Genomic DNA, 228,526 nt, shown 5'->3' with positions numbered 1-228,526 from the left:
CCGTAGCTCTCCACCACCGCCTCGACACGCACCCGCCGCCGCGCCTCCGCGAGGTCCCCGGCCAGCCCACCGAGCGGCTCCGCCCACGCGAGCGCCTGCAGCGCGGTCCGGGTGTCGACCGGCCGGTCCGGCGGCGGCGTCCCGGTCGCCGCGATCGCGGCCAGCAGCCGCGCGGCATCCAGCGCCGCCAGCCCTTCGCCGTCGGGCGCACCGGTCCGGGCGGCGGGCACGGCCGGCCCAGCGGCCCGCCCCGGCGGCACGGCGGCCCGACCGGGCCCGGCAGCACGATCACGGCCCCCGGCACCATCACGGCCCGCGGCACCATCACGGCCCGCGGCACCGTCACGGCCCGCGGCGCGAGCGCTTCCCGCAGGCCGATCGCGACCCGCGGCGCGATCGTGTCCGGCTGGACCGCCCGGTCCCGCGACGCGGTCAGACGCCGCGGCATCGGACGGGCGATCGGGCAACGCCGAGCCGGCCGAGCGACCAGGAAACGCGGAACCGGCCGAGCGATCGGGCAACACGGAATCGGCCGAGCGATCGGGCAACGCGGCGCCGGACGGGCGATCGGGCCGCGCCGGGCCGGACGGGCGGTCGGGCAGCGTGGTGGGGCGGGCCGTGGGGCCGTCCGCCGGGAGGTCGCCGAGGCCGGTGGATCTGGCCGCCAGCAGGCGCAGGTAGTAGCCGGCGTCGTCGGTGGGCACCCGCACCGCGTCCGTGATCGCCTCGGTCAGCGCGTGCGGCGAGTCGGCCAGCGCGTGCAGCGCGTCCCGGCGCGGGCCGCTGCGCATCGTCCAGCGCCACGCGTCGTCCACATGGGACCGGTCGAACTCCGGCACCAGCAGGTCGAGCACGCGCGCCGCGTCCGCCGGGTCGAGTCCGGTGACGAGCGCGGCCGGGTCGACACCGCCGGACAGCGCGCCCCGCCACCGTACCCTGGTGATCTGGTCTTGCAGGTCCTGGTCCGCCGCAGGCGGGCGGGGTTCGAGCGCCGCGGTGAACGCGGATCTCTCGGCCGCGGAGCGCCCCTCCCACATCTGCCGGATCGCGGCGAGCGCGGCGTCCTGCGGGGACGTCATGCCGCGATGCCCACGGACAGCATGCGCAGCACCGCGTGCGCGGCCGGATAGCCGGTCAGGCCCTGGGCCCGCTGGAGTGCCAGCAGCGACGGCACCGCCGTGACCAGCGCGTCCGCCGGGGCGGAACCGGCCGGGGTGAAGTGCGCCGCGATGTCGTACGCGGTCGGGAACGCCAGGTCCTCGATGGACGCCTCGAAGCCCTCCGGCGGCCGGTCGTCCCAGCCGACCAGCACGAGCCGCTGGGACGGGTGGTCGCGGAGCCCGCCCATCAGGTTCACCACCACGTCCTTCACGCCGGGCGGCACGTCCAGCGCCGCGCCGCCGAACCCCTCCAGCACCAGCCACACCGCGCGGTCACCGCCCACTTCGGACACCCGCTGGGACAGGCCGGGCAGCACGCCGTCGCGGATCTCCCGCGGCGCCGTGGTGAGCACGTCGCCGTGGGTGAGCGTGGGGTCGGGCGCGGAGAGCGCGCCGGTAATCCAGCGGGCGAAGCCGTCCGCGTCCTGGCCGAGCGCGTTCGCCAGGTCGAGCGTCACCACCACGCCGTCGCTGTGCCGCTCGACGAACTCGCGGACCAGGCGTTTCGTGAAGCGCTTGCCGGTGCCGGGCCCGCCCCGGACGACGAACAGCCGCTCGGCCGGCGCCGCGTCCGGGCGCAGCGCGCGCCACAGCCGTTGCTGGGTGACGCGGCGGCCGATCACCGGGTACGGAACCGGCCGCAGATCGGTGGAGCGTTCCAGGCCGCGCAGGTAGGGCACGCCGTCCGGGAGCGGCCGGTCCAGCATCGGCGACCAGTCGCGCACCGGCACGGCCCGGTTGCGGACGCCGGTGATGCCGCCCTGGTGGAGTGCCACGATCCGCCACCGCTGGTCGAAGACCGGCGCGCCGGACGAGCCGCCGAGCGTGTTCACGTCGTGCAGGTACCGCACCGGTGGCACGCCGAGCTGCTCGTCGAGGCGCCCGTCGGAGAGCAGCAGCGGCTCGCCGCGCTCGTTCGGCCCGTGCGGGTGGTGCAGCAGGCTGACCTCGAACGGCCCGGCCGGTGGGCTGCCCATCAGCTCGGCCTGGGCGGCACCCTTGGGCGGTGCGGCGAGCCGGATCAGCGCGAGGTCCCACGGCCCGGCCGGCGCGGCGATGCCGGCGATGTCGCGCACGTCCCCGGCCAGCCGTTCGCCCTCGGCCGGCGGGCTGCCGTAGAGCAGCCAGTCCGGGTGCAGCGGCGCGGTGTCGCCGGCGAGCCGGGTCGCGGCCCGGTCCACGTAGTCGCGGAACGTGACCACCAGGTCGCGCAGGCTGTCCGGTGCGGCCGCGAGCGTGCCGTCCGGTGCCTGGGTGAGCAGTGGCCAGACCACGTGCGCCATGGTCGCGACCACGGTCGGCCGGACCAGCACGCCGGTGCCGGCCTGGACGCCCCTGATGTCTATCCGGCAGACGTAGTCGCAGGCGCGCAGCAGACCTTCCGCGTACACCATCGGGTTGACCGCGTGCCGGACACCGTTCTGCAGCGCCTGGAGCTGGAAGCCGCCCGCGTTCTCGTCGATCGCGCGCAGCGCGGTGACCAGCGACGGCCCGGCCAGCCCCTCCTTGATCAGCTCGAACGCGAACACGTCGAGGAAGCCGTGCTCCTCGGCCGCCGCGAACGCACCGACCAGCAGGTCCCGCAGGTCGCGGCTGGTCTGCGGCGGCATGTGCACGCCCCGGGCGCGGCTGACCCGCTCCCAGACCCGCTCGACCACGATCCAGTCGACGGCGGGCGCGGTGACGGTGTCGGCGAGCGCCGAGAGACTGAGCGAGGTGGCCGCGGTCATCTGGCCGCGGCGGGCAGCACGGCGGACAGCTCACCGGTGATCCGCTCCAGCGCGTGCGCCCAGTTCTGCCGTTCCGGCTGGCCGGCGAAGTGCAGCCCGAGCACGGAGCGCCCGTCCGCGTCCAGGTCGACGACCGCGGAGCCGGAGTTGCCGCCCAGGGTGGACACGTCGTGGGTGAGCACCCAGCCGCGCGGATCGTCGGGCAGGTCGCCGGCGGCCGCGGTGATCCGGCCGGGTGCGAGCCGCTTGTAGCTCTTCACGCCCGCGAAGATCCGGGTGAACAGCTCGCGCGTGGTGGAGTGCTCGTTGCCGGGGTAGCCGACGACGTAGACACCGCGCCCGGCGCTGGCCAGCCCGCCGCGGGTGACCGGGTCGTCGCCGCGGGCCACCGGGACCGGGGCCGGGAACGCGCGGCCCGGCACCGGTTCCAGCTCCAGGATCGCGAGGTCCAGGCCGTCGAAGTTGAGCCCGCCGAGGACCTGGTGCACGTGCTCGGGCGCGCCCTCACGGCCGACCGCGACCACCCGCCGGATCGGGAACCGCCGGTCCGGCCAGGGCCGCCCGACCTCGTGCCCGAAGTGGACCGCCACGCCGGGGTTGAGCCGGCCGGTGAACTGCCCGTCCGCGCGGACGCCGCGCGGCGCGATCGCCTGCAGCACGTGGAAGTTCGTGGCGACCAGGCCCTCGGCCACCACCCAGGCGGTGCCCTGGTAGCCGAGCGGCGCCGCGGCCGGGTCGTCGACACGGCCGACGGACCGGCAGACCGCGCGCACCTCCTCGGCGAGCCGGGACAGCGGCGCCGCGTAGTCGCCGATGCTGGGTGCGAGCAGGTCGACGAAGTCGTCCTCGACGAACAGCACCGGGCGGGTGCCGTCGCTGACCACGACCGCCTCCAGGCCCGAGACGTCGGCCGCGGTGAGCGTGGCGGCCGCGCCGTCGCCGAGCAACTTGTCCAGCGCGGTGTCCGCCCGGGCGAGCAGTTCGGCGCGCAGCACCGGGTCGGGTGCCACGCCGGTCTTCGACTCGATGTAGGCGAGTTCGGCGTCGAGCCGCTCCACCAGCTCGGTGCGGGCCGCCGGTGCCGCGTTGCCGGCGCTCGACGCGGCCGACTCGGCCAGCGTGCGCTGCCCGCCGCCGGTGGAGATCAGGTCGAGGTAGCGGCCCGCGTCCCCGGTCATGCCGCCGCCTCCGCGTCGCCCGCCCGCCCGGCCGGCCCGGTGGCCCGGGTCGCTGACCCGCTCACGGCACGCGCCCCTCGACCAGCGCGTTCAGGATCTCCACGAGTCGCTGCCGGTACGGGCTGAAGACCGCACCCTCGACGCCGCCGCCCAGCGTGGACAGCGCGGTCGACGCCCGCTTGACCATGTCCGGGTCGGGCGTGCGCGGGTAGAGCAGCTGCAGCCCGCGGATGTCGCCGGCGGAGAGGTCGATGCCGTTGCCGGTCGGCGCGCACGGCGACGGCGCGCTCCGGTAGAAGAACGGCTCGAACTGGTAGAGCATCACCGACTCGGAGTCGAACGGCCCGGCGACCGTGTCGTCCGGCTCCGGTGCCCGCAGGTTGAAGTCGACCTTCGCGCGCGTCCACCGGTTCGGCGGCCCGGCGAGGTAGGTGTAGACGCCGGGCCGCCGTCCCGCCTCGTCCGCGACGAACACGCCGCGCGCGTCCCGGGTGGGCACGTAGCCCTCGTCGTCCTCCCACCGGAACTCGGCCGCGCACGGGCCGCGCAGGTTCTGGTGGCTGTGCTTGAACGCGAGCGCGTGCAGGAACTCGTGCCGCACGGTCCCGGCCCAGTCGTCCGGCAGGATGCCGTCGAAGCCGGACAGGTTGAGGCTGCGCTGGTGCGGCGCGCCGCCGATCGGTGAGCCGGCGTCCGCGAGCGTCGGGTCCGTGCTGTCCGTGCCGACCAGCGACCAGTAGCCGCCCTGGTCGAAGCTGACCCGGATCTCCGCCGCGTGCTCCGTGTCGTTCGTGGTCCACCGCCGGTAGGTCCCGGTCGCCGGGTCACGGCCGAAGTCGAGCGTGATGCCGCACGCGTCGGTGATCTGCCGGGTGGCCTCCTCGACCCGCGCGTGCGCCTCGGTGTCACCGTCCAGGAACGCGACCCGGAGCACCGCGCCGGGCGCCCACCGGGCCAGGTCCTGGACCAGGAACTCGAGACCGGCCGTCTCCGCCGCGGCCCGGCGGCGCCAGGCATCGCGCACTTCGACGGCCGCCTCGATGTGCTCCGGCAGCGACTCGAACAATCTCGCCATGATCACACCCCCCAACGTGGACGAATATGAGCTTTCGCGCACGTGGGGAGCCTGTCAACGACGGATGTCCGATAATCCCCCGGCCGTATAAGCGGTGATCTCGTCCGTCAGGGTGGCCTTGTCCCCCGCCGGCATGAACGAGTGCGTGACCGCGGCCTTGGCCAGCTCCGCCACGCCCGCCGCGTCCAGTCCGAGCAGTTCCGCGGCGACCCGGTACTCGTCGTTGAGCGTGGTGCCGAACATCGGCGGGTCGTCCGAGTTGATCGTCACCGGCACACCGGCGGCGACCAGCGCGGGCAGCGGGTGCTCGGCCAGCGACGGCACCGCGCGGGTCCGCACGTTCGACGTCGGGCACACCTCCAGCGCGATGTCGTGCTCGATCAGGTAGGCCATCAGTTCCGGGTCGCGCGCGGCCGCGATGCCGTGCCCGATCCGCTCCGCGCCCAGGTGCCGGATCGCGTCCCAGATCGTCTCCGGCCCGGTGGTCTCGCCGGCGTGCGGCACCGAGCGCAGGCCGGCCGCGCGCGCCGCGTCGAAGTACGGCTTCCACTGCGGCCGCGGCACCTCCGGACCGCCCAGCCCGAAGCTGATCAGCCCGTCCGGCCGCTGGTCCAGCGCGATCCGCAGGGTGTCCTCGCCCGCGTTCGGGCCGGCCTCGCCCGGGATGTCGAAGCACCAGCGGAGCACGATGTTCAGCTCCTTCTCCGCGCTCAGCCGGGCGTCCTCGATCGCCTCGCAGAACGCCTCGGCCGGCATGCCGCGGTTGACCGTGGAGAACGGCGTGATCGTCACCTCGGCGTACCGGACCTGCTGCCGGGCCAGCTCACGGGCGATCTCGTAGGTGAGGATGCGCACGTCCTCCGGGTCCCGGACCAGGTCGACGACGCTCAGATACACCTGGATGAAGTGCGCGAAGTCGCGGAACTCGAAGTACTTCGCGAGCGCCTCCGGGTCGGCCGGCACCGGCGTGCTGCCCGCGTGCCGGGCGGCCAGCTCGGCCACGATCCGCGGCGACGCCGAGCCGACGTGGTGCACGTGCAGTTCGGCCTTGGGCAGACCGGCGATGAAGTCGGTCAGATCGCTCACGCGTCCCCCTGTGGAGTACGAGCCACCACGAAATTGCGGTGGAAAGGGAAGAAAACAAGACCATTCTCCACGGGGTACGCGTCCGCGAGGCGCTCCCCCAGCGTTGCGCGGAACTCCGGATAGTCGGCGTCCGGCAGCGCCGCCTTGACCGGCCGCAGCGCGGTGCCGTCCATCCAGCGCAGCACGGGATGGTCGTCCCCGGGTGGCGCGGGAAGCAGGTGGAGGTAGGTGGTCGCCCAGGCGTCGACCGTGCACCCGGCGGGCCCGAGGATCCGGGCGTAGTCGACGGCACTCGGTACGCGCCGGATGAGGCCGGCCCCGGCCAGCGCGCCGCGCCACCGTGGCTCATCCGCCAGCGCCCGCAACGCCCGGTGCGACGGCGCGTCGACGTTGCCCGGGACCTGCAGCGCGATCACCGCGCCGGGCGCGACCCCGCGTGCCCAGCGCGGCAGCAGCTCCTCGTGGCCCGGCACCCACTGCAGCACCGCGTTGCTGATCAGCACGTCCACGTCCGGCGCCGGTTCCCAGGTGCGCACGTCCCCGACCGCGAAGTCCACCGGCGCGTTCGCCGCGGTCGCCCTGGCGATCATCTCGGGGGACGAGTCGATCCCCTCGACGCGCGCGGCCGGCCAGCGTCTCGCCAGCGCGGCGGTCAGGTCGCCCGGTCCGCAGCCGAGGTCCACCACCCGGCGCGGCGCCGCCGTGGGCACCCGGCCGAGCAGGTCGAAGAACGGCCGCGAGCGCTCGTCGCCGTACCGCTGGTACACGTCCGGATCCCACATGCGCGCCTCCACCAAACCGTACGTCCGTCTTGCAAGACTCTAAACGACATCGCCGGGTGCTGGGGATAGGCTCGGAGCGTGGAGAGAAGAAGCTTCCCCAAGCTCGGCGGCCGCTCCGTCGGCGTCATCGGCCTCGGCACCTGGCAGCTCGGCGCGGACTGGGGTGACGTCGACGAGGACGACGCGCTCGCCACCGTCGACGCGGCCGTGGCCTCGGGCGTCACGTTCCTGGACACCGCGGACGTCTACGGCGACGGGCGCAGCGAGCAGCTCATCGGCCGCTACCTGCGCGAACACCCCGGCCACGGGCTGACCGTCGCCACCAAGATGGGCCGCCGGGTCCCGCAGGAGCCGGGCAACTACACGCTGGACAACTTCCGCGCCTGGAACGACCGGTCCCGTGCCAACCTCGGTGTGGACACCATCGACCTGGTGCAGCTGCACTGCCCGCCGACGCCGGTCTTCTCGACCCAGGCGGTCTACGACGCACTCGACACGCTCGTCGAGGAGAAGCGCGTCGCGGCGTACGGCGTGAGCGTCGAGACGTGCGCCGAGGCGCTGGAGGCGATCGCCCGGCCCGGCACCGCCAGCGTGCAGATCATCCTCAACGCATTCCGGCTCAAGCCGCTGGAGGCCGTGCTCCCCGCCGCGGCCGAGGCGGGCGTCGGCATCATCGCGCGCGTGCCGCTCGCCAGCGGCCTGCTCTCCGGCCGCTACGACGCGAACACCACGTTCCCGGCGAACGACCACCGCACCTTCAACCGGCACGGCGAGTCGTTCGACGTCGGCGAGACGTTCTCCGGCGTCGACTTCGAGACCGGCCTCGAGGCGGTCCGCCGGCTCACGCCGCTGGTCCCGCCGGGTGCCACGCTCGCCCAGTTCGCGCTCCGCTGGATCCTCGACCACCCCGCCGTCACCGTGATCATCCCGGGCGCCCGCAACGCCGCCCAGGCCGAGGGAAACGCGGCCGCGGCCGCGCTGCCGTCGCTCTCCGCGGAGATCCACGCGGCCGTGACCGAGGTCTACGACGAGCTGATCCGCCCCCAGGTGCACGCGCGATGGTGACCAGGGTGTGGGGCACGCTGACGCTGGGCCTGCTCGGCTTCGTCCTCGGCGCCCTCTGGATCTTCGAGGGCCTGGAGATGATCCCCGGCAGCTCCGTAACCAAGGGCCCGGCCTGGTCGATCGCCGGCGCGATCCTGCTGGTCGGCGGCCTGATCGCGATGGTCGCCGGCGTCCGCCTCCGCTCCCGGCTGCGCCCGCCGACCCCGGCGCCGACCGCACCGGACCTCCTTCCGATCACCGAGCAGCCCACCGCGGTCGGCCTCCCGCCGATCCGCGAGGACGCCCCGCTGCCCACCTGGCGCTGAGCGGTCCGGGACGCTGCCCCGCGTTCGCGTGGGACACCGTCCCGGACCGGTCACCATGCCGGCGGCCGGCCGTCGCGCACCGGAAAGGCGGTCACGCCGGCTGACCTGCGCCGCGTGCGGCCACACCCGGACCTGGTCGCCACGCACCGGATCGTCCTGGTGGGGCGCCGCCGTCGACCCGTTCTTCCAGCGGCCGCTGTGGCTCACCGCACCGGTGCGCGGGCACCTGCTGTGGGCGTACAACCGGCACCATCTCACCCTGCCGGCCGAGTACGCCGCGGCCGGCCCGCGCAAGCGCGGCCCGTACGGTGGGTCCATGATCGAGACCTTGCCGGCGTGGCTGAAGTCGGCCGCCAACCGTGCCCACGTGCGGTCCGCGACGTCCCGGCTCATGGCGCGCCTCGCCGATCCCGGCCGCCCCACGACGCGCCCCCGGCGCCCGGAACGACCCGCCGGCCTCCGTCGCCTCGGCGCGTAGGAGCACCGCCACCACGTCGCGACGCGCTCGTCAGCCGGCCCCCGGGCGCAGCACCGGCCGGCCCCGCGCCTCGCGACTCACACCGGCCACCGCCGTCGGCGCTCGAACGACCCGGCCGCGCGGACGAGCCGGTAAATTCCTGTCCGGGCCGGTGCGGAAGCGACATCATAGGCTGCGTGTCCACGCCACTCAGCCTCTTCCTGACGGTCGGCCTGCCCGGCTCCGGGAAGACGACGCTCGCGCGGCGGCTCGCGGCTGACCGGCGCATCCTGCGGCTGACCCCCGACGACTGGATGGCACCCCTGTTCGGGGACGGGCAGGCGGACGGCCGGCGGGACATCCTGGAGGGCAGGATGATCTGGACCGCGCACGAGGTGCTCCGCAGCGGAGCCTCCGTCGTGCTCGACTTCGGATGCTGGTCGAGCGACGAGCGGTACGCGATCCGGTCGATCGCGGAGCTCGCCGGTGCGGCCTTCGTCCTGAGGTATGTCACCGTCGCGGAGCCGGAACGCCGGAGCCGGTCCGCCCGCCGGTGGCGGGAGAGCCCGGAAACGACGTTCCCGATGACGGACGCCGACCATGACCGGTTCCTCGCGCTGTTCCAGCCGCCGACCGCGCGGGAGCTCGCTCCCGAGCCGCCGCCACCAGCGCCGGCCGGGTTCGAGAGCTGGCCGCACTGGGCGAGCGACCGCTGGCCCACCCTGCCGCGCCTCGACCTGCGGCCGGCGGCCTCGTGATCAGCACGGTTGCGCGGGCGTGCCCGGAGAGGACACGGTGGCGGCGGGTGTGCCCGGAGGCGACACCCGCCGCGTGTGCGTGCGGGGAGCCGCGTGACGGCTCCCGGACGTACCGGTGGAGATGACGTACCGGTGGAGATGACGTACCGGTGGAGATGTCGTCAGTCGGGCCAGTGGCCCGTGACCCGGCGGACGCCGACGGCACCGCCCCGGTCGACCGCGGCCTTGACCACGGCGAAGATGGCGCCCTGCAGGGCGGCGGCGACGAGGATCTCGGTCCAGCCGCGGTCCTCGTCCGTCGCGTTCGGCGCGTCCTCGTCGTTGCCGACGAGGCGCCAGACCTCCTTGAACACCGCGCCCGCGACCGCGCCCGCGGCCACACCGGCGAGGATACCGACCGGCTTGTAGGCCAGTGCGTTGATCTTCTTTCCCACGGTTTCCTCCCCTTCTCTCAGCGTCGACGACGGATCAGCCAGAGCGCGAGCACGAGCGCCGCCGCGGTGGCGGCCGCGATCGCCGCGGCCGGCACCGGGTTGCGGCGCACGGTGTCGCCCGCGTCATGTGCACGAACCGACACGACGTCCTTCGCCTCGTGCGCGCGGTGCGTCACCAGGCCGGCGGCCTCCTGCGCGCGATGCGACACCATGTCGGCCGCCTCGTGCGCCTTGTGCGCCACCGTGTCCTTCGCGTCCTGCACGCGCGTCGCGAACGCGGCCTTGGCGTGCTCGACCTGCTCCTTGGCGCGCGCCTTCACGTCCGCCTTCGCGGCCAGCGCCTGCACCGTGTCGCCGAGTTCGGCCCGGGTGCGCTCTATCTCGGCGCGCAGCGCGTCGAGGTCCTGCGAGTTCCCGTCGTTCTTCCGGACGTCTTCCATCGTCATGCCCGGCCTCGCTTCACGGCTTCGGTCACGGCCTCGACGTCAGCCTTGACGCCGTCCGTGGCCGCCTGCGGCATCGGGGGAACGGCCTGCTTGACCTGCTTGCGGCCGAGCAGCGCCAGGATGCCCGCGCCGATGAGCAGGACCACCGTGACGATCAGCGAGGCCAGCCACGCGGGCATGACCAGCGCGAGCGCCAGGATGATGGTCGCGATGCCGGTGCCGAGCCCGTAGAGCGCGAGCGCGCCGCCACCACCGAAGAGCCCCACGCCGACACCGGCGTGCTTGCCCTTCTCCGTGAGTTCGGCCTTCGCCAGCGCGAACTCGTCCTTGATGAGTCGTGTGATCTGTTCGCTGGCCCGCTGCACCAGCTCGGACGTGGAGGGTTCACCGACCCGGGTCACCACCCGGCCGTTACCCGCCTGAGCGGAACTTCGGTTCAGGACATCCGCCATGCCTCATTACTTCCCCGCATGCCCCCGGTTTATGCAGGCCTAATGCGTGTGGACCGGCTCTTCCGGGCCGACGAACGCGTCGTTGCGCTCGTCGCCGTCCTCGCTGCCGCCGAAAAGGCGCGCGTCGTCGTGCGGTTCGGACGGCCGGCTCGCCGGGCGGCGCCTCTCGCCCCACTGCCAGCTCAGGTCGCCGCGGGAGTCGCCGATCTCGGCACGCCAGCGCGGCATCGTGGTCGGCTGACGGTCGCGCACCCAGGCGACCAGGTGCTCGCGGACCAGGCACCGCAGGTCCCAGAGCGTGCCCGCGTCCTGCGCGCTGACCAGCGCGCGGAGCCGGATCATGCCGCCGGTCGCGTCCGTCACCTGCAGCACGCAGACGCGGCCGTCCCACAGCTGGGTGCCCTCCAGCAGATTGCGCAGTTCGTCGCGCATGTCCTGCACCGGTACGGACCAGTCGACGTCGAACTCCGCGGTGCCGAGCACGGCGGACTGCGTACGCGTCCAGTTCTGGAACGGCTTGCTGGTGAAGTACGACGTGGGGAGGATCAGCCGGCGGTCGTCCCAGATCTGCACCACCACGTAGGAGAGCGTCAGCTCCTCGATCTTGCCCCACTCGCCCTCGATCACCACGACGTCGTCCAGCCGCACCGCGTCGCTGAACGCGAGCTGCAACCCGGCGAAGAAGTTGGAGAGCAGCGTCTGCGCGGCCAGCGCCGCGACCACGGAGAGCAGGCCGGCGGACGCGAGCAGGCCACCGCCGATCGCGCGCACGTCCGGGAACGTCATCAGCATCACGCCGACCGTGACCACCACGATCACCGCGATCGTCACCCGGCGCAGCATCACCACCTGGGTGTGCAGCTGGCGGGCGCGGCGGTTGTCCGGCACGTCGGTGCGCCAGCGGGACAGCGTGAGGTCCTCGAACGCGACCAGGAACGCGCCGATCAGCCACGCGGCCGCGGCCATCACGAACAGCACCAGGCCGTGCAGCAGGTGCCGGCGCCACTCCGCGCCGGCCGAGTCCACGGTGGTGAACCGCACCGCGAGCTGGACCGCCATCAGCGTGATCGCGAACTGCACCGGCCGGTGGGTGTGCTCGGCCAGCTCGGACGCGAGCTGCGAGTGAGCGGCCAGCTTCTTGATGATCACATGAGTGACCGCGACGAACAGCAGCGCCAGGGCCGCGGCCGCGATGGTCACGCCCACCGTGATCAGGATGTCCTCCACGGAAACGTGTCTCCCTCCGTGTCGGGGCTTCGTCGAACCGAGGCTTTTGCCCGTGTTGTTCCTGAGGAAACCTCGGACCCATGCTAGGCACATCACATGACGGAGCCGGGTCGCGCACGCGACCCGGCTCGAGGTTGACGCAACGGTGAGTCAGACCTTGCGGTAGCGGAACTGGACGAAGCAGTAGGCGCCGTACGCGGCGATCCCGAGCGCGACCAGCGTCAGCAGGATCGGGCCGTAGCTCTGCTCGACCAGCGTGCGCAGCGCGGCGTCCAGGCCGCGCGCCTTCTCCGAGTCGTACGTCACGGCCGCGGTGATCACCAGGAAACCGGCGATGCCGTACGCGATGCCCTTGGCGACGTAACCGGCCATGCCGAGCCGGCGGGCGGCCTTGCGGACCGTCGGGCTCATCTCGCCGGTCTTCAGGTGGTCCTCGAACTTCTTCTTCCACCCGTGGTGGATCATGCCGAGGCCGATGGCCAGCACCGCGAGCCCGGCCACGCCGACCAGCAGGCGGCCGCCGGTGGAGTCCATCAGCTTCTCGGTCAGCTGCTGCGAGCTGTCCGCGTTCGACGCGTTCGCACCGGAGACCACCTTGTACGCGGTGTACGCGAAGTACAGGTAGGTGAGCGCGCGGCCGACCGAGACGAGACGCTCGAACAGGCGCTCCTTGCCCTGCTCGGCCTGGTGACCGACCGCGGCCTCGAGCGCCTGCCAGATCGCCATGGCGACCAGGCCCACGCCGATCGCGCCGACCAGGAACGCGCCGAAGGACTGCGCCGCCAGCTCCTCCAGGGCGCCGGCCTGCGAGTTCTCCCCGCTTGAGTTGCCGAACGCGACCTGGAGGGCCAGCCACGCGAGCAGGAGATGCAGCACGCCGTACCCGATGAATCCGGCCCGGGCGAGCAGCTCCAGCGACTTGCTGTTGGCGGCACGGGACGCCGTGCCTCGAGCGTCATGGGTGAGCGACATGAACCGTCAATCACCGAATGGAGAGATTCGTAAACGTACTGCTCAGTTGACTGAGATCTGGATCGCTGCCTCGGTGTCGGTCAGCGACTCGAGCTGGACCAGGAAACCGCCGACCTCGGTGGCCGCCTGGCCGACCGTGAGCGCGACCTGCTCGCCGGCCACCTCGAACGTGGCGACCTGGTCCTGGACCCCCACCAGCTTCACCTCGATGCCGAGGATCTCGGCGCTGGCGGAGGCTCCACGGTCGAACGTCACGGTGCACTGGTCGAGGCCGCACTGGGTGCTGTAGCCCTCGCCGGAACACGCGGCGAGGGACAGCGCGAGAACGGCGCCGAGAAGGGCGGCGGGCACGGCGCGGATGATGCGTCGGTTCGTCGTCACCCCTCCAGGGTACGGGGCCGCCACCACCTGCATGATCATCGCCGGTTATCGTGCGCCGCATGCCGTTCGACGTCGACGCGATCCGTTCCCGCTACCCCGCCCTGGCCGAGGGTTACCTGCACTTCGACAACGCGGGCGGCAGCCAGGTCGCCGCGCCGGTCGCGGACGCGGTCGCGGCCACCATGCGCGCGGCCGTCTCCAACCGCAGCACCGCGTTCGAGCCCGGCCGCCGCTCCGGCGAGATCGTCGCGGCCGCCCGGCACGCGCTGGCCGACCTGCTCGGCGCCGCGCCGCACGGCGTCGTGCTCGGGCCGAGCGCCACCGCGCTGACCTACCGGGTGGCCCGCGCGCTCGCGGAAACCTGGCGGCCGGGCGACGAGGTGGTCGTCTCCCGCCTCGACCACGACGCGAACGTGCGCCCGTGGGTGCAGCTCGCGGCGCGGGCCGGCGCCGTCGTGCGCTGGGCCGAGTTCGACCGTGCCACCGGCGATCTCCCGGTCGGGCAGTTCGCGGAGCTGATCGGTGAGCGGACCCGGCTCGTGGCGCTGACCGCGGGCAGCAACGCGAACGGCGCGGCGCCGGACGTGGCGGCGATCACCGCGATCGCCCGCGCGGCCGGCGCGCTGACCTACGTGGACGGTGTGCACAGCACGCCGCACCAGCTGACGCGGCCGACCGCGGACTTCTACGTGACCAGCGCGTACAAGTGGTCCGGCCCGCACCTGGCGGCCGTCGCGGCCGACCCGGCGCTGTGGGAGCGACTGCGGCCGATGAAGCTGGTGCCGTCGTCCGAGGCGGTGCCGGACCGGTTCGAGCTGGGCACCCCGAGCTTCGCACAGCTGGCCGGCGTGACCGCGGCGGTGGAGCACCTGGCCGACCTCGCGTCGTCCGCCGGACCGGACCGCCGCAGCCGGCTCCGCGAGTCGTTCGCCGAGATCCAGCGGTACGAGACCGCGCTGCTCACCCGCTTGCTGGACGGGCTCGCCGGGTTGCCGGGCGTGACCGTGCTGCCGGCACCGGAGCGGCGCTGCCCGACCGTGTCGTTCCGGTTGGCCGACCAGCCGCCGGCCCGCACCGCGGCGCTGCTCGGCGAGCGGAACATCTGCGTCTCGGCCGGCGACTACTACGCCTACGAGTTCTTCGAGTCGCTCGGCCTGCGGGACAGCGGCGGCGCGGTCCGCGCGTCGATCTATCACTACAACACCGCGGACGAGATCGACACGCTGCTGAACGCGCTGTCGGATCTGCACGGCTAGCGCCGTGCCGGCCTGGCTAGGCTTGCGGAAGTCGATCGAGGGGAGTCAGCGATGAGCACCGAGGTGCGGGACAACGCGGCGGAGAGCCGGTTCGAGATCGTCGTCGACGGCACGGTCGCCGGGTTCGCGGCCTACCGGGTGCGCGACGACGCGCTGATCTTCACGCACACCGAGGTCGATCCCGGCCACGAGGGGCAGGGCCTCGGGTCGACGCTGGCGGCCGCCGCGCTCGACGCGGCCCGGGAGCGCGGCGCCACGGTGGTCCCGCGGTGCGCGTTCATCAAGTCCTACATCGAGCGTCACCCGGACTATCAGGACCTGGTCGCCGGGTAGGCGCCGGCATCCATGACCGAGGCGTCCCGCCGGCCGTGCGGAACGGCGGGCGGGACGCCTCGATCGTGCGGGCGGGAGCGGGTGACGTGCGTGCGTCAGCGCTTCAGCGCCGGGAACACCGACGACCGGTAGAGGTCGAAGAAGCCGGCCCAGTTCGGGCCGATGTTGGAGACGTAGACCTCGTCGAAGCCGGCCTTCGCGTACTGCGCGATCTGCTCCAGGTGCGCGTCCGGGTCGCTGCCGCAGACGTGTGCCTCGCGCATCTTCTCCTTCGGCACCAGCTGCGACGCCTGCTCGAAGTGCCTCGGGGACGGCAGCACCTGGGACAGCTCGCCCGGCACGCCCGCGTTCGGCCAGCGCCGGTAGGCGATCTCCACCGCCTCGTCCTCGGTCGGCGCGAAGCAGGCCTTGAAGCCGCCCTGCGCGGGCTTGTCGCCGCCGCCGTTCTCCCGGAAGCGGCGCACCAGGTCGCCGTCCGGCATCGTGCTGACGTAGCCGTCGCCGATCCGCGCGGCCAGGTCCACCGCCTTCGGCCCGAACCCGGACACGTAGACCGCCGGCGGCTTCTCCGGCATCGTGTAGATCCGCGCGTTCTCCACCCGGTAGTGCTTGCCCCGGTGGTCGACGAACGAGTCCGGGTTCGCCCACAGCGCGCGCATCACCTCCACGGCCTCCTCGAGCATCTCCAGCCGGGTGTCCGCGTTCGGCCACGCGTCGCCGAGGATGTGCTCGTTGAGCGCCTCGCCGGAGCCGACGCCGAGCACGAACCGCCCGTTGTGCAGCACCGCGGAGGTGGCCGCGGCCTGCGCCAGCACGGCCGGGTGGATGCGCACGGTCGGGCAGGTCACGGCCGTGGTGATCGGCAGCGTGGTGACCTGGCTGAGCGCGCCGATCATGGACCAGACGAACGGGCTCTGGCCCTGCGCGTCGACCCAGGGATGGTAGTGGTCGGAGATCCAGAGTGCCTCGAACCCGGCCTGCTCGGCGCCGCGCGCCTGCTCCAGCAGCTCGGCCGGCGTGAACTCCTCGCTGGACAGGAAGTAACCCACCTTCATACGGCCTGTCGTACCCGCGAAACGGCAGCTCAATCGTCGTCGCGCGGCGCGAGCATCACGTGCATGGCCTCGCCGGGTTTCGCCTCCGGGCAGCGCAGCCGCAGGTCCAGGTGGCCGAACGGACTGCCGACCAGCCAGCAGTGGTGCGGCTGACCACTGCCCGGGTACGCGTACGACTCGAAGAACCGGCAGGTCACGCACATCTTCGTGATCGGGATCTGGTCGGCCGCCTGCATCGACCGGATCGTCGTGGTGACCACGTCGAGCAGGTGCTGGCGGCGCAGCGCGTCCAGGTCGTGCAGGCCCTTGAGCAGGTCCGCGGCCCAGTTCATCGGCTCGACCGGCTCGGCGCGCCCGGCCTCGGTCAGCGACAGCCGCATCTCACCGGGCGAGAACGACGGCGCCGGCCCCATCGTGACCAGCCCCTCCGAGACCAGCGTCTCCACGGCCGCGAGCAGCGCCTTCGTGGTCATGCTCAGGTCCTTGGACAGCTCGCTCAGCGGGCAGCTCGTGTCCCGCCGCCGCAGCACGAGCAGCACCTGCTGCTGCGCGAGCGTGCGCTCGGCCGCCGACGGGTCGTCGCCGGCGGCCCGGACCGCGACCGCCACCCGGGCCAGCCCGGCGGCGAGATGGTGCTGCGACAGTTCGACATCCACAGTTCCGCCCCAGGTCGGTGACTCTCCGTCTCTGTGCAGGTCGCCACGGTACCCGGAGTGCAAATTGCAGGGCATGACGGCCGAACGGCTATCGCTTCCCGCCGCCGAACATCGCCCGGATGGCCAGGACCAGGAACAATATGCCCGCGACGAGGCCCAGAACCTGCACGACGCCGATGTCGGACCAGGCCCGTTCCTCGGCCGCGAGCACCGACATCACCCGGTCGGGTGTCACGAAGGAATCCACCCCAGAACCATAAAACCCATTCGAGGGTACGGCGAGAGGGGCGCGTCGGACCGGCGGTGCGCGTCCTCCATAGGGTGTCGGGGTGCCTCCGTCCCGCCGCCGCGCCGTCGTCTCCGCCGACCCGAAGCCACCGAAGCCGCCGTCCGGTGTGGAGATCGCCCCGGGCGACCCGGAACCGGAGGGCTCGTACGCGCGACTCGCCTACTACGACGTCGACCTGTCCGGGCGGGAGGCCGAGGCGCTGCGGTTCACCCAGTGCCGGTTCCGCGCGGCCGACCTCTCCGGCGCGCGCCTGGACCAGCTGGCGCTGACCGACTGCCTGGTGCAGAACTCGAACTGGGCGAACCTGACCAGCGACGGCGGCGCGCTCACCCGGGTCGAGCTGCGCGACTCCCGGATGACCGGGCTCACGATCACCGACGGGACGCTGCGCGACGTGCGCGCGGAGGAGTGCCGGCTGGATCTGTCCGGCTGGCGGTTCACCCGCTTCGAGGCGGTGCACTTCGTCGGCTGCAACCTGACCGGCGCCGACTTCACCGGCGCCGACCTGCGCGGCGCCCGCTTCACCCGCTGCGACCTGACCGGCGTCCAGCTCCACCAGGCCGACCTGGCCGGCACCCGGTTCCGCGGCTGCTCCCTGGCCGGCGTCGGGAGCCCCGCGCAGCTCCGCGGCGCCGTGGTGCACGAGAGCGACCTGCTCGCCCTCTCCTACGTCCTGGCCGCGGCCATGGGCATCACGGTCGACAGCGACTGACCCGCGGGTTCTCGTGGTGACCACGGCGCGACCGGCAGGGAGGAGCCCCGGCGACGACCGGTGCCCGCGGGAGCACGCCCGGCGCCACCACGCCGGAAGCGGGAAACAGGGTTTCCGGGTCTCGTCGATTATTTGCACACGCCGGGTATGGGCTTGCGCCTGTTAGGCTGTCGGCCATGGGAATCGCGGATGACGCGGTGCAGGTCCGGGCGCAGGGGTGGCGAACGCTCGCCGCGCTGCACGGGCTGATCGACGCGGCGCTGGAGCGTGCGCTGTCGTCCGGGCACGGCCTGTCCGTGGTCGAGTTCACGGTGCTGGAAGCGCTGTCCCGGCAGGACGGCTTCCACATGCGGATGTCGCAGCTGGCCCGGGCGGCCGCGCTGTCGTCGAGCGCGGCGACCCGGCTGGTCAACCGGCTGGAGGACCGCGGGCTGCTGGGGCGCTACCTCTGTCAGGACGACCGCCGCGGGATCTACTCGGAGCTGACGCTGGAGGGGCGCGAGCTGTTGGCGAAGGCGCGGCCCACGCACGACGAGGTGCTCGCGCAGGCGCTCGACGAGGCCGCCCGGATGCCCGAGCTGGCTCCCCTGGCGAAGGCGCTGCACCAGCTTTAACACGCATGTGACAGCGATACGTATTGATTCGATCTCTGTCCCCCGGCCAGGATCTTGAGCACATCCATCGTGGAGGTGCTTCGTGCGCTCACCAGGCAAGATCCTCACCGGGCTGCTGATCGCGGGTCTCGGTGTCACCGTGCTTCCATCGGCGGCGGTCGCCGCCCCGCCGGACCCGGTCACCCGCGACTTCGGCAACGGACCGGAGCGGAACGAGGTCGCGGCCACCGACTCGCCGGTCGCGGCCCTGACCGCCGCCGGCACCTGGTCCGCCGAGCGGCGCGACGGCGGCTACCCGCGGCAGACCCGGCTGCGCGTCCCCCCGGAGAACCCGGCGGACAAGTCGATCAAGCTGGGGCTGGTGCCGTACCACGGGATCGCGCCGCGGCTGAACGCGCTGCAGGCCGCGAGCGACCGCGTCTCCGTCGAGGTGATCGGGCAGTCCGTGCTCGGCCGCGATCTCTACCTGGTCACCGTGACCGCGCCGGAGAGCGCGGCCGAGACGCGCCGGCAGTCCGGGTGGCGGCGGCTGATCGAGGACGACCCGGTCCGGGCCGCACGCGACCGATCGCTGCGGCGCGACTACAAGGCCCCGATCTGGATCAACGCGAACATCCACGGCAACGAGTGGGAGGGTACGGACGGCTCGCTGCGCCTGATCGAGCAGCTCGCCACCGCGACCGACGCCGCCACCGCCGCGATGCTGCGCCGCACCCGGATCTACCTCACCGTCACCAACAACCCGGACGGCCGGGTCGCGGGGACCCGGGCGAACGGCGCCGGCTTCGACGTCAACCGGGACCACGTCACCTCGTCGCAGCCGGAGTCGCGGGCCGTGCGCTCGGTCGCGATCGACGCGCAGCCGCTGGTCATGCTGGACGAGCACGGCTACACCGGCACCACGCTGATCGAGCCGTGCACACCGCCGCACGGGCAGAACTACGAGTACGACCTCTACCTGCCGCACGCCTACAACAACGCGCTCGGCATGGAACGCCAGGTCAACGCGCTCGGTGAGGCGGTCGACATCCCGTTCCGCGACTTCGCGCCCGGCGACTGGGACGACTGGCCGCCGATCTTCACCCCGATGTACGCGATGTACCACGGCGCGATCGGGCACACCGTGGAGATCCCGCTGCGGGTCAACAACGCGGAGTACGACACGCTGCCGGTCGCGGAGCTGCAGCGCCGCGCGGCCCGCAACACCGCGGTGGTGGAGGCGACCATCCGGGGCGCGATCGCCTACACCGACGCGAACCGGGCGTCGTTGATCGCCGGCCAGATCGAGCAGTTCCGCCGCGGCTGGGCCGGCGAGCCGCTGCGTGACCTCCCGGACGGCGCCGTGCCCGGCTACGGCCCGGAGGACCGCTACAAGACGGAGTTCCCGCGCGCCTACGTGATCCCGGCCGGGTCCCCCGCCGCCGCCCGCCTGGTGGACCATCTGGTGGCGCACGACATCCGGGTCGGCCGGGCGTCCCGGGGCTTCACCCTGTCCGGGCGTTCCTACCCCGCGGGCACCTACGTCGTGGACATGCACCAGCCCAAGCGCGGCCTGGCGAACGCGATGCTGGAGGCCGGCCGGGACATCTCCGCGCTGGTACCGCAGATGTACGACATCTCCGGCTGGTCGCACCGGCTGCTCTGGGGAGCCCCGGTCTCGATCGTCCAGCGCGGCGCGCTCCCGGGCGGCCTGCGCCCGGTCACCGTCGCGGCCCCCACCGGTGCGGTGCCGCCCGGCCGCGGTGACGTGCTGCTCACGCTCGCGGACGCGGCCGACATCCGCGCGCTCAACGCGCTCCTGGACCGCGGGGTCCCGGTCCGCCGGCTGCCGGACGGCACCGTCGTGGTGCCCCGCCGGGAGGCCGCCGCGGTCGCCGGCACCTACGGGGTCCGGTTCACCGCCGCCCCGCGCGGCGCCGCCGGGGTGCCGCTCACCCGGCCGGTGATCGCGGCCGCCGCGGCCGCGGACGAACTGCTGGTGCTGCGGGACCTCGGCTTCGAGGTCCGGCCGGTCTCGACCTCGGCGCTGAACGCGGGCGCGTCGCTGGACGGCGTCTCCGTGCTGTACGTCTCGTCCGGCCTGTCCTGGTCGTCCCTCGGCGCCGCCGCCCGCACCGCGGTCTCCAAGGTCCGCGCCGTGATCACCCGCGGTCCCACCGGCGCCCGGTTCAACGCCGACGCCGGGCTGCTCCCGGTCACCGCGGTCATCGGCCGCGCGGACGCGAACGGCGTCGTGTCCGTGGTCAACGGCCCCGGCCCGATCGGTGCGACCGCGTTGCCGCACTCGTTCGTCTACTCGCCGCTGTGGTTCACCGGGCTCGGCGCGGGCGTGGTGGCGGAGCAGCGGTACGCGGCGACACCGCTGGTCGCCGGGCACTGGCGCGCCCACGACGACGGCACCGCCGGCCCCGCCGACGCGGCCGGCCAGGCCTCGATCGTCTCCGGCGTCTCGGCCTCCGGCACCGCCGCCGTCCTGTTCGGCACGGAACCGCTGTTCCGGGCCCACCCGAAGGGCCTGTACCCGCAGGTCGCCGGCGCGATCCTGTGGTCGGTGACGACGTCGGCCCCGGCCGCGACGCGCTGACGGCACCGGTCCGGCGGCGGGTCGCCCGCCGCCGGACCGGTGTCACTCGTCGTCCGGGCCGGTGCCGCTCGTGCGCCGTCAGACCGCCGGAGCCCGCGTGCGGGTGCCGGCGGTGGTGGGCGAGGACCGCCGGAGGTGGCGCGCGAGGGCGGGGATCAGCACGGCCGCCGGGATGAGATGCAGGACCACCAGGGCCGCGACGGTGGCGGGGGCCGCTCCGGTGAGCAACGGCGGCACCAGCGAGAGCGCGGTCAGCAGCGTCGTGGTGCGGACGAAGCGGTGGGCGGGGCGGTCGCTCCACCGCCGGAAGGCCGCGGCGACGGCGACGCCGACCAGCGAGAAGAAGCCGGTCACCACCGCGAAGCCGGACAGCGGGATCGTCTCCCCGGTGCCGGAGACCGCGAAGTCGACGCCGGCCGTCCGGGCCAGCGCGGCGGCGACCGTGGTGGCCGCGACCGCGGCGACCGTGGCCACGAGGCCGGTGACCGCGAGGCCGGGAGAGCGGCCGGCGCGGGTCCGGGTGTCGTCGGTACTGATCATGTCGTTCCTCCGGGAGCTGGGCCGGTGCGAGTGGATGCGCAGGTGGGCGGTGCGGCGGCCGGGGTTGTGCAGCGCGCGGACGCCGGTGCCGCGCAGCCAGAAGCCGGCGTCGCGGCCGAGGACCGGTCCGGGCGTGCCGTCGCGCAGCTCCAGCCGCACCCGGCCGCGGACGACGACGCCGAACGCGTCGGACCACTCCGCCGCGGTCACCGGGACCCGTGCGCCGCCGCGCAGCGTCAGGGTCCGCACCGGGACTACTCCGCCCCGTCCGCCGGAAGGCGCTCCGGCAGGCCGAGCCCCGCGAACCGGTCGGCGTGGAACGTGGTCAGTTCGGTGATCGCCCCGCCGGTGATCCGCAGGACGTCGAGCGTCAGCGGCAGGTACGCGCCACCCGGCTCGCGGCGGTGGTAGAACGCGACCGCGGGCTGGCGGTTCACGGCCGTGGGCAGACCGCGCAGGCCGGTCATCTCCGCGAAGCCGTCCCGGAGCCAGTCGGCCACCACCGCGTCCCGGCCGAGGTGCAGGCCCGGCGTGGGCGGCATGGCGAACCGGACGTCGGCGCGCAGCATCGCCGCGAGCGCCGGCACGTCCGTGGCCACGCTGGCGTCGGTGAAGCGGCGCACCAGGTCACGTGTGCCGGCGTCGCCGCTGCCGCCGGCCCAGTCCTGCCGCTCGGCCGGCAGGTGCTCCCGCATGCCGGCGCGGGCCCGCTGCAGCGCGCTGTTGACCGAGTTGACGGAGTCGCCGAGCAGCTCCGCGACGTCCTTCGCGGGCCAGCCGAGCACGTCCCGCAGGATCAGCACGGCCCGCGGGCGGGGCGCGAGGTGCTGGACCGCGACCAGGTACGCCAGCTCGATCGTCTCCCGCGCGACGGCCACCGTCTCCGGCTCGTCCGCGTCGTCGGCGGGCAGCTCGTCGAGCAGCCGGTCCGGGTACGGCTGCAGCCACGGCACCTCGCCGCCGGTGGCCGGCTCCGGCCGTACCTTCGCCAGCAGGTCCAGGCACGCGTTGGTGGCGATCCGGTACAGCCAGGCCCGGAACGTCGACCGTCCCTCGAACGTCTCCCGCCGCCGCCACGCCCGCAGGAACGTCTCCTGCACGGTGTCCTCCGCGTCCTCGAACGACCCGAGCATCCGGTAGCAGTGCACGTGCAGCTCCCGCCGGTGCCGTTCCGCCAGCCCGGAGAACGCCGGCTCGTCCACGTCGCGCCGCATGGTCTCACTCATCACGTCATCCTCACGCCTCGTCTTGTCCTGACGTAGGTATGACGGGCCCGGCCGCGACAACTCATCACCGGTCCAGCGGCACCTCGGTGATCCGGAAGCTGAGCCGGCCGCTGATCTCGCACATGCCGGCCGCCAGCGACCAGGACCGGCAGACCAGTTCGCCACCGCTCCGGGTCCAGTGGAACCCGTGCGAGTCCGTCACCTGGTCGCGGCCCGACCGGACGATGCGATGTAGTTCAGCGAGGTAATGCGCCGGATGCATGTCTCGTCCTCCGCCGACGATGCGATACGCCTACCCCTCCGATCCAACGGCCACCGTCGACCCCACCGCGTCCGCCGACGGGCCGCGATCCACCGTCGTTTTCCGTGGGATCCCCACCGATCGGCACTCCCGTTCCGGCCGCCACGAACGGCTCCGGGGCGGCCGGCGATATCGGGCGAGTGACCGGCCGGCCGCCCCGGAAGAGCGGGCGGATCAGGTGGGGAAGACGTCGGCGGCGGGGAGGACGACGCCGCAGTGGTCGGCGACGCGGGCCAGGGCGGCGTCGTGGTCGGCGCGGCTGAAGTCGGCGACCGCGTCGGAGACGACGAAGGCCTGGATGTCGCGCATGAACGCGTCCGTGGCCGTGGCCGCCACGCCGATGTGGGCGTAGACGCCGCAGATGATCAGCTGGTCGCGGGTGCCCATCAGGGTGTCCAGTGTGGTGCGGTGGAACGCGTTGTAGCGCCACTTCGGCATCAGCGTCTCGCCGTCGGCCAGCGGCACCGCGATCTCCGCCGGCGCGCCGGGTCCGACGCCGTCGCCCCACATCTGGAGTTGCAGTCCGCGCTGCGCGGGCGTCTGGCCGCCGGGCTGCGCCGAGAAGACCACCGGCACCCCGAGCGCGGCGGCCCGCGCGCGCAGCCCGGCGATCGCGTCCAGCATCGGGGCCAGCGGCGACGTGCCGGGCGTGTAGTAGCGCAGGAAGTGCCGCTGCAGGTCGTGCACCAGGAGCACCGCGCGCGCCGGCTCGACCTTCCACGACACCCGCCCGCGCGGCAGCTCCTCGACCTCGGGCAACGGGTACGGATCGACGACCGGAATGCTCACGAAAGCCCTTCCCTGTGACGGAGACGTGCCTTGCTGACCTTGCCGACCGCGGTCTGCGGGAACGAGTCCACGAACTCGACCCGGTCCGGGACCTTGTAGGCGGCCAGGCCACGGGACCGGACGAACGCGCGGACCTGCCCCGCGGTCAGCGCCGGCGCGCCGGACCGGAGGATCACGTAGGCGCAGCTCCGCTCGCCCAGCACCGGGTCCGGCACCGCGACGATCGAGGCGTCCAGCACGGCCGGGTGGGCCAGCAGGTGGTTCTCGACCTCCTCCGCCGCGATCTTCTCGCCGCCCCGGTTGATCTGGTCCTTGGCCCGGCCCTCGACCACCAGGTGCCCGCTCGGCAGCTGCCGCACCAGGTCGCCGGTCCGGTAGAAGCCGTCCGCCGTGAACGCGACCGCGTTGTGCTCCGCGGCCCGGTAGTAGCCGCGGATCGTGTAGGGGCCCCGCGTCAGCAGGTGCCCGACCGTACCGGCCGGCACCTCCACGTCGGCGGAGTCCACGATCCGGATCTCGTCGTCCGGCGAGATCGGCCGGCCCTGGGTGCCGACCACCAGCTCCGGCGGGTCGTCGTGCCGGGTGTAGTTGACCAGCCCTTCCGCCATGCCGAACACCTGCTGCAGCGCGCAGCCGAGCACCGGCCGCACCCGCGCGGCCGCCTCGTCGGCGAGCCGGGCGCCGCCGACCTGCAGCAGCTCCAGCGACGACAGATCGTCGGTGGCACCCGCGGCCGCGTCCAGCCAGACGAGCGCGAGCGGCGGCACCAGCGCGGTCATCGTCACCCGCTGCGCCGCGATCAGCGGGAACGCGACCGCCGGGCTCGGCGCCGGGCACATCACCACGCGGCCGCCGGCGTGCAGCACGCCGAGCACGCCGGGCGAGCTCATCGTGAAGTTGTGCGCGACCGGCAGCGCCACCAGGTAGACGGTGTCCGACGACAGCCGGCAGATCTCCGCGGACGCCCGCACGCTGTAGAGGTAGTCGTCGTGCGTGCGCGGGATCAGTTTGGGCAGCCCGGTGCTGCCGCCGGACAGCTGCAGGAACGCAACGTCGCCGGCGCTCACGTCCGTACCGTCGAACGGTTCTGATGGCTCCTGACCGAGGGCCGTGGCGTCGATGACGAGCCGCAGCGACGGCACCGCAGCGCGCACCTCGGCCGCGAGCGCGTGGTAGTCGAAGCGCTCCCAGACGCCCGGGATCACGTAGGCGACCGCGTCCGTGGCGGCCGCCAGGTGACCGATCTCGGCCCGGCGATGCGACGGCAGCGTGAAGACCGGTAGCGCACCGAGCCGGAAGAGCCCCAGCACGACCGGGAGGAACTCGCCGATGTTCGGCAGCTGCACCACCACCCGGTCGCCGCGGGACACGCCCAGACCCTCGAACGTCCCGGCGGTACGGGAGGCGGCCTCGTCCAGCTCCGCGTAGGTCCACCGCCGCTGCCCGTCCACCACGGCCACTCGGTCGCCGAAGCGGGCGGCGAGCCCGTGCAGCCACGCGGAGAACGTCTCGCCCTGCCAGTACCCGGCCGCCCGGTAACGGTCGGCGGTGGCGGCGGGCCACGGCGTGAAGTCGGTGGACGGCGGCGCGGCGGGTTCACTCATCGCCGAGCCCCATCGCGCGCAGCATGGTGCGGAACTTCGCGGTCGTCTCGGCCAGCTCGGCCTCCGGCGACGAGCCCGGCACGATGCCCGCGCCCGCGTAGAGCCGCAGCGACCGGTCGTCCACCTCGGCGCAGCGGATCGTCACCACCCACTCGCCGTCCCCGGCCGCGTCCGCCCAGCCGACCATGCCGGTGTAGAAGCCGCGGTCGAACGGCTCGATCTCGGCGATCGCGGCGCGGGCCGCGTCGACCGGCACGCCGCAGATCGCCGGCGTCGGGTGCAGCGCGTGCGCCAGCTCCAGCGACGAGATCGCGTCGTCCGCCACCTCGGCCGCGATCCGGCTGGCCAGGTGCCACATGGTCGCGGTCGGCACCACGGACGGCCGGGCCGGCACCTCGATCTCCTTGCAGTACGGGCGGAGCGCCTCCACCACGGACTCGACCACGACCGCGTGCTCGCGCAGGTCCTTCTCCGAGTCGCGCAGCGCGGCGGCGCGGCGCACGTCCTCGTACCGGTCGGTGCTGCGGGCCGCGGAGCCGGCCATCGGGTTGGCCAGCACGCGCGTGCCGAACCGGGAGACGAGCAGCTCCGGGCTGGCACCGACGAGCGTGCGGCCGTGCGGCAGGTCGACCGCGAACGTGTAGCCGCGCGGATCCCGGTGCGCCAGCCGGCGGACCAGGTCCCGCAGGTCGACCGGCGCGTCCGCGGTGACGTGCAGCGACCGGGCGAGCACGACCTTGGTGAGCGCGTCGCCGTCCATCATCTCCAGCGCCCGGCTGACGCCCTCGGTGTACCGCGCGGGCTCCGGGACCGGTCGCAGGTGGTAGCCGTTCTCCACCGGCGCCGCGAAGGTCCGGCCGTCCGGCGGCGCGGACCGGCGCACCGACATCGGCACGTGGAGCTGCGCGGCCGCGGTGCCGTCGAACGGGATCGCGCCGACCGCGATCGGTGCGTCGTCACCGGCCTCGCGCAGTGCGCCCAGCATGCCGGACACGTACGAGGGGAGGTCCGCGGCCCGGCCGGGCACGCCGACCGCCACCCCCTCGGCCAGCAGCGTGTGCCGGGGGGAGGCGAAGAAGAACGACGACCCCGGACGGTAGTCGTCGATCAGCTCCGTGGCCGCTTGTGTCCTCAGGTCGGTCATCGAGTGAACCTCCGCTCAGGCGCGCAGGGTGGCGCCGCCGTCGACGTACAGGTCGTGCATGGTGATGTGCCGCGCCGCCGGTGAGGCGAGGAACAGCACCGCGTCCGCGACGTCCTCGGGCTCGGCGATCCGGCCGAGCGGGATACCGACGCGGTACGACTCCGGGTCGCCGCGCAGCACCGCGGCCGGGCCGGTCCCGTCCCGCCACATCGCCCGCTGCATGGGCGTGTCGGTGGAGCCGGGACAGACCGTGTTGCACCGCACGCCGTGCCGCGCGACCTCCAGCCCGAGGCTCTTGGTGAACATCACCGCGGCGGCCTTGGACGCGGCGTAGGCGGCCATGCCGGCGCGCGGGACGCCCGCGGCGTTCGACGCGACCGTGATGATCACACCGTCCCGGCGGGCGATCATGCCGGGCACGACGGCGCGGCTGAGGTGGAAGACGCCGGTCGTGTTGACCGCGAACGTGTCGGCCCAGTCCTGGTCGCTGAGCGAGGCGACGGGGCCGAGACGGAGGATGCCGGCGACGTTGACGAGCAGCCCGATCGGCCCGGCCGCGCCGATGATCCGCTGTACCGCGCCGGCGTCGGTGACGTCCAGGCGTACCGGCTCGATGTTGGGGTGATCATGCCGTTGCTCGTTACGGTCCGTAGCGATCACTCGAGCGCCCGCCGCCGCGAGCTTGCCGGCGACCGCCGCACCGATGCCCTGTGCCGCGCCCGTGACCAGCGCAGTCGTACCGGCGAAGACGTGCTCCATGCCAGCTCCTCCCGGTTTTGGGCACAGCGGACCCGCAACACATAGAGCAATCTAAGATCGCCGCGTTAGGTTAGCCTAACCTGCCGAAGGCATCCATGGGAGTGGTGTTTGTCGCCTCGCACATGCGGGAAAATCACGTCGCACACGCCTTCGCCGCATCGACGCGGGCCAACCGAACGGGGACAATGACCGCGCCATGATCACACTTCCCCTGCTCTCCTCCCGCATCAAGCGCGCCGCGAAGAAGCACTTCGGCTGGCGGACGCTGCGGCCCGGCCAGCTCGCACCGATGAAGACCGTGATGAAGCGGCGCGACGCGCTGGTCGTGATGCCCACCGGCGGCGGCAAGTCCGCGCTCTACCAGGTCCCCGGCACGCTGCTGCCCGGCCCGACCGTGGTCATCTCGCCGCTGCTCGCGCTGCAGCAGGACCAGATCGCCGCGCTCAACGAGTACGGCACGCCGGCGCTGCGCGCGGTCCGGATCAGCTCCGCCGAGACGCCGAACCAGAAGGCGGAGGCGCTCGAGGCGATCCGCAACGGCGAGGCTCGGTTCCTGTTCACCACGCCGGAGCAGCTGGCCTCCGAGCCGATGCAGGTGGAGATCCGCGCGCTGCGCCCGGCGCTGGTCGCGGTGGACGAGGCGCACTGCATCTCCGCGTGGGGCCCGGACTTCCGCCCGGACTTCCTGGCGCTCGGCCACCTGATCCGCGCGATCGGCCGCCCGCCGGTGCTGGCACTGACCGCGACCGCGTCGCCGCCGGTGCGCGACGACATCATCAAGCGGCTGGGCCTGCGCGAGGTCAAGCCGATGATCTCCGGCCTGGACCGGTCCAACCTGTTCCTCGAGGTCGCCTACTGCCCGGACGAGAACTACCGCTGGCGGCGGCTGACCGCGCTGCTCGACGAGGACGAGGGCCTGGGCATCGTGTACGTGGCCACCCGCCGCGCCGCCGAGGAGCTCGCCGAGAAGCTCACCGACGCCGGGTACGAGGCCGCCTACTACCACGGCGGCATGTCCGGCGGGATGCGCGAGGAGCGGCACGAGGCGTTCCTCGCCGACAAGGTCCAGGTGATGGTCGCGACCAGCGCGTTCGGCATGGGCATCGACAAGCCGAACATCCGCTGGGTCGCGCACGTGGCGCTGCCCGACTCACCGGACAGCTACTTCCAGGAGATCGGCCGGGCCGGCCGGGACGGCGCACCGGCCCGCGCGCTGCTGCTGTGGCGCGCCGAGGACGAGAACATCCAGCGGTACTTCACCGGCGGCGCGGTCGACGAGAAGGAGGTGCGCGACCTCGCGGCCGTGCTGCGCACCGGCGCGCACACCAAGGCGGAGCTGCGCGAGAAGACCGGCCTCGGCACCCGCAAGCTCGGCCAGCTGCTCGCGCTGCTGGAACAGGTCGACTCGGTCGCCACCATCGGCACCACCAAGGTGCTCGCGCCGAACTACGCCCCGCCCGCCGCCGAGGCCGCCAAGCTCGCGGTCGCCGAGGCGGAACGCCAGCAGACGGTCCAGCGCTCGCGGATCGACATGATGCGCGCGTTCGCCCAGACCCGCTCCTGCCGCGGCCAGATCCTGCTCGCCTACTTCGGCGAGCACGCACCCGAGCCGTGCGGTCACTGCGACAACTGCCTCAACCCGCCCGCGGACGCCCCGGTCTCCCCCGCGCCGTCCGCCGCCGCGACCGCGGACGAGCCGGCCGCGGCCGAGCTGTTCCCGGTGCACAGCACGGTCCTGCACCAGGAGTGGGGCACCGGCATGGTCCTCGGCTACGAGGAGGACAAGATGACCGTCCTCTTCGACACGGTCGGCTACAAGACGCTGTCCGTCACCGTCGTCTCCAAGCGGTCGCTGCTCACGCCGGGTTAGCCGGCTCCTTCGCCGCCCTGGCAGAAGCGCTCGAACGGGATCCGGGCCCCGCGCACCGCGACCGGCGCGATCACGTCGAGCTGCTGCCAGCCGACGAGATCCGTGCCGGGGCCGAGCGTCCACGCGGTCTCGATCGTCATGCTGCCCTTCGGGCTGGCGTCGGCGGTCTGGACCGCGGACTCGGCGCCGTCCGAGCGCAGCCAGCGATAGGTCAGCCGGCCCGGCCCCGGCATGGACACCGTCTGCCGGAAGAACACCCGGTAGCCGGTGTCGCAGCCGTCCAGCGCGGGATCGAGCCCCGCCTCCACGGCGCCCAGCGACACGGTCGGCACCGGAACCGTGCCGGGTGTCCCGGTCGGCACCGGCGGCTCGGCCGTGCGGCCCGGGTTCGGCACGGCCGGTTTTTCCGGCGCGCCCCGGACTCCCGGCGGTCCGGGCGCTCCCGGCGGTCCGGGAACCACGACGATCGTGTCGTCCGGTGCCGCCGGCGGCACGCTGACCGGCACGCTGCTCGGCACGACCGCCGGCGGGACCACGACCACGCCGAACGGGCGGGCCAGCACCAGCGTCACGCCGGAGTCGTGCGCCGCCCTGGTGCCGATCCGCGGATCGGTCCGCAGCACGGTGCCGGGCGGCTCGTCCGACTCCTCGAACTCGATCCCGCCCACCGCGAGGTGCGCGGCTGCCAGCCGCCGTTCCGCCTCCTCCCGGCTCACGCCGACCAGCGCGGGCACCTTCGCGGTGGGCTCCCACCGGGTCACCAGCACGGTCCCGGCGACCGCCAGGAAGAGCAGCAGGAAGACCAGGCCGAGCTTGCCCACCCCGTTGAGCACCAGCCCGCCGGGCAGCTGGATCTGCCCCTCGAACCGGTTGACGATCCGGTCACGCAGCCGCACCCGCTGGGGCGGCCGCTCCTCGTCCTCCGGTGCGGGTCCCGCGGCCGCGGAACGGTCCGCGGCGGGGCGGCTCGCGGCGGGTCCGGGTTCGGGTTCGGTTCCCGGTCCGGCCGCGAGCGCGGCCGCCTCCGGTGCTCCGGCGTGCGCCGCGGTGTCGTCCGGTGTCGTCGGCTGTGTCACGGGTTCCTCCGCTCACTGCGGCCGCTGCATTGGTGCTTGCCGTCATCAACGCCGGCCGGGTGCCGGGGAAACGGCCGCCGGATCCGACAAATAGCCATATTCGAGCCGCCCTTTTCTCGTGCCGGCCCGGCCGGAGCGACCAAGGATTCCCCGTGCGGCGCGCCCGGCTGATGATCGTCTAACGTGTCCGCGTGGTTGCCGCGATCGAGCTCTACCTGGATGTGGACGCGACCCGGCGGATCAGGACGCTGTGGCGGTCACTCGAAGCCGAGGGCGTGCCGACGCTCGCCGGACTGCTCGGCAACCGGCACCGCCCGCACGTCTCGCTCGCCGCCGCGCACCGGCTGGACCCGCACGCGGTCGAGGCCGCGCTCACCGGCCTGGAGGCCGGCCCGGCACTACCGCTGAGCATGGACTTCGCCGGCCAGTTCGTCGGCCGGGTGCTCTGGCTGGGCGTCACGCCGACCGAGGAGTTGCTGGCCCACCACCGCGCGGTGCACGAACGGCTGGCCGCGGCCGGCATCGAGGTGTGGGAGCACTACCGGCCCGGCCGCTGGGTGCCGCACTGCACCGTCTCCATGCGCGTGCCGAACCCGCAGATGGCGCACGCGGTCCGCCGCTGCCTCGAGGTGCTGCCGCTCCGGGCCACGATCACCGGCGCCGCCGTCGCCGACCACGCCAACGACATCGACCACCGGCTCGACGGCCCGCGGCCGCGGGACCGCTGAGCGCGGGTCCCGGCCGCCGGCGCGGTGCGCGGGAGCGCACCACGCCGGTCGCCGGGGACAGCGGTCAGTCCGGCTGCTCCGGCAGGTCGCGGAGGCGTGGGATCGGCGAGAAGAGGACGAAGACGGTGCCGGTGACCGCGCCGACCGAGGCGATCCAGATCGTGGGGTGGACGCCGATCGTCTCGCCGAGGAAGCCGCCGAGCAGCGCGCCGAGCGGGCGCACGCCGTAGTTGACCGTCCGCTTGGCGCCGCTGACCAGGGAGAGCCGGGTCATCGGGGTGGCGGCGGTCTGCAGCGACCCGACCGCGATGTCCAGCATCATCAGGCCGATGCTGCTGAGGAACTCGGCCGCGAAGACCATCGCCATGATCGTGGGTTCGCCGCCGGCCGCGAGCGGGACCAGCACCAGGGGCAGCGGGAAGAACACGAATCCGGCGATCGCCACCGGGCCGACGCCGATTCGGCGGATGAGCGGGCCGGTGACCGTCGCGCCGAGGACGCCGCCGATCGAGGCGACGCCGATGAGCACGCCGAGCTGCCCCGCGGAGAGGCCGAGCGCGGTGGTCGCGTACAGGATGAACAGCGCGTGGTAGACGTAGTTGAACAGGTTCAGCACGGTCACGCCGAGCAGCAGTGAGCGCAGCACGGCGGACCGGGCGATGAATCGCAGCCCGCTCAGCACGCCGCTCTCCTCGGCCGTGGAGACGGCCGCGCTCTCGTCCGGGCGGATCCGGAGCAGCAGGAGCGCGGACCCGAGGTACGACACCGCGTCCGCGATCAGCGCGAACGGCGCGGTGATCGCCTGCACCAGCAGGCCGCCCGCGCTCGGTCCGGCCACGTAGGACATCGCGCGGGCGCCGTTGAGCAGCGAGTTGGCCCGGATGTAGTCGGAGCGCCGGACCACGGACGCGAACAGGCTGTTGTTCGCCACCTCGAAGAAGAGCGTGAGCGTGCCGGTCAGGAACGCGATCGCGTAGAGGTGCCACAGCTCGAGCAGCCCGGCGAAGGCGAGCACGGGTACGACCAGCAGCAGGCCGGCCCGGGCCAGATCCGCACCGATCATGATGTGCCGCTTGATCGGCCGCCGGTCCACCCAGGCGCCCGCGGCCAGCGAGAACAGCAGGTTCGGGATGAGCGCGGCCGCGGTCAGGTAACCCATCTCGGCCGGGCCGGCGCCGACCGTGAGCACGGCCAGCAACGGCAGCGCGATGTACGAGATCTGCTCCCCCACCAGCGACACCACGTGCGCGGACCAGTAGGTGCGGAACACCGGCTCGCGCAGCAGCCCCCCGCGGGACGCCAGCAGGGTCACGCCTCCTCCTCGGCCCTCGGGATGGTCAGCTGCACCACGCTGACCGGCCGGGAGCCCTCGCCGCGGCGATGCCGGTCGGAGTAGGGCTCGAGCAGCTCGTCGAACTGCTCGGACAGCGCGGTGAGCTCGTCCGCGGTCACGTAGATCATGTAGTCGCCGAAGCCGGCCGCCCGCCGCCACTCGGCCGTCTCGTCGGCCCGGACCGCGAGGTAGGCCTCGGCCAGCCGGGTGTACCGCGCCAGCATCACGGCGTTGAGCTGGTCGGCGGCGGCCCGCATCTCCGGGTCGTCGGAGTCGTCGGCCCAGGACGTGTCCATCGCGGTGGCGCGCCACGGCCGCTCCCGCGCGTTCGCGCCGGGCACCCGCTCGGCCAGCCCGTACTTCGCGAGCTGACGCAGGTGGAACGAGCAGTTGGGCACGTTCTCGTCGAGGGCGGCCGCGCACTGGGTCGCGGTCATCGGGCCGTTGCGCCGGAGCAGGCCGACGAGGCTGAGCCGCAGCGGATGCGCGTACGCCCGCAGCGCTCGGGGGTCGTCGAGCCGGATCGAATCTGCCATACCCTAGAGGATGCTTTAGAAAGCTAGCTTTAGCAACATGTCTTTAGGATCGAAAAATCGGTCGCTCGCCCGCCTCCCGGCCGTCACGCTGTGCGGATGGAGGTCCACGAGTACGCGAGCCACGACGCCACCGGCCTGCGCGAGCTGATCACGACCGGTCAGGTCACGCCGGCGGAGGTCGAGGACGCGGCGCGCCGCGCGCTGGCCGCCGCGCACGCCGACCTCAACGCGCTGACCGGCCCGCTCTACGAGCCCGCGCTCGCGCACGACCCGGACGGACCGTTCGGCGGCGTGCCCTTCCTGATCAAGGACAGCGGCCCGGTCGCCCGCGGCACCGCGTTCCGGCTGGGCAGCCGCGCGATCCGGGGCGTGGTCGCGAGCGCCGACACCGAGCTGATGGCCCGGTTCCGCGCGGCCGGCCTGGTCACGCTCGGCCAGACCACGGCGCCGGAGTTCGGCCTGAACTTCGCCACCGAGCCGGTGCTGCACGGCCCCACCCGCAACCCGTGGGCGCCGGACCGCGGCGTCGGCGGCTCCAGCGGTGGCGCGGCCGCGCTGGTCGCGGCCGGTGCGGTCCCGCTCGCGCACGCGAACGACGGCGCCGGCTCGATCCGGGTGCCGGCCGCGGCGTGCGGGCTGGTCGGCCTGAAACCGACCCGTGGACGGGTGCCGGTCGGCCCGGCCGTGGGCGAGCTCGGCCTCGGGCAGGTCCACGAGTTCGCGCTGACCCGCACGGTCCGCGACACCGCGCGCCTGCTGGACGCGGTCGGCGCGCCGCACCACGGCGAGAAGTACCAGACCCCGCCACCGGTACGCCCGTTCGGGCACGAGACCGGCCTGCGGCCCGACCGGCTGCGCGTCGCGATCTGCGTCGCGCCGTGGTCCGGCGCACCGGTGGACCCGGAGGTCGCGGACGCCGCCACCACGGCCGGTGAGCTGCTCGAATGGCTCGGCCACACGGTCGAACCGGCCCGGCCGGAGTTCGCCGCGGACGACGTCGTCGAGGCGCTGATGCTGGGGGTGGTCGCCGCCGGGCACGCGGTGCTGCGCGGCGGGCGCGGCCGCCGGCCGGACCCGTCGCTGCTGGAGGCGGTCTCCCGCGCGGTCCTCCGCGAGGCCGAGACCGCGACCGCGGCGGACATGCTGGCGTTCCTCGACGCGCAGCACCGGGTCACCCAGCCGATCGGCCGGTTCTTCAGCCGGTACGACGTGCTGGTCACGCCCACGCTCGGGCAGCTCCCCGCGCCGCACGGCACGCTGCGCTACGACGACCCGGGCCAGGACGCGCGCGGCTGGCTGCACCGGATCCTGGAGTACGGCCCGTTCACCGCGCCGTTCAACGTCTCCGGCACGCCCGCGATCAGCCTGCCGCTCGGCCAGAGCCGCACCGGCCTGCCGATCGGCGTCCAGCTCGCCGCCGGCCACGCCCGCGAGGACCTGCTGCTGCGCCTCGCCGCCCAGCTGGAGACTGCGGCACCCTGGCGGGACCGGTCACCTTCACTGTTCGTCGACTGACACACACCCGCGTGCGTGGCGTACCCGAGCCCGTGCCGGCCGGCTGATCATCGGATCGTCGGTCCGATCCGGCCACGTGATCAGGTAACGCATACTTCGAAGGGTGAAACGCCTTCTCTCCTTGGTGTCCTGGTTCACCTGGTGGCGCGTGGCGCTGATCGCCGTCGCCACGGGCATCACCGCCACCGTCACCGTGGTCGCCAGCGAGAACTGGATCCGCGGCCGGGCCGAGGGGCACGTGCACACGATCGCGTCGGTCCCGGCCGCGCCGGTCGCGCTGGTGCTCGGCACGCAGGTGCTGCGCACCGGTGAGCCCGGCGACTTCCTGGCCGCCCGGCTGGAGACCGCCCGGCAGCTCTACGTGACCGGCAAGGTGCAGGCCATCCTGGTCTCCGGGGACAACGGCCGCCGCGAGTACGACGAGCCCACCGCGATGTACGCCTGGCTGGTCCGCAACGGCGTCCCGCCCGAGCACGTGGTGCGCGACTACGCGGGCTTCGACACGTACGACTCGTGTTTCCGGGCCAAGGAGATCTTCGGTGTGGACCGCGCGATAGTGGTCACCCAGAGCTTCCACATCGCCCGCTCCGTCGCGCTCTGCCGCGAGCTCGGCATCGACACCTCCGGCGTCGGCGACGACACGGTCCGTGACATCTTCCCGGGGAACTGGCGGCAGGCCGCCACCCGCGAACACCTCGCTCACGTCAAGGCCGTCCTGGACCTCGTCACCGGCCGCGAACCCGTGCACCTCGGCCGCACCGAGACCGCCGTGACCGACGCGCTGTCCTGAACCCGGCGCACGCTGCGTGACGAGTGGACGGCGCGGTGACCGGGGTTCCCGCGCACGGCGGCCGGGTAAGACTGGCATGATCCTCCATGACTTTCCCCCACCATGAAAACCGAGAGGTGTCACAGTGACGGAGCAGCCGGTATTCAGCCAGCTCGGGTTCTCCGACCAGGAGTGGGGCCTGCTCGTGGGCCTTCCGCACGCGGTGCTGACGGCCGCGTCGGCCGCGGAGTCGGACGGTTCCAGGCGCACGCAGCAGGAGAACCAGGCCGGCCTGGAGGGCATCGCGGCCGGGCGCGAGTCCGGCAACTGGCTGGTCACCGAGATCGCCAACGAGCTGGTCACCCGCGTGGGTGACCCGGAGGCGGGCGAGGAACTGCCCACGCTGACGCCGAGCGACCCGGCGGTCTACATCGCGGACGTCCTGGACCGCGCGCGGCAGGCGAACACGCTGCTGCGGGAGAAGGTGGACGAGGGCCAGGCGGGGGCGTACACGCACTGGCTCGTCACGATCGCGGAGCAGGTGGTCACGGCCGCGCCGACCGGCGGCATCCTCGGCATCGGCGGCGACGTGGTCACCGAGGGTGAGCGGCGCTTCCGGGACGAACTGTCCGCGATCTTCAACGCCTGAGCCGTTAATCGATCGTGTTCCCGCGCCGGGCGGGCGACCATCGGACCGTGTCCGACACCGTCCCCGCCCGGCAGGTCCGCGCGGTCTTCACCGACCGAACCATCACGGTCTACCAGGCGTATTCCCCGGAGATCGCGCTGCCGGCCCTCGCGGCCGGCCATTTCGTGCCACCGTTCCGTCCCGGCCGGATGACCTGGATCAAGCCATCATTCCGCTGGATGATGGCTGTTGCCACCCGAGCGCCCCTACCCGCCGCCCGCCGACGTCGCGGCTGTTATCGACGCGACCGGTCCGGCAAATCCCTGAAATCGCCATGAATCGCCTCATACGATGAGGCGAGGTCGAGACGGAGGGGGCCAACCGTGAGCGGTGTCAAGGAGCTCGGCGCCTTCCGGCACGACGACGCCGGTGAGGTGGCGCGGCTGGTCGTCGCGTACGCCGCGGAATGCGGCGTGGAGGCGCGACTCGGCGCCGCGACCACCGGTGAGGTCGAGAACCAGGTGGACGTGTTCGAGCCGCTGGACGGCTGGACCGTGGTGATGTGGCCGAGCACCGGCGCGGAGGCCGCGGTCGAGATCGCCCGCGCGGTCAGCCTCCGGCTCGGCACCGTGGCCAGCTGCGTCTCCGCGTTCGAGGACGACTTCTGGAGCCATCTGGTCTTCGAGTCCGGCCAGGAGCGCGACCGGTTCACGTCCCGCCCGGACTACTTCGAGGAGGAGTCCGGCACCGAGCACCGCTGGAACTCCGACCCGGCGACCGTGGCCGGCGTCTTCGGCGTCGAGGCCGGTGAGATCACCGACTACCTGACGCCGGTCACCGAGGAGGATCTGGACGCCGACGACGAGCGGCGGGCCCACCCGGACGACGAGTACGCGCTCACCGACTCCTGGGTCTTCGTCGACTTCTGGCGCCACCTCGGCATCACCTATCCCGACGCGGACGTGCCGCCCCTGCAGTACGGCGTCACGCTGGCCCCCGGCTGGGAGAAGGCGATCGCCGCCCCCGCCTGAGCCGGCGCGATCGGGCACCAGCACGGCGCGTTCTGCCACTGTGCGCGGCTTCCGGGATCCATAGCGTCGTCCGGGACGGCGAACCACTCCCCCGGAGGTAGCGAACATGGCCTGGTCGACGGCGGACATCCCGGCTCAGGCCGGACGCGTGGCGGTCGTGACGGGCGGCAGCGGCGGGCTCGGCCTGGTGACCGCCACCGCGCTCGCGGCCCGCGGCGCTCACGTGATCATGGCGGCGCGCAGCCGGGCCCGGGCACTGCCGGCCCGCGACCGGATCCTGGCCGCCCACCCGGACGCCGTCGTCGACGTCGTGCCGCTCGACCTGGCCGAGCTGGCCTCCGTCGCGCGCGCGGCCGGCGAGATCCTGGCCGCGCACCGCACGATCGACCTGCTGATCAACAACGCGGGCGTGATGGCGGTGCCGCCGGCCACCACGGCGGACGGATTCGAGATCCACCTCGGCGTCAACCACCTCGGGCACTGGGCGCTCACCGCGCACCTGCTCCCGGCGATCGCCCGCACGCCCGGTGCGCGGGTGGTGACGCTGACCAGCGGCGCGCAGCACTTCGGGCGGCCGCTCGACCCCAAAACCACGAGCAGGCCGGGGTACGGGGGCTGGCGCGCCTACGACGACTCCAAGCTCGCCAACCGGCACTTCGCGCAGGGACTGGACCGCCAGTTCCGGGCCGCCGGCCGATCCGCCCGGGCGGTCACCGCGCACCCGGGCTTCGCGAACTCCGACCTGATGGACCGCGCCACCGGAGCCGGACCGCGCGGTGCCATCATGTTCCCGATGGCGCGCAGACTCGGCATGACCGTGGAGCGCGGCGCGCTGAGCCAGCTGCGTGCCGCGACCGATCCGCGCGTCGACGGCGGCACCATGGTCGGCCCGCGCCGGCAGATCTCCGGCCCGCCCGTCGCGCGCCGGCTGATCCGGCCGGGCGCCGGCCGCGCGATCCGCGCGCTGTGGGAGTTCTCCCGCGACGCGACCGGCCTCGACGTCGACGTGGCCCGCGCGCTGGACCGGCCGGCAGCGCACCCGTGAGCCCGGCCGGATACACGCTCAGCCCGGCGATCGCGGTGATGTTCGCGGATCTCGGCATACCGGCCGGCCCGGTGCTGCGGGCCGCCGGGTTGCCCGGCGACCTGTTCGTGCGCGGTCCGGTGACGGTCACGCCCGAGCAGTTCTTCCACTGCTGGACCGCGATGGCGGAGATCTCCGGCGATCCGGCGTTCCCGGTGCGGGCGGCCGAGCGGATGAGCACGGAGACGTTCCACCCGCCGATCTTCGCGGCGCTGTGCAGTCCGCACCTGCGCCGCGCGGCGGAGCGGATCGCGGCACACAAACGCCTGATCGGGCCGCAGCGGGTGCTCATCGCGCCCGGCGACGAGCTGCGGCTGACCATGCGGTGGCCGGCCGTGCCGGTGCCACCGCCCGGCCTCGTCGCGTACGAGCTGGCCGTCTGGGTGGCGCTGGCCCGGATCGCCACCCGCACCCGGGTCGTGCCGGCCCGGTTCACGACGCCGGATCCGCCGGCGGGCGCCGTCGCCGAGGCGTGGCGGGACTTCCTCGGCGTGCCGTTCCGACGCGGGACCGAGGCCGAGGTCGTCTTCGCCGCCCACGACGCGCGCCGCCCGTTCCTGACCGAGAACGCGGAGATGTGGCGGGTCTTCGCGCCGGACCTGCGCCGCCGCCTGGCCGACCTGGAGCGCGCCGAGTCGACCGCGGAGCGGGTGCGGGCCGTGCTGATCGAGCTGCTGCCGGCCGGCGAGGGCACCGCGACCGCGGTCGCCCGCCGGCTGGCGCTGAGCGGCCGCACGCTGCAACGCCGCCTGGCCGCGGAACACACCACGTTCCAGCGCGTGCTCGACGGTACGCGGCACGCGCTCGCCCGCGCCTACCTGGACCGCCCGGACGTCTCGGCCACCGAGATCGCGTTCCTCCTCGGCTACGACGACCCCGGTTCGTTCTACCGCGCCTTCCGCTCCTGGTCCGGCACCACTCCGCAGCGGGCCCGCCCGCGGCGCTGACCCCGCCCCTCCGGTTCCGGCCCGGCGTCTTGCCCCGGGCGTCCGGCCCCGAGTTCCGGTCCTGACGTCCGGGTCCGGGTCCCGGCCGGGGCGTCCGGCTTCCGGACGCGGCCTCCGGCACGCCGGCACCGGTGGGGAGGCCGCCGGGTGCCGGGTAGCGTCGCCGGTCCGGGCTCAGGACGGCACGGACAGCTCTTCCGCCACGACCGGCACCACCTGGCCACAGGCCTCGAGACACACCACGGCGGTACGGTCGGCGACGCGCTGCCACGGGTACACCTGGCGGGCGCGGTCCAGCGCGGCGGTGGCGGCGGTGAACCGGCGCACGTTGTCGGCGAGCAGCGCGCGGATCGCCATGCCGAGCGCGCGCGGGTCCCGCGGCGGCACCAGTTCGCCGGTCAGCCCGTCGATCACCGCGTCCCGGACCAGGCCGGTCGCGGTGCCGACCACGGGCACGCCGCACGCCATCGCCTCGATCGGCGCGCTACCGGACGGGTCGCGCCAGGGTGCGCAGACCGCCACGTCGGCGGAGCGGTACCACGCGGGGAGCTCGTCGTGCGGCACGGCGCGGTGCGGCACGACCCGGTCGGCGACACGGCAGCGCTCGGCCAGGTCGGTCAGGTCGGGCGGCCCGCCGAGGACGACCGCCTCCGCGTCCGGCACCATCCGCATCGCGCGGACCAGGTCACCGGCCCAGGCGGCGCCGTCCGCGACCGCGAGCACCCGCGGGCGTACCCGGGGCATCGGGTCGCCGACCGGCGTGAACAGGTCACAGTCGACGCCGGGCGGGACCAGCGTGATCCGGCCGCGCGGTACGCCGAGCCGCAGCAGGTCACCGGCCTCGTCGGTGGAGCCGGCGATGATCCGGTCGGCGACGCGGCAGAGCAGGCGCTCGTAGGTGCGGCGTTCGTCGGTGTCCGCGGTGACCGGTCCGGGCGTGCTGAGACCGTGGAAGGACTGGACCAGCGGGGCCGCGCCGGACGCGAGCGCGGCGACGCCGGCCGCCCACCCGTGCGCGTGGATCACCTCCGGCGCCCAGTCGGCACCGTCCGCCCAGGTCGCGCCGAGCCGCTCACCCGCGCGCTTGCCGGCGGCGTCGTACTCGCGCACGTCGTGCCCGAGGCGGCGGAGCGCGGCCGAGAGTGCACCGGCCCCCGTTCCGGCGGCCACCATCGCGATACGCATAAATACAATTATTCCCCTTTTAGGGGATATTTTGAGCAGGTTACCGGAACAACTGCGGTTAGTCGCGGCCCGGTACGGGGTATCCGCCCTGCATGGCGAAGGTCGAGCAGGTCATCCCCGCAACACCGAAGCAGGTGTGGGCGGCACTCGCGGACGGCTGGACGTACAGCGACTGGGTGGTCGGCACCGTGCACATCCGCGACGTCGACCAGAACTGGCCCGCGCCCGGCTCGCGCCTGTTCCACAAGGCCGGCCCGTGGCCGTTCTCGCTGCACGACGGCTCCCGGGTGCTCGAGTCGGAACCGGAGCGGCGGCTGGTGCTGCGCGTCGGTCTGTGGCCGGTCGGCGAGGCGGTCGTCAGCATGACGCTCGCACCGCACGGCACCGATGCAACGCACATCACGTTCGTCGAGGAACCGGTGGCCGGCCCGTTCAAATGGGCGCACACCAAGCTGAACGACCTGGTCCTGCACCAGCGCAACCGGGAGTCGCTGCGCCGGCTCTCCGACGTCGCGGCCCGGCAGAAGGCCGCGGCGGAGAAAACCCACTCATAACGGCGGAACCCGTACCCGGCTCCGCTCGTCATACAGGTCATGCCGACACTCACCCGTCCCGCGCGCGCCCTCCTCGGCGGCGCCGCGGCCGCCACCCTCCTGCTGACCGGCGCCTGCGCGAACTCGAACAGCGCCGCCCAGGGTGCCGCCGGCTCCGCGTCCGCCTCCTCGGGCGCCGCCGGACCGACCGGCGACATCCCGGAGATCACCGGCAGCACGCTCGTCCTGCGCGTCGACTACACCGGTGGCTACGTCACGCCGGCCATGCTCGCCACCCGGCTCCCGATGATCAGTGTGTACGCGGACGGCCGCGTGATCACCGAGGGGCCGACCACGCGGCAGTACCCGGGCCCCGCGCTGCCGAACCTGCAGGTGCAGTACGTCGAGGCCGCCGACGTCAACGTGCTCGTCGAGCGCGCCCGCTCCGCCGGCGTGCAGAACGGCGTCGACCTCGGCCGGCCCGGCGTCGCGGACGCGCAGACCACCCGCTTCACGCTGCTGACCGAGCAGGGCGTGCAGACCGTCGAGGCGTACGCGCTGGTCGAGGCCGCCGGCGCCGCGGACGGCCTCGCCGCCGACCAGGTCCGCGACCGCGAGCTGCTCAGCGGCCTCATCACCGCGCTGCAGGACCTGGAGACCACGCTCGGCCCGAGCCGGGTCAAGGAGCCGGTCGACTACCAGCCCGCCGAGATCGCCGGCATCGCCATGCCGTTCCAGCAGGCCGAGGGCGACCCCGTGCAGACCGAGAAGGCGTGGCCCGGCCCGGCACTGCCCGGCACGCCGCTCGGCGAGGGCCTCGACACCGGGTGCGTGAGCGCGGAGGCGCAGACCGCCAAGGACGTGCTCGCCGCCGCGGAGAGCGCCACCGCGATCACGCCGTGGACGTCGGCCGGCACGAAGTACACCGTCCAGCTCCGCCCGCTCCTGCCCGACGAGCACGGCTGCGCCGACCTGATGAAGAAGGCTTGACCTTCACCGTGGGGAAACCCGCATTCTCCTTCTCGTGCCGGCCCGGGACGGCCGGCACGAGGAGGAGGTGCACCCGCTCGTGTCCCTGCTGACCATCGGGGCGTTCGCCCGGCTGAGCCGGCTCTCGCCCAAGGCGCTGCGGCTCTACGACGACCTCGGCCTGCTGCCACCGGCCGTGGTGGATCCGTCGTCCGGCTACCGGCGCTACGCCCCCGAGCAGCTGGAACGCGCACGGCTGGTCGCCTGGCTACGCCGGCTCGGCATGCCGCTGGCCCGCATCCGCGAGGTCTGCGCACTGCCGCCGCCGGCCGCCGCCGAGGCGGTCGCCGCGTTCCGGGACCGGATCGCCCGGGAGGCCCAGGCCCGCGAGCAGCTCGCCACCTTCCTCGTCGACTACCTGTCGGGAAGGGGTTCCCCCATGTCAGACCGATCCACCGCCCTCGGCATCCGCTACGCCGCCCGCACCGACGCGGGCCGCGAGCGGGACACCAACGAGGACGCCGCGTACGCCGGCACCCGCCTGCTCGCGGTCGCGGACGGCATGCGCGGCCCGCTCGGCCGGCGCGCCAGCACCACCGCGATCGAGGCGCTGAAGCCGCTCGAATCCGCCGACCTGCCGGCCGGCACCCTGCTCAACGCGCTGTCCGAGGCGATCGGCTCCGCCGACGAGGCGATCCGGTCCGCGGACGGGCCGGACTCGATCACCACGCTCACCGCGCTGCTCTGGTCCGGTTCCGAACTGGCCCTGGTGCACGTCGGCGACTCCCGGGCCTACCTGCTCCGCGAGGGGACACTGTTCCGGATCACGGCGGACCATACGTACGTCCAGTCGCTGGTGTCCGAGGGCCGGCTCAGCGCCGAGGAGGCCCGCTCGCATCCGCAGCGCGCGCTGCTGGTCCGGGCGCTGGGGCACGACGCCACCCCCGACCTGTCGCTGCACACCGCACACCCGGGCGACCGCTACCTCCTGTGCTCCGACGGCCTCTCGGCGGTCGTCGAACCGGACGCGCTGGAGGCCACGCTCCGCGCTCCCGGCACTCCGGCGGAGACCGTCGACGCCCTGATCGCGCTGACCTACGACCGCGGTGCACCGGACAACATCGCGTGCGTGGTCGCGGACGTCGTCGCGGTCTGAGCCGGACGTCGTCACGGCACGGCCCGGGCCGGCGGGATCGGGTGCCCACCGCACCCGGTCTCCCCCGGCTCGTGCACCGTTCCGGGGTCTGCCGGGAGTGGCCACGGATCTGACAGGGAGGCCGGCCAACGGCCGAGCGGTGCCCGCGGGAGCATGCGGGACCCGGCCACGCCGGAAGCGGGTCGATCAATGAAAACGGCGGTGGTCCCGGGAAAGGGACCACCGCCGGTGATGCGGGGGGACGTCAGCGGGAGGCGCCCGCGCGGCGCTTGGCCCAGACGTCGAGCGCGACCGCGAGCAGCAGGACGCCGCCCTTGGCCAGCATGACCTCGGCCGGCTCGGAGCCGAGCAGGGACATGCCGTTGTTGATGACGGCCATGATCAGGCCGCCGGTGATGGCGCCGACGACCTTGCCGACGCCGCCCTGGACCGCCGCGCCACCGATGAACGCGGCGGCGATGGCGTCGAGCTCGAACGTGTTGCCGGCGCCGGGGAGCGCGACGTTCAGGCGGCCGGAGAGGATGATGCCGGCGACCGCGGCGAGCACGCCCATGTTGACGAACAGCCAGAACGTGACGCGCTTGACCTTGACGCCGGACAGCGACGCGGCCTGCAGGTTGCCGCCGATCGCGTAGACGTGCCGGCCGAAGACGGTCCGGTTCGCGATCAGCGTGTAGAGCAGCACCAGGCCGGCGAGCAGCACGAGCACCCAGGGCAGGTTCTTGAAGCGGGCCAGCTGCACCACGATCGTCATGATCACGGCGATGGCGATCACGTTGCGGGCCACCAGCACGGCCATCGGCTCGACCGACTGCTGGTAGCCGATCCGGGCACGGCGGGTGCGCAGCTGGGAGACGACCATGCCGGCGCAGACCAGGATGCCGACGAGCAGCGTGATGATGTCCGCGCCGCCGAGCGGGCCGAGCGCGACGTTGCCGAGCGTGCCGGGCGTGAAGCCGTTGGCGATCGTGCGGATCTCGTCCGGGAACGGGCCGATGCCCTGGTTGCCCAGGACCTGCATGGCGACCGCGCGGAACAGCAGCATGCCGGCCAGCGTGACGATGAACGCGGGAATGCCGAAGTAGGCGACCCAGTAGCCCTGCCAGGCGCCGATCAGGCCGCCGACGATGAGCGTCAGCACGATGGCCAGCGGCCACGGCACGTTCATGTTGACCATCAGTACGGCCGCTATCGCGCCGGTGGTCGCGACCACGGAACCGACCGAGAGGTCGATGTGGCCGGCGATGATGATCAGGATCATCCCGATCGCCAGGATCAGGATGTACGAGTGCTGGATGATGATGTTGCTGATGTTCTGGAAGCCCAGCAGCTGGCCGTCCGTGGCCACCGCGAAGCCCACGACGATCAGGGCGAACGCGATGTAGATGCCACTCTGACGCAGGTTGAACGAGAACCCGCCATTGGCGCCCTTCGGGCCGCCTCCACCGGGCACCTTGGCCGTGTTGGTGGTGATACCGCCGGTCGCCGGCGCGACGCTACTCATCGCGGCCTTACTCCTTAACCTTGGTCATGAACTGCATGAGTCGCTCCGGGGTCGCCTCCGCGCGGGGCACCTCGCCGGTGACCCGGCCGGCGGAGAGCGCGTAGATCCGGTCGCAGATGCCGAGCAGCTCGGGCAACTCGGAGGAGATCACGAGGATCGCCTTGCCCTGGTCCGCGAGGGCGTTGATGATGGTGTAGATCTCGTACTTGGCACCGACGTCGATGCCCCGGGTCGGCTCGTCGAGGATCAGCACGTCCGGGTCGGAGTAGATCCACTTGGCCAGCACGACCTTCTGCTGGTTGCCGCCGGAGAGCGTGCCGGTGACGGACGCGACGCTCGGCGCCTTCACGTTCAGGTCCCGGCGGTACTGTTCCGCGACCTTGAACTCCTCGTTCTCGTTGACCCAGCCGGCCTTGGTCAGCTTCTCCAGGCTCGCGCCGGAGACGTTGCGCTGGATGTCCTCGATCAGGTTGAGGCCGTAGCGCTTCCGGTCCTCGGTCGCGTACGCGAGACCGTGCTTGATCGCGTCGCCGACGTTCCGGAGCCGGATCTCCTTGCCGTTCTTGTAGATCCTGCCGGAGATGTCAACGCCGTACGCGCGGCCGAACACGCTCATGGCCAACTCGGTACGGCCGGCGCCCATCAGGCCCGCCAAGCCGACGATCTCGCCACGGCGCAGCGTCAGGTTCGCGTTGTCGATGATCTTGCGACCCTGCTGGGTGGGGCTGTGCACGGTCCAGTTCTCGATGCGCAGCACCTCCGGGCCCACCTTCGAGGTGTGCGGCGGGTACCGGTGCTCGAGGTCGCGGCCCACCATGCCGGAGATGATCCGGTCCTCGGTGACGTTGTCCGCCCGCATGTCCAGCGTCTCGATCGTGCGGCCGTCGCGAATGATGGTCAGCGAGTCGGCGATCGCTTTGATCTCGTTCAGCTTGTGCGAGATGATCACGCACGTGATGCCCTGCGCGCGCAGCTCGCGCAGCAGGTTCAGCAGGTGCGCGGAGTCCTCGTCGTTCAGCGCCGCGGTCGGCTCGTCCAGGATGAGCAGCCGGACCTCCTTGGAGAGCGCCTTGGCGATCTCCACGAGTTGCTGCTTGCCGACGCCGATGTCCATGGCCGGCGTGGTCGGGTTCTCCACCAGGCCGACGCGCCGCATCAGCTTGGCCGCGCGGTCGTTCGTCTCGTTCCAGTCGATCAGGCCGCGGCGCACCACCTCGTTGCCGAGGAAGATGTTCTCCGCGATCGACAGGTACGGGCTGAGCGCCAGCTCCTGGTGGATGATGACGATGCCGCGCTTCTCGCTGTCGCGGATGTCGGAGAAGTGGCACTCCTGCCCGTCGAACACGATCTCACCGGTGTACGTCCCGTGTGGGTAGACACCGGAGAGCACCTTCATCAGGGTCGACTTGCCGGCCCCGTTCTCCCCGCAGATGGCGTGGATCTCGCCGCGTTTGACGGTGAGGTTCACGTCGGAGAGCGCCTTGACGCCGGGGAATGTCTTGGTGATTCCCCGCATCTGCAGTAGCGCGTCGGCCACGGCGGTTGCTCCTCGTTGCTCTAAAGGTGACCGGCGGTGGGCCGAGGCCCACCGCCGGGATGAAACGGGGTCTTACTTGAGCTGGTCCTCGGTGTAGTAACCGGTGTCGACCAGCGTCGCCTTGTAGTTGTCCTTGTAGACGATCACCGGCTCCAGCAGGTACGACGGGACGACCTTGTTGCCGTTGTCGTAGTCCGTGGTGTTGTTGACCTCCGGCGTGCCGCCCTTGAGGACCGCGTCCGCCATCTTCACGGTCACGTCGGCGAGCTGCCGGGTGTCCTTGTAGATGGTGGCGTACTGCTCGTTGTTGATGATCGACTTGACCGACGCGACCTCGGCGTCCTGGCCGGTGACGATCGGCCACGGCTGCGCGGCGGTGCCGTAGCCGTTGCTCTTCAGCGCGGAGAGGATGCCGATCGAGATGCCGTCGTACGGCGAGAGCACACCGGCGACCTTGTTGTTGCCGGTGTACGTCGTGGTGATGATGTTCTCCATGCGCTGCTGGGCCGTGGCCGGGTCCCAGCGGAGCGTGGAGACGGTGTTGAAGTCCGTCTGACCGCTCTTGACGACCAGCGTGCCGTTGTCGATGTACGGCTTCAGCGTCTTCATCGCGCCGTTGAAGAAGAACGTCGCGTTGTTGTCGTCGGGCGAACCGGCGAAGAGCTCGATGTTGAACGGGCCCTTCTTGTCGCCGTCGGTGCCGTCCGCCTTCTTGATGCCCAGGCCGACCAGCAGCGAGGTGGCCTGCTGGACGCCGACCTTCTCGTTGTCGAACGTGGCGTAGTAGTCCACGTTCGGCGACTTGCGGATGAGCCGGTCGTAAGAGATCACCGGGATGTTGTTGGCCTTCGCGTTCTCCAGCTGACTGGTGAGCGCGGTGCCGTCGATCGACGCGATGATCAGGAGCTTCGCGCCCTGCGTGATCTGGTTGTCGATCTGGTTCGCCTGCGTCGGGATGTCGTTCTCCGCGTACTGCAGGTCGACCTTGTAGCCAAGCTTCTCCAGCGCGGCCTTGACGTTGTTGCCGTCGGCGACCCAGCGCTCCGAGACCTTGGTCGGCATGGTCACGCCGACCAGCGCGCCCTCGGCCGAACCGGTGTCGCCGCCGGACTCGCCGGCCTTCTCAGCCGAACCACAGGCGGTCACGGAAAGGGCGACGGTCAGGCCTATGGCCGCGGCAGCGAGCCTCGCGAGTTTCATGCTCTCTCCCTTGAGTTCTGGAAGCCCCACGGTGGTGCCCGCAGCTGGCCGCCGACGGTGCGAACGGTGCCCCGCATCGCCCCGCGGCCAGATGTCGTCGGAGTTACTCCGGTGTTTCGCCGTGGTGGTTGAGGTGAAGTGTTAGCGCTAACAACTGGCCAGTCAAGGCCTGTATCGAAATGAAATCTAATCGCCTCGGAGTGGTCCGCGCCACCCCACGAGACCGCTCCTCACGTCGCAATACACGCAGAAAATCCCATAAATCAGGCCTGGTCCGGGCAACCGTGTTGATGTTGTGACCTGCCGTGTGCGGTCCTGAGCTGCGAAGATCGAATCGGAGCCGATAGGTGGCGTTTCGATCACGATGCGTCTTGATCGCACATGACCGCGGGAGCCCGGCGGGGGCACCGAATCGGCCACGCGAGCAGCCTCCGGGCCTGTTCCGCACCCGGCGCGGCGGCGGGATCGGACGGTGGACCGGGCGGCGGTGGATCCGGTGGCGAATCCAGCGCGTCCGGCCGGCGCGGATCCGACAGGTGCGGCCGACGGATCCCGCGCGTCCCGCCCCACGGATCCGGCGGATCACGGTCGACGCAACCGGCGCGTCCCGGCCGACCGATCCCGCCGGTCCCGGCCGACGCATCCCGGCCGACGGATCCCGCGCGCCCGGTCCGCGGATCCGGCGCATCCCGACCGACGCAACCCGCGCATCCCGGCCCCCGGATCGGCACGTCCCGGCGGACCCAACCGGCGCGTCCCGGCCCATGGATCCCGCGGATCCCGGCCGACGCCACCGCGCATCCCGGCCCGCGGATCCGGCGGGTCCCGGCCGACCCAACCCCGCGCGTCCAAGCCTGCAGATCCGGCCATCCTCTGATCGGCCGCGAGGTCGGACCTCGCCCCAGCGGCGACGTAGCCCGATGTGCGACGCGGCCGGTTCTGGTCAGTGGCCGGAACCTGCAACGCGACCGCGCCGCGGGACTCGTTACTACTACCCGCGGCCGAAACTCGCCGCACCCACGGTCGGCATCCGCACACCGCCGGGAGCCGCAACCAGGGGCGAAAGCCGGTCATCACCGGTAGGCGGCCAAAACTGGTCGGGCATCACTCACCACCGGAACTCACCGCGCACGTCGCCACCAAACTCACCGCGCAGGCCGCCAAACCCTGCCGCCGCCGGTCGACATCCGAAACGGCCGGGCGTCACTGGCAGCCGGAACCCGTCGCACACGGACGGCGGCCACAACCAGCCGCGAGACCCAGCCGACGCCGGAACCCACCGCACACCGACGGCGGCCGCAACCGGCCGTGCACATCGGTGGCCGCGGCCCCGCCGCGCACCACCGACAGCCGGACCGGCGGGGAGTCAGCCGTGACCGATCGGCAGCCGAACCGGCCGGGCATCGCTGAACAACCGAGAACCACCGCACGACTCGGCGGCCGGACCGGCCGCGGACCGCCCCGCGGCGCAACCGCGGCGACCGGAACCGGCCGCGGGACCGGCCGTGACCGGTCGACAGCGAGAACACCGGCCGAGTGTCACTGACAGCCGGGACCCCAGGCCGGCCGGCATGAGCACGGCGGTGGACCCGGCGCACGCCACCGGCGGGCAGGACCGACCGCGCGACTCGGCCGTGGCCGGGCCGGCGGCCGGAACGGGCCGTGGTGTCAGCGGTCCGCGTAGACCGCGCGGTGTGCGGTGCGGATCGCCGACGCGTAGAGGTCGCCGGTGAGCGTGCGGTCCCGGGCGATCGCGGCGCGGGCCGCGTTCGCGCCCGGCGCGCCGTGCACGCCGCCGCCGGGGTGTGCGGACGAGCCGGCCAGGAACAGGCGGTCCACCGGCGTGTCGGCGCGGCCCAGGCCGGGGATCGGCCGGAAGAACAGTTGCTGGAACGCGGCCTGGGAGCCGCCGCCGACCGTGCCGCCGACCAGGCTGGGGTCCGCCCGCTCCAGGTCGCCGGGGCCGGCCACGTGCCGGGCCACCACCAGCTGGCGGAAGCCGGGCGCGGCCCGCTCCAGCACGTCCTCCATCCGCTCGGCCTGGCGGGCGACCGGCTCGCCGTCCCAGTCGGTGCGGAACGGCAGGTGCGAGTACGCCCAGAGGGACTCGGTGCCGGCCGGCGAGCGGGACGGGTCGGCCGTGGTCATCTGGCCGGCCAGCAGGAACGGCTCGGTGGGCAGTTCGCCGCAGGCCAGTTCCGCGGCGTACCGGGTGAGGCCGTTGAGGTCCGCGCCGAGGTGCACCGTGCCGGCCCGCCCGACGGCCGGGTTCTTCCACGGCACCGGGCCGGACAGCGCCCAGTCGATCTTGATGGTGGAGCCGTCCCAGCGGAAGTGCGCCAGGTCCTCGACCAGCCGGGGCGGGAGGTGCCGCGCGCCGACCAGGTCCAGGTAGAGCGAGGGCGCGGGCACGTCGGCGAGCACCGCGCGGCGGGCCCGCCAGTCGGTGCCGCCGGTGGAGCGCACGCCCATCGCCCGGCCGCGCGCGACCAGGATCCGTTCCGCGCGCACGCCGTAGACGATCCGGCCGCCGCGCGACACCAGGCGGGAGACCAGCGCGTCGGAGAGCCGCTGCGCGCCGCCGACCGGGACCGGCCAGCCGGCCTGCTGACCGAGCATGGCCAGCAGCCAGCCGTAGACCGCGCCGCCGGCCTCCTCCGGGGACAGGTCGGTGTGCAGCGCGTTGCCGGCCAGCAGCAGCTTCGCGCCTTCACCGCGGAACAGCTCGGAGCCCAGCTCGCGCGCGGACAGCAGCAGGCGGCGGGCCAGCCGCATGCCGCCGGAGACGCGCAGCTTCGCGGCGAGGCCCAGCCCGGCGCGGACCGGCGGGAACGGCGAGGTGATCACGTCCAGCATCGGGGTGGCGACGTCCTGCCAGTCCCGGTACGCGTTCTTCCACCGCTCGCCGTCGCCGGGCGCGAACTCCTCCACGGACGCGGCGGTGACCTCGATGTCCCGGTTCATCGTCACGGACCGGCCGTCCGGTAACAGGTGGCAGAGCACGTCCGGCGCGTGCCGCCAGGACAGGCCGTGCTCGCCGAGGCCGAGCCGGTTGATCACCGGGGACGCGTACCCGAGCGGATAGAACGCGCTGAACAGGTCGGAGAGGTATCCGGGCGCGGTGACGTGGCCGGACCGCACCGCACCGCCCGCGTGCGGCGTCGCCTCCAGCACCAGCACGTCCCAGCCGGCGTCGGCCAGCAGGTTCGCCGCGACCAGCCCGTTGTGGCCGGCTCCGACGATGATCGCGTCCGCGGTGTCCATGTTCGCCCCTATATCTCCGTGGCTGTTCTGTCAGTTTGACCCATGAGTACCCCGGGTATGGACCAGCCACCCTTTGACCAGCGGAGGCGCATCATGGCGTCGACCACCGAGCCCCTTCGCCTGCCCGACCGGTTACGGCAACTGCGCTGGCGCACCTGGCGCGGCATACTGTGGCGGGCCGTCAACGGCTTCATCAACCACAACTGCTCGGACTGGGCCGCGAGCCTGACCTATTACTCCGTGCTCTCGCTCTTCCCGTCCGCGATCGTGATCGTGGCGCTGGTCGGCCTGGTCTCCGAGGGACAGGCCGCGGTCGACACCATTCTCGACATTCTGTACGACCTGGGTGCACGGTCGCTACTGGACGACCCGTCGTTCGAGATGTTCATCCGGGACACCGTGCTGGGCCAGACGTCGGCCGGTGCGTTGCTGAGTTTCGGCGTGGTGGGCGCGCTGTGGTCCGCGTCCGGGTACGTCGGCGGCTTCACCCGCGCGTCGAACGCGATCTACGGCGTCGACGAGGGCCGACCGTGGTGGAAGCTGCGGCCGCTGCAGATCCTGCTGACCGCGGCCGCGCTGGTGCTGCTCTCGATCGGCGCGTTCGGGCTCGCGATCAGCGGACCGGTCGCGGACGCGGTCGGTGACGCGTTGCACCTCGGCGACACCCCGCTGCGGATCTGGGGCTTCGCCAGGTGGCCGGTGCTGGCGCTGGTCGGGATGCTGCTGCTGGCGCTGCTGTTCTGGATAGCGCCGAACGTGCGGCAGCCACGGTTCCGCTGGCTGACCGTGGGCGGGTTCGTCACGTTGCTGGCGGCCTCGCTGGTCAGCTTCGGGTTCGGGCTGTACGTGGCGAACTTCGGCTCGTACGACCGCACGTACGGCAGTCTCGGCGCGGTGATCGCGTTCCTGGTCTGGCTCTACCTGATCAACTCGGCCGTGATGCTCGGCGTGGAGATCAACGCTCAGGTGGCGCGTGGCCGGGCGCTGCAGGGCGGCGTCGAGGACCCGGACCCGCCGCTGCCGCCCAAGGACCCCGCGAGCTGATCGTGTTTGATCGCGATCTCACCGGGTAGCCAGAGGTCACCGAGCTTGTGAGAAGGAGGAATTTCAATGGGTACCGTGACCGAACACGTGGACGTGGCCGTGCCGATCCGCACCGCCTACAACCAGTGGACCCAGTTCGAGGAGTTCCCCCAGTTCATGGAGGGGGTCACCGAGATCCGGCAGATCTCCGACACCGACACCCACTGGAAGACCGAGATCGCCGGCGTCAAGCGCGAGTTCGACGCGAAGATCACCGAGCAGCTGCCGGACGAGCGCGTCGCGTGGACGTCCACCGGTGGCATCAAGCAGTCCGGCGTGATCACGTTCCACCGCCTGGACGAGACGCACACCCGGGTCACCGCGCAGATGGAGTTCGAGCCGGAGGGCATCGCCGAGCAGGCCGGCGACAAGCTCGGCATCGTCGACCGCCGGGTCAAGGGTGACATGAAGCGCTTCAAGGAGTTCATCGAGTCCGACCGGGCCGGCGTCGAGACCGGTGCGTGGCGTGGCGAGGTGGACCGTCCGCAGCCGTAACCTCCGACCGTCGAAACCGCCGAGCCCACCACCCCTGGGCCCGGCGGTTTTCGTTTGCGCAGGCCGGGGTATGGCTCGGTGAACCGGGCTTTCCCAGCGCGGTTCACCGAGCTTTACGAGGGAGGGACCGAATGGCGGACGCGATCACCGACATGTGGCGATCCGTGCTGCTCTTCGTACCGAAGGCCGTCGCGTTCATCGCGATCCTGGTCGTCGGATATTTCGTGGCGAAGGGCGTGCGCAAGGTCGTCGACAAGATCCTGGAACGGGTCGGCTTCGACCGGGCCGTCGAGCGCGGCGGCATCGGCCGCGCGCTGGAGCGCACCCGGTACGACGCGAGCGACATCCTCGCCAAGCTGGTCTACTACGCGGTGCTGCTGCTCACGTTGCAGCTCGCGTTCGGCGTCTGGGGTCCGAACCCGGTCAGTGACCTGATCTCCGGGGTGGTCGCCTGGCTGCCGCGCGCGTTCGTCGCGATCGTCATCGTGGTCGTTTCCGCCGCCATCGCCGGCGCGGTCCGCGACCTGATCCGGGCCGCGCTCGGCGGACTCACGTACGGCCGGTTCGTCGCGGGTTTCGCCTGGGCGTTCATCGTCGGGCTCGGCGTCATCGCCGCGCTCAACCAGGCCGGCATCGCCACCACCGTCACCACGCCGGTGCTGGTCGCGGTGCTCGCCACGAGCGCCGGGATCCTGATCGTCGGCGTCGGCGGCGGCCTGGTCCGCCCGATGCAGTCCCGCTGGGACACCTGGCTGACCCGCGCCGCGACCGAGACCGAGGTGATCCGCGAGCGGGCCCGCGAGTACGCGGCCGAGGTGCAGGCCCGGGACGAGGCCGAGCGGGCCGCGCGCGCCGAGGCCGAGCGCCTGGAGGCGGAGCGGAAGGCCCGCCTCGAGGCCGAGGAGAACGAGCGGATCGACGCGGAGCGCCGCGCGGAGGAGCGCCGCGAGAGCGAGCGGATCGCCGCCCAGCAGGCGGAGGCCGAGGAGCGCCTGGCCCGCGAGCGGGCGGAAGCGCTGGAGCGGGCCGAGGCCGAGGAGCGGGCGGCGCGCGAGCGGGCCGAGGCCGAGGCCGAGGAGCGCGCGGCCCGGGAGCGGGCCGCGGCCGAGGAGGCCGGGCGCGACGACGCGAACCGGCAGATGTCGGACAAGACCGCGGTCATTCCGCGCCAGGAGGACCCGGCGACGCCGGCCCCGGACGTGGACGCGACGCAGGCGATCAACACGGGTCGCGGGCTCTACCAGTCGGGCAGCGTGGCGCCGTCCGGCAAGCTGGCCCCGCTGGCGTCGGACGGTTCCGCCACCGGGCCGAGCTACCGGCCCGGCCGCGCGGGTGGCGAGCCCACCGGTGCGGACCCGACGCAGCCGGTGCCGCCGCCGGACGCGGTCCGGCGCGACAGGGACTGAACCCTCCCCCCGGAGAGCGGGGCGTGTCCCACCCGGGACGCGCCCCGCTTTCCGTGCGGGAACCACGTCGGGGTGTTCCCGGCGCCGTACCTCAGGCGCGGGCGGGCAGCGCCTGGGCGAGCGCGCAGACGGCGAGCATCCGGGTCAGCACCCAGTCGCCGGTGGCGAAGTCGATGTGGCCCTCCGGCATGCGCCAGCCGTGCTCGAGCGCCGCGTCGCGGATGCCCTCGACGTACCCGGCCAGCGCGATCGCGGACAGCGGGCGCAGGTCGGCCTCGAGGCTGTCGCGGATCGCGGCGGCGTGCTGGTCGATCGCGGCGAGCAGGGCCGGCGCGGAGGCGGCCGCGGCGAGGCCGAGCGCGCCGACCGAGGACATCAGGCCGGCGAGCGCGGATCGGGCCCGCTGGGTGGCGGTGTACTGATCGGCGGAGCCGGAAGACCCGAGAGTCATGTGGAGTGACGCTAGCCGCCCTCCCCCGCGGCCCGCCTCAGCCGGACGGCCGACATGAAGACCGATTCACCCATGATTGTCGCGCTCCACGGCGTACCCCGGACGGTTGTGGGTATTCACGGCGCCGTGGAGATCGACGACGTGACGGTCGAGGCACTGGGCCGGCTGACCGAGGCACTGGAGACGACCGAGCGGGCGCGCGGGCATCTGTACGCGATGCACCAGCTGACCGGCGAGGCGGACTTCAAACTGGACGGTGCGGTGGCGAAGCTGCGCGAGGCCGGCCATCACGAACTGGCCGACCGCGTGCAGACCGAGCTGATCGGCCGCAACGTGATCGCCGGACGATGGACGTTCCAGCTGGTGGAGGAGTACGAGGACGGGTACGTCTCGGTCTTCCGCGAACTGGAGCGGACCGCCCGGGACACGCTCGCGGGCGGGCGGCGGCACCTGTGGGAGGCGCGGCTCAAGGAGCGCCGGCGCACCCACGGCGAGCCCGGCCACGAGGCGGACCCCTCAGACGGCCACCCGCCGGCGTGACGCCAGCAGGTAGAGGATCACCAGCAGCACGGACAGGACCAGCAGCACCGGGCCGAGCCAGCCGAACCCGGCGCGGTTGAGCAGCACGCCGACCAGCGCCGGGACCAGCGCGGCACCCAGGCTGGACGAGCCGACCTGCAGGCCGATCGCCCGGTCCGCGTGCGCGGCGCCGACCCGGTCCGCGGTGGTGAGGATGAGCAGCGGGAAGACCGGCGCGGCGAAGAAGCCGACCACGACCAGGCCGGCGGCCGCGACCCAGGCCGGCGCGGGCAGCGAGATCAGCGCGGCGCCGACGGCGATCCCGGTCAGCGCGCCGACCAGGATCTGGTGGCTGCTGATCCGCTCGGACACCCAGCCGAAGATCACCCGGCCGGCGAAGAGCGCGCCCCAGTACCCGGAGACGATCAGGCCGGCCGCCCGCGGTGACACGTCCCGGCCCTGGGTGAGCACGGTGTACGCCCAGAGCCCGGCCACCGCCTCGATCGCGACGTAACAGATGAACGCGCCGATCCCGAGCCAGACCGCGGGGATGCGCAACGTGTGCGTGCGCACGGGCACGGTCGGTGCCGGCGCCTCCGCCGGGCCGGTGCGCGCCCACAGCCGTACGGTCAGCGCGAACGCGAGCGCGAGACCCGCCTGGAAGACCGCCACGATGCCGTAACCCCAGCGCCACGGGAGTCCCAGCGTGAGCACACCGGTCATGATCAGGGGGCCGATCGCGACGCCGAGCCCGAAGAACGCGTGCAGCCAGTTCATGTGCCGCGGCCCGAACGCGGTCGCCGCGTACGCGTTCAGCCCCGAGTCGATCGCGCCGGACCCGAGCGCGAGCACCAGCGCGCACACCACCGCGAGTCCCATGGTCGGCACGCTCAGGTAACCGGTCAGCGCCAGCGACGCCAGCCCCGTGCTGATCGCCAGCAGCCAGCCCACGCCGATCCGCCCGATCGCGAACCCGGCCGCGACGCTGGAGGTGAAGTAACCGACCATGCCGGCGATCGTCAGGAAACCGAGCGCGTCCAGCGGCACACGGTAGTCCGCGGCCATCGACGGCCAGGCCACGCCGAGCAGGCCGTCGGGCAGGCCGAGGCTGATGAATCCGAAGTAGGCGAGCGCGAGGAGGGGCACCCTGTGATCATGCCTGGCGGCGCACGACAACGCCCGCGATCGGCCGCCCGGCCAAGATCAACACATACCTATAAGGGTACGGACGGACGTATCGGTATCGGCCGAAAAGGTGAGTGTGACCCCGTGATCGCAAGGCAGACTTGCCCAAATGCAGCAGCGAGTCACCGGATTTCTGACACCGCGCCAGCGGCGCCTCGCCTGGCTGGGTTTCGTCCTGGCCGCGGTCCACGCTCCCGTCTCGGCGAGCCTCACGACCGACGCCTCCTGGCTCTTCGCCGTCGTCGTCGCCATGCTCGTCGCCACCGTCATCATCGCCGATGACACCGAGCGCCGCAGGCCACAGCCGGCCGCCGCCCGGGGCGACGACCTTCGCAACTGATCGGCACGCCGGGGCGGTCACCCGCCCCGGCGACTCTCAGCTCATCGCGATCGCATAGGCGACGCCCAGGATCGCCACCGCCGCCACGGCGACCAGCAGCACCGCGAGCCAGACGTCACCACGCCGGCGCGGCGCCTGATCCGCCGAGATCTCCGCCTGCGCCGACCCGACGAACCGCCGCGGTGGCCCGACCACCCGCGCGGCACCCACCGCACGCGCGTCGTCATCCGCGTCCGGCACCGTCGGACAGGCCCCGGAGGCCCGGTTCAACGCGGCGTACGCGGCCGCGTTGCCGTTCAGCGACAGGTAGGCACCGGACCCGCCGGCCCGACTGGAATTGATCACCGGGTACCCACCGGACACCTCGTTGACCAGCTCCGGCCGCACCAGCGGATACGCACCGGACGCCGTCGTCAGCACCGGATACGACCCGGTCACCCTGGTCACCGCGGCCCGCGGATCAATTGCCCGCGGATCTGCCGTCGCCCGCGGATCTGCCGTCGCCTGCGAATCTGCCGTCGCCTGCGAATCTGCCGTCGCCTGCGGATCTGCCGTCGCCTGCGGATCTGCCGCCGGGCGCGATCCGGGATGGTGGTCCTCCGGGTCCGCCGGTGGGCCGGCCTCCGGGGTCGTCGCGATCTCCGGGTGCGCCGGCGTGGCCGCCGCGGTCTCCGACGGCGATTCCGAGGTCACCGCGGCCTCGGCACACGAGTCCGAAGTCCCCGTGGCCTCCGAACGTGAGTCCGTCACCGCGGCCCCCGAACGTGAGTCCGGATTTTCCGCGGTCGCCGCGGTCGCCGAACGCGGACCTGCGAGCGCCGCAGCCGCCGAGCGCTGATCCGCGATCGCCGTGGCCTGGGGATGCGCGTCCGCGAAGGGCGCAGCCGCCGCGTGCGGATCGACGTCGGCCGCGTCCTGCGAGCCTGGATCAGTGACGGCCGCGGGCGCCGGACGCGGATCCACAGCGGCTGCGGCTTCCGGGCCCGAATCGATCGCCGCAGACCCCAGGACCGAATCGGTTGCCGCAGGCTCCGGGTGCGACTCCGCGATGACCGCGCCCTCCAGAGCCGAATCGCTCGCCGCATGTTCCGGCTGCGGCTCCACGATCACCGCAGTCTCCGGACGGGAATCGACCATCGCACGTTCCGGCTGCGGCTCCCCGATCGCCACATCCTCCGGACGAGAATCGACCACCGCGGGCTCCGGGATGACCGCAGGCTCCGGGTGCGGCTCCACGGCGAGGTGGAGAGTCACGTCCGCATCCGCGGTGCCGATCCACGGGTCCACCGCCGCCCGCAGCGCGAAAGTCTCCTCGCGCGGATCCGCCCGCAGGTCTGGATGTGCACCGTTGACCCCGGCCACCGCGCTTGCGACGGCAGCGTCATTCCCTCCCGCGGAGGGAGCCAGGAGCACGATCTCGCCGGTACGGTCGGACTCGTCCTCGCCGGCCGGCAGCAGCAGAATGATCTCGCCGGTCCGCTCCGACTCGTCCTCCCGCACCACGTCACCGCCACCGGCCACCGGCGCGGTGGCGACTCCGACGATCAGCGCGGTCTCGTCGTCACCGCCCGTCCCGACCGGCCCCGAACCACCTGCCGGCTCCCGCCCGTCCGCCGGTTCCGGCCCGCCAACGGGCACGGCGACGTCGCCCTGACCGGCCGGCTCACCGTCCGGCCTCGGCCCGATAGCGCTTCCCCGCTCAGCCGGTGCCCCGGCTTCCGTGACCGCGTCGGCTGCCGGCTCCGCTTCCGCTCCCCCGCCCGCGGCCACTGAACCCGCGGTCTCCACCGCGTCATGGCCATCGGCGCCGTCACCCCGTGCCACGTCAGCGTCGGTACCAGCGCTCGGCGCCACATCGCCGTCAGCTTCCGGCGCAGCGGCGGTCGGCGGTGCCGCGTCGATGTCGGCGTCGGTCTTCGGTGCCGCGTCAGCGTCAGTTTTTGGCGCCATGCCGGCGTCAGCCCTCGGTGCCGCATCGATGTCTACTTCTGGCGCGGCATCGCCTTCGACGCCCACCCTCAGTGCCGCGTCAACGTCAGCTTTCAACACAGCGTCAGCGTCCGCGCCAATCCTCAATGCCGCGTCAACGTCAACTTCCGACGCAGCGTCGACGTCGGTTTGCGGAGCACCGTCGGCTCCCAGTGCCGCGTCACCACCGGCTTCCAGTGCCGCGTCACCGCCGGCCTCCGGTGCGGCGTCAGCCTCGGACCCGGAGACGCCGAGCTCCGGTCCGGCGTCGGCCTCAGGCTGGGGTGTGTCGCCCGGCTGTTCGGTGGCGGATGTCGGCGAATCGCCGGTGGTTTCCCGTGCCTTGGCGGTATCCGGATCCGCCGGTTGCCCGGATCCGCCGGACGTGACGATGCCCGATTGCGTGGGCGTGGCGCCGTCCGGGTGGGCCGGGCGCCGCGGCGGGGTGCGGGTCCCGGCCGGTGACGCCGTCGCGTCCGGGCCGGGTTTCGGGTCGTTCTCACTGTTCGCAAGCACTGTTGCGCCCCCTTCGGCGAACGTCGCGTCCTGTCCGCCGCCGGTCCCCGGCGCCGTGCCTACGGCCGCGTCCGCGACCGGTTCTGCCGCGGCCGTCCCCGTGGCCGCTGTCTCGTCTCCATCCGCCGGCTCCGCCGACGGTCCGTCCACAGGCCCGTCGCGGGAATCCCCGTCGACGGAAAGCTTCTCCGGTGCGCCGGACACGTTGACCTCCGAGGCGCGCCCACCGCTATCAGAAGTCATGGGTACCGGCGCGGGTTCCCGCTGGTCACGGCCTTCCGCCGCCGGGGCCGCCGGCATGACCGCCGCCATCCGCGCCGACCGCGCCGCCCGGAATGCCGGAATGCGCGTCTCCGCTCGCGACGCTCCACCCGGCTCACCGCCTCGTTCCGACGCCGGAAGTGACGTGAGCGCGGCCACCGCCGCAACCGACTCACCGGCAGACGCGGCCTTCGGCTCACCGGCAGACACCGCCTTCGGCTCACCAGTCGACGCGACCGGCGGCACCACAGCCCACCCGGCCTCCCGCGACACCGCAGCCAACGCGACCTCCCGCGGCACCACAGCCAACGCCGCCTCCCGCGGCACCACAGCCAACGCCGCCTCCCGCGGCACCACAGCCAACGCCGCCTCCCGCGGCACCGCAACCAAGGCCGCCTCCAGCGGCACCGCAGCAGACGCGACCTCCCGCGACGCCGCCTCCCGCGGCACCGCAGCAGACTCACCACCACGCTCCGATGCCGGAAGTGGCGCCGGTACGAGCACGGCATCCACCGGCTCACCAGACGACGCCACCGACGGCGGCGCGATCGGCCCGCCGCCACGACCCGGCGCCGGAAGCGGCACCGACGACGGGGACGTGGCATCCACCGGATCGCCGGCGGGCGCCGCCGGAAACAGCGCGGTCGGAAGCAGCGCGGTCGGCGTGCCCCCGCGGTCCGGCGGCGCAGGCGAGGCGTGCCCCGCCGCGACCTCCGCCGGCTCGCCGGCGGCAGCGGACGACACGGCGGCCGGAACCGACGCGAACGGTTCCACACGCTGGGAACCCGCTGCCGCGACGTCAACTACCGACAGTAATGAATTAGCTGACATAAACCCGACATCCGGGGAACGCGATTCCGGCCGCGATTCGCCCATTGGAGCCGAATTCAGAATCGGTCCGCCGGACGACTCCGCGAACGGCAGCGGGGGCAATGTCGGATTGCGGCGGGAAATGTGGAAAACGGCATTCCCGACGATCGACTCGTCGAGTTGCTGGAGAGCGGCGACGAGATCGAGGACGCCAGCGGGCCTGCGGGGTTCTCGGATGTCGGAACTCGCCTCAGGCCCCATGTCGGTCACGCGCCGACTATAGGCACCGGATATGCCGTACCCACAAGGCTTAAGACGCTCCTAAGACAAAGAGACAGCAACCGCACAGCGAAATGCAAGGACTCTCATCTTTGAGAACCACGCGGCGTCACACATGATCACGTAGCGCTACCGCATCCCCCGGACGGACCGGGACCCGATCGCCCGATCGGATGACCCCGGATACGCTCATGGCATGGCACGCGCGGTCGTCCGGGCAGTCTCCGCCTCCCCAACGGCGCAAGCCGGGGGCCAGGTGGAGGACGATCCTGCCCTTCGGACGGCCACCGATCTGCTGGCGAGCCACCCGTGGCACACCACGCCGCTCGGTGCTCCCGGCACGTGGGACCCGGCGCTGCGCGCGGCGATCGACCTCATCATGGGCTCGCCGGTGGCGATGTCGCTGGCCTACGGCGACGCCTACACGCTGGTCTACAACGACGCGTTCGCGGCGATCCTCGGTCGCAAGCACCCGTCGTCGTTCGCCCGCCCGGCCGCGGAGGTCTTCCAGGAGGTCTGGGCCACGCCCGGCGTCGGTGACGTGATCGACCGCGTCTACCGCACCGGCGAGCCGTTCCGCGAGGCGGAGACCGCGGTCGCGCTGATCCGCACGCCGGCCGGCGAGCCGGAGCAGGCGGTGTTCACCCGCGGCTGTTCCGTGATCCGGGATTCGCAGGGCCGCACGCTCGGGGTGCTCACGGTCGCGACCGAGACCACGGAGGCGACCAGCCGGCTGCAGAGCCTGGGCGAGCTGACCGGCGCGCTGGCCGGCGCGGTCACGCTGGACGACGTGGCCCGGGTCGCGCTGCGGTACGGGTTGAGCGCGTTCGACGTCGACCACATGACGTTCGGCGTGGACGACGCGAGCGCCTGGCGGGTGGTCCGCCGGGTGCGCGGCGAGCTGCTGGACGAGGCGGACGAGCGGCTTCCCCCGCTGTGGCGCCGGCTGCCGCTGGACTCGCCGAGCCCGCTGGCGAAGGCGGCCGGGTCCGGCACGGCCGAGTTCACCGAGGACGGCGCGCCGCTGCGTGAGGTCGCGGCGGACCGGCACGACCAGCGGCAGCGCGCGATGGCCGCGATCCCGCTGAGCACGCACTCGCTGCGCGGCGCGCTGACGTTCGGCCGCCGGCACGCGCACCTGTGGCAGCCCGCGGAGCGCGCGCAGCTGACCGCGGCCGCGGACCTGATCGGCCAGGCCGCGGAGCGCGCCCGCCGGTTCGAGACGCAGCACGGCACCGCGCAGTTGCTGCAGCGCAGCATGCTGCCGGAGCACCTGCCGAACCTGGACCGGTTCCGGGTCGCGGCGCGGTACGACCCGGGCATCGACGGCAGCGCGGCCGGCGGTGACTTCTACGACGCGTTCGTGCTGCCGGGGGGCCGGCTGGCGATCGTGCTCGGCGACGTGGCCGGGCACGACATGCACGCGGCCGCGCTGATGGGCCAGGTCCGGGCCGCGCTCCGGGCGCTCGCGCTGGCCAACCCGGACCCGGTGGTGGTGCTCGACGGCCTGGACAAGCTGGTCGGCATGCTCGGCACCGGCACCCGCTCGCACGAGTTGTTCGTCACGGTCGCCTACGGCCTGCTCGACCAGCGGGACGGCGGGCTGACGATCGCGTCGGCCGGCCATCCGGCGCCGCTGATCCGGCACGCCAACGCGGAGGGCCAGCTCGCGACGGTCGGCTACCTCGACGTGCCCACCGGCACCCCGCTCGGCCTGGGTGGCGCGCATCGCGCGATGACGACGGCGCTCTCGCCCGGCGACACGATCCTGCTCTTCAGCGACGGCGTGATCGAGCGCCGCCGGCGGGAGCTGGACGACGGCCTGGCCGCGCTGGCGAAGTCGGTCGCCGAGGCGGTCAGCGGCGATCCGCGGAACCTGTGCGCGCTGGCCACGTCCGCGGTCGCCGGTGCCACCGAGGACGACGTGGCGGTGCTCGCGGTGGAGTACGCCAGCACGCCCAGCCGGTCCGCGACGATGAACGTGCCGCCCGAGCCGACCATGCCGGGCCGCGTCCGGCAGTGGATGAAGGTGCAGCTCTCCGCGTGGGACGTGCCGGAGGCGGTGATCGGCGCGGCCGTGCTCTGCACCAGCGAGCTGACCACGAACGCGCTGCTGCACGCCGGCACCGCGGCGCGCGTGCACATCGACCTCACGCCGGAGCGCCTGCTCGTCTCCGTCCAGGACAGCGGCACCCGCGGCACGGTCACCCGCGCCCACACCGACACGCTCAGCAGTCGCGGTCGCGGCCTCGGCCTGATCGAGGAGCTCAGCGACGCCTGGGGCACCGACCCGACGGTTCGCGGCTCCACGGTCTGGTTCGAGATCCTGCTCTCCGAGGACCGGGAGAACACCTGACGGACCGGGACTTTCCCGCTTCCGGCGGGGCCGGGACCCGCATGCTCCCGCGGGCACCGGTCGGCCGCGGGCGGCCTCCCTTCCGGTTCCGCGGTGGGCACCGGAGGACCCGGCGGACCGCTTCGGCCGGGTGACGATCGGGACAGCGTGCCGGGTCACGTGCTATTCGCCGGTAAAAGGGGTACTGGCGTGCGCATGGGTGAGCGACGCGGGGTTCTCTTCGACGTGGACGGGACGCTGGTGGATACCACGTACCTGCACGCGGTCTGCTGGTGGTCGGCGCTGCGTGAGTACGGGCACGACGTACCGATGGCGGTGATCCACCGTGCGGTGGGCATGGGTGGTGACCGGATCCCGGGGCACCTGCTCGGCGACGACCGCGATCCGGCGCAGGACGACGCGCTGCGCGCGGCGCACAAGACCTTCTACGGCCGGTACCGGGGTGATCTGCGGCCGCTGCCGGGCGCGCGCGAGCTGCTGTTCGCGTGCGCGGAGCGGGGCCTGACCGTGGTGCTGGCCTCGTCCGCGGACGCCGAGGAGCTGGACGCGCTGCGCAAGGCGCTGGACGCGGACGACGCGATCGCCGCGGCGACGTCGTCCGCGGACGCGCGGGAGGGCGGCAGCAAGCCGGCGCCGGACATCCTGGAGGCCGCGCTGGCACAGTCCGGTGTCGACCCGGCGCGCGCGGTGTTCGTCGGCGACTCGGTGTGGGACGTGGCGGCCGCGGGCCGGCTGAACCTGCCGTGCATCGGGCTGACCTGCGGTGGCACCTGCAAGAGCGAGCTGGCCGGGGCCGGCGCGGTGGCGGTCTACGACGATCCGGCCGCGCTGCTGGCGCTGCTCGAGGAGTCTCCGCTCGGGCTGCTCCGGTAGCCGCGGGGATGGACACCATAGATCTGGCGTTCGCGCTGTTCGGCGCCGGCGCGCTGCTGGCCGGCCTGCTTCCCCGCCTGGTGGAGGGCCGGCCGTTCTCGATGCCGATAGCGTTCCTCGGCCTCGGCATGCTGGTCTTCGCGATCCCGTCGCCGCTGCCGGACCTGGACCCGATGGCGCACCCGGAGCTGACCGAGCACCTGACCGAGCTGGGCGTGCTGGTCGCGCTGATGGGTGCCGGCCTGAAGATCGACCGGCCGATCGGGCTGCGGCGCTGGTCGGCGGTGTGGCGGCTGCTGGCGCTGGCGATGCCGTTGACGATCGCCGCGGTCGCGCTGCTCGGCTGGGCCTGGGCCGGCCTGGGCCCGGCGGCCGCGCTGCTGCTGGCCGCCTCGCTCGCGCCGACCGATCCGGTGCTGGCCGCGGAGGTGCAGGTCGGCGAGCCGACCGACGAGGAGGACTCGGAGGACGAGGTCCGGTTCTCGCTGACCGCGGAGGCGGGACTGAACGACGGGCTGGCATTCCCGTTCGTCGCGCTGGCGCTCGCCATGATCCCGGGCCTGACCTGGGGTTCTCTCGGCCACTGGGCGCTCGTCGACGTGGGCTGGAAGATCGCCGCCGGGGTGGCCGGCGGCACCGCGGTCGGATGGCTGCTGGGCTGGCTGTTCTTCCGGGCGCGCCCGGAGCGGCTGCGGCCGGCGCTGCACGCGGAGGGCCTGATGGCGCTGGCCGCGACGTTCCTGGCCTACGGCGCCACGGAAATGATCGGCGGGTACGGCTTCCTCGCGGTGTTCGTGGCCGCGCGCGCGATCCGGGGTGCCGAGCGGGGCCACGAGTACCACCAGGTGTTGCACGACTTCTCGGAGCAGATCGAGCGGCTGCTCACCGTGCTGCTCCTGCTGCTGCTCGGCGGTGCCGTGGTCGACGGGCTGCTGAAGCCGCTGACCTGGGGCGCGGCCGCGACCGGTCTGGCGCTGGTGTTCCTGATCCGCCCGCTGGCCGGACGCCTGTCGCTGATCGGGGCGCCGGGCCGGCGCGCGGAGCACTGGGTGGTGGGCATCTTCGGGATACGGGGTGTCGGCACGTTCTTCTACCTCGCCTACGCGCTCGGCCACGCGGAGATCCCGGACGCTCCGTTGCTCTGGGCAACCGCCGCCTTCGTCGTGATCATCTCGGTGGTGCTACACGGTGTAGCGGCCACGCCCGTGATGGCGAAGCTCGATCGAATGCACGAGCGCTCGCACGTGCAGCAGGAACGTGCAGGTGACGCGTGCGATCAAGAAGACACTCGATGCACCGTACAAGTAACGCCGAGTAAGCAATAACGAGCTTTCTCGTGTGAGCTGACCGATTTCGGACCCAACTTCTGTAGCTCTGCGTGAAGGTAACCCGTAAGGTGGACGTCAACCGGTGCCGTCGACACCCCGACGCGCCCTCTGTGTGGATCACCCAGTGTGGACGCCGAACACCCTTCGGCCCGGAAGCGACTCCACAAGGGTCGGTTACACACAGAGTGACGTAACGCCGGAATGATCACGGATCAAACCGCAGGCGACAAGGAGGTTGGCGGTGCGAGTCAGAGGCTACCCACAGGGCACCCCGTGCTGGGCTGAGCTCATCGGAGAGGAGTCCGCCGACGCTACAGCGTTCTACGGCGAGCTCTTCGGCTGGAAGACCGACGACCGGACCTTCCGGCTGCGTGACCTGGCGGCGGCCGGCCTGTCGCATCTGGACGACGCACCGGACCTGGGCGGCAGCGCCTGGGCGACCTATGTGGCGGTCGAGGACCTCGAGGCCGTGTCCGTGCTGGTGGCGGACGCGGGCGGCACCGTGCTGCGCGAGCCGCACGAGATGCCGAACGGCGGCCTGGCGGCGCTGTTCCGTGACCCGGACGGCGCGGTCTTCGGCGCGTTCGAGAAGAAGGGCGCGTTCGGCGGCGCCCAGATCAACGAGGAGCCCGGCGCGTCCTGCTGGTTCGAGCTGAGCACGCCGAACCCGGACACCGTCTCCTCGTTCTACGGCAAGATCTTCCAGTGGACCGAGCAGGACGCGGAGTACGCGCCCGGCGTGCGGTACTCGGAGTTCCTCACCAGCAGCGCGCGCGTGGTCGCGGGCATGCGGGTGACCGAGGGCGCGGCCCGCTGGCTCACCTGCTTCGAGGCCGAGGACGTGGCGACCACGGCCGGCCGGTGCGTGGCGCTCGGCGGTTCCGTCGTGGCCGGCATGCGCGCCGCCACCATGGGGTCCTACGCGATCCTCGCCGACCCGAGCGGCGCGGAGTTCGGCGTGATCAGCTTCCTGCCGGAGCTGCACGCATAACAGGCGTTACACGGTCCGCCGCCCCCGCGCTGCACCGCGGGGGCGGCGGACTTCTCTTTGCATAGACGGTGATTGATTAGTAGGGTCATGGGAGCGCTCCCGTCGACCTCCGATCCCACCGCCTGCGAGGAGCACCCATGCGCCCCAGATCCGTCCTGGCCGCCGTCGCGGTCGCCGCCGCCACGGCCGCCGGCGCCGGCCTGCTGTTGCCGTCCGCCGCGGCCGCGGCCGAATCGCCCTACTACGTCGACCCGGCCACGAACGCCGCGAAGTGGGTCGCCGCCAACCCGAACGACTCCCGCGCCGCCGTCATCCGCGACCGGATCGCGAGCGTGCCGCAGGGCCGCTGGTTCACCGCGAACAACCCGGGCACGGTCGCCGGCGAGGTCGACGCGTTCGTCGGCGCGGCCGCCGCGGCCGGGAAGATCCCGATCATGGTGGTCTACAACATCCCGAACCGCGACTGCAGCGGCGCCAGCTCCGGCGGGCTGCCGAACCACGCGGCCTACCGCGCGTGGGTCGACCAGGTGGCGGCCGGGCTGCGCGGCCGGCCGGCCGCGATCGTGCTGGAGCCGGACGTGCTCGCGCTGATGACCGACTGCATGTCGCAGTCGCAGCAGAACGAGGTGTACGCGTCGATGGCGTACGCGGGCAAGGCGTTCAAGGCCGCGTCCGCGCAGGCCAAGGTCTACTTCGACGCGGCGCACTCGGCGTGGCTGGCGCCCGCCGAGATGGCGGCCCGGCTGGTCCGCGCGGACGTGGCGAACAGCGCGGACGGGATCTCCGTCAACGTCTCGAACTACCGGACGAACGCGGAGTCCGTCCCGTACGTCAAGGCCGTGATCGCGGCGACCGGCGACTCCTCGCTCAAGGGCGTGATCGACACCAGCCGCAACGGCAACGGCCCGGCGGGCGGCGAGTGGTGCGACCCGGCCGGGCGGGCGATCGGCATCCCGTCCACGAACGCGGTCGACGACCCGGCCCTGGACGCGTACCTGTGGATCAAGCTGCCCGGCGAGGCGGACGGCTGCATCGCGGGCGCGGGCCAGTTCGTACCGCAGCGGGCTTACGACCTCGCGATCGCGGCCGGTCCGGTGGTGAACCCGACCACCACGCGCAGCGCGATCCCGACCGCGAGTCCCACCGGCGGCCCGGCGCCGGCCGGGTGCACGGTGCGGTACACGGTCAACCAGTGGTCGACCGGCCTCACCACCGAGCTGCGGGTCACGAACCACGGTGCCGCGGTCAGCTCGTGGCGGGTCGGGTTCACGGTCGGCGGCACGGTCACGCTGTCGAACGGCTGGAACGGCAGCTGGACGCAGTCCGGCACCACGCTCACCGCGGCGAACCTGGCCTGGAACGGGTCGGTCCCGGCCGGCGGCACGGTCAGCACCGGTTTCCAGGCGTCCTACACCGGCACGGCACCCGCGGCACCGTCCGCGTTCACGCTGAACGGCACGCCCTGCACGGCGTCCCCCGCGTAGTCCCGGTGTGGATTCCGGGCGCCGGCCCTCGCCAGGGCCGGCGCCCGACGACGTCGCGGCGTCCGCCTCAGCCGCCCACCTGACGTGCGGAAAGGGCCGACCGGCGCCCGCGAGCCCTCGGCACCCGGCCACGCCGGAATGTCTAGTCGCGCAGCGACGCGATCAGCTCGGGGGTCAGCTCCGACAGTGACGTCAGCAGGCTGTCCGCCAGCATCAGCGCGTCGCCGGCCGGCGGGTAGGCCGGCTGCGGGATCGCCACCACCGCGAGCCCGGCCGCGGACGCGGACCGCAGCCCGTTCGACGAGTCCTCCACGGCCGCGCACGCGGCCGGCGCCAGGCCGAGCCGGGACGCCGCGGTCAGGTACGCGTCCGGCGCCGGCTTGCCGCGCGGCACCTCCTCGGTCGACACCGTGGCCTCGAACAGGTCGGTGATCTCCGCCGCCGCCAGCACGTGGTCGATCAGCACGCGCGCGGACGAGCTGGCCACCGCGAGCCGGTACGCCGCGCCGATCCGGCGCACCGCCTCGACCGCGCCCGGGATCAGCGGCAGCGCGGTCTCGTACCGGGCCGCCATCCGCCGCAGCACCTCGGCCGCGACCTCCTCCGGGGTGCCGCCGACGCCCAGGTCCTCGGCCAGATAACGGGACCACTCACCGGTGCTCATGCCCATCAGCCGCGACTGCGCGTCCGGCAGCCAGGTGCCGCCGGACTCCGCGACCAGCCCGCGCCGCACCTCCTCCCACACCGGCTCGGTGTCGATCAGCACGCCGTCGAGGTCGAAAACCACCGCTTGGATCATCGATACAGACTGCCAGAGCGCGAAGCCGGAGAGGGCTTGGCACACTAGTCGGCGTGCATACGACCCTGGCGATCGACTGCGGCGGCGGTGGCATCAAGGCCTCCGTGCTGGACGAGTCCGGCACGATGCGGGCCCAGCCGCTGCGCGTCCCCACCCCGTACCCGCTGCATCCCGATCTTTTCGTGAAGACCCTGGTCGAGCTGTCGCACCAGCTTCCGCCCGCGGACCGGGTGACCGTGGGGATGCCGGGCATGATCCGGCACGGTGTGGTGGTCGCCACCCCGCACTACGTCACGAAGGCCGGGCCGCGCACGCGCATCGATCCCGAGCTGGCCAAGGCCTGGGCGAACTTCGACGCCCGGTCCGCGCTCGGCGCCGCGTTCGACCGGCCGACGCTGGTGCTCAACGACGCGGAGGTGCACGGCGCGGGCGTGGTCGCGGGCACCGGGCTGGAGCTGGTGATCACGCTGGGCACCGGGCTCGGCTGCGCGCTCTTCGACGGCGGCCGGCTCGCCCCGCACCTGGAGTTCTCGCAGGCGCCGGTGCGCTGGGGGATGTCCTACGACACGTACATCGGCGAGCACGAGCGGCGCCGGCTGGGCGACTCGTTCTGGTCGCGGCGGGTGGCCCGGGTGGTCGAGGGCCTGCGCCCGGTGTTCCTCTGGGACCGGCTCTACATCGGCGGCGGCAACTCCCGGCGGATCATCCCGGAGCAGCTGCTGCGGATGGGCGACGACGTGGTGATCGTGCCGAACACGGCCGGCATCGTCGGCGGCGTCCGTGCCTGGTCGCTCCGGGTCCACTGAAAACAAGATCATCCGAGGGTACGGAGAGCGTGTACTCTTCCCGCGTGGTTGCTCACGTGCTCTCCGTCAACCTGGCCGTTCCGCGGCGGGTGCCCGGCACGGTCCGCAAGACCGGCATCGACAAGCGCCCGGTGGACGGCCCGGTGCCGGTCCGCGCGCCCGGCGATCGCGCGACCGGCCTGGGCAGCGGCTTCCAGGGCGACGAGATCTTCGACAACCGGCACCACGGCGGCGACGACCAGGCCGTGTATGTCTACGCCCGGGAGGACCTGGACGCCTGGGCCGCCGAGCTGGGCCGTGAGCTGCCCGGCGGCGTCTTCGGCGAGAACCTCACCACGACCGGCCTGGACGTGACGGGCGCGCTGATCGGCGAGCGCTGGCGGGTCGGCGCCGACCTGGTGCTGGAGGTCTCGGTCCCGCGCGAGCCGTGCAACACGTTCGCCCGCTGGATGGACGTGCCCGGGTGGCTCAGGACGTTCACCAGGCGCGCGGTGCCCGGCACCTACCTGCGGGTGATCTCGCCGGGTGAGGTGCGGGCCGGCGACGAGATCGTGGTCGAGCACCGCCCGGAGCACGAGGTCACGGTCGGGCTCGCGTTCCGCGCGATGACGCTGGAGCGTGAGCTGCTGCCGCGGCTGCTGGACGCGCCGGCGCTGCCCGCGAAGATCCTCGCCAAGGCGCGGAAGTACGCGACCACCGCGCCCTGATCAGGCGAGGACGTTGATCGGCTCGACGACGCCGACGCCCTCGGCGAAGTGGCGGAGGCGGATCGCGTGCGACTCGGTCAGCACCTCACCGGCCCGGACCAGCGTCATCCCGGTCTTCGTGACCACGTCCTGGTTCATCAGCATGCCGACCACCAGCTCCCTGCCCTTGACCTGGCGGGGACGGCGGACGTCGTTCGACCGGTAGGCGCGGGCGGCCGCGTCCAGCACGGCGGCGGGATACCGCGGGTTCCGGGCCAGCTCGACCACCGCGGTACCGGGTGCGAGCCCGGACTCGACCGCGACCACGAACGCGGTGACCGTCTCGTAGATCTGCTGCGCGGCGCCGCCGGGCTCCTCGCTCGCGCGCGGCGTGGGCGCCTGCGCCTCAGCGAGCGTGACCGGCTGGGACGCCACCCAGTCGGCGACCCGCTCCAGCCGCGGGATCCGGCCGATCAGCTCGCGGGTCAGCCGCGGATGCCCGCGGTACATGGCCAGCGCCTCGGCGTCGGCGTCCGTGCTGTCGGTCGCCCTCGCGATCACCTCGGGCGGGACCGCCATCAGGCCGACCTGGCCGAGCATCGCGGCGAGCCGCAGCTCCCAGGTGTCCGCCGGCCGCAGCGCGGTCACGCACGCGTCGATCAGCGTGCGCACGGTCTCGGTGCGCGCGGCCGCGACCGGGTGCGCGGCCGCCATCAGCTCGGTCAGAACCGTGACCGCGCCGTCCAGCGTGCGTTCCAGCAGCTCACGCTCGCTCATCACGAGGCGGTGCTGGGCGAGCGCGGCGTCCAGCGCGCGGGCCAGGCCGGCCGGCTCGCACGGTTTGGTGAGGAAGCGGAACAGGTTGCCGTCGTTGACCGCGGCGATCGTGTCGGCCAGGTCGGCCTGGCCGCTGAGGACGATCTGCACGGTGTCCGGCGAGCGCTCGCGGACCTCGGCCAGGAATTCGGCGCCGTTCATGCCCGGCATGCGCATGTCCGAGACGACCACGGCGTACGGGTGGGCGGCGCCGCGCACCTTGTCCAGCCCGGCCGCACCGGAGTTGGCGGTGTCCAGCTCGTAGTGGCCGTGCAGACTGCGCCGGAACGCGTCCAGGATGCGCTGCTCGTCGTCGACCATGAGAATTCGCTGACTCAGCACACCCGTACCCCCTAAGCCGTTATTTGACTATAAATGGGGCTAAACATGGTGAGCGGGAAACCGCTCAGGTCGGGCCGGTGCGCGCCGATCGGACCGTCGGCCCCACCGCCGGCCCGGAGAAGGCACCATGTCCGACTCACCGCCTCCGTACGACGAGCTGCTGCGCACCGTCGACCAGCAGCGCGCCATGATCCGATCGCTCACCCGCGACATGCGTACCGCCAAGGATCTGGTCGCCCGGAACATGGACGACGCCGTCGTGATCACGGACGAGGCCGGCGTGATCGAGTGGGTCAACCCGGCGTTCTCCGCGATGACCGGCTGGTCCGAGGCGGAGGCGGTCGGCCGCACCCGGCAGAGCATGCTCGCCGGCGTCCAGCCGCTCGGTGACCTCGGCGACCATCTCAGCGACGACCACCAGGGCATGGTCCCGGACTTCCTGGCCACCACCAGGGACGGCCGCGAGTACTGGCTGAAGATCGAACTGCACCGCGTGCACGAGGACGACGGCCGGGTCCGGATCGTCTGCGTGGAGCACGACGTCACGTCCCGCCGCGAGGCCGACGAGACGCTGCTGACCGCGATCGAACGCTCCGAGGCCCTGGCCACGGAGCTGTCCACGGAGAAGGCGCTGCTGGACGGCGTGCTGTCGTCGATCCCGCAGCTGACCTACTGGAAGGACTTCGCCGGCTGCTACCGCGGGCACAACGCGGCGTTCCTGGCCATGCGCGGGCTCGACGCCGGCGCGGACGTGCTCGGCCGGACCGAGGCGGAGCTGCCGGTCACCGACGAGCTGTCCCGCGTGCTGCCGGAGGTCGAGGCGCAGGTGCTGGCGACCGGCCGGCCGGTGCTGGACCAGCGGGTGACGATGGGCCCGTCCCGGAGCCTGCTGCTCAGCGTGCTCCCCCGCCGGGGCACGGCCGGGGTGATCGAGGGTCTGATCGGCGTGGGCGCGGACGTCACCCGGGTCAGCGAGCTGGAACGGCAGCTCAACGCCGCGAACCGGCTGGAGGCGATCGGCCAGCTCGCGGCCGGCATCGCCCACGAGATCAACACCCCGATCCAGTTCGTCTCGGACAACACCCGGTTCGTGGCGGAGTCGTTCGACAGCCTTCTCCGGCTGGTCACGCTGGTCGGCGAGGCGTGCGCGGCGGACGGCCGGGACCCGGCGGAGGCGATGGCCGGGTTGCGCGCGGCGCTGGACACCATCGACCTGGACTTCCTGGTCGAGGAGATCCCGGGCGCGGTCACCGAGTCGCTGGAGGGGCTGGACCGGGTCGCGCAGATCGTCCGCGCCATGAAGGACTTCTCGCACCCGGGCCAGGGCCGGCGGGACACCGACATCAACCGGGCGGTGGAGAGCACCGCGCAGGTGGCCCGGAACGAGTGGAAGTACCAGGCGCAGCTGCACCTCGATCTCGGACCGGATGTGGGCCAGGTGCCGTGCTACGAGGGCGAGCTGAAACAGGTCGTGCTCAACCTGATCGTCAACGCGGCGCACGCGATCGAATCCCGGCGCCAGCCGGAGCCGGACGCGCCGCTCGGCACGATCACGATCACCACCAGGCGGTACGCGGACACCGTGGAGATCGTGGTGACCGACGACGGCAGCGGCATGACCGACGCGGTCCGGGAGCGCATCTTCGACCCGTTCTTCACCACGAAGGGCGTCGGCAAGGGCACCGGCCAGGGGTTGAGCATGGCGTACAGCAGCATCGTGCAGAAGCACGGCGGCGCGATCCGGGTCGAGTCCGCGCCGGGCGAGGGCGCCAGGTTCACGGTGTGCCTGCCGGTCAGCGTGGAGGTCCCGGCGTGAGGCCCCGCCTGCTGCTGGTGGACGACGACGCGCGGATCCTCTCCGGACTGCGCCGCCAGCTGCACAGCCGGTACGCGGTCACGGTCGCCGAGGGCGGCGCGGCCGGGCTGGCCGCGATCGCGGAGCAGGGCCCGTTCGCCGTGGTGGTCAGCGACATGCGCATGCCCGGCATGGACGGCGCCACGTTCCTGGCCCGGGTGCGGCTGGCCGCGCCGCTCACCACGCGCGTGCTGCTCACCGGCCAGACCGAGCCCGCGGCCGCGATCCGGGCGATCAACGACGGCCAGGTCTTCCGGTTCCTGAACAAGCCGTGCCCGCCGGAGACGCTGGACCGGTGTCTCCAGGAAGCGGTCGTCCGGTACGAGGCCGCGCGCGACGAGGAGTCCGCGCTCGCCGCCGTGCTGGCCGACCGGCGGGTGCTCGACCACGTGCTCGACCCCACGGTCCCGGCCGGCGACGCGCTCGCGGCCGAGCTGCTCGACGCGCTCCGCAACGGCGAGTTCCACCTGCGCTACCAGCCGATCGTCGACCTGGCCGACGAGCACACGGTCGGCGTGGAGGCGCTGATGCGCTGGACGCCCGCGCACGCCGGCCTGGTCACGGCCGCCCGGTTCATCCCGGCCGCGGAGGCCACCGGGCTGATCCGGCCGCTCGGCCGCTGGGTGATGTCCGCCGCCTGCCAGGAGGTCGCGTCCTGGCCCGCGATGTCCGCGACCGAGTCGCTGCGCGTGCACATCAATCTGTCCGAGGGACAGCTGCGCGACCCGCAACTCGCCGACGACCTGCAGCAGGCGCTGACGCTGAGCGGGTTCGACCCGCACCGGGTGACGCTGGAGATCGACCACGGTCCGGCGCTCTCCGAGCTGCAGCCGCTGGCCTCGCTGCGCACGCTCCGCGACCGCGGCATGGAACTGGCGCTGTGCGGCTTCACGGACGCGGCACTGCTGCGGGACACCGCGGAACGGCTGCCGCTCGCGGTCGCGAAGATCCGCCGGCACCTGACCGCGCTGCTGCCCACGGACGAGCGGCACAGCGGCGTGCTCTTCACCCAGATCGTGGCGACCGCACACGACCTCGGCATCCGCGCGGTCGCGGAGGGCATCGAGACCGACGCCCAGCGGGACGCCGCCCGGGAACGCGGCTGCGACCACGGCCAGGGCTACCGCTACGGCAGCCCGGCCGAGGCCGGCGACCTGCTGACCCTGCTGGTCGGCGCGTGAGACCGCACCGCGCGGGATCCGGCACCGGCGCGTGACCCGGCATCGGCCGGACGCGGTTCGCGGCCGGTGAGCGCGGCGGGTGCACAATGGCGGGTGCGCTCGGTCCGCTGTTTGGGGGTGGGCCGGGCGTCCACCGTCGACTCCCGCCGGCGCCGCACGACCGCGTCCGCGCGACCGGCCCGTCCCGCGGACGCGGGAACCCCGCGCGCACCTCCGGTGTGTCCGGAGGCGCGCCCGGGGTCCCCGGCGCCGGTCGGTTTCAGCCCGATGGTGCGGGCGGATCAGAGCGGCGGGTACGCGTTCGCCAGCAGCTCCTCGAACTGGGCCTGGAACCAGTGGCCGGAGAGCGGTGCGTCGGGCAGCGCGCCGGACATGTTGTTGTTGTTCCGCGGGTTGCCCGCGTAGGTCGGGTCGCACATCCGGTCGAAGCCCTTGCCCTCGTCGTTCGGGATCTCGCGGGACGCGCCGTCCGACTCACCCGGCGGCTTGATCCACGCGTAGGCGTCGATGCCGGACGCGGGCGACGCCTTCGGGCGCTCGCCGAGCCCGGCGCCGGCCTGGTTGCACCAGTTGCCGAGGTGGATGCGCCGGTCCAGGCGCGACTCGTTGACGAACGTGTTCGGGTCCGTCGACGTGCTCGCGCGGGTCGGCCGGTCCGGGCCGCCCCAGCCGTTGCGGGAGGTGTCGATGATCATGCCGAGCCCGGCGTCGAAGCCGATCCCGACCAGGTGCTGACGGTACGCCTGCGCGTACTCCACCTCGGCGACGTAGTTGTTCCAGTCGACCCAGGTGGTGCTCTCCCGCACCGGCTTGCCGCCGACCACGGTGGTCGCCTCGAAGAACGGCTCGTCCAGGATGCCGTAGTTCGCCACGTTCGCGGCGAAGCCGTGCACGTCCGACGGCTCCGCGCCGTTGGCCCGCGCGGCCTGCAGGAACACCTGACCGGACGCGGCGAAGTTGTCGGTCCAGCCGAGCCAGCCGTGGTGGCCGATGTCGATGTAGTTGTAGACGTTCGGCAGCGCGCCGAGCTGCGCCAGCGCGTACCCGACGCCCTGGACGTAGTTGCCGTTGGCCTTCATCACGTCGCACTCGGGCGTCGCGGTCGGCCGCGGGCTGACGTTCGTCACCAGGTTCGGCAGCGAGTCGATCTCGACGACCGTGACGATCCGCAGGTTCGCGTACGCCGGGTCGCCCATGATCTCGACGATCGGGTCGATGTAGTCGCTCTGGTAGGTCGCGATGTCGGTCGGGGCCAGCTCACCGTTGGAGGCGAGCGCGGCACAGTCCCGGCCGGGCAGGTTGTAGATGACCACCTGGATCAGGTTCGCGCCCTGGTCGACCGCGGCGTCGAGGTGATCGCGGAGGCCCATGGTGTTCGAGCCGGCCGAGCCGGACTCGATCGCGGCGATCCGGTCCAGCCAGATCGCGGTCGGCTGGTTCGCGATGGCCTGCCCGCCGCTCGACGCGGCCTTCGCGGACCAGTCCGGGTTGACGTACATCCGGGCACCCGCGTACGGGTTGTCCAGCTTGGCCGCCGCGTTCGCGGTGCTGGTGGCCACCACGACGAGGCTCGCGGCCAGCGTGGCGGTGGCCGCTACGGCCAGGGATCTCTTGCTCAATGACAAACGCATGCACGCACTCCTCGAAAGATTGACGCCAATCGAGCGTGGCGGTCCGCGACTCGCTGCGACGCCGTGCCGCAGACCGCCTGCCGGTCATCCCCGCAGCCCGGTCGGGGCGTTTCCTCCGGAGCAGGCCATTGCCCCACGGAGACCGCTAAAAGCGGATTTAGGACCGTGCGGCGGTGATCGCCCTGACGCGTCCTGGAAACAGGCTATTCACAGACTTCGATGATTTACAAGGGTGTTACGCCCGGGAAATCCGATTGGCGCGATGAAAATCGTTATGAGGGGGCCGGTCTGGATTGCGGCTTCAGCAGCGGGAACGCGTTCTCACCGCACGCCCGGTCGACTGCGGGGCCAGGCGCGCAAAAGCGCGTCCAGCGCGTCCAGCGAGCGCTCCCAGCTCTCCGCGGAGTCCGGCGTGCTGTGCGCGAACCCGCCGGCCGCCTCCAGCGTGACCCAGCCGTTGAACACGCTGCCGAGCAGCCGCACCGCGTGGGTCTGCTCCGGCTCCGGCAGGTCGTAGCCGCGCAGCAGCGCCCGCGTCATGGCGGCCAGCCGCACGCCCGCGCTGCCCGCCGCGTCCGCCGGGTCCAGTCGCGCCTGCGCCGCCGCCCACCGGCCCGGATGCGCCCGCGCGTAGTCCCGGTAGACGTTGGCCAGCGCGATCAGCGCGTCCCGACCGGCGCGTCCGGCCAGCGCGTCCGACGCGCGGCCGGCCAGCTCCTCCAGCGCCAGCAGCGTCACGCGGGCGCGCAGCTGCTGCCCGTTGGCCACGTGCGAGTAGAGGCTCGCGACCGCGACGCCGCACCGCCGGGCCAGCGCGGACGGCGTCACCGCGTCGAACCCCGACTCGTCGGCCAGCTCCGCGCCGGCCCGCGCCAGACGTTCCGTGGTCAATCCCGCACGCGCCATAGGCCATTATTGGTTTGCCTAAAGCTTTTAGGCAACTTAGCGTCGTTCGCATGAAGCCGCTGACCGACCGAGAGATCCGCGCCGCGTTCGTGAACTGTTCCAAGGGCGAGGCGACCCGCGCGTTCGTCCCGCGCGACCTGAGCACCCGCCCCTGGGACGACCTGGACTTCCTCGGCTGGCGCGACCCGAAGTCGCCGGAGCGCGCCTACCTGGCCGTGCCCGGGGACGGCGACACGCTGACCGCGGTCGTGCTCCGTCTCCCGACGCCGTCCACCGCACGCACCGCCCGCCACGGCATCTGCTCGCTGTGCCTGACCACGCACGACGGCGGCGTACCGCTGATGGTCGCGCCGAAGGCCGGCCGGGCGGGCCGCCAGGGCGACTCGGTCGGCACCTACATCTGCCCCGACCTGACCTGCTCGCTCCACGTGCGCGGCCGCCCCGGCGCCGGCCCCGGCACGCCACTGCGCGACTCGCTCAGCGAGGAGGAGAAGATCGCGCGCATGCTGTCGCACGTCGCCGGCTTCCTGGCAAAGGTCATGGAATAACCCATTTTCCCGCTTCCGGCGTGCCCACGTCCCTCGTGCTCCCGCGGGCACCGGTCGGCCGCGGGCGGCCTCCCTGCCGGTGCCGTCGCCGGTCACCACGACCACACCCGCCGCCACGAACGTGCCGCGCGAGCCGGACACCGCCGGGAAACCGCCGCACCGGGCCGGGAGACGGGTCCGCCGCCCGTGCGGCACGTGCGCCCCGGCCGGGGCACGCGTGCCGCACGGCGGTCAGTGGCGGTGGGCCTCCTCGTGGGCCGCGGTGATCCTCGCCCAGGACCGAGGCTCGGCCGGGACCGTACGCGCGGCGACCTCGAGCTCGGGGCGGCCCGGCGTGTAGAGCCAGGTGCGGAAGAGGTCGCCGAGGTCGTCGCCGGAGATCTCCTCGGCGAGCGCGACGAACTCGGCGGTGCTCGCGTCGCGGTAGCGGTGGGTCTGCGCCCAGGCGCGCAGCACGGCGAAGAAGTCCTCGTCGCCCACGGCCTCGCGGAGCGCGTGCAGGGTGAGCGCGCCACGGTCGTAGACCGCCGGGTGGAACAACCGGGCCGCACCGGGATCACCGGGCAGGACCTGCCAGAACGGGTCGTCGGCCGGCCAGGCCACGCCGTGCACGTAGTCGGCGATCTCCGCGGCGGTGCCCTCACCCTCCTTCTCGGACCAGAGCCACTCGGCGTAGGAGGCGAAGCCCTCGTTGAGCCAGATGTCCCGCCAGTCGCGGACCGAGACGCTGTCGCCGAACCACTGGTGGGCCAGTTCGTGCACGACCAGCGAGTTGTTCGACCCGCGGGCGAAGGCCACGCCGTCGTACACCGGGCGGGTCTGCGTCTCCAGCGCGAAGCCGAGCTCCCGCGGACCGGTCACCACGCCACCCCGGGCACCGAACGGGTACGGTCCGAACAGCCCGGCCTGCCAGTCGATGATCTCGCTGGTGCGCTCGATGCTGCCGCGCGCGGCCGCCGCGCTCACCGGGTCCAGGCGCGTGCTGTACGCCGTGATGATCGGCTCGCCGTCCGGCGTCTCGTCGCCGTACGTCTCGAAGTCGCCGATCGCCAGGAACGCCAGGTAGGTGGCCTGCGGCGCGGCGGACCGCCACGACCATCGGTCCCAGCCGCGCAGCTCCGGCTGCGCCCACCGGGTCGGCGAGCCGTTGGAGATCGCCTCCACCCCGGACGGCACCAGCACGGACACGTCGAACGTCGCCTTGTCCGTGGGGTGGTCGTTGCTCGGGTACCACCACCAGGCGATCTCCGGCTGGCCGACCGCGAGCGCGCCGTCCGGCGTGCGGTTCCACGCGGTGTAGCCGGCCGCGACGACCGACGACGGCACGTCGTCGTACGTCACCACGATCGTCGTGGGCCGGCCCGCCGTCAGCGGGCGGGCGGGCGTGACCACCAGTTCGTGGTCGCCCTCCCGGGCGAACGTGGCCGGCCGGTTGTCGACCCGCACCGACGTGGTGCGCAGCGCGAAGTCCAGGTTGAACGCGGACAGGTCCTGGGTGGCGGTGGCCAGGATCGTGGTGGTGCCGGTCAGCCGGTCGGTCTCCGGGTGGTAGCGCAGCCGGATGTCGTAGTGACCGACGTCGTAACCGCCGTTGCCGTAGTCGGGGTAGTAGCTGTCACCGACGCCGGGCGCGCCGGGCGCCGGAGCCGCCTGCGCGCCGCTCTGCACGCCGAGGACGACGGCGAGGACGGCCGCCGCCGTGAGCACGGTTCTGCGTAACACGGTCTCGTCCCTCCCGGGTCCCGCACCTCGGGTCCCCAGAGGGTCAACGTATCGACAAACTTATACGTGGCAATGACGGCGGGGAGTCAGGCTTCCGACGGCTCCGGATCCACGTCCGCGCGCAGCACCGCGACCGGGCAGTGCGCGTGGTGCAGCACGTACTGGCCGGTGGAGCCGAGCAGCAACCCGGCGAAGCCGCCGTGGCCGCGGGAGCCGACCACGACCAGCGCGGCGCTCGCCGCGACGTCCAGCAGGCCGGCGGACGCGCCGCGTTCCACGGACAGCTCGCGGACCGGAACGGACGGGTGCCGGGACCGGCCCTCGGTCAGCGCGTCGTGCAGCACCTGGCCGGCCGCGGTCACGTAGTCGTCGCGGTCCCGCTCGGTCGGGAACGCCATCAGCGCCGGGTCAACCGGCGCCGGCAGGCCCCACGCGTGCACCGCGTGCAGCTCGGCGCCGAGCCGTTCCGCCTCCGCGAACGCGAACAGCACGGCCGCGTGCGACGGCGCGGAACCGTCCACACCGACCACCACCGGGCCGCCGGGCGTGGCGGGCTCGCGGACCACCACGGCCGGGCACCTCGCGTGCGCGGAGACCTGCACGCCGACCGAGCCGAGCAGCAGGCCGGTGAACCCGCCGAGGCCGCGCGAGCCGACCACGACCAGGCCGGCGCCGTCGGATGCCGCGATCAGCACGCCGGACGCGCCGCCGGTCACCGCCTCCGTGGTCACCGAGGCGGCACCGGCCTCGGCCGCGATCCGGGCCGCGCCGGCCAGCACCGCCTCGGCGGCCTTCGCGTACGCGCCCGCGTCACCGGTGACGTCGCCGGCCGGGCCGAACGGCGACGCCGGGTACGGCACCGGCAGCGAGTAGGCGTGGACCAGCCGCAGCGGCGCGCCGTTGGCCCGGGACCGGGCGGCGGCCCAGCGCACGGCCGTCTCCGCCCCCGGTGATCCGTCGACTCCGACGACGATTCCGGACATGATCCGCCTCCTTCGGCCCCGGTCGGGACTCCCCTACCTGCTTGCTTTACACCCGCGGCGGCGGCCGAAACCGGGGAACGGGTTTTTTGCGAGCGGCGGTGAGCAAGGGGTGGTCTGGGCGGCGGCGGGCGGTCCGGGGCAGAATCACCGGTATGCCAACTCGTACCTCATCCGCTGTCTGGAACGGCGACCTCAAGGGCGGTGCCGGCACCGTCGCGCTCGGCTCCGGTGTCTTCGAGGGCCCGTACACGTTCGTCTCCCGCTTCGAGGACGGCACCGGGACCAACCCGGAGGAGCTGATCGCGGCCGCGCACGCCGGCTGCTTCTCCATGTTCCTGGCGAACGTGCTCGCCGGCGCCGGCTTCAAGGCCGACTCGGTGCGCACCTCCGCCGCCGTCACGCTCGGCGACGGCCCGAAGATCACCGGTATCGCGCTGACCGTGGAGGCGTCGGTGCCCGACATCGACGCGGACGCGTTCGCGGGTCACGTCGAGACCGCGAAGGCCGGCTGCCCGGTCTCCGCCGCGCTCGGCGCCGTGCCGCAGACGGTCGACGCCAAGCTCGTCTGAGTCACCCGTGGCTCGTCCGAGCCACCCGTGCGGCCGTCCCGGCGAGGGACGGCCGCGCCCGGCTCACGGCATCGCCACCAGGTCGTACCGCTCCTTCAGGAACGGCAGCAGTTTCTTCAGCGCCTTCAACGTCTCGCGCCGGTCGCCGCCGCCGTCGTGCAGCAGCACGACCGCGCCCGGGTGCGCGTTCTCCTCGACCAGGTCGTAGATCTTCTTGGCGTTCTTGCTCTCCCAGTCGCGCGAGTCGATGCTCCAGTGCAGCGGCACCATGCCGAGGTGCTGCGCGACCGAGACCGTACGGTGGTTGAAGTTCCCGCCCGGGTTACGGAAGTAGCGCACCTTCGCGTTCGGCACGACCGTGTGGATCGCGTCGTTCGTCCGCACCATGTCCTTGACGATCTGCTCCGGCGTGCGGTCGGCCAGCTGGAAGTCGTGGTCCCAGGTGTGGTTGCACAGCGTGTGTCCCTCCGCGACGATCCGGCGCATCTGGGCCGCGTGCGACCGCACCTGGCTGCCGATCACGCAGAACGTGGCCTTGATGCCGTGCTTGTCCAACTGGTCCAGCACCTCGTCGGTGAACTGCGACGGGCCGTCGTCGAACGTGAGGCTCATCGACGGCGTGCCGGTGACCCGCTGCGTGCCGTCCGGCCCGTCGTACGCGCGCTGCCGGGTCGGCGGTTCCGCCCGCATCGGCCCCCGGGGCGCGGACGCCGGTGGCCGGCCCTGCTCCGGCGCGCTCGCGGACCGGGGGTTCGGCCGGTACGGCGATGCTGACGCTCGGTAACTGTCGGACGTCAGTCCCGCCACCACGAGCATGCCGGCGATCAGCGCCGCGGCCAGGACCGTGGCGAGGACCGCGATGCGCCGCGGGTCGGTCGTCCACCTCGTCATCGCGCGCCGCAACCCTTCCCCCACCGGAAAAATCCGGATCCGCCCCGTTGTCGTGCCACCCCGGAAAACATGAAACGGTGGCCCGCACGGGATATCAACCAGACGAACGGCCACATTGCGGTCCGATCGACGACGCACACGCTGCGTAACGAAGTAGCCCCCACAGCCACTAGACGGCTTCGGCCGCGTCCGGGTTGCGCCCGGACGCGGCTATCCGAAAGCCGACAGCGCCCGCGGGGTTCGTCCGGGACCACGACGGATCAGGCAGGGAGGCCGCCCGCGGCCGACCGGTGCCCGCGGGAGCACCGCGAATCGTCCACGCCGGAAGCGGGTGTGTCGGTGTGTGTCGCGGTGATCAGGGGCAGGGCGGGAAGCCGGCGCGGGTCTGGGTGGTGAAGCGGCAGCCGAACTCCGGGGCCGCGACGGCGCGCGGGTTCAGGATGGCGTCGCCGGCGGCGCGGCGGCCGGTGGCGATCCAGCGGGTCAGGTCGTCGAAGCCGGCGCTCAGCTCGGCCTGGGTGAAGTCGCAGTGGCCCGGCGCCCGGATCGCGCGCGAGACGAACAGCGGCGAGTGCGCGCGGCGGGCGTAGATCTGCTCCATCGAGAACGGTACGAAGAGGTCGCCGGTGTTGTGCAGCGAGAGCACCGGGACGCGGGGGCGGCCGTCGACGCGCGGGATGCTGCCGAGCCCGGGATCCGGCGGCACGGTGGGCGAGACCCGAAGGACGTCCCGGTTGAGCCGCCACTCGGCCGGGGTGAGGCGCGGGCCGTCCGTGACCCGGTAGACGGTGTGGCGGTTGCCGGCCACGTTCTCCGCGCGGCCGGACAGTCCGGGGTAGAGCCCGAAGAGGAACGGCAGGTCGGCGAACGGTTCCAGGGACGGCACCGAGTTCCAGAACGCGAGCGACTCCGCGAAGCCGGGGCGGTCCCCGCCGGTGCGCCGCTCGACCACGTCCGACCAGGCGCGGCCGGCCGGGGTGAGCGGCGCCGGCACGCCGAGGTCCGCCGTGATCCGGGCGACCTGGGCACGCCACTCCCGGTCGTAGTCCTCACCCGGCGCGTCCGGGAAGCGGATCGGCACCCCGGCCAGCGCGGCCGCGGTGACGTTCACGTCGAGGAAGTAGTCGTAGAGCGCGGTGTCGCCGAGCACGCCGCAGACCGGCATCGCGCCGGCGAACGCGCGCGGGAACTCCTCGATCGCGACCGCGGTGACGTGGCCGCCCATCGACTCGCCGGTCATCAGCACGGACCGGGCGGGCGCGCCGGTGACCCGGCCGAAGAGCGCGATCAGCGCGTGCGAGTCGCGGACGCCCTGGCCGACCTCGTAGCCGTTGAGCTGATAGCTGGAGGCGGCCCACGCGTAGCCGCGGTCCAGGTAGTGCCGGCGCAGGCTCGGGCTGCTGACGAAGACGACCTGGCCGGTGCCGCGGTAGCCGTGCGCGAAGATCACCAGCCGGCCGTTCCAGCGGCGCGGGACCTCGATGCGGTACGCCGCGCCGTGCTCGATGCCGGTGTGCACGGCCGAGCCCGCGATCGGTGCGAACGGCGTGCCGTCCACGTCGCAGTCCGGGTCGGCGACCAGGTGACCGGGCTGGGTGGTGCTGGCGACGGGCGCGTCACAGACCGGCGACGACACCGGTCCGGACAGGAGCGAGGCGGTGAGCAGTGCGGCGAGGACGGCTGATCCGGCGGCCATGGCGTTACCTCCGGTCACCCATCCAACGGCCGGCATCGACGCCTGTCAAGACGGCCGAACGACCCCGGCGGTCCAGGGCTGAAGCCCCCTTGGGCCCTGGACCGCCGGGACGCTCAGCGGGCGTGCAGCAGTCCGGCCAGCTCACGGGTGACACGCAACGCCATCGCGCGTCCCCCGCCCAGCACCACCAGGTCCTCGACGGCGCAGGCCGGTGGCGCGTGGTCGAGTGCCGCGGCCAGCTCCGGGTGGTCGGCGGCCCACGCCAGCAGCGCCGCCCGCACCTCCCTGCCCGCCTCGTCCGGCCCGGGCGTCTCCGCCACGAGCCGGCGCACCAGCTCCTCCCGGTACTCCCAGAAGGACCACACCTTGGTCTCGTCGATCAACTGCGCGACCGCGTCCACCCGGCGGTACGCCAACGCCAGCTGCATCGAGTCGGCCGAGCCGTCCCGGGCCAGCTCGCGCATCATCGGGTGCCGCGCGTGCTCGCCGGCCACCTCGTAGAACGTGGTGCGGCTGCCCTGCGGCAGGACCGCGTCGACCACGTCCCGCCAGCCCGGCACGCGGCCGGCGCCGTCGGTGATCAGCGTGTCGGCCGCACGGTAGTAGGCGGTCTTGGTCCGCCAGTGGCTGCGCTCCCGGTTCCGGTCCCGGGCCAGGCGCCTGCGCCAGCCGGCGATGACGGTGCTGCTCAGCAGCGTCGGGCAGCTGTCGGTGAACGCGATCGCAGCCGTCACGGTCACTCCGTCCTCTCGGTCGTCAGCGGGGTCGACCGAGTCTCACCGGCGAACGGATCACGGGACATCACGTGTTCACGGGACATGTGACCGGTGACCGTGTCGAGCACGGCGGTCCAGTCCGCGGGCGGCGCGTCGCCGCGCCAGGCGACCAGGTGGTCCGGGCGGACCAGCACGAACCGCCGGTCCCAGGCGGCGCCGGTCGCGATCAGGTGCGTCATCGGCATGCCCCGGCGCCGGGCGCGCTCCGCCAGCGCGCGCCCGGCGCCCCCGGACCCCAGGTCGACCAGCGTCAACTCGGGTCCGAGCCGGTCGAACAGCGGCGCGCCGTCCGCGAGCGGTACGGCGGGTGCCCGGCTGCCCGGCCAGGTGGAGGGCGTGATCCGGTCCCACGGCAGGTCGCCGGGGCCGCCCGGCTCGTGACAGACGACCGGGGAACCGGCCAGCCGGCGGCCGAACACGATCCCGGCGTCGCCGACCTGGTGCGCCTCCTGCGCCACGAACCCGGCCAGCAGCTCGCGGGACGCGCCGGCGGCGGCCAGCCGGCCGAACCGCAGCCGGGTCTGCACGGCCAGGTCGTGCAGCTCCCGGTCGATCAGCGCGGCGTGCCGGCGCTCGGTCTCGTAGCTGGCCGCCAGCCGGGGACCGCCCCAGCCGCGCACGGTGGCGGCGAGCTTCCAGCCGAGGTCCACCGCGTCCGCGACGTCGGTGCCGGCCCGGCGGCCGACCGCGGTGCGCAGCCGGTGCGCGGCGGCACCGGCCAGGTAGGCGCGGCCCCGCACGTACCGGCTGGCCACCGCCGGGGACTCGTCCCACTCGGAGACCGCGAGCACGTCGTAGGTGCCGTCCAGGCCGAGCCGGTCGCGGAGCACCTCGGCCGGGTCGACCGCGGCGGGCGGGCCGTCGTCCAGCGGCACGGTGCCGACCCAGGCGTCACCGTCCCCCTGCCAGGTGAGCGTGGCGGCACCGGCGACGATCTCCGGCGCGGCCTCGGCGTGCGCCGCGAGCACCGCGTCCGAGCTGCGGAAGAGCACGGCGCAGCGGCGGGCGGGCGGGCCGACGGGGTCGAGCCCGATGCCGAGACAGCGGCGGACCGTGCTGCGCGCGCCGTCGCAGCCGGCCAGGTGCGCGGACTCGAGCGCGTGCCGCACGCCGGTGCGCTGCTCCAGCACGGTGGACAGCACCCGGTCGCCCTCGACCCGCAGGTCGGTGAAGGTCCAGGCCTCGCGCAGGTCGACCAGCGGGTTGCGGCGCAGCGTGGCGCGCAGGAACGCGGCCAGCGCGGCGCCGCGCACCCAGAGCCCGGTCTCCAGCGCGGCGGTGCCGTCCACCGCGTCGGCCGGTGGTTCCGGCGACGCGGGCCACATCCCGGCCGGCGGGTGGTCCAGCCCCCTCGTCCAGACCACGCCGCCGGCCGGGCCCTCGATCCGGCAGTCGGCACGGACCCGTGCCGCCAGCCCGAGCCGGCGCAGCAGCTCCATGCTCCGGCCGTCGAGAAAGGTGACGCCGGGGTGGCGGGGCGGTTCGGGTGACCGCTCCACCACCGTGCACGGAACGCTGTGATGCGCCAGCTCGAGCGCGAGAATCGCGCCGACCGGGCCCGCTCCGACGATGAGCACCGGAATCCTGCCTGCTTGCACGGTCACGCGCCCCGCCCCGTTCCCCCTCGTTCGGCGACCTCACCACCGCAGGTCATCCTTCGCCGGGCGGGGACGGGTTACATCACGCGTTCACGTGATGGAGTGCTGGTTCGTGTACCAGGTGGCCAGCGCGGACCGCTTGTTGATGTTCAGCTTCGCGTAGATGTGCCGCATGTGTGAGTCGACGGTGTGCGGGGACAGGAACATCTCGTCCGCGATCTCCCGGTTGCCGCGACCCTGTGCCACCTGCGCCGCGACCCGCAACTCGGTCTCGGTGAGCGTGCCGCCGCCCGCGCGCCGGCCGGCGCGCCGCGGCCGGGGCACCTTCGCCGCGCCGCACGCGGCCCGCAGCTCGGATGCCTCGGCCGCCGCGGTGCGGGCCGCCGCCGCTGCGCCCCGCTGCTTCTCCAGCGCGGCGAGATCATCGAGCGCGGCCGCCAGCGCCAGTCGCCGCGGCCCCTGCCGGAACCGCCGGACGGCCTCGCGCAGCAGGCTGACGTCGTCGCGCAGCAGCCCCTCGGCGTGCGCGGCCGCGCCGGCCAGCGAGTGCAGCCCGGGGTTGCCGGCCGCGAGCGCCCGGGCCGCGCCGACCACGGCCTCGGCCAGGTCGGTGCGGCCGGCGCCGGCGGCGATCCGGACCAGCGTGGCGGCCGCGCCCGGGTCCTGGCCGATCAGCACCGGGCGCTGCGCGATCGTCTCGTAGAGCGGCCGCAGGTGGGAGACGGCCGGTTCGGCGCCGTCCTCCGCGTACGCCAGCAGCGCCTCCGGCCAGAGCACGTCCTCCGGCGCCGCGGTGATGCCGGTGCGGGTGCGCTCGCGCATCTTCTCCGCGTGCGCCCGCGCCGCGCTCAGGTCGCCGCGCAGCAGGCTGAGCCGGATCAGCGTGCCGAGCAGCGGCACGGTCAGCTGCCAGACGGCCTGCTGCTCGGCCAGGTCCACGCCGGCCGCCGCGACGTCGGCCGCCTCCCGCAGGTCACCGCGCCCGGCCTGGAGCCCCGCCTCGTAGTAGTGCCAGAGCGGGCCGGACCAGGCGGTGCCGAGCTCGATCGACTCCTGGCGGCCGGCCCGCAGCACGCGGTGCGCCTCGTCCAGCCGGTCCACCATGGTCAGCGCGCTGCCCAGCCAGATCTGCGGGTGCCGGTGCACGGCCTCGCCGCCGGCGTCCTCGGCCAGCTCCGCCGCGGTGCGCGCGTGCTCCAGCGCGTCGGCGAACCGGCCCTGCGCGGCCGCGACCAGCGACCGGGCGGTCAGGCCGAACACGGCGGCGCCCGGGTCCGCGCCGATGGAGTGCGCCTCCGCGCCGGACAGGTCCGCGTCCGTCAGGTCGCCCGCGTAGAACTGGGCGTGCGCGCGCACCGCGCACAGCCTCGCGCGCACCTCCGCGGCGACGCCGCCGCGCCGCAGTCCCCGGCTGGTGTACTCCACCGACTCGCGGTTGCGGCCCGCGTGCTTGCAGGCCTCGGCCAGCCCGAGACAGAGCCGGGCCGCCGTGGTGGCGTCCAGCCCGGAGCGGAACGCGGCCTCGCCCTGCATGCGCGCCTCGTCGAGCCGGCCCGCGGAGGCGAGCAGCGGCACGGCCTCCGCGGTGAACGCGGCGCGGCGCGGGTCGTGCGCGCCGAACCCGGCGGCCGCGTGCAGGTACAGGTTCGCCGCCGCGCCCGGCGCCAGCGCGGCGATCCCGGCGGCCGCGGAGCGCAGCAGCTCGGACTGCTCCGCGGCCGCGGCCGGGCCGGCCTTCATCAGGTGCTCGGCGACCTCGGCGGGCGGCCCGCCGACCGCGCTGATCACGGCCGCGGCCTTGCGGTGCAGGCCGTCCCGCAGCGGGCCGGGGATGGTGTTGTAGACGACCTCGCGCAGCATGTCGTGCTCGAACGCGTAACCGTCGCCGCGCGGGACCAGCATGCCGTCCGTGACGTCCCGGTCCGCGTAGGCCCACAGCGACTCCTCCGGCTGGGCCAGCAGCGCGGCGGCCTCGCCGAGCCGGAACGGGCGGGCGAACACCGCGCCGGCCCGCAGCAGCAGCCGGGCCTCCGGTGGCATGCCGCCGAGCCGCTGCTCGGCCGCGCCGATGAAGCTGGTCGGCACGTCGCCGCCGACCAGCGTGGCCCGGCCACCGGCGATCGCCAGCTGGCCCTCCGCCCGCATGCCGGCCAGCAGCTGGGTGATCCACAGTGGGTTGCCACCGCATCGGTCGGCCTGCGCCAGCACGGTCGCGTCGACCGGGAAGCCGACCCGCTGCTCGCAGAGCAGCTCCACGTCCGCGTCCGGCAGCGGGCCGACCACGATCTCCGTGGCGCCCAGCATCACCAGGTCGTCCAGCGCGCTCCCGGCCGCGCCACCGGTGCCCGGCCGGCGCACGAAGAGCCACCGGACCGGGGAGAACGCCAACCGGGGTACGAGCGTGCGCACGGCCAGCACGGTGAACTCGTCCATCCAGTGCGCGTCGTCGACGATCACCAGCATCGGCCGGTCCGCGGCGAGCCGCTCGAGCACCCGGCCGAGCCGCTCCGGCGTCGACTGCGCCGGCGACTCCGTGCGCAGCCAGTCCAGCGCCGGCTCGCCGCTCTCCCGCAGCGTGGTCGCGAGCGTCATCAGCGGCGCGTTGCGGTCCACCTCCATCGCGGCCCGGTAGGCCACGGTCAGCCCGGCCTCGCGCGCGACCCGGACGGCGGCCCGTGCCAGGTGCGACTTGCCGATGCCGGGCGGGCCGGACAGCACCACGCAGCCGCCCGCGCCGTCGGCCGTGGCCGTGACCGCGCGGGCCAGTGCGGCCAGCTCCGGCCCGCGGCCGATCGAGTCATCAGTGGTCATCGTGCTCCGTCCCGGACCCCCGGCGCATTCCGGTGCCGATTGTGGGCGATCGCGCACGCGGCCGAGAACACCCTTTCGGGTGGCCCGGCCGAACGACTATCGGGCGATCTCCCGCCGTACGGAAGGGAATGCGCGGCAAACGGTTCCGCCACATTACACAATTGCCGGTGAAAAGCATGCGGTCACCAGCCGGCGCAGGATGGCCGGGCCGTTCTCGGTCAGCAGCGACTCCACATGGAACTGGACCGTGCGCAGCCCGGGTTTGGCCAGCCCGTGCACCACGCCGGTGGCCGGGTCGCGGAGCACGCCGACCCGGTCGCCGGTGAGCGGGCAGTCGAACGCGTCCACGCCGGACAGCGCCGCGAACGTGTTGTAGAAGCCGACCCGCTCCGGCCGGCCGGCGAGGCGTACGACGCGCTGCACGCCCTGCTCCGGCCGGGGCAGCGCGCGGATCGGCAGGCCGAGCGTGGCCGCGACCGCCTGGTGGCCGAGGCAGACCGCGAGCGTGGGCGCGCGCGACGCGACCAGTTCGCCGGCGAGCGCGCGGAGCCGGGCGATCCGCGGGTCGGCCAGGTCGCGCGGGTCGCCGGGCCCGGGGCCGAGCACCACCAGGTCCTCCGGGCCCGGCCGGTACGCGGTCAGCGGCGTCACCCGGACCGCGAGCCCGAGCGCCCGGGCCAGTTCGGCGAGCATCGCGGTGAAGCCGTCCTCGGCGTCGACGATCACGGCGCGCCGGCCGGACAGCTCGCTCGCGGGCGGCACCGGTGCGCCGCGCCAGAACCGTGACAGTCCCGCGTTCCGCCCGCTCAGCAGCCCGGCCGGGACCCGTGGGAGGGGCACCGGTCGCGGCGCGGCGCCGGCCGGGGCGAACGCGGCCAGCAGCGCGGACGCCTTCACCCGCGTCTCCGCCGCCTCCACCTCCGGGTCGCTGTGCCGGACCAGCGTGGCGCCCGCGGAGATCTCGACGCGGCCGCGCGCGTCCACGTCCGCGGTGCGGATCAGCAGCGCGGAGTCGAGCGTGCGGCGGCCGCCCGCGCGCCCGGCCAGCGCGATCGCGCCCGCGTAGTAGCCGCGCCCGTCCCGCTCGTGCGCCGCGATCACCCGGCACGCGCTCGGCACCGGGCTGCCGGTCACGGTCGGCGCGGGCAGCGTCTCGCGCAGCAGGTCCCGGGCGCCGAGCCGGGACGCGCCGGTCACCAGGTACTCGGTGTGCGCCAGACGGGACATAGCGCGCAGGTACGGTCCGGTCAGCCGCGGCCCGGCACAGGCCCGCGCCATGATCTTCAGCTCCTCGTCCGCCACCATCAGCAGCTCCTCCGACTCCTTGCGGTCGGCCAGGAACGCGCGCAGGCCCTCCTCGGTCGGCCCGCCGGGCGGGTAGCGGTAGGTGCCGCTGATCGGGTGCATGGTGGCGTGCCCGTCCGCCAGCCGCACGTGGCACTCCGGGGACGCGCCGATCAGCGTGCGCCCGCCGCCGTGGAACAGGAACGTCCAGTACGCGCCGGTCTCCGCGCGCAGCAGCCGGCCGAGGACGGCGAGCGCGGCGCGGGCCGACCAGTCCGGTGCGACGGCCCGGTAGCGGCGGCGCAGCACCACGTTGGACCCGGCGCCCCGGCCGATCGCGCCGGTCACCACGCGGCGGACCGCGTCGGCGTACGCCCGGTCGGAGACGTCGAACCCGCCGCCGGTCAGCGGCACCGGGTCGGCCGGCAGCGCGTCCAGCGCCTCCGCCGTGGTCAGCGTGCCGGCCGCGTGGACCGGCATCGCGAGCACCGGCGCGCCGTCGTCCACACAGGCCAGCCCGCGCTCGGTGATCTGCCGGTAGGGCAGCACGGCGACCAGGTCCGGTCCGGTGCCGGGCGCGTCCGGTGGCGGCAGCGGCAGGTCCGCGATCAGCACGTGCTCGTGCACGTCGCCGACCAGCACCTCCACCGGGCCGTCGCCGCGGCACAGCACCGCGAACGCGGGCGCGCCGGCGCGCAGCACGGCACGGGCCCGCGCGGCGGTGAGCCGCTCGGGGCCGGTACGCAGTGGTGCGGTCACGATCTCCCCCTCAATTTTGCAATCAAATCTGTCAATGGCTCCGCATTCCGGGGAAACCGTGACACCGCGCCATTCCCGCGGACAACTACCCGACCTGGCAACGGGCTGCTCGGAGAGGTAGTGGGACCGCGGCGCGCCGGCGCCTAGCGTCCTCGGCGAAAGGGCGGACCCGACGGTTTGGAGACGCAATGTGGATTTGCAATTCCCAGATCGGTGCACCATGCCGGTGAATGAGACGTTCGCCCGCCGGATGCGCCGGGAGCGGCTGCACCGGCACGGCGACCGGGGACTGCTGCTGGTGGCGCTGGACCACCCGATCGGCGCGGGCCCGATCGTCCCGGACGGCCGGCTGGACCCGCTGCTGCACGCGGCCGTGCACAACGGCGCGGACGCGGTGGTGCTGCACAAGGGCGCGCTGCGGCACATCCGTACCGGCTGGTTCCGGGGTCTGTCCCTGATCGTGCACCTGAGCGCCAGCACCGGCACCGCACCGGACCCGGACGCGAAGGTGCTGGTCACCGGCGTCGAGGAGGCGCTGCGCCTGGGCGCGGACGGCGTCAGCGTGCACGTCAACGCCGGATCGCTGACCGAGGCCCGGCAGCTCGCCGACCTGGCGTCGGTCGCGGACGCCTGCGACCGGTGGGGACTGCCGCTGGTGGCCATGATCTACCCGCGCGGGCCGGGCATCCGCGACGGGCGCGACCCGGAGCTGGTGGCGCACGCGGTCACGGTGGCGGCCGAGATCGGCGCGGACCTGGTCAAGACCGCACTGCCGGCCGACGCCGCGCAGATCGCCCGGATCACCGCGGCCTGCCCGATCCCGGTGCTGGCCGCGGGCGGCACGACCGACGGCGGCGCGTCCGCGGTCCTGGAGCACCTGGGCACCGCACTGCGGTCCGGTGCCGCGGGCGCCGCCGTCGGCCGGCTGATCTTCGAGGCGCCGGACCCGGGCGCGATGACCCGGTCCGTCGCCGACCTCGTCCACGGCCGGCGCGTCCCGGCGCTGGTCTGAACCCTGCTGAGGAGAGACATGATGACCCAGTGCTGGCTGGACGTCCGGGCGACCGGCGACCTGACCAAGGAGATCTGCGAGGAGGCGCTGCACCAGGGCCTGGACGCGATCGTCTCCGACGACCCGGACGTGCTGGCGACGCTGCCGCCGACCGTGCTGCGCGTGCTTCTCGACGCCGGCGACACCGGCGGGCACGACGCGGACGTGATCATCACGACCGGCGAACCACCGGGGACCGGGCCGACATGGGGACGGTACGTCGAGGTCACCGACCCGGAGAGCCTCGCGCTGGCGTGCGAGAGCGCGGCCCGCGACGCCTACACGCTGCTGCGCTTCGCCGACCCCACCTACATCCCGCTGGAGATCGTGCTGGCCTCCGCGGCCGGTGCCGCGGGCACGATCGTGACCGTCGCGGCCGACCCGCAGGACGCGACCGTGCAGGACGCGGTGCTGGAGCACGGCCCGCACGGCGTGCTGCTGGCCGCGACGCGGGTCGGCGACGCGACCCGGCTGCGCGCCGCGATCCGCACCCCCACGGCCGCGCTGTCCCTGGTGCCGCTGCGGGTCACCGCCGTCACCCACGTCGGGTCCGGCGAACGCGCCTGTGTGGACACCTGCAGCATGCTGCGGCCGGACGAGGGCATCCTGGTCGGGTCGCGGTCCCGCGGACTGGTGCTCTGCGCCGGCGAGACGCACCCGTTGCCGTACATGCCGACCCGGCCGTTCCGGGTGAACGCGGGCGCGATCATGTCGTACACGCTGGTCTCCGGCGAGCGGACCGCGTACCTGAGCGAGCTGCGGGCCGGTGGGCGGGTGCTGGCGGTGAGCGCGGACGGCCGGACCCGGCCGGTCACGGTGGGCCGCGTCAAGATCGAGACCCGGCCGCTGCTCTCCGTCGACGCGGTCGCGCCGGGCGGCGAGCCGGTCAACCTGATCGTGCAGGACGACTGGCACGTGCGGGTGCTCGGCCCCGGCGGCGCGGTGCTCAACTCGACCGCGTTGCGCCCCGGCGACGAGATCCTCGGCTGCCTGCCGGACGCGGACCGGCACGTCGGCTACCCGATCGACGAGACCTGCGTCGAACAATGATCATCGACTTCCACGCGCGCCTGACGCCCGGCCCCGGCGAGCCGGCCGCGCTGCTCGCGGCCATGGACCGGGCCGGCATCGGGACCGCCGCCGTGAGCGCCGGCGGCGTGGTCGGCATCGACCGGCTCGCCCGCCAGCTCAGCCAGGGCGGCCGCTCCGCGGCGAGACCCGACAACGAGGGGGTACGCCGCGCGGCCGCCGCGTCCGGTGGCCGGCTCGTCCCGTTCTACTTCGCGGACCCGCGCCGCGGCCCGGACGAGTACCGCCGCGCCGCCGCCGGCTTCCGCGGCCTGGAGATCTCCCCGGCCGTGCACGGCTTCACGCTCGGCGAGCCGGGCGTGGCCGCGCTGGCCCGGATCGCGGCCGACGTCGGCCACCCGGTCTACGTGGTCTGCCTCGGCCGGCCCGGCGCCCGCGCCGAGGACCTGGCCGCGCTGGCCGCCACCCGGCCGGCCACCACGTTCGTCTTCGGTCACTGCGGCGGCAACGGGCTGGACACGGACGGCCTGCACCGGCTCGCCGCGCTGCCGAACGTGCTGGCCGAGACGTCCGGCGCGTACACCGCGGTGGCCCGGCTCGCGGTCCGCCGGCTCGGCCCGTCCCGGGTGCTGTTCGGCACCGAATATCCGCTGCAGGACCCGCGGGTCGAGGTGACCAAGCTCGGCGCGCTCGGCCTGACCGCGGCGGACCGGCGCGCGGTCGCCGTGGACAACGCGACCCGCCTGCTCAAACTCCCGGAGCTGAGCCATGTCTGACCGCCCGGAGATCGGTGACTGGACGGGCCCGGACGGGCTGGCCGCGGTGCAGGACGCGCGGCTGCCCGAGACACTCGCCGCGGCGGCGCGGTCGCCGTTCTACCGCGCCCGGGGCGGCGTGCCCGCGGACCGGGCCGGGCTGGCCGCGCTGCCGTTCACCACCAAGGCGGACCTGCGCGACGCGTACCCGTTCGGGCTGCTCGCGGTGGACCGGCGGCGGCTGGCGACCTATCACGAGTCGAGCGGCACCACCGGCACGCCGACCTCGTCGTACTACACCGAGCAGGACTGGCAGGACCTGGCGGAACGGTACGCGCGCAAGTGGGTCGGCATCCGGGACACCGACACGTTCCTGGTCCGCACGCCGTACGCGCTGATGATCACGGGGCATCTGGCGCAGGCCGCGGCCCGCATGCGCGGCGCGACCGTGGTGCCGGCCGACAACCGGTCGACCGCGATGCCGTACGCACGGGTGGTCCGGGTGCTGCGCGACCTGCGCGTCACGCTCACCTGGTCGATGCCGACGGACACACTGTTCTGGGCCGCCGCCGCGCACGCGGCCGGGCTGGACCCGGCACGCGACTTCCCGGCGCTGCGCGCGCTGTTCGTCGGCGGCGAGCCGCTCGGCGCGGCCAAGCGGGCCCGGATCGCGCGGCTGTGGAACACCACGGTCGTCGAGGAGTACGGCGCGACCGAGTGCGGCAGCCTGGCCGGCGAGTGCCCGGCCGGCCGCCTGCACCTGTGGGCGGACCGGGCGATCTTCGAGGTCCGCGACCCCGGCACCGGGCGGACCGCCGCGACCGGGCGCGGGCATCTGGTGGTCACGCCGCTCTACCGCGAGGCGATGCCGCTGCTGCGCTACGACACCGAGGATCTGGTCGAGGTGTCCGCGGAGCCGTGCGCGTGCGGCTGGGCGCTGCCGGCCGTGCGCGTGCTGGGCCGCGGCGCGACCGGACACCGGGTCGCGGGCGTGACCGTCACCCCGGGCGACCTGGAGGAGCTGGTCCTCGCGCTGCCCGGCGTGCTCTTCTGGCGGGCCCGCGCGCTGCCCGGCCGGCTGGTCGTGGAACTGGAGGGCGACCGGGCGACCGCGGACGCGCTGACCGGCGCGATCTGGGACCGGTACGGCGTACCCGCGGACGTCACCGCGCTGCCGCCCGGCGGCCTGGTCCCGCCGCACGTGCTCACCGCCGCGCCGGACGTGGTCAAACCGCGCGCGCTCTTCGGCCCGGACGAGGACTGGGCGAAGGCCCTTACCTACTACTGACCACTGGGGGAACCATGCACCAGCCACGCATCGCCGTGGTCGGCGCCGGGATCGGTGGGCTGGCCGCGGCCGCCGCGCTGGCCCGCGCCGGGCTGCGCTGCGACGTCTTCGACCGCCGCGACCATCCCGGCCTGTCCGGGCTCGGCCTCGGCATCCAGATCTCACCGAACGGCGCCCGCGTGCTGCGCGAGATCGGCGCGGTGCCGCACCCGGACAGCACGGTCCGGCCGGACGCGGTCGAGCTGCGCCGCTGGCGGGACAGCACGCTGATCGGCCGCACGCCGCTGGACGACGCGGAGAACCGGTACGGCGCGCCCTACCTCGCGCTCACCCGGGCGGAGCTGTCCGGCGCGCTGCTGTCCGCGGTGGACGCCGGCGGCGGCGCCGGACTGTTCCTCGGCCGTCGCTGCGTCGGCGCGTCGATCGGGCGGGACGGCGTGCGGCTGCGCTTCGCGGACGGCGACGAGTACCTCGCCGACGTGGTCATCGGCGCGGACGGCGTGCACTCCGCGCTGCGCGGCGTGCTCGGCGGCGACGGCGGGCTCGGTCCGCGCTTCTCCGGGCACGTGGCGTACCGGGCCGTGGTCCCGGCCGACGACCTGCCCGCGCATCTGGTCCGGCCGCACCGGGTGCGGGTCTGGCTCGGGCCGGGCCGGCACTGCGTCGCCTACCCGGTGCGCGGCGGCCGCATGGTCAACGTCGTGGCCACGGCGCCGGCCCGCTCACCCTCGGTCCCACCGGAACGCCTGATCACCGGGTACGCGGAGTGGTGCGCCTCGGTCCGCACGCTGCTCTCCGCGGCCGCGGGCCGGGGCCGGGTGTGGCCGCTCTACGCGGGCGCGCCGGTGCCGCGCCGGCACCGGCGCGGGCTGGTGCTGCTCGGCGACGCCGCGCACCCGACGCTGCCGTGGCTGGCGCAGGGCGCGTCGCAGGCGCTGGAGGACGCGGTCACGCTGGCCGGCTGCCTGAGCGGGCGGGCACCGCTGGAACGGTACGACACGGTGCGCGGCGCGCGTGCCCACCGGATCGCCACGGCGATCCGCGCGGCCGACGCCGAGCACCACCTGCCGGACGGCCTGCGGCAACGCCGCCGCGACCGGCGGCTGGCCACTCCCCCGGACCGCGACTGGCTCTACGGCTACGACGCCGCCTCCGGGGTGGCACCGTGACCGGCCCGGATCGCCGTGCCGACGGCGCACCCACCGGGCCGGCGTCGGCCACCACAAGGGCGATGGCGACAGCGTCGGAACCGGCGAGCGGGTGGCCCGCCGGGACCGCCTCCGAGGGTGGTTCCGGGCCGCTGGACGGGCGGGTCGCGCTGGTGACCGGCGCGGCCGGCGGCATCGGGTCGGCCGTGGTGCGGGCGCTGACCGCGGACGGCGCCACGGTGGTCGGCGCGGACCTGCACGGCGCCGGCCGCCACCGCCCGCTCGACGTCCGCGACCCCGCGGCCGTGGAGCGCCTGGTCGCCGGCGTGGAGGCGACGGTCGGCCCGATCGGCATCCTGGTCAACGTGGCCGGCGTGCTGCGCGCCGGCCCGGTGCTGGAGACCAGCGACGCGGACTGGGCCGAGGTGTTCGCGGTCAACGCGACCGGGGTCTTCCACGTGAGCCGCGCGGTCGCGCGCCGGATGGCGGCCCGCCGCACCGGCGTGATCGTCACCGTGGGCTCGAACGCGGCCGGCGTACCCCGCATGCACCTGGCCGCCTATGCGGCCGCGAAGGCCGCGGCCGCGCACTTCACCCGCTGTCTCGGACTCGAGCTGGCCGGGAACGGGGTGCGGTGCAACGTGGTCGCGCCCGGATCCACCGACACGGACATGCTGCGCGCGCTCGGGTCCGCGCCGGCCGCCGCGGTCGCCGGGTCGGCCGGCGCGTTCCGGACCGGCATCCCGCTCGGCCGGGTCGCGTCGCCGTCGGACGTCGCGGACGCGGTCGCCTACCTCGTGTCCGACCGCGCCCGGCACGTGACCATGCACGACCTCTACGTGGACGGCGGCGCCACGCTGCGCGCCTGAAAGGGAGTCACCATGCCGATCCCGGCGATCACGCCGTACCCGATGCCCCAGGATCTCGATCTTCCGGCCGGTGGGCCGTCCTGGCGGCCCGACCCGCGCCGCGCGGCGCTGCTGATCCACGACATGCAGCGGTTCTTCACCCGGTCGCTGCCGGCCGGCGCCTCACCCACCACCGCGCTGCTGACCAACATCGCACGGGTCCGGGACGCGGCCGGCGCGCACGGCATGCCGGTCTTCTTCAGCGCGCAGCCCGGCGGCGCGACGCGCACGGAACGCGGTCTGCTGCACGACCTGTGGGGCCCCGGCATGCGGGCCGTTCCGGAGGACCGGGACATCGAGCCGTCGCTCGCGCCGCGCCCCGGCGACGTGGTGATCCACAAGACCCGGTGGAGCGCGTTCCACGGCACCGGCCTGGCCGCGGCGCTGGCCTCGGCCGGGCGGGACCAGCTGATCGTCTGCGGCGTCTTCGCGCACCTGGGCTGCCTGTTCACGGCCGCGGACGCGTTCACCCGGGACGTCGCGCCGTTTCTGGTCGCGGACGCGGTCGCGGATTTCACGCCGGCCGAGCACCGGGCCGCGCTCACCTTCGCCGCGCGTCGCTTCGCCGTGGTGCTGCACACCGCCACGCTGCTCTCGGCGCTGTCGCCGGCCGTGCCCACGCGGCCGGGCCGGCACGCGGACCCGGGTCCGGAGACATGAGCGCCGCGACCCGGGGGCGGGATCGCGGCGTTCCTCGTGGTCGGAAGACCCAGCGGATCAGCGTGGGCCGTCGTCGCCGGAGATCAGCGCGGCCAGCTCGGCGCGGGAGGCGATGCCGAGCTTCCGGAAGATCTGGCGCAGGTGGTAGTTGACGGTGTGCGGGGACAGTTCGATCTTCGAGGCGATCGCCGCGTTGGTCAGCCCGGTCGCGACCAGCAGCGCGATCTCACGCTCCCGATCGCTCAACCCGGACACGGCCGGGCCGGGCGGCGGCGCCGGCCGGAACCGGTCGGCGGCGATCCGCGGGCGCTGCACCGGCGGCCGGGCAGGACCGCACCGCGCGGTGTCCCGGTGCAGGTCCGTCAGCACGGTACGCGGGCCGCCGGCCACCGGCTGCCGGGTCCGGAACCCGCCGGGGGCGCCCCGGTCGAGGCACGCGGCGTCGTCGTGCAGCGCCGCCCGTACCGGCCGGGGGATCGTCCTCGTCACCTCCGCGCGGACCAGGTCGTGCGCGAACGACAGCCGCTCGCCCCGGTCGGCCAGCAGCCCCGCGGTCAGCGCCTCGTCGACGGCCGGCAGCAGCGCCGCCACCGGGCCGCCGAGCAGGCCGGCCACCTCGCGCAGGTGGAACTCGTCGTCCAGGGTGGTCGCGACCTGCACCAGATGCCGCGCCACCGGCGTGAGCAGGCCGACCCGGTGACCGATCCGGTCCCGGACCGCCGTGGGGAGCCGCCGGTCGCGCAGCGTCGCGCGCCCGTCCGCCACCACGGCCAGGTGCTCGTCCCGCAGGCCGCGGGCCAGCTCGATCAGCGGTCCGGGCAGACCGCCCGCCACGGCGGCCAGCCCGCGCAACGCCGCGTCCGGCTCGGCGCCGAACAACGCCGCCAGCGCCGCGGCGGTCGCGTCCGGGCCGAGCGGGCCCAGCGGTACCCGCAGCACCCGCGCCAGGTCGAGCGGGTCCAGGCCGGGCAGCCGGGTGCCGGCCCGGCGGGCCAGGATCGGCAGCACCCGCGCGGTGCGGTAGGCGCCCGCGAGCGCCACGGCCACCACCGGGTCGGTCCACCGCGGATCGTCGATCAGCAGCGGCGCCGGGCCGTCACCGGCGGGCCGGGCCGCCGCGGACGCGAGCTGCCGGTCCAGCTCGGCCGGGTCGACCGGGCCGGCCGGCAGTCGCAGGACCGTGCGGCCGGCCGCGCGCGCACCGGCCCCGATCTCCTCCAGGAGCCGCGTCCGGCCTCCGCCGGGCGGGCTTTCGATCACCACTGTCGCCGGACCCTCCCCGCCCCGGCGCAGCAGAGCCGAGATCACGCGATGTTCGCGTTCTCGGCCGAACATTCCCGTCATCGTTCTCTCCCCCTCGTAACGGTCACACGTGAGGTGCGTGTACCTCTGATCGTGCGGCCGGACGCCGGGAGCAACCATGTAGAAATAGGGGGTCCGGGAGAATTCAGACGTTCGTCATCGCGCGCAGGGCCGGAAGGTCGCAGACCACCAGCCGGCGGTACCCGGTCTCGATCAGCCCTTTTCCGCGCAGTTCCTGCATCGCCTTCTGCACCGTGGCCTGCGCGATGCCGATCATCGTGGCCAGTTCGGGCTGGCTGAGCGTCACGCCGATCTCGACGCTGCCGTCCGGCCGGGACCGCCCGCAGCCGTCCGCGATCTCGATCAGCACGCGGGCCAGCCGGATGTGCGCCGGGTAGGCCCCGAAGTCGGTCCGGCGCCGGTTCGCGAACTGCAACTGCCCCACGACGGACGCGGTGACCAGGCGCATCGCGTCCGGCCGGCGGCGCAGGAACCCCTCGAACGCCGGCCCGGACAGCACCACGGAGATCACCCGGCCGCACGTGGTCACGGTCGCGTTGCGTGGCGCGCCGGTCAGCACCGCGGTCTCGCCGAGCAGCTCGCCGGGCATGCGCACGGACAGCAGCGTGTCCGCGTCACCGGCCAGTGTGGTCACCTTGACGAAGCCGAGCAGCAGCAGCTCCACGTGGGTGCCGCGGTCGCCCTGCCGGATGAGCACGTGACCCGCCTCGAACCGGCGCCGCACGCCGAGCGCGAGCAGCTCCGTGACCAGCTCCGGGGCCAGCTGGGCGAGAAACGTGCCGGGACCCCACTCCGGGTACGGGTAGTCATGGTCCACGGATCCTCCGGCGGGCGCTCTCTAGAGGAGTGTCACGGCCGCGGCCCCGACGCTCATCGCGGAAACGGTCAGGCTGAGGGAGATCTGCAAGAGCCGGTGTTTGCGCCAGTTGATCCGGCTCAGTGTAACCAACTGCCGGGTGACCATGGCGATCTCGTCCTCCTTGCTCAGCCCCTCGATCCGCTCCGCCAGCGACGGCGGCGCCCACTCCCGCAGGTGACCGAAGTAGACGATGTCCCCGGTGGACACCGTCTGGTTCCTCGGTCGCAGCACCGGCACCACCACCGCGGCCGCCGTGCCCATCGCGGCCACCACGAGCGCCAGCGCCGGCCCGATGATCCAGCCGCCGTGGTCGGCCTGCAGCGCCGTGACGCCGAGGACGAACGCACCGCCCTGGTGCGCCAGCAGAATTCCGGCCTTCGCGTCCGCGCGGGCCGCCATCGACTCCAGCCCGGCGTGCAGCCGCCAGGTGAACGCCACCTCCGGTGGCTCCATCGTCCGTGTCATGCTTCCGATCCTGCGTCCGGGTCGCGTTCCGGACCTGCTAAAAATCCGTGTTCGGGTACGATCCGTAGCCCTTCGGTGACTCATCTCGCATGCGGCCGCTCCCGCTACCCGTTCGGGTAGGCCCTTCCGGCCGCGCCGCTGCCTAGAGTGGGTCCGTGACCTCACTGGTCCTGCATGCGTTCGCGCCGCTCGACGGCCCGGCCGCGCCGCACGCCCGGCACCAGATCCAGCTGCTCTGGGCCGCCTGCGGTGACGTGCTCGGCATGGACGCGCGGGTGCCCGGCTCCCGGCTGCGGATCATGCCGAGCGACTGGCGGGGCGGCCCACGCGTCGCCGCGATCGCCGCCCGGGAACGGCCCGGCGGCCCCCCACCCGGGCCGCCGGTGCCCGGTGACGACCCGCACTCGGCCGGGTGGGCGTCCGGCGGCGGATTCCGCGCGATCCTGCGCCGCGACCGGGACGTGCTGGTCCTCTCCGCGGTCCTGACCGGCGCCGGTGACACCGGCTGGGTGGAGCTGGACCGCTGGCTGGACGACGCCTCGGCCGGTGGCGTCGACGCGCTGATCGGCACCGCCCGCGTCTACCGGGCGTCCTCGGCGAACCCGGCCCGCCCGCCGGACCGGGCCGCGCTGCCCCAGTTCGCCACGCATGCCGGCTGGCAGGACGACCGCATCCGGTTCGGCGACCGGGCGTGCGGCTGGGAGCTGTCGCCCCGCCAGGACACCCGCCGCGAGCGCCGGCTGGTCGTCACCGGGCCGGAGCCGAGCCTGTCCGCGCTCACCTGGGGTTCCGGCGAGGACGAGCTGCCGCCGCTGGCCCGCTACCTGCGACATGCCGGCGTGCTGCGCTACCTCTACCGGATCTGGACCGGGGACCAGCGCCGGATCGGCGCGATGCGCGAGCCCGGCGTCGACCGGAGCCGGCTGGCGGTCGAGGCCGCGCGGCTGAGCGGGATGTTCGGCACCGCCACCGGCGCGCTGCGGGAGCTCTCCGCGGCCGCGGCGGCGGCCCGGTCGCGCGGCGACGGCGGGCTGGACCTGGTCACCGACGACCGCCGGTTCGGCCACTGGCTGACCCGGCAGCTGGACGACGCGTCGACCGCGCTGGAGAACCTGCGGCGCACACCCGCGGGTCCGACGTCGGCTTCGGCCGGCGCTCCCGGCGCCGGCCCGGTCCACCACCGGCCGCCGGCGTCCCGCGAGGCACCGCCGGCCGGCCACCGAGCGACCGCACCGGGCCCGGCGCCCGGCACCGCACCGCCGGCCGGCTCACCCACCGCACCCGGCACCACCTCGGCCGCCGGCCGGTCCGACCCGGCCACGACCGACCCGGCCTCGACCGACCCGGCCTCGACCACCGGCCGGTCCGGTACGGCCCCGGCGGGCCCGCCGCCCGGGGAGGCGCCGCCGGTCGGCTCGTCCGCCGGTCCCTGGACGGGCGTGCCGGACCCGGCGGCCGAGCCGCCGCACCCGTCCCGGCCGGGGTCGCCGCAGCACGCGCTGCGGATGCTGTTCACGGTCGACGCGGTCGGCTACAGCACGAACGACGCCGACGGGCGCGACCTCGTGCAGCGCCGCATCCTGCACGTGGTCACCGAGGCCCTGGCCGAGATGCATCTCGCGCTGACCGACACGGACCGCCAGGTCGCCGGCGACGGCCTCAGCGTGATCCTGCCCGCCAACATCGACCTGCCGCGCGCGCTGGCCCAGCTGCTGCACGGCACCGCCGTCGCGCTCCGGGCCGAACGCGGCCGGTACGCGGCACCGCTGCGGCTGCGGATGGGCGTCTCGATCGGCAAGGTGCGCCCGGCCGTGCTCGGCTACTCCGACTTCACCATCATCGAGACGAACCGGCTGGTCGACAGCGCCGCGCTGCGCACCGTGCTGGACGCGGACCCGGCCCTGCTGCTGGCCGCGTTGATCTCCGACCGGCTCTACCCGTTCACGGTGGCCGAGGGCCACGCGCGCCTGGCGCCGACCGACTTCGCCGAGACGCCCGTGATGATCAAGTCGTACAAGGCGCGCGCCTGGCTCTGGACGCCGAGGTAGCCGCTCGCTACGCCGCGGCCTCGGCCGGCAGCACCACGCGGCGGGGCGTCGGCGGCGGCGAGAGGTGGAGACCGGGCAGGTTGCGGCGCCGGATCATCAGTTCGGCCACGACGACGTTGGGCATCCAGCAGAGGAACGGGACCGCGGCGTACGCGATGCCGGTGATCTCGTCCACGCTGATCTCCGCGGCCCGGCCCATCAGCAGCTGCACGCCGATCAGCAGCCCGAACCACAGCCGGAGCGTGGGCGCGGCGAAGGTGAGCGCGAAGCTGCGGATCATCCACGCCTGGTGGCTGGCGACGTCCCGGGCCCGGATCGCGCGATATCCGCGCCACGTCGTCCATCCCCAGAGGACCGCGAGCGTGCCGAAGCCGAACAGCCCGACGAACGCGGCGGAGCTGTAGAACGCCATCACCAGCCCGGACGGCGCGGCGAACGCGATGGCCGCCACGTAGGTGCGGCCGGCCCACCGGTGCGCGACGGGAAGGCGCCGCCGGATCGCCCTGACGAACTGGAACGGCCCGACCGCCAGCGCCAGCCCGGCCGAGACGATGTGGACGTAGAACACGATCCGGACCCAGAACGGCTGCGGCGCGTAGGTCGTCGCGAGGCCGACCTCCTCGGCGGCGAGCTCGTCCAGCGTTCCGGTCATGTACTGACCGACGAAGTATCCGGTGACCGCGAGCGACGCCAGCGTCACGAGCGTCCAGCTGACACGCCCGCCGCGCCGTCGCCGGGGTGCGGGCGGCCGGGAGACAACCGATGGCGTCACGGGTGACCAACTTTCATTACCGTGGATCTGGACAGTGTGAGTATTGGGGTCGGCTCCCGCATGTGTCAAGATCTCTCAATGGCCGAGAAGCGGACCACCTATCACCACGGCGATCTCCGTGCGGCCCTGATCGCGGCCGGGATCGAGCTCGCCCGGCAGGGCGGCCCGCAGGCGGTGGTGCTGCGTGCGGTGGCCCGGATCGTCGGCGTGGCGCCGAACTCCGCGTACGGCCACTTCCCCACGCTGGCCGCGCTGAAGTCGGCGGTCGCGCAGCGCGCGCAGACCGAGATGGGCGCGGCGATGGCCGCCCACCTGGACGCGGTGGAGGACGCCGCACCGGCCGATCCGCGGCAGGCGGCGACGGCGTACCTGCGCGAGGTCGGCCGGTCCTATGTGCACTTCGCGATCGACGAGCCGGGCCTGTTCCGCACCGCGATGGGCGGCAGCCCGGCCGGTCTCCGGGTGCCCGGCGGCACGCCAGGTGCCGACGACGGTCCCGAGCCGGACACGCTGCTGCTGCGCGCGCTCACCCGGCTGACCGACGCGGGGTGCCTGCGCCCGGCGGACCGGAGCCGGGCGGTGACCGCCAGCTGGGCCACCGTGCACGGGCTGTCGACGCTCTTCCTGGACCTGCTCGCCCCGGTCCCGGCCGCGGAGCGGGAGGCCGCCATCGACGACGCGCTCGACGTCCTCGTCGCCGGCCTCACCGCGCGCGGCGCCGGCCCGGTCGGTTGACCGCGGCCGTACCCCGCCCGGCGGTCACCAGGTGTTCGCCCGGCGGGCCCGCAGCGGGCGGCCGTCCGGGTCGTAGACCAGGCGGTACGCCGGGAGCGCCCACGCCTTGGTGAGCGGTCCGAGCCGCTCCGGCGTGTGCGGGCGCAACCGGCCCGGCGGGCGCGGCCCGACCCGGCCGCCGGCGTGCCAGTCGTCGAGGCGCTGCGCCGCCTCGGTGATCACCTTGATCGCGGAGGCCGGGTCGATCAGGTCGGCGTCGTCACCGTCGGCCCGGTCGAGGTGCTCGCGCCACAGCGTGAGCCGCAGGTCACGGGCGAACGTGCCGCCGGGGTCGAGCACCGCGCAGGAGAGCTCACTGTCGTGGGTCCAGGAGCGGCGGTTGAAGTTGTCGCTGCCGATGCTGGCCCACGTGTCGTCGGTGACGCAGACCTTGGCGTGTACGTAGACCGGGTTGCCGGCGTGGTTCTCGACGTCGAACACGTGCACGCGGTCGCCGGCGGCCCGCTTGCAGACCGAGATCGCCTCGGCCCGGCCCACCAGGTTGGGCGGGAGCGCGAACGCGCCGTCCACGTCCGGGTGCCGCGGGACGACCGCGACCAGGTGCAGGTCGGGGTTGTCCCGGAGCGCGTCCGCGAAGAGCGTGGCGACCTCGGCCGACCAGAGGTACTGGTCCTCCAGGTAGATCAGGTGCCGGGCGCGGCGGATCGCCTTGGTGTAGCCGCGCGCGATCGTCCGCTCGCCGTCCGGCGCGAACGGGTAACCCCGGTCGAGCGACAGGTCGGGATAGGTGCGGAGCACCTGGACCGCGTGCGGGCCGCACTCCGGCGGGTCCGGCAGCGGGTCCGGCAGCGTGTCCGCGTGCAGGTCGGCGCCGGCGGTCAGGTCGCGCAGCCAGGCCAGCGGGCTGCGCGAGTCGAGCGGGTGCGGGTCGGTCCAGCGCTCGCGGAACGTCAGGTCGAGCGCGCCGACCACCGGCCCGCGCAGCATCACCTGCACGTCGTGCCAGGGCGGATGCTCGCCGTAGCGCGGCGACATCCGTACCGCCTGCGGGTCTCCGTCGTGCGCGGCCGTGTCCCGGCGGCTGTGGCAGAGGTCGATGCCGCCGGCGAACGCGACGTCCCGCTCCGGCGCGCCCGGATGGCGGATCACCACCAGCTTCTGGTGGTGCGAGCCGCCGCGCCGGACCCGCTGGTCCAGCAGCACCTCCCCGCCCGCGTCCGCGACCGACTCGCCGAGGTGCCGGTTCTCCTCCTCGGAGTACTGCAGCTTGTCCAGGTGGGAGCGCCACATCAGCCCCTTGACGATCACCCCGCGCCGGGCCGCGGCCGAGAACAGCTCCGCGACGGTCGGCCCGGCCGGCCGGAGACGCTCGTCCGGGTCGCCGCGCCAGTCCGTGAAGAAGAGGTGGTCGCCCGCTTCCAGCGCCTCCACCTCCGTTACGAGGTGATCGAAGTATGAATCTCCGTGAACAAGCGGTTCTGCGAGGTTGCCGGTGGTCCAGGTGGGTATAGCGCTGGACGGGTTGCCTCGTTCCCGTGCGGTGAGAAACCACTCCTCGACGTCCACGCGGCTACCTCCGAGATCGACGACGTCTCGGTAATCCCCCGCCACCCCCTGGCACGAAACCAGGATCACCGCCCACCGGCCGCGGCCTACCGTGAGGGACGCAGCCGGGTCCTGAAGGAGAGACCATGACCACCGAAGCCGCCACCACCGACACCACCACCCCCGAGGTCGACTCCGAGCGCCCGCTGCTCATCGCGATGGCACTCATGGTGTCGCTGGGCACCGCCGCGATGTACCTGATCGTCGGCTGACCGACTTGCGCACACCAGGCGAGAGCGCGCCGCACCCGGGCCGACCCGCTCGGCACCCCCGGTGCGGCGACCTCGTCTATCCCGCGTCCCGCAGCCTCGCCTGGAGCCGGGTGAAGACGCGGGCCAGCACCTCGGTCTCGGTCTCGTCGAGGTCGTCGACCAGGTAACGCCGCACCGCGGTCAGATGTCCGGCCGCCGCGGTCCGCAGCGCGGACAGCCCCTCCTCGGTGAGCACCGCCTCGCTCCCCCGGCGATCGTCCGGGCACGGCTGCCGCCGCACCAGCCCGCGCTTCTCCATCGCCGAGATCTGGTAGGTCAGCCGGCTCGGCGAGAAGACCAGCCGGCTGGCGATCTCCCCCATCCGCAGCCGCCGCTCCGGCGCCTCGCTGAGCAGCACCAGGACGTGATAGTCGGCCATGCTCAGCCCGGTGTCCGCCCGCAGCTCGTCGTCGAGCCGGGTCTGCAGGTGCCAGCTGCCGTCGATCACCGCACGCCAGGCGCGCAGCTCGACGGCGTTCAGCGGAAGCGTCTCGCTCACCCGGCCAGGGTAACTCTTTAAAATCTGAACAACCAATACCCCGATCCGGGGGTACGGTGGTGATCATGGACCTGCTGGACCTGGCCGACTGGCGAGAGCGCGTCGCCGCGATGCACCTCTCCGACCTCGACCTCGCCGGGTTCCGGGCCGCCCGCGACGACCTCTTCCGGACCCACCCGCAGTCACCGATCGCGGACCGGGCGTCGTTCACCGGCCTGCGGTACTTCCCGGCGGACCCGTCGTTCGTCGCCGACTGCCCGGTCCGGCCCGCCGCGTCCGGCGACCCCCTGGAGATCGACACCGGCGGCGCGGACGGGATCATCACGTACCGCCGGATCGGGATCGCCGCGACGCCGTGGGGCGACCTGACGCTGTTCTGGATCTCCGCGTACGGCGGTGGGATCTTCCTCCCGTTCCGGGACGCGACGGCGCCGGACGAGACCTACGGCGCCGGCCGGTACCTGACCGACACGGTGAAGGGCACCTTCGGCCGCGGCCTCACGCTGCTCGACGCCGCCACCGTTCGCCTGGACTTCAACTATGCGTACAACCCGTCGTGCGTTTACGACGACCGCTGGGCGTGCCCGCTGGCACCGCCGGAGAACCGGCTGACGGCCGCGATCCGGGCCGGCGAGCTCAACTACCACTGATCGCTCTCAGCCGGACGGGACCGACGTGGCCCGTGGGGACGACATGAGCCGGCCGGTGAAGTCGTCCGCCGTCAGCGGCGGCGCGAAGTGGTAGCCCTGCGCCGACAGGTATCCCATGTCGCGCAACGCCGCCGCCTGCGCGGCCGTCTCCACGCCCGCCGCCGACGCCGTCAACCGCAGCCCCGCCGCGATCCGCACCATCGCCGCCGAGATGACCACCTCCTGCGACGAGGCCCCGCCGTCGATGTTGCGGACGAACGCCTTGTCGATCTTCAACCCCTGCACCGGCGCCCGGCGCAGCAGATCCAGCGACGACGCCCCCGCCCCGAAGTCGTCCAGCGTCACCCGGATCCCGCACCGCCGCAGTTCCCCCACCATCGCGATGGCCGACCCACCGCCCAGCGCGGTCGCCTCGGTGATCTCCACCGACAGCGCGGCCGGGGGCAGCGCCGCCGCGTGCAGCAGCTCGGTCACCCGGGACGCGAAGCCGGTCTCCCGCAGCTGCCGGTCCGAGACGTTGATGCCGATCACCGGCGCGTCGTCGCCGCACAGCGCACGCCAGCGGACCGCCTGGGCGCAGGCCGCGCGCAGCACCCAGTCGCCGAGCGGCACGATCAGCCCGGTGCGTTCCGCGGTGGCCAGGAACTCCTCGGGGCTGATCAGGCCGCGAGCCGGGTGCCGCCAGCGGACCAGCGCCTCGGCACCGGTCCAGCGACCGTCCGCGAGCCGCACGATGGGCTGGTAGAGCAGGTCGAACTGGGCGGAGTCGATGGCCTGCTGCAGGTCGGCGGCGAGCCGCGCGTCCGCGGCCTGGTGCGCGTCCAGGTCGGGGCTGTAGTGCGCGTAGCGGCCCTTGCCGGCCGCCTTCGCCGCGTACATCGCCACGTCCGCGCGGCGCAGCAGCTCGTCGGGGGTGTCGCCGACGCCGGCCTGGGCCAGGCCCACGCTGGCGCGGACCAGCAGGTCGTGGCCGTGCGCGGAGATCGGCTCGCCGAGGACCTCGGCGACCCGGTTCATCACCGTGGTCGCGGTCCCCGGCGTGGCGTGTTCCAGGATCATCGCGAACTCGTCGCCGCCGAGCCGGGCGACCGTGTCACCGGACCGGACGCAGCGTTGCAGGCGTTCCGCGACCACGGCCAGCAGCGCGTCGCCGACCGCGTGCCCGAGGCGGTCGTTGACGCCCTTGAAGTCGTCCAGGTCGATCAGCGCGACGTGCAGCACCCGGTCGCCGGTCAGGTCGCCCATCGCCTCCCGGGAGCGGCGTTCGAACAGCGCGCGGTTCGCCAGGCCGGTGAGCACGTCGTGGGTGGCCTGGGTGGTCAGTTCGTCCTGCACCCGGCGCAGTTCCTGGAGGCTGGCGTCGACCCGGGCGAGCAGGCGGCCGTTCTCGGCCAGCGCGAGCAGCTGCCGGGCGATCACGATGCCGGTCAGCACCATGGCGACCACCGCGATCACGCCGGCGACCGGGTCACCCCAGCTGACCGCGACGAGCAGGACGCCGGTGGCGCCGACCGCAATGTACGGCACGGTGCTGAACGACTCGCGCCGGACCCGCTCCGGGCCGGGCAGGCCGGCGGCACGCCGCTGCCGGTCGGCCGCGAGGACCACCAGCAGGTACATGACCGGGAGCGCGAGCTGCACCGGGTTCAGGTCGGCGCGGCCGGCCAGCGCCGGGTGGAGCACGCCGGTCGCGAGCCCACCGACGAACGCGGCGCCGAGCAGGTGCATCGCGGTCCGGTCGACGCCGTCCACGCCGCCGACCGCGAGCTTGGCGAACGCGACCAGCGCGGTCACCCCGATCGCGCCGAGCACCAGCACGAACGTGAGCCCGGTGGCCGAGAGCGGGCCGTCGTCCGCGTGCCGCAGCACGCCGTACCAGAGGAAGAGACCGGTGGCCAGCAGCACGATCGACATGTCCATCGCGAAGCGCAGCCCGGCCCGGCGGGCGCGTTCGATCGGCAGGCCGAGCAGCGCCCACAGCGTGAGCATCCCGCCGACCAGGTGGAGCGAGACGGTGAGTGGGCCGATCGGCGGCGGGCGCTGCGGTGCGGTCAGCCAGTCCGAGGCGTGACTGGCCGCCGCGATGCCGCCCAGCACGGACGCCAGCCCGAACCGCTGCCAGAACCGCTGCGCCGTGGGGCCCTGTCCGTCCGCGCCGGCGGCCTGCCAGGCCGCGGCCGCGCCGAGCAGCGGCAGCACCGGCGTGGTCAGCCAGCCGACGAACTCGGGCGTGAACGGGTGCGCCAGCGTGACCGCGAACCAGGTGACGGACCAGAGCGCGATCAGCGTGGCCGCGACGAGCAGTGGAGACGGCCGCAGCCTCGGCACACCGGCCGCCCCGCCCCGGTCCATCGCGGCCTCCTCGAAAGTCCCTCGTCTCGCCATCGACCGGAGAACGGCCCGGATGAGCAATTCACGGCAGTACCGGCCAGGACGCTCCGGCCTCCGCGAGTGGGACGGGCGACCGCTAACCGCCCGCCGTGGCGAACGCGGCCGGCACCCAGACCGGGCGCGCCGGGTCACCGCCGGGCGCGAGGGTGACCCGCCACGCCGTCAGCGGCGGCGATCCGGCCGCGCGCCACTCCGCGACCAGCGCGGCGAGGTCGCCCGCCAGCCGTTCCCCGGCCGGGCCGTGCGGGCGGATCCGGCCGTCCGGCAGCATCGCGGCCAGCGACCCCGGCTCGCACAGCGCGAGGCCGCCCAGGTGGTCGGCGAGCAGCGCCGGCGCCGCGGTGACCCGCCGGTCCCGGGCCGCGGCGAAGAACCACAGATCGTGATAACCCTCAAGATCAAGATTCACCGGGGGTACGGTCGGGAGCTCCGCCGGCAGCGGCGGAAGCACCGGTGACGGGTGCGAGCCGGCGTGCCGGGCGGCGAGCGCGCCGGCCGCCACCATGAACCCGGCCGGGCACAGCACCCGCGCCTCGGGCCGGTCCGGCGTCCGGCGGACCACCAGCACCGGGTGCAGCCCGCCGTGCGCGATCGGCGCCACCACCACACCGTCCGGCGCCAGCTGCTCCCACCAGGCCGCGGAGAGGCCGGTGACGCCGACGGTGCCGATGATCCGGTCGAACGGCGCACGGCCGGGCGCGCCGTCCCAGCCGTCCGCCCGGCGGACCCGCGCTCCGGTGACCCCGGCCCGGGCCAGCGCCGCCTCGGCCGCGGCGGCCACGTCCTCCTGCACCTCGACGCTGGTCACGTCCGCGCCGAGCGCGGCCAGCAGCGCCGCGTTGTAGCCGGTGCCGGCGCCGATCTCCAGCACCCGGTGGCCGGGCGCGACGTCCAGCGCGGTGAGCATCTGCGCCATCAGCGACGGCTGACTGGACGAGCTGACCGGCACGCCGCCGTGCACCTTGGTCACCAGCGCGGCGTTGCGATAGACCGCGTCCAGGAAGCCGGGGTCGCCGGGCACGGTCCAGCCGCCGCCCGGGCCGCGGAAGCCCGCGGCCACGAAGATCTCCCGGGGCACGGCCCGGAACGCCCGGGCCAGCGCGGGGCCGGTCAGCACGCCGGCCGCGTCCAGCTCCGCCAGGTACCGATCGATCGCGGTCATTCACTCACAGTAGGGCACGCGCGGCGTCGAGCCAGAACGGTACGTCGGCCGCGTGGAACGGCGCCTCGGACGGCTCGATCCGGTCCAGGAAACCGGCGTAGACGGCCGCGTTGCGCAGTGCGGCGACCGGTGCCAGCAGCGCGACCGCGTGCTCGGGATCGCAGCCGGACACGTCCGCCCGCCAGCGCGCGGCCCACGACGCGATCAGCGCGGGCGCCTCCGGCACGCCCTCGGTCAGCCGCAGGATGTCGAACGCCGGGTGCCCGGCGAACGCGTCACCCCAGTCGATGATCACCCGGGCGTCGTGCGCGCCGATCGCGTTGCCGGGGTGCAGGTCGCCGTGGACCAGCGTGTCCGGCAGCGCGCACTCCGCCACCGCGGCGAGGCGCGCGTCCAAGCCGTCCGCGAGCGCGGTCAGCACCGGGTCGTCCGGCGCGTACGCGGCCAGCACCGCCCGGATCCGCGCGGCGAGCCGGGGCGCGCGCAGGTCCGGCAGGCCGTCCGCGAGCAGCCGGTCCAGGTCCGGAGCGGCCCGCACCTGGATCCGGTGCATGCGCGCGGCCAGCTCGTCCCGCTCGGCGGCGCCGGCCTCGTACAGCCCGGTGCCCGGCACGTGCGCGAGCAGCAGCCGGCCGGGCTCCGCCACGGCCAGCAACTCCGGGGCGGCGCCGGGCAGGGCGTGGCCGAGCCAGCGCAGCACCGCGGCCTCGTGCGCGAAGAACGACGGCACCTGCTTGATCCAGGCCGGGGCGCGCGCGATGTCGACCGGACCGGGCCCGCCGCCGTCCGCGGACACGGTCTCCACCCGCCAGATCGCGGACAGGTTCCAGGTGCGCTGCTGGACCGTGCGGACCACGAGCCGGCCGCGCGACGCGAGCCGGTCCGCGGCCCAGGCCGTGGTGGCGCCGGGCCCGCCGGTCCGCGCCCACGGCGCCCGCCGCGCGTGCGGGGCCAGCGCCGCGACGTCGGCCTCGTCCGCGTCCACCATGGACGGCGTGCCGGGACCGTGCAGCTCGGCCGCGTAGGTCACCTCGCCGCCGTGCGGGCGGTCGCGGGACGCGCGCAGCAGCCGCAGCACGGTGACGTCCACGCCGTAGTGCTGGCGGGCGCCGTCCACCACGTCGGCGACCTCCTGCCACCAGGGCATCGGCACCTCGTAGGGCGGGAGCGCCCCGAGCACGGCACCGGCGGGGTCGACGAGCACGAGCGTCACGACGCGGGACATGACCGAGGAACCTATCAACACCCGCACGAGTGATCAGCCGATCGGGGTTCCGGGACGGTGGAACCCACCCGGTTACGGCAGGATGACCGCACCACCTGGACGGCGCCGCCCCTCTGCTTCGGATGAGGGAGTGTCGTCATGCATCACTGGAAGAGGCCGGCCGCACCGCTGGGGGCGGTCCGGTGACCGACACCCCGAAGCCCCGGCTGCGGCCGGGCGACGAGCTCACGCTGAAGGAACAGGACTACAAGTTCGGCGTGGGCCAGCTGTCGATCGTCGTGGAGGAGCTCCTGGAACGGGTGACTCTCGACGGCGAGCCGTGGGTACGGGTGCGCGGGTTCTGCCGCCGCGCACCGACGGACGCGGGGGCGGTGCGCGAGATCTACCTGCGCGTGTCCGCACTGCCGCTACGGAGGTGAGGTGAGCCGTCTCCGCGCGGACTCGGACGCGGAGCGGCGTACCCCCGGGCGCCGGGTGTGAGCCGCGTCTCGGTGAGCGCGGCCGGCGGTGGAATAGTGCGGTGCCGGGCCTGGTTACTTGCCGACGTAATAGTTAAGATTTGAACGAATCAGCGGTACGACGGAGGCGGGACCATGCCAATGCAGTTCGGGATCTTCTCCGTGGGCGACGTGACCACCGACCCGACGAACGGGCGGACCCCCACGGAGAACGAGCGCATCAAGGCGATGATGCAGATCGCGCTGAAGGCGGAGGAGGTCGGGCTCGACGTCTTCGCGACCGGTGAGCACCACAACCATCCGTTCGTGCCCTCGTCACCGACCACCATGCTCGGCTGGATCGCGGCGCGGACGGAGCGGATCCTCCTCTCCACCGCGACCACGCTGATCACCACGAACGACCCGGTGAAGATCGCCGAGGACTACGCGATGCTGCAGCACCTGGCGGATGGCCGGGTGGACCTGCTGATGGGCCGCGGCAACACCGGCCCGGTCTACCCGTGGTTCGGGCAGGACATCCGCACCGGCATCCCGCTGGCGATCGAGAACTACGGGCTGCTGCGCCGGCTGTGGCGCGAGGACGTCGTCGACTGGGAGGGCAAGTTCCGCACGCCGCTGCAGGGCTTCACGTCCACGCCCCGGCCGCTGGACGGCGTGCCCCCGTTCGTCTGGCACGGCTCGATCCGCAGCCCCGAGATCGCCGAGCAGGCCGCGTACTACGGGGACGGCTTCCTGCACAACGGCATCTTCTGGCCGTTCGACCACTCCAAGCGCATGATCGAGTTCTACCGGAAGCGGTTCGCGCACTACGGCCACGGCGCGGAGGACCAGGCGATCGTCGGCGTCGGCGGCCAGATCTTCATGCGGAAGAACTCGCAGGACGCGATCGACGAGTTCCGGCCGTACTTCGACAACGCGCCGGTCTACGGCCACGGCCCGACGCTGGAGGACTTCAGCCGGGAGACGCCGCTGACCGTGGGCAGCCCGCAGCAGATCATCGAGCGCCTGCTCAGCTACCGCACGCACTTCGGCGACTTCCAGCGGATGATGCTGCTGATCGACCACGCCGGCCTGCCGCTGAAGACCGTCCTGGAGCAGCTCGACCTGCTCGGCGAGGAGGTGCTGCCGGTGCTGCGCAAGGAGTTCGCGATCGGCCGTCCGGCGCACATCCCGGACGCGCCCACGCACGCGTCGCTGGTCGCGGCCGCCGCTGCCGAGAAGAAGGACGTCCTCGAGGAGGTGCAGGCATGACCGCCCGGAAGCTGTTCGTGGTGAGCGCGGGCCTGAGCCAGCCGTCGTCGAGCCGGCTGCTCGCCGACCACCTCGCCACCGCGACCGCCCGTGAGCTGCGGACCCGCGGCGCGGAGGTGGAGGTGCGCACGATCGAGCTGCGGGACCACGCGCACGACGTCGTCAACAACACGCTGACCGGGTTCGCGCCGGGTGCGCTGCGCGAGGTGCTGGACGCGGTCGCGGCCGCGGACGGCCTGATCGCGGTCACGCCGACGTTCCGCGCGTCGTACAGCGGCCTGTTCAAGTCGTTCTTCGACGTGGTCGACGAGGAGGCGCTGGTGGACAAGCCGGTGCTGGTCGGCGCGACCGGCGGCACGCCGCGCCACTCGCTGGTGCTGGAGCACGCGGTCCGCCCGCTCTTCACCTACCTGCGGTCCGTCGTCGCCCCGACCGGCGTCTACGCGGCCGCGGAGGACTGGGGCACCGGCGGCGGCAAGGCACACCAGGGCCTGGCGAAGCGGATCGACCGCGCCGCCGGCGAGCTGGCCGCGCTGATCACGGCGCGCGAGCCGGTCACCGTGGTCGACCCGTTCGAGTCGGCGCCGTCGTTCGACCAGCTTCTGGGTTAACCCTGAGCCGGGACATCGGGGAACGGGTGGGGCCGTTCCCCGATGTCGGGTACGCGCCTTTCGAGGACTCTGGAGGCAGCAGGTCCGGAAGGCGGTGCTCTCCCCGCCATCGCCTCCGGGCCGCCCGGCTCCGGCCGGAACTCAGACGGAGGAGTGATCCGAAGATGGCTAGCGTGCACACCCACTTCCGCAGTCAGGGCCTGGTCCGGCCGCGTGAGGGCCGCCTGCTGGCCGGCGTCTGCGCCGGGCTCGGCCGGCGCTTCGGACTGGACGCCAACGTCGCGCGACTGCTGTTCGTGCTGGTCCTGCTGACGATCCCGGGCAGCCAGCTGCTGATCTACCCGGCCCTGTGGATCATGATGCCGAACGAGGCGGACGACCTCCGCCCGGCCACGCCCGGCGTCTGACCGGTCTCCGGTGCCGGCGGTGGCCCCGCCGGCACCGGGCGCCCGGCGCGTGCGGTCCGGTTCCGGGCGGCACGCTCCGGGCCCGGGCCGCCCGCCCACCCGCACCCCGCGCGCCGATCCTGACGGGTGCCGGGTGGCGGGCGGCCCCGCGCCGCGTTCGGTGCCGCCCTACAGCGTGGGTTTCGACATCAGGTCGTGCAGCACGGCGATCAGCGCGGGATCGCCCGTGGTGCGCAGACCGTCCGCGCCCCCGCGGCGCCACAGCCAGAGCAGCACGTCCACCGGATCACCGGACACCGTGGCATCGGCATCCGCCCCGCCGGCGTCCGTCGCGGTGATGCCCGCCCCGCCGGTCGCGGTGATGCCCGCCCCGCCGGCGCCCGTCGCGGTGATGTCCGCCGGGTCGGTGGCGACGGTCACGCCGTCGGGTGCGAGGTGGACCCGCCAGGAGCCGCCGGCGGTCGTGGCGACCCGGACCGTGCGGCCGTCGAGGCCCGCCAGCGCGTCGCCGAAGTCGTCCGGCCAGTGCCGCGAACCGTGCTCCAGGAAGCGCACCAGCACCTCGTCCACGCCGTCGACCGCGAGGTCCGCCGGGATCGGGGCGCGCGGCAGCCCGGCCGCCAGCTCGCCGTCCACCCGGTGGATCACGGTCTCGTGCGCCATCCGCCGCGCCCAGAAGCCGACGGTCTGATCCGGCGGGTACCAGGTCGGCACGGTCTCGTCGGCGTCGCGCGCGGTCAGCTCGGCCGCGAGCGCCGCGAACTCGGCGTCGAAGCGGTCCAGCACGCCGGCCCCCGGGGACCGCGACAGCTCGGCCGGGAACGCGCCGGTCCGGATCACCTCGGTCTTGTGCCGGTAGACCTGGGTCACATGGTCTGCCAGATCGGTCACGGTCCAGCCGGGACAGGTCGGCACCGGCGCGGTCGGCGCCGCGGTGATCGCCACACGCAGACGCGCCGCGTCCGCGCCCAGACACTCTCTGAATCGTTCGATTCGCATAGACGACGCACATTATCCGGCACGGCCGGAGCGCACCGCCTATTTCCCGGTCACGGTGCGTGGGCGTGCGCCCTGACCTAAGCATTCGTTCGGACGGTGACGTACCCTTCTTTGCCGTGACGCTCTCCGCGCGGGCCCGGCGACATCGAACCGCCGCGCCCCCGACTCCGTAACTCCAGGGAAAGGCGGATCTTCATCGCCGCCGACGAGAGCTTCCCAGCACGACGAGAGGAATCCGTTCTGATGACCCCACTCGGTCGTCGATGTGCCGCAGCGGTCGCCGCGGTCGCCACCGCGGTGGCGCTGCTGACCGCGCCGCTCTCCCCCGCCGGTGCGGCGCCGAACAACCCGGACGCCGGCGGAAACGCCACTCTGGGTGACGTTCTGGAGTCCACGGGTAAGCGGTACCTCGAGGCCAAGGCCGTGCTGGACGCGTCGAAGAAGAAGCAGGCCGAGATCACCAAGCAGCTCAACACGGCCCAGGCCAACGTGGACCTGCTCACCAAGCAGGTCGGCGAGATGGCCTCCCAGCAGTACCGGCAGGGCCGGCTCACCGGCCCGAGCCTGATGCTGGGCAGCGCGGACCCGACCGGCTTCATCAGCCGGATGACCTCGCTGAACGAGCTGGCCGCGCACAACGACGCGAAGCTGCACGAGTTCATCGAGGCCCGCAACTCGATCGACCGGGCCAAGGCCGAGCTGGACGCCGAGGTCGCGGAGGAGCAGAAGGCGCTCTCCGCCATCGACAAGCAGAAGAAGGAGGCGGAGAAGGCACTCACCCTGGTCGGCGGCAACGTCACCACGAAGGGCCTGGTCACCGCCACCTCGCCGGAGGCGGCCCCCGGCCCCGGCGCGAACAGTGGATGGCCGGCCGAGTCGTGCACCCAGGACGACCCGACCACCAGCGGCTGCCTGACGCCGCGCACGCTGCACGCGTACAACGAGGTGAAGAAGGCCGGCTTCAACCGGTTCGTCGGCTGTTTCCGCACCGGTGACATCTGGGAGCACCCGAAGGGGCGCGCCTGCGACTGGTCGCTGCAGAACAGCGGCTTCTCGGTCTGGGACACCGACGACGAGCTGAAGTACGGCAACGACCTGATGGCGTTCCTGGTCCGCAACGCCGACCGGCTCGGCATCCTCTACGTGATCTGGAACCGGATGGTCTGGTTCCCGGCCACCGGCTGGAGCGGTTACTCCGGCGACAGTACGCACGAGGACCACGTACACATGTCGATCGTCTAGATTTGCCCCCAGCGACGATCATGAGTGGGTGAACACGCTCGAGAACCGTCTCTGGGAGTCCTTCCCCACGGGTACGCCGGTCACGGCCGACCCGGACGGGGACCGTGAGGTCAGCGGCGAGGTCCTGACCCGGTTGCTGCTCGGCGCACAGGCGCCGGCGTCCGGGGCCAGGGCCTCGCTCCGTCTGTCCGGGGCGCGGATCACCGGCGAGTTCTCGCTGCGGTTCGCCCAGGTGGACGCCCCGATCATCCTGGAGGACTGCGAGTTCGCGCGCGCCCCCGTGCTCAACTGGGCGCGGCTCGGGTTCACCAGCTTCGCCCGGTCCACGCTGCCGGGCCTGCGCGCGTCGAACGTGGTGGTGGAGGGGCACCTCAAGCTGAACGGCGCGCGGGTCGACGGCGAGCTGCGCATGCCCGGCGCCCGGATCAGCGGCGGCCTGGTGCTGGACCGGGCCCGGGTGCGGTCCACGGGAATCGCGCTGCAGGCAGAGCGGATCATGATCGGCGGTGACCTGGCGGCCGGGCGCGCGGACCTCGAGGGACTCGTCGTCGTGTCGCAGGGACGGGTCTCCGGCGACGTCAACCTGGACCGGGCCCGGTGCACCGCGCCGTCCGCGCCCGAGACCGTCGACGAGCCGCACGCGCTGCTCGCGGCCGCCCGGGGCGTGATCGGCGCGGACAGCCTGGTGGTCGAGGGCGGCTTCTTCGCCCGCGGTGCCACGTTCGACGGCGAGCTGCGCATGTGGCACAACCGGATCACCGGCGCGGTCAGCCTCACCGACGCCACGCTCACCAACCCGGGCCGGGTCGCGCTCCGGCTCGACGCGGCCACGCTGGCGGGCGGACTCTTCCTCGGCGGCGCGTTCGCCGCGACCGGGGAGGTCCGGACCGCGCACGCGGAGATCAGCCGCACGTTCACGCTGCGCGGCGCGCGGCTGTCGAACCCGGGCGGTGCCGCGCTGCGCGCCGAGTGGATGACGCTGCACGGCACGCTCGACGCCCGCCGGATCCGGGCCGACGGCCGGGTCGGCCTGGACGACTCGGTGCTGAACGGGCCGGTGAGCTTCAACGGCGCCACGCTGGCCGACCCGGGAGGCGTCGCGCTCAGCCTCAACGGCGTCGTGGCCAGCAACACGGTCAACCTGTGCGACGGGCTCTCCGCCGTCGGTCAGGTGCAGGTCTCGGGCAGCCGGATCGGCAGCGTGCTCTGCCTCGACACGGCCACGCTGACCGCGTCGCCGGACCCGGCGGACACCCGGCCGAACGCGCCGTTCGCGCTGCGTCTGTGGCGGCTCCAGGTGCCCGAGCTGCGGCTGCGCACGACCGCGGTGACCGGCCCGGTCGACCTGCGCCACGCCCGCGTCGGCCTGCTCCGCGACGACCCGGCGAACTGGCCGGAGGCACTGCACCTGACCGGGCTCACCTACGAGACGCTGGAGCCGCCGGCCACCGACACCGACCGGCGGGCGTGGCTGGCCCGCGACCCGGCCGAGGCCCAGCAGCAGCCGTACGAACAGCTCGCGGCCGTGCTCCGGGCCCACGGCGACGACGACGCGGCACGCGCGGTGCTGCTCACCCGGCAGCGGGCCCGCACCCGGGCCGCGGGCTGGCCGGCGCGGGTCTGGGGCGTGCTGCAGGACGTCACGGTCGGCTACGGCTATCGCCCGCTGCTGGCCGCGCTCTGGCTGCTGGTGCTGCTCGGCGCAGGCACGGCCGCGTACTCGGCGCACCCGCCGCGCGCCGCGAAACCGGACGAGGCACCGGCGTTCCACGCGGTCGTCTACACGCTCGACCTGCTGCTCCCGCTCGTCGACTTCGGGCAGCAGACCGCGTTCCTGCCGGCCGGGGCGTACCAGTGGCTCTCCTACCTGCTGATCGCCGCCGGCTGGATCCTGGCCACCACGATCGCGGCCGCGCTCACCCGCTCCCTGCGCCGCACGTAGCCCGCGCAACCGGGCGGCTACCGAGGGCTTACGGGAGGGCACCCGGTCGATTCGTCAGTCGTGTGCCGGGGTCGCCGAATGGACGGGTGCAAGCGAAATACACATGCCGACAGAGATGAGAGTTTCTTGCGCCGCTTCGCCAGCCGGGTCGTCCTCGCCGTTCTCGCTCCCGCCGCCGCTCTGGGTATGACGCTCGTCGCTCCCGCGGCCACCGCGTCCGCTGCTGTGGCGACGACGACGTTGGAGGCGCAGGTCGTGGCGTTGACGAACGAGGCGCGGGTGAAGGCCGGTTGCACGAAGCTGACCGTCAACGCCCACCTGGCGAAGGCGGCGCAGGCGTTCTCCAGGGACATGGCGGACAAGAACTATTTCAGCCACACGGGTAAGGACGGTTCGAACTTCGTGCAGCGGGCGAAGCGGGCCGGTTTCACCCGGACCGCGATGGGCGAGAACATCGCCTGGGGTTACCGGGACGCGCAGGGTGTGGTGAAGGGTTGGATGAACAGCCCGGGTCACCGGAAGAACATCCTGAACTGCAAGTCGACGCTGATCGGTGTCGGTGCGGCCCGTAACGCCAAGGGTGTCGTGTACTGGACCCAGGAGTTCGGCAAGTAATTCCGCAGACATGGGAAGGGCCCGGGGCGCACACCGCGCTCCGGGCCCCTTCGCGTCGGGACCGCACAACGACCGGCCGGCTCGGCAGAGTCACGGCGGGCCGGTCGCCCGTCGTCGCCCGCTCGTCAGCCTTCGGCCGCGATGAGGGCCTGGGCGACCTCGGCGGCCCGCTCGATCGGGATGGCGAAGCCGATGCCGATGGAGCCGCCGCCCTCCAGGGTGGCGATGGCGGTGTTGACGCCGATGACCTCGCCGGCGGAGTTGACCAGGGGGCCGCCGGAGTTGCCGGGGTTGATGGAGGCGTCGGTCTGCACCGCGGACTGGCGGGTGGCGCCCTCGCCGCCGAGGCGGACGCGGCGGTCGACGGCGCTGACGATGCCGGAGGTGACGCTGCCGGACAGGCCGAGCGGGGCGCCGACCGCGAGGACGGTCTCGCCGACGCGCAGCGTGCTGGACTTGCCCATCGGCAGCGGTTCGAGCGTGTCGGACGGGGAGATGCGCAGCACCGCGATGTCCATGCCCGGGTCGGTGCCGATCACGTCCGCGTCGAGGCTCTCGCCGTCCTGGCCGCTGACCGTGACCCGGCTGGCGCCCTCGACCACGTGGTTGTTCGTGATGATGTGCTGGGCGTCGTCGATGACGAAGCCGGAGCCGGAGGAGGCGCCGTCGTCCGTGCGGACCTCGATCGAGACCACGCCGGTCAGGACCTGCTCGGCGGTGCTGGTGAGTTCGCCGTCCGCACCGACCAGTTGGGTGCTGGTGGAGTTCCCGGCCTGGTTGGTGGCGCCGACGCGGTTCGCGCCGTACCACGCCCCGGCCGTGCCGGCGCCCGCGGCGACGGCCACGATGAGCGCGCCGGCCAGCATGAACCGGGGGCCGCGGCGCGGGGTGCCGGCGTCGTGGTCGCGGCGACGGGCGGCGCGCGGCGGGGCCGGGTCGTAGGCGGGGGTCGCGCCGACGGTCGCCCATGGGTCCGCGGGTGCCTCCCAGGCGGGCGGGGCGGCGGGCGCGCGGTACGTGGAGGTGGCGACGGCGGGGCCGGAGGCACCGGAGAAACCGGCGTACGGGTCCGAGCCGTCGTTCGTGACCGGGTAGGCGCCGGAGACGGTCCGGTAGGAACCGCTGGAACCGTACGCGGTGAACGAGCCGCCGGCCGGTGCCGGCGGCTCGTACTCGTCGTGTTCGGGGGCTCGCCGGCGGCCGGGCGGACCGGCGGGCTCGTAGTCGTAGCTGCCGTAGGAGGCCGGACGTCGCCAGCTCTGCGAGTCCGTGTCGTCTCGCCCCAGCGATGCCATCTGCGCCTCCACGGTTCGTCCACCCCGTCGGGGGTAGATACGGAGAGAAACGCGAAACGGCTCACCGTCATCGGTGAAAGATTCTCAGCCGGTGATCAGCCGGCCGATCGTGGTGAGGGCGTCGGCGTAGAACGTGCCGTTGACGTCGCGGAAGACCGCGAAGGGCTCCTCCGGGCTGCCGAAGAACGGGCGCAGCGTCCAGGCCAGCTGGGTGCCGACGAAGCCGAACAGGGCGATCCAGATGTAGAGCAGCGTCATGCTGGCCGGCCGCTGCCCGGCCGGGAGGTCCGCGGCGGACGGGCGGCGCGGCGGCGCGTACGGCTCCCAGCCTCCCGGGAGCATGCCGTCGTACGCGGGCACCGCCGGCCCAGGAACCGCGGCCGCCCCGTTCGCGCCCACCAGCGCCGGAGTCGGCGCCGGTGCCGGTGCCGGTGCCGCTGCCTCGACCGGGGCCTGCTCCGGCTTCTCCGGCGTCGAGGCGGCCGACGCGAGCGTGAGCTGGTGCTCGTTGAACGCGGTCATCCCCGCGGTGAGGAAGCGCAGCCCGACGATCGCGGTCAGCACCAGGATCGCCACGTTGAGCAGTTTGAAGAACGAGTAGCTGTTCGACGTGATCAGGAAGAACAGGCTGATCGGCGCGAACGCCAGCGTCAGCACCGCGGTGACCGTGATCGGCACCATGATCAGCGTGACCGCCTGCATGACCGACAGTCGCGCGCCGAAGACCAGGTTGAACAGGTACAGCGTGGGCAGGCAGATGGCGAGCGTGGCGAGGAACAGCAGCGGCAGCTTGACGAACGACGAGGCGGCCTGGATCCAGCTGTGCGAGGCGCCGAGCACGACGCCGTAGAGCGCGAAGCTGAGCGAGGAACTGGCCAGCATCTGGAGGCTGATCGAGCCGAGCTGCCGCTCCTCGATGATCTGCCGCCACACGCCGTCCCGGTCGCGCAGCAGCCGCTCGATGATGAGCAGCCCGCCTGGGGAGTTCGACACTGAAAGCCTCCAAGGCCGGAGATGAGTTGGCTGAGGGTACATCGAAGAAGACGGGTTCCGAGTGCCGAAAAGTTGCGTAGTCTGTGCGCGTGACCGACCCCCGGCTACGCGCATCGGACGCGGACCGGCAGCGCGTTGTCGCCGATCTCGAGCGGCACACCGCGGCCGGGCGCCTGTCCCTGGACGAATTCACCACCCGGGTCGACGCCGTGCTCGCCGCCCGCACCCACGGCGACCTGGGCCACCTCACGAGCGATCTGCCGGCGGAGGCGGAGCCGAGCGCGGACGCCCGGCATCTGCTGATCGCATTCGCGCTGGCCACTGTGGTCGTGGCACTCCTCGCAGTGATCATTTCGGTATACCGTTGACGCCTGGAGGGGTAATGACCGAGATCCTCACACCCGAGGCCCGGGAGTTCGTCGCGGACCTGCACCGGCACTTCGCGGCCCGGCGGGACGAGCTGCTGGCGCTGCGGGCGCTGCGCCGGGCCGAGGCGGCCCGCACCGGGCGGCTGGACTTCCTGCCGGAGACCGTGGACGTGCGGGAGGGCGCGTGGACGGTCCCGGCCGCGCCGGCCGACCTCACCGACCGCCGGGTGGAGATCACCGGCCCGACCGAGCGCAAGATGACGATCAACGCGATGAACTCGGGCGCCAAGGTGTGGCTGGCCGACCTGGAGGACGCGAACACGCCGCACTGGGCGAACGTGATCGGTGGCCAGGTCAACCTGTACGAGGCGGTGCGCCGGACGATCACGTTCGACTCCCCGGAGGGCAAGCACTACGAGCTCGGCCCGGGGCCGTACCCGACGATCGTGGTCCGGCCGCGCGGTTGGCACCTGGATGAGCGCCACCTGACCTGGGGGGACGGCACGCCGGGCGTGGGCGCGCTGGTCGACTTCGGGCTGTACTTCTTCCACAACGCGCAGGAGCTGATCGAGCGCGGGTCCGGGCCGTACTTCTACCTGCCGAAGATGGAGTCGCACCTGGAGGCGCGGCTCTGGAACGACGTCTTCAACTACGCGCAGGACCACCTCGGCATCCCGCGCGGCACGATCCGGGCGACCGTGCTGATCGAGACGATCCCGGCCGCGTTCGAGATGGACGAGATCCTGCACGAGCTGCGCGACCACGCGTCCGGGCTGAACGCGGGCCGCTGGGACTACCTGTTCAGCGTGATCAAGTACTTTCGGGTGACGCTGCCGGACCGGGCGGCCGTGACCATGACCGCGCCGTTCATGCGGGCCTACACGGAGTTGCTGGTCGCCACGTGCCACCGACGGGGTGCGTTCGCGATGGGCGGGATGGCCGCGTTCATCCCCAGCCGCCGCGACCCGGAGGTCAACGCGGTCGCGATCGGCAAGGTGCGGGAGGACAAGGAGCGCGAGGCCCGGGACGGCTTCGACGGCTCCTGGGTGGCGCACCCGGACCTGGTGCCGGTGTGCAAGGAGATCTTCGACGCCGCACTCGGCGAGAGCCCGAACCAGCTGTCCAGGCAGCGGCCGGACGTCGCGGTCACCGCGGACGACCTGCTGGACGTCGCGGCCACGCCGGGCAGCGTGACGGACGCGGGCGTGCGCGGCAACGTCGAGGTGGCGCTGCGGTACCTGGAGGCGTGGCTGCGCGGCAACGGCGCGGTCGGCATCCACCACCTGATGGAGGACGCGGCCACCGCGGAGATCTCCCGGTCCCAGATCTGGCAGTGGATCCACCGGGGGGTACGGACCGAGGAGGGCACCCCGATCACGTCCGAGCTGGTGCGCCGGCTGGAGGACGAGGTGCTGGCGGAGGTCCGGGAGCAGCTCGGCGACGGCTATCCGGGCAGCCGCTTCGACGACGCGCGCGTGCTCTTCGAGCGGGTCGCGCTCGCGGACGACTTCGCGGACTTCCTGACCGTGCCCGCGTACGAGCTGATCGATTAGCCCGCCATGCGACTGGATCCCGAGATCCACGCGGAGCTGGACGCCCGGCTCGCGGCCGTGGACATGCGCCTGAGCAGCCGTTATCCGGGCGACCCGGACAGCCGGCAGCCGGTGCACACGGTCTACGTGCCGGCCGACCGGTTCCACCAGGGCCTGGTGCCGGAGTGGGGTGGTGCCGCGCTGCGCAGCCTGTCGTCCGCGCCCGCGCTGCCCTACCCGGAGAGCCTGCACGCGCGGGTCACCGCCAAGCTCGCCGACGAGCCGATCGAGGACCTGAGGATCGACTTCGAGGACGGGTACGGCATCCGCGCCGACGACGAGGAGGACGCGGCCGCGACGTCCGCCGCGAAGGCTCTGGCGGGTGCCGAGGTGACGCCCCCGTTCGTCGGGCTGCGGGTCAAGTCGATGGAGTCACACACCCGGCGGCGCTCACTCCGTACCCTCGACGTGTTTCTGGACGCCTGGTTCGGCGGCGCGGCGGAGCTCCCGGCGAACCTCGTCGTCACGCTGCCCAAGGTGAGCGACCCGGCGCAGGTCGACGCGTTCGCGGCCGTGTGCGGCCGGCTGGACGCGGCCTACGGGATCGCGCTGCGGTTCGAGATCCAGATCGAGACGCCGGCCGCCGTCCTGGGCGCGGACGGCACCGCCACGGTCGCCCGCATGATCACCGCGGCGGACGGCCGGTGCACCGGGCTGCACTACGGCACCTACGACTACAGCGCGGCCTGCGGCATCGGCGCGGCCTACCAGAGCATGGACCACCCGGCCGCGGACCACGCGAAGGCGGTCATGCAGGTGGCGGCCGCCGGCACCGGCGTGCGGCTCTCCGACGGCTCGACCAATGTCCTGCCGGTCGGCACGGACGACCAGGTCGCGGCGGCCTGGGCGCTGCACGCGCGGCTGGTCCGGCGCTCCCTGGAACGCGGCTTCTACCAGGGCTGGGATCTGCACCCGGCGCAACTGCCCACCCGGTACGCGGCCACCTACGCGTTCTTCCGGGACGGTGCCGCCGCGGCCCGCGACCGGCTCGCCGCCTACCTGGACCGCCGGGACACCGGCATCCTCGACGAGCCGGCCACCGCCCGCGCGCTCGCGGGCTTCCTGCTGCGCGGCCTGCGCTGCGGCGCGCTGGACGACGGCGAGCTCGGCGACCTCACCGCGGACCGGCTCGCCGGCCTGTGACCCCGGCCCGCCCGACGGGCCGGCGAACCCTGTGATCAGCGCCGATCTCCGGGTCCGAGACCACCTCAGTACCAAGGAGGCGGATGTGACGGATTTCGACCTGGTCGTCCGGTCCCGGCGGGCGATCACCCCGGACGGCGAACGGCCCGCCGCGATCGCGGTGCGGGACGGCAGGATCGCGGAGATCGCCGCATATGACGCGCAGCTGCGCGCGGACCGCGAGGAGGACCTGGGCCGGCTCGCGCTGCTGCCCGGCCTGGTGGACACGCACGTGCACGTCAACGAGCCCGGCCGCACCGAGTGGGAGGGGTTCGCCAGCGCCACCCGGGCCGCCGCGGCCGGTGGCGTCACCACGATCATCGACATGCCGCTGAACTCGCTGCCGCCGACCACCACCACGGACGCGTTGGAGATCAAGCGGAAGGCCGCGGCCGGGCAGATCCGGGTCGACGTCGGCTTCTGGGGTGGCGCCGTGCCGGGCAACCTGGCCGACCTGGCCCCGCTGCACGACGCCGGCGTGTTCGGCTTCAAGGCGTTCCTGATCGACTCCGGTGTGCCGGAATTCCCACCGTTGACACCCGCCGAGCTGTCGGAGGCGTTCGCCGCGGTCGACGCGCTGTTCCTGGTGCACGCGGAGGACCCGGACCTGGTGGCGGCGCACGGGTCCTCCCCGAGCTACGCCGACTTCGTCGCGTCCCGGCCGCGCAGCGCGGAGAACACCGCGGTCGCCCGCGTCGTCGCGGCCGCCCGGCGGACCGGCGCCCGCGCCCACGTCCTGCACCTCTCCTCGTCCGAGGCGGTGCCGCTGATCGCGGCCGCGAAGGCCGACGGGCTACGGGTCACGGCCGAGACCTGCCCGCACTACCTGACGCTGACCGCGGAGGAGGTGCCGGACGGCGCCACCCAGTTCAAGTGCTGCCCGCCGATCCGGGACGCCGGCAACCGGGACGCGCTCTGGGCCGCGCTCGCGGACGGCGTCATCGACCTGATCGTCTCCGACCACTCACCGTGCACGCCGGAGCTCAAGCGCGCGGACACCGGCGACTTCGCGGCGGCCTGGGGCGGCATCGCGTCACTGCAGCTCGGCCTGCCGCTCGTCTGGTCCCAGGCGCGCGAGCGCGGCCACTCGCTGAGCGACGTGGTGCGCTGGATGGCGACCAACCCGGCCGCGCTCGCCGGCCTGGACACGAAGGGCCGCCTGGCGCCCGGCGCGGACGCGGACCTGGTCGCCCTCGACCCGGACACCACCCAGCGCGTCGACGTCCACCGCCTGCAGCACCGCAACCCGGTCTCGCCGTACCACGACAGGATCGTGACCGGGGTGGTGCTGGGCAGCTGGCTGCGCGGCGTTCCCACGGTCGGCGAGCCGACCGGGCGACTGCTCGAGAGGGGCACGGCATGACCGGCTGGCAGCAGCTGCCCGACCTGGCCGCGCGCGCGTTCGGTGGCGGCGTGGTGCACGCCAGCGACGAGTTCTTCGCGTTCGCGGCCGACCTGATCAACGACCACCCGCCCACGTTCACGCCGCAGAGCTTCGGGGCCCGCGGCCAGCTCTACGACGGCTGGGAGACCCGGCGCCGCCGGCCCCGCGGCACCGGTGACGACCACGACCTGGCGATCGTCCGGCTCGGCGCGCCCGGCGTGATCCACGGCGTGGTGATCGACACCGCGTTCTTCACCGGCAACTACCCGCCGGCCGCGTCCGTCGAGGCGACCCGCCTGCCCGGGCACCCGTCGCCGGAGGAACTGCTGGCCGCGGAGTGGACGCCGGTCCTGGCCCGGTCCGCGCTCACCGGCGACACCCGGAACGAGTTCCCGGTCGACGGCGGCGAGCGCGTCCACACCCACGTGCGGCTCCGGATCTACCCGGACGGCGGCGTCGCCCGGCTGCGCGTGCACGGCGAGGCGGTGCCCGACCCGGCGCTGCTGCCCGAGGTCTTCGACCTGGCCGCGGCCGAGAACGGCGGCACGGTCACCGCGTGCAGCAACATGTTCTACGGCTCCGCGCCGAGGATGCTGCTGCCCGGTCTGGCCCGGTCGATGGGCGAGGGGTGGGAGACGTCCCGGCGCCGCGACGACGGCAACGACTGGGCGCTGGTCCGGCTCGGCGTGCCCGGCCGGATCCAGCTCGCCGAGATCGACACGTCGCACTTCAAGGGCAACGCGCCCGGCGAGTTCCGCCTGCGCGGGATTCCCGACGCGTGCTCACTGGACTCGCCCGGCGACTGGGTCGAGCTGCTGCCGAGGACCCGGGCGCAGCCGGACACCCGGCACCGGTTCGCGATCAGCGACGCGCCCAAGGTGACGCATGTGCGACTCGACGTGTACCCGGACGGGGGCGTGGCCCGGTTGCGGCTGTGGGGCAGCATCGCCGAGAAGCAGCGGCGCCGGCTGGCGGAGCGGCACTTCTGAGTTTCGTACGCCTGTCGGGTAGGTTCTCAGGGTCCGTGTGCCACACGGCCGATTGAAGGAGCAGCTCACCCTATGGGTAAGAAGACCGTCCACGTGTCCGACTTCAGCGGCGCCGTCATCGGCGACGACGCTGACGTGGTGCGCATCGTCGTGCTCGAGCACCCCGACCTGATGACCGGGCCGGTACAGCTGGAGGCGCTCCCCGCCGAGGTGGAGAGCATCGACGACGCCGCGCTGGACGTGGTGGTGGTGGACATCTTCGACGCGCACGGCGACGGCGAGGCCCGGCGGGTCACGCTCAACGCCAGCGAGTTCGACGCGCTCGCCACCGGCACGCCGATGGCGGACGTGCTGAAGACCGCGGAGCGGGTCAAGCCGCCGAAGCAGGCCCGCAAGGCCCCGGCGGACAAGCTCGACTACGCGACCATGGAGCACGCCGGCAAGCCGCACCGGGGCAGGACCACGGACGAGGAGGCGGAGCTGGTCCGCGAGAACCTCGACAAGATCAACGAGCGTCTCGCGGCCGAGGGCATCCGCCTCATCGACCCGGCCAACCCGGAGCACGCCGCCCGCTACGGCTTCCCGGAGCCGACCGAGACGGCCTAGTTTCACCGGTTGTGGGGTCTCCAAGACCCTTCGAGACCCTACAACCTCTCTGCCCGCTTCCGGCGTGGTCGCGCCGAGTGTGCTCCCGCGGGCACCGCTCGGCCGCGGGCGGCCTCCCTGCCGGTCCCGCCGTGGCTTCCGAAAGGCCGGTTCTGCGGGTCCGAGCCTGTGCGGTCCCGACGCGAAGGGGCCCGGAGCGCGGTGTGCGCTCCGGGCCCTTCCCATGTCTGCGGAATTACTTGCCGAACTCCTGGGTCCAGTACACGACACCCTTGGCGTTACGGGCCGCGCCGACACCGATCAGCGTCGACTTGCAGTTGAGGATGTTCTTCCGGTGACCCGGGCTGTTCATCCAGCCCTTCACCACACCCTGCGCGTCCCGGTAACCCCAGGCGATGTTCTCGCCCATCGCGGTCCGGGTGAAACCGGCCCGCTTCGCCCGCTGCACAAAGTTCGAACCGTCCTTACCCGTGTGGCTGAAATAGTTCTTGTCCGCCATGTCCCTGGAGAACGCCTGCGCCGCCTTGGCCAGGTGGGCGTTGACGGTCAGCTTCGTGCAACCGGCCTTCACCCGCGCCTCGTTCGTCAACGCCACGACCTGCGCCTCCAACGTCGTCGTCGCCACAGCAGCGGACGCCGACGCCGCGGGAGCGACGAGCGTCATACCCAGAGCGGCGGCGGGAGCGAGAACGGCGAGGACGACCCGGCTGGCGAAGCGGCGCAAGAAACTCTCATCTCTGTCGGCATGTGTATTTCGCTTGCACCCGTCCATTCGGCGACCCCGGCACACGACTGACGAATCGACCGGGTGCCCTCCCGTAAGCCCTCGGTAGCCGCCCGGTTGCCGGTGCTCGGCGCTGTACTACGGTCGTGGGGTGACCGACTTCCGGCGGCGGATTCCGCGGACCGACACGGCGCTGGCCGATCCGCGGCTGGTGGCCGCGGGCGCGCGGCTCGGGCGCGGTGCGGTGAAGAGCGCGGTGCTGGCCGCGCAGGAGCGGGCCCGGCGCGGCGAGATCGCGCCGGAGGACGTGATCGGGGCCGCGGTCGACGCGCTGCCCGCCGCGGGCATGCGGCCGGTGATCAACGCGACCGGCGTCATCGTGCACACCAACCTCGGCCGGGCGCCGCTGTCCGCGGCGGCCGTCGGCGCGGTGGTGGAGGCGGCCGGGTACACGGACGTGGAGCTCGACCTCGCGGACGGGCGGCGGGCCCGGCGCGGGCGGACCGCGATGGCGGCGCTCGCGGCCGCGGTGCCGGGCGCCGGCGGCGTGCACGTGGTCAACAACGGGGCTGCCGCGCTGGTGCTGGCCGCGACCGCGCTGGCCGCCGGGCGCGAGATCGTGGTCAGCCGCGGCGAGATGGTGGAGATCGGCGACGGGTTCCGCCTGCCGGACCTGCTCGTCAGCACCGGCGCCCGGCTGCGGGAGGTCGGGACGACGAACCGGACGACCGTGGCCGACTACGCGGGCGCGATCGGGCCGGACACCGGGTTCGTGCTGAAGGTGCACCCGTCGAACTTCGTGGTCCAGGGGTTCACCTCGGCCGTACCCGTGGATGATCTGTCCGGTCTCGGGGTTCCGGTCGTGGCCGACATCGGGTCGGGGCTGCTGGCGCCGCACCCGGGGCTGCCGGACGAGCCGGACGCGGCGTCCACGCTGGCCGCGGGTGCGACCCTGGTGACCGCGAGCGGCGACAAGCTGCTCGGCGGGCCGCAGGCCGGGCTGCTGCTCGGCGACGCGACGACCGTGGACCGGCTGCGGCGGCACCCGCTGGCGCGGGCGTTGCGGGTGGACAAGCTGACGTTGGCGGCGCTGGAGGCGACGCTGCGCGACCCGGACGTGCCGGTGCTGGCCGCGCTGCGCGCGGACCCGGAGGCGCTACGGGTCCGGGCGGAGGCGCTGGCCGAGAAGCTGCGGGCGGACGGCGTCGACGCGGTGCCCACCGGCACCGAGTCCGTCGTGGGCGGCGGTGGCGCGCCGGGACACACGCTGCCGTCCTGGGCGGTGTCGCTCCCCGAGGCGTACGCGCGGCGGTTGCGCCTCGGCGACCCGGCGGTGCTCGGGCGGGTGGAGCGCGGCCGGCTGCTGCTGGACCTGCGCTGCGTGCCGGGGAGCCGCGACGCGGAGTTGCACACCGCATGCACGTCGTAGCGACCGCCGGGCACGTCGACCACGGCAAGTCCACGCTGGTCCGCGCGCTGACCGGGATGGAGCCGGACCGCTGGGCCGAGGAACGGCGGCGCGGCATGACCATCGACCTGGGTTTCGCCTGGACCGGGCTGCCGTCCGGGGAGACCGTCGCGTTCGTGGACGTGCCCGGCCACGAACGCTTCGTGCCCAACATGCTGGCCGGTGTCGGCCCGGTCCCGGCCGCGATGCTGGTGGTCGCGGCGGACGGCGGATGGATGCCGCAGTCCGAGGAGCACCTGGCCGCGCTGGACGCGCTCGGCGTCCGGCACGGCCTGCTCTGCGTGACCCGCGCGGACCTGGCGGACCCCGCGCCGGTGCTGGCGGACGCGGGTGCGCGCATCGCCCGGTCGTCGCTCGGCGCGGTGCCCGCCGTCGCGGTCAGCGGCGCCACCGGTCTCGGGCTCGCGGAGCTGCGCCGTGCGCTGGACACCCTGGTCGCCGCGCTTCCCGAGCCGGATCCCACGGCACCGGTACGGCTCTGGGTGGACCGCGCGTTCACCGTGCGCGGCGCCGGCACCGTGGTCACCGGCACGCTCGGCGCCGGCCGGCTGCGCGTCGGCGACGAACTGTCCCTGGACGGCCGCCCGGTGCGGGTCCGTGGCCTGCAGTCGCTCGGCGAGTCCGCCGACGAGGTCGGCCCGGTCGCGCGCGTCGCGGTCAACCTGCGCGGCGTCGACCGGGACGCGGCCGGTCGCGGCACGGTGCTGCTCACACCGGGCGCCTATGCCCCGGCCACCGAGCTGGACCTGCGCCTGGACGGGTTCCCGGTCGCGGACCTGCCGCCGTCCGTCACCGTCCACGTCGGCTCCGCCGCGGTCGTGGCCCGGGTCCGGCCGCTCGGCGCGGACACGCTGCGCCTGCGCCTCACCCGCGCGCTGCCGCTGCACGTCGGCGACCGGGTGCTGCTGCGCGACCCCGGCCGTTCCGGCCCGCGCGTGCTGGGCGGCGCCACCGTGCTCGACGTCGCCCCGCCCGCGCTCGGCCGCCGGGGTGCCGCCGCCGCCCGCGCCGCCGTGCTGGCCACCATGACCGGCGTCCCGGACGAGCACGACGAGCTGCGCCGCCGCGGCCTGATCCGGCGCGGTGACCTGCGGCGGACCGGGGTCCCGGTCACGGTCCCGCCGGTCGCCGGCGACTGGCTGGCCGACCCCGCGCACTGGTCCGCGCTGCGCGCCGGGCTGGTCGACGCGGCCACCGCGTACGCGAAGGATCACCCGCTGGAGCCCGGCGCCCCCGCCGAGGCGCTCCGCCACCGCCTCGGCCTGCCCGACATCGCGCTGGTCGAGGCCCTGGTCACGCCGCCACTGTCCTACCGCGACGGCCGCGTGCACACCGGCGACTCCGGCGTCCCGCCCGCGCTGGCCCGCATGGTCGCCGCCATCCGCGACGACCTGCGCGACGCCCCGTTCGCCGCCCCCGAGGCCGCCCGGCTGGCCGAGATCGGCCTCGGCCGGCGCGAGGCCGCCGCCGCGGTCCGCGCCGGCCTGCTGCTCCGCGTCGCCGACAACGTCTTCCTGCTGCCGGACGCACTCGACGAGGCCCGCCGCCGCCTGACGACGGTGGCGAGCCCGTTCACCGTGAGCGCGGCCCGCCAGACCCTCGGGTGCAGCCGCCGCGTCGCGGTCCCGCTGCTGGAACTGCTCGACCGCACCGGCATCACCCACCGGCTGCCGGACAACAGCCGCGTCATCGCGTCCTGAAGCCGGACGCGATCGTGGCGGACCGGCTGCGCGCGACGGCGCCGGGGCAACATCCGAATCACCGATGGGAATGTCGTTGATGCAAATTGCACGGACGGATGCGGAATCGGGCGCATCGAGTCGGCGTCGACACTCAAACGCCATAATCGGCACTCAACGTGTTTTGCCAATGACTCACAAGCATGCGTTTTATAGAGACGCTCGCCACTGGCCGTTCGCACACGTGTTTGACGTGGACCCCGCTCCGACCGGACGCTAAAATTCTCGATCAAGCTCAGGGCATGATCAGTTCGGTCCAATTCCTCCGAATCGAGGTCGACGCGTGGCGCCACGAGGCGGAGACAACCTCTGGCACGGCCCGAAAGACAGGTGGCCCAGAGACGGAGACCTCCATCCGGCCATGAAGCAGGCGCTCAAAGATGCCCGGCTGGCCGGATGGCATCTGCGCGAGACCGCCGGCCACGGCTACGGACGTGCGTTCTGCCGTCGCGTAGAGCGAGGCGGTGCGGTTTGCAAGATCATAATTGACACCACACCGAGAAATCCCGAGGCACGAGCGAAGGATCTCGTTCGGGCGATCCGCGACTGCCCGCACCACTTCGCCGACCTCACGGTCGATCTTTCCTACGCGGACAACCTCCTGTCGGGCGCGGACAGGCTTCTTGACGCCGCGGAGTATTTCCTGGACGCCGAGGAGGCTCGGAGCATCGCGGGCGATGCCTGGCAGCGCGCCCAAGAGCTGCTGGACACAGCCGCCGGGAACGCCGACGAGGTCGCGCGGGTGATGGCCACCGCGCAGGAATTCGACGACGAAGCCCGGCACCTGACGGAGAAAGGCTGGATTCGAGGGGCGGAGAGCGGCATTCCGGACGGCGCACCGCACACGTACGTAGCCGGAGCGGAGCAGCGGACCGACGAGGCGACCAGTCTCGTCGCGGAGGCGATCGACCACGAAGACCCCATCGTCGGCACACTCCGGGAACGACTCTCCGATACCCGAACGCGTATTGCCGATGTCCGGCTGCGGCTCGGACACGGAACGCCGTAACGTGTTGGCAGATGCCAACGTTGGCTATAGCATCGCGAGACGACCACGCACCCGGGAGGACACCCTTGCACCGGATCGCCCTGCGTGTCACTGGCGTAGATCTTGACGATGATGATGTGTTCGATGTGATCAGCGCACACCTGAACCATCTGACCTGGATCGAGGTCGACGGCCGTACCGTGGCGATCATTCACGCCAATGGCAATCCCGTGGGTGCCGCTTCGCAGGCCGCCCGACAAATCGCTACGTGCCTTCCGGGCGCACGCGTGGCAGAGGTGGACCAGGACGTGGTGGGCGTGTCCGATATCGCCAAGCGCGTCGGGGTCACCAGAGAAGCCGTTCGCCTGTGGGTCGACGGGCGGCGCGGCCCCGGCGACTTTCCGCCGCCGATCGGGTCGGCCGGCGGCGGCGAGCGTGGCTCGATGCGGCTGTGGCCATGGTCCGTCGTGAACGATTGGCTCCGCCAATACCACCTGCACGACGACGAGGAAAGCTTGTCCGCCGCGCAGGTCGCCGAGATCAACGCGTCTCTGCACCGGGTGATCGGTCCGATCGACCGTGAATGGCAACGGGCTACGAGAGGCGCGCACGTCCCCATGAGGATGCTCGAACGCAGCCCCGGCACCTCCGGCCCGGAGATCGACGGCCACATCAGCGGCGTACGAGCGGAGTACCGAGACGCCATGGCGTGGCATGAGCGCAGATCCGTGAATGCGAGCGATGCGACATGACGGAGACGACGAGCCGCCCGGTGGAGACCGACTCCGACCTCTGGACCGTCATCCAGGGAGTCGAGCTGATCGACATTCGGGTGGTGCGATGGCACAGCGAACTACTCGACTACGCCTCGAGCGCGATCCGGGACTTCGACCCTGTTCTCGATGTCGACTTCCGCCGAGATGACGACTCCATGCAGCTACGGTGGTCCTTCGACTCCGTCCTGCGATCCACCGGCGACGTCGACGTGGCGCGCCTCGGGCTCACGCTGGTCCAGACCTTCGCTTTCACCGAGGCGCTCGCGGGCGCGGAGTTGAGCGGCGAACTCGTGCAGCGATTCATCGAGAAGACCGCCGTGATCTCGGTGATTCCGTTCGTACGCGAAGCCGTGCAGACGATGACGGTGCGGTTGGGCCTGCCGGCCGTCACGCTCGGCCTGGTGCGAGCCGGCGAAACCGGACCGCACGTCTTCAGCGTCCGCAGCTGACGGGCGAGCCGCCCCAGGGGGGTTGGCGAAGGCGGACGGGAATCGAACCCGCCTGACCGAGAGACTCGGTCACACCGATTTTGAAGATCGGGGAGGGCACCAGCCACTCGATCGCCTTCGGCGAGCAGCGTAGCAAGGGGCGTGCGAGAGTCGGATCATGACGGTACGTCTGACGGGTTATGCGCACGGCGGTGGCTGTGCCTGCAAGATTCCCCCGGGTGAGGTGGAAGCGGTGGTCGCGGGCCTGCGCGGCGCCCCGCACGACGCGGAGCGTGAGCTGATCGTGGGGCTGGACGACGGGGACGACGCGGCGGTGGTCCGGATCGGGGCGGATCGCGCGGTGGTGTCCACGGCGGACTTCTTCACGCCGGTGGTGGACGACGCGTACGACTGGGGGCGGATCGCGGCCGCGAACGCGCTGTCCGACGTGTACGCCATGGGCGGCACGCCGATCGTCGCGATCAACCTGCTGGCCTGGCCGCGTGACCTGCTGCCGATGGAGCTGGCCGCGGAGGTGCTGCGCGGCGGCCTGGACGTGGCCCGGTCGGCCGGCTGCCCGGTCGCGGGCGGGCACAGCGTCGACGACCCGGAGCCGAAGTACGGCATGGCCGTGACCGGCCTGGTCGACCCGGACCGGCTGCTGCGCAACGACGCGGGGCGGCCCGGCGTGCCGCTGACGCTGACCAAGCCGCTCGGCGTCGGCGTGCTGAACAGCCGGCACAAGGCGACCGGCGAGGCGTTCCCGCACGCGGTGGCCGCGATGACCATGCTGAACCGGGACGCGGCCGAGGCGGCGGTGGCGGCGGGCGCGGTCGCGGCCACCGACGTGACCGGCTTCGGGCTCCTCGGGCATCTGCACAAACTCGCCCGGGCCAGTGGTGTGACCGCGTTCGTGGACGCGTCTGCGGTGCCCTACCTGGACGGTGCGCGGGCCGCGCTCGCGGACGGGTTCGTCAGCGGCGGCACCCGGCGCAACCTGGACTGGGTCCGGCCGCACCTGGACGCGGACGGCGTACCCGAGGACGAGCTGCTGCTGCTCGCGGACGCGCAGACGTCCGGCGGTCTGCTGATCGCGGGCGAGGTCCCGGGACACCCGGTGATCGGCGAGCTGCGCGCGGCTGACCAGCACGGACGCACGCTGATCGTCCGCTGACATGAGCGAACCGCTCACTCATGTCACCTTTCGTGTCCGACTGAATCGCTCTGTGTAACCCGGGTATCGCCTGTTCGTCCGAGAGGACACGAGCACGGCGATACGAGGAGGAACCATGAGCATCACGTCCGAGCACTGGAACTCCCTTCCTGGCCGCACCGTCTTCGACCGGGACGGTGACCGCGTCGGCACCGTGGATCAGGTGTGGACGGGGGCGGACGGCACCGGCGCCGAGTGGGTCAGCGTGCGGACCGGCCTGTTCGGCCTGCGCGACACGCTGATCCCGCTCGGCGGGGCCGAGCTGCGCGGCGAGGAGCTGTTCGTGCCGTTCGACAAGTCCACGATCAAGGGGGCGCCGCGGGTGGAGAGCGACGCCGACGAGCCGCTCGACCAGGCCGAGGTGCAGCGCCTGTACGCGTACTACGCCGGGGGTGAGAACACCGGCCGGCACCGTGGCGGCCGCGACGCGATGACCCGTTCCGAGGAGCGGCTCGACGTGGGTACGGAACGGCACGTGACCGGCACGGCGCGGCTGCGCAAGTACGTGGTCACCGAGGATGTGCGGACCACCGTGCCGGTGCAGCGTGAGGAGGTGCGGCTGGAACGCGAGCCGATCACGGACGCGAACCGGGAGGACGCGTTCGCCGGCCCGGCGATCAGCGAGTCCGAGCACGAGGTGACGCTGCACGCGGAGCGCCCGGTCGTGCGCACGGAGGCGGTGCCGGTCGAGCGGGTCCGCCTCGGCACGGAGACCGTCGAGGACGAGGAGACGGTCGGCGGGCGGGTCCGTAAGGAGCGCATCGAGGCCGACCTGCCGGACCGCCGTCGCCGCTGAGTATCGCAAGGGGGCGTCCGGCACACCGTCGTGGCGGGCGCCCCGCTCACGGGTCGGCGGTCCAGGCCTCGACGGTCGTCGTCACCGGGCGGTCCGACGCGGCCGACTCCTCGATCGCGAGCCCGATCAGGTGGTCCTGGGCCGCTTCCGCCAGCGGGTACGGCGGCGGGCCCGCGCCGCGCACCCAGGCCGCGGTCGCGTCGAGCAGCGCGGCCGTGGCGATCTCGTCGTCGTTCCAGCGCCGCCTGGCGTACGGGTTGGTCCAGAGCACCTCGGTGCCCAGCGTGATCGACTCGGTGTCGAAGCCGTTCAGGTCCAGCTCGTGGCCGCTCTGCCGGCGGGACAGCGCGGTCCGGGCGAGCCCCCGCGGGCCGGTCAGGTGCACGATCTCGTCGTCGTGCAGCTCGCCGTGCGTGCCCCGGACCAGCAGGCGCCGGAACCGCAGCAGGTTGCGGGTCTGCCCGGTGGTGAAGTCGTAGAGCCCGGACCGGCCGTCGCCGAAGTCCAGCGTGGCGATCGTGGTGGTGGCCGCGCGCGGCGTGGTCTCGCCGGTCCAGCCGGCCCGGTCCAGCGGGTGCAGCAGCGGCGCCTCGGTCCGGTTGGCCCGGACCGTCGCGGGCGCGTGGCCGGCGCCGAGCAGGCCGCGGATCAGCGCGACCGCGTGGTAGAGCTGCGTCGAGGAGACGTGCACCTGGGTGGGCGTGCCGATGACGCCGGTCCGGACCGCGGCGGCGCGGGCCGCGTGCGTGGGCATCAGCGGGTACTGCTCGGCGACCTGCACCAGGCCGCTCCGCCCCACGGCGGCCCAGAGCGCGCGCAGTCCGGCCGGGTCGGGCGCGGGCGGCGTCTCGGCCAGCACCGGCACGCCGCGCGCCACACATTCCGTGATCAGGTCCGGGTTCCGCGGCGACGGCACCGCGGTGATCACGAAATCCGGCCGGGCGCCGGTCAGGCACTCGTCCAGCGACCCGTACGCGGGTACGGGCAGCGGGCGCGGCGAGCGGACGACCGCGCCGACGCAGTGCAGGCCGTCGAGCGCGGCGGCGACGCGATGCAGCGCGGCGGCCCGGAAACCGAACCCCACCAGCGCGAACGTCGTGGTCAACGCGGCGGGTCGTCGTCGGCGGCACCGTTACCGGGGTCACCGAGGACCGCACCGCCGGTGATCGCGACGCCACCGGACGCTGGCGTCCCACCGGAACCCGCACCGCCACCGGGATCCGCAACCTCACCACGATCCGCAACCTCACCAGGGCCGGAGGCGTCACCGGAGCGGGCCGCGAGCCGGGCCCGCTGCGGGATCACCGTGTACTTCGGGTCCCGCGCCGAGGCCACGCCGCCGTCGAAGATCCCGAACCGGGTGGCCGCCGAGGCCGCCAGCAGCGCGGCCCCGGAGAGCGCGGACACCACCCGGCTGCGGCGCCCGAGCACCGCGCCGACCGTACCGGCGATGGTCAGCGCCCGGCTCACCGTCAGCAGCGTCCCGGCGCGGCCCTGCCGGTACGGCTCGCTGAGCAGCCCCATCCCGTGTTCGACCCGGTGCGCCGCGATCTGCTCGATGACCGCGCCCGCGACCGCGAGCCGGGCCGCCGGGCCGTTCTGCTCCACCGGCGCCGCGATCAGCCCGACCGCGGCGCCGCTGGCCAGTGCGCTGCCGCCGAAGACGAACGGCAGCTCCGGGTACGCCTCGTGCCAGGACGGCGTGGCCGTGTCCGCGAGCAGCACCGCGGTGTAGGTGGCGAGCGCGGGTGCGACGGCCGCGGCGGCGAGCCCGGCCGCGCGTCCGGTGGCCGGCATCGCGCGCCGGACCAGGCCGAGCGGTCCCCGCTCCGGCAGCAGCGCCGGGGCGAGCTCGGCCGCGGCGGCGACCCCGGCCGCGCCGCCGAACGCGGAGAGGATCCAGGTGCCCATCGACATCGGCGAGGTCGGCCGCGCGATCCGCAGCATGTGGTGGAAGCGGGCCGGGCGGCCGAGGTCGGCGATCAGGAAGTATGTGCTGGCACCGATGGCGCCGAGCGCGGCGAGGCGTCCGGCGCGGCGCAGCGCGGGCCGCCCGGTGACGTCCCCGCCCGCGCCGAGCAGCGCGGATCCGGCCGCTAGCCCGCCGGTGAACAGGTAGGCGGCGATGTCGTGCTTCCACACCGCGGCCTTGACGATCGGCCGGTTGTAGTACGACCGGAACTCGGCCTCCGGCACCATGATCTCTTCCCGGGACCGCGAGCGACCCCGGCGTCCCGGCCGGCCGGCCACGTCCCGCTCACCGCGCCGGTCGACGCCCTGCCCCGCCTTGCCCACGCCCGAACCGCCCGCACCCACGCTCGAACCGTGCTGACCGGCGCCCGGACCGGCGGCTTGGCCGGTGCCCGGAGCCGCGTCGTCCCGCTCCGGCGTGCCGGGAGCCGCGCTCACCGGGACCGCCCCGCGAACGCCACTATCGCCGCGCCCACCATCGCCAGCGCGGCCACGCCCGCGCGCTTCCACATCGCAGGCAGGTCGCGGGTGGTGACGACCGGGTCCGGCGGCAGGCCGTACACCTCCGGCTCGTCGAGGAGCAGGAAGAACGCGCCGTCGCCGCCGACACCGTCGTTCTCGTCGTGCCCGTAGAGCCGCGCGGTGGTCTCCCCCGCCGCCCGCAGCGCGTCCACCCGGTCGGCGGCCCGCTGCCGCAGCTCGGACAGCTCGCCGTACTGGATGGACTCGGTCGGGCAGGCCTGCGCGCACGCGGGCGTGAGCCCGTCCCCGATCCGGTCGTAGCAGAGCGTGCACTTCCACGCGCGGCCGTCGTCCTTGCGCTGGTCGACCACGCCGTACGGGCAGGCCGGGATGCAGTAGCCGCAGCCGTTGCAGATGTCCTCCTGCACCACGACCGTGCCGAACTCGGTGCGGAACAGCGCGCCCGTCGGGCACACGTCCAGGCAGGCCGCGTGCGTGCAGTGCTTGCACACGTTGGACATCATCAGCCAGCGGAAGTCCGGCCGTGCCGTGCCGGCCGGCGGCCCGAGCCCCGGCATGCCCAGCGCGACGGGCGCGGCGGCCGGAGCCGGGGCCGGGGCCGGAGCGGAGGCCGGCATCGGCTGCTCGATGAAGTGCACCGCCCGCCACGAGTTCGCGGTCAGCCCGCCGGTGTTGTCGAAGGACTGGCCGAGCAGGTCGTACCCGTCCGCGGGCACGCCGTTCCACTCCTTGCAGGCCACCTCGCACGCCTTGCAGCCGATGCACACGCTGGTGTCGGTGAAGAACCCCATCCGCGGCGGCGCGTCGACGTAACCGGCGTCCGGCGCCGGATCCAGCGGACCGTAGAGACTGTTCCTCCCCGGACCGGCAGCACCACCATCGATACGGCCGGAGCGGCCGCCGTCCCGGGGGCCCAAGAGGCTGTCATCCTGGGGGCCCAAGAGGCTATCCATCGTCATCCCCGGTCGTCTGGATCGGCGTCACGTGGTCATCGGTCAGGCCGGCCCGGCGCCGGTAGTCGGCGACGTACTCCAGCAATTCCTTACCCGTCGGTCGCCGCCCCGGCACCAGATCACACGTGCCGATCTTGCTCTCCTGGATCAGCGTGTTCGGGTCGAGCGTGATGCCGAACAGGTCGTTCGTCGAGTCGCCGGTGACCACGCCGTTCGCGCCGAAGTGGTACGGCAGCCAGATCTGGTGCACGGTCCGTCCCTCGACGCGCAGCGGCCGCAGCCGGTCGGTGACGAACACCCGTGCCTCCACCGCGGACCGCCCGGTCACCAGGTGCGCCCAGTCCATGTGCGCCAGGCCGAGCGAGGCGGCCAGCGTCGGCGACACCTCGACGAACAGGCCCGGTTGCAGCTCCGCCAGGTACGGCAGCGTGCGGCTCATCCCGCCGGCCGTGTGGTGCTCGGTGAGCCGGCTGACCGTGAAGATGTACGGGAAGACCTCGCTGTGCGCCTCCGGCGGACTCGGGTTGATCACGTTGTCCGCGCGCACGTAGATCTTCCGGGTCGGGTTGCCCTGCTGCCGGTAGAGCGGGTTGCGGATCGGCGACTCGGCCGGCTCGTAGTGCGTCGGCATCGGGCCGTCGATCAGCCCGCTCGGCACGAACAGCCAGCCCTTCCCGTCGCCCTGCATGATGAAGGCGTCGTCGCCCGCGATCGCGTCCACCCCGGTGGCGCCGGCCGGCGGCCGGTAGGACGGCGGCTTGGTCCGCTCGAAGTCCGGCACGTCCTTCCCGGTCCACTCGCCCTTCTCCGGGTCCCACCAGACGTACGCCTTCCGGGGGGACCACGGCACACCGGCCGGGTCCGCGGAGGCCCGGTTGTAGAGCGTGCGCCGGTTCGCCGGCCAGGCCCAGCCCCACTCCGCGGCCACCTCGTCCTGTGCGGACCGCGGCTTGCGGCGGGCGGCCTGGTTCACCCCGTCCCGGAACACGCCGGTGTAGATCCAGCAGCCGCCCAGCGTGCTGCCGTCGTCCTTCATCTCGGTGAACGAGGACAGCGGGCGGCCGCTCGCCACCTCGTACCCGTTGATCTCCTTGAGCACGTCGAGCGCGCTGGGTTCCCGCTCCTCGCCGTGCACCGGGTAGTCCCACGCCAGCTCCAGCACCGCACGGTCCCGGGGCAGCGTCGAGCCGGCCAGCCGCTCCCGGACCATGCGGCCCAGGTGGTAGAAGAACCACAGCTCCGAGCGGCAGTCCTGCGGTGGGTCGACCGCCTTCTCGCGCCACTGCAGGAGGCGCTGCGTCTGGGTGAACGTGCCCTCCTTCTCCACGTGGCTGGCGGCCGGCATGAAGAACACCTCGGTCCGGCAGGTCTCCGGCGTGATCTCCCCGGTCTCGACCTCCGGCCCGTTCCTCCAGAACGTGGCGCTCTCGATCTGGTACAGGTCGCGGACGACCAGCCAGTCCAGGTTCGCCATGCCGAGCCGCTGCGCCTTGCCGTGCGCGGAGCCGACCGCCGGGTTCTGCCCGAGCAGGAAGTAGCCCTTGACCTTCCCGTCGATCATGTTCAGGACCTGCTGGTAGGTGCCGTGGTCGCCGGTCAGCCGGGGCATCCAGCCGTACCCGTAGTCGTTCTCCGCCGTGGCCGCGTCGCCCCAGTACGCCTTGAGCAGGTTGACCGCGTAGGAGCGCGCGTTCGCCCAGAAGCCCTTCTGGCCCGGGTGCCGGATGCCGTCGATCCACTCGTCGAACGTGTCGTGCCGGCCCGCGACCGGCATCGGCAGGTAGCCGGGCAGCAGGTTGAACAGCGTGGGGATGTCGGTCGACCCCTGGATGCTGGCGTGCCCGCGCAGCGCCATGATCCCGCCGCCGGGCCGGCCCATGTTGCCGAGCAGCAGCTGGATGATCGCGCCGGTCCGGATGTACTGCACGCCCACGCTGTGCTGGGTCCAGCCGACCGAGTAGACCAGCGCCGTGGTCCGCTCCCGGCCGGAGTTCCGCGTCCAGGCCTCGCAGACCCGCAGGAAGTCGGCCTGGGGTACGCCGGTGAGGCTCTCGACGACCTCCGGTGTGTAGCGCGCGAAGTGCCGCTTGAGGATCTGGTAGACGCACCGCGGGTCCTGGAGCGTCTCGTCCCGGCGCGTCCCGCCGGGGATCGGCTCGCCGTGCGACTCCTGCTGCAGTCCGGACGCGGTCTCCCGCTCCGAGTGCTCCTCCCCCTCGGTGTCGGCCTGCGCGCGCTGTCCCTCGTACGCCCAGGTGGTCTGGTCGTAGACGTTGTGCTCCGGGTCGTAGCCGGAGAAGAGCCCGTCCAGGTCCTCGGTGTCCTGGAAGTCGCCGGAGACGATCGTGGCCGCGTTCGTGTACGCCAGCACGTACTCCCGGAAGTCGAGCTCGTTGTCCAGGATGTAGCGCACGACGCCGCCGAGGAACGCGATGTCCGCACCGGCCCGGATCGGCACGTGCTTGTGCGCGAGCGCGCTGGTCCGGGTGAACCGCGGGTCGACGTGGATGATCGTCGCGCCGCGCTTCTTCGCCTCCATCACCCACTGGAACCCGACCGGGTGTGCCTCGGCCATGTTCGAGCCCTGGATGATGATGCAGTCCGCGTTCGCCAGGTCCTGCTGGAACCCGGTGGCCCCGCCACGGCCGAAGGAAGTTCCCAGACCGGGAACGGTGGCGGAGTGTCAAATACGCGCCTGGTTCTCGATCTGGATCGCGCCCATCGCGGTGAAGAGCTTCTTGATCAGATAGTTCTCTTCGTTGTCCAGCGTGGCGCCGCCCAGGCTCGCGATGCCGAGCGTGCGGTTCAGCGGCCGGCCGGCCGCGTCCCGGTCCTCCCAGGTCTGCTCGCGCGCCGCGACGACCCGGTCGGCGATCATCTCCATCGCCGTGTCCAGGTCGAGCTCTTCCCAGTCCGTGCCGAACGGCCGGCGGTAGAGCACGGTGCGCTGCCGGTCCGGGTTCGTGACCAGGCTCTTGCTGGCCGAGCCCTTCGGGCAGAGACGGCCGCGGGAGATCGGGCTGTCCGGGTCGCCCTCGATCTGGGTGACCTGCCCGTCCTTGACGAACACGCGCTGGCCGCAGCCGACCGCGCAGTAGGGACAGACCGACTTGGCCACGGAGTCCGCGGTCTCGGTGCGCGAGGTGAGCTCCTTGGAGCGCCTGGACTGCGCCGCGAGCCCGCGCCCGAGCGGGTCGGTGCCGGTGAGCTGCCGCCACACGGGCCAGCCCTCGATGAAGGTCTTCACGCCCACGGCACTCACCTCCCGGTCGCTCGGTTCCGTCCTGTCTACCCCGATCTTGGCGCCGCAACCACCCTTTCGGGCCGAGAATGTCGTACCCGTCCGGTAGGACGGTAGGCATGACGCTCACCGGCACCCACATCACGGAGTTCAGCGAGCCCGGCTCGTCCCCGCTGCCCTGGCCCGAGGCCGAGCGCGTGCTCGTCGAGTCCGAGATGTCCTGGCTCGCCACGGTCCGCGCCGACGGCCGTCCGCACGTGGCGCCGCTGCCCGCGATGTGGGTGGACGGCCGCGCCTACTTCTGCACCGGCGCCCACGAGCAGAAGGCCATCAATCTCGCCGGGAACCCCGCCTGCGCGCTCACCACCGGCACCAACGCGTACCGTTCCGGCATCGACGTGATCGTCGAGGGCACGGCCGCCGTCACCCGCGACGAACGACTCCTCACCCACCTGGTCACGCTCTGGCAGTCGAAGCTGGACTGGACGTTCGTCGTCCGCGACGGCGCCTTCTCCGACCCCGGCCACGGCAACGCCGCCCCGGTCTACGAACTCACGCCGGTCAAGGTGCTCGCGTTCACCAAGGCGCCGTACTCCCAGACGCGCTACACGTTCGCGTAGCGCGCCGCACGGCGCCGTTCACCGACCCGAAGGATCGTTTTCCCGCTTCCGGCGTGGGCGCTTTCCGAGTGCTCCCGCGGGCACCGGTCGTCGCTGGCGCTCCTCCCTGCCGGTTCCGCGGCGGCCGGGCCGGATCCCCGGCCCGCGACGTACGGCGGTGCCACACTCCGCGGGCGAGACAGCGACGCTCGGATGCGCGTACCGCCGCGGTGCTGTCCGTTCCCGCGCCCGGGCGCTCCGTGCCCGGACAGCGCATGCGTGGGGGTCAGGCCGGGGAGCGTTCGGCGCGGTGGCGGATCCAGGCGGTGGTGGCGAGGGTGATGATGAGGCCGGAGAGCAGCGCGCCCCAGGCGAAGTCCTTGAGGTAGCGTTCGGCGGCCTCGCCGATCCACACGATCAGGAAGACCGTGCCGAAGGCCCAGAGCAGGCCACCGGAGGCGTTGGCGATCAGGAACCTGCCGTAGCGGACGTGCAGCGCGCCGGCCAGCGGCCCGGCCAGGATGCGCAGCAGCGCGACGAAGCGGCCGAAGAAGACCGCCCAGACGCCCCACGTGGCGAAGACGCTCTCCGCGCGGGCCAGGTGGGGCGGGCCGAGATGTCTCGGGAAGCGGCGGCCGAGCCGGACCAGCAGCGGCCGGCCGCCGCGACGGCCGATGGCGTACCCGATGGAGTCGCCGACGATCGCGCCGATGGCGGCGCCGACCGCGACGTACCAGGGGCTGAAGCCGGCGCTGACCGACAGGAGCGCGGCGGAGACCATGGCGATCTCACCGGGCAGCGGGATGCCCATGCTCTCGCCGCCGATGATGAGCATGACGACGGCGGCGACGGCCAGCGGCGGCAGCGTCGAGAGCCAGTCCACGAGATCGTGCACGACTTCCGACCGTACCGGTAAATCGGCTCAACTTTGGGTGATCAGCACATCGTCGACGGCGGCCTCGACCAGGCTGGCGGTGGACGCGTCCGCGGCGTCGACGATGATCCGCACGGACTGGCCGGCGAACGCGGAGACGTCCGTGCTCGCCACCGCCCACGACGCGGCCCGGTTCGTGGCCGCGCCGCTCACGGTCAGCACCGTGGCCGTCGTCGTGCCGGCCACGCGTACCCGCAGGTAGTCGGCGCTGGACGCGTTGTTCAGGTGCGACAGGTAGTACGCGAACGACAGCGTGAGCGTGCCCGACGACGGCAGCGTGATCGCCGGCGACCGGACGCTGGTGATGCCGCCGTCCACGTCACCCGCGCCCGCACTGCTGCCCGCGGCGGCGCCGGTGACCAGGTCGTACGTGCCGGTCCGCGCGGTCAGCTGGGTGGCGACGCCGGAGCTGGCCGCGCCCGGGGTGCCGCGCTCCCAGGTGCCGGACGTGGCAGTGTCGGCCGCGGCCGGGTTCACGGTCCAGCCGGTCGCGGTCTCGAAGCCGTCCGCCCACACCTGTGTGCCGGGCGTTCCGCCGTCGCCGGCCGCGAGGGTCCAGACCGCGTACGCGATCGCGTCCGAGTTCCGGTTCAGCGCGGTGTCGTTGATGTTGCTGGTGGTGTCGCAGGCCGCGTGGTAGCACGGGTCGAAGCGGGCCCCGGCGGTGCCGCCCCAGAGCGTGGCCTGCGCGCTGGTCTTCGTGCCCTCCGCGCCGGTGAACGTGCCGCCGGCGGGAATGCCGCGCGCGATGAACGGCCCGTAGTCGCTGCGTCCGTCGAAGTCCGTGCCCCGGGTCGGCACGCCGATGCCGGCGAAGTAGTCCTCGATCACCGACTCGATCTCCGCGCTGCCGGCCGGTCCGGGGCCGGCACCGGTGCCGTCGGAGTTGTCGCCGTCGTAGACGAAGTAGCCCGCGTTCGGCGAGCCCACCATGTCGAAGTTGAGGTACCCGGTGATCTGCGCTCGCGCGGCCGCGGACAGGTTGTTCACGTAGTAGGTCGATCCGCGCAGCCCCTGCTCCTCCGCGCCCCACCAGGCGAACCGCAGGTGCCGGCCGGGCGCGGAGCCGGTCTGCGCGACGGCCAGCGCGGTCTCCAGGATCGCGGCCGACCCGCTGCCGTTGTCGTTGATGCCCGGCCCCGCGGCCACGCTGTCCAGGTGGGCGCCGACCATCAGCACGTCGTGCGCGTCGCCGCCGGGCCAGTCCGCGATCAGGTTGTAGCCGGTGGCGCCGCCGTAGGTGAACGACTGCACGACCGTGCTGAAGCCGGCCGCGTCCAGCCGGCCCTTCACGTAGTTGACCGAGGCCAGGTAGCCCGGCCGGCCGTGCGCGCGATTCCCGCCGTTGGCCGTGGCGATCGACTGCAGCTGGCTCAGGTGGGCCTTCACGGCGGCGACGCTGATGTCCGGCGCCGCGGCCGGCCGGACATCGGTGACCGGCCGAGCGGGGTCGGTGGCCGGCCGAGCGGGGCCGGCGGGCGGCGCGGCGGCAGCGGTCGGCTGCGCGGCGTGGGCGGTGGCCGGCCCGGTCATCGGCAGGATCAGCAGCGCGGCGGCGATCGCCAGGCGCCGCGACGTTCGCTGGTGCAGCAAGAGGATCTCCCCGGGGGTGTAGGGAACGCGGGCCGCCCGCCGTGATCCGGCGGGCGCTCCCGCGAGGCTCCCCACACCCCGCCCGGCACGCAACAGCCGGGCGTCGATTCCTCAGATGCTGCTCATTCCCGCCGTGAACAGGGAAAACGCATCACACGAGCGTCATATCACCGCTGTACGACACCGGTGGCCACACACGTCTCGCCGTCCGGTCCCGCGCCGATCTTCGTCGGTTCGTCGCCGGTGTCGTTGCCCTCGAACAGGTCGCACAGCGAGATCTCGCCGCCGACGATCGTGGCCCCGTCGATGGTCAGCCGGTCGCCGAGGTTCGCGTTGACGCCGGCGAGCGTGTCACCGGGCGCGGTCGCGGTGATGTTCTCCATCGTCACGGTGCGCGGCGCCTGCGTCGAGCAGTTGCCGCAGGAACGGTAGAGCTTGCCGAAGTCGGACACCTCGAAGTCGCGGATCGTGACGGACCCGCCCGCGCCCCGGTTGTCCTGGAACACCTTGTCGTCCGCCCCCGTGGCGCTGCCGCCCTCGATGAGCACGGTGGCGTTCTCGCCGCGGAACGTGGCCGCGTCCTCGCCCACGTTCTCCCAGAACACGTTGCGCAGGGTGCAACTCCCGGCGCAGTGCACACCGTCCGCGGCCGGGTCGCCGAGGATCACGTTGGTCAGCGTGGCGCCGTCGGCGAGTTCGAAGAGCGCGTCCTGGCCCTCCTCCTGGCCGCCGCCACCGAGGTCACCGCCGCCGGTGAACCGCCGGTTCTCGCCGTCGAACACGCCGTCGACCTGGATGGACTCGGTCACCACCTGCTCGCCGGTGGCCGGTGGCGTCTCCGCCGAGGCCAACGTCGTGGTCGCCACCGCGGCGCCCACCCCGAGCACGGCCACCGCCGCAACGACCAGCTTCCGCCGCACTGCACCCGTCATGGTCAAGCCTCCGCGTCCGCCGGCCATCCCACCGATGCCCGGTCCTGTCATGTCGCACGCGGCGGGACCGGCACCGGTTTGATCCGGGTGGCAGACTTAAGAAAAGCCTAAATCAGTCATCCCGGACGACCGTGCCCTCGATCAGGCCGTACGGGCGGTCGTCCGCGTGGAACACCTCGGGCGCGGAGTCCAGCCCGAACGGCGTGCAGTCCACCACGAAGTGATGCTTGTTCGGCAGGCGCAGCCGGACCTCCGAGAGGTCCGGGCAGGCCTCCAGCACCGCCTTGCCCATCGCGAAGAGCGTCTGCTGGAGCGAGTAGCTGTAGGTGCCGGTGAACGCGTCGATCAGGGCGTCCCGGGCGGCCGCGAAGACCGCGTCGAAGTCCGCGTCGACAGCCGGGAAGCGCCACCGCGCGTCCACCGCCGTGGCCAGGATCCGGTCCGACGTCTCGGCCAGCGTGGTGTAGTCGTCCCGGATGAAGCCGGCGAACTCCGAGTCCGTCGAGTTGAGCAGCGTCAGCCCGGTCAGCCCGCCGAAGACGGTCTCCGCGGACCCCGAGACCTCCACCGACGCGGTACGGACCAGCGACCCCTCCCGGGAGAACGAGTGCGGCCCGAGCCGGTTCCACGGGTACTCCTCGAGGTCCACCCGCGCGCCCGTGATCGTCTCCTGCGACGACGTGAAGTGCCGCGCCAGTAGCAGCCCGAACGCCTCCGGCGACGCGATCCCGTGCTGCTTCGCGAACGCGTACACCGTGTTCTTCTGCGTGTCGGTCGGCAGCACGTGCGCGTTGTCGCCGGTCAGGTGCGTGTCCGTCAGGTCGCCGGAGAGCGCCACGCTCACGTTCAGGTCGGTGAGCGCGTGCGTGCCGTCCGCCGCGCGGGTCACCCGCACGACCCGGGTCTCCGCCTTGCCGTACCGGTTCGGCCCGAGCACGATCGCCACGTCTAGCTCCCTCGGTAGGTGGTGTATCCGTACGGGCTGAGCAGCAGTGGCACGTGATAATGCCGCTTCGGGTCGTGGACGTGGAACGCGACCGTGATCTCCGGGAAGAACGCGTTCCCGCCCAGGTACGGATCGACGTAGAAGACCAGCCGGTAGCCGCCCGCCTGCCACGCGTTGACCGGCGCCCACTCGCGCAACCGCCCGTCGCCGTCGGTGTGCCCCTCCGCGACCATCGCCCAGCCGTCCGAGTCGCGCCGCTCCAGTCGCACGTAGACGCCGCGGGCCGGCTCGCCGGAGACGGTGTCCAGGACGTGCGTGGAGATGCTCGCGTACTCGATCATCCGAACAGCCTCTCCAGCCGCAGCCGTACGATCTTCGTCAGTTCGCCGTGCACCACGCGGCGCTCGGCCGCCTCGTCGTTGCCGAGCCGCTCCCGCGCCGCGGCCAGCATCTCCACGTCGGACCGGCCGCTCGCGAAGATCAGGAACACGTGCCCGAAGCGTTCCTCGTACGCCGCGTTCGCCTCGGCCAGCGCGGCGCGCACGTCCTCGGGTGCGGTGTCCATCCCGGACTGTTCGCGCCGCGACCAGGCGCTCTCCCGGTCGCCGCCGGTGACGCGCTGCCCGATCCGCGGGTGCGCGGCCAGCGCCTCCAGCACGTCCGACCAGCCGAGCACGGCCAGCGCCGCGTCGCTGACGTGCAGCAGCGCATCGAGCCGCGGGTACGGCCGGCGCGCGGCGACCTCGGCCGCCCACCGGCTGGAGGCACAGCAGGTGCGCAGCTCCGCGCGCGCCCGGTCGTCCGGCAGCGCGTTGAGTTCGGCGAGCGTCACCCGGACAGTCAATCAGCCCGGGCATCGATCATGAAGCACTTTGATCGTCATTTTGCGTGCCGGAAACGACGGGGACGTCCAGGTCCTCGTCCGACGCCACGTCGCCGACCGGCACCACGCGCACGGCGTCCCGGTGCGCGCGCAGGTAGGGCCGGGCGCCGACGTCGCCGTCCGCCAGCGCGGCCGCGCCGTCCCAGTGGTCGCGGCCGAGCAGCACCGGATGGCCGCGGTGATCGCCGTAGCCGCCCATCGCCAGCGCGTCCCGGCCGGCGACCGCGACCAGCCGGCGGACCGCGGCCGCGGTCATGCCCGGCAGATCGACCAGCAGCACCAGCGCCGCGTCCACCGCGGGCCGGGCGGCCAGGGCGGTCAGCCCGGCGCGCAGCGACGAGCCCATGCCGGCCGGCCAGTCGTCGTTGACGATCACGTCCGCGCCGGTCAGCGCGGCCCGGGCGCGCACCTCGGCCGCGGCCGCACCGAGCACGACCAGCACGGAGTCGCAGCCGCCGCCGGCGAGCGTGCGGACGGCGCGGTCGGCGAGCAGCTCGCCGTCGAGCGTGACGAGCGCCTTCGGCATGCCGTAGCGGCGGCCCGCGCCCGCGGCGAGCAGGAGTCCTGCGACGTGGCTCACCCGCGTCAGCGTACCCGCGGCGGTGTTTTAGGTTGTGCGCAATTTAATTGGGTACTAGCCTTTGCCGGGTGACGGATGATCTGGCGATCGGCATGGGCCTGCGCTACCAGCTCTGCTTCGCGCTCTACTCGGCGTCGCGCGCGGTGACCGACCTCTACCGGCCGCTGCTCGACCGCGTCGGCCTGACCTACCCGCAGTACCTGGTGCTGCTGGTGCTCTGGGAGCGGCCGGACGACGCCGTCACGGTCAAGGAACTGGGCGAGGCGCTGCGGCTCGACTCCGGCACGCTCTCGCCGATGCTCAAGCGCGTCGAGGCGGCCGGGCTCATCCACCGTGCCCGCCGCGCCACCGACGAGCGGGTGGTCGAGGTCCGGCTCACCGACGCCGGCCGCGAGCTGCGCACCGAGTGCGCGGCCGTCCCGATGACGATCGCCGGCGGCCTCGGCATCTCGCTCGACGAGTACGTCCAGCTGCACCGGACCCTCGAAAAGATCACGAACACCATCAACGGTACGAAGGAGTGAGGCACATGTCGGCCATCTACACCGCCGAGGTCACCTCGTCCGGCGACGGGCGCAACGGTGCGGTCGCGTCCACCGACGGTCTGATCGACTTCCCGGTCGCCGCGCCGAAGGAGCTGGGCGGCGCCGGCGGCGCCACCAACCCGGAGCAGCTGTTCGCCGCCGGGTTCGCGGCCTGCTTCCACTCCGCGATGCGGGCGGTCGCCCGGAAGGACAAGCTCGACCTGGGCGCGTCCACGGTCAACGCGAAGGTCGGCCTGGTCCGCGCGACCGACCGCCCCGCCCTCGACCTGACGGTCACGCTCGAGGTGTCGCTGCCGACGCTCGACGCCACCGCCGCCAAGACCCTCACCGACGCCGCCGAGCAGCTCTGCCCCTACTCCAACGCGGTCCGCGGCAACATCCCGGTCGAGATCGTCCACGTCTGACGCGCGGCGTCCTCCCCCGCCACGGCGGGGGAGGACGCGTCAGGGAGGCGTGCAGCTGACGGATGCCGGCCGTCCACCGCGGTCGCGATGGACGCACGCCTGGCCGACGTCGTCTTTGTGCGATATTTCGGTCATGGCGGGTGCCTCTCCGGCGCCGGTCCCGCCTTGTCGCGGGTCGCTTCTTCCGGAGCGGCGAATGCCGACGCGGCGAGTCGCGGCCGCGCGGCGGGCCCTCCCGCACAGCGGGCCTTCCGCACGGCAGGCCTTCCGCACGCGGGCCTTCCCACGTGGCGAGCTGCGGCGACACTGCAAGCTCCCCCACGCGGCTCTTTCCGCGGGAAGCTGCGTTAACGCGCCAAACTGCGCCTGCGCGCACGGCGGCAAACAGCGCCTGCGCGGCAGACGGCGGCAACGCGCCAAACAGCGGCAACGCGGCAAACTGCGCTGCGCAGCAAACAGCGCCTGCACAGCAGACGGCGCCTGCACAGCAAACAGCGCCTGGGCGGCAATGCGCCTGGGCGGCAAACAGCGCCTCCGCCGCACGGCAGCAAACAGCGCCTGGGCGGCAAACAGCGCCTGGGCGGCAAACAGCGCCTCCGCCGCACGGCAGCAAACAGCGCCTGGGCGGCAAACAGCGCCTCCGCCGCACGGCAGCAAACAGCGCCTGGGCGGCAAACAGCGCCTGGGCGGCAAACAGCGCCTCCGCGGCACGGCAGCAAACAGCGCCTGCGCAGCAGAGGGCACCTGCGCGGCAAACAGCGCCCGCGCGGCAAACAGCGGCAACGCGGCACGGCAGCAAACAGAGCCTGCGCAGCAAACGGCGCCCGCGCAGCAAACGGCGGCAACGCCGCCGGACGTCACCGCCACGCTGACGGAACGGTGATCCGTTACGCAAGCGGAGACCGACCTACGTGCGGCGACCGGCCACCTGCGCGATCATGCTGCGGATCATTGACCGATGCGAAAAGGAGGTCGATGTCGGCCTCCTGGCCACTTTTCGCATCGGTCAATGATCCTTGAGCGTCGGCGCTCCGCGCCGTACCCGCACGTCGGCCGACGACGCATCAACCGCCCGGGTAAATAACATGAAATTTCGGGCACCGGGTGCCCGGGCCCGGCCTCTACCGAATGACTTCGGCTCGGCCACCGCGGGACCGCCAGGACGAACCGCCGTTCTTGAGCAACCGCTCAGCCACCGCGGAAGTGGCAGGGAGGCCGCCCGCGGCCGACCGGTGCCCGCGGGAGCACCGATGCGCGGCCACGCCGGAAGCGGGAAGACCGGGAACGGGAAGACCGGGAACGGGAAGAAGGGTCTTGTGGTCCTGATGGTGCGGGTGTCGATCTAGGAAGGCAGCGGGACCGGGGCGCCGTAGAGGTAGCCCTGGCCGAGGGGGCAGCCGAGCCCGGCGAGGGCGGCGGCCTGCGGTGGATCCTCGATGCCCTCGGCTATCACCGACGCGCCCATGTCGCGGCAGATCGACAGCACGGAGCGGACCAGCGCGCGGGAGCGGTCGTCCGCGGTGGTCAGGGTGGCGTCGAGCTTCACGATGGCGACCGGCAGCGCGTGCAGCTGGGCCAGCGAGTTGAAGCCGGTGCCGAAGTCGTCCAGCGCCAGGCGGACGCCCATCTCGGCCAGCCGGCCCGCCGCGGCGACGGCGGCGCCCAGGTCGGCGATCCGGCGGGTTTCGGTGATCTCCAGGATGAGGCGTTCCGGTGGGAGCCGGTGGCGGCGCAGCGCGTCGGCGACCGCGATCTCCAGCTCGGGACGGCCGAGCCGGCCGGCCGAGACGTTCACGTGCAGGGCCACGTCGCGGCCGTGCAGCTCGGCCAGGGCGCGGGCGTCGCGGGCCGCGGTGTCCAGCACGAAGTCGTCCAGCGCGGCGACCAGGCCGGCCCGTTCCGCGACCGCGACGAAGACGTCCGGGCCGATCACGCCGAGGTCCGGGTGGGTCCAGCGGGCGAGTGCCTCGACGGCCAGCACGGCGTCGCCGTGCAGGTCCACGATCGGCTGGTAGTGGACCGTGAACCCGGAGTCGGCCGGGCCGGCGGCCAGCGCCTCGGCGAGCAGGCCGGGCAGGTCGGCGTCGCCGCCGCCGTCGCGCGTCCCGGCGTACCGCACCATGATGTTCTTGCCGCGCCGCTTGCCGGCGTACATCGCGGCGTCGGCGCGCCGCAGCAGCGCGTCGCCGGTGAGGCCGATGTCGTACGGCTCCGGCGCGACCACACCCACGCTCGCCGCGACCGACACCTGCTTGCCGTCGATCAGCACCGGTTCCCGGACCGCGGCCAGGATCCGCTCGCCGACCAGGCCGGGCGCGCCCGGGTCGGCCTCGAGCAGCACCGCGAACTCGTCGCCGCCGAGCCGGGCCACCATGTCGTCGCGGCGCACGCAGCGCTGCAGCCGGGCCGCGATCTCCTGGAGCATCCGGTCGCCGGCCGCGTGCCCGAAGCTGTCGTTGACGAACTTGAAGTCGTCCAGGTCCACGAAGAGCAGCGCGACCGGCCGGCCCTGCTCGCGGTGCGCGTCCACAGCCGCGCTCAGCCGCTTGCCGAACAGCTCGCGGTTGGCCAGCCCGGTCAGCGGGTCGTGCGTGGCCTGGTGCGCGAGCCGGCGCCGCGCCTCGGCGACGGACAGCAGCAGCGCCCGGTTGTCCACGATGGTCACCAGCTGCCGCACGATCACCAGCAGCAGCCCGAGCCAGCCGAGCCCGACCTCCGGCCAGGTCAGCGGGTGGCCGATCAGCGTCCGGATCGCGATGGTCACGCCGGTGGCGACGACCGGCAGCACCGGGAGCAGCAGCAGGACCGGGTCGAGGTCGTCCCGTTCCGCCGCCGGCTCCTCCGGGGCGCGGGCCAGTGCGGCCAGCGCGATCAGGGCCGGGCCGAGCACCCAGCCCGCGCTGTGCAGCGGCGTCATCCGCTCCGCGTCGGTGGCGACCAGGTAGGCGTAGAAGCCGTCCGAGACGGTCAGCGCGAGCAGCCCGCCGCCGAGCAGCAGCAGTTGCGTCCGCAGCGCGCGCGGCGGCCGGCGGAGCACCAGCAGCAGTCCGAGCAACGCGCCGAGCAGCGCGTCGACCACCAGGTGGGCGACGCCGGCGACCATCGCGCCGGGCGGGCCCTCGCCCTGGACCACCGCGCGGATCGGTGCCCAGGACAGCATCACCACGGATCCGAGCACGATCACCACGTCGAGCATCGCGACCACGCGGGTGTGCCGGGAGCGGCCGACCACACGGCGCGGCGAGACCGCGGTGACGGTCAGCAGCGCCCAGAGCGCGAAGACCGGCAGCGCCATGTAGCCGAGCTCGGCCGGGGCCGGGCCGGGCAGGTACCCGCCGCCGAACAGCTGGTGCACGGTCCAGACGACCTGGCCGAGCGACCAGCCGATCATGCCGGCGCCGATCAGCCGGCGCCAGGCCCGGCCCGCGCCGGTCGTGCCGCGCGCGGTGATCAGGCAGCAGACCGCGGCGACGGTGCCGGCCGCGAGCTGTGCCAGGTTGTCGAGCGCGACACCGGCGCGGCCGGGCAGCACGCCGAGGCTGTTCACCGTGACGACGAGCGCGACGGCGAGGAGCATGCCGGCGGCGACGACGCCGAACCGGGTCCGCGGGCGGGTGGGTGCGGCGTCGCCGAGGGGCAGCATCGCCGTCGCGAGGCGCGTAGAGGTCATCACCACTCACCGGGGGCAGCGCGGGGTTTCCCGCGACCGGTCAGTAACCTACCGCAGGTCGCGCCGCCGCGCGATTCGGCGTCAGCCGACCGCTTCCGCGGTGTTCGCCGGCTCCGACGCACAGGTGGCTCCCTGCGGGTCCGGGTCGGCGGTGTCGTCGACCAGCTCGGCCAGCACCACGGTGATGTTGTCCGGCCCGCCGGCCCGCAGCGCGAGATCGATGAGCCGCTTCGCGCAGTCCTGCATGTCCGGGAAGTCGGACATGGTCTGTGCCATCGTCTCCGCGGACACCACGCCGGAGAGTCCGTCGGAGCAGAGCAGCCAGCGGTCACCGGCCTGCGGCGGAATCTTCGCGTACGCCGGGGCGACCGCCTCGCCCTGCAGCGCCTGGGTGACCACGGAGCGGCGCGGGTGCACCGTCGCCTCGTCCTCGGTGATCACGCCCTCGTCCACCAGCATCTGCACGTACGTGTCGTCGCGGGTGAGCTGCACCAGCTTGCCGTCGCGCAGCAGGTAGGCCCGGGAGTCGCCCACGTGCACCAGCGCGAACTGGGTGCCGGAGAAGAGCAGTGCGGTGAGCGTGGTGCCCATGCCCTGGAGGGTCGGGTTCTCGGAGACGTGCTCGTGGATGCGCGCGTTCGCCGCCTCCACCATCGCGTGCAGTGCCTCGACCTGCTGCTCGTCGGCGATGAGCGCGTCGAAGGGTTGCACTGCCTCGATGGTGAGCTGGCTGGCCACCTCGCCGGCGGCCATGCCACCCATGCCGTCGGCGACGGCCGCCAGGTAGCGCCCGGCGTAGGCACAGTCCTGGTTACCGCTCCGGATGAGGCCGCGGTCGGTCATGGCCGCGGATCGCAGCTGCAAGGTCATGGCGGAAGCCTGCCAAATCGTCGTCGGCCTGTCTCCAGGCGGTGGTATCCCATCATGGTCCGCCAACCGGTCACGTCGCGCGCCGGGTTCGGCGGGAGAATCACTCCGCCCGCACGGGTCTCCCCAGACACCGTGGGTCGGGCTCGGTCAGTCGCTGTTTCGGTGCCATCCACTCCAGCGCGGTGTCCTCCGCGTACCACCCCTGCACGTAGACCGCGCTGGATGGCACCTGCTCCGCCTCGGGACACAGCGTACGGGACAGCACTTCCGACGACGGGATGAAGCGGACCCGGCCGTCCGCGTCCATCAGCGTGACCATGCTGTCGTCGACCGTGATCAGCCGGCCGCGCCACACGTCGATGTCGCCCTCCGGCTCGTCCCGATCGGGCGCGAACACCACACCGGCCCTGGTCTCGATCGCGGTGTCCGGCAGGACCGGCACGCGCATGAAGAGCACGCCGACCGCGAACGGCGCCACGATCGACACCGCGACCGCGACCCAGTGCGTGCCGAGCCGCGCCACGGTCGCCGGGACCGGGCCGGTCAGCGCGGGCGCGACCGCGGGCGGCAGCCCGAGCAGGACCACGTTGACCAGTTCGTCGGCCCGCCACGCCGCCGCGATCGCGGGCCCGAGCCATACGTACGCGAGGATCGCCACCGCGATCGGCAGCGCGGTTCCCATGCACAGCAGCACGATCCGGTCGTCACCGCGGAACCGCCAGGTGTTCAGCCCGGCGATCATCAGGACCAGCAGGAGCAGCGTGGGCAGGAAGCGCATCTCCCAGGTGATCGCGGCCAGCAGCACCGCGATCACGACGGTCCAGCCCGGCATGCGCTTGGCGATCACGGCGAGCAGCGACCGGCACGCGTCCTCCTCGCTGCGCGCGCTGACCAGCAGCAGCGTGCCGAACGCGGAGATCAGCAGGACGACGGTGGGCAGCACCCAGACCAGCGCGATGGTGAGCGAGGTGAGCAGCCCCAGCGGGCTCACGTACTGGACGAGCAGCAGCATCGTGGCGAGGTCCTGCCGGCTCAGGTACCACAACCGCAGCACCAGCAGGACCAGCGGGAACGCGGGCAGCAGCGTCAGCAGCCACTGTTGTTGCGCACGGGTGCCCATCGGCCGCTCGGCGTCACCGGCCGCCGGAGCGGTCACCCGGGACCGCCGGAGAACCACTCACGCACGGCGGGCTTCTCCACCTCCGGCTGATTCGGCTGGGCGATCGGCACGTCCGGCGTGAGGACGGCGACGGTCTTCAGGTGCCGCTCGAACGCCTCCTCCCACCGGGAGTCGTCCGAGTCCTCGCGGGAGTGCCAGAGGCTGAGGTTCACCAGCTGGAGCAGCGCGTCGTTCTGCCCCACGTTGATCCCGTACGCCTCGACGTCCTTGAGACCGATGTCCCAGTGCGTCAGGCCCGGGTTGCGCGCCTTGATGCCGGCCAGGATCGTCGCGTCCGTGCTGATCGCGTCGACCGTGCGGGCCTTCAGCGCGTCCACGCACTTCGAGATGGTCAGCTCGGCCTGGACGACGACGCCGGCGTCGTAGAGCGGGCCCTCGCTGGTCGCGGTGGCCAGCGTGCACACCCGCCTGCCGCGCAGCGCCGCCAGCGTGGCGACCTCCTGGAACTCGCCGTCGCGGGTCAGCACCGACTGCTCGGTCATCAGGTACGGCGCGGAGAACCGGACGCCCGGCGTGTCCTCCCGCTCGCGCGTGATGCTGAAGCTCGCCACCACCAGGTCGACGATCTCCGTCCCGTCGGCGGACTTCGCCTGCATGCGCTCGCGGTCCTCGCTCTCGATGGAGTAGAACTTGACCTCGCCCCGGCCGAAACCGAGATCCTCCGCCACCATGTACGCGATGTCTATGTCGAATCCGGCGAAACTGCCGTCCCGCCGTTCCGCGAGACCGGGCTGGTCGTCCTTTACCCCGATCTTGAGAGAGTCCTTCCGGTTGAGTCCGGCCTCCTCGCGTAACTCCTCCACGGAGGGGGTACGTCCGACGAAGACCAGAGTCATCGCGATCGCCACGGCCAGCACGCAGAGTCCGACCAGCAACACGAAACGAAAGCGCATCACCAGCTCGCGGGAACGGTGTGTCAGCTTCCCGTCAGCGGGTTCCGCATCCTCCCCGCCGGTTCCGAACTCATCCTGGTCGGACACGTGATCCCACCCCCCGTACGACACCGCACCCCGCGACAAATCACGGAAGCGTTCATGTTCTCCTAAGACACCGCACGAGGACAGACCACAATTCGGACGAGTGTCCCCGCACCGGATCACCAAGGACAGGAATGATCACGGCACGCATACAGGAATGTACGTGCTGTGAAGCGATCAGTCACCGGTAGCAGCCTGTGACTTCCGCCCGTGGAGTGGCCTTCTACGCTTCACGGCGCGACTCTTGAAGACGGCCCACTTCGACTTACGAGGGGATCCTTCCCGCAATGCAGGTACCGGCAAGAACGCCCGCCCCCGGCGAGGAGACCGTGGCGATAACCCCCGCGGCTCCGGGCAGGGTGCGCACCACCCTGTCCATCACCCGCAAGGTCCTCACCCTCGGCATGCTCGGCCTGGTGGGCGGCGCCGTGGTCGCGGGGGCCGCACTGCCGGCCAGCGCCACGGCCGGACTCGCGGCGAAGCTGGCCAGCGACTCGTTCGAGGACCTGCCGAGCGCGTTGCAGACCCCGCCGACCGCGCAGACGTCGTACCTGTACGCGAACGACGGCAAGACGCAGATCACGCAGTTCTACGAGGAGAACCGGACCGACGTCGAGAGCGAGGACATCGCCAAGACGATGAAGGACGCGATCGTCGCGGCCGAGGACACCCGGTTCTACGTGCACGGCGGCGTCGACCTCAAGGGCCTGGTGCGCGCGTTCGTGTCGAACGCGCAGGGCGGTGAGGTCTCCCAGGGCGCGTCCACGCTCACCATGCAGTACGTCCGGAACGTGCTGAAGAACGACCCGACGATCACCCAGGAGGAGCGCCTCGCCGCGACCGAGCAGACCACCGGTCGCAAGCTCCAGGAGATCCGGTACGCGGTCACGATCGAGGACTCGCTCGACAAGGAGGAGATCCTCCGCCGGTACCTGAACATCGCGTACTTCGGCAACCAGGCGTACGGCATCTCCGCGGCCGCGAACGCGTACTTCTCCACCACCGCGGACAAGCTGACGCTCGGCCAGGCCGCCATGATCGCCGGTCTGGTGCAGTCCCCGGACCTGTACGACCCGGTCAACAACGACGAGACGGAGGCGACCAACCGCCGCAACTACGTGCTCGGCGCGATGGTCGGCACCGGCGCGATCACCCAGGCGGACGCGGACAAGGCGATGGCCGAGCCGCTCGGTCTCAAGCCGAGCCGCGCGCCCGGCAACTGCACCGCGGTCTCCGAGGCGAACAACAGCTGGGGCTTCTTCTGCGACTACTTCACGCAGTGGTGGTCCGAGCAGGAGGAGTTCGGGTCCACGCCGTCCGCGCGCCTGGCCGCGCTGAAGACCGGCGGTTTCCGGATCGTCACCTCGATGGACCCGGCGGTCCAGAACAAGCTGGCCGCGGAGTCGAAGAGCATCTACGGCTTCGACAACCCGAAGGCCGCGCCGTTCGCCGCGATCGAGCCGGGCACCGGCAAGGTCAAGGCGCTGGCGATCAACCGGCACTACAGCATCGAGGACAACCCGGGCGGCAAGAAGTACCCGAACACGGTGAACCAGCTGATCGCGGGCAGCGAGGACTCGGCCGGCTACCAGTTCGGCTCGACGTTCAAGATGTTCGTCATGCTGGCCGCGCTGGAGAACGGCATCGCGCTGGACCGGGGCTTCACCACGAAGACGCCGTACAAGTCGATCTACCCGATCAGCGGCACGCCGAACTGCGGCGGCTTCTGGTGCCCGGTCAACGCGGCGCCGAGCTACCAGGACGGCTACCAGAACATGTGGACCGGCTTCGGCAAGTCCTCCAACACGTACTTCGTGAAGCTGGAGGAGACGGTCGGCGCGGACAAGGCCGTGGAGATGGCGAAGCGGCTCGGCATCAAGTTCCGCGGCGGCGACGCGCAGTACGCGGAGCCGGAGGCGGCGAAGAGCTGGGGCACGTTCACGCTCGGCGTCACCAGCACCACCCCGCTGGACATGGCGAACGCGTACGCGACGATCGCGGCCGACGGCAAGTTCTGCAAGCCGACGCCGGTCGTCTCGATCACGGACACCACCGGCACGTCCAGCGAGGCGGCCGCGAAGGTCTCCCAGCCGGACTGCACCCAGGCGATCGACAAGGACGTGGCCCGGGCCGCCGCGGACGCGGGCCGCTGCCCGGTCGGCCAGCGCCCGCAGCAGGGCAACTGCAGCAACGGCACGTCGACCCAGGTGGCCGGCATCGTCGGCAACATCCCGGTCACCGGCAAGACCGGCAGCTCCTCCGGCAACGAGACCGAGTCGTTCATCGGCGTCACCACGAAGCTGGCCATCGCCGGCATCGCGGTGAACCCGGACAACCCGCGTGACGCGGTCGGCGAGCCGGTCCAGAAGGAGATCATCGCCGCGGTCGCCCGCACGCTGCGCGATACGCTCAAGGGCCAGAAGGTGGCCAACTTCCCGGCGCCGAGCGAGAAGATCGCGTTCCGGTCCGGGTCCGCCTCCCGGCCCGAGCAGGCGCCCGCGCCGCAGTCGTCCGGCCGGCCGGGCAGCGGGCGCGGGACCAACAACAACGGCCCGCGCTGACACATCCGAAGATCAAGACCCGTTCGGGGGTACGCCGTGCCACGGCGTACCCCCGGACGGGTTTTATGGGCCCACTCCGCTGGCGTTTGCCCGGGTAGGCGGCTTATAGGCGTTTATCCTGGGCCTGTGCCGACTCCAAGATCGCTGACGTTCGCCACCGCCGCCGTGCTCGCCGCGCCCGCACTCGCGCTGCCGCTGCTCGCCGCCTCCCCCGCGGCCGCCGCGCCGGCCGCCGAGGTCACCGGGGCCCCCGAGCTGGCACCGGTCTGGGCGCCGCTCACCTCCGCCGCGGCCGGCCTGGTCAAACAGCAGGTCACGCTCGCGCTCCCGGCCGGCTGGTCGATGCAGCTGGCGAACCGGCACCCGGACTACACCGACTGCGTGGTCGTGCCGAACGGCTTCTACGCGCGCGAGTCCGCGACCACCGTCAGCTACACGCCCACGCTCGGCTTCCTCGGCACCGCGGACCCGGTCACGATCGAGCTCACCGACCCGGCCGGCGAGAAGCACACCACCACGTACACGCCGACCGTCACCCGCCCGGCCCCGCCGGCCGTGCACGACCTGCGCAGCTCCGGCCGGGCCGGCGAGGAGCAGCGCGTGCAGGTGCCGCTGCCGGCCGGCGGCGGGATCGGCTACGTCGACGCGGACGGCAAGGAACTCCCGCCCGGCACGACCACCCCGCGGGGCGAGTTCTCGATGGCCGCCATCTCCGGCGTCGCGGCCGAGGAGGGCCGGCCGTTCGACCCGACGCTCATCTCCGCGGCCGGCTTCGTCATCTTCACGCCCACCCGCGGCGCCGCGACCGGGCCGGTGCCGCCGATCCGCTACCGGGTCACCGACGCGTACGGCCAGACCTCGATCGCCACCTACACGCCGTCCGTCACCGGTTACTCCGCGAAGTAGGCCGGACCGGGCCGCGCGGATCTTGCCACCGGGCCGTAAGGTGCCCGGCATGGCGGGAATCTTGAGGGGCATCGCGGACAAGCTCACCGGCCGGACCTCCGCGCCCGTGCCGGCGCAGCGCACCGGCGGCCTGCGCGAGGGCGCCGCGCACCTGGGCCGGCGCCTCACCGGCCGTCCGACCGCCCCGCCCGGCACCGGCCGCGAGGGCCGTCCCGCGCGTCCCACGCCCGCCACCGCCCGCATCCGCCGGGGTCGCCAGCTCGCCTACGCACCCGAACTGGACGGCCGGGCCGACCCCGGCGAGATCGTCTGGACCTGGGTCGCCTACGAGGACGACGCGTCGCAGGGCAAGGACCGCCCGGTGCTGGTCGTCGGCCGCGACGGGCGCGTGCTGCTCGGCCTGATGCTCTCCAGCCAGAGCGAACGCCAGGGCCAGCGGCACTGGCTCGCGCTCGGCCCCGGCGACTGGGACCGCGACAAGCGTCCCAGCTTCGTCCGCCTCGACCGCGTCATCCAGGTCCGCGAGGACGGCATCCGCCGCGAGGGCGCGATCCTCGACCGTCAGCGCTTCGACCGGATAGCCGACGTGCTCCGCCACACCTACAGCTGGGGCTGACCCACCCGGCGCCGCGCGGGGCTTCCCGGGCGTGCGCGGTCCGCGCTGGGCTTCCCGGGCGCGCGCGGTCCGCGCTGGGCTTCCCGGGCGCGCGCGGTCCGCGCTGGGCTTCCCGGGCGCGCGCGGTCCGCGCTGGGCTTCCCGGGCACGCGCGGTCCGCGCTGGGCTTCCCGGGCGCGCGCGGTCCGCGCGATTCGGGTGTGTGCGCAGCTCACAGCGCATGCTCAGCCCGGCACACAGCCGACCTTCAGGAAATTACCGCACTCTTGGGTGACGCACCCAGGAGGTCACCATGCTCGCCCTGATCAGCACCGTTCTGCTGCTGTTCCAGTTCCTGCTCATCGCGCGCGCCCTGCTCGACTGGAGCACCGTGCTGGCCGGACCGTCGATGCCTGGTTCCTTCCGTGACCGCGCCACCCGCGTCGTGCACACGGTCACCGAGCCGGTCCTGGCGCCGGTCCGCAAGCTCCTCCCGCCGGTCCGCTTCGGCGCCGTCGGCATCGACCTGTCGTTCATCGTGGTCTTCGCCGTCGTCGTCCTGCTCCAGGCCATCATCTGACGGACGTTCCCCGGGGTCGGGTCGGCCCGGGGCGGAGGCCGTCTCCGCCCCGGGCCATTGTCGTGCTGCGGTTCCCCGTCGCCGGACACGACCGATCCCGCTTCACCACGGCGACTGCCGCCCGTGGACGGCGCCGGCTCCCCCGCCGCCGTTCGGGCGGCGAGGGAGCCGGGAGAGCCGGGCCGGGACCGGCAGGGAGGAGCGCCAGCGACGACCGTGGCCCGCGGGAGCATGCGGGACCGGGGTCGCCGGGAGCGGGACCATCAATTGGTTCCAGGCCCTGTATCGAAGTGGGGGTCGGAGCGAGGCGCGGTCCAGGTGTCGTCCGGGTGCGCGGCGCGGAAGCCCTCATACCGGTGTTGTATGTGGGCTTTTGTGACGTGCGGCCGGGCGGCGCCTGGGCCTCGCCGCAGCCCGGCCATCCACGTCGATACAGGGCCTAGGAGAGCCACTCGATCAGTCGGCTGCCCTGCTGCCACAGCGTCAGGGCGGAGAAGACGCCGAAGAGCAGGACCGACCAGATCAGCGCCGCCACCCGCACCGCCCGCGGGCGGATCTCCGGCGGCAGGACGCGGCGGTTGAGCAGCAACAGCAGCATCGAGTACACGAACATCATCAGCCCGCCCACGCACGCCGCGATCACCAGGAGCGGCAGCGGCTGGTCGAGGCCGGCGAGCAGGATGACGATGCCGATCGCGACCAGGCCCCAGACCAGCGCGAAGTAGATCCGGTTCTCCGACCGGCCGCGCAGGTAGGACGTCTTGAGCACGTCGGCCGCCAGCCGGCTGGTGTAGTCGACGATGCCCATGGCCGCGGCGAACAGCGACAGCGCGCCGATCGCCCAGAACAGCGTCCCGAACCATCCGCCGACCGTGGACTTGAGCGCCTCACCCTCGATCCTGAGGAACTCCACGCTGTTCGCCAGCCCCGGCGTCCCGTACACCGTCGAGTACGCCAGCAGCGACATCAGCGTGATCGTGACGAACGAGATGAGACCGAACGTGAGCGCCTGCTCCTGGTTGGCCAGTTTCCACCAGCGGCGCCAGCGGGTCATGTTCTCGTCGGTGGGCTCGAAGATGAACCCGGTGGACGGTGCGGCCTCCTCGGCGCCGGTGAGCGGGCTGACCAGGCGGGGGACGTAGGAGCCCATGCCGTAGCGCTTGTCCCGGATCCAGTTCGACTGGCACAGGTTCTGACCGCCGCCGGCGCCCGCGAAGACCAGCGCGGAGAGCATCAGCGCGAACCCGAGCTCGGTCGGGAACTCGGGTGAGGTGACGGTGGACGGCAGTTCGGCCCAGGCGTCCGCGGTGATCGCGAAGACGATCGCCACCACGATGAACAGTCCGACCAGGATGACCTTGAGGCCTTCGATCCGTTCCAGCGCCGTGTAGATGACCGGCGCGAGCGTGAGCGTGACGCCGATCAGCACCAGCATGCCGATCGCTATCCAGCTGGCCCGGCCGCCGAACAGGTAGGTGATCATCGTGGCGGAGCTGGTCGCCCAGCCGGGCCAGAGGTTCGCGAAGTACACCATGATCGCGAAGACCAGGCCCCAGTGCCGCCAGAAGCGGGAGAATCCGGTGAGGGCGGTCTCCCCGGTGGCCAGGGTGTACCGCTCGATCTCCATGTTGAGGAACCACTGCGTCACGATGCCGACAGCGGCGGCCCACAGGAAGACGAGCCCGACCTGCGAGGCTATATATGGGAAGAGCACGAACTCGCCCGATGCGAGGCCGACGCCCGCGGCTACTACTCCGGGCCCGATCACCCGCCGGGCCGACGAGGGTGGTGGCGGCAGCTCCCTGACTACGACCGGGGGCAGGTGGCGTGCCGGAAATCGACCGGCTGCGGTCTCGGTCACGGCGGTCCCTTTCGCGCTGCGGGAATGGGTCGCCCTCTATACCCTCGACGAAATCCGGCCGAAACGTAGCGGTGTCTTGATCTCGGGCATTACGCGATGTTCGCCACATTTGTAACGAGTGTCGGATGGTGCGCAGCACTGTCGAGCCGGAGCGCGGACGATGTGCTCACCCGGCGGAAGGGCCCCCTTTCATGATCGAGTACCCGCTAGTCGCGCAGCAGCTGACGTTCGTGGTCACGTTGCTGGCGTTGATCGTGGGTCACCAGCTAGGCGATCACGTGATGCAGACCGACCACCAGGCGTCCAACAAGGCGGGCCGGGGCCGGGCCGCGGTCACGGCCATGCTCGGCCACCTGGCCGCGTACCACGTCACGGTCGGTGCGGTCCTGTTCGTGACCGCATGGGCGCTGCAGCTTCAGCTCACCTGGCTGGGGGTCACCGCGGGGCTGCTGTTCAGCGTGGTCACGCACGCGGTTCTCGATCGACGGGCGGTGGTGCGGCTGGTGCTGCAGCACACCGGCTCGCGGGAGTTCGCGGATCAGACCACGCCGGTGTGCGGCATGTACGTCGCGGACCAGTCGCTGCACTGGGCCTGCCTGCTGATCTCCGCGCTGCTGATGGCCCGGCTCTAGCGTCCGGGCCGCCCGCGTGGATACCGATGCCACGAGCGAGTCCCATTTCCCGCTTCCGGCGTGGCCGCTCCGGGCGTGCTCCCGCGGGCACCGGTCGTCGCCGGCGCTCCTCCCTGCGGGTTCCGGCGTGGACCGCGGCTCCCGTGCCGCCCCGGAGCGGCGGCACGGGAGCCGCCCGCGTCCCGGCGGCAGCCGTTCGGCCCGAAGCCTTGACGCGACGCCGGTCAGGCGGACAGCGGGTTGTGGCCCGCCGGGACCGTCTCGGCCGGGGCGGGCGGGCCGGGCGGGGTGCCGTCGCCGAAGGGGCGACCGCCCAGCGACTCGCGGCCGTGCGGGGTGAGCCAGTTGGTGAGGTCGGGGCCGGCGGGGACGATGCCGGTGGGGTTGATGTCGCGGTGGACCTCGTAGTAGTGGCGCTTGATGTGCACGAAGTCGGTGGTGTCGCCGAACCCGGGGGTCTGGAAGAGGTCGCGGGCGTAGGCCCACAGGACCGGCATCTCGGTGAGCTTGCCCCGGTTGCACTTGAAGTGGCCGTGGTAGACGGCGTCGAAGCGGGCCAGCGTGGTGAAGAGCCGGACGTCGGCCTCGGTGATCGTGTCGCCGACCAGGAAGCGCTGGGACTCCAGCCGGCCGGACAGCCAGTCGAGCGCGTCGAAGAGCCGGGTGTAGGCGGACTCGTACGCCTCCTGGGTGCCGGCGAAGCCACATCGGTAGACGCCGTTGTTGACCTCCGTGAAGACCCGGCGGTTGACCTCGTCGATCTCCGCGCGCAGGTCCTCCGGGTAGAGCGCCGGCGCACCGGGCCGGTGGAACTCCGCCCACTCCAGTGACATGTCCAGCGTGATCTGGGCGAAGTCGTTCGTGACGACCTGACCGGTGGGGACGTCCACGATGGCCGGGACCGTGATGCCGCGCGAGTAGCCGGGCTCGCGCGCGAAGAACGCCTCCTGCAACCGCTCGATCTTGAGGACCGGGTCGACGCCGCCCGGGTCGAGGTCGAACGTCCAGCTGCGCGCGTCGTGGGTGGGGCCGGCGACGCCCATCGAGATGACGTTCTCCAGGCCGAGGAGGCGGCGCACGATGATCGACCGGTTCGCCCACGGGCAGGCGCGGCTCACGACGAGGCGGTAGCGGCCGGCTTCGACCGGCCAGCCCTCGCGGCCGTCGCGGGTGATCCGGGTGGTGATGTACCGCTGGTCGCGGTCGAACTCGCCCTTGGGGTTGACGTAGACGCCCTGCTGCGACTCGGTAGCCATGCCTGCAATGATGCCTGCCCAGCGGACCGGCGGCAGCGCGATCGACACGAGCCCATCGGCACGGGCACGGGAGAGCGCTCCCCGATATCGACTTACAACTATTGACACGATCGGTGTGCGGCGTCACAGTACTCAACAAGAGAGCGCTCTCCGACACACGCCCGAAACACCGTTGACATCCGTAGCCCCCGGAGGAGTTCTCATGTCCCCACCCCGATGGCGCGTGGCCGGGATCGCCGCCGCCGTCGCCGCCCTGCTCGGCGGCTTCCTCGTCGTGACCGGCCCGCCCGCCCAGGCCGCGGAGACGCTGCTGTCCCAGGGACGGCCGGTCACCGCCTCGTCCACCGAGTCCGCGGCGTTCCCCGCGAGTTCCGCGGTGGACGGTGACGGCGGCACCCGCTGGTCGTCCGCGGCGGCCGACCCGCAGTGGCTGCGCGTCGACCTCGGCACACCCGTCGCGATCAGCCGGGTCGTGCTGCGCTGGGAGGCGGCGTACGCGACCGCGTTCCAGCTCCAGACCAGCACCGACGGCACCGCGTGGACCACGATCCACAGCGCGGCGAACGCGGCCGGCGGCGACCAGAGCATCGCGGTCACCGGCACCGGGCGCTACCTGCGACTGCACGCCACGGCCCGGGCCACGCCGTGGGGTGTCTCGCTGTGGGAGTTCCAGGCGTTCGGCGAGGGCGGCACCGCGCCGGGCACGCCCACGCTGCTGTCGTACCGGAAGCCGGGCACCGCGTCGACCAGTCAGAGCGACGGCAGCTGCTGGGAGTGCACGCCGGACAAGGCGTTCGACAACGACCCGGCCAGCCGGTGGGCGACCAGCACCACGAACGGCTGGGTGGACCCCGGCTGGATCGCGGTCGACCTGGGCGCCACCGCCCGGATCCAGCGCGTCGTGCTCCAGTGGGACCCGGCGTACGCCACCGCGTACCAGATCCAGGTCTCGGCCGACGGCAACGCCTGGACCAGCATCTACTCGACCACGGCCGGGCGCGGCTTCAAGGAGACGCTGACCGTCAGCGGCACCGGGCGGTACGTGCGGATGTACGGCACCGCGCGGTCGAACGGCTACGGCTACTCGATCTACGAGTTTCAGGTGTACGGCACCGGCGGCAACCCGACGCCGCTGCCGCCGCAGCCGGCCGACCCGGTCTTCCCCGCGACCCGGCTGGTCTGGAGCGACGAGTTCTCCGGCGCGGCGGGGGGCAAGCCGGACCCGGCGAAGTGGCGGGTCGACCCGGGCACCGGGCAGAACAACGAGGTCCAGTACTACACGAACAACGAGAACGTGTCGCTCGACGGCAACGGCGTGCTCGTCCTCGAAGCACGGCGGCAGACCGCGGGCGGCCGCGACTACACGTCGCACCGGATGAACACCGGCAACACGTTCCACGTGCAGTACGGCCGGATCGAGGCCCGGGTCAAGGTGCCGAAGGGCAACGGGCTGTGGCCGGCGTTCTGGATGATGGGCGCGGACTTCCTCACCGGGCGGCCGTGGCCGTACAACGGCGAGATCGACATCATGGAGGTCCTCGGCCGCAACACCTCCGAGGCGTACTCCACGCTGCACGCCCCCGCCTACAACGGTGCCGCCGGGTACGGGCTGAAGTACGCCACGGTGGACCTGTCGCAGGACTTCCACGTCTGGGCCGCGGAGTGGGACAGCAAGGGCATCCGCTTCTTCCTCGACGGCCGGCTGGTCTTCACGGCCGACAAGGCGACGGTCGAGTCCACTCGTGGCCCGTGGATCTTCGACCACCAGTTCTACCTGATCCTCAACCTCGCGGTCGGCGGTGACTTCCCCGGCCCGGTGGACGCCACCACACCGTTCCCGTCCCGGATGTACGTCGACTACGTCCGCGTCTACCAGTAACGGAGGGCACCGCCATGAAACGTCCGCTCACGCTCGGGGTCGCGTTGCTGGGCCTGCTGAGCACCTACCTGATCGTCACCACCACCACCGCGAGCGCGGCCGAGGCACTGCTCTCCCAGGGGCGTACCGCCGCGGCCTCGTCCACGGAGTCCGCGGCCTTCCCGGCGAGCGCGGCCGTGGACGGCAACGGCGGCACCCGCTGGTCGTCCGCGGCCGCCGACCCGCAGTGGCTGCGCGTCGACCTGGGCGCGTCCGCCACGATCACCCGCGTCTCGCTGACCTGGGAGGCCGCGTACGCCCGCGGCTTCCAGATCCAGACCAGCACGGACGGCGCCGCGTGGACCACGGTGCACACCACCGCGAACGCGACCGGCGGGAACCAGAGCATCACGGTCAACGGCACCGGGCGGTACGTGCGGGTGTACACCACCGCGCGCGGCACCGCGTACGGCGTCTCGCTCTGGGAGTTCGAGGTGTTCGGCGCGGGCGGCGCACCGGCCACGTCACTGCCGCCGAACGTGGTGCGGGTCGCGGAGTTCCTGGCCGACTGCCCGTACTCGCACCGGCTGCCGGACGACCCGATCATCTTCCCCGGGCTGCCCGGCGCGTCGCACATGCACAGCTTCTTCGGCGCCACCGTGACGAACGCGATGACGAACCTGGCCGACCTGCTCAACTCGCAGACCACCTGCAACCCGCGCGAGGACAAGAGCTCGTACTGGGTGCCGACGCTCTACCAGGACAACGTGCCGGTCGAGCCGACCATCGTCACGTTCTACTACCTGGGTGAGGGCGTGCGGAACGACATCATCGCGAACACCCAGCCGATCCCGCTCGGGCTGCGGATCGTGGCCGGGAACGCGCGGGCGACCGGGCCGAACGACAACACGATCTCGCGCTGGTCCTGCCTGCACGCCGGGCACGTGGGCTCGTCGCACGACTTCGTGAACTGCCCGTCCGGCACGATGCTCGAGTCGTACCTGGACTTCCCGCAGTGCTGGAACGGCCGGGACCTCGACTCGGCCGACCACAAGTCGCACATGGCCTACCCGGTGAACCAGGCCTGCCCGCCGACGCACCCGGTCGCGGTGCCGAAACTCCGGCAGGTGCTGCGCTACCCGGTCAACGGTGACCCGGCACGGCTGCGGCTCGCGTCCGGCGGCGGGTTCACGATGCACGGCGACTTCTTCAACGCCTGGCCCGAGGCGGAGATGGCGCGGCGTGTCAACGACTGCATCCGCCCGATCATCAAGTGCGGTGCCGACGGCCGTCCCTGACCGGATCCGGCGCACGGCGTCCGTACCCTCGAAAGGACCTTCCGAAGGCCCGCCGAGGGTACGAACGCCGCGCGTCGCCGTTGTATAAAAGGCTTCATGTCACCCCGGCCGTCACCCGAGTCCCGTCCGCCCACATTGGAGGCTGTCGCGGAGGTGGCCGGCGTGTCCCGGGCCACGGTGTCCCGGGTGATCAACGCGGTGCCCACGGTGGACCCGCGGATCCGGGCCGCGGTCGAACGCGCGATCGCCGAGATCGGGTACGTGCCGAACCTGGCCGCGCGCTCGCTCGTCACCCGCAGCACGAACTCGATCGCGCTGGTCATCTCCGAACCCGACCGTGAGTACGAGGCGCCGTTCCTGAACCGGGTCTTCACGGACCCGTTCTTCGGCCGGGTGACCGCGGGCGCGCAGGAGGTGCTCCGGCCGCGCGGCATCCACCTGGTGATCATCCCGGCCGACCCGCCCGCGCATCACCTGGTCGTGCGCTACCTGCGGCAGGGGCACGTGGACGGCGTACTGCTGATCTCCAGCCACAGCGAGGACCCGATCCCGCGGCAGCTCGCCGACCTCTCCATCCCCACCGTGATGTCCGCCCGGCCGGGCTATCCGGTGCCGCTCAGCCACACCGACGTCGACCAGCGGGCCGGCGCGCGGCTCGCGGTCGCGCACCTGCGGTCGCTCGGCCGGACCCGAATCGGCACGGTCAGCGGGCCGCTGGACACCCAGGCCGGGCACGACCGGCACGACGGCTTCCTCGCCGCGGCCGGGCCCGGCGCGCCGTTCGTGGAGGGCGACTTCACCCGCGCCCGGGCCGAACGCGTCACGCACGACCTGCTGGCCGCGCACCCGGACCTGGACGGGCTGTTCGTGGCCAGCGACGTGATGGCCGAGGGCGTGCTGGCCGCGCTGCACGAGCGCGGCCGGCGGGTGCCGGGCGACATCGCGGTGGTCGGCTTCGACGACAGCAGCGCGGCGCTGGCCTGCCGCCCGCGACTGACCACGGTCCGGCAACCGGTCGAGGAGATGTCCGCCGAGATGGCCCGCCTGCTGCTCGCCACGATCGACGAACCCGGCCGGCTCCCCCGCTCGGTCATCTTCCAGCCCACGCTGGTCGTCCGCGACTCCGCCTGACCGTGCCCCGCCCCGGGCACGCGCATCAGGCGGGGACGGTGAAGAACTGGGTGCGGGCGGTGCCGGGGGCGAGCCGGGACTCGGACTGCGCGGTGGACCGCCACGTCTGGACCACGGCGTAACGGCGGCCGCGCGGCACGGACGCGTCGAACCCGCCGCACGCCTGCTGGACGTCATCCCGGGTGAAGGTCGCCTTCGGGCAGGTGAACGGGCCCGCCACGGTACGGCCGGAGGACTCCTCGACCAGGTGCAGCGAGACGACGACGGACGTGCCCGGAAGCGCGGAGATCACGCCGCTGAGCCGGACGGCCGGGCCGATCGCGTAACAGGTCTGGATCACGGCCGGGCGGGTGGTCGCCCACTGCATCACGGAGTCGCAGCGCGTCGCACCCCACGTGTAGCTGACCGCCTCCGGCGTGGCGGCCGCGCTGGTGGCGGCCGCCGGCGCGGACGTGCGCGCGACCGGCCTGGCCGGCACGCTGGTCGGCGCGCCGGTCGGCGTGGGCTGCGCGGCGGACGTGGCGGGCGGCGGCTTCGGCGCGTGCACGGCCGGGACCGGGCTGCGTTCCGGCGCGGCGACCGGGGTCGGCGCGGCCGTGGTCGCGTGCGGTGCCGCGGCCGCGTGGTGCTCCGCCGCGTTGTGCCGGATCGCGAGCGCGACCGCGCCGCCCAGCACCGCGATCGCGGCCAGCCCGGCCAGCGGCGCCGCCACCCGCCGCCGCAACGTCCCACCGGCCCCGGCCGTCGCGCTCCGCCGCCGCCCACGCGCCCGGCGCCGCCCGTCCCCGCCGCCGCCCTCGGCGGCCCTGCCCTCGGCGGCCCTGCCCTCGGCGCCATCGTCCTCGGCGCCGCCGTGACTGCCGCCGCCGTGGCTACCGCTCGCACCGGCGGCACTGCCGCCGACACCACCGCTACTGCCGCCGGCGACGCTGCCGTCGCTTCCGTGGGCGCCGCCGCGGCCGGCGGCACCGCTTTCGGCGCCGCTGTTGTCGCCGCCGCTGCCGTGGTCACCGCTGCCACCGGCGGCACTGCCGCCGCCGGTGCCGCCGGTGCCGTGCGCACCGCTGCGGCTGCCCCCGGCGTTGTCACTGCCGTCGCCGGTGCCGCCGGTGCCGTGCGCACCGCTGCGGCTGCCGCCGGTGCTGTCACTGCCGTCGCCGGTGCCGCCGGTGTTGTCACTGCCGTCGCCGGTGCCGCCGGCGTTGCCGCCGCGACCGGCACGGCCGTCGGTGTCGTCCGCCCGCTCGGCTGCACGACCGCCGGCATCGGCCGGCCGGTTCTCGCCGCCCGTGGTGCCGCACGACGGATCGGCTGTCGTCTCCGGACCCGAGGCGGCAGCGGGCGGTAGCGGCTCGGTCGAACCGGACTTCCGGCCCTGCACCGGAATTCTGGCGTCTCCCCCGCCGGCCGGCGTCGCGCCGGCGCCCGGCGCGACCGGCACCGTGTCCTCAACCGGAGATTCCGATGACGCGGCGCGCCGGCCTGCCACGGCCGGGGACACGGCGGAGTGACCCGGCGCGACCGGAGGCTCGGCCTCCGGGCCGGGCACGGCGCTCCCACCGGGCGCGGCACTCCGGTCCGGAGCGCCCTCCGAGCCCGGCGTGTCCCCCGAGCCCGATGCGGCTTCCGGGACCGGCGGGGCCGCCGAACCCGGCGCGGCCTCCGAGCCCGGCGCAGCGGCGTGCGGGACCGCCGCAGCGGCGTGCGGGACCGCCGCAGCGGCGTGCGGGACCGCCGCAGCGGCGTGCGGGACCGCCGCAGCGGCGTGCGAGCCCGGCACGGCAGCGTGCGGGACCGCCGCAGCGGCCTCCGAACCCGGCGCAGCGGCCTGCGGCACCGGTGCGGCGGCGTCCGGCACCGGTGCGGCGGCGTGCGGGATCGGCGGGGCCGGGACGGGCTTCTGGCGCGGCAGGATCGGCAGGGCGCCGTCGGTGAGCGAGTCGTGGAGCGCGTCGAGGGCGGGGAGGCCCGCGGTGGCGTCGGCGAGCGCGCGGAAGCGGTCGATCAGCTCGGCGGCGGTAGGGCGGTGCGTGGGATCGGACGCGAGGCAGGATTCGATGATGTGCCAGGCCGGTTCCGGCACCGACGCGGGGCGCGGCAGCGTGAAGCCGTGGAGTGCGGCGTACGGGGTGGCGCCCGCGAACGGCGGCCGGCCCAGCAGCAGTTCGAACAGCACGATGCCGAGCGCGTAGACGTCCGCCGCCGGCATCGGGCGGCCACCCGCGATCACCTCGGGCGCGAGGTACCCGGCCGTGCCGATCACCGCGCCGGTCGTGGTGAGCCGGGCACCGTCCAGCACCCGGGCCACGCCGAAGTCGGTGAGCCGGACCGTCGGGTCGGCCGCACCGGGGCTGGTGAGCAGGATGTTGTCCGGCTTGAGGTCGCGGTGCACGACGCCGCGCCGGTGCGCGTGGCTGAGCGCGGCCGCGGTCTGGCCGAGGATCACGGCGGCCTCCGCGGGTGGCAGCGTGCCGGCGGTGCGGAGCCGCCGGCGCAGGCTGCCGCCCGGGATGAGGTCCATCACCAGTCCGAGTGACGAGCCGACGGTGAGCAGCTCGCGGACGCCGACGATGTGCGGGTGCCGGAGCATGCGCAGGATCGCGCGCTCCTGCACGAAGCGCATGACGATCTTCGGTTCGCCGGCCAGGTCGTCGCGGAGCAGCTTGATCGCGACCTGTTCGCCGGTGGAGGACTCGAGTGCGCGCCAGACCGTGCCGGTGGCGCCGCCACCGATCTCCTCCTGCAGCGCGTAGGCACCACCGATCCGGCGGGGCGGCGGCACCCCGGCCGGGTCGGTGGCTGGCGAGTCGGAGCGGCTCATCGGCGGATTCCTTCGCGTGGGGGGAAGACGCGGAGTGGAGTCGCGTCATTGCGCCCGGTATTCCTAACTAATGGGAAAGCACCACGCAACCGACACATCGGGTCATATCGCCAAGACGCCCCGTACCGGTGAATCCGAAGTCGCAAAGGTGACTAATCGAGCTGCGGAAGCACCTTCGCGCCGAACGTATCGATGAACTCGCCGAGATCCTGGCCCACGTGGTGCAGGTAGATCTCGTCGAAGCCCAGGTCCGCGTACCCCCGGAGGCGGTCGGTGTGCTCGCCCAGGTCCGTGGAGATGTTGACGACCTCGCGCACCTGGTCGATGCCGACCTTCTCGGAGACGACGTCGAACGCCTCCGCGGTGTCCAGGTCCCAGCAGACCGGCGGCTGGAACACATTGCTGCGCCACTGGTCGAGCGCGATCGCCTCGGCCTTCTCCAGCGACGGGTCCCACGAGAGGTGCACCTGGAGGTGCAGCTTGCCGCGGCCGCCGGCCTCCCGGTACGCGTCGATCATGCGGCGCAGGTGCTCGACCGGCGCGTTCACGGTGATCAGGCCGTCCGCCCACTCGGCGCACCAGCGCGCGGTCTCCACGCTCACCGCGGCACCGACCAGCTGCGGCGCGACCTCCGGGCGCGACCACAGGCGGGCCCGGTCGACCTTCACCAGGCCGTCGTGGCTGACCTCCTCGCCGGCCAGCAGCGCGCGGATCACGTCCACGCACTCGCGCAGCCGGGCGGTGCGCACGTCCTTGCGCGGCCACGGGTCGCCGGTGATGTGCTCGTTGCTGGCCTCGCCGGTGCCGAGCGCGGCCCAGAACCGGCCCGGGTACATCGCGCCCAGCGTGCCGATCGCCTGCGCGATGATCGCCGGGTGGTAGCGCTGGCCGGGCGCGTTCACGACGCCGAACGGCAGCGAGGTGGCCTGCATCGCGGCGCCCAGCCACGTCCAGGCGAACGCGGACTGCCCCTGGCGGGAGCTCCAGGGCGAGAAGTGGTCGGAGGACATGGCGGCCGCGAAACCGGCCGACTCCGCCCTGGTCACGTAGTCGAGGAGAGCAGCGGGCCCGATCTGCTCGTGCGAGTTGTGGATGCCGTATACCGTCACGCCCCCCTCCGTACCCGCGAAGGTTTTTGATCATGCTTGTGCGGTTATGCCTTTATCAGCGGCCGGCGACGGCGCCAAGAGCAACACGCCGGAGTGCTGGTCGTCACCCCGGCGGTCACGAACTCTGCGAGCGGCGGGAACCGGCGGTACCGTTGTTTCGTGCCAGTTGCCAGCCGCTCCGGACGCCTCACCTGGGTGACCCGGCGAACGCTGCGTCTGGCCGGGGCGTTCGCACTGTTCGTGCTCGCCTTCGCCGGCGGGTGGCCATCCACCACCACGGACGCATCCGCGGCCCCTCGGGTCGTCGCCACCGCTCCGGTGGGCGGCATCGACCTGGTGCCGGCCGGAGCCGCCACGACCGGGGGCATCACCCCGGCCGGCTCGGCCGTCGACCTCGTTCAGGCACCGCTGCCGGCCGACCGGCAACCGGCGCTGCCGGGCTCGCTGCCGCTGCTCGCGGTCGCGGCACTGCTGCTGGTCACGCTTCCGGAGTGTCGCGGAACCGTCGTCCGCACCGCCCTTGACGGGCCGCGCGGCGACCGGGCGCCGCCGTTATGTCCGGCCTGACCCCTCGCTGAGGTCACCGGGCGTGATCAGCTCCGCACTCTCACATGATCGTGTCACCGCCACGCGGTGATGCCACCCTGCCTTCCCGGTCCCCCCGGGCTCCACCGCCATTCCTCACTGATGAGGTTCATCACATGGACGGCTTCTTCCAGCAGGCCAACATCGACGAGGTCCTCGGGCTGGGTCGCACGGCCACGCTGACCTGGCTGGCCTTCTTCGCGTTCGCGATGCTTGCGCTCTACGGCCTGTCCCTGCTCAGCCGCGACCGGGAAGCGGTCGCGGAACAGCGCGAGTACCGGCGGCACCGTCGCCGGCACCGCCAGCGGCTGCGTGCCGCGCGTGCCGTCGCGGCCCGCGCCGGCGTCCCGACCGCGGCCGTGGTCTCCACGCCGCTGCCCGGCGAGGCGCGGGTGTCGACACTCGACGAACTCCAGCGGTACGCGAACGAGATCGCCACCGCGGCCCTGCACGCGGAGCAGACCGCGGCCCGCTGCCGCACCGAGTGGGAGGCGGCCGAGCGCATCCAGCAGTCCGCCTGGCGTGCGCTCCAGCACGCCACCGACGCCGCCGAGCGGGCGAACAAGGCGTCCGTGTTCCCGTCCGTGGTGGACGAGATCGAGCAGTCCAGTGCGGAGCCGACCGCGGCGGAGCTGGAGGAGCGGCGCCGGCACCTGCGGCGCGCGGCGACCCGCGCGTTCCACCGTGGAGAGATCCGCTACGACCAGCTCAGCGCCGTGCTCTCGTTCGAGGGCGAGTGGTCGCCGAGCCTGTCCCCGCTGGAGCACGAGCGGTCGCTGCTGCGCCTGGCGCAGGAGCGGCTGGCCGCGGCCTACCAGGAGGCGACCCGGGTCGAGCGCCGCGCGTGGGAGGTGGCCGCGACCGCGTCCGCCGCCAAGACCAGCCTGGCCCGGGAGGCGACCGAGGCGGAGCTGACGGCGTCGCTGGCCGCCGCCGAGGCCGCCGCGCCGAAGGGGCTCGCGGCGATGCTGGCCAAGGTCGGCGCGGTGCGCCTGCCGAGGCCGGGTGGCGACGGCCGGATCCGCCGCATGGTGATCCCGGCCGCGCCGGTCAGGACCGTGGAGACGGTGGAGACCGTGCTGCCGGCCGCGCAGCCGGTGGCCGCCGAGGACATCGAGGTGACCACGGACCTGTCGTCGCTCACCACCGCGGAACCGGCCCGGTCCGAGGACGTCGAGGCGACCAGCGACCTGACCGCGATCGCGGCCGAGGTGGCCGCGTCCACCACGGACGTCACGGAGGTCGTGGAGACCAGCCCGGCCACGGACGCCACGGTGGTCGCGGATTCCACGGCCGCTACGACGGCCTCGTCCGGCGCGCAGAACGACGCCGGCGCGGAGAACCGGGATCTCGCCGGGACCGGGCCGGCCGAGGCCGTGTCCGCGACGACCGCGGACCTGGACGCGACCGTCGAGTGGGAGATCGAGGCGAGCGCGGTCGTCGCGGCCGCGCAGGCCGAGATCGAGGCGGCCGCGTCGCGCACCGAGGACGCCTCGCCGGAGGACGCGGCCGCGCTCGCGCCGGCCTCGCTGCCGGTGATGGGCATCGCCCGGGTGCCGCTGCGCACGGTGCCGGGCATCCCGCTGCCGGCCACGCCGAAGCCGGGCATCCCGGCGCCGCGCGCCGCGGACGCGCGGTCCGGTGACGCCCCGACCGTGTCCGCGCGGGCCGCGGTGACCGCTCCGGGTGCCGTGGTGGCCGGGCGCGCCGCCGTGGTGACGCCGCGCGTGGTCGCGGTGGTCGGTGCGAAGGAGAAGGGCGAGCCGGCCGCCGACTCGGACGACGACGACCCGACGAACACCACGATCCCGGCGATGGCCTCGCGCTGACGCCGGCACGGAACGCGAACGGCCGCCCGGAGACCCGGGCGGCCGTTTCCGTCCTACGGCTTCCGTCCTACAGCGAGACGACGACCGCGCTCTCCGGCGGCAGCTCGACCACGTCGCGGGTGAGGACGGTGCCCGGCTCGGTGGCGAGCAGCACGGACCGGGGCACCGCGCGCAGGCTGATCCGCTGCGTGGCCGGCGCCAGGTTCGCCGCGACCACGCAGTCGCCGCGGCGCATCACCACGTACTGGTTGCCGTGCCACACCTGCACCCGGTCGAGCCGCGGCTCGGACAGGTCGGGCCGCGACTTCCGCAGCGCGATCAGCTTGCGGTAGATCTCCAGCATGGCCGCGTGCGCGGGCTTGCCCGGCTCGGCCCAGTCGAGCTTGGAACGCTGGAACGTCTCCGGGTCCTGCGGGTCCGGGATGTCGCTCTCCGCCCAGCCATGACTGGCGAACTCGCGCCGCCGGCCGTTCGCCACCGCCGCCGCCAGCTCCGGCTCGGGGTGGCTGGTGAAGTACTGCCAGGGCGCGGTCGCGGCCCACTCCTCACCCATGAAGAGCATCGGCGTGTACGGCGAGGTGAGCAGCAGCGTCGCGCCGACCTTGAGCAGGCCCGGGGAGAGCGTGCTGGAGAGCCGGTCGCCGATCGCCCGGTTGCCGATCTGGTCGTGGTTCTGCAGGTAGGCGACGAACCGGTGGCCGGGCACGAGCGAGCGGTCGATCTGCCGTCCGTGCCGCCGCTGCCGGAAGCTGGAGAACGTGCCCGCGTGGAAGAACGCGCCGGTGAGCACGGTGGCCAGGCAGTCCAGCGAGCCGAAGTCCGCGTAGTAGCCCTGCCGCTCGCCGGTGAGCAGCGTGTGCAGCGCGTGGTGGACGTCGTCGTCCCACTGCGCGTGCAGCCCGTACCCCCCGGCCTCGCGCGGGGTGATCAGGCGCGGGTCGTTCAGGTCGGACTCGGCGATCAGCGAGAGCGGGCGCCGGAGGTGGGTGGAGAGCGCCTCCACCTCCGCGGCCATCTCCTCCAGCAGGTGCACGGCGCCGCGGTCGGCGAGCGCGTGCACCGCGTCCAGCCGCAGGCCGTCGACGTGGTAGTCGCGCAGCCACATCAGCACGCTGTCGATGATGTAGCGGCGGACCTCGTCGGAGCGCGGGCCGTCGATGTTGACGGAGCTGCCCCACGGCGTCTGCGTGCCCTCCAGCAGGTACGGCGCGAACATCGGCGCGTACGCCCCGGACGGGCCGAAATGGTTGTACACGACGTCGAGGACCACCCCCAGCCCGCGCGCGTGGGCGGCGTCGACGAACCGCTTCAGCCCGTCCGGCCCGCCGTAGCTCTCCTGCGGCGCGAACCAGCAGACGCCGTCGTAACCCCAGTTGTACTCACCGTTGAACGCGGCCACCGGGAGCAGCTCGACCATGTCGACGCCCAGCTCGACCAGGTGGTCGAGGCGGGCGATCGCGGCGTCGAACGTGCCCTCCGGCGTGAACGTGCCGACGTGCAGCTCGTAGAGGACGCTGCCGGGCAGCTGCCGCCCCGTCCAGCCGCTGTCGGTCCAGCCGAACGCGGCGTGGTCGTAGACCCGGCTGGGCCCGTGCACGCCGGCCGGCTGCCACGGGCTGCGCGGGTCGGGCAGCGGCCGGTCGTCGTCGCCGTCGAGCAGGAAGGCGTAGTCGGTGCCCGGGCCGGCCTCCGGCACCTCGAGCCGCCACCAGCCGTCCTCGGCGCGCTTCATCTCCCGCACGTCCCCGACGTCACCGCCGCCGAGGCGGAGCCGGACGCGTGAGTCGGGGGCCCACACGGCGAAATTCGTCATCGAATCAACACGCTTTCCGGCCGCTATCCGCGCCTGATCAGAAGAGCCACGGGATATGTGTCCAGCACCTCGGCGAGCGTCAACCGAGAACCACTGTAGTCGCGTCCCGTGAACGAATCGATGTATTCACGGTCGGGAAGTTTCAGCGATGTTTCACCCCAACCGCCTTGACGTGCGAGTCCCATCGGGAGCCTGGTCGCGACGACGCAGGCTCCGCCGCGGTCGAACGCGATCGCGTGCGCCGCGGCCGGGCCCTCCACCTCCAGCGGCGTGTAGCCGGTGAACAGTTCCGGGCGGTCCCGGCGTGCACGCAGCGTACGGCTGGTGACCAGCAGTTTCGCGGCACCCGAGGAGTCGATCCCGGGCAGCTCGCCGCCGTCGATGCGCTCCAGCATCTCGCGCCGGGCCGTGAAGTCGACGGGCCGGCGGTTGTCCGGGTCGACCAGCGAGTTGTCCCACAGCTCGGTGCCCTGATAGACGTCGGGAATCCCGGGCATGGCGAGCTGTACGACCTTCTGGCCGAGCGAGTTGACCCACCCGGAGAAAGTGATCGATTCGGCGAACTCGGAGATCTCCCGGCACAGTTCGGAATCGTCGTAGACCCGGTCGACCAGATTGGCCAGCGCGCGTTCGAAATCGGTGTTCGGATCGGTCCAGCTCGTGGAAGTTCCAGCCTCGCGGGCCGCTTTCTCCACGTACGCCTTCAGTCGTTCCCGCTCGATCGGCCACGCGCCGACCGCGGTCTGCCACAGCAGGTGCGCCAGCGACGGGTCGCCGAAACCGGACGCCTCGGTCCACCGGGTCGCCATCTCGGCCCACTCGCGCGGCACCTCGGAGAGCACGGCCAGCCGCGCCCGCACGTCCTCCGAGCGCTTGGTGTCGTGCGTGGAGAGGCTCGTCATCCCGGTCTCCGTGCGGGCCGCCGCGGCCGCGTGGAACTCCGCCGGCCGCACGCCGAACCGGTCCGGGTCGCCGCCGACCTCGTTCAGCGCGACGAACCGGGTCCAGCGGTAGTACGCGGTGTCCTCCACGCCCTTCGCCATCACCGCGCCGGTGAACTGCTGGAATCGGACGGCCAGCTCGTCCACCGGGTTGCGCAGGCGCGCGGTGAGCGCGTCCAGGCTGCGGCCCATGCCGGGGCGGCGGCGACCGGCCTCGGAGCGCGCCTTGGCCAGGTGCCGGGCGCCGTCCGGCAGGTAGGACCGGTAGACCGGGAAGTCCGCGGCCAGCTCGGCCAGCCCCTGGCGGGCACCGGACACCTCACCGGCCAGCCGGGCCAGCCGGTTCAGCTCCGCGGCCAGCATGCGGGTGGCGGCCGCGTACTTGGTGCCGTGGGTCAGCTCCGCCCAGGAGACGCGCTTGCCGGTCAGGTGGTGGTCGAGCCCGGTGAACGCGGGGGCGGCGGCCGGGTCGATGAACAGGCCGCAGACCTCGCGCATCGCGTCGTACCCGGTGGTGCCCCCGATCGGCCAGTCGGGCAGCTTCTCGCCGGTCTCCAGGATCTTCTCGATCACGATCCACGCGTCCGGCGCGGCCCGGCGCAGCCGGCGCAGGTAGTCGGCCGGGTCGCGCAGGCCGTCCGGGTGGTCGACCCGGATGCCGTCCAGCTCGCCGTCGTTGTACCAGCGCAGGATCTCCGCGTGGGTGGCGTCGAAGACGGCCGGCTCCTCCACCCGCAGCCCGGCCAGCGTGGTGATCGCGAAGAACCGCCGGTAGTTGAGGTCGGTGTCGCCGCGCCGCCAGTCGACCAGCTCGTAGTGCTGCCGGTCGTGGATCTCCTGCGGCGTGCCCTCGCCGGTGCCCGGCGCGACCGGGAACCGGTGCTCGAAGTAGTGCAGGTCGCCGTCCTTGAACTCCAGGTCCGCCAGCGGCTCGCCGGTGTCGGCCAGCACCGGCACCACCAGCCGGCCCCGGGTCCAGTCGATGTCGAACCAGCTCGCGTACGGCGAGTCGCGGCCCAGCCGGAGCACGTCCCACCAGGCCGGGTTGCTCGGCGGGTCGGCGATGCCGGCGTGGTTCGGGACGATGTCGACGACCAGCCCGAGCCCGGCCGCGCGCAGCGCGTCGACCAGCCGCCGGCGGCCCTCCTCGCCGCCCAGCTCCGGGTTGACCCGGGTGTGGTCGGCGACGTCGTAGCCGTGCGCGGAGCCGGGCACGGCGGCCAGCAGCGGTGCGGTGTAGCAGTGCGTGACCCCGAGGTCGGCGAGGTAACCGGCGATGTCGGCGGTGGCGTGCAGGTCGAATCCGGGCCGGACCTGGACCCGGTACGTGGCTGCGGGCGTTTTCATTGTCAGACCGTCCTGTCCAGCACGACGAGCGAACGATCCGGCACCCAGAACCGGCCGCCGGCCTCGGCGACGACGGGGTTGTCGGGTGACGGGTCAGCGGTCTCTATGACCTTCTCCCACTTCTGCCCGTACTCGGTGGGCGGAAGCGTGAATTCCAGGGGTGCGTCGTGCGCGTTGAAGCAGAGCAGGAACGACTGGTCGGAGTGCCGCTGGCCGTACTGGCCGCGCTCCTTGATGCCCTCGCCGTTGACGAACAGCGCGACCGCCCGGCCGAAGTCGTTGCCCCAGTCGCCGTCGTTCATCTCGCGCCCGTCCGGCGTGAACCAGGCCAGGTCCGGCAGCGCCTCGCCGCTGCCGCGGCCGCCGACCGGCAGGCCGGTGAAGAACCGCCGCCGCCGGAACACCTGGTGCTTCTTCCGGAACGCCACCAGCGTACGGGTGAAGTCGAGCAGTTGCTCGTCGACGTTCTCCCAGTCGATCCAGGCGATCTCGTTGTCCTGGCAGTACGCGTTGTTGTTGCCCTGCTGGGTGCGGCCCAGCTCGTCACCGTGCCCGATCATCGGCACGCCCTGCGACAGCATCAGCGTGGCCAGGAAGTTGCGCCGCTGCTTCGCGCGCAGCTCGAGCACGCCCGGGTCGTCGGTCGGGCCCTCGACGCCCGAGTTCCACGACCGGTTGTGGCTCTCGCCGTCCCGGTTGTCCTCGCCGTTCGCCTCGTTGTGCTTGTCGTTGTACGCCACCAGGTCGTGCAGCGTGAACCCGTCGTGGCAGGTGACGAAGTTGATGCTGTGGAACGGGCGGCGGCCGTCGTCCTGGTAGAGGTCGGCGGAGCCGGACAGCCGGGACGCGAACTCGGCCAGCGTGGCCGGCTCGCCGCGCCAGAAGTCCCGCGCGGTGTCCCGGAACTTGCCGTTCCACTCCGTCCACACCGGCGGGAAGTTGCCGACCTGGTAGCCGCCCGGGCCCACGTCCCACGGCTCGGCGATCAGCTTGACCTGGCTGATCACCGGGTCCTGCTGCACCACCTCGAAGAACGTGGAGAGCCGGTCCACCTCGTAGAACTCGCGGGCCAGCGTGGCGGCGAGGTCGAAGCGGAACCCGTCGACGTGCATCTCCTGCACCCAGTACCGCAACGAGTCCATGATCAGTTGGAGCGTCGTCGGGCCGCGCATGTTCATGCTGTTGCCGGTGCCGGTGAAGTCGACGTAGTACTGCCGGTCCTCCTCGGAGAGCCGGTAGTAGGCCGCGTTGTCCACGCCCTTCATCGACATGGTCGGGCCGAGGTGGTTGCCCTCCGCGGTGTGGTTGTAGACCACGTCGAGGATGACCTCGATGCCCGCGGTGTGCAGCGCCTTCACCATCCCGCGAAACTCCTGCACCTGCTGGCCGAGATAGCCGAGGGCGGAGTACCCGTGGTACGGGGCGAAGAAGCTGATCGTGTTGTAGCCCCAGTAGTTGCGCAGGTTCAGGTCGTGCAGCCGGTGGTCGTGCACGAACTGGTGCACCGGCATCAGCTCGATCGCGGTGATGCCGAGCTTGAGCAGGTGTTCGATCATGGCCGGGTGCGCGATGCCGGCGTACGTGCCGCGCAGCTCCACCGGGATGTCCGGGTGCCGCTTCGTCAGGCCCTTCACGTGCGCCTCGTAGATCACCGAGTGGTGGTACGGCGTGCGCGGCGGCCGGTCGTTGCCCCAGTCGAAGTACGGGTTCACCACCACGCCCTTGGGCATGTACGGCGCCGAGTTGATCTCCGACATCCGGCTCGGGTCGTCGAGCTGGTAGCCGTAGAGCGCGGGGTGCCACTGCACGTCGCCGTCGACCGCCTTGGCGTACGGGTCGAGCAGCAACTTGTGCGGGTTGCAGCGGGCGCCGCTGCCGGACGGGTCGTACGGGCCGTAGACGCGGTACCCGTACCGCTGGCCCGGCTGCACGCCCGGCAGGTAGGCGTGCCAGACGAACGCGTCCACCTCCTGCAGCTCGATCCGCTGCTCCGCCCCGATGTCCCACTCGTCGAACAGGCACAGCTCCACTGACTCGGCGACCTCGGAGAAGATCGCGAAGTTGGTGCCGGTGCCGTCGTACGTTGCACCCAGGGGATAACGACGTCCTGGCCATGTCTGCATCTGTGCTGCTCCCCCTCGCCGTCGCGGACGCCCGCGAACCCATCCTCGCCGGATCGGACCCGCACCGCCGCGACGCCACGCGACGGTGATTCCGGACACCCGTACCCCCGGCCCGCGCGTGTGCGCGTGCCGAAGGGCGAGGCGCTTATGCCCCGAGAGTCACCGCGTTAATCCACCCAGTTGCAACGAGCGGATTTCGCGCGCCGTACCACTGAAGTTCCTCATGGACGGGAGCCAAAATCTTGCCGAGAAGCTGCTAACGTCGAGCGCATCGCCTGCCAACATTGGGTCCTCACCTGCCAGTGAAGACCCCGATGGGTCGTGTCGCGATCCAATCGATCACAGAGGGCTCGTGCTGTTGAACGCACCGCTGATCTTCGGTCCCCAGGTGTGCGCCTCCCTGTCGGAGGGAGCCGGCGCGTCCCGCGAATGGCTGGTGCCTGACGGCGTCGGGGGTTACGCCATGGGCACGGTCTCCGGCCTGCGCACCCGGCGGTACCACGCGCTGCTCGCGGTGGCCGACACCGCGCTCACCGAACGACACGTCGCACTGGCCGCGCTGGACGCCACCGTGACACTCCCGTCCGGAGCCCGGGTCCAGCTGTACACGCACGAGTGGGCGTCCGGTGCGATCGCGCCGGCCGGCCACTCGTACCTGGAGCTGTTCGAGCTCGCCGACGGGCTGCCGCGCTGGCGCTGGCGGATCGGCGACGTGGTGCTGGAACGCGAGCTGGCGATGGCGCACGGCCAGCCGTCGCTCGGCGTGGTGCACCGCCTCATCTCCGCGCCCGGCCCGGTGAAACTGTCGCTGGCCGCGATGTGCACCTGGCGCGACGCGCACGGCGAGCGCCGGGCCGACGGCGCCCCGCTGGCCGTGGAGACCGTGTCCGACGGTGTCGTGGTCGAGAACGCGTACCGGCTGGCCGGTCCCGGGTGGACGGCCGCCGGACAGTGGCACCTGGACGCGTTCGCGCGCGCCGAGGCCGAGCGCGGGCTGAACCCGGTCGAGGACCTGTGGCACGCCGGCTCGTTCACCGCCACGCTCGAGGTCGGTCAGGCGCTGGAGGTGTCGGCCTGGGCCGGCGACCTCGGCGAGCGCCCGCCGCCGGCCGCCACCATAGTCGCGGCCGCGCACGACCGCGCGCACAAGCTGGTCACCGGCGCGGACCCGGCCGACTCGACCGCGGCCGTGCTCGCGCTCGCCGCGGACGCGTTCATCGTGGACACCGCGAGCGGCCCGGACGTGGTCGCCGGCTACCCGTGGTTCAACGCCTACCTCGGCGACACCATGACGGCGTACGAGGGACTGTTCCTGGACACCGGCCGGGGCTCGGAGGGCGCCGCGCTGCTCCAGGCGCGTGTCACCGCCGCGGTCGAGGCCGCCGACGCCGGCCTGCAGCACGACCCGGTGGACGGGCCGCTCTGGCTGGTGCACGCGGTCGAGCGGCACGTGACCCGGCTCGGCGACACCGACCTCGCGGCCGCGCTCGTCGACCCGCTCACCGACCTGCTGCTCCGGCACGTCGGGCTCGGCCCGGCCACCCGCCCGGCACCGCGCGAGCAGCGGCCGGAGGAGGCGCGGTCCGCGCTGGCCGCGATGCTGCAGACGCCGACCCAGGCACTCACGCCGATCCGGCCCGCCCAGCGGCAGGCGCCGGTGCTGCTGGTCAACGAGAGCGACGGCCTGCTCCGGCACGACTCCGAGCGCAACGCGCTGACCTGGATGAACGCGCGGCTCAACGGCGTCGCGGTGACGCCGCGCACCGGCAAGCCGGTCGAGGTGAACGCGCTCTGGGTCAACGCGCTCGCCGGTCTCACCGGGATGCTCCGCGCGGTCGGCCGGGAGAACGCGGACCTCAGCAAGGCGCACGAGACCGCGCTGGCCTCGTTCCAGCAGCGGTTCGTCGCGGAGGAGGGCTGGCTCTACGACGTGGTCGACGCGCCGCCCGCGCTCTACCCGCTCGGCGGCACCGCTCACGACGACGCCTGCCTGCGGCCCAACCAGCTGCTCGCGTTCAGCCTCCCGCACGCGCCGCTGCGCGGCGAGGCCGAGCCCCAGCCGATCAACGTGGCCGGGTCCGCGCTGCTCACGCCGATGGGCGTGCGCTCGCTCGCACCGGGTGAGTTCGGCTACATGGGCACGCACCGGGGCAACCGGATCGTCCGGGACGCCGCGTACCACCAGGGTGTGGTCTGGCCCTGGCTGATCGGCCCCTACCTGGACGCGTGCATCGCGGCCGGGCTGCCCACCGACGGTGTGCTCACCGGCCTGGAGGCGCACCTGGGCGAGTGGGGGCTCGGCTCGGTCAGCGAGACCGCGGAGGGTGACGCGCCGCACGCGGCCACCGGCTGCCCGTTCTCGGCCCGTTCCGTCGCCGAACTGAACCGCATTCGCCACCGTCTCTGACCTGCGTTTCCGAGGCGCCGTCCGATCATCCGGACGGCGCCTTGATCTGTCCGATCCCCGGTTTCGCGGCCCGGCCACGCGGTCGATATTTGAGTGCCCCTACTCATCCGGCGGGGGCGCGGGCTGCGGGAGGCTACGGCGCATGATCATGACTCGGGTGGGCATCACGGCCGCGGCCTCCGCGCTGCCGGAACGCGAGGTGGCGACCGCGGACCTGCAACGGCAGGTCTCCGACGCCAGCGGCCTGCGCCTGCCGGACGGCATGTTCGAACAGCTCACCGGCGTACGGCGACGCCGGATCGCGGGCGACGACGAGTACGCGTCCACGCTCGCGGTGACCGCCGCCCGGCGGGTGCTCGACGACGCCGGCCTCGACCCGCTCGACGTCGACGTGCTGCTCTTCGCGTCCGCCAGCCGGGACATGGCCGAGCCGGCCACCGCGCACATCGTGCAGGCCGCGCTCGGCTCGCGGGCGCACGCTCTGGACGTGACGAACGCGTGCAACAGCTTCATCAACGGCATCGACCTGGCCCGGTCGCTGATCATCGCGGGGCGGGCCGGGCGCGTGCTGGTGGTCACCGGCGAGACCCCGACCCGCGCGATGCGGCCCACGCTCACCGGCATGCACGAGCTACGGGACGCGTTCGCCGGCTACACGTTCGGGGACGGCGGCGCCGCGGTGCTGGTCGAGACCGTGCCCAGCGGCGGCATCCTGGACATCGACACGGATACCCACTCCGAGCACTGGCGGGTCGGTGGCATTCCCGGTGGCGGCTCGCGGCTGCCGCGCGGCGACGAACACACGTACTTCAGCGGCGAGGGGCACACGCTGCGCGCGGTCTTCGAGAAGGTCGGCGCCGGCATCTTCGAACGCGTCGCCGCCCGCACCGGCCTGGACTGGGACGACTACCGGCACGTGCTCGTCCACCAGGTCACCGGGCCGTACCTGGAGCGGTTCGTGGAGATCACCGGCGTACCCACGGCCAAGCTGGTGCCGACGCTGCCGACGATGGGCAACCTGGCCAGCGCGAGCCTCGGCGTACAGCTGACCCGCGTCTTCCCCGGCCTTCGCCCCGGCGACCGGGTGCTGCTGGCCGGCCTCGGCGGCGGCATCAGCATGATGACCATGGTCTGGGAGAAGGCCTGATGCTCGACCGGCTGCGCGTCGCACTGGCCCGCGACACCGACCGCCCGGCCGTGCTCGGGACCACGCTCACCGGCCGGCCCCGCGTCCGCGCCACGCGCGGCGACCTCCACGACCTGACCGAGGGGTACGCGCGGGCGCTGCACCACCGCGGCCTGCGCGCCGGTGACACGCTCGGCGTCGCGGTCGTCCCCGGCCCGGCCGCGCTCGCGCTGATGCTGGCCGCGCACCGCCTCGGCGTCTGCACCGCGATCCTCGACCCGGCCGCCGGACCGGACGTGCTGCTCGCCCGCCTCCGGCTCGCGTCACCCGCGCTCATCGTCGCGGACGGCGCCGCGCAGGCACTCGCGTCCTGGGCCGCGCCGCTCGCCCGGCGCGTCCAGCTCGCACTGCCCGCGCTCGGCGACCTGGCCCCGGTCGTCACGCTCGGCCGCCGCTGGCCCGGCTCCGCGCCCGCCCTGGAGATCCCGTCCGGGGGTACGCCGCCGCCGGTGTTCGACGGGGACGGCGACGCGGTCATCGTGTTCACGTCCGGCACCACCAGCAGCCCCCGCGCGGTCGTGCACGGCCGGGCCGGCCTGGACGCGGGCATGCGCGCGGTCACCGACCTGGTCCGGCCGGTGCCCGGCACGCCGGTCGCCGGCGGCACGTTCTTCGTGCTCGCGCCCGCGCTGGCCGAGGGCGCGCCGGTCGCCATGCCCGCGAGCCGGCCCGCCACGCTGGCCCGGCAGCTCGCCCGGCTGGCGCCGCAGGCCACCTACCTGACGCCGCCGGAGCTGCGGGCCGCGCTGGACGCGGGCGCGCGCTTCACCGGGCGGGTCTACAGCGGGTCCGCGCCGGTGTCGGCCGCGCTGATGTCCCGGGTGCGGCAGGCCGGCGCGGACGAGGCCTGGGGCGTCTACGCGCTGACCGAGGTCTTCCCGGCCGCCGCGGTCGAGTCGCGCGAGAAGATCGCCTTCGCCGCCGCCGAGGACGGCGACCTGCTCGGCGCGCTGCTGCCCGGCGTCTCCGCGCGCAAGGACGCGGGCGGCGTGCTGGAACTGCGGGCGCCACAGATGTGCCACCGCTACCTCGGCCGGCCCCCGCACGACTGGGTCTCCACCGGCGACCTCGCGCGACTCGAGGCCGGCCGGGTGATCCTCTCCGGGCGGGCGAAGGACATGATCCTGCGCGCGGCCGAGAACATCTACCCCGGCCTGTACGAGCCGTCGCTGCACGTGCCCGGCGTGGCGCTGGCGCTGATCGTCGGCGTGCCGGCGTTCGACCAGGACGAGGCCGTGGCCGCGGTCATCGAACTGGAGCCCGGAGCGTCCGAGTCCGCGGTCCGTGGCGCGCTGCGCGGACCGCTCGCCCGGATGGGCGAGGCCCGCCCCGACCACCTGGTCTTCGCCCCGGTCCCGGTATCCGGCCGCTCCCGCAAACCCGACCGCGCGGCCGCCTCCGCGCTGGCCGCCCGCACCATCCCCGGCCGGCGCCGATGAGCCCGGGCGCCTCCGCCGGCCCGGGACCGGGCGCAGCGTCCGCCCACGCGCCGCTGCGCCCGGGCGAGCGGCGGCAGGCCGGCGCGGATGTGCCCCGGTCGGCGCTCGCCGCAGGGCCACGCGGCGGGACGGTCCGCGCCGGTAAGCAGAGCGAAGCGGCGTGGAACCCGGGTCCGGCGGCCCGCGTCCCGGTGCGACACATCCCGGCGTCCGGCGCGGGCAGGCAGGGCATGGGTATCACCGGCGGAGACCACATCCGCCGCGACGCCATGCGCCGGTCCGGCCGAGACGGCATGCGCCGGACCGGCGGAAACAGCGTGGCCCGGACCAGCCGAAACGCCCCGGCCTGGACCAGCGGGAACGCCCCGGCCCGGACCAGCGGGAACAGCGTGGCCCGGACCGGTGCGGGACGCGGGGGTGTCCGGTGAAGGCGCGGGTGCGGGATCGCCGGGTATATCTGAGCGGGCATCCGGTCCTGTTCGCGCTGTTGGCGGCGGTGCGGCGGCGGCCGGTGACACGGCTGGGCGGGACGCTACTGGTCAACGGCACCGAGGAGTTCATCGAGGCGATGACGCGGGTCCCGCTGGACCGGCGGGCGGACGGCACGACCGGGGCGATCGCCCGCGACCTCGCCGACGCGGATCTGCTCTTCGACCAGGAGGGCGCGGCGCACCGGAACGCGCGGCGTGACCTGGCGGCGCGGCTGAGCAGCGCGGGAGTGGAGCGGCTGCGGCCGGTGTGGCGCGCGGTGCTGGACCGGCGGCTCGGCGTGCTGCGTGACGGCGGCCGGATCGATCTCGTGGACCTGACCGCGGAGCTGGCCGGCAGCACGGCCGCGGCACTGCTCGGCATCGACGCCGACCCCCACGAGCTCTCCCGGGCCGCGCGCGCCGCGGCGGCGGCTGCGGCGGCCCGCGCCCATCTGCCGGGCCTCCGCCTGCCGACCCGGCGCGGCCACGACCCGGCCACCACGGCGAAGCGGCTCACCACGCTGCTCGCGAACGCGCCTCGCGTCGCGCCGCCGGCCACCGGCCTGCCGGCGAGCGACTGCCCGGAAGCGCACGCGCCGTCGGCCGGAGCCCGGCGCCCGACCAGGGAAAGACCGGCCGGCTCCCCGGCCACTGATCTCTCCCGGTACGACGGCAACACGCGGCCCGACTCCGACACCGGGCACACCGGCAACACGGGGCACGACGACAACGCCCGGCACGAGGGCGACGCCCGGCACGAGGGCGACGCCCGGCACGAGGGCGACGCCCGGCACGAGGGCGACGCCCGGCACGAGGGCGACGCCCGGCACGAGGGCGACGCCCGGCACGAGGGCGACGCCCGGCACGAGGGCGACGCCCGGCACGAGGGCGACGCCCGGCACGACACCGGCACCCGGTCGGAAAGCGGCGCCGGGCCGAACGGTGACGCCGGGCCGAACGGTGGCGGCGGGCCGAACGGTGGCGGCGGCGCACCGGCGGAAGCCGGGCCGGAGATGGGGGCCGGACTGGCGGCGATGTTGGCGGTGGCAGCGATCAACACCACGGTCGCGGCGATCCCACGGGCCGTGGCCTGGTGTGCCGACGACGGGCTGTGGGAGCACGCCGAGGCGGGCGGAGAGCGACTGGACGCACTGGTCGCGGAGTTGCTGCGGGTCGTCGCGCCGACGCCGCTGCTACCGAGGGCCGCGGGCGGCGCGGGTGTGATCGGCGGCTGCCCGGTGGCGCACGGCGATCGCCTGATCCTGGTGACCCGGCACGCCACCGGCGCACACCACCGCGACCCGGACCCGGCGGATCCGGCGCTGCCGCACGTGGCGCAGCTCGTCTTCGGTACCGGCCCGCACGCCTGCCCGGGCGCCGGTCTGGCCCGCGCGCAGCTGCGGGACGTGCTGGCGGCCCTCGCCCCGCTGCGCCCGTCGGTCGTCACCGCCCGCCCGGACCGCGGGGCCGCCCTCCCCGGCTGGCGCGTTCTCACCGTCGAGGCAACCAGCCCGCCCGCACCCGGCGACCCGGCTTCACCCGGCGACCCGGCACAGCGCCAAGGCCTGGTCCCGTGGCACCCGCTCGTCGTGGCGCCCGCAAGGCTCACCGCCCCCGGCGGCCCCACCGGGACTGCCGGCCCCGCCGGATCCGGCAGCCCCACCGGGCCCGGCGGCTCGACCGGACCCAGCGGGCCGGCTGCGAACGGCGGCCCGGCTTCGAACGGCGGCCCGATCGACAGCAGTGGTCCGGCCACGGGCAACGGCCCGGCCACGGGCAACGGCCCGGCCCGGTCCGACGGCTTGGCGGCGGGTGGCGGGGCGGCCGGAGCGGGTGAGGGACGGTGATCGGGCCGGGGGTGCGGGTGGCGGTGACCGGAGGTAGTGGCTTCTGCGGGGGTTACGTGGCCCGGGCCGCGCGGGCCGCGGGCGCCGACGTGTGGTGTCTCGGGCGGCGGCCCGGGCCGGACGGGACGCGGCACGTGCGGTGGGACGCGACCGCCGGGCCGCCGGACCTGAGGGGTGCGGACGTCGTGGTCCATCTCGCGGCCGCGGTCGGCGATCCGGCGCCGGGGCGGCGGGCGGAGCGGGCGTTCCACGCGGTCAACGTGGACGGTGCCCGGCGGTTGCTCGACGCGGCCGGTGGACGGCCGGTGGTGTGGGTGAGCAGCGGCAGTGTGTACCGGGCGCATGACGGCGTGGTCACCGAGGATCATCCGGTGGACCGGCAGCGCACCGCTTACGGGCGGACGAAGGCGGCCGGGGAGCGGCTGGCGCTGGACGCGGGCGCGGTGGTGCTGCGGCCGCGGGCGGTCTACGGGCACGGTGACCCGCACCTGCTGCCCCGGCTGCGGCGGGCGGTCCGGCGGGGCGTGATCCGGCTGCCCGGGCCGGACACGATGCTGAGCCTCACCGCGGTGGAGAACCTGGCGGACGCGTGCCTGCGGGCGCACGCGTGGCCGGCCGGGCCGTACAACGTCGCGGACGCCCGCCCGTACCCGCGGAACGAGACGCTCGCCCGGGTGCTGCCGCGGGTGCGGGTGCGGACGGTTCCGCTGCCGGTCGCGCTGACCGCGGCGGCGCTGCGGGCGCGTGGCGTGACCCGCTATGCGGTGGAGCAGCTGGCCTACGGCCTGGTGCTGGACATCGGGCGGGCCCGGGCGCGGGGCTGGGAGCCGGTGCGCGACCTCGGCGACTTCCTGCGTGCCACCGAGACCGCCGGCTGACGCCGGTGTCGGCGCGGAACGCGCGGGTGCTATGCGACGCCGAGGCCGTCCGCTGATGTCGGGGCGGGGCCGGGGTGACGTGGCAGGCCGTCCGCCGGAGTCGGCGCGGGGCCGGGCTGGAGCGGGAGATCCTCGGTTACCGGCGCGGGCTCCTGGGGGATCGCCTCGACCGCCTTGGCGGCCTCGGCCATCAGGCCCTCGGACGCCAGCGCGAACGCGGTGAGCGAGCGCAGCAGCGCCCGCCGGGAGCCGGCCGGCATCTTGGTCAGCACCGTCTCTATCGCCACCACCCGCTGCTGTCGCAGGTCCTCCAGCAGGTTCACGGCCGTGGACGTCAGCGTCAGGTGCACCTCGCGCCGGTCGTGCCGGTCGGGGGCGCGGGTGAGCAGGCCGGTCGCGGCGAGCCGGTCGCACAGCCGGCTGGCGGAGGACGGCACCACGTCGAGCGCTTCCGCGAGGCCGCCGAGGTTGAGTCCGGGGCGCCGGGCGAGGATGGTCAGGACCCGGAACTGGGTGGCCGAGACCGGTAGCCGAGGATCGTTCCGTGCCGAGTCGAGCACGTCGAGCAGCGGCCCGACGGCCGCCTCCACGGCGACGGCCAAGTCTGCCACGCTCTTCATAACCCGAGCGCATACCCACGTCCCACGGATTCAACCCGGTGAAAACGAATCAGTCCGTGCCGTGCCAATCGAGGCAGACGATGACGGCGTCGTCGTCCGGGTCCGCGTCGTCGTGGTAGTCCTGCAGTCCGCGCATCACGGAGCCGACCGCCTCGGCCGGCGGCTGCAGCCGGGTGGCCCGCACCGCGGCCAGCATCGATGCCTCGCCGAACGGCTCCCGATCGCCGGGCGCGGCCGCGTGCACGCCGTCGCTGACGATGAACAGCCGGTCGCCGGGTTCCAGCATGAAGGACTGGATCGAGTAGCGGGCCTCGCCGAACATGCCGAGCGGCAGTTGCTGGTCGAGCGTGATCGGCGACAGCTTCGCGCCGCGGATGCGGAACGCGCGCGGCGACCCGGCGTCGACGGCGGAGACCCGGCCGGTGCGCAGGTCCGCCTCCAGCAGCAGCGTGGCCACGTGCTTCTCGCCGCCGTGGTGTGCGAAGACCGTGTCGGAGGCGAGCTCGGCCTGCTCGACGATGTCGCCGCCGGACCGGCGCGCGTTGCGCATCGCGTTGACCGCGAGCCCGGCCAGCGCGGACGCGGCCAGGCCCCCGCCGTACCCGTTGAGGACAGTGATCGTCAGTTTCTCGTCGGTGACCGCCCAGTCGAAGTGGTCGCCGGCCACCTGGTAGGCCGGTTCCAGCTGGCCGGCCAGTTCGAAGCGCGGGTGGCTGAGGCTGCGGCCGGGCAGCAGGTCCCACTGCATCTCCGCGGCCATGGTGAGCCGCTCCCGGCGGCGGGCCCGGCGGTAGCGGTCGGTGTCCCGGTCCGCGGCGCGGATCGCGATCGCCAGCTCGTCCGCGGTCTCGGCGAGCCGGTCGAGGTCGAGGTCGTCGCCGTCCAGCACGAGCACGCCGACGCGCTCACCCCACACCGTGAGCGGCAGGAACACCCGGCCGTCCTCGATGATCAGCTGCTGGCCGGCGAAACAGCGGGCGGAGGCGCCGCGGTCGCGCAGCACGCCGCCGACCGGGTCCTCGTGTCCGTCCAGCACCGGCCAGAGCCCGGAGATGCGGTAGTCGGCGATCAGCACGTCCACGCGCGCGACGCCGTACCACTCACGGAGGTATTCGTCGGCGGCCTCGACCAGCCGGTCCGGGGCGGTCGCCCGCAGCAGCGCACCGAAGTCGTCGTCCGCTGCCATCGACATCACCCCCGCCACACACCTTGCCAGCGGTCCCGCCGCCGGTCCAGGCCCCGTCCCGGGACCAACGGCCCTGTTACCCAGACACGCGGGATTGCAAGACTCGGTTGGACCCCGAGGAGGCTGCCATGGAACGGATCGCGATCGGTTACGACGGCACACCGGAGTCGGAGGCGGCGCTGCGCTGGGCGGCCCGGACCGCGGCGCGGCGACACGGCGCGCTGCGGGTGGTGACCGCCTGGCCGGCCCGGGACCGGGACGCGGCGCGCGCGGCCGGGACGCTGCCGGTCGAGCGGGAGCGGCTGCAGCGCGCGCAGGCGGACGCGATCGACCGGGCCGTGCGTGGCCTGCCGTCGCGTCCGCCGGTCATGCGTGAGCTGATCCTGGGCGAGCCCGAGTTCGCGCTGGCGCACGCGGCCGCGAACGCGGCGCTGCTGGTGCTCGCGCCCGGTCAGCGGATGCCGCGGACCCGGACGACGACCGTGGCGGCACCCGTCACGGAATGATGACCGGCGTCGAGCGGGCGATCTGGATGTCGCGGCCCTGGCCGTACTCGTACGAGTTGACGATCGCGTCCAGCCAGAAGATGTACGGCTCGCCCTTCTTCAGCCCCGTCACGGTCCGCGTGATGGTGGTGCAGCCCTCACCGGCCGGGACGTCCATCCAGTCCGCCGGGGCCTGCTCGCCGTAGTAGATCGTCTGCGGGATCGCGGCCAGCCGGTACGACTGCACGGCCGGGTCGCCCACGTTGACCCAGGTGACCGTGGCCTGGCCGGCGGCGGGCGTGACGGTGAGCCCGTTCAGCACGTTCGGCCGCAGGTTGCCCCGGCATTCCGGCGGCAGCGGGCTGACCGACGCCGAGGGCAGCGGGTCGAGCGTGAGCACGCCGGTCGGGGTGGGGCTGGCGATCGGCGCGCCCGGGGTCGGGCTGGCCGCGCGCGGCCCGTCGAGCACCCGCGTGGTCCAGTCGCCGGCCGCGCCGGCCTCGCCCGAGCCGGCACCGGCCGTGGTGCTCTCCGTGGTCAGCCCGAGCATGCTGCAGCCGGAGAGCGCCAGCAGCAGCGCGACCCCGGCGATGCCGAGGCCGGTGGCCCGTGGGGTGCGGTTCATCGTCCGGCCCTTCCGTGGTCGGCACACCGCCGTCCGTGGCGGTCGTGACTCACGGATCGGCCGGCCCTCACCCGTCCTGAGCCGAACGGTTCCACAGGTCGAGCTGCAGCGCGGTGTGCCGGGGCGGGACGAAGCCGAGCGCGCGGTAACCGGCCTCGCCGCCCGGCGACGCGTGCAGCGACACCCGGGACACGCCGCGCTTGGCGAACCACTCGATCAGGTCCTCCATGCACGCGCGCGAGAAACCCTTGCGCCGGTACGCCGGGTCGGTCGCCACGTTGAAGATGTAGCCGGACTCGCCGCTCAGCGAGTTGGGGCTGGCGATCCGGGTGTCCACGCTGCCGACCGCGCACGCGGCCAGCCGTCCCGGGTCGTCCGGCCGGTCGACCACGAACGCGGCGAGCAGCCCGGCCGAGTCGGCGAGCCGGGCGCGGAACTGCCGCTCCGCGATCTCGCGCCACTCCCCCGGCGGTGGCTCCTCGCCGTCGAACGCGTCCCGGATCATCACGGCCCGCAGCCGCACCAGTTCCGCCGCGTCCGATGGGTTCGCTCGCCGTACCGTGATCATGCACCGACCCTAGCCAACCGACGTCCCGGACGGCCAAACGTTTCGCCCCCGGCGGCACGCGGATCGCGACCGCCGGACGCGGGCGCGGCTCACAGCAGGTTCTTCAGCAGCTGCTCCCCGGCCGGCCACGGGCCGTAGCCGGCCGCGCTGTGCAGGTGGCCCGCGTCCCCCGCGTCGATCAGCTGGGCGCCCCAGTCCAGGGCGTAGTCGCGGGACTCCTCGAACTCGGCGTATGGATCGGTGCGGCTGGCGACCACGATCGCCGGGAACGGCAGCGCGGTGCGCGGCACGTCGATGGCCGGTTCGTCGGGATCGTCCGGGCCGGGCCGCCACTCCGGATCGATGTACGGCGGCGCGACCAGCAGCGCGCCGCGCACCGGCCCGGCGTGCCGGCTCGCCCAGACGACCGTGGTGATGCAGCCGGCGCTGTGCGCGACCAGCACCACGGGGGTGCGCGCGGCGGTGATCGCCCGGTGCAGCGCGGCGACACGCAGCTCGAGGTCGAAGAGCGGGCCGCTGGGGCGGGGCACCCACTGGTAGTCCGGGTTCGCGGCGGCCCAGCGGGACTGCCAGTGATCCGGTGAGGCGGCGCTGCGCCCGGGTACGAGAAGTATCCGTGCCACGGCTCATATCATAGACAACCGTCGCTCCACCGCAGAGTCGGAAGAATGTCACTTCTAGTAGTTGATTCACTACGGAGAGACATGGTAGCCCAACTCGATTGGTGGACAGCAAATATTCTTGAAGAAAAGTGGTTTGAGCCGGAAGGCCAGCGGCTATCAAGGGTGCGCCGAGCCCCCGGTCGATGTCGTGCACCAACCATCGACTCGCGCCCCCGGGGCCCGGAGGACATCGAGGTGCCGGGAGGACCACCATGACCACGACGACGACCCAGGACATGGCCGCGGCCGATACCAAGCCGCAGCCGATCGCCCGTGCCGCGCAGGCGGACAAGGCGACCGAGCTTCTTCAGACGCTGTGTGCGATGCCGGCCGGGCATCCGTCCCGCGAGACACTCCGCGACCGGGCGATCGAGGCATGGCTGCCGCTCGCCCGCCACCTGGCGCTGCGCTTCTCCGGCCGCGGCGAGCCGATGGACGACCTGGAGCAGACCGCGACGATCGGCCTGATCAAGGCGATCGACAAGTTCGACCCCGAGCGTGGCGTCGACTTCGCCGGCTACGCGATCCCGACCATCATCGGCGAGATCAAGCGCTACTTCCGCGACCGGACCTGGGACGTGCGGGTCCCGCGCCGGCTCCAGGAGCTGCGCCTGGCCATCTCCGAGGCGAACAGCACACTGCTGCAGTCGCTCGGCCGGTCCCCGACGGTCGCGGACATCGCCGCGCACCTGAAGGTCACCGAGGAGGAGGTCCTGGAGGGCCTCGAGGGTGCCCGCGCCTACACGGCCACCTCGCTCTCCACCCCGGCCACCGCGGACGGCTCGACGGAGCTGGGCGACACGCTCGGCGGTGTCGACCGTGAGTACGAGCTGGCCGAGCTGCGCGTGGCCCTGGGCCCGGCACTGGCGACGCTGGACGAGCGCGAGCAGAAGATCCTGACGCTCCGCTTCTACGGCAACCTCACCCAGTCGCAGATCGCCGACCAGATCGGCGTCTCCCAGATGCACGTCTCCCGCCTGCTGGCCCGCGCGCTCACCAAGCTGCGCGGCCACTTCGGCCCGGACGGCTACTGACCGTCCCGTCGTACCCCGGACCGCGCGCCGGCCAGGTTCCCCCGTGCCTGGCCGGCGCGCTTTTTCGCGCCCGTCCGGCGCCCGGAATCCGGGCCGCACCCCTCCGGTGCCGTAGACTGCCCTCCCGCACGCCACCCGAATCGAGGAACTCCCGGTGATGATGTCCACCTCCACCCAGCCGGTCCGCATCCTCGTGGTGGACGACGACCCGGGCGACGTGCTCATGATCGAAGAGGCGCTGGAGGCCTCCGGCAGCCCCAAGCACGTCGACGTGGTCAGCGACGGCCAGGAAGCGCTCCAGTTCCTCCGGCGCGAGGGCAAGCACGCGGAGGCCAACCGCCCCGACCTGATCCTGCTGGACCTGAACATGCCGCGCGTCGACGGCCGCCAGGTGCTGGCCGAGGTCAAAGCGGACGAACGGCTCCGGCTGATCCCGATCGTGGTGCTGACCACGTCGAAGGCGGACACGGACATCCTGTCCAGCTACACGCTGCAGGCCAACGCGTACGTGACGAAGCCGATCGACCTGGACGAGTTCGAGAACGTGGTGCGCAACATCGACGAGTTCTTCGGCCAGATCGTGGTGCTGCCGAAGCAGTCCTGGTCCTAGTCGACCAGTTCCTTGATGGCCGCGTGGAAGGCCTCCTGGTGCCGCGCCACGTCGTCGAGCGTGGTGTCCGGGCACATCAGCGCCATGGTGTGGAACGGCGTCAGCAGCACGCCCCGGTTCGCCAGGTAGACGTGCAGGTAGTCCTCCAGTTCGGGGTCCGCCGCGGCCGCCGACTGGGTGCCGTTGCGCGGCGCCGGAGAGGTGAAGCGGTAGTCGACGCGCGCGCCCAGCTGGCACACCGACCAGGACAGGCCGTGGCGGTCCAGGACCAGCCGTACCCCCGCGGCGAACGCCCGGGCCATGGAGATCATGTGCTCGAACGCCGCGTCCGTCAGCACCGAGGTGAGCGTCGCGCGGGTCGCGGCCATCGACAGCGCGCTGCCGGCGAGGGTGCCGCCGACTCCGCCGGCGTCGGCCAGGTCCAGGTCGGAGCGGGTGGCCAGCGCGTCCGCGAGTTCGGTGGTGATGCCGTACGCGGCGGCCGGGACTCCCCCGCCGATGGACTTGCCGATGGTGACCACGTCCGGCTGCAGCTCCCACGCCCGCGTCGCGCCGCCCGGCCCCTCGGAGAACGTGTGCGTCTCGTCGTTGATCAGGTAGGTGCCGTACCGCTGGGTCAGCTCGCGCACCTTGGCCAGGTAGCCGATCTCCGGCGTGACGATGCCGACGTGGGTGAGCGCGGGTTCCATCAGCACCGCGGCCACGTCGCCGTGGGCCAGTTCGCGGGCCAGCCCGTCCACGTCGTTGAACTCGGCGACCCGGCTGGTGGCGAGGACGTCGACCGGCGCGCCGACGGTGCCGGCGCGGCGGCGCGGGCGCCCGTCCGGGCCGGCCACGATCAGCGTCTCGTCGACCGAGCCGTGGTAGCAGTAGCTGTTGACCAGGACGCGTGGGCGGCCGGTGACCGCGCGGAGCAGGCGGATCGCCCACCGGTTCGCGTCGGTCGCGGTGAGCGCGAAGCTCCACAGCGGGAGCCCGAAACGCCGGGCCAGCTCCGCGCCGACCACCTCCGCGTCCTCGGTCGGGAGCATCGCGCTGAGACCGCCGAGCTCGGCCGTCCGGCGGTGCACGGCCTCGACGACCGGCGCGGGAGAGTGGCCGGCCATGGCGGCGGTGTCGCCGAGACCGAAGTCGGCGTGGTCGTGGCCGTCCAGGTCGGTGACGTGGGCGCCGCGGGCCGTCGCCAGGTAGAGCGGGAACCCGGCGGCGGTCTTGTTCGTCCAGGTCATCGGCGTGCGGCCGAAGAGGTGCTCGGCGCGCGCGTAGGCGGCGGCGGAGCGCGGGTTGCGGTCGGCGTAGGTGGCGCGTTCGCGAGCCAGCAGCGTGGCGAGACGCCCGCGATCAATCATGGACGGCCCTCCGATCCGGCGGGTGAGGGCTCCTCAAAATAACAGCCGATCGCTCGGTTTTCAGGGGTCACCTGAACGATAACTTGGCATGCTTCCGACCACCCCAACAACGTAAAGTCACAAGACCGTCGCCGTCCGCTGCATCGGAGGAAGTTGATGGTCGTACGACGCTGGCAGGTCGCGGTCCTGGCCGCACTCAGCGTGGCCGCGCTCGCCTGTGAGGGAGAGGCCGGCGGGGGCGGCGCACCCGGTGCGGACCCGCCCCCGCCCGCCGACGACCTGCCCGCCTCGATGGCCGCGCTGGGTGACTCGATCACCGTGGGCCTCGGCACCTGCGCCACGCTCGTCGGCTGCGTCCGCAACTCCTGGTCGACCGGCTTCGACCCGGACGTGGACAGCCACTACCTGCGGATTCGCGCGGCCAACCCGGACATCACGGACCAAGCGCACAACTTCGCGAAGGCCGGGGCACGCGCGGCCGACCTGGCCGGTCAGGCGGACGCGGCGGTGCGCACCGGGGCGGCCTACGTGACGATCCTGATCGGGGCGAACGACGCCTGCCGCGCGACCCCGGGCGCGATGACGCCGGTGGCGGACTTCCGGGCCCAGGTCGACGCGGCGCTCGGCACGATCCGGGACGGGCTGCCGGAGGCGGAGGTGCTGGTCGCGAGCATTCCGGACGTCTACCGGCTGTGGGAACTCGGGCACACCGACGAGCGAGCGGTCGCGGCCTGGAACCGGGGCATCTGTCAGAGCATGCTCGGCAATCCCACCTCGCTGGCGGACGCGGACCAGGACCGCCGCCGCGAGGTGGACGGGCGGATCGAGGACTACAACCGGGAGCTGCGCCGGGCCTGCCGGGAGTTCGGCGAGCGCTGCCGGGATGACGAGGGCGCCGTGCACCGGGTCCGGTTCACGCTCGACCTCGTCAACCACCTCGACTTCTTCCACCCGAACGTGGCCGGTCAGGCCGCTATCGCGGAGAAGACCTACGCCTTCTGAGCCGGTACGCCGGTACGCCGGTCAGCCGGCGGAGGGCAGGGAGTGCGGCGTGTCGCGGAAGATCTCCACGGCGCGCCGGGCGAGCGCGGTGGTCGCGCTGGAGTTGGCCCAGGTGCCGAGCGCGATCGACGCGCCCGGGATGACCTTGGCGACCATCCGCTTGGCCGCGCGCACGCCGGCCATCTGCGCCAGCCGGACGCCGAGCCGCAGCATCACGCCGGCCAGCGGCTTGCCGCCGGAGCGGGAGAACAGCGCGCTGGCCCGCTCCCGGCCGGCGGCCACGCCCAGCGCGATCCGGGCGGTCTCCGCGACCTTGTGCACCTTCTGCAGGACCAGCAGGTCGGTGGCGCGGTCCGGGTGCGTGGGATCGATGCCGTACGCGGCCGCGATGTGCAGCACCATGCGCGCCTGCGTCCAGGCGAGCACGCCCACGTCCACCACGGCGCCGGGCAGGCCGGCCGCGCCGGAGACCGCGCCGGAGAGCCGGGCGTGGTTGCGGAAGCGCTTGACGGCCCGCTGCGCGAGCACGTCGGCCGGGACGTCCGGCTGGAACGCGCGGGACCGCTCGGCCCAGTCGCGTGCCTGCGGGCCGAGCCGGCGCACCGCCTCCAGCGCCAGGTGTTCCGGCGCGTACTGCGGGTCGCTCTTCATCCGGTCCCACAGCGTGCCGGGCGGCGCCGCGATCGTCTCGTCCTCGGCGATCGGGTCGTCGGCTGCGGGGCTGTCGAATTCATCCGGCGGTACGGTCACGTGTGCGCTCCGGGAGACGTGCGTGGTGGGAAAGGACAGGATGCCCGGCTACCGTCGGCGGCCGGACAGGCGGGTCAGGAGTCCGCGCAGCTTCTGCTGGTTCTGCGGCTTCGCGAGCTCGCGCTGGACGCGCTCGGCGGCCTTGCGGCCCGCCGGGGAGCGCAGGAAGTGCTGGATCCGGTCGACGATGCGTGCCATGACTGCCTCCTGTTGACGGTTCACATGGTGATACCCACGCGCCACGTCACCAGAACCATCCGAGCGCCACTTGACACCCGGCCGCGACACTCAGCACCGCGGCCGCGACCTTCCCGGACGGCATCGGGGTGACCAGCGCGGCCGTGCCGAGCACGAGCAGCGCCTCCTCCGGCGTGAGCGGCATGCCGAGCGCGACGGCCAGCCCGACCAGCAGCGGCGGGACCGGCAGCAGCAGCGCCAGCACCCAGCGGCCGGTACCCAGCGCCAGCAGCAGGACCGCCGCGAACACCGGGGCCCGCAGCACCGCCTCACCCAGCTCCCGCCACGGTTGCTCGGCCAGCGCCGCGGACCCGCCGGTGATGACGTTCGGGCCCCAAGGGGTCTCGCGCAGGCCCTGGAAGAACGTGCCGGCGAACCGCCACTCCAGGAACGCCCAGCCGCACAGGGCGGACGCGGCCGGGAACGTGATCACCAGCGCGGTCGCGCCGGCCAGCCCGGGTGCCGCCGCCGCGCCGCCGAAGCCGCGCCGGCGGATGATCACCACGCTGGTGACCGCCAGCATCACGGTGAACAGCACGGCGGAGACGTCGCACATCACGGCCGCGCCCATGGCCAGCCCGCAGGCGAAGCCGCCGCCGGTGTCGCCGTCCGCCGCGAACCGGACCATCCCGGCCAGCGCCACCGCGAGGAGCGCCACCGTGGCGAACCCGCGGAAGTCGCTGACCGCGAGCGCGCCGAAGCCGGGCATCGCGCCGAGCCCGGTCAGCAGCACGGCGGCCAGCCAGACCGGCAGCCCGTAGCGGCGCAGGCGGTCCCACAGCACGCCGAGCGTCACGCCGGCCAGCAGCGCGCCGGCCACGCCGAGACCGCGGGTGCCGTACGGGGCCAGCCCGGCCACGGCCGCGGGAAGCGGCGGGAACAGTTCACTGACGAAGTTCAGCCGGTCCGAGCCCCACTCGATGATCGTGCCGTCCCGTTCGATCGCCTCGTTGGCGGAGACGTCACCGGTCCAGAGCGCGGCCAGCGCGACGAACGGCACGCTGAGCAGGAACCGGAACGCCCAGTGCCGTACCGTACCCGCGCGTCTCTCGCTCTGTGCCGTTCGCGCCCGCCGCGGCCGCTGGGTGGTCGTGGACGGTGCCCGGGGCGGCCACTCAGGCGTGAACGGGGCCGTCTGCGGGCGGGTGCCCCGCGACGGTACTGAGGCCATGGGTGGTCTTCTCCCAGTAGTGCGGTCGGGTGATCAGCTGCCAGAGCGCCTTGTAGGCGGAGATCGAGTGCATCAGCCAGTAGAGCGGGTTCACCAGACCCCAGGCGACGAGCCGGTAGCGCCGTCGTTTGAACGCGCCCATCATCGACACGTAGATCATCAATGAGTTGCCCAGCAGCAGGTTGACCAGGCCGCTCCACAGCACCCAGCCGGGGAAGTACGGGGAGAGCGTGTCCGGCGGCAGCAGCAGCGAGACGGCGAACAGCACGTACAGCGGCGGCACGCACAGGAACGTCAGCGGGGTGCCGCCGACCAGCAGCGCGAACCCGAACGCGGACCGCGGGCCGATCATCCGCAGCAGCGTGACCGGCTGCCGCAGGTGCACCAGCGTGGTCTGCAGGTACCCCTTGATCCACCGGGATCGCTGCCGGATGAAGTTGCCGTACGCCCGGTTCGCCTCCTCGAACGTGGTCGAGTTGATCACGCTGACCGTCCGCCCGAGCGCGGCCGCCCGGATGCCGATGTCCGCGTCCTCGGTGACGTTGAACGGGTCCCAGCCGCCGAGCCGGCGCAGCGCGTCCGTGCGGAAGTGGTTGGACGTGCCGCCGAGCGGGATCGGCATCCGGCTCGCGTCCAGCCCCGGCAGCATGTAGTCGAACCAGAACGAGTACTCGAGCGTGAACATCCGGGTGAGCGCGTTCTCCTCCGCGTTCCAGTGGTTCAGCGCCGCCTGCACGCAGGCCAGGCTGCGCCCGCCCCGGCCGAACGCGACCACCGCCTTCTTCAGCTGGTCCGGGTCCGGCTTGTCCTCCGCGTCGTAGATGACCAGGAACTCGCCCTTCGCCAGGAACAGCCCGACGTTGCACGCCTTCGGCTTGGTCTGCGGCTGCCCGGCCGGGATGGTGACGAACGTGATGGTCTGCGGTGGCCGGGCCGCCTTCGCCGCGTTCCGCGTCTCGTCGTCCTCCTCCTCGAGCAGCAGCAGAATCTGCAGCTTGGACGGCGGGTAGTCGAGCGCGCCGAGGTTCGCCACCAGGTCACCGACGACGTTCGCCTCGCGGTAGACCGGGACCAGCACGGTGTAGACCGGCAGGTCCACGTCGCGCAGCGCGGCCACGTCCGCCGCGGTGACCGTCTCGAACCGCTCGAACCGCGCGCCGGACAGGCAGATCGCGAACTTGAACCACACGCTGACCAGGAACGCGGCGCCGACGGTGGCGGACAGCGCGACCAGCACCGCACGCGGGTACAGGACGGCGAGCACCACCAGCACCACCGCGGCGACGCCGAAGAACCAGCGCTGGCCGCGACTGAGCACGGTGCGCGCCGAGCGGTTCTCGTCGCGGCGCCACAGGCCGAGGCTCGCCTCCTCCAGCACCAGGCCGCGGAAGCCACGCATCACGGCCACGTCGATGTCGAGACCGGTGACCGCGGCGAACTCCACCGGCGCGTCGCCGAGCCGCCGGGAGATCTCGGTGCGGCGGCGCTCGCTCGGCGCCTCCGCGGTGGCGACCAGCACGGTGCCGTCGTCGCGCCGCCGCACCGGGAACCACGCGCCGGCGACCAGTTCGGTCGGCTGCAGCCCGGCGAGCAGCCGCTCGTCGACCGGGTACTGGTCCAGATCCTCCATGTACGGGATGTCCCAGCCGCGGGCCAGCACGCGGTAGACGTCCAGGCGGCGGACCACGCCGGAGTTGATCAGAATCGTCTCCAGGCGGGCGCCGGTGCGCACCCAGGTCCGCACCGCGTCGGACATCTGCTGCCGGGTCAGCAGCCCGGCATCGACCAGCAGATCCCCGACCGGCACGCCCACGCCCGCCGCGCTCGTCACTCCCACACGATATGACGTAAATTGCCTTTTTTGCGGCGAATCAGACGCTGGCCGGGTTCTGTTCGGCGAGCAGGTCGGAGACCGCGTCCGCGGCCATCGGCCGGGCGAAGTGGAAGCCCTGCGCGTTGACGCAGCCGAGCCCGGCGAGCTCCGCGGCCTGGCCGGGCGACTCGACGCCCTCCGCGACCGTCTCCAGGTGCATCATCCGACTCAACCGCAGCACGGTCTCGGCCACGGCCGCGCCCTCCGGCGTACCGTCCAGCTTCGCCACGAACGACCGGTCGATCTTGAGGATGTCCACCGGCAGCGCGGTCAGGTAGCGCAGCGTGGAGTAGCCGGTGCCGAAGTCGTCCAGCGCGATCCGCACGCCGCGCTCGTGCAGCTTCCGCAACTGCTCGACCGCGACCGGGTCCTCCACCCGCACGCTCTCGGTCACCTCGACGATCAGGTCCCGGTACGGCAGGCCGGCCGCGTCCAGCACGGCGAACACCCGCTCGGCGAGCCCCGGTTCGAGCTGGCGCGGCGACACGTTCACGGCGAGGTGCAGCCGGTGCCCGGCCGCGCGCCACGCCGCCACCTGCCGGCACGCCTGCTCCAGCACCCAGGCGCCGATCTCCCGGATCTCGCCGGTCTCCTCCGCCAGCGGGATGAACGACAGCGGCGGCACCGTGCCGCGCTCCGGGTGCTCCCAGCGGACCAGCGCCTCCACGCCCACGATCCGGCCGTCCGGCAGCGTCGCGATCGGCTGGTAGTGCACGTGCAGCTGGCCGTTGCGGACCGCGTCGCCGAGATCCGCCGCCAGCGCCTCCATGTCCGGGTCGGTGCCGTTGTGCTCCGCGCGCTTCGCCCGGTACATCGACTCGTCGGCCAGCCGCAGCAGCGTGTCCACGTCGTGCTCGCCGGGACCGGTCACCGCGACGCCGATCGCGGCACGCACCTGCACCACCACGTCGCCGATCAGGATCGGCAGCTTCATCTCCTGGCGCAGCCGCCGCACCACCGCCTGCGCGTTCTCCGCCGTGCCGATGTCGTGCAGCACCACCGCGAACTCGTCGCCGCCGAGCCGGCCGACCACGTCCGAGCCGAGCACGGCGCGGCGCAGCATGCCGGCGAACTCGACCAGCATCCGGTCCCCCGCCGCGTGTCCGAGCCCGTCGTTGACCTGCTTGAACCCGTTCAGGTCGGCGAGCAGCACCGCGGTCGACTGGCCGGACCGCTGACCCTTGACCAGCGCGCGGCCGAGCGCGTCGTGCAGCCGGGACCGGTTCGCCAGGCCGGTCAGCCCGTCCGTGATCGCCAGCTCGTGGTTCTCCCGCAGCGTGGCGACCTGCCGCAGCACCACGATGCCGACCAGCAGCAGCGCGCCGAGCACCAGGCCGGTCCACGGATAGATCCGGCCGTCCCGCAGCGCGGCCACCACCAGCAACGACAACCCGGCCACGATGCCCAGGTAGGGCAGCCGGGTCACCGCGCCGCCGGGATCGCGGACCACGGAGGTGCCGGCCGCCCGGGACGCCTCGAACGCGGCGGCCGCGATCAGCGCGTGCGCGGCCATCCAGCAGAAGAAGAGCCACTGCACCACGGCCGGGCCGCCCGGGTGCACGGCCAGGTAACCCAGGTACGTGTTGCCGACGATCTCGAAGAGCAGCGCGGTGCCGAGCAGCACCATCGGCAGCCGGGTGGCGGTGTCCAGGCCACGGACCAGCACCAGCGTCACGCCGAAGAGCAACACCAGGTCGGCGATCGGGTACGCCAGCGCGAACGCCACCGTGTGCCGGCCCAGCGACGTCCCGGCGGTCAGCGCCGGGCCGGTGACCAGGTACCACAGCAGCATCGCGCCGCCGGCCACCACGGCGCTCACGTCCAGCGCCGTCTTCCAGCGCGTGTACTGCCCCCGGGCGCGCCGCGGCATCGAGAGCAGCCCGGCCAGCATCAGCGGCAGGAACACGCCGAGCCGCATCCAGTGGCCCGGGACCGGGAACTCGGTCGAGTTCGGGAACGCGGCGAACAGCACGGACCCGGCGCACAGCGCGATGAGCGCGCCGGTCAGCAACCTCCAGGCGCGACGCGCCGCGGGGTCCGAGCCCGGACGCCGGGCCGCCCGCACCGCGAAACCGATCGCCAGCACGTCCGCCAGCAGCATCGCGGTCTGCGGCACGACCACCGTGCGGACCCCGGCGGGGAGCGGCGCGAACAGCGCCAGCGCGGCGGCTGCCGACACCGCCCCGCCCGTCACACCGTAGAACGCGGCCGTCGACCGTCGCATGGCCCTCCTGCCGTCGGCGATTCCGACTCGTCTCCCATCGGCGGCGTGCGCGCCGAGATGAGGCGCCTGCCGTACACGTCACAGGGGGAATTTGAGAGAATTTCACCGGGAACACCCGGTGACGCGGGAATGAGCCGCGGGACCTGGATGTTGGCCGAATCGGCTTGTTCTTTCCAGGAGGGGGAGAGACCCGTGCTCGATCCGGAGGGGCTCTACCGGCTCACCGACGACCTGCCGACGCTCGCCGAGCTCGACGAACCGGTGCTGGTGCACGCGATGACGGGGTTCGTGGACGCGGGCAGCGCCAGCCAGCTCGCGGTGGACCACCTGCTCAGCACGCTGGACAGCACCGAACTGGCGACGTTCGACGTCGACCAGCTGATGGACTACCGTTCGCGGCGGCCCTCGATGATCTTCGATCGCGACCACTGGGTCAGCTACGAGACGCCGAAGCTCGCGCTGCACCTGGTGCACGACACGGTCTCCGCGCCGTTCCTGCTGCTCGCCGGCCCGGAGCCGGACCTGCAGTGGGAGCGGTACATCGCGGCGGTGATCCAGCTCATCGACCGGTTCCGGGTGCGGCTGACGATCGGGATGACCGCGATCCCGATGGCGGTCCCGCACACCCGCCCGGCCAGCGTCACCGGGCACGCCACCCGGCCCGCGCTGCTCGGCGACCAGGAGTCGTTCATGCAGAAGGTGCAGGTGCCGGCGGCCATCGGCAACCTGCTCGAACTGCGCCTCGGCGAGCAGGGCAAGGACGCCATGGGGTACGCGGTGCACGTCCCGCACTACCTGGCGCAGACCGAGTACCCGGCCGCGGCCGAGACGCTGCTCAGCTCCGTGTCGCACTCGACCGGCCTGCTGCTGCCGCTGGACGGCCTGCGGGCGTCCGCCGCCGAGGTGCGGGCCGCCGTCGACCAGCAGATCGCCGAGGACGACCAGGGGCGCAACCTGGTCGGCGCGCTCGAGCAGCAGTACGACGCGTTCGTCCGCGGCCGCGCCTCGAACAGCCTGCTGGCCAGCCCGGCCGTGGAGCTGCCGACCGCGGACGAGCTGGGCGCCGAGCTGGAGCGTTACCTGGCCGAGCAGGCCCGCGACGACGAGAAGTAGGACGCGCGCGAGGAGCGGGGCCGTGCCATCCGTGGCACGGCCCCGCTCCCTTACCTCACCCCGGCCCTCCGCCCCTGGCCGGAGCGGAGGCCCTGCCCGGGAACGTCGTCACCTGACGTAGGTGAACCCCACGCCCTTGTCGCTGATGCCGCCCGGCCCGGTCACCTGCACGTCGTAGGTGCCCGCGACCCGGCCCGGCAGCGTCGCCCGGAGCTCGGTGCCGGACACCTTCGTGAACGCGATCCGGGTCCCGCCGAGCGTCAGCGCGGTCGCGTCGCCGAACGACGTACCGCCGATGGTGATCGTGATGCTCCGGCCCGCCGTGCCGGTCGTGGCGCTCAGCGAGCTGATCACCGGCTTCGGCGGCGTGACGTAGGTGAACGTCAGCGCGTCGCTGACGCCGCCCGGCCCGGTCACCCGGACCTCGTAGGCGCCCGCGGCCCTGGCCGGGAACGTGGCCTTGACCTGGGTGGCCGAGACCTTGGTGAAGCCCACCCGCACGCCGCCGACGGTGAGCGCGGTGATGTCGCCCAGCGACGTACCGGTGATGGTCACCGGGGTGGCCCGGTGCGTCGGGCCGCTGGTCATGCCCAGCTCCGCGAGGACCGGCCGCGGCGGCGCCAGGTAGGTGACCGTGACCGTGGTGGTGCCGCCCGGCGTCTTGATCACCAGCGGGAGGTCACCGGCCGGGCGGGCCGGCAGCGACAGCGTGATCTTCGTGTCGGTGACGCTGCCGCCGACCGTCCTCCCGTCCAGCGTCATGGTCGCCTTCAGCAGGTTCGCGCCGGTGACGGTGAGCGGCGTGGCCTTGACCGTCGACCCGGTGGCCGTCGCCACGGCGACGGACGGCGCACCCGGCGGCGTGACGGTGAGTGTGACCGGCGCGCTCTTGCCGTACGCCGTGGTGACCGTGACCGGGTAGCCGCCCACGGCCAGCGCCGGCGTGACGAACGTGAGCGAGGTGCCGCCCGCGACCGACTTGACGCCGACGGTCCGGGTGCCGGCCGTGACCGACTTGACGTCGGTCAGGTCGGTGCCGGTCAGCGTGACCGTGGTGCCGCCGTAGAGCACGGCCGAGGACGGGGAGATCGCGGTGACGTCCGGCCCGTTCGGCGTGTAGGTGAACCGCGTGCCGGTGCCGGTCGCGCTGGTCCCGGCGCCGTTGGTGACCGTGACGTCCACCGTGGAACCGGACGTGCCGGCCGGTGCGGTCGCGACCAGCTTCGTCACGCCGCCGACCGTGGTGGCCGAGAACTGGGCCGGCGTGCCGCCGAACCGGACCCCGGTCGCGGTGGCCAGCCCGGAGCCGGTGATCGTGACGGCGCTGCCGCCCGCGGCCGGGCCGCTCTTCGCGGACAGCGACGCCACGGCCGGGGCCGGCTCGGTCTCGGCGGCCGGGGTGTCGATGCCGCTGACCGTGTACGCCCCGTTCACCGCGGACTGCACGAACGACCAGGACAGGTGCGCGTCACCGGCGTTGCCCCAGCCGGTGCCCCAGGAGTTGCGGATCCACACGCCGGCGGTGTCGTAGCCGAGCGCCGCGACCATGTGGCCGCCCAGGTTCGTACCGCTGGTGGTGGTGTAGTTGGTGTGGCCCTTCAGGTACATGAAGTCCTTGAAGACCGGGAACCCGAGCGCGACCGGCTGGCCGGAGGCGAGCGCCGACTTGACCATGGCCTGCGCGTTCCCGCCCTGGTTCGGGCCGACCCAGAGCCGCTGCCAGGCGGTGATCCGGTAGTTCTCCGCGTTCGCGATCTGGTCCGCGGTCGGCGGCGTCTGCCAGCCGGTCGTGCCCTGCCAGTAGTGCGCCTGCGTGTCCACGCCGCCGGCCTGCGCGCGGGACAGCGCGTAGTCCGGGTTCGTACCGGCGCTCGGGGCACCGCCGGCCGCCACCGTGCGCATGTAGAGGAACAGCGGCGCGTACGGCGCGCCGGCCCCGCCCTGCCGCTGCGCGTAGTAGCCCATGATCTGGTGCGCGATCGACCAGGAGACGCACGAGCCGATCTGGCCCTGGTCACCCGGGGCCGGGGCGTACGGGCGCAGGTCGACGACGGCCGGCAGGTCCGCCGCGTTCGCCCGGGCCTCGGCCTTCTTCAGGTACGGGCTCTGGACGTATCCACCGACCGCGTGCGGGAGCCGCTGCGTCCCGGCCGCGGCGGACGCCGGGACCGGGACGGCGGCGACGCCGAGCGCCACCGTGAGTAACAGCAATGCCCTTCGAGTGATGCGCATGCACGGGCTCCTTCCGGGGGACCGGCCCACGGCAGAAAGCCCGGGGCCGGGCTGGCCGCAACTTCGGCCCGCCCACCGGTGAGCTGAGAGTTTCTCGCACCGCTCAGGTACCGATCCGCAACGCCGATACAACCTGCCGAGCGCGGCCCTCCCCCGCCGCGCCGGTGGCGACGAGGAGTACCGACGATGGCCCGGACCGAGGCCGGCAGCAGCATGGGCAGCGCCCGGCTCAACCTGATCGGCGCGACGCTCGTACTGGGCCTGCTGGCCACCGGCGGGCTGGTCTGGCACCGGCACGTGGCCGCGATGCCGGAGCCGGTCGCGGCCTGGCAGCGCGGCACGGTCTCGGTCACGCCGCGGGAGACCGGCACGGCCCGGCTGGAGGTCACCGGCATGACGCCCGGCGCGGACCGGGAGCACTGCGCGACCGTGCACTACAGCGGCGACACGGGCGTGGCGGTCCGGCTGTACGGCGCGAACTACGACCCGGCGGACGCGCGGGTGCGGCTGACGATCACCGCGGGCAGCGGGCCGTCGTGCACCGCGTTCGGCGACGCGGTCACGGTCTACTCCGGCACGCTCGCGAACTTCGCGGCGACCCGGAGCGCGTACCGCACCGGCGTCGGCACCTGGCGGCCGGTCGGCGGCGAGACGTCACAGCCGTACGGCTTCACGTACGAGGCGGAGGCGGCCACGCCCACGCCGGCACAGGTCGACTTCGTCTGGGAGGCGCGCGCGGATGACGTCGTTGCTCAGTAACGCCGGCGCGCGGTTCACGGTCGGCGCCGTGGCCGCCGCCGTCGCCGTCCAGGCGCTGCTGCTGGCCTGGCCGTCCGGCACGGCCACCACGATCAGCCAGGCCGCGCTGTGCGCCGCGCTCGGTTACGCCGTCGCCGCCTACCTGCACGCGGCCGCGACCCGCCGGTACGGCCGGTTCTGGATGTGGGCGATCGCCGGCTTCGGCCTGGTGCTGTGGTGCGGCGCCAACCTGGTGATGCTCGGCAACGAGGTCACCGGGCGGGAGCTGGTGCCGGGCACGCTGGTCGCGCTGCCCACGCTGATCACGTTCGGCTGCGCGCTGATCGCGCTGCTGATGCTGCCGACCGCGCCGCACGGCTGGGCCGGCAAGCTGCGGATGACGCTGGACGGCGTGCAGATCAGCACGGCGCTGCTGCTGCCCGGGTGGATCCTCGCGGTCGAGCCCGCGCTGCGGCCCGGCGCGAACTTCCAGTGGGTGAGCATCTCGTACACGATCGGCTCGCTCGCGGTGCTGGCCGTGGCGCTGCTGCTCTTCTCCGGCGCGCAGGGGCAGCCCGCGCTCGGCATGCTCAGCGGCGCGACGGCGCTGGCCGCGCTCTACAACCTGGCCGGCACGTACCTGACGATCGACACGTCGCTGCCGACCGACCGGTACCTCGACGGCCTGATGCTGCTGGTGATCCTGCTGGTCGCGGGCACCACCCGGCTGCCGCTCGGCGCGGGCACGGGCACGGCGTGGTCGCCGCGGCCGCTGGTCGGCGGCTGGCTGATGCCGTACCTCCCGGCGGTGACCGGCCTGGTGATCAGCGCGGTGCACGTGGTCGGCACCGGCCACCTCGACCTGGTCGTGTTCGGGCTGGCCGGGCTGATGGTGGTCGCGATCCTGGCCCGGCAGGGCCTCAGCCTGTGGATGACCGCGCGCCTGACCGCGGAACTCACCGAGCAGCGGCAGCGCCTCGCGCACCAGGCCGCGCACGACCCGCTGACCGGGCTGGCGAACCGGTCCGTGTTCGCGGAGCGGCTCGCGGCCGCGCTGACGCCCGGCGCGCCCGGGGCACCGGCGCTGCTCATGATCGACCTGGACGGGTTCAAGGCGGTCAACGACACGCTCGGGCACGGTGCCGGCGACGCGCTGCTGGTGGAGGTCTCCGGCCGGCTCACGGCGCTGACCCGGTCCGGCGACACCGTGGCCCGGCTCGGCGGCGACGAGTTCGCGGTGCTGCTGGCGGACGCGGACGCGCCCGCCGCGGCCGGACTGGCGGAACGCCTGCTCGCCGATCTGGCCCGGCCGGTGCCGCTGGACACCGGCGACGCCGCGGTCGGCGCGAGCATCGGGATCACGCTCGGCGGCGACGGCTACCTCGACGACCCGGGGCGCATGCTGCGGGACGCGGACCTCGCGCTCTACGCGGCGAAGGCGGACGGCAAGGGCCGCCACCGGTTCGCGGACGACGCGCTGATCACGGAGTCGCTCAACCGGCTGGAGCTGGACGGCGAGCTGCGCAACGCGCTGGTCCGCGGCGAGCTGAAGATCCACTACCAGCCGGTGGTGGACCTGGACTCGGGCCGGGTCACCGGCGCGGAGGCGCTGCTGCGCTGGCAGCACCCGCAGCGCGGACTGCTCCCACCGGCCATGTTCCTGCCGGCCGCGGAGGCGAACGGGCTGCTGCCGGAGATCGACCGCTGGGTGCTGCACCAGGCGGCCCGGCAGGCGTGCGAGTGGCAGGGCGAGAGCGGGTTCTCGGTCAGCGTCAACGTGACGGCCGGGCACGTGCTGTCCGGGCGGCTGGTGCACGACGTGCGGGAGGCGCTGTTCGCCTCCGGCCTGCCGGCGGCGCGGATGCAGCTGGAACTGACCGAGACGTCGCTGCTGCACGACCTCGCCGGGGCGGCGGTGACGCTGACCGAACTGGCGGAGATGGGGGTGCGGGTCGCGCTGGACGACTTCGGCACCGGCTACGCCTCGCTCAGCTATCTGCAGAACCTGCCGATCCACGCGATCAAGATCGACCGCTCGTTCGTCCAGCGGCTCGGCGACGACTCGACCAGCTCCGCGGTGACGCAGGCGCTGGTCAACCTGGCCGAGACGCTCGGCATCTCGCAGATCGCCGAGGGCGTCGAGACCCCGGACCAACTGGACCGGCTGCGGGGCCTGCAGTGCGCGTTCGGCCAGGGCTTCTTCTTCTCCAGCCCGATCCCCCCGGAGGAGCTCACCAAGGTCCTCGCGGACGAACGCGCGGCCGCCTCGTCGTCCTGACCCAGCCGCCGGCACACGCTCGTGGTCCGGACCGTCGTCGGGTCGCCGTCCTTCTCGGCGCGCGCACCCGGGGCGGAAGCTCGCGATCGAGCGCGACATCGCGCGATCGAACGACCCGGGTGCTGGAAACCCCCGACCACCCGGCGATGAGGGTACGCGCGGCGCTCAGAACGGCATGAAGTCCGTATAGGCCGGCTCGGTCAGCGTCGGCGGGAGACGCAGGGCACGGCAGCGCCACGGCCGATCCACCGGGACGTCGGCCCAGCCGAGGTTGGTCGTGAAGTAGCGGAGTGCGGCGTGAACGGGTGGCACGTCGTCGTCCACGACGATCAGGCCACCGGGGCGGACGATGCGGCGCAGGTAGTACAGGTCGACGAAGACCTCGTGGAACCGGTGGCTGCCGTCGACGAACGCGGCGTCCGCGGTCACGCCGTCCCGCAGCAGCGCGGGGAGAGCGACGGACGACTCCGCCCGCAGCAGCGTGGTGGTGGCGGCGAGGCCGGCCTCCACGAGCAGGTTCCAGCCGGAGTCGGTGTAGGCGCGGTCCTGGTACGGGTCGATCACCCAGTGCCGGCCGCCGGCCAGTGCCTCGCCGATCGCGAGCGCGGACGCGCCGTAGGCGAGGCCGATCTCGACCACGGCCCGGACGCGTTCCGCGATCAGCAGGTCGCGGAGCAGGTCGCAGTCGTGGCGCGGCACCGACACGCGGATGAAGTCGTCCGGGGAATGACCGGGCCGCGGGCGGACCGGGCCGCGCTCGTGGAGACGACGTCGCACATTCGGGATCACGGTGTCACCGTACCGTCACCGCGGGTGGGAAATGTCGTACCCGTCGATTAGTATGTGTGTACGAAAGACGCCATCCCACCAGGGAGGATCTTCAACCGTGCCCACTCTCGAGACCGATCTCACGCCGTACGCGACGATGCTTTCGTTCACCCGCTACGTCGGCCGGACCGGGCCGAAAAAGGCCTCCTTCGTCAGCGGGCTCCGGCGGGCGCGGCAGGCCAAGTCCGGCTTCAACCCGCACGGGCAGCTCGTCAAGGCACTCAAGGCCGACATCCAGTTCCGGACGCCGGGCACGCACCTCGCGGCCGTGGTCCAGGCGGTCAAGCCGCGTTGGCAACCGCTCTACGAGGTCTCCGCCGCGGGTGCGACGCGCTACCTGGAAACGCTCGGCGACCTGGACAAGGTGTGGCTCGCGCAGACCCGCGACGCGATCGCGGTGATCGGCGGACTGCCCGTCAAGATCAACCCCCACCTCGGCCTGCGGTACGAAGGGGGCCGCGCCGAGGCCGTCCGCCTGCACTTCGACGAGGCGCCGCCCGGCGACGAGGCGGTGGTGGCCACGCTGCACCTGATGGCCGCCCACATGGACCAGATCCTGCCGCACGCGGAGCCGGTGCTGGTCGACGTGCGGCGCGGTGACGTGTTCCGCGCCGACCCGGCCACCAAGCCGGCCGACATCGACCGCTGGCTCAGCGGCGAGGCCGCCGCGTTCGCCGCGATGTGGTCCACCGCCGCCTGACCGGCCCCGCTCGGCGGCCCGCGGTGCGGGCCGCCGAGCCACCATCCGCGGCCACCACCCGCGGCCACCATCCGCGGCCACCATCCGCGGCCACCACCCGCGGCCACCACCCGCGGCCACCACCCGCGGCCACCACCCGGGGCCACCGCAGCCCGGCGCCCTGCGGCCGCCGCCTGCATCCACCGCCACCCGGCGCCCTGCGGACTGCGGCCGTCGGCGTGCTTCACCCGAACGCGCCCGATTTGCGGCAAATCCGGATTTTGGCGGTGCGGCCGTTTAGGGTGCTGACCGGGAAGCGCTCAGGTGCCGTTCGGTTGCGACGATCGTGTCCCGGTGAAGCACGGCAGCGATCGCCGCAGGATCGCGGAATCACGAGCTCGGGGGACCGTGATGCGCAGGACCATCAGCCGTTGGCGCCACGCCGCACGCACGTGTGGCCGAACCGGACTCACGGCCGTACTGTCGGTCGCCGCGCTGGCCGCGCTGCCCGCCGTCGCGCACGCGCGGGCCGCGGGTGGGCCGGCGGTCAACGGCAGGGCCGCGGCGCACGAGCTGGTGTTCGTGCGGGACGGCAACCTCCTGCTGCTGCGCGGGACCACGGAGAAGCAGCTGACCACCGGTGGGGGCGCCGGGCGGCCGCGGTGGTCGCCGGACGGGAAGCGCATCGCGTACCTGTCGAAGAACCGGCTCTGGGTGATGAACGCGGACGGCAGCGGGCGGCGTGACCTGGGGGCGCACGCGTCCGGCGGCGCGGACTGGTCACCGGACGGGAAGTGGCTGGCGTTCGCGGCGCCCGGCTGCACCGGCGGCCCGGTCGTCTACCGCGTCGCGACCAGCGGGAAGGCCAGGCCCGAGGTGCTGTTCCCGGCGGAGTGCAAGGGGCAGCCGCTGCCCACGGAGAAGCCGGAACCGGCCCGGGGCGGCACGCTGAGCGAACGGATCGCGGTCGACGACGCGGTCTCCTGGGCGCCGGACGGCAAGCGGATCGCGTTCCGCGGCGGGATGTGCGAGTCGATCTACGACGCGTGCCTGACGATCGGGACGGTGGCCGACGCGGGTGAGCGCGCGGTCGCCACGTTCGGCGGCGGGGGCCGGCAGAGCGGGTCCGCGACCGTGCCGGCCTGGCGGCCGGACGGCGCGCGCCTCACCTGGACGGCCAGCGCGTCCGCGAAGCTGACCGTGATCGAGTACGACCCGGCGACCGGCGGGAAGCGCACCCTCGGCATGCCCGGCGACCGGGAGCTGAGCTACCGCACCGCGCGCACCGCGTACCTCACCGGGGAGCGCGACGGCCGCTCGTGGATCTTCCAGCTCGACACGTCCGGCAGCACCCGCACGGCGCTGCGCCAGGGCTCGCAGCCGGATCCCCGCCCATAGACGAACTTTGACCTAAGATATCCACGGAGCCGTACGGGCCCGCCGCGCGGGAGGCAGGGCAAGGCCTCCCCCTCACCAGCCGGCCGGGAGCCTCGCCACGCTGCACCGCTGCCGCCCCGACCGGTCATCCCGGTCCGGGCCGGCGCATCGTCTCGTCGCAGCGACCCCGTTCGGAGATGACTCATGCCCGCATCACGACCGCCCACATCACGACCGCCCGCATCACGGCCGCCCACATCACGACCGCCCACGTCACGGCCGCCCACATCGCGACCGCCCACGTCACGCCGCCGCCCTCGCCTGCCCGGTGTCCTCGCCACCGTCGTCACGATCACCGCGGCCGTGCTCGCGTTGATCACCATCCGGCCCGCGCTGGCCGGCAACGAGCCCACGGCCCAGGCCGAGCCGGTACGGATCATGGCGCTCGGCGACTCGATCACCGGCTCGCCGGGCTGCTGGCGCGCACTGCTCTGGCAGCGCCTGCAGGCCGCCGGCGTCACGAACACCGACTTCGTGGGCACGCTGCCGCCGCAGGGCTGCGGCTTCACCTACGACGGCGAGAACGAGGGCCACGGCGGCTACCTGGCCACCAACATCGCCAACCAGTCGCTGCTGCCGGGCTGGCTGGCCGCGACCGACCCGGACGTCGTACTGATGCATCTCGGCACGAACGACGTGTGGAGCAACATCGCACCGGCCACGATCCTGGCCGCGTTCTCCACCCTGGTCGACCAGATGCGCGCCAGCAATCCCGGCATGCGCGTGCTGGTCGCGCAGATCATTCCGGTGGACCCGCCGAGCTGCACCGAGTGCGCGGCGCGGACCGTGGCGTTCAACGCGGCGATCCCGGCGTGGGCCGCGTCGAAGAGCACGGCCGCGTCGCCGATCACGGTGGTCGACCAGTGGACCGGCTTCGTGCCGGCGACCGACACCGGCGACGGCGTGCACCCGAATGCGTCCGGCGACGCGAAGATCGCGAACCGGTGGTTCACGCCGCTGGTCGCGGCCATCAACGGCACCCAGCCGACCCCGACGCCGACGCCGACCGGCACCGGCAGCCCGTCACCGACGGTCGGCCCGACCGGCAGCCCGACGCCGACCGGCGGGTCCGGTGGTGGCTGTACCGCCTCGTACCGGGTCGTCGGCCAGTGGCAGGGCGGCTTCCAGGGCGAGATCGTGGTCGCCAACGGCGGCAGCGCGGCCAGCCGGTCGTGGACCGCGCGGTTCGCGTTCGGCGCCGGTCAGACCGTGTCGCAGGCGTGGGGCGGGAATGTCACCCAATCGGGTACCGCCGTCACGGTGAGCAACGCGGCCTGGAACGGCGCGCTCGCGCCCGGCGCCTCCACCACGGTCGGATTCATCGGGTCGTGGACGGACAGTAACCCGACCCCCACCACCACCTGCACTTTCGGATAAACACCCGCAAACAACCATCAAACCCCAGAGGGGGTACGGCGGGAGCTGCGCTTCCGTCGTACCCCCTGGGTATTGTCTTGGGTCTGATGAGTATCGAGACGAACACTGATCTAGAAGAAGCGCTCCACCTCAGGCAGCTCTCTGAGATGGACGCGCTGGCCGATCAGATCAACGCGCTGCCTCCCGCCCGGGTGCGGACGTTCCATCCCCGCCGGGGGCGGATGAGTCCGAAGCACCACGACGCGATGGAGCGGCTGTGGGAGAGCCACGGCGTCGACGTGCCGCTCGACCCGGCCACGGCGCTGCCGCTCGACCTCGCCGCGCTCTTCGGCCGCGAGGCGCCCACGGTGCTGGAGATCGGGTCCGGCATGGGTGAGGCGACCGTGGCGATGGCCGCGGCCGACCCGGAGCGTGACTACCTGGCGGTCGAGGTGCACACGCCCGGCGTCGGCAACCTGCTGAGCATGAGCGAGCGCCGCGGCCTGACGAACGTGCGGGTCGCGCTCGGCGACGCGCTCACGCTGGTCGGCCACCAGCTCGCGCCCGCCTCGCTCGACGCGATCCACGTCTTCTTCCCGGACCCGTGGCCGAAGGCGCGCCACCACAAGCGGCGGCTGATCCAGCCCGCACACGTCGGCCTGCTCCGCTCGCGCCTGCGCCCGGGCGGCACGCTGCACTGCGCCACCGACTGGGCGGAGTACGCGGAGGCCATGCTCGACACGCTGACCGCGGAGCCGGGCCTCACCAACGCGTTCGACCGCTTCGCGCCCCGGCCGGACCACCGCCCGATGACGAAGTTCGAGCGCCGCGGCATCACCGCGCATCGCCGCATCTACGACCTGATCTTCCACCGCTCCCCCATCGAGGGCGAGCAGGTCCAGGCCCGGTGATCGAGGCGCCGGCCAGGTCGTCCCGCCGACCTGGCCGGCGCCTCGATTCATGTCCGGGGCCGGCGCGCATCGATGATCGCCTCTTGTCCGGGGAATTCGGGCGGCGGTACGCTGCCCGGGCCATGGTGCTCGGGAAGCCGGTGTGATTCCGGCGCGGTCCTCGCCACTGTGACCGGGTAGTGCCCGTTCCACCCTCGCCACCGGATCCTCACGGTTCTGGGAAGGCCGGGGCGGGCGTGATGATCCGGGAGCCAGGAGACCGGCCATGGCGACGCATCACATCGCCACGAGGCATGGACGAGAGGATCATTCATCATGCCGTCCCACGTTCCCGCGCAGGCCGCCGACCCGGCCGTCGCTCCGATCCGGGTGCCGCTGCTCGCCTGGCTGCTGGCCGTCGTCGCGCTCGTCGTGTCCTACCTGCTGCTCCAGGAGAACGGGCTGGTCACGACCGGTGCGGTCGCGGAGTACCTGCACGAGTTCACCCACGACGGCCGGCACGCGCTCGGCGTCCCGTGTCACTGATGGGCACGGTCACCCTCGGCGGGGTGCTCCGGCGCGGCGCCCTCGCGGGCGTCGCGGCCGGCGTCGCCGCCTCGCTGGTCGCGTTCTTCGTCGTCGAGCCGGTCATCGAGCGTGCGCTCGCCGTGGAGGAGGCCCGCGCCGCGGGCGAGCCCGCGGCGGAGGAGCTCGTCGGCCGGGCCACGCAGGTCGTCGGCGGCATGGTGGCCGCGCTCGCGGTCGCGATCTGCCTCGCGCTGGTGCTGGCCGTGGTGTTCGCGCAGGTGCGGCACCGGCTGCCCGGGCGCACCGACTTCGGCCGGGCGACGCTGCTGGCGTTCCTCGGGTTCGTGTCGTTCGCGCTGGTCCCGGCGTTGAAATACCCGGCCGACCCACCCGCGGTCGGCAACCCGGACACGGTGGGCGCGCGCACCGCGCAGTACCTGTCGCTGATCGCGGCCGCGGCGGCGATCTCCTGGCTGGCCGTGCTGGTGCGGCAGGTGCTCGTGGCCCGCGGGCACTCCACACCGCTCGCGGCGACCGCCGGCGTACTCACCGGCGTGGCCGGCTACGCGGCGATCATGCTGATCTGGCCGGCCGCCAGCGGCGATATCCCGGCGGACGTCCCGGCTCAGCTCATCTGGGACTTCCGGGTCGCGTCACTGGCCGAACTGGCCGCGATGTGGGCGACGATGGGCGCCACGCTGGGACTGCTGCTCACGCCACGGCCCCCGAAGGCGGCGCCCCGCACGGCGGAGGCCACGACCGCGGCATGACCCACCGGCTGCCGCCCGGTTCCGGGCGGCAGCCGGTCCCAGCCGGCAACCGGTCCCAGACGGCAGCCGGTCCCAGACGGCGTTTGTTCGGTGGCCGCAGGCTTCCACGCGGCGGCATGTCTCCGCGCAAGCAGCCGTTCCTCCGACGACCGCCGCTTTCCACGCGGCAGCAAGTTTCCACATGACGTCCCTTCGGCGGCCGCCGGCGTCGCGCAGCGACCGTTCCTCCGACGGCCACCGGTTTCCACGCGGCAGCTGGTTTCCACGCGACTTCCTCGGCGGCCTCGGGTTTCCACGCGGCAGCTGGTTTCCACGCGACTTCCTCGGCGGCCTCGGGTTTCCACGCGGCAGCTGGTTTCCACGCAGCGGCCGGTCTTCGCTCAGCGGCGGGTCTCCGCGCAGCAGTCGTTCTCCGACGGCAGCCGCTTCCACGCGGCAGCAGGTTTCCACGCGACGCTCCCTCGGCAGCGGCCGGTCTCCGCGCAGCGGCCGTTCCTCAGACGGCCACCGGTTTCCACGCGGCAGCACGTTTCCACGCGACTTCCCTCGGCGGCCTCGGGTTCCCCACGCAGCGGCCGATCTCCGCGCGGCCATTCCTCCGACGGCAGCCAGATTCAGGGGGAAGCCAGGTTCCGGGCGGCAGCCAGACCCCGGGCGCCAGCCAGGTTCCGGGCGGAGCCCGTGATCGCCAGGATCTGCAGCGGCCTGATGATCTACCCAGTCCTGCGCAGCGGCCGAATCCGCAGGCGGCCAGAGCCACGCGACGGCCAGACACACGCGACGGCCGGACCCACCCGGCAGCCAGACCCATCCGGCGGCCGGAGCCGTGTGGTGGCCGGGTTCGCGTGGTGGGTGGGCGTGCTGCCGTGAGGTGGCGTCGAGGTGAGCGGAATCGGGTGACGGGCGCGCGCGTCGTACGCGCTGGTCTGTGATTTGCCGGTTTTGAGGTGGCTCGCCGCTTTAATCTGGCAGAGGGGAGCAGGCGCGACGAGAGGAACGGCCGGTGGCGACGACGGGCAGCACCGCCGTGACCGGCACGGACGCGGACTGGGTGCACGTCTCGCGCCGCTCGCTCTCGCAGGACGCCGCGGACCGGCTCGCGGAACTGGCCGCGCGTGCGACCGGCGCGCCGACCGGCCTGGTCCAGCTGCTGGAGGGCCGCAGCATGCTGATGAGCGGCGGCTACCACCTGCCCGCCGTCTGGGCCGACCTGGGCGCGATCCCGGCCGCGTCCACGCTCGCCGGCGTCATCCTGGACTCCGGCTGCCCGCTGGTCGTGCACGACGTGCTCGACGACGCGCGGGTCCCGCCGGACGCGCCGGTGCGGCGGGCGGACGCGCGGGCCTACCTCGGCTATCCGGTGCGGTCCCGGACCGGCGCGGTGGTCGGCGTCTGCGCGGTGGTCGACTACCGGCCGCGGGACTGGACCGTGGCGGAGCAGTCCGTGGTCGGGCACGCGGCCGAGGTGTGCGGCACGTTCGTGGCGGAGCGGGAGGCGCTGGAGAACGCCGACCGGCACCGGCGCTTCCTGGACGCGGTGCTGGACAACCTGCACGACGGCGTGGTCGCCTGCGACGCGGACGGCCGCCGGGTGCTGATCAACGCGCCGATGCTGCGGTTCACCGGGCGCACGCCGGAGCCGTTCGCGGCCGGCGGGCACCCGCTCGACTTCGGCCTCCGGCACGCGGACGGACGGCCGATGGCGCCGGAGGACACCCCGCTGTCCCGCGCGTTCGCCGGTGAGGAGCTGCACGGGCTGGAGGTGCTGGCGGACTCGCCGATGCAGCGTCCGCGGGTGTTGCTGGTCGACGGTCAGCCGATCGCGGACGCGTCCGGTGAGCGGCTCGGCGCCGTGGTCGCGCTGCAGGACGTCACCGAGCTCAAGCGCACCGAACGGTTCCGCGACTGCGAGCTGGCGGTCGCGTCCGCGCTGGCCGAGGCCGCGAGCGCGACGGAGGCCGGCCCACGGGTGCTGGAGGCCGTGGTCCGCACGCTGGGCTGGGCGCACGCGGAGCTGTGGCTGGTCGACGGCCCGGGCGGCGTGCTGCGGACCGCCGCGCACTGGAGCGCGCCGGGCAGCGTGGCCGAGATGCACGTGCCGGACCAGCTCGCGTACGGCCAGGGCATCTCCGGCAAGGCGTGGCTGACCGGCGAGCCGGTCTGGATCCGTGACCTGGCGGACGGCGAGGCGCTGCTGCCCGCGGACACGATCGAGACGTCGCAGTTGCACGCCGCGCTCGCCATCCCGGTCCGGTCCGGTGACGACACGCTCGGCGTGCTCGCGTTCTTCGCCGAGGTCGTCGAGGATCCGGAGGACGCGCTGGTCGCGCTGCTGGCCGGGATCGCCGCGCACGTCGGCCAGTTCCTGGAACGCCGCCGTGCGGAGGACCTGGAGCTGCAGCTGGCCCGCAGCAAGGACGAGTACCTGGCGCTGATCGGCCACGAGATGCGCACGCCGCTGACCTCGATCAGCGCGTACACCAGCCTGCTCCGCGAGGCCACGCCGGCGCAGCTGACCGCGGACGGCCCGGCGCTGCTCGAGGTGATCGACCGCAACACCACGCTGCTCCGCGGCATCATCGACGACCTGCTGGACCTGGCCGCGCTGGACACCGGCCACGCCACCGTGCAGCTCACCCCGTGCGACCTGGCCGAGGTGGTACGCGAGGCGGCCGACGCGGCCCGCTCCTCACTGACCGGCGACTCCGTCACGGTGCGCGTGGACACGCCCGCCGAGCTGGTGCTGCCCGGCGACCGGCTGCGGTTGCGCCGGGTGCTGGACAACCTGATCGGCAACGCGATCAAGTACAGCCCGGACGGTGGCGAGGTCACGGTGACGCTCACCGCGGACGGCGACTACGCGGCCGAGCTGGTCGTGGCGGACCGTGGCATCGGCATCCCGCCGGACGAGCGCGACCGCCTGTTCTCCCGCTTCTACCGCAGTTCCCGCACGCGGGACCGGGCGATCCCGGGCAGCGGTCTCGGCCTGGCGATCAGCCGCGCCATCATCGAACGCCACCACGGCACGATCGCGCTGCTCAACCCGGACTCCGGCACCGCCTTCCAGATCCGCCTGCCGATGAACAGCTCGGACTGACCGGTCCTGGGCGGCCCGCCGGCAGCAGTCCTAGCTGGACCGGACCGGTTCGGGGGTGAACGGGACGATCACCGTGTCGCGCAGTGCCGGCTCGCCGGCCGGGTGCTGCCACAGGCCGCGCTCGCGGAGGATCGGCAGCACGCCCTCGCCGAACCAGTACGCCTCCTCCAGGTGCGGGTAGCCGGAGAGGATGAACTCGCTCAGGCCGAGGTTCGCGTACTCCTCGATCCGGTCCGCAACCTCGGTGTGGCTGCCGACCAGCGCGGTGCCGGCCCCGCCGCGGATCAGGCCGACGCCGGCCCACAGGTTCGGGGAGATCTCCAGGCCGTCGCGGGTGCCGCCGTTGAGCGCGAGCATGCGGCGCTGGCCCTCGGACTCGCTGCGGTGCAGGCCGGCCTGGACCTTGGCGATCTCGTCGTCGGAGATGCCGCGCAGCAGCCGGGACGCCTCGGCCCACGCCTCCTCGGAGGTGTCCCGGGTGATCGTGTGCAGGCGGATGCCGTACCGCTGGATCCGGCCCTCGGCCGCGGTGAGCCCGCGGATCCACTCCAGCTTCCTCGCCACCTGCGCGGGCGGCTCGCCCCAGGTGAGGTAGACGTCGGAGTGGCGGGCCGAGACCGGGCCGGCCGCCGCGGAGGAGCCGCCGAAGTAGACCGGTGGGACCGGGTCGAACAGCCGGTTGAGTTTCGCGCCCTCGACGCGCACGTGCTCGCCGCCGAACGTGACGGTCTCGCCGCGCCACAGTGACCGGACCACGTGCAGGAACTCGTCGGTACGGGCGTACCGCGCCTCCTTGTCCAGGAAGTCGCCGTACGCGCGCTGTTCCGCGCTCTCCCCGCCGGTGACCACGTTGAGCAGCACCCGGCCCTGGGAGAGGCGCTGGTAGGTGGTCGCCATGTGCGCGGCCAGCGTCGGCGAGAGCAGGCCGGGCCGGAACGCGACCAGGAACTTCAGTCGCTCGGTGACCTCGGTCAGCATCGCGGTGGTGATCCACGCGTCCTCGCATCAGGCGCCGGTCGGCGTGAGCACGCCCTCGAAGCCGAGCTGCTCCGCCGAGCGCGCGATCTGGCCCAAATAGGCGGTGGTGGCCGGCCGGGCCTGCGCGGCGGCGCCGGGTGCGACGCCGTGCCCGCCGCCGACGATGTCCCGGCTGTCGCCGGAGGTCGGCAGGAACCAGTGGAAGGTGAGGCTCATGGTGGATCTCCCCAGGTTTCGCGAGAGGTCAGAGCAGCCCGTGCCGGGGCGGCAGGGTGTCGTTCAGCACGTACCGGCCGATGTGCTGGACCTTCCAGCGGACCGGATCGTGCAGCGTGTGCGTGCGCGCGTTGCGCCAGTGCCGGTGCAGGTTGAGCGGGTCGAGGCTGGACCGGGTGCCGGAGACCTCGAACAGCGCGTTCGTGATCGCGAGCGCGGCCCGGTCCGCGTAGGCCTTGGCGGCCGCGACCGCGATCGAGGCGGCGCCGGCGCTCCGGTCGGTGAGGTCCGCGCGGGCCGCGTCGACCGCGCGGGCGGCGTCGGCGAGCAGCGCGTTCGCGGCGCGGAGCTCGATCGACAGCTCGCCGAACCGCTGGACGAGCAGCGGGTCGTCGGACGCCCTGTCGAACCCGCTCTCGAAGTACGGCCGGGAGCGGGTGCGGACGAACTCGACCGCGTCGGTCAGCGCGCCGTCCGCGATGCCGGCGTCGATCGCGGCGTGCAGCAGCTGGGCGACCGCGCCGTGCAGCTGCGGGCCGGTGAACGTCAGGTGGTGCGGGAGCACCCGGTCCGCGGGCACGTGCACGCCGTCGAGCCGGACCGTGCCGCTGGCCGTGGTGCGCTGGCCCATGCCGTCCCAGTCGTCGATCACGGTGAGGCCGGGCGTGCCCGCCTCGACGTACGCGACGTGCAGTTGCTCGTCGTCGCCGCGGGCCAGCACCGGGATCCAGTGCGCGAACAGCGCGCCGGTGCTGTAGTGCTTCGTGCCGTCCAGCCGGAAGCCGTCGTGCTGCCGGGTCAGTCGGGTGCGGTAGTCCTGCACGTGCTTGGTGCCGGCCTCGGACTGGGCGTTGCCGAACCGCTTGCCGGACAGCAGTTCCCGGTAGAAGAAGGCCCGCTGCTCGGCCGTGCCCCGGGCGCGGATCACGTTGACGTAGACGAAGTGGCTCTGCGGGATCTGCGCGATGTTCGGGTCCGCGGCCGCGAGCAGGCGCATCACCTCGGCCAGCGTGACCGCGTCGACGTCCGCGCCGCCGTGCTCGGCGGGCACGGTGATCGCGAGCAGCCCGGCGGTGGACAGCCGGTCGAGCTCCGCGCGGGGCAGCCGGCGCTCGGCGTCGCGCGCGGCCGCGTCCTCGGCGAACTCGGCGGCGAGCCGGCGTGCCGTCTCCAGCGCTTCGGTCCCGTCGGCGATGACATGCGCCCCGGTCATGCGGCACCCTCACTCTACGGCCGGAAAACTGAACGGAGCTTACCCATAATTCCTATATAAATACTAGGCTTGACTCCCGACCTGGAGGTTGCCATGGCCCTGTGGAGACCCGATCCGAGCTTCTACGCCTCGCCCCGCGACGCCGCGACCGCGCCGCCCGAGCGGCTCGCCTACGTGGCCGCGTTCGACCGCTCCGCCACCCGGCCGGACGCGATCGCGGTGGTGGACACCGATCCCGCCTCAGCCGACTTCGGCCGCGTGGTGGGGTGGACCGACCTGCCGTACACCGGCGACGAGCTCCATCATTTCGGGTGGAACGCGTGCAGCAGCGCGCTCTGCCCGACCGCGCCGCACCCGCACGTGGAGCGCCGCTACCTGATCGTGCCGGGGCTGCGTTCCTCCCGGGTCTACGTGCTGGACACCAAGGACGACCCGCGCTCGCCGGTCGTCACGAAGGTACTGCCGGCCTCCGAGCTGGCGGAACGCGCGGGATACTCGCGGCCGCACACCGTGCACTGCGGGCCGGACGGGATCTATCTGTCCGCGCTCGGTGGCGCCGGACCGGACGAGGGCCCGGGCGGGATCGCGGTGCTCGACCACACCACGTTCGACGTGCGCGGCGCCTGGGAGGCCGACCGGGGGCCGCAGTTCCTCGCGTACGACTTCTGGTGGCACCTGACGCAGGACGTGCTGGTCACGTCCGAGTGGGGGACGCCGTCGATGATCGAGGACGGGATCGTGCCAGAACTGCTGCTGGGCCGGAAGTACGGGCACGCGCTGCACTTCTGGGACCTGCGCCGCCGCCGGCACGTGCAGCGGGTCGACCTGGGCGACCGGTACCAGATGCCGCTGGAGCTGCGGCCGGCCCACGACCCCACCCGACGGTACGGGTTCGTCGGCGTGGTGATCAGCGTGGAAGACCTGTCCGCGTCCGTCTGGGTGTGGCATCACTCCGGGAACGAGTGGGCGGTCACCAAGGTGATCGACATTCCGGCCGAGCCGGCCGACCCGGCGCTGCTGCCGCCCGCGCTGCAGCCGTTCGGCGCGGTCCCGCCGCTGGTCACGGACATCGACCTGTCCGTGGACGACCGCTGGCTGTACGTCTCGTGCTGGGGCACGGGCGAGCTGAAGCGGTACGACGTGAGCGACCCGTTCCACCCGGTCGAGGCCGGATCCGTGCACCTCGGCGGCATCGTGCGGCGGGCGGCGCACCCGTCGTTCCCGGACGAGCGGCTGGCCGGCGGCCCGCAGATGGTCGAGGTGAGCCGGGACGGGCGGCGGGTGTACGTGACGAACTCGCTCTACGGCGCGTGGGACGACCAGTTCTACCCGGCCGGCGTGGGCGCGTGGCAGGCGCTGGTGCACGCCGGTGATTCGCTGGTTCTCGACGAGCGGTTCTTCCCGCACGGCGACGACTTCCGCGGGCTGCGCGTGCACCAGACGCGGTTGCAGGGCGGGGACGCGTCGTCCGACTCGTACTGCTTCCCGTGACGCTCCTGGCGCTCGCGGCGCTGGGCGTCTTCCACGGCCTGAACCCGGCGATGGGGTGGCTGTTCGCGGTCGCGCGCGGGCTGCAGGAACGGTCCCGGCGGGCACTGCTGCTGTCGCTGCCGCCGATCGCGGCCGGGCACCTCGCGTCCGTGGCGGTGGTGGCCGCGCTGGTCGTCGCGTCCCGGTCGGTGGTGGCCACCCGGTGGGTCGCGATCGGCGGGGGTGTGGTGCTGGTCGGGTTCGGGCTGTGGCGGGCGCTGTCCCGGCGGCACTTCCGCTGGGCCGGGATGCGGCTGTCGCTGCCGGAGCTGGCGGGGTGGTCGTTCCTGATGTCGTCCGCGCACGGTGCCGGGCTGATGCTGCTTCCCGTGCTGGCGACGGCGCCGGTGGGTGGCGGGCACGCGGAGCACGGGGTCGCGGCGGTGGGCGGTGACGCGCTCACCGGGCTGGCCGCCGCCGGGATTCACACGGTGGCCATGTTCGGGGCGGCGGGGGTGGTGGCGGTGGTCGTCTACGAGGTGGCCGGGCTGCGCGTCCTGCGGACCGCGTGGTTCAACCTGGACAGACTGTGGGCGGGGGTGCTGATCGCGGCGGGACTGCTGACGATCGCGGTGGCATGAACGATCTACGGTGCCGGACGTGACCGAGATCCGGGTCCGGCTCGCCGCCGTGACCGCAGCGCTGGCCGCCATCCTGCTCCGCGTCGCCGTCACGGCGATCGAGACCTCGCTGGGGTGATGCCCTCCACGTCCTGACCGGCATCGCGGCGGCGGCTGTTCCCGTCACGGCCTTCCTCCTCGTCGCCGGGGCCGGTCGGCGGCGGCCGGCGCGCCTCCGGGTGGACGCCGTGGCCGGCGCGCTGGTCGCGCCGCCCCGGTTGCTGCACTCCGGGATCGTGCTGATCATCACGTCGTCCGCCGTCACCAGCTCGTTGATCTCCGCGCGGCCGGATCCGGCGTCCGGCTGCTGGGCGGATCGCGTGCTGCTGGCGGTGTGCGTCGCGCTGCTGACCGTCAGCGTGGTCTGGTTCGCCGTGCCCCGGCCGCGTCTCACCATGGACGCGGAGCGCATCACGCTGCACCAGGTGTTCCCGCTGCCGGTGACCCGCGTCCGGTGGAGCGAACTCGATGCCGGCGAGCCGGTCCGGACCGGCGGCGGACGACACACCATGGCGCTCCAGCTCCCGGACCGGCTGGTCCCGGTGCCCGCGCACCTGCTCGATGTGGATCCTGACTTCCTCGCCCGGGTGATGTCCGAGCTGGCCGCGGCAGCGGATCGACGCGCATTCATTGACAGCCGTCTCTCCACTGTGTGACGCTCGGCTCCTGCGGGAGCCGACAGTCCACGCAGCATCGGCGCGGAGAGCCGGGCAGTTCCCCGCGCCCGCCCCGGCGCGCATTACGTGCGGCGCTCACCAGCACCGGCCCACCCACGCGACCTGCGCTCGGGCACTTTCGACAACCACCGTCGACGAGAGTGCTTGGAGTTCTCCATGTCCCCTGTCAAACGCCTGCTACTGATCGCGGCGGCGGCCGCGCTCGTGCTCACCACCGGACTGGTCGATCCCGCGTCCGCGCACGGCTCCGCCGTCAACCCGCCGTCCCGTAACTACGGCTGCTGGAAGCGCTGGGGCGGCGACTTCCAGAACCCGGCCATGGCCACCCAGGACCCGATGTGCTGGCAGGCCTGGAACGCCGACTCCACCGCGATGTGGAACTGGAACGGCCTCTACCGGGAGAACGTGCAGGGCAACCACCAGGCCGCGATCCCGGACGGCACGCTGTGCAGCGCGGGCAACACCGGCGGCACCCGGTACTCCGCGCTGGACACGCCGGGGGCCTGGGTGGCGCAGACCGTGCCGACCAGCTTCACGCTGCGCATGCACGACCAGGCGCAGCACGGCGCGGACTACCTGCTGACCTACGTGACGAAGCCCGGGTTCAACCCGCTCACCCAGCGACTCGGCTGGGGCGACCTGCAACTGGCCGGCCAGACCGGGGTGATCCCGCCGGGCGGTGGGCAGACCGAGTCCGACCCGGCGCTGAACGGGAAGACCTACACGGTGAATGTCAGCGCGCCGGGGCGGACCGGCCGGGCCGTGCTCTACACGATCTGGAAGGCGAGCCACGCGGACCAGGTCTACTACCTCTGCAGCGACGTGATCTTCGGCGGCACCAGCTCGAACCCGTCGCCGACGCCGTCGATCACGGTGTCGCCGAGCCCGAGCCCGAGCGCGAGCCCGACGCCGCCGTCGACGCCGGGCCCCGGGCCGAGCACGCCGAACCCGGCCGGCGCCTGCACCGCGACGTACTCCGTCACGAGCCAGTGGAACGGTGGCTTCCAGGCGGACGTGCGGGTCACCAACGGCGGTTCCGCGGTGAGCGGCTGGTCGGTGGCCTGGAGCTGGCAGGACGGGCAGCAGGTGACGCAGAGCTGGGGCGCGACGATCTCCACGCTGAGCAACGGCGTCACGGTCGCGCGCAACGCCGGCTACAACGGCGCGCTGGCCGCTGACGGCAGCGCCTCGTTCGGCTTCATCGGCACCTCCACCGGTACGCCCAGCGCACCGCCGCTGACCTGTACCACCGTCGCCTGAGCACCGGGTGCGCGGCCCTCCGGGGTCGCGCACTCTTGACGTACCGGTTTAGTCTTGCCTAAAGGTTTTAGTTCTGCCTAACATCGATGGTAGGGAACGAGTCCCCCGAGGAGGCCGTCATGCGACACCTGTTCCGCGATGCAGAGCCCGCCGGCGGCGACTTCGGGCGGACCGTGGTCGACGAGGTCACGTGGTACATGCGGGAGAACAAGGTGACCCGCGGTGAACTCGCCCAGGCGATGGGCGTGTCCCCCGGCCGGGTCAGTCAGATCCTCTCCGGCGACGAGAACCTCACGCTCCGCACGCTCGCCTCGGTGATCGAGGCGCTCGGCGCCCAGGTGGAGTTCACGCTCCGCCCGGTGGACGAGGCCCTCGCCTAGGCCGTGCGCACCCGCGGGGCCGGGGCCGGGCTGAGCACCATCGGCGGCCGGTACGGTGCCATCTTGTGGTGGCCCGCGTTGTAGGCCAGGCCCAGCAGCCGCACCAGGTCACGGTACGCGTCGTGGCGCAGGATGCCGGCCATCCGGCCCAGGTCGTCGACCGCCTTGGCGTACCGTGGCTCCTTCGTGGTCCGGGAGGCCTGCAACGCGGCGACGACCTTGGCGCGGCTCGCGCTCGCCTCGATCAGGTGCACCACGTCCAGCCGTGACTGGATCGCGTTGAGCTGCGCGTGGATGCGGCCCCGGCGGCGTTCCTCCACGGTCAGCCGCTCCATCAGGTACTCGTGGTAGTAGCGCGCCGCCATGCTCAGCTCGTCCGTCGACCACTCGTCGTCGACGCGCGCCTCGCACCAGTTCTGCCGGTCGTCGGCCATGCCCTCCTGCAGCCGGGTGAGCAGCCGGGTCAGCCACACGGAGGACAGATCGCGGCGCAGGTCCCGCCGGTCCGCGGCCCGTTTGTTGAGCTCGCTCAGCCACAGCATGCTGGGCGCGGCGACGCCGAGCCCGAGCAGCGCGGCCGGTAACTGCGAGACGATCAGCACCGCCAGCACCGCGGTCGCGGTGGAGAGCGCGCTGGTCACCCCGATCACCGCGAACGCCCAGCGCCGCGCGCTCGGCCCGAACGGCCGGCCCTTCCCCTCGCAGCGCAGCAGGAGAAAGACGGTCGCGGACGCGCTCGCCAGCAGGAACGTGACACCGAACATCGCACCGTGCACGGCCACTCACCCCCTGTAGGGAGGCTAGCCAGGCCGGGTGCCGTGCTCCAACACAGATATCGGTGATCAGGCCTCGGCGACGTAGAACCAGCGGCCGTCCTCGCGCACGAAGCGGCTTCGTTCGTGCACGGTCCCGGTCCGGCCGCCGGCCCGGTAGTGGGCCTTGAACTCCACCTCGCCGGCCGCCTCGAACAGCGATCCGCCGGCGCTGTCCACCACGTCCAGCCGCAGCCAGCGCTGCGCGTCGTCGAACGTCAGGTCGTCCGGGCGGGTGCTCGGGTGCCACGTCCGGAGCAGGTATCCGGCGTCCCCCCGGGCGAACGCGCTGAACCGCGACCGCATCAGTTCCTCCGCCGTCGCGGCCACCGCCTCCGCGCGATGCAGCCGCCCGCAGCAGGCGTCGTACGTCCCGCCGCTCCCGCACGGGCAGACCTCGCCGCCGCCCTGCCGCTTCCGTTTCGCCATTCGCCCATTCTCCCTGCGGCCCGCGCGGCCGGGGCGAGGGGCCGCGCCCTCCCCCGGCCACCCGGCGGTCAGGAGTACTGCGGGATGATCTCCGAGGCGAAGCTGAGCAGCGGGGTGTGGTCGTAGGCGACACGCGGGAAGTAGAGGATCGGGTAGTCGGCACCGGCCTCGAGGACGGCGTCGATCCGGGCCTGGAGTTCCGCCCGGGACCAGGCGAGGTCGACGACGACCGAGGTGGACTTGATGATGTCGGCGTAGTCGCGGCCGGCCGTGTCGCAGTGCCGGCGGAGGATGGCCAGCTTCTCGCGGATCACGTCGGGGTCGCCGTTGCCGAAGTTGGCGCCGTCGGCGTACTTGGCGACGAGCTTGAGCGTGACGTTCTCGCCGCCGCCGCCGATCCAGAACGACGGGTGGGGGCGGCGTACGCCCTTCGGCTCGTTGATCGGCTTGTCGATCGAGTAGTACCTGCCGTCGAAGACCGGCGCGTCCTCGGTCCACATCTTCGTGACGATCTCGACGGCCTCGCGGAACGCGCCCATCCGGTCCTTGAGCTCGGGCCACTCGTAGCCGTAGGCCTTCCACTCGTGCTCGTACCAGCCGGCGCCGAGGCCCGCGTAGAGGCGGCCGTGGCTGGCCACGTCCACGGTCGAGGCCATCTTGGCGTAGAGCGCGGGGTGCCGGTAGCCGTTGCAGCCGACCATCTGGCCGACGTTGACCCGCGAGGTGTCCCGGGCCAGCGTGGCCGTGATCGTCCAGGCCTCGAACGTGGTGTTCACGGTGGGCTCGGGCGTGGTGTGGAAGTGGTCGTAGACCCAGATCGAGTCCCAGGGACCGGCGTCGGCGGCCTTCGCGACCGCGGTCATCGCCTCGAACTGCTCGACGGGGTCGGCGATCTCGGTGAGATCCATCCGCCAGCCCTGGGGAACGAACACGCCAAATCGTACGGTCATGGGATGATCCTATGACCGCTGATCGACCTCGTCCTGGATCAGTTCGACCAGCTCGACCAGTTTTCCGGCGACCGTCTCGCCGAACGGGGTCAGGCTGTACTCCACCCGCGGCGGGATGGCGGCCTGCACGTCGCGGCGGACCAGCCCGTCGCGCTCCAGCGCCTGCAGCGTCTGGGCCAGCATCTTCTCGCTGACACCGTCGACGCGGCGGCGCAGCGCGTTGAACCGGTACGCGCCGTCGTGCAGCGCGGCGAGTGCCAGCACCCCCCACTTGCCGGCGACGTTCTCCAGGATGCCGCGGGAGGTGCAGTTGCGCGCGAAGACGCTGGCGGAGAGCTGGTCGACGTCGGTCACGCCGCCTACGGTATCCGGTTCCAAGGCACAGCGTTTCGTGTCGGTGCTCACTATCCGTTGGCACTTTCGAAAAGTTAGTACAGTCTCGAGATGCAGCACTGAGCCACTCAACTGGGAGCAGACATGATCGTCGTTACCGGCGCCACCGGACACCTGGGCCGACTCGTGGTGGAGGACCTGCTGGAGCGCGGGGTGCCCGCCGGCGAGATCGTCGCCGCCGCCCGCACCCCGGAGAAGGCCGCCGACCTCGCCGCGCGCGGCGTGCAGGTGCGCGAGGCCGACTACGACCGGCCGGAGACGCTGGCCACCGCGTTCGCCGGCGCGACGAAGGTGCTGCTGGTCTCCAGCGAGCCGGGCAACCGCGTCGCGCAGCACCGGGCGGTCGTCGACGCCGCGAAGGCC

The 228,526-nt window shown here is 73.2% G+C and carries 203 protein-coding genes, 1 tRNA gene, 3 pseudogenes and 1 riboswitch (2 of these 208 only partly in view); of the genes and pseudogenes, 107 read left to right on the top strand and 100 right to left on the bottom strand.

Annotation, left to right across the window (positions count from 1 at the left end; genetic code table 11):
- The 6 genes from J2S44_RS29865 to J2S44_RS29840 all read right to left on the bottom strand — a co-directional run.
- A protein-coding gene (locus J2S44_RS29865; RefSeq protein ID WP_310420686.1) for a hypothetical protein crosses the window boundary here: on the bottom strand, positions 1-1,079 show its start. Its footprint begins 2,656 nt before the window's first position; the window shows 1,079 of its 3,735 coding nt (coding positions 1-1,079); it begins with the start codon at positions 1,077-1,079; its stop codon lies beyond the left edge, outside the window.
- Positions 1,076-2,890, bottom strand: coding sequence for a trypsin-like serine peptidase (locus tag J2S44_RS29860; protein WP_310420684.1), 1,815 nt, complete (start codon positions 2,888-2,890; stop codon positions 1,076-1,078). The genes J2S44_RS29865 and J2S44_RS29860 overlap by 4 nt, the downstream gene beginning before the upstream one ends.
- Positions 2,887-4,068: a trypsin-like serine peptidase gene (locus J2S44_RS29855; protein WP_310420682.1), complete on the bottom strand. Its 1,182-nt coding sequence runs from the start codon at positions 4,066-4,068 to the stop codon at positions 2,887-2,889. Before J2S44_RS29855 ends, J2S44_RS29860 begins: the two co-directional genes overlap by 4 nt.
- 61 nt (positions 4,069-4,129) lie before the next feature.
- Positions 4,130-5,143, bottom strand: coding sequence for a zinc metalloprotease (locus J2S44_RS29850; RefSeq protein WP_310420680.1), 1,014 nt, complete (start codon positions 5,141-5,143; stop codon positions 4,130-4,132).
- Between the two features lie 54 nt (positions 5,144-5,197).
- Positions 5,198-6,229 (bottom strand): adenosine deaminase, encoded by a 1,032-nt coding sequence (locus J2S44_RS29845; RefSeq protein ID WP_310420678.1) that lies wholly within the window; start codon positions 6,227-6,229, stop codon positions 5,198-5,200.
- The gene (locus J2S44_RS29840) at positions 6,226-7,011 is read right to left on the bottom strand and encodes a trans-aconitate 2-methyltransferase (protein WP_310420676.1); all 786 of its coding nucleotides are present in this window, start codon (positions 7,009-7,011) and stop codon (positions 6,226-6,228) included. The genes J2S44_RS29845 and J2S44_RS29840 overlap by 4 nt, the downstream gene beginning before the upstream one ends.
- A 78-nt stretch (positions 7,012-7,089) precedes the next feature.
- Here J2S44_RS29840 and J2S44_RS29835 point away from each other — a divergent pair, with 78 nt between their 5' ends.
- From J2S44_RS29835 to J2S44_RS29820, 4 genes are all read left to right on the top strand, one after another.
- Positions 7,090-8,076, top strand: a complete 987-nt coding sequence (locus J2S44_RS29835; RefSeq protein WP_310420675.1) for an aldo/keto reductase — start codon at positions 7,090-7,092, stop codon at positions 8,074-8,076.
- Positions 8,070-8,381: a hypothetical protein gene (locus J2S44_RS29830; protein WP_310420673.1), complete on the top strand. Its 312-nt coding sequence runs from the start codon at positions 8,070-8,072 to the stop codon at positions 8,379-8,381. Before J2S44_RS29835 ends, J2S44_RS29830 begins: the two co-directional genes overlap by 7 nt.
- 28 nt (positions 8,382-8,409) lie before the next feature.
- Positions 8,410-8,859: a hypothetical protein gene (locus J2S44_RS29825; protein ID WP_310420671.1), complete on the top strand. Its 450-nt coding sequence runs from the start codon at positions 8,410-8,412 to the stop codon at positions 8,857-8,859.
- A gap of 176 nt (positions 8,860-9,035) precedes the next feature.
- Positions 9,036-9,596 carry a P-loop nucleotide/nucleoside kinase family protein gene (locus J2S44_RS29820; protein WP_310420669.1) on the top strand — a complete coding sequence of 187 codons (561 nt, stop codon included), beginning with the start codon at positions 9,036-9,038 and terminating at the stop codon, positions 9,594-9,596.
- 161 nt (positions 9,597-9,757) lie between these two features.
- On the opposite strand, the gene J2S44_RS29815 is transcribed toward J2S44_RS29820, so the two are convergent.
- The 6 genes from J2S44_RS29815 to J2S44_RS29790 form a co-directional block, all read right to left on the bottom strand.
- Entirely contained in the window at positions 9,758-10,030 is a 273-nt protein-coding gene (locus J2S44_RS29815; protein ID WP_310420667.1) for a DUF4235 domain-containing protein, read from the bottom strand.
- 17 nt (positions 10,031-10,047) lie between these two features.
- A complete protein-coding gene (locus J2S44_RS29810) occupies positions 10,048-10,476 on the bottom strand; it encodes a DUF3618 domain-containing protein (RefSeq protein WP_374727920.1) in 429 nt (142 codons plus the stop codon).
- Positions 10,473-10,928: a phage holin family protein gene (locus J2S44_RS29805; protein ID WP_310420665.1), complete on the bottom strand. Its 456-nt coding sequence runs from the start codon at positions 10,926-10,928 to the stop codon at positions 10,473-10,475. The genes J2S44_RS29810 and J2S44_RS29805 overlap by 4 nt, the downstream gene beginning before the upstream one ends.
- A gap of 39 nt (positions 10,929-10,967) precedes the next feature.
- Positions 10,968-12,155: a mechanosensitive ion channel family protein gene (locus tag J2S44_RS29800; RefSeq protein WP_310420663.1), complete on the bottom strand. Its 1,188-nt coding sequence runs from the start codon at positions 12,153-12,155 to the stop codon at positions 10,968-10,970.
- Between the two features lie 150 nt (positions 12,156-12,305).
- Entirely contained in the window at positions 12,306-13,127 is an 822-nt protein-coding gene (locus tag J2S44_RS29795; protein ID WP_310420661.1) for a DUF1206 domain-containing protein, read from the bottom strand.
- Positions 13,128-13,169: 42 nt separating this feature from the next.
- A complete protein-coding gene (locus J2S44_RS29790; protein ID WP_374728032.1) occupies positions 13,170-13,541 on the bottom strand; it encodes a hypothetical protein in 372 nt (123 codons plus the stop codon).
- A 26-nt stretch (positions 13,542-13,567) separates the two neighbouring features.
- Here J2S44_RS29790 and J2S44_RS29785 point away from each other — a divergent pair, with 26 nt between their 5' ends.
- The gene (locus J2S44_RS29785; RefSeq protein WP_310420658.1) at positions 13,568-14,764 is read left to right on the top strand and encodes a cysteine desulfurase-like protein; all 1,197 of its coding nucleotides are present in this window, start codon (positions 13,568-13,570) and stop codon (positions 14,762-14,764) included.
- A 51-nt stretch (positions 14,765-14,815) separates the two neighbouring features.
- Positions 14,816-15,097: a GNAT family N-acetyltransferase gene (locus tag J2S44_RS29780; RefSeq protein ID WP_310420656.1), complete on the top strand. Its 282-nt coding sequence runs from the start codon at positions 14,816-14,818 to the stop codon at positions 15,095-15,097.
- Between the two features lie 95 nt (positions 15,098-15,192).
- On the opposite strand, the gene J2S44_RS29775 is transcribed toward J2S44_RS29780, so the two are convergent.
- From J2S44_RS29775 to J2S44_RS29765, 3 genes are all read right to left on the bottom strand, one after another.
- A complete protein-coding gene (locus J2S44_RS29775; protein ID WP_310420654.1) occupies positions 15,193-16,152 on the bottom strand; it encodes a TIGR03557 family F420-dependent LLM class oxidoreductase in 960 nt (319 codons plus the stop codon).
- Positions 16,153-16,181: 29 nt separating this feature from the next.
- The gene (locus J2S44_RS29770; RefSeq protein ID WP_310420652.1) at positions 16,182-16,808 is read right to left on the bottom strand and encodes a winged helix DNA-binding protein; all 627 of its coding nucleotides are present in this window, start codon (positions 16,806-16,808) and stop codon (positions 16,182-16,184) included.
- Positions 16,809-16,896: 88 nt separating this feature from the next.
- Positions 16,897-17,055: a hypothetical protein gene (locus J2S44_RS29765; RefSeq protein WP_310420650.1), complete on the bottom strand. Its 159-nt coding sequence runs from the start codon at positions 17,053-17,055 to the stop codon at positions 16,897-16,899.
- Between the two features lie 82 nt (positions 17,056-17,137).
- Here J2S44_RS29765 and J2S44_RS29760 point away from each other — a divergent pair, with 82 nt between their 5' ends.
- The 3 genes from J2S44_RS29760 (at position 17,138) to J2S44_RS29750 (ending at position 21,007) form a co-directional block, all read left to right on the top strand.
- Entirely contained in the window at positions 17,138-17,809 is a 672-nt protein-coding gene (locus J2S44_RS29760) for a pentapeptide repeat-containing protein (protein WP_310420649.1), read from the top strand.
- Between the two features lie 176 nt (positions 17,810-17,985).
- Entirely contained in the window at positions 17,986-18,423 is a 438-nt protein-coding gene (locus J2S44_RS29755; protein ID WP_310420647.1) for a MarR family winged helix-turn-helix transcriptional regulator, read from the top strand.
- A gap of 82 nt (positions 18,424-18,505) precedes the next feature.
- On the top strand, positions 18,506-21,007 hold the full coding sequence (locus tag J2S44_RS29750) for a M14 family zinc carboxypeptidase (protein WP_310420644.1): 2,502 nt from the start codon (positions 18,506-18,508) through the stop codon (positions 21,005-21,007).
- 78 nt (positions 21,008-21,085) lie between these two features.
- Here the strand turns inward: J2S44_RS29750 and J2S44_RS29745 are convergent, their stop codons facing one another.
- The 7 genes from J2S44_RS29745 to dhbA form a co-directional block, all read right to left on the bottom strand.
- Positions 21,086-21,796 (bottom strand): DUF6069 family protein, encoded by a 711-nt coding sequence (locus tag J2S44_RS29745; protein WP_310420642.1) that lies wholly within the window; start codon positions 21,794-21,796, stop codon positions 21,086-21,088.
- A 5-nt stretch (positions 21,797-21,801) separates the two neighbouring features.
- Positions 21,802-22,773: an RNA polymerase subunit sigma-70 gene (locus J2S44_RS29740; protein WP_310420640.1), complete on the bottom strand. Its 972-nt coding sequence runs from the start codon at positions 22,771-22,773 to the stop codon at positions 21,802-21,804.
- Positions 22,774-22,837: 64 nt separating this feature from the next.
- Positions 22,838-23,035: a hypothetical protein gene (locus tag J2S44_RS29735; protein WP_310420638.1), complete on the bottom strand. Its 198-nt coding sequence runs from the start codon at positions 23,033-23,035 to the stop codon at positions 22,838-22,840.
- A gap of 213 nt (positions 23,036-23,248) precedes the next feature.
- A complete protein-coding gene (locus J2S44_RS29730; RefSeq protein ID WP_310420636.1) occupies positions 23,249-23,863 on the bottom strand; it encodes an isochorismatase family protein in 615 nt (204 codons plus the stop codon).
- Positions 23,860-25,467, bottom strand: a complete 1,608-nt coding sequence (locus tag J2S44_RS29725; RefSeq protein WP_310420634.1) for a (2,3-dihydroxybenzoyl)adenylate synthase — start codon at positions 25,465-25,467, stop codon at positions 23,860-23,862. The genes J2S44_RS29730 and J2S44_RS29725 overlap by 4 nt, the downstream gene beginning before the upstream one ends.
- Positions 25,460-26,611, bottom strand: a complete 1,152-nt coding sequence (gene dhbC, locus J2S44_RS29720; protein ID WP_310420632.1) for an isochorismate synthase DhbC — start codon at positions 26,609-26,611, stop codon at positions 25,460-25,462. Before dhbC ends, J2S44_RS29725 begins: the two co-directional genes overlap by 8 nt.
- Positions 26,612-26,626: 15 nt before the next feature.
- Entirely contained in the window at positions 26,627-27,370 is a 744-nt protein-coding gene (gene dhbA, locus J2S44_RS29715) for a 2,3-dihydro-2,3-dihydroxybenzoate dehydrogenase (RefSeq protein ID WP_310420630.1), read from the bottom strand.
- A gap of 196 nt (positions 27,371-27,566) precedes the next feature.
- Here dhbA and J2S44_RS29710 point away from each other — a divergent pair, with 196 nt between their 5' ends.
- Positions 27,567-29,240: a RecQ family ATP-dependent DNA helicase gene (locus J2S44_RS29710; RefSeq protein ID WP_310420628.1), complete on the top strand. Its 1,674-nt coding sequence runs from the start codon at positions 27,567-27,569 to the stop codon at positions 29,238-29,240.
- Here J2S44_RS29710 and J2S44_RS29705 read toward each other — a convergent pair.
- Positions 29,237-30,316, bottom strand: a complete 1,080-nt coding sequence (locus J2S44_RS29705) for a Stk1 family PASTA domain-containing Ser/Thr kinase (RefSeq protein WP_310420627.1) — start codon at positions 30,314-30,316, stop codon at positions 29,237-29,239. The two genes, J2S44_RS29710 and J2S44_RS29705, sit on opposite strands and share 4 nt — an antisense overlap.
- A 191-nt stretch (positions 30,317-30,507) precedes the next feature.
- Here J2S44_RS29705 and J2S44_RS29700 point away from each other — a divergent pair, with 191 nt between their 5' ends.
- Positions 30,508-31,044, top strand: a complete 537-nt coding sequence (locus tag J2S44_RS29700; protein WP_310420625.1) for a 2'-5' RNA ligase family protein — start codon at positions 30,508-30,510, stop codon at positions 31,042-31,044.
- 64 nt (positions 31,045-31,108) lie between these two features.
- Here the strand turns inward: J2S44_RS29700 and J2S44_RS29695 are convergent, their stop codons facing one another.
- Positions 31,109-32,356, bottom strand: coding sequence for an MFS transporter (locus J2S44_RS29695; RefSeq protein ID WP_310420623.1), 1,248 nt, complete (start codon positions 32,354-32,356; stop codon positions 31,109-31,111).
- The gene (locus J2S44_RS29690) at positions 32,353-32,913 is read right to left on the bottom strand and encodes a helix-turn-helix domain-containing protein (protein WP_310420621.1); all 561 of its coding nucleotides are present in this window, start codon (positions 32,911-32,913) and stop codon (positions 32,353-32,355) included. The genes J2S44_RS29695 and J2S44_RS29690 overlap by 4 nt, the downstream gene beginning before the upstream one ends.
- 96 nt (positions 32,914-33,009) lie before the next feature.
- Between J2S44_RS29690 and J2S44_RS29685 the strand changes: the two genes are divergently transcribed.
- The 7 genes and pseudogenes from J2S44_RS29685 (at position 33,010) to J2S44_RS29655 (ending at position 38,887) form a co-directional block, all read left to right on the top strand.
- Positions 33,010-34,428 (top strand): amidase, encoded by a 1,419-nt coding sequence (locus tag J2S44_RS29685; RefSeq protein WP_310420619.1) that lies wholly within the window; start codon positions 33,010-33,012, stop codon positions 34,426-34,428.
- Positions 34,429-34,531: 103 nt separating this feature from the next.
- The gene (locus J2S44_RS29680) at positions 34,532-35,218 is read left to right on the top strand and encodes a SanA/YdcF family protein (RefSeq protein WP_310420617.1); all 687 of its coding nucleotides are present in this window, start codon (positions 34,532-34,534) and stop codon (positions 35,216-35,218) included.
- A gap of 124 nt (positions 35,219-35,342) precedes the next feature.
- Positions 35,343-35,846 carry a hypothetical protein gene (locus J2S44_RS29675; RefSeq protein WP_310420616.1) on the top strand — a complete coding sequence of 168 codons (504 nt, stop codon included), beginning with the start codon at positions 35,343-35,345 and terminating at the stop codon, positions 35,844-35,846.
- Positions 35,847-35,893: 47 nt separating this feature from the next.
- Positions 35,894-36,109: pseudogene (locus tag J2S44_RS29670) on the top strand (DUF4291 family protein); the annotation flags it as partial.
- 99 nt (positions 36,110-36,208) lie between these two features.
- Positions 36,209-36,856 carry a hypothetical protein gene (locus tag J2S44_RS29665; protein WP_310420614.1) on the top strand — a complete coding sequence of 216 codons (648 nt, stop codon included), beginning with the start codon at positions 36,209-36,211 and terminating at the stop codon, positions 36,854-36,856.
- 106 nt (positions 36,857-36,962) lie between these two features.
- Positions 36,963-37,901 carry an SDR family NAD(P)-dependent oxidoreductase gene (locus J2S44_RS29660; RefSeq protein WP_310420612.1) on the top strand — a complete coding sequence of 313 codons (939 nt, stop codon included), beginning with the start codon at positions 36,963-36,965 and terminating at the stop codon, positions 37,899-37,901.
- Entirely contained in the window at positions 37,898-38,887 is a 990-nt protein-coding gene (locus J2S44_RS29655) for an AraC family transcriptional regulator (protein ID WP_310420609.1), read from the top strand. Before J2S44_RS29660 ends, J2S44_RS29655 begins: the two co-directional genes overlap by 4 nt.
- A 174-nt stretch (positions 38,888-39,061) precedes the next feature.
- Here J2S44_RS29655 and J2S44_RS29650 read toward each other — a convergent pair whose 3' ends face one another.
- Complete coding sequence (locus tag J2S44_RS29650; protein WP_310420607.1) at positions 39,062-40,072, bottom strand: glycosyltransferase; 1,011 nt, start codon at positions 40,070-40,072, stop codon at positions 39,062-39,064.
- A gap of 92 nt (positions 40,073-40,164) precedes the next feature.
- Here J2S44_RS29650 and J2S44_RS29645 point away from each other — a divergent pair, with 92 nt between their 5' ends.
- From J2S44_RS29645 to J2S44_RS29635, 3 genes are all read left to right on the top strand, one after another.
- Positions 40,165-40,626: an SRPBCC family protein gene (locus tag J2S44_RS29645; RefSeq protein ID WP_310420606.1), complete on the top strand. Its 462-nt coding sequence runs from the start codon at positions 40,165-40,167 to the stop codon at positions 40,624-40,626.
- A gap of 39 nt (positions 40,627-40,665) precedes the next feature.
- Complete coding sequence (locus J2S44_RS29640; protein WP_310420604.1) at positions 40,666-41,595, top strand: hypothetical protein; 930 nt, start codon at positions 40,666-40,668, stop codon at positions 41,593-41,595.
- A gap of 79 nt (positions 41,596-41,674) precedes the next feature.
- Positions 41,675-42,730, top strand: coding sequence for a MerR family transcriptional regulator (locus tag J2S44_RS29635; protein ID WP_310429988.1), 1,056 nt, complete (start codon positions 41,675-41,677; stop codon positions 42,728-42,730).
- 244 nt (positions 42,731-42,974) lie between these two features.
- On the opposite strand, the gene mmsB is transcribed toward J2S44_RS29635, so the two are convergent.
- The 4 genes from mmsB to J2S44_RS29615 form a co-directional block, all read right to left on the bottom strand.
- Positions 42,975-44,234 (bottom strand): multiple monosaccharide ABC transporter permease, encoded by a 1,260-nt coding sequence (mmsB, locus tag J2S44_RS29630; RefSeq protein ID WP_310420602.1) that lies wholly within the window; start codon positions 44,232-44,234, stop codon positions 42,975-42,977.
- Between the two features lie 7 nt (positions 44,235-44,241).
- Positions 44,242-45,750 (bottom strand): multiple monosaccharide ABC transporter ATP-binding protein, encoded by a 1,509-nt coding sequence (gene mmsA / locus J2S44_RS29625; protein ID WP_374728030.1) that lies wholly within the window; start codon positions 45,748-45,750, stop codon positions 44,242-44,244.
- Positions 45,751-45,843: 93 nt separating this feature from the next.
- Positions 45,844-46,971: a multiple monosaccharide ABC transporter substrate-binding protein gene (chvE, locus tag J2S44_RS29620; protein WP_310420598.1), complete on the bottom strand. Its 1,128-nt coding sequence runs from the start codon at positions 46,969-46,971 to the stop codon at positions 45,844-45,846.
- Positions 46,972-48,639: 1,668 nt separating this feature from the next.
- A complete protein-coding gene (locus J2S44_RS29615; RefSeq protein ID WP_310420596.1) occupies positions 48,640-50,235 on the bottom strand; it encodes a phytoene desaturase family protein in 1,596 nt (531 codons plus the stop codon).
- Positions 50,236-50,328: 93 nt separating this feature from the next.
- On the opposite strand from J2S44_RS29615, the gene J2S44_RS29610 reads away from it, so the two are divergent.
- The 3 genes from J2S44_RS29610 to J2S44_RS29600 all read left to right on the top strand — a co-directional run bounded on the left by J2S44_RS29610 (position 50,329) and on the right by J2S44_RS29600 (position 53,219).
- Positions 50,329-51,279: a YihY/virulence factor BrkB family protein gene (locus J2S44_RS29610; protein WP_310420594.1), complete on the top strand. Its 951-nt coding sequence runs from the start codon at positions 50,329-50,331 to the stop codon at positions 51,277-51,279.
- A gap of 66 nt (positions 51,280-51,345) precedes the next feature.
- Positions 51,346-51,813, top strand: coding sequence for an SRPBCC family protein (locus J2S44_RS29605; protein ID WP_310420592.1), 468 nt, complete (start codon positions 51,346-51,348; stop codon positions 51,811-51,813).
- A gap of 131 nt (positions 51,814-51,944) precedes the next feature.
- Entirely contained in the window at positions 51,945-53,219 is a 1,275-nt protein-coding gene (locus J2S44_RS29600; protein ID WP_310420590.1) for a mechanosensitive ion channel family protein, read from the top strand.
- A 91-nt stretch (positions 53,220-53,310) separates the two neighbouring features.
- Here the strand turns inward: J2S44_RS29600 and J2S44_RS29595 are convergent, their stop codons facing one another.
- The gene (locus tag J2S44_RS29595; protein ID WP_310420588.1) at positions 53,311-53,670 is read right to left on the bottom strand and encodes a DUF6401 family natural product biosynthesis protein; all 360 of its coding nucleotides are present in this window, start codon (positions 53,668-53,670) and stop codon (positions 53,311-53,313) included.
- A gap of 126 nt (positions 53,671-53,796) precedes the next feature.
- Here J2S44_RS29595 and J2S44_RS29590 point away from each other — a divergent pair, with 126 nt between their 5' ends.
- Positions 53,797-54,210: a hypothetical protein gene (locus J2S44_RS29590; RefSeq protein WP_310420586.1), complete on the top strand. Its 414-nt coding sequence runs from the start codon at positions 53,797-53,799 to the stop codon at positions 54,208-54,210.
- Here J2S44_RS29590 and J2S44_RS29585 read toward each other — a convergent pair.
- On the bottom strand, positions 54,187-55,335 hold the full coding sequence (locus tag J2S44_RS29585) for an MFS transporter (protein ID WP_310420584.1): 1,149 nt from the start codon (positions 55,333-55,335) through the stop codon (positions 54,187-54,189). The two genes, J2S44_RS29590 and J2S44_RS29585, sit on opposite strands and share 24 nt — an antisense overlap.
- A 148-nt stretch (positions 55,336-55,483) precedes the next feature.
- On the opposite strand from J2S44_RS29585, the gene J2S44_RS29580 reads away from it, so the two are divergent.
- A complete protein-coding gene (locus tag J2S44_RS29580; RefSeq protein ID WP_310420583.1) occupies positions 55,484-55,714 on the top strand; it encodes a hypothetical protein in 231 nt (76 codons plus the stop codon).
- 36 nt (positions 55,715-55,750) lie between these two features.
- Here the strand turns inward: J2S44_RS29580 and J2S44_RS29575 are convergent, their stop codons facing one another.
- Entirely contained in the window at positions 55,751-59,539 is a 3,789-nt protein-coding gene (locus J2S44_RS29575; RefSeq protein WP_310420581.1) for a hypothetical protein, read from the bottom strand.
- Positions 59,540-59,804: 265 nt separating this feature from the next.
- Between J2S44_RS29575 and J2S44_RS29570 the strand changes: the two genes are divergently transcribed.
- From J2S44_RS29570 to J2S44_RS29550, 5 genes are all read left to right on the top strand, one after another.
- On the top strand, positions 59,805-61,904 hold the full coding sequence (locus J2S44_RS29570; protein ID WP_374727919.1) for an ATP-binding SpoIIE family protein phosphatase: 2,100 nt from the start codon (positions 59,805-59,807) through the stop codon (positions 61,902-61,904).
- A gap of 195 nt (positions 61,905-62,099) precedes the next feature.
- Positions 62,100-62,777 carry an HAD family hydrolase gene (locus J2S44_RS29565; RefSeq protein WP_310420579.1) on the top strand — a complete coding sequence of 226 codons (678 nt, stop codon included), beginning with the start codon at positions 62,100-62,102 and terminating at the stop codon, positions 62,775-62,777.
- Between the two features lie 8 nt (positions 62,778-62,785).
- Positions 62,786-64,102: a cation:proton antiporter gene (locus tag J2S44_RS29560; RefSeq protein WP_310420577.1), complete on the top strand. Its 1,317-nt coding sequence runs from the start codon at positions 62,786-62,788 to the stop codon at positions 64,100-64,102.
- 244 nt (positions 64,103-64,346) lie between these two features.
- A complete protein-coding gene (locus J2S44_RS29555; RefSeq protein ID WP_310420576.1) occupies positions 64,347-65,096 on the top strand; it encodes a VOC family protein in 750 nt (249 codons plus the stop codon).
- 137 nt (positions 65,097-65,233) lie between these two features.
- Complete coding sequence (locus tag J2S44_RS29550; protein ID WP_310420574.1) at positions 65,234-66,580, top strand: glycoside hydrolase family 6 protein; 1,347 nt, start codon at positions 65,234-65,236, stop codon at positions 66,578-66,580.
- A gap of 142 nt (positions 66,581-66,722) precedes the next feature.
- Here the strand turns inward: J2S44_RS29550 and J2S44_RS29545 are convergent, their stop codons facing one another.
- Positions 66,723-67,379, bottom strand: a complete 657-nt coding sequence (locus J2S44_RS29545; protein WP_310420572.1) for an HAD family hydrolase — start codon at positions 67,377-67,379, stop codon at positions 66,723-66,725.
- 53 nt (positions 67,380-67,432) lie between these two features.
- On the opposite strand from J2S44_RS29545, the gene J2S44_RS29540 reads away from it, so the two are divergent.
- Together J2S44_RS29540 and J2S44_RS29535 are read left to right on the top strand one after the other, a co-directional pair.
- Entirely contained in the window at positions 67,433-68,185 is a 753-nt protein-coding gene (locus J2S44_RS29540) for an ROK family protein (RefSeq protein WP_310420570.1), read from the top strand.
- 44 nt (positions 68,186-68,229) lie between these two features.
- The gene (locus tag J2S44_RS29535) at positions 68,230-68,892 is read left to right on the top strand and encodes an MOSC domain-containing protein (RefSeq protein WP_310420568.1); all 663 of its coding nucleotides are present in this window, start codon (positions 68,230-68,232) and stop codon (positions 68,890-68,892) included.
- On the opposite strand, the gene J2S44_RS29530 is transcribed toward J2S44_RS29535, so the two are convergent.
- Complete coding sequence (locus J2S44_RS29530; protein WP_310420566.1) at positions 68,893-70,008, bottom strand: response regulator; 1,116 nt, start codon at positions 70,006-70,008, stop codon at positions 68,893-68,895.
- A 148-nt stretch (positions 70,009-70,156) separates the two neighbouring features.
- Here J2S44_RS29530 and J2S44_RS29525 point away from each other — a divergent pair, with 148 nt between their 5' ends.
- A complete protein-coding gene (locus tag J2S44_RS29525; protein ID WP_310420564.1) occupies positions 70,157-71,845 on the top strand; it encodes a PAS domain-containing sensor histidine kinase in 1,689 nt (562 codons plus the stop codon).
- On the top strand, positions 71,842-73,065 hold the full coding sequence (locus J2S44_RS29520; RefSeq protein WP_310420562.1) for an EAL domain-containing response regulator: 1,224 nt from the start codon (positions 71,842-71,844) through the stop codon (positions 73,063-73,065). The genes J2S44_RS29525 and J2S44_RS29520 overlap by 4 nt, the downstream gene beginning before the upstream one ends.
- Before the next feature lie 281 nt (positions 73,066-73,346).
- Here the strand turns inward: J2S44_RS29520 and J2S44_RS29515 are convergent, their stop codons facing one another.
- Together J2S44_RS29515 and J2S44_RS29510 are read right to left on the bottom strand one after the other, a co-directional pair.
- Positions 73,347-74,696: a glycoside hydrolase family 6 protein gene (locus J2S44_RS29515; protein ID WP_374727918.1), complete on the bottom strand. Its 1,350-nt coding sequence runs from the start codon at positions 74,694-74,696 to the stop codon at positions 73,347-73,349.
- Between the two features lie 321 nt (positions 74,697-75,017).
- Complete coding sequence (locus J2S44_RS29510) at positions 75,018-75,587, bottom strand: TetR/AcrR family transcriptional regulator (protein ID WP_310420560.1); 570 nt, start codon at positions 75,585-75,587, stop codon at positions 75,018-75,020.
- 65 nt (positions 75,588-75,652) lie between these two features.
- Here J2S44_RS29510 and J2S44_RS29505 point away from each other — a divergent pair, with 65 nt between their 5' ends.
- Positions 75,653-76,150, top strand: a complete 498-nt coding sequence (locus tag J2S44_RS29505) for an FBP domain-containing protein (RefSeq protein ID WP_310420558.1) — start codon at positions 75,653-75,655, stop codon at positions 76,148-76,150.
- Positions 76,151-76,381: 231 nt separating this feature from the next.
- Here the strand turns inward: J2S44_RS29505 and J2S44_RS29500 are convergent, their stop codons facing one another.
- Together J2S44_RS29500 and J2S44_RS29495 are read right to left on the bottom strand one after the other, a co-directional pair.
- Complete coding sequence (locus tag J2S44_RS29500; RefSeq protein WP_310420556.1) at positions 76,382-77,872, bottom strand: M1 family metallopeptidase; 1,491 nt, start codon at positions 77,870-77,872, stop codon at positions 76,382-76,384.
- Positions 77,873-77,958: 86 nt separating this feature from the next.
- On the bottom strand, positions 77,959-78,855 hold the full coding sequence (locus tag J2S44_RS29495; protein WP_310420554.1) for a universal stress protein: 897 nt from the start codon (positions 78,853-78,855) through the stop codon (positions 77,959-77,961).
- 152 nt (positions 78,856-79,007) lie between these two features.
- On the opposite strand from J2S44_RS29495, the gene J2S44_RS29490 reads away from it, so the two are divergent.
- Positions 79,008-79,424 (top strand): OsmC family protein, encoded by a 417-nt coding sequence (locus tag J2S44_RS29490; protein WP_310420552.1) that lies wholly within the window; start codon positions 79,008-79,010, stop codon positions 79,422-79,424.
- A gap of 63 nt (positions 79,425-79,487) precedes the next feature.
- Here J2S44_RS29490 and J2S44_RS29485 read toward each other — a convergent pair whose 3' ends face one another.
- The 6 genes from J2S44_RS29485 to J2S44_RS29460 form a co-directional block, all read right to left on the bottom strand.
- A complete protein-coding gene (locus J2S44_RS29485) occupies positions 79,488-80,315 on the bottom strand; it encodes a polysaccharide deacetylase family protein (RefSeq protein ID WP_310420549.1) in 828 nt (275 codons plus the stop codon).
- Between the two features lie 355 nt (positions 80,316-80,670).
- Positions 80,671-82,011 carry an alpha/beta hydrolase family protein gene (locus J2S44_RS29480; RefSeq protein WP_310420547.1) on the bottom strand — a complete coding sequence of 447 codons (1,341 nt, stop codon included), beginning with the start codon at positions 82,009-82,011 and terminating at the stop codon, positions 80,671-80,673.
- Between the two features lie 113 nt (positions 82,012-82,124).
- Positions 82,125-82,745 (bottom strand): hypothetical protein, encoded by a 621-nt coding sequence (locus J2S44_RS29475; RefSeq protein ID WP_310420544.1) that lies wholly within the window; start codon positions 82,743-82,745, stop codon positions 82,125-82,127.
- A gap of 2 nt (positions 82,746-82,747) precedes the next feature.
- Entirely contained in the window at positions 82,748-84,364 is a 1,617-nt protein-coding gene (locus tag J2S44_RS29470) for an FAD-dependent monooxygenase (protein ID WP_310420542.1), read from the bottom strand.
- 111 nt (positions 84,365-84,475) lie between these two features.
- Positions 84,476-87,196, bottom strand: coding sequence for an ATP-binding protein (locus tag J2S44_RS29465; protein ID WP_310420540.1), 2,721 nt, complete (start codon positions 87,194-87,196; stop codon positions 84,476-84,478).
- 153 nt (positions 87,197-87,349) lie between these two features.
- Positions 87,350-89,182 carry an anthranilate synthase family protein gene (locus J2S44_RS29460; RefSeq protein WP_445343977.1) on the bottom strand — a complete coding sequence of 611 codons (1,833 nt, stop codon included), beginning with the start codon at positions 89,180-89,182 and terminating at the stop codon, positions 87,350-87,352.
- Between the two features lie 283 nt (positions 89,183-89,465).
- Here J2S44_RS29460 and J2S44_RS29455 point away from each other — a divergent pair, with 283 nt between their 5' ends.
- From J2S44_RS29455 to J2S44_RS29425, 7 genes are all read left to right on the top strand, one after another.
- Positions 89,466-90,251, top strand: a complete 786-nt coding sequence (locus J2S44_RS29455) for a 2-amino-3,7-dideoxy-D-threo-hept-6-ulosonate synthase (RefSeq protein WP_510183885.1) — start codon at positions 89,466-89,468, stop codon at positions 90,249-90,251.
- Positions 90,252-90,269: 18 nt separating this feature from the next.
- Positions 90,270-91,340: a 3-dehydroquinate synthase II gene (locus J2S44_RS29450; protein ID WP_310420533.1), complete on the top strand. Its 1,071-nt coding sequence runs from the start codon at positions 90,270-90,272 to the stop codon at positions 91,338-91,340.
- On the top strand, positions 91,337-92,095 hold the full coding sequence (locus tag J2S44_RS29445; protein ID WP_310420531.1) for an amidohydrolase family protein: 759 nt from the start codon (positions 91,337-91,339) through the stop codon (positions 92,093-92,095). Before J2S44_RS29450 ends, J2S44_RS29445 begins: the two co-directional genes overlap by 4 nt.
- Complete coding sequence (locus J2S44_RS29440; RefSeq protein ID WP_310420529.1) at positions 92,088-93,362, top strand: phenylacetate--CoA ligase family protein; 1,275 nt, start codon at positions 92,088-92,090, stop codon at positions 93,360-93,362. The genes J2S44_RS29445 and J2S44_RS29440 overlap by 8 nt, the downstream gene beginning before the upstream one ends.
- 14 nt (positions 93,363-93,376) lie before the next feature.
- Positions 93,377-94,531, top strand: a complete 1,155-nt coding sequence (locus J2S44_RS29435; protein WP_310420527.1) for an FAD-dependent monooxygenase — start codon at positions 93,377-93,379, stop codon at positions 94,529-94,531.
- A gap of 62 nt (positions 94,532-94,593) precedes the next feature.
- Positions 94,594-95,379 (top strand): SDR family oxidoreductase, encoded by a 786-nt coding sequence (locus J2S44_RS29430; RefSeq protein ID WP_310420525.1) that lies wholly within the window; start codon positions 94,594-94,596, stop codon positions 95,377-95,379.
- A gap of 12 nt (positions 95,380-95,391) precedes the next feature.
- Positions 95,392-96,078, top strand: a complete 687-nt coding sequence (locus J2S44_RS29425) for an isochorismatase family protein (protein WP_310420523.1) — start codon at positions 95,392-95,394, stop codon at positions 96,076-96,078.
- Positions 96,079-96,135: 57 nt separating this feature from the next.
- Here J2S44_RS29425 and J2S44_RS29420 read toward each other — a convergent pair whose 3' ends face one another.
- The 3 genes from J2S44_RS29420 to J2S44_RS29410 all read right to left on the bottom strand — a co-directional run bounded on the left by J2S44_RS29420 (position 96,136) and on the right by J2S44_RS29410 (position 98,725).
- Positions 96,136-97,341: a helix-turn-helix transcriptional regulator gene (locus J2S44_RS29420; RefSeq protein WP_310420521.1), complete on the bottom strand. Its 1,206-nt coding sequence runs from the start codon at positions 97,339-97,341 to the stop codon at positions 96,136-96,138.
- Positions 97,342-97,525: 184 nt separating this feature from the next.
- Positions 97,526-98,218: a Crp/Fnr family transcriptional regulator gene (locus J2S44_RS29415; protein ID WP_310420519.1), complete on the bottom strand. Its 693-nt coding sequence runs from the start codon at positions 98,216-98,218 to the stop codon at positions 97,526-97,528.
- A 21-nt stretch (positions 98,219-98,239) separates the two neighbouring features.
- Positions 98,240-98,725 carry a Pycsar system effector family protein gene (locus J2S44_RS29410; RefSeq protein ID WP_310420517.1) on the bottom strand — a complete coding sequence of 162 codons (486 nt, stop codon included), beginning with the start codon at positions 98,723-98,725 and terminating at the stop codon, positions 98,240-98,242.
- A gap of 155 nt (positions 98,726-98,880) precedes the next feature.
- Here J2S44_RS29410 and J2S44_RS29405 point away from each other — a divergent pair, with 155 nt between their 5' ends.
- Entirely contained in the window at positions 98,881-100,773 is a 1,893-nt protein-coding gene (locus tag J2S44_RS29405) for a CATRA conflict system CASPASE/TPR repeat-associated protein (RefSeq protein ID WP_310420515.1), read from the top strand.
- Between the two features lie 7 nt (positions 100,774-100,780).
- On the opposite strand, the gene J2S44_RS29400 is transcribed toward J2S44_RS29405, so the two are convergent.
- Positions 100,781-101,545: a DUF2306 domain-containing protein gene (locus tag J2S44_RS29400; protein ID WP_310420513.1), complete on the bottom strand. Its 765-nt coding sequence runs from the start codon at positions 101,543-101,545 to the stop codon at positions 100,781-100,783.
- 78 nt (positions 101,546-101,623) lie between these two features.
- On the opposite strand from J2S44_RS29400, the gene J2S44_RS29395 reads away from it, so the two are divergent.
- Positions 101,624-102,280 (top strand): TetR/AcrR family transcriptional regulator, encoded by a 657-nt coding sequence (locus J2S44_RS29395; protein WP_310420511.1) that lies wholly within the window; start codon positions 101,624-101,626, stop codon positions 102,278-102,280.
- A 24-nt stretch (positions 102,281-102,304) separates the two neighbouring features.
- Here J2S44_RS29395 and J2S44_RS29390 read toward each other — a convergent pair whose 3' ends face one another.
- Positions 102,305-103,846 (bottom strand): phospholipase D family protein, encoded by a 1,542-nt coding sequence (locus tag J2S44_RS29390; protein ID WP_310420509.1) that lies wholly within the window; start codon positions 103,844-103,846, stop codon positions 102,305-102,307.
- Between the two features lie 125 nt (positions 103,847-103,971).
- On the opposite strand from J2S44_RS29390, the gene J2S44_RS29385 reads away from it, so the two are divergent.
- On the top strand, positions 103,972-104,097 hold the full coding sequence (locus J2S44_RS29385; protein WP_310420507.1) for a hypothetical protein: 126 nt from the start codon (positions 103,972-103,974) through the stop codon (positions 104,095-104,097).
- Positions 104,098-104,173: 76 nt separating this feature from the next.
- On the opposite strand, the gene J2S44_RS29380 is transcribed toward J2S44_RS29385, so the two are convergent.
- A complete protein-coding gene (locus J2S44_RS29380; protein ID WP_310420505.1) occupies positions 104,174-104,635 on the bottom strand; it encodes a MarR family winged helix-turn-helix transcriptional regulator in 462 nt (153 codons plus the stop codon).
- Between the two features lie 65 nt (positions 104,636-104,700).
- Here J2S44_RS29380 and J2S44_RS29375 point away from each other — a divergent pair, with 65 nt between their 5' ends.
- The gene (locus J2S44_RS29375) at positions 104,701-105,285 is read left to right on the top strand and encodes a DUF1684 domain-containing protein (protein WP_310420503.1); all 585 of its coding nucleotides are present in this window, start codon (positions 104,701-104,703) and stop codon (positions 105,283-105,285) included.
- A 6-nt stretch (positions 105,286-105,291) separates the two neighbouring features.
- Here J2S44_RS29375 and J2S44_RS29370 read toward each other — a convergent pair whose 3' ends face one another.
- The 3 genes from J2S44_RS29370 to J2S44_RS29360 all read right to left on the bottom strand — a co-directional run bounded on the left by J2S44_RS29370 (position 105,292) and on the right by J2S44_RS29360 (position 110,063).
- Complete coding sequence (locus tag J2S44_RS29370; RefSeq protein ID WP_310420501.1) at positions 105,292-107,637, bottom strand: putative bifunctional diguanylate cyclase/phosphodiesterase; 2,346 nt, start codon at positions 107,635-107,637, stop codon at positions 105,292-105,294.
- 115 nt (positions 107,638-107,752) lie between these two features.
- Positions 107,753-108,838: a methyltransferase domain-containing protein gene (locus tag J2S44_RS29365; RefSeq protein WP_310420499.1), complete on the bottom strand. Its 1,086-nt coding sequence runs from the start codon at positions 108,836-108,838 to the stop codon at positions 107,753-107,755.
- A 4-nt stretch (positions 108,839-108,842) separates the two neighbouring features.
- Complete coding sequence (locus tag J2S44_RS29360; protein ID WP_310420497.1) at positions 108,843-110,063, bottom strand: phosphotransferase family protein; 1,221 nt, start codon at positions 110,061-110,063, stop codon at positions 108,843-108,845.
- 182 nt (positions 110,064-110,245) lie between these two features.
- On the opposite strand from J2S44_RS29360, the gene J2S44_RS29355 reads away from it, so the two are divergent.
- From J2S44_RS29355 to J2S44_RS29340, 4 genes are all read left to right on the top strand, one after another.
- A complete protein-coding gene (locus J2S44_RS29355; RefSeq protein WP_310420495.1) occupies positions 110,246-110,482 on the top strand; it encodes a hypothetical protein in 237 nt (78 codons plus the stop codon).
- A gap of 180 nt (positions 110,483-110,662) precedes the next feature.
- Positions 110,663-111,772, top strand: a complete 1,110-nt coding sequence (locus J2S44_RS29350; RefSeq protein WP_310429984.1) for an LLM class flavin-dependent oxidoreductase — start codon at positions 110,663-110,665, stop codon at positions 111,770-111,772.
- On the top strand, positions 111,769-112,383 hold the full coding sequence (locus J2S44_RS29345) for an FMN reductase (protein ID WP_310420493.1): 615 nt from the start codon (positions 111,769-111,771) through the stop codon (positions 112,381-112,383). Before J2S44_RS29350 ends, J2S44_RS29345 begins: the two co-directional genes overlap by 4 nt.
- A 164-nt stretch (positions 112,384-112,547) precedes the next feature.
- Positions 112,548-112,790, top strand: a complete 243-nt coding sequence (locus J2S44_RS29340) for a PspC domain-containing protein (protein WP_310420491.1) — start codon at positions 112,548-112,550, stop codon at positions 112,788-112,790.
- 168 nt (positions 112,791-112,958) lie between these two features.
- Here J2S44_RS29340 and J2S44_RS29335 read toward each other — a convergent pair whose 3' ends face one another.
- On the bottom strand, positions 112,959-113,789 hold the full coding sequence (locus J2S44_RS29335; RefSeq protein WP_310420489.1) for a maleylpyruvate isomerase N-terminal domain-containing protein: 831 nt from the start codon (positions 113,787-113,789) through the stop codon (positions 112,959-112,961).
- A gap of 243 nt (positions 113,790-114,032) precedes the next feature.
- Here J2S44_RS29335 and J2S44_RS29330 point away from each other — a divergent pair, with 243 nt between their 5' ends.
- From J2S44_RS29330 to J2S44_RS29320, 3 genes are all read left to right on the top strand, one after another.
- Complete coding sequence (locus J2S44_RS29330; RefSeq protein ID WP_310420486.1) at positions 114,033-115,031, top strand: coiled-coil domain-containing protein; 999 nt, start codon at positions 114,033-114,035, stop codon at positions 115,029-115,031.
- A gap of 28 nt (positions 115,032-115,059) precedes the next feature.
- Complete coding sequence (locus J2S44_RS29325) at positions 115,060-116,973, top strand: hypothetical protein (RefSeq protein ID WP_310420484.1); 1,914 nt, start codon at positions 115,060-115,062, stop codon at positions 116,971-116,973.
- A 186-nt stretch (positions 116,974-117,159) separates the two neighbouring features.
- Positions 117,160-117,588: a CAP domain-containing protein gene (locus J2S44_RS29320; RefSeq protein ID WP_310420482.1), complete on the top strand. Its 429-nt coding sequence runs from the start codon at positions 117,160-117,162 to the stop codon at positions 117,586-117,588.
- A 125-nt stretch (positions 117,589-117,713) separates the two neighbouring features.
- Here the strand turns inward: J2S44_RS29320 and J2S44_RS29315 are convergent, their stop codons facing one another.
- Together J2S44_RS29315 and J2S44_RS29310 are read right to left on the bottom strand one after the other, a co-directional pair.
- A complete protein-coding gene (locus J2S44_RS29315) occupies positions 117,714-118,883 on the bottom strand; it encodes a S1C family serine protease (protein ID WP_310420480.1) in 1,170 nt (389 codons plus the stop codon).
- An 84-nt stretch (positions 118,884-118,967) separates the two neighbouring features.
- Complete coding sequence (locus J2S44_RS29310; protein ID WP_310420478.1) at positions 118,968-119,876, bottom strand: hypothetical protein; 909 nt, start codon at positions 119,874-119,876, stop codon at positions 118,968-118,970.
- Between the two features lie 89 nt (positions 119,877-119,965).
- Between J2S44_RS29310 and J2S44_RS29305 the strand changes: the two genes are divergently transcribed.
- The 6 genes from J2S44_RS29305 to J2S44_RS29280 all read left to right on the top strand — a co-directional run bounded on the left by J2S44_RS29305 (position 119,966) and on the right by J2S44_RS29280 (position 125,997).
- Positions 119,966-120,244, top strand: coding sequence for a DUF1707 SHOCT-like domain-containing protein (locus J2S44_RS29305; RefSeq protein ID WP_310420476.1), 279 nt, complete (start codon positions 119,966-119,968; stop codon positions 120,242-120,244).
- A 14-nt stretch (positions 120,245-120,258) separates the two neighbouring features.
- On the top strand, positions 120,259-121,797 hold the full coding sequence (aceB, locus tag J2S44_RS29300) for a malate synthase A (RefSeq protein WP_310420474.1): 1,539 nt from the start codon (positions 120,259-120,261) through the stop codon (positions 121,795-121,797).
- A 6-nt stretch (positions 121,798-121,803) separates the two neighbouring features.
- Positions 121,804-122,979 (top strand): DUF6986 family protein, encoded by a 1,176-nt coding sequence (locus tag J2S44_RS29295; protein WP_310420472.1) that lies wholly within the window; start codon positions 121,804-121,806, stop codon positions 122,977-122,979.
- Positions 122,980-123,064: 85 nt separating this feature from the next.
- Positions 123,065-124,381 carry an allantoinase AllB gene (gene allB, locus J2S44_RS29290; protein WP_310420470.1) on the top strand — a complete coding sequence of 439 codons (1,317 nt, stop codon included), beginning with the start codon at positions 123,065-123,067 and terminating at the stop codon, positions 124,379-124,381.
- Positions 124,378-125,391 carry an allantoicase gene (gene alc / locus J2S44_RS29285; RefSeq protein ID WP_310420468.1) on the top strand — a complete coding sequence of 338 codons (1,014 nt, stop codon included), beginning with the start codon at positions 124,378-124,380 and terminating at the stop codon, positions 125,389-125,391. The genes allB and alc overlap by 4 nt, the downstream gene beginning before the upstream one ends.
- 72 nt (positions 125,392-125,463) lie before the next feature.
- Positions 125,464-125,997, top strand: a complete 534-nt coding sequence (locus J2S44_RS29280) for a hypothetical protein (protein WP_310420465.1) — start codon at positions 125,464-125,466, stop codon at positions 125,995-125,997.
- Positions 125,998-126,232: 235 nt separating this feature from the next.
- On the opposite strand, the gene J2S44_RS29275 is transcribed toward J2S44_RS29280, so the two are convergent.
- Complete coding sequence (locus J2S44_RS29275; protein ID WP_310420463.1) at positions 126,233-126,721, bottom strand: CAP domain-containing protein; 489 nt, start codon at positions 126,719-126,721, stop codon at positions 126,233-126,235.
- Between the two features lie 151 nt (positions 126,722-126,872).
- Between J2S44_RS29275 and selA the strand changes: the two genes are divergently transcribed.
- From selA to J2S44_RS29250, 5 genes are all read left to right on the top strand, one after another.
- On the top strand, positions 126,873-128,150 hold the full coding sequence (selA, locus tag J2S44_RS29270; RefSeq protein ID WP_310420461.1) for an L-seryl-tRNA(Sec) selenium transferase: 1,278 nt from the start codon (positions 126,873-126,875) through the stop codon (positions 128,148-128,150).
- Positions 128,138-129,889, top strand: coding sequence for a selenocysteine-specific translation elongation factor (gene selB, locus J2S44_RS29265; RefSeq protein WP_310420459.1), 1,752 nt, complete (start codon positions 128,138-128,140; stop codon positions 129,887-129,889). The genes selA and selB overlap by 13 nt, the downstream gene beginning before the upstream one ends.
- A 400-nt stretch (positions 129,890-130,289) precedes the next feature.
- Entirely contained in the window at positions 130,290-130,937 is a 648-nt protein-coding gene (locus tag J2S44_RS29260; protein WP_310420457.1) for a hypothetical protein, read from the top strand.
- A 116-nt stretch (positions 130,938-131,053) separates the two neighbouring features.
- Positions 131,054-131,668 (top strand): hypothetical protein, encoded by a 615-nt coding sequence (locus J2S44_RS29255; protein ID WP_310420455.1) that lies wholly within the window; start codon positions 131,054-131,056, stop codon positions 131,666-131,668.
- Positions 131,665-132,141, top strand: coding sequence for a hypothetical protein (locus J2S44_RS29250; RefSeq protein WP_310420453.1), 477 nt, complete (start codon positions 131,665-131,667; stop codon positions 132,139-132,141). Before J2S44_RS29255 ends, J2S44_RS29250 begins: the two co-directional genes overlap by 4 nt.
- Before the next feature lie 23 nt (positions 132,142-132,164).
- Here the strand turns inward: J2S44_RS29250 and J2S44_RS29245 are convergent.
- Positions 132,165-132,260, bottom strand: a tRNA-Sec gene (locus tag J2S44_RS29245).
- A 38-nt stretch (positions 132,261-132,298) separates the two neighbouring features.
- Between J2S44_RS29245 and selD the strand changes: the two genes are divergently transcribed.
- Positions 132,299-133,294, top strand: a complete 996-nt coding sequence (gene selD, locus J2S44_RS29240; RefSeq protein WP_310420451.1) for a selenide, water dikinase SelD — start codon at positions 132,299-132,301, stop codon at positions 133,292-133,294.
- A 115-nt stretch (positions 133,295-133,409) separates the two neighbouring features.
- Positions 133,410-134,129 (top strand): PRC and DUF2382 domain-containing protein, encoded by a 720-nt coding sequence (locus J2S44_RS29235; RefSeq protein ID WP_310420450.1) that lies wholly within the window; start codon positions 133,410-133,412, stop codon positions 134,127-134,129.
- Positions 134,130-134,175: 46 nt separating this feature from the next.
- Here the strand turns inward: J2S44_RS29235 and J2S44_RS29230 are convergent, their stop codons facing one another.
- From J2S44_RS29230 to fdh, 4 genes are read right to left on the bottom strand one after another with little or no spacing between them, the layout of a single operon-like run.
- The gene (locus tag J2S44_RS29230) at positions 134,176-135,234 is read right to left on the bottom strand and encodes a Gfo/Idh/MocA family oxidoreductase (protein WP_310420448.1); all 1,059 of its coding nucleotides are present in this window, start codon (positions 135,232-135,234) and stop codon (positions 134,176-134,178) included.
- The gene (gene nrfD, locus J2S44_RS29225; protein ID WP_374727917.1) at positions 135,231-136,538 is read right to left on the bottom strand and encodes an NrfD/PsrC family molybdoenzyme membrane anchor subunit; all 1,308 of its coding nucleotides are present in this window, start codon (positions 136,536-136,538) and stop codon (positions 135,231-135,233) included. Before nrfD ends, J2S44_RS29230 begins: the two co-directional genes overlap by 4 nt.
- The gene (locus tag J2S44_RS29220; protein ID WP_310420446.1) at positions 136,535-137,536 is read right to left on the bottom strand and encodes a 4Fe-4S dicluster domain-containing protein; all 1,002 of its coding nucleotides are present in this window, start codon (positions 137,534-137,536) and stop codon (positions 136,535-136,537) included. The genes nrfD and J2S44_RS29220 overlap by 4 nt, the downstream gene beginning before the upstream one ends.
- Positions 137,529-140,789, bottom strand: a complete 3,261-nt coding sequence (fdh, locus tag J2S44_RS29215) for a formate dehydrogenase (RefSeq protein WP_310420444.1) — start codon at positions 140,787-140,789, stop codon at positions 137,529-137,531. The genes J2S44_RS29220 and fdh overlap by 8 nt, the downstream gene beginning before the upstream one ends.
- A gap of 107 nt (positions 140,790-140,896) precedes the next feature.
- On the opposite strand from fdh, the gene J2S44_RS29210 reads away from it, so the two are divergent.
- Positions 140,897-141,397, top strand: coding sequence for a pyridoxamine 5'-phosphate oxidase family protein (locus J2S44_RS29210; RefSeq protein WP_310420441.1), 501 nt, complete (start codon positions 140,897-140,899; stop codon positions 141,395-141,397).
- A 265-nt stretch (positions 141,398-141,662) separates the two neighbouring features.
- Here the strand turns inward: J2S44_RS29210 and J2S44_RS29205 are convergent, their stop codons facing one another.
- The 7 genes from J2S44_RS29205 to J2S44_RS29175 all read right to left on the bottom strand — a co-directional run bounded on the left by J2S44_RS29205 (position 141,663) and on the right by J2S44_RS29175 (position 147,244).
- Positions 141,663-142,271 (bottom strand): DedA family protein, encoded by a 609-nt coding sequence (locus J2S44_RS29205; protein WP_310420438.1) that lies wholly within the window; start codon positions 142,269-142,271, stop codon positions 141,663-141,665.
- Positions 142,272-142,298: 27 nt separating this feature from the next.
- Positions 142,299-143,843, bottom strand: a complete 1,545-nt coding sequence (locus J2S44_RS29200) for a M28 family metallopeptidase (RefSeq protein WP_374728029.1) — start codon at positions 143,841-143,843, stop codon at positions 142,299-142,301.
- Positions 143,844-144,070: 227 nt separating this feature from the next.
- On the bottom strand, positions 144,071-144,835 hold the full coding sequence (locus tag J2S44_RS29195) for a pectate lyase (protein ID WP_310420434.1): 765 nt from the start codon (positions 144,833-144,835) through the stop codon (positions 144,071-144,073).
- Positions 144,836-144,947: 112 nt separating this feature from the next.
- A complete protein-coding gene (gene pucL / locus J2S44_RS29190) occupies positions 144,948-145,781 on the bottom strand; it encodes a factor-independent urate hydroxylase (protein WP_310420432.1) in 834 nt (277 codons plus the stop codon).
- Between the two features lie 2 nt (positions 145,782-145,783).
- Positions 145,784-146,122 (bottom strand): hydroxyisourate hydrolase, encoded by a 339-nt coding sequence (gene uraH, locus J2S44_RS29185; protein WP_310420430.1) that lies wholly within the window; start codon positions 146,120-146,122, stop codon positions 145,784-145,786.
- A complete protein-coding gene (gene uraD, locus J2S44_RS29180; protein ID WP_310420427.1) occupies positions 146,119-146,613 on the bottom strand; it encodes a 2-oxo-4-hydroxy-4-carboxy-5-ureidoimidazoline decarboxylase in 495 nt (164 codons plus the stop codon). Before uraD ends, uraH begins: the two co-directional genes overlap by 4 nt.
- A 28-nt stretch (positions 146,614-146,641) precedes the next feature.
- Complete coding sequence (locus J2S44_RS29175) at positions 146,642-147,244, bottom strand: nucleotidyltransferase family protein (RefSeq protein WP_310420425.1); 603 nt, start codon at positions 147,242-147,244, stop codon at positions 146,642-146,644.
- Positions 147,245-147,336: 92 nt separating this feature from the next.
- On the opposite strand from J2S44_RS29175, the gene J2S44_RS29170 reads away from it, so the two are divergent.
- The 3 genes from J2S44_RS29170 to J2S44_RS29160 all read left to right on the top strand — a co-directional run bounded on the left by J2S44_RS29170 (position 147,337) and on the right by J2S44_RS29160 (position 149,076).
- Complete coding sequence (locus J2S44_RS29170; RefSeq protein WP_374728028.1) at positions 147,337-147,768, top strand: MarR family winged helix-turn-helix transcriptional regulator; 432 nt, start codon at positions 147,337-147,339, stop codon at positions 147,766-147,768.
- Between the two features lie 5 nt (positions 147,769-147,773).
- Positions 147,774-148,193: an organic hydroperoxide resistance protein gene (locus J2S44_RS29165; RefSeq protein WP_310420421.1), complete on the top strand. Its 420-nt coding sequence runs from the start codon at positions 147,774-147,776 to the stop codon at positions 148,191-148,193.
- A 508-nt stretch (positions 148,194-148,701) separates the two neighbouring features.
- Complete coding sequence (locus J2S44_RS29160; RefSeq protein WP_310420419.1) at positions 148,702-149,076, top strand: hypothetical protein; 375 nt, start codon at positions 148,702-148,704, stop codon at positions 149,074-149,076.
- 459 nt (positions 149,077-149,535) lie between these two features.
- On the opposite strand, the gene J2S44_RS29155 is transcribed toward J2S44_RS29160, so the two are convergent.
- From J2S44_RS29155 to J2S44_RS29140, 4 genes and pseudogenes are all read right to left on the bottom strand, one after another.
- The gene (locus J2S44_RS29155; RefSeq protein ID WP_310420417.1) at positions 149,536-151,863 is read right to left on the bottom strand and encodes a putative bifunctional diguanylate cyclase/phosphodiesterase; all 2,328 of its coding nucleotides are present in this window, start codon (positions 151,861-151,863) and stop codon (positions 149,536-149,538) included.
- Between the two features lie 153 nt (positions 151,864-152,016).
- Positions 152,017-152,733: pseudogene (locus J2S44_RS29150) on the bottom strand (PP2C family protein-serine/threonine phosphatase); the annotation flags it as partial.
- 100 nt (positions 152,734-152,833) lie between these two features.
- Positions 152,834-153,889 carry a hypothetical protein gene (locus tag J2S44_RS29145; RefSeq protein WP_310420415.1) on the bottom strand — a complete coding sequence of 352 codons (1,056 nt, stop codon included), beginning with the start codon at positions 153,887-153,889 and terminating at the stop codon, positions 152,834-152,836.
- Positions 153,886-154,806 carry a transporter substrate-binding domain-containing protein gene (locus J2S44_RS29140; protein ID WP_310420413.1) on the bottom strand — a complete coding sequence of 307 codons (921 nt, stop codon included), beginning with the start codon at positions 154,804-154,806 and terminating at the stop codon, positions 153,886-153,888. The genes J2S44_RS29145 and J2S44_RS29140 overlap by 4 nt, the downstream gene beginning before the upstream one ends.
- 371 nt (positions 154,807-155,177) lie before the next feature.
- On the opposite strand from J2S44_RS29140, the gene J2S44_RS29135 reads away from it, so the two are divergent.
- From J2S44_RS29135 to J2S44_RS29120, 4 genes are all read left to right on the top strand, one after another.
- Positions 155,178-157,451 (top strand): transglycosylase domain-containing protein, encoded by a 2,274-nt coding sequence (locus J2S44_RS29135; protein ID WP_310420411.1) that lies wholly within the window; start codon positions 155,178-155,180, stop codon positions 157,449-157,451.
- A 126-nt stretch (positions 157,452-157,577) separates the two neighbouring features.
- Positions 157,578-158,357, top strand: a complete 780-nt coding sequence (locus J2S44_RS29130; RefSeq protein ID WP_310420409.1) for a hypothetical protein — start codon at positions 157,578-157,580, stop codon at positions 158,355-158,357.
- Between the two features lie 49 nt (positions 158,358-158,406).
- Positions 158,407-158,973: a type II toxin-antitoxin system PemK/MazF family toxin gene (locus J2S44_RS29125; RefSeq protein WP_310420407.1), complete on the top strand. Its 567-nt coding sequence runs from the start codon at positions 158,407-158,409 to the stop codon at positions 158,971-158,973.
- Positions 158,974-159,265: 292 nt separating this feature from the next.
- Positions 159,266-159,532, top strand: a complete 267-nt coding sequence (locus tag J2S44_RS29120) for a YggT family protein (protein ID WP_310420405.1) — start codon at positions 159,266-159,268, stop codon at positions 159,530-159,532.
- 439 nt (positions 159,533-159,971) lie between these two features.
- Here the strand turns inward: J2S44_RS29120 and J2S44_RS29115 are convergent, their stop codons facing one another.
- The gene (locus J2S44_RS29115) at positions 159,972-161,393 is read right to left on the bottom strand and encodes an Nramp family divalent metal transporter (RefSeq protein ID WP_310420403.1); all 1,422 of its coding nucleotides are present in this window, start codon (positions 161,391-161,393) and stop codon (positions 159,972-159,974) included.
- Between the two features lie 191 nt (positions 161,394-161,584).
- Between J2S44_RS29115 and J2S44_RS29110 the strand changes: the two genes are divergently transcribed.
- Positions 161,585-162,025: a DUF3307 domain-containing protein gene (locus J2S44_RS29110; RefSeq protein WP_310420401.1), complete on the top strand. Its 441-nt coding sequence runs from the start codon at positions 161,585-161,587 to the stop codon at positions 162,023-162,025.
- A gap of 224 nt (positions 162,026-162,249) precedes the next feature.
- Here the strand turns inward: J2S44_RS29110 and J2S44_RS29105 are convergent, their stop codons facing one another.
- Positions 162,250-163,281 carry a glutathione S-transferase family protein gene (locus tag J2S44_RS29105; protein WP_310420399.1) on the bottom strand — a complete coding sequence of 344 codons (1,032 nt, stop codon included), beginning with the start codon at positions 163,279-163,281 and terminating at the stop codon, positions 162,250-162,252.
- A gap of 202 nt (positions 163,282-163,483) precedes the next feature.
- Here J2S44_RS29105 and J2S44_RS29100 point away from each other — a divergent pair, with 202 nt between their 5' ends.
- The 3 genes from J2S44_RS29100 (at position 163,484) to J2S44_RS29090 (ending at position 167,568) form a co-directional block, all read left to right on the top strand.
- Positions 163,484-165,160 carry a discoidin domain-containing protein gene (locus J2S44_RS29100; RefSeq protein WP_310420397.1) on the top strand — a complete coding sequence of 559 codons (1,677 nt, stop codon included), beginning with the start codon at positions 163,484-163,486 and terminating at the stop codon, positions 165,158-165,160.
- A gap of 14 nt (positions 165,161-165,174) precedes the next feature.
- Positions 165,175-166,437, top strand: coding sequence for a DUF1996 domain-containing protein (locus J2S44_RS29095; RefSeq protein WP_310420395.1), 1,263 nt, complete (start codon positions 165,175-165,177; stop codon positions 166,435-166,437).
- Positions 166,438-166,533: 96 nt separating this feature from the next.
- A complete protein-coding gene (locus J2S44_RS29090) occupies positions 166,534-167,568 on the top strand; it encodes a LacI family DNA-binding transcriptional regulator (RefSeq protein WP_310420393.1) in 1,035 nt (344 codons plus the stop codon).
- A 25-nt stretch (positions 167,569-167,593) separates the two neighbouring features.
- Here J2S44_RS29090 and J2S44_RS29085 read toward each other — a convergent pair whose 3' ends face one another.
- Positions 167,594-170,389 carry a serine/threonine-protein kinase gene (locus tag J2S44_RS29085; RefSeq protein WP_310420391.1) on the bottom strand — a complete coding sequence of 932 codons (2,796 nt, stop codon included), beginning with the start codon at positions 170,387-170,389 and terminating at the stop codon, positions 167,594-167,596.
- Between the two features lie 152 nt (positions 170,390-170,541).
- Positions 170,542-171,498 (bottom strand): TIGR03885 family FMN-dependent LLM class oxidoreductase, encoded by a 957-nt coding sequence (locus J2S44_RS29080; protein ID WP_310420389.1) that lies wholly within the window; start codon positions 171,496-171,498, stop codon positions 170,542-170,544.
- A 159-nt stretch (positions 171,499-171,657) separates the two neighbouring features.
- Here J2S44_RS29080 and J2S44_RS29075 point away from each other — a divergent pair, with 159 nt between their 5' ends.
- Both J2S44_RS29075 and J2S44_RS29070 read left to right on the top strand, forming a co-directional pair.
- A complete protein-coding gene (locus J2S44_RS29075; protein ID WP_310420387.1) occupies positions 171,658-172,065 on the top strand; it encodes a hypothetical protein in 408 nt (135 codons plus the stop codon).
- 134 nt (positions 172,066-172,199) lie between these two features.
- Entirely contained in the window at positions 172,200-173,912 is a 1,713-nt protein-coding gene (locus J2S44_RS29070) for a hypothetical protein (RefSeq protein ID WP_310420385.1), read from the top strand.
- A gap of 67 nt (positions 173,913-173,979) precedes the next feature.
- Here the strand turns inward: J2S44_RS29070 and treZ are convergent, their stop codons facing one another.
- Genes treZ through glgX form a run of 3 tightly spaced genes read right to left on the bottom strand, consistent with a single transcriptional unit; the run spans position 173,980 to position 180,136 of the window.
- Positions 173,980-175,725 (bottom strand): malto-oligosyltrehalose trehalohydrolase, encoded by a 1,746-nt coding sequence (gene treZ, locus J2S44_RS29065; RefSeq protein WP_310420383.1) that lies wholly within the window; start codon positions 175,723-175,725, stop codon positions 173,980-173,982.
- A gap of 23 nt (positions 175,726-175,748) precedes the next feature.
- Positions 175,749-178,013, bottom strand: a complete 2,265-nt coding sequence (treY, locus tag J2S44_RS29060; RefSeq protein WP_310420381.1) for a malto-oligosyltrehalose synthase — start codon at positions 178,011-178,013, stop codon at positions 175,749-175,751.
- Positions 178,014-178,015: 2 nt separating this feature from the next.
- Positions 178,016-180,136 carry a glycogen debranching protein GlgX gene (gene glgX / locus J2S44_RS29055; RefSeq protein WP_310420379.1) on the bottom strand — a complete coding sequence of 707 codons (2,121 nt, stop codon included), beginning with the start codon at positions 180,134-180,136 and terminating at the stop codon, positions 178,016-178,018.
- 352 nt (positions 180,137-180,488) lie between these two features.
- Here glgX and J2S44_RS29050 point away from each other — a divergent pair, with 352 nt between their 5' ends.
- The 5 genes from J2S44_RS29050 (at position 180,489) to J2S44_RS29030 (ending at position 188,363) form a co-directional block, all read left to right on the top strand.
- Positions 180,489-182,543: an amylo-alpha-1,6-glucosidase gene (locus J2S44_RS29050; protein WP_310420377.1), complete on the top strand. Its 2,055-nt coding sequence runs from the start codon at positions 180,489-180,491 to the stop codon at positions 182,541-182,543.
- A 142-nt stretch (positions 182,544-182,685) separates the two neighbouring features.
- The gene (locus J2S44_RS29045; protein WP_310420375.1) at positions 182,686-183,690 is read left to right on the top strand and encodes a 3-oxoacyl-ACP synthase III family protein; all 1,005 of its coding nucleotides are present in this window, start codon (positions 182,686-182,688) and stop codon (positions 183,688-183,690) included.
- Positions 183,690-185,168 (top strand): AMP-binding protein, encoded by a 1,479-nt coding sequence (locus J2S44_RS29040; RefSeq protein WP_310420373.1) that lies wholly within the window; start codon positions 183,690-183,692, stop codon positions 185,166-185,168. Before J2S44_RS29045 ends, J2S44_RS29040 begins: the two co-directional genes overlap by 1 nt.
- 511 nt (positions 185,169-185,679) lie before the next feature.
- On the top strand, positions 185,680-187,485 hold the full coding sequence (locus J2S44_RS29035) for a hypothetical protein (protein WP_310420371.1): 1,806 nt from the start codon (positions 185,680-185,682) through the stop codon (positions 187,483-187,485).
- A gap of 23 nt (positions 187,486-187,508) precedes the next feature.
- Positions 187,509-188,363, top strand: a complete 855-nt coding sequence (locus J2S44_RS29030; RefSeq protein WP_310420369.1) for an NAD-dependent epimerase/dehydratase family protein — start codon at positions 187,509-187,511, stop codon at positions 188,361-188,363.
- Positions 188,364-188,392: 29 nt separating this feature from the next.
- Here the strand turns inward: J2S44_RS29030 and J2S44_RS29025 are convergent, their stop codons facing one another.
- Positions 188,393-188,974, bottom strand: coding sequence for a MarR family winged helix-turn-helix transcriptional regulator (locus J2S44_RS29025; protein ID WP_310420367.1), 582 nt, complete (start codon positions 188,972-188,974; stop codon positions 188,393-188,395).
- A gap of 58 nt (positions 188,975-189,032) precedes the next feature.
- A complete protein-coding gene (locus J2S44_RS29020) occupies positions 189,033-190,169 on the bottom strand; it encodes a PP2C family protein-serine/threonine phosphatase (RefSeq protein WP_310420366.1) in 1,137 nt (378 codons plus the stop codon).
- A 128-nt stretch (positions 190,170-190,297) separates the two neighbouring features.
- Here J2S44_RS29020 and J2S44_RS29015 point away from each other — a divergent pair, with 128 nt between their 5' ends.
- Positions 190,298-190,675 (top strand): universal stress protein, encoded by a 378-nt coding sequence (locus J2S44_RS29015; protein WP_310420364.1) that lies wholly within the window; start codon positions 190,298-190,300, stop codon positions 190,673-190,675.
- Here J2S44_RS29015 and J2S44_RS29010 read toward each other — a convergent pair.
- The 3 genes from J2S44_RS29010 to J2S44_RS29000 form a co-directional block, all read right to left on the bottom strand.
- Positions 190,665-191,279 (bottom strand): hypothetical protein, encoded by a 615-nt coding sequence (locus J2S44_RS29010; RefSeq protein WP_310420362.1) that lies wholly within the window; start codon positions 191,277-191,279, stop codon positions 190,665-190,667. The two genes, J2S44_RS29015 and J2S44_RS29010, sit on opposite strands and share 11 nt — an antisense overlap.
- 67 nt (positions 191,280-191,346) lie before the next feature.
- Entirely contained in the window at positions 191,347-191,847 is a 501-nt protein-coding gene (locus J2S44_RS29005; RefSeq protein ID WP_310420360.1) for a GNAT family N-acetyltransferase, read from the bottom strand.
- Positions 191,848-191,936: 89 nt separating this feature from the next.
- A complete protein-coding gene (locus tag J2S44_RS29000; RefSeq protein ID WP_310420358.1) occupies positions 191,937-192,470 on the bottom strand; it encodes an RBBP9/YdeN family alpha/beta hydrolase in 534 nt (177 codons plus the stop codon).
- A 275-nt stretch (positions 192,471-192,745) separates the two neighbouring features.
- Between J2S44_RS29000 and J2S44_RS28995 the strand changes: the two genes are divergently transcribed.
- On the top strand, positions 192,746-193,543 hold the full coding sequence (locus J2S44_RS28995; protein ID WP_310429980.1) for a SigB/SigF/SigG family RNA polymerase sigma factor: 798 nt from the start codon (positions 192,746-192,748) through the stop codon (positions 193,541-193,543).
- 157 nt (positions 193,544-193,700) lie between these two features.
- Positions 193,701-194,153, top strand: coding sequence for a response regulator (locus J2S44_RS28990; protein WP_310429978.1), 453 nt, complete (start codon positions 193,701-193,703; stop codon positions 194,151-194,153).
- On the opposite strand, the gene J2S44_RS28985 is transcribed toward J2S44_RS28990, so the two are convergent.
- Entirely contained in the window at positions 194,150-195,502 is a 1,353-nt protein-coding gene (locus J2S44_RS28985; protein ID WP_310420356.1) for a transaminase, read from the bottom strand. The two genes, J2S44_RS28990 and J2S44_RS28985, sit on opposite strands and share 4 nt — an antisense overlap.
- Before the next feature lie 156 nt (positions 195,503-195,658).
- Between J2S44_RS28985 and J2S44_RS28980 the strand changes: the two genes are divergently transcribed.
- On the top strand, positions 195,659-196,504 hold the full coding sequence (locus tag J2S44_RS28980; protein WP_310420354.1) for an SGNH/GDSL hydrolase family protein: 846 nt from the start codon (positions 195,659-195,661) through the stop codon (positions 196,502-196,504).
- 21 nt (positions 196,505-196,525) lie between these two features.
- Here the strand turns inward: J2S44_RS28980 and J2S44_RS28975 are convergent, their stop codons facing one another.
- From J2S44_RS28975 to J2S44_RS28955, 5 genes are all read right to left on the bottom strand, one after another.
- Positions 196,526-197,206 (bottom strand): EcsC family protein, encoded by a 681-nt coding sequence (locus tag J2S44_RS28975; protein ID WP_310429976.1) that lies wholly within the window; start codon positions 197,204-197,206, stop codon positions 196,526-196,528.
- 96 nt (positions 197,207-197,302) lie between these two features.
- A complete protein-coding gene (locus J2S44_RS28970) occupies positions 197,303-197,452 on the bottom strand; it encodes a hypothetical protein (RefSeq protein WP_310420352.1) in 150 nt (49 codons plus the stop codon).
- Between the two features lie 46 nt (positions 197,453-197,498).
- Positions 197,499-198,662, bottom strand: coding sequence for a hypothetical protein (locus tag J2S44_RS28965; RefSeq protein ID WP_310420350.1), 1,164 nt, complete (start codon positions 198,660-198,662; stop codon positions 197,499-197,501).
- Complete coding sequence (locus J2S44_RS28960) at positions 198,607-200,493, bottom strand: glycosyltransferase (protein ID WP_310420348.1); 1,887 nt, start codon at positions 200,491-200,493, stop codon at positions 198,607-198,609. The genes J2S44_RS28965 and J2S44_RS28960 overlap by 56 nt, the downstream gene beginning before the upstream one ends.
- A 40-nt stretch (positions 200,494-200,533) precedes the next feature.
- Positions 200,534-202,759, bottom strand: coding sequence for a putative bifunctional diguanylate cyclase/phosphodiesterase (locus J2S44_RS28955; RefSeq protein ID WP_310420346.1), 2,226 nt, complete (start codon positions 202,757-202,759; stop codon positions 200,534-200,536).
- Positions 202,760-202,951: 192 nt separating this feature from the next.
- Between J2S44_RS28955 and J2S44_RS28950 the strand changes: the two genes are divergently transcribed.
- Positions 202,952-203,872, top strand: coding sequence for a proteasome assembly chaperone family protein (locus J2S44_RS28950; protein WP_307245021.1), 921 nt, complete (start codon positions 202,952-202,954; stop codon positions 203,870-203,872).
- Positions 203,873-203,980: 108 nt separating this feature from the next.
- Here the strand turns inward: J2S44_RS28950 and J2S44_RS28945 are convergent, their stop codons facing one another.
- Entirely contained in the window at positions 203,981-206,104 is a 2,124-nt protein-coding gene (locus tag J2S44_RS28945; RefSeq protein ID WP_310420344.1) for an IPT/TIG domain-containing protein, read from the bottom strand.
- A 186-nt stretch (positions 206,105-206,290) separates the two neighbouring features.
- On the opposite strand from J2S44_RS28945, the gene J2S44_RS28940 reads away from it, so the two are divergent.
- Together J2S44_RS28940 and J2S44_RS28935 are read left to right on the top strand one after the other, a co-directional pair.
- A complete protein-coding gene (locus J2S44_RS28940; RefSeq protein ID WP_310420342.1) occupies positions 206,291-206,863 on the top strand; it encodes a hypothetical protein in 573 nt (190 codons plus the stop codon).
- Positions 206,844-209,120, top strand: a complete 2,277-nt coding sequence (locus J2S44_RS28935) for a putative bifunctional diguanylate cyclase/phosphodiesterase (RefSeq protein ID WP_310420340.1) — start codon at positions 206,844-206,846, stop codon at positions 209,118-209,120. The genes J2S44_RS28940 and J2S44_RS28935 overlap by 20 nt, the downstream gene beginning before the upstream one ends.
- Positions 209,121-209,285: 165 nt before the next feature.
- Here the strand turns inward: J2S44_RS28935 and J2S44_RS28930 are convergent, their stop codons facing one another.
- Positions 209,286-209,897: a class I SAM-dependent methyltransferase gene (locus tag J2S44_RS28930; protein WP_310420338.1), complete on the bottom strand. Its 612-nt coding sequence runs from the start codon at positions 209,895-209,897 to the stop codon at positions 209,286-209,288.
- 64 nt (positions 209,898-209,961) lie between these two features.
- Between J2S44_RS28930 and J2S44_RS28925 the strand changes: the two genes are divergently transcribed.
- The 7 genes from J2S44_RS28925 (at position 209,962) to J2S44_RS28895 (ending at position 218,705) form a co-directional block, all read left to right on the top strand.
- Positions 209,962-210,648 carry a hypothetical protein gene (locus tag J2S44_RS28925; protein WP_310429974.1) on the top strand — a complete coding sequence of 229 codons (687 nt, stop codon included), beginning with the start codon at positions 209,962-209,964 and terminating at the stop codon, positions 210,646-210,648.
- Between the two features lie 390 nt (positions 210,649-211,038).
- Positions 211,039-212,025 carry a TolB family protein gene (locus J2S44_RS28920; RefSeq protein WP_310420336.1) on the top strand — a complete coding sequence of 329 codons (987 nt, stop codon included), beginning with the start codon at positions 211,039-211,041 and terminating at the stop codon, positions 212,023-212,025.
- Between the two features lie 342 nt (positions 212,026-212,367).
- Complete coding sequence (locus J2S44_RS28915) at positions 212,368-213,441, top strand: cellulose binding domain-containing protein (protein ID WP_310420333.1); 1,074 nt, start codon at positions 212,368-212,370, stop codon at positions 213,439-213,441.
- Positions 213,442-213,662: 221 nt separating this feature from the next.
- On the top strand, positions 213,663-214,331 hold the full coding sequence (gene trmB, locus J2S44_RS28910) for a tRNA (guanosine(46)-N7)-methyltransferase TrmB (RefSeq protein ID WP_374728027.1): 669 nt from the start codon (positions 213,663-213,665) through the stop codon (positions 214,329-214,331).
- Positions 214,332-214,437: 106 nt separating this feature from the next.
- Positions 214,438-214,613: riboswitch (cobalamin riboswitch) on the top strand.
- Between the two features lie 33 nt (positions 214,614-214,646).
- A complete protein-coding gene (locus J2S44_RS28905) occupies positions 214,647-214,856 on the top strand; it encodes a CbtB domain-containing protein (protein WP_310420331.1) in 210 nt (69 codons plus the stop codon).
- On the top strand, positions 214,856-215,608 hold the full coding sequence (locus J2S44_RS28900; RefSeq protein ID WP_310420329.1) for a CbtA family protein: 753 nt from the start codon (positions 214,856-214,858) through the stop codon (positions 215,606-215,608). The genes J2S44_RS28905 and J2S44_RS28900 overlap by 1 nt, the downstream gene beginning before the upstream one ends.
- 1,003 nt (positions 215,609-216,611) lie before the next feature.
- A complete protein-coding gene (locus J2S44_RS28895; RefSeq protein WP_310420327.1) occupies positions 216,612-218,705 on the top strand; it encodes a sensor histidine kinase in 2,094 nt (697 codons plus the stop codon).
- Between the two features lie 30 nt (positions 218,706-218,735).
- Here the strand turns inward: J2S44_RS28895 and J2S44_RS28890 are convergent.
- Positions 218,736-219,899, bottom strand: a pseudogene (locus tag J2S44_RS28890) (LLM class flavin-dependent oxidoreductase).
- A gap of 28 nt (positions 219,900-219,927) precedes the next feature.
- A complete protein-coding gene (locus J2S44_RS28885; RefSeq protein ID WP_310420325.1) occupies positions 219,928-221,112 on the bottom strand; it encodes an SfnB family sulfur acquisition oxidoreductase in 1,185 nt (394 codons plus the stop codon).
- A 93-nt stretch (positions 221,113-221,205) separates the two neighbouring features.
- Here J2S44_RS28885 and J2S44_RS28880 point away from each other — a divergent pair, with 93 nt between their 5' ends.
- The 5 genes from J2S44_RS28880 to J2S44_RS28860 all read left to right on the top strand — a co-directional run bounded on the left by J2S44_RS28880 (position 221,206) and on the right by J2S44_RS28860 (position 225,579).
- Positions 221,206-222,603 carry a selenium-binding protein SBP56-related protein gene (locus J2S44_RS28880; RefSeq protein ID WP_310420323.1) on the top strand — a complete coding sequence of 466 codons (1,398 nt, stop codon included), beginning with the start codon at positions 221,206-221,208 and terminating at the stop codon, positions 222,601-222,603.
- A complete protein-coding gene (locus J2S44_RS28875) occupies positions 222,600-223,223 on the top strand; it encodes a hypothetical protein (protein ID WP_310420321.1) in 624 nt (207 codons plus the stop codon). The genes J2S44_RS28880 and J2S44_RS28875 overlap by 4 nt, the downstream gene beginning before the upstream one ends.
- A gap of 227 nt (positions 223,224-223,450) precedes the next feature.
- Positions 223,451-223,918, top strand: a complete 468-nt coding sequence (locus J2S44_RS28870; protein ID WP_310420319.1) for a hypothetical protein — start codon at positions 223,451-223,453, stop codon at positions 223,916-223,918.
- 177 nt (positions 223,919-224,095) lie between these two features.
- On the top strand, positions 224,096-225,199 hold the full coding sequence (locus tag J2S44_RS28865; RefSeq protein WP_310420317.1) for a lytic polysaccharide monooxygenase: 1,104 nt from the start codon (positions 224,096-224,098) through the stop codon (positions 225,197-225,199).
- A gap of 119 nt (positions 225,200-225,318) precedes the next feature.
- The gene (locus J2S44_RS28860; protein ID WP_310420315.1) at positions 225,319-225,579 is read left to right on the top strand and encodes a helix-turn-helix domain-containing protein; all 261 of its coding nucleotides are present in this window, start codon (positions 225,319-225,321) and stop codon (positions 225,577-225,579) included.
- Here J2S44_RS28860 and J2S44_RS28855 read toward each other — a convergent pair.
- From J2S44_RS28855 to J2S44_RS28840, 4 genes are all read right to left on the bottom strand, one after another.
- Positions 225,576-226,355: a hypothetical protein gene (locus J2S44_RS28855; protein WP_310420313.1), complete on the bottom strand. Its 780-nt coding sequence runs from the start codon at positions 226,353-226,355 to the stop codon at positions 225,576-225,578. The genes J2S44_RS28860 and J2S44_RS28855 overlap by 4 nt on opposite strands.
- Positions 226,356-226,421: 66 nt before the next feature.
- A complete protein-coding gene (locus J2S44_RS28850) occupies positions 226,422-226,820 on the bottom strand; it encodes a YchJ family protein (protein WP_310420312.1) in 399 nt (132 codons plus the stop codon).
- Between the two features lie 68 nt (positions 226,821-226,888).
- Positions 226,889-227,770, bottom strand: a complete 882-nt coding sequence (locus J2S44_RS28845; RefSeq protein WP_310420310.1) for an LLM class F420-dependent oxidoreductase — start codon at positions 227,768-227,770, stop codon at positions 226,889-226,891.
- A 9-nt stretch (positions 227,771-227,779) separates the two neighbouring features.
- Positions 227,780-228,124 carry a winged helix-turn-helix transcriptional regulator gene (locus J2S44_RS28840; protein ID WP_310420308.1) on the bottom strand — a complete coding sequence of 115 codons (345 nt, stop codon included), beginning with the start codon at positions 228,122-228,124 and terminating at the stop codon, positions 227,780-227,782.
- 123 nt (positions 228,125-228,247) lie between these two features.
- Between J2S44_RS28840 and J2S44_RS28835 the strand changes: the two genes are divergently transcribed.
- A protein-coding gene (locus J2S44_RS28835) for an NAD(P)H-binding protein (RefSeq protein WP_310420307.1) crosses the window boundary here: on the top strand, positions 228,248-228,526 show its beginning. The gene runs 576 nt beyond the window's last position; 279 of the gene's 855 nt are visible here — the first part of the coding sequence; the start codon lies at positions 228,248-228,250; its stop codon lies beyond the right edge, outside the window.

Source organism: Catenuloplanes niger, from assembly GCF_031458255.1.
In the GTDB taxonomy this organism is placed as follows: domain Bacteria; phylum Actinomycetota; class Actinomycetes; order Mycobacteriales; family Micromonosporaceae; genus Catenuloplanes; species Catenuloplanes niger.
The sequence above is the reverse complement of the archived record's forward strand: the minus strand, read 5'-3'. Positions and strand labels throughout refer to the sequence as shown.

What these genes read in the sequence shown, in the direction of transcription:
- J2S44_RS29860 (WP_310420684.1), bottom strand. Translation starts at nt 2,890, where the DNA reads ATGACCGCGGCCACCTCGCTCAGTCTCTCGGCGCTCGCCGACACCGTC.
- J2S44_RS29855 (WP_310420682.1), bottom strand. Translation starts at nt 4,068, where the DNA reads ATGACCGGGGACGCGGGCCGCTACCTCGACCTGATCTCCACCGGCGGC.
- J2S44_RS29850 (WP_310420680.1), bottom strand. Translation starts at nt 5,143, where the DNA reads ATGGCGAGATTGTTCGAGTCGCTGCCGGAGCACATCGAGGCGGCCGTC.
- J2S44_RS29840 (WP_310420676.1), bottom strand. Translation starts at nt 7,011, where the DNA reads ATGTGGGATCCGGACGTGTACCAGCGGTACGGCGACGAGCGCTCGCGG.
- J2S44_RS29830 (WP_310420673.1), top strand. Translation starts at nt 8,070, where the DNA reads ATGGTGACCAGGGTGTGGGGCACGCTGACGCTGGGCCTGCTCGGCTTC.
- J2S44_RS29810 (WP_374727920.1), bottom strand. Translation starts at nt 10,476, where the DNA reads ATGACGATGGAAGACGTCCGGAAGAACGACGGGAACTCGCAGGACCTC.
- J2S44_RS29805 (WP_310420665.1), bottom strand. Translation starts at nt 10,928, where the DNA reads ATGGCGGATGTCCTGAACCGAAGTTCCGCTCAGGCGGGTAACGGCCGG.
- J2S44_RS29795 (WP_310420661.1), bottom strand. Translation starts at nt 13,127, where the DNA reads ATGTCGCTCACCCATGACGCTCGAGGCACGGCGTCCCGTGCCGCCAAC.
- J2S44_RS29790 (WP_374728032.1), bottom strand. Translation starts at nt 13,541, where the DNA reads ATGCAGGTGGTGGCGGCCCCGTACCCTGGAGGGGTGACGACGAACCGA.
- J2S44_RS29785 (WP_310420658.1), top strand. Translation starts at nt 13,568, where the DNA reads ATGCCGTTCGACGTCGACGCGATCCGTTCCCGCTACCCCGCCCTGGCC.
- J2S44_RS29780 (WP_310420656.1), top strand. Translation starts at nt 14,816, where the DNA reads ATGAGCACCGAGGTGCGGGACAACGCGGCGGAGAGCCGGTTCGAGATC.
- J2S44_RS29775 (WP_310420654.1), bottom strand. Translation starts at nt 16,152, where the DNA reads ATGAAGGTGGGTTACTTCCTGTCCAGCGAGGAGTTCACGCCGGCCGAG.
- J2S44_RS29755 (WP_310420647.1), top strand. Translation starts at nt 17,986, where the DNA reads ATGGGAATCGCGGATGACGCGGTGCAGGTCCGGGCGCAGGGGTGGCGA.
- J2S44_RS29740 (WP_310420640.1), bottom strand. Translation starts at nt 22,773, where the DNA reads ATGAGTGAGACCATGCGGCGCGACGTGGACGAGCCGGCGTTCTCCGGG.
- J2S44_RS29735 (WP_310420638.1), bottom strand. Translation starts at nt 23,035, where the DNA reads ATGCATCCGGCGCATTACCTCGCTGAACTACATCGCATCGTCCGGTCG.
- J2S44_RS29725 (WP_310420634.1), bottom strand. Translation starts at nt 25,467, where the DNA reads ATGAGTGAACCCGCCGCGCCGCCGTCCACCGACTTCACGCCGTGGCCC.
- dhbC (WP_310420632.1), bottom strand. Translation starts at nt 26,611, where the DNA reads ATGACCGACCTGAGGACACAAGCGGCCACGGAGCTGATCGACGACTAC.
- dhbA (WP_310420630.1), bottom strand. Translation starts at nt 27,370, where the DNA reads ATGGAGCACGTCTTCGCCGGTACGACTGCGCTGGTCACGGGCGCGGCA.
- J2S44_RS29710 (WP_310420628.1), top strand. Translation starts at nt 27,567, where the DNA reads ATGATCACACTTCCCCTGCTCTCCTCCCGCATCAAGCGCGCCGCGAAG.
- J2S44_RS29690 (WP_310420621.1), bottom strand. Translation starts at nt 32,913, where the DNA reads ATGGCAGATTCGATCCGGCTCGACGACCCCCGAGCGCTGCGGGCGTAC.
- J2S44_RS29685 (WP_310420619.1), top strand. Translation starts at nt 33,010, where the DNA reads ATGGAGGTCCACGAGTACGCGAGCCACGACGCCACCGGCCTGCGCGAG.
- J2S44_RS29660 (WP_310420612.1), top strand. Translation starts at nt 36,963, where the DNA reads ATGGCCTGGTCGACGGCGGACATCCCGGCTCAGGCCGGACGCGTGGCG.
- J2S44_RS29650 (WP_310420607.1), bottom strand. Translation starts at nt 40,072, where the DNA reads ATGCGTATCGCGATGGTGGCCGCCGGAACGGGGGCCGGTGCACTCTCG.
- J2S44_RS29645 (WP_310420606.1), top strand. Translation starts at nt 40,165, where the DNA reads ATGGCGAAGGTCGAGCAGGTCATCCCCGCAACACCGAAGCAGGTGTGG.
- J2S44_RS29640 (WP_310420604.1), top strand. Translation starts at nt 40,666, where the DNA reads ATGCCGACACTCACCCGTCCCGCGCGCGCCCTCCTCGGCGGCGCCGCG.
- mmsB (WP_310420602.1), bottom strand. Translation starts at nt 44,234, where the DNA reads ATGAGTAGCGTCGCGCCGGCGACCGGCGGTATCACCACCAACACGGCC.
- mmsA (WP_374728030.1), bottom strand. Translation starts at nt 45,750, where the DNA reads ATGCGGGGAATCACCAAGACATTCCCCGGCGTCAAGGCGCTCTCCGAC.
- chvE (WP_310420598.1), bottom strand. Translation starts at nt 46,971, where the DNA reads ATGAAACTCGCGAGGCTCGCTGCCGCGGCCATAGGCCTGACCGTCGCC.
- J2S44_RS29615 (WP_310420596.1), bottom strand. Translation starts at nt 50,235, where the DNA reads ATGGACACCGCGGACGCGATCATCGTCGGAGCCGGCCACAACGGGCTG.
- J2S44_RS29610 (WP_310420594.1), top strand. Translation starts at nt 50,329, where the DNA reads ATGGCGTCGACCACCGAGCCCCTTCGCCTGCCCGACCGGTTACGGCAA.
- J2S44_RS29605 (WP_310420592.1), top strand. Translation starts at nt 51,346, where the DNA reads ATGGGTACCGTGACCGAACACGTGGACGTGGCCGTGCCGATCCGCACC.
- J2S44_RS29600 (WP_310420590.1), top strand. Translation starts at nt 51,945, where the DNA reads ATGGCGGACGCGATCACCGACATGTGGCGATCCGTGCTGCTCTTCGTA.
- J2S44_RS29595 (WP_310420588.1), bottom strand. Translation starts at nt 53,670, where the DNA reads ATGACTCTCGGGTCTTCCGGCTCCGCCGATCAGTACACCGCCACCCAG.
- J2S44_RS29580 (WP_310420583.1), top strand. Translation starts at nt 55,484, where the DNA reads ATGCAGCAGCGAGTCACCGGATTTCTGACACCGCGCCAGCGGCGCCTC.
- J2S44_RS29565 (WP_310420579.1), top strand. Translation starts at nt 62,100, where the DNA reads ATGGGTGAGCGACGCGGGGTTCTCTTCGACGTGGACGGGACGCTGGTG.
- J2S44_RS29560 (WP_310420577.1), top strand. Translation starts at nt 62,786, where the DNA reads ATGGACACCATAGATCTGGCGTTCGCGCTGTTCGGCGCCGGCGCGCTG.
- J2S44_RS29550 (WP_310420574.1), top strand. Translation starts at nt 65,234, where the DNA reads ATGCGCCCCAGATCCGTCCTGGCCGCCGTCGCGGTCGCCGCCGCCACG.
- J2S44_RS29545 (WP_310420572.1), bottom strand. Translation starts at nt 67,379, where the DNA reads ATGATCCAAGCGGTGGTTTTCGACCTCGACGGCGTGCTGATCGACACC.
- J2S44_RS29530 (WP_310420566.1), bottom strand. Translation starts at nt 70,008, where the DNA reads ATGGTCGACGACGAGCAGCGCATCCTGGACGCGTTCCGGCGCAGTCTG.
- J2S44_RS29525 (WP_310420564.1), top strand. Translation starts at nt 70,157, where the DNA reads ATGTCCGACTCACCGCCTCCGTACGACGAGCTGCTGCGCACCGTCGAC.
- J2S44_RS29515 (WP_374727918.1), bottom strand. Translation starts at nt 74,696, where the DNA reads ATGCGTTTGTCATTGAGCAAGAGATCCCTGGCCGTAGCGGCCACCGCC.
- J2S44_RS29505 (WP_310420558.1), top strand. Translation starts at nt 75,653, where the DNA reads ATGAAGCCGCTGACCGACCGAGAGATCCGCGCCGCGTTCGTGAACTGT.
- J2S44_RS29495 (WP_310420554.1), bottom strand. Translation starts at nt 78,855, where the DNA reads ATGTCCGGAATCGTCGTCGGAGTCGACGGATCACCGGGGGCGGAGACG.
- J2S44_RS29490 (WP_310420552.1), top strand. Translation starts at nt 79,008, where the DNA reads ATGCCAACTCGTACCTCATCCGCTGTCTGGAACGGCGACCTCAAGGGC.
- J2S44_RS29485 (WP_310420549.1), bottom strand. Translation starts at nt 80,315, where the DNA reads ATGACGAGGTGGACGACCGACCCGCGGCGCATCGCGGTCCTCGCCACG.
- J2S44_RS29480 (WP_310420547.1), bottom strand. Translation starts at nt 82,011, where the DNA reads ATGGCCGCCGGATCAGCCGTCCTCGCCGCACTGCTCACCGCCTCGCTC.
- J2S44_RS29465 (WP_310420540.1), bottom strand. Translation starts at nt 87,196, where the DNA reads ATGACCACTGATGACTCGATCGGCCGCGGGCCGGAGCTGGCCGCACTG.
- J2S44_RS29450 (WP_310420533.1), top strand. Translation starts at nt 90,270, where the DNA reads ATGATGACCCAGTGCTGGCTGGACGTCCGGGCGACCGGCGACCTGACC.
- J2S44_RS29445 (WP_310420531.1), top strand. Translation starts at nt 91,337, where the DNA reads ATGATCATCGACTTCCACGCGCGCCTGACGCCCGGCCCCGGCGAGCCG.
- J2S44_RS29440 (WP_310420529.1), top strand. Translation starts at nt 92,088, where the DNA reads ATGTCTGACCGCCCGGAGATCGGTGACTGGACGGGCCCGGACGGGCTG.
- J2S44_RS29435 (WP_310420527.1), top strand. Translation starts at nt 93,377, where the DNA reads ATGCACCAGCCACGCATCGCCGTGGTCGGCGCCGGGATCGGTGGGCTG.
- J2S44_RS29430 (WP_310420525.1), top strand. Translation starts at nt 94,594, where the DNA reads ATGGCGACAGCGTCGGAACCGGCGAGCGGGTGGCCCGCCGGGACCGCC.
- J2S44_RS29425 (WP_310420523.1), top strand. Translation starts at nt 95,392, where the DNA reads ATGCCGATCCCGGCGATCACGCCGTACCCGATGCCCCAGGATCTCGAT.
- J2S44_RS29410 (WP_310420517.1), bottom strand. Translation starts at nt 98,725, where the DNA reads ATGACACGGACGATGGAGCCACCGGAGGTGGCGTTCACCTGGCGGCTG.
- J2S44_RS29395 (WP_310420511.1), top strand. Translation starts at nt 101,624, where the DNA reads ATGGCCGAGAAGCGGACCACCTATCACCACGGCGATCTCCGTGCGGCC.
- J2S44_RS29385 (WP_310420507.1), top strand. Translation starts at nt 103,972, where the DNA reads ATGACCACCGAAGCCGCCACCACCGACACCACCACCCCCGAGGTCGAC.
- J2S44_RS29375 (WP_310420503.1), top strand. Translation starts at nt 104,701, where the DNA reads ATGGACCTGCTGGACCTGGCCGACTGGCGAGAGCGCGTCGCCGCGATG.
- J2S44_RS29370 (WP_310420501.1), bottom strand. Translation starts at nt 107,637, where the DNA reads ATGGACCGGGGCGGGGCGGCCGGTGTGCCGAGGCTGCGGCCGTCTCCA.
- J2S44_RS29365 (WP_310420499.1), bottom strand. Translation starts at nt 108,838, where the DNA reads ATGACCGCGATCGATCGGTACCTGGCGGAGCTGGACGCGGCCGGCGTG.
- J2S44_RS29360 (WP_310420497.1), bottom strand. Translation starts at nt 110,063, where the DNA reads ATGTCCCGCGTCGTGACGCTCGTGCTCGTCGACCCCGCCGGTGCCGTG.
- J2S44_RS29350 (WP_310429984.1), top strand. Translation starts at nt 110,663, where the DNA reads ATGCAGTTCGGGATCTTCTCCGTGGGCGACGTGACCACCGACCCGACG.
- J2S44_RS29345 (WP_310420493.1), top strand. Translation starts at nt 111,769, where the DNA reads ATGACCGCCCGGAAGCTGTTCGTGGTGAGCGCGGGCCTGAGCCAGCCG.
- J2S44_RS29340 (WP_310420491.1), top strand. Translation starts at nt 112,548, where the DNA reads ATGGCTAGCGTGCACACCCACTTCCGCAGTCAGGGCCTGGTCCGGCCG.
- J2S44_RS29335 (WP_310420489.1), bottom strand. Translation starts at nt 113,789, where the DNA reads ATGCGAATCGAACGATTCAGAGAGTGTCTGGGCGCGGACGCGGCGCGT.
- J2S44_RS29330 (WP_310420486.1), top strand. Translation starts at nt 114,033, where the DNA reads ATGACCCCACTCGGTCGTCGATGTGCCGCAGCGGTCGCCGCGGTCGCC.
- J2S44_RS29320 (WP_310420482.1), top strand. Translation starts at nt 117,160, where the DNA reads ATGACGCTCGTCGCTCCCGCGGCCACCGCGTCCGCTGCTGTGGCGACG.
- J2S44_RS29315 (WP_310420480.1), bottom strand. Translation starts at nt 118,883, where the DNA reads ATGGCATCGCTGGGGCGAGACGACACGGACTCGCAGAGCTGGCGACGT.
- aceB (WP_310420474.1), top strand. Translation starts at nt 120,259, where the DNA reads ATGACCGAGATCCTCACACCCGAGGCCCGGGAGTTCGTCGCGGACCTG.
- J2S44_RS29295 (WP_310420472.1), top strand. Translation starts at nt 121,804, where the DNA reads ATGCGACTGGATCCCGAGATCCACGCGGAGCTGGACGCCCGGCTCGCG.
- alc (WP_310420468.1), top strand. Translation starts at nt 124,378, where the DNA reads ATGACCGGCTGGCAGCAGCTGCCCGACCTGGCCGCGCGCGCGTTCGGT.
- J2S44_RS29280 (WP_310420465.1), top strand. Translation starts at nt 125,464, where the DNA reads ATGGGTAAGAAGACCGTCCACGTGTCCGACTTCAGCGGCGCCGTCATC.
- selB (WP_310420459.1), top strand. Translation starts at nt 128,138, where the DNA reads ATGCACGTCGTAGCGACCGCCGGGCACGTCGACCACGGCAAGTCCACG.
- J2S44_RS29260 (WP_310420457.1), top strand. Translation starts at nt 130,290, where the DNA reads ATGAAGCAGGCGCTCAAAGATGCCCGGCTGGCCGGATGGCATCTGCGC.
- J2S44_RS29250 (WP_310420453.1), top strand. Translation starts at nt 131,665, where the DNA reads ATGACGGAGACGACGAGCCGCCCGGTGGAGACCGACTCCGACCTCTGG.
- selD (WP_310420451.1), top strand. Translation starts at nt 132,299, where the DNA reads ATGACGGTACGTCTGACGGGTTATGCGCACGGCGGTGGCTGTGCCTGC.
- J2S44_RS29235 (WP_310420450.1), top strand. Translation starts at nt 133,410, where the DNA reads ATGAGCATCACGTCCGAGCACTGGAACTCCCTTCCTGGCCGCACCGTC.
- J2S44_RS29220 (WP_310420446.1), bottom strand. Translation starts at nt 137,536, where the DNA reads ATGGATAGCCTCTTGGGCCCCCAGGATGACAGCCTCTTGGGCCCCCGG.
- J2S44_RS29210 (WP_310420441.1), top strand. Translation starts at nt 140,897, where the DNA reads ATGACGCTCACCGGCACCCACATCACGGAGTTCAGCGAGCCCGGCTCG.
- J2S44_RS29200 (WP_374728029.1), bottom strand. Translation starts at nt 143,843, where the DNA reads ATGACCGGGCCGGCCACCGCCCACGCCGCGCAGCCGACCGCTGCCGCC.
- J2S44_RS29195 (WP_310420434.1), bottom strand. Translation starts at nt 144,835, where the DNA reads ATGACGGGTGCAGTGCGGCGGAAGCTGGTCGTTGCGGCGGTGGCCGTG.
- uraH (WP_310420430.1), bottom strand. Translation starts at nt 146,122, where the DNA reads ATGATCGAGTACGCGAGCATCTCCACGCACGTCCTGGACACCGTCTCC.
- J2S44_RS29170 (WP_374728028.1), top strand. Translation starts at nt 147,337, where the DNA reads ATGGGCCTGCGCTACCAGCTCTGCTTCGCGCTCTACTCGGCGTCGCGC.
- J2S44_RS29165 (WP_310420421.1), top strand. Translation starts at nt 147,774, where the DNA reads ATGTCGGCCATCTACACCGCCGAGGTCACCTCGTCCGGCGACGGGCGC.
- J2S44_RS29160 (WP_310420419.1), top strand. Translation starts at nt 148,702, where the DNA reads ATGCGCCTGGGCGGCAAACAGCGCCTCCGCCGCACGGCAGCAAACAGC.
- J2S44_RS29155 (WP_310420417.1), bottom strand. Translation starts at nt 151,863, where the DNA reads ATGACCTCTACGCGCCTCGCGACGGCGATGCTGCCCCTCGGCGACGCC.
- J2S44_RS29140 (WP_310420413.1), bottom strand. Translation starts at nt 154,806, where the DNA reads ATGCGCTTTCGTTTCGTGTTGCTGGTCGGACTCTGCGTGCTGGCCGTG.
- J2S44_RS29135 (WP_310420411.1), top strand. Translation starts at nt 155,178, where the DNA reads ATGCAGGTACCGGCAAGAACGCCCGCCCCCGGCGAGGAGACCGTGGCG.
- J2S44_RS29125 (WP_310420407.1), top strand. Translation starts at nt 158,407, where the DNA reads ATGGCGGGAATCTTGAGGGGCATCGCGGACAAGCTCACCGGCCGGACC.
- J2S44_RS29120 (WP_310420405.1), top strand. Translation starts at nt 159,266, where the DNA reads ATGCTCGCCCTGATCAGCACCGTTCTGCTGCTGTTCCAGTTCCTGCTC.
- J2S44_RS29110 (WP_310420401.1), top strand. Translation starts at nt 161,585, where the DNA reads ATGATCGAGTACCCGCTAGTCGCGCAGCAGCTGACGTTCGTGGTCACG.
- J2S44_RS29105 (WP_310420399.1), bottom strand. Translation starts at nt 163,281, where the DNA reads ATGGCTACCGAGTCGCAGCAGGGCGTCTACGTCAACCCCAAGGGCGAG.
- J2S44_RS29100 (WP_310420397.1), top strand. Translation starts at nt 163,484, where the DNA reads ATGTCCCCACCCCGATGGCGCGTGGCCGGGATCGCCGCCGCCGTCGCC.
- J2S44_RS29095 (WP_310420395.1), top strand. Translation starts at nt 165,175, where the DNA reads ATGAAACGTCCGCTCACGCTCGGGGTCGCGTTGCTGGGCCTGCTGAGC.
- J2S44_RS29090 (WP_310420393.1), top strand. Translation starts at nt 166,534, where the DNA reads ATGTCACCCCGGCCGTCACCCGAGTCCCGTCCGCCCACATTGGAGGCT.
- J2S44_RS29085 (WP_310420391.1), bottom strand. Translation starts at nt 170,389, where the DNA reads ATGAGCCGCTCCGACTCGCCAGCCACCGACCCGGCCGGGGTGCCGCCG.
- J2S44_RS29070 (WP_310420385.1), top strand. Translation starts at nt 172,200, where the DNA reads ATGGACGGCTTCTTCCAGCAGGCCAACATCGACGAGGTCCTCGGGCTG.
- treZ (WP_310420383.1), bottom strand. Translation starts at nt 175,725, where the DNA reads ATGACGAATTTCGCCGTGTGGGCCCCCGACTCACGCGTCCGGCTCCGC.
- treY (WP_310420381.1), bottom strand. Translation starts at nt 178,013, where the DNA reads ATGAAAACGCCCGCAGCCACGTACCGGGTCCAGGTCCGGCCCGGATTC.
- glgX (WP_310420379.1), bottom strand. Translation starts at nt 180,136, where the DNA reads ATGCAGACATGGCCAGGACGTCGTTATCCCCTGGGTGCAACGTACGAC.
- J2S44_RS29045 (WP_310420375.1), top strand. Translation starts at nt 182,686, where the DNA reads ATGATCATGACTCGGGTGGGCATCACGGCCGCGGCCTCCGCGCTGCCG.
- J2S44_RS29040 (WP_310420373.1), top strand. Translation starts at nt 183,690, where the DNA reads ATGCTCGACCGGCTGCGCGTCGCACTGGCCCGCGACACCGACCGCCCG.
- J2S44_RS29020 (WP_310420366.1), bottom strand. Translation starts at nt 190,169, where the DNA reads ATGGCAGCGGACGACGACTTCGGTGCGCTGCTGCGGGCGACCGCCCCG.
- J2S44_RS29015 (WP_310420364.1), top strand. Translation starts at nt 190,298, where the DNA reads ATGGAACGGATCGCGATCGGTTACGACGGCACACCGGAGTCGGAGGCG.
- J2S44_RS29010 (WP_310420362.1), bottom strand. Translation starts at nt 191,279, where the DNA reads ATGAACCGCACCCCACGGGCCACCGGCCTCGGCATCGCCGGGGTCGCG.
- J2S44_RS29005 (WP_310420360.1), bottom strand. Translation starts at nt 191,847, where the DNA reads ATGATCACGGTACGGCGAGCGAACCCATCGGACGCGGCGGAACTGGTG.
- J2S44_RS28995 (WP_310429980.1), top strand. Translation starts at nt 192,746, where the DNA reads ATGGCCGCGGCCGATACCAAGCCGCAGCCGATCGCCCGTGCCGCGCAG.
- J2S44_RS28990 (WP_310429978.1), top strand. Translation starts at nt 193,701, where the DNA reads ATGATGTCCACCTCCACCCAGCCGGTCCGCATCCTCGTGGTGGACGAC.
- J2S44_RS28985 (WP_310420356.1), bottom strand. Translation starts at nt 195,502, where the DNA reads ATGATTGATCGCGGGCGTCTCGCCACGCTGCTGGCTCGCGAACGCGCC.
- J2S44_RS28980 (WP_310420354.1), top strand. Translation starts at nt 195,659, where the DNA reads ATGGTCGTACGACGCTGGCAGGTCGCGGTCCTGGCCGCACTCAGCGTG.
- J2S44_RS28970 (WP_310420352.1), bottom strand. Translation starts at nt 197,452, where the DNA reads ATGGCACGCATCGTCGACCGGATCCAGCACTTCCTGCGCTCCCCGGCG.
- J2S44_RS28965 (WP_310420350.1), bottom strand. Translation starts at nt 198,662, where the DNA reads ATGGCCTCAGTACCGTCGCGGGGCACCCGCCCGCAGACGGCCCCGTTC.
- J2S44_RS28955 (WP_310420346.1), bottom strand. Translation starts at nt 202,759, where the DNA reads ATGCGACGGTCGACGGCCGCGTTCTACGGTGTGACGGGCGGGGCGGTG.
- J2S44_RS28945 (WP_310420344.1), bottom strand. Translation starts at nt 206,104, where the DNA reads ATGCGCATCACTCGAAGGGCATTGCTGTTACTCACGGTGGCGCTCGGC.
- J2S44_RS28940 (WP_310420342.1), top strand. Translation starts at nt 206,291, where the DNA reads ATGGCCCGGACCGAGGCCGGCAGCAGCATGGGCAGCGCCCGGCTCAAC.
- J2S44_RS28935 (WP_310420340.1), top strand. Translation starts at nt 206,844, where the DNA reads ATGACGTCGTTGCTCAGTAACGCCGGCGCGCGGTTCACGGTCGGCGCC.
- J2S44_RS28925 (WP_310429974.1), top strand. Translation starts at nt 209,962, where the DNA reads ATGTGTGTACGAAAGACGCCATCCCACCAGGGAGGATCTTCAACCGTG.
- J2S44_RS28920 (WP_310420336.1), top strand. Translation starts at nt 211,039, where the DNA reads ATGCGCAGGACCATCAGCCGTTGGCGCCACGCCGCACGCACGTGTGGC.
- trmB (WP_374728027.1), top strand. Translation starts at nt 213,663, where the DNA reads ATGAGTCCGAAGCACCACGACGCGATGGAGCGGCTGTGGGAGAGCCAC.
- J2S44_RS28905 (WP_310420331.1), top strand. Translation starts at nt 214,647, where the DNA reads ATGCCGTCCCACGTTCCCGCGCAGGCCGCCGACCCGGCCGTCGCTCCG.
- J2S44_RS28900 (WP_310420329.1), top strand. Translation starts at nt 214,856, where the DNA reads ATGGGCACGGTCACCCTCGGCGGGGTGCTCCGGCGCGGCGCCCTCGCG.
- J2S44_RS28885 (WP_310420325.1), bottom strand. Translation starts at nt 221,112, where the DNA reads ATGACCGGGGCGCATGTCATCGCCGACGGGACCGAAGCGCTGGAGACG.
- J2S44_RS28880 (WP_310420323.1), top strand. Translation starts at nt 221,206, where the DNA reads ATGGCCCTGTGGAGACCCGATCCGAGCTTCTACGCCTCGCCCCGCGAC.
- J2S44_RS28865 (WP_310420317.1), top strand. Translation starts at nt 224,096, where the DNA reads ATGTCCCCTGTCAAACGCCTGCTACTGATCGCGGCGGCGGCCGCGCTC.
- J2S44_RS28860 (WP_310420315.1), top strand. Translation starts at nt 225,319, where the DNA reads ATGCGACACCTGTTCCGCGATGCAGAGCCCGCCGGCGGCGACTTCGGG.
- J2S44_RS28850 (WP_310420312.1), bottom strand. Translation starts at nt 226,820, where the DNA reads ATGGCGAAACGGAAGCGGCAGGGCGGCGGCGAGGTCTGCCCGTGCGGG.
- J2S44_RS28845 (WP_310420310.1), bottom strand. Translation starts at nt 227,770, where the DNA reads ATGACCGTACGATTTGGCGTGTTCGTTCCCCAGGGCTGGCGGATGGAT.